Here is a 230,686-nt window from a genome sequence, read left to right as displayed (position 1 = left end):
TCAATTATTGACCAGTTATCTGGTTTGATATAATTATGATTCATATATCTATATTTTATTTATCGTTTGATAAATTAGTCTTTGTTTGTTTGGTTATTTTGTTTGCCATGATGTCTTCTAGAAAATCTAAAGAAATTTCAGTAAAATCTTTGAACACATAATCTGCTTCGTTTAATACTGATTGATCTCCTATTCCTATAGAAATCATATGAGCAGCATTGGCTGCTTCAATTCCTGCTTTTGCATCTTCAAAAACGATACAATCATTAGGATTAACGCCTAATAATTTAGCAGCATTTAAAAATACTTCTGGGTTTGGTTTTCCTATTTTAACGCCATTACCATCTACGATAGCATCAAATTTTTCAAGAAGATTTACTTTATCTAAAATAGTATGTGCATTTTTACTTGCAGATCCTAGAGCTAAAGGTTGCTCTTTACTAATTAAAAAGTTTAATACTTTAGGAACATCAGGTAAAATCTCTTCTTCCTTCATGTTCTCAACGTAAGTCAAGTAATCTTCATTTTTGAGAGACATAAGTCTGTTAAATTCTTCTTCGGAAAGCGTCTTGTTTCCCCATTCTAGAATTTTCTCAAGCGATTTTTGTCTGCTTACGCCTTTAAGTTGTTCGTTTTGGATTTCAGTAAAATCTACACCAACACCTTTTGCTAGTTTTTTCCATGCTAGGAAATGATATTTTGCGGTATCTACGATGACACCATCTAAATCGAATATGAATCCTTTTTTAGTCATTGATTTGAGTTAAATCTGGTTGATATGAAATGGCTTGTTTGTTTGTAATTAAAAGGTTACAAAATCCTGCGATAATTAAACTAATTCCAGCAACAGTCATCGCATTAATTGCTTCTTCACCTAGTAGTCCTGAAACAAAATTAATACCGCCTAAAGCTGCTATAATTTGAGGTATAACAATAAACATGTTAAATATTCCCATAAACATTCCCATTTTATTAGGGTCAACAGAACTTGATAACATGGCATATGGCATAGAGAGAATACTTCCCCAAGAAATACCTATTAACACAAAACACCATTTTAAATTTTCGGGAGATGCGTAATACATTAATATAAAACCTAGACCACCTAATATTAGAGAAAACATATGTACATACTTTCTATTTATATTTTTCTTTGAAGTATATAGAACTAAGAGAAGTGCGAATGCCATTGAAGACAATCCGTAAATTCCCATTGCAGAACCTACTAAATTTGATGATTTTTGAAATGCTGTGTTTACAATCTCAAAAGCTTCAACTTGTGCAGGAACCGTTAAGTCATAAGCTGATAGCACAGGTGCTGGTGTATTAAAAACATGTTCAGTTAATGCTGGATTTGCTAAACTCCACATGGTAAAAAATGCAAACCAAGAAAAGAACTGTATAACTCCTAACTTTTTCATTGTTAGAGGCATATTCCCTATGTTATTTAAAATATCAGGAATGAATTGGTTTTTTCTAGCTTTCTCACGTTCGAATTCTTCCATATCTTCTGGAGGATATTCCGAAGTTGTAAATATTGTATATAGAATACTAGCTAGAAAGACAAAAGCTCCAATAGCGAATGCGATTTTAACAGAATCTGTAATTATTCCAGAATCTGCAGAATCACTGACACCAAGTTGAGATACCATCCAAGGTAAATTACTTGCAACCCAAGTACCAATTCCAATAATTAGTGTTTGAACTACAAATCCATATGTTCTTTGTGATTCTGTTAATTTATCTGCTACCAACGCTCTAAATGGTTCCATTGACACATTAATTGAAGCATCTAAAATCCATAAGAATCCAGCTGCTATCCATAATGCTGGAGAGTAGGGAACAAAAAACAATGCTAATGAACTTAAAATAGCACCTATTAAAAAATAAGGTCTTCGTCGACCCAATCTAGGATGCCAAGTTCTATCACTCATGTAACCAATTATTGGTTGTACAAGTAATCCTGTAAGAGGTGCTGCGATCCAAAGTAAAGGGATATCATCTTTTGGAGCTCCAAGCGTTTGAAAAATTCGAGACATAAAGCCTCCTTGTAATGCAAAACCAAATTGGATTCCTAGAAAACCGAAACTCATGTTCCAAATTTCCCAAAAACCTAGGGTGCGCTTTTTCATCATTAGTATATTAAGATTAATACTATTGACAAGCGTTTAAACTTATCAAAACTTATGGGTAGAAGTGAAAAATATAAGTTTTGATTTGGGTGTAAATATACTAAAGTTTTTTATTCTCTAATGATAAATCTAGTTTTTAGTAGATTCTCTTTCAATGAGATTCGTTTCAATGATAACAGTTTCGTAGACTTCTTCTGTCTCATCATTATAATCCACCTCTTCAGCTTCAAGCCTATTAATCAGTAAATTAGCAGCTTTTTCTCCAATTTTTTGTCCATGTTGACTCACAGTCGTTAAACTTGGTGTAGAATGTTTTGATAATACACCATCACTAAAACTGATAACCTGTAAATCATCTGGAATTTTTAATCCTAATTTTCTAGCTACTTTAATTGCTGTAACTGCATACAATTCGTTCACTGCAAAAATACCGTCAATACTCTTATTTGATTGAAATAATTGTTCGACCTCACTTTCTAATTTATCGAGATGGTCATCAGACATTAGCTTATCTTCAATTTTGAGAATTAAAGATGCTTTTGGATCGATTTTATGATCTTCTAAAGCCTCTAAATAGCCTTGAGTACGCAATTTTCCGACGCTAACATAATCCTTAGTTGAAATAATCGCTATGTTTTTACAACCGTTTGATATTAGTTTTTCAACAGCTTGCTTTGCTCCTTTAACATCGTCAACTATAACTTTATCACACGGAATTTCATTAACGACACGATCAAACATAACGATTGGCATCCCTTGATTGATAGTTTCAGTAAAATGATGATAATCTTGCTGTAACAGTGTTTCTTTTGCAATGGATAGAATAAACCCATCAATACTACCATTGGCTAACATTTGCATGTTGATGACTTCTTTGTCAAAAGATTCATTTGATAATCCTACAATAACATTATAACCTCTCTTGTTAGCAACTAATTCTATACCTGTTATGACTTTAGAGAAAAAGTGATGTACAATTTCAGGTATGATAATACCTATCGTTTTTGTTTTTCTATTTTTTAAACTTAGAGCAATATTATTTGGCCTGTAGTTGTATAGTTTAGCAAAAGCTTGAATTTTTTGACGTGTATCTTCACTAATTTCAATACTATTTCTAAGCGCTTTTGAAACTGTAGAGATTGAAACATCTAATTCTTTTGCTATTTGCTTAAGGGTTATTTTTCTTTTCATTTAGGACGTTTAAAATGCATTTATTAGGGAGAATCTATTCAAGTTAAAAGAGAATAAAAAATTTCCTTTTTTTGTATTTTTACTTAAATTCAATTCCGAAGTTAGTAACAAAGTTATCACTTTATTATAAATCTGATAATTTCACGTGTTATTTTATAGTTTTATACTAAAATTCCAAAAGTTTTCAACACGAAAACGTTTGCGCAAGTTAATATATAATACGTTAACATAAAATTTACATAGTTTTGAAGTAGAAGTGAAAAATATAAGCATTAAAAAAAGCAACTAACTTTAAAAATTTTTTATGAAGACATTTTTAAATAGCTTACTCGTACTGACATTTTTAATACCTGCGACATTCTTTGGGCAATCCAAGGTTACAGGTACAGTTACAGATGAAGCTAACGCATTACCGCTACCAGGTGTAAACATCCTAGTTAAAGGAACTACAACTGGAGCATCAACCGATTTTGATGGAAAATACTCAATATCTGTCAACGAAGGTGATATCTTGGTATTCTCATATTTAGGATACTCAACAAAAGAAATCGCCTACAATGGCCTTTCACCATTTAATGTAACATTAAGTGAAGACGCTGGGAAATTAGACGAAATTGTAATAATTGGTTACGGTACAACCACAAGAAAAGATGCTACAGGATCTGTTGAGTCTATCACATCAGATGATTTTACAAAAGGTAACATTGTAACTACTGAAAACCTGTTACAAGGTCGAGTTGCTGGTGTCACTGTTAATACCAGTGGAGCTCCAGGATCTGGATCTGAAATAAAAATTAGAGGTGGATCTTCAATTAATGCATCTAACAATCCGTTAATTGTTATTGATGGATTGCCAATTACTAATGATAACATAGGTGGTTCTAGAGGTATACTTTCTAGTATTAATCCAAATGATATAGAATCATTCACTGTTTTAAAAGATGCATCTGCAACAGCTATTTATGGTTCTAGAGCATCTAATGGTGTTATTATCATAGTTACAAAAAAGGGTAAGTCTAGCTTTAGTGCAGACTACGATGTTCAATTTACATTTGGAGAAATTGCAGATCAAATTGATGTATTCTCTGCAGATGAATTTAGAGCTCTTGTAAATTCTCAACCTATAAATGGAACAACACTTAATACCAACTTATTAGGTGATGCGAATACAAATTGGCAAGATGAAATTTTTAGAGAAACTGTTTCTGCAATGCACAATGTAACTGTAAGAGGTTCATTATTCAAAGCATTACCTGCTCGTTTTTCTTTTGGAGTTACAAAACAAGAAGGTGCTATTTTAACATCACAATTTGATAGACGTAACTTATCTGTTGCGTTGAATCCAACTATGTTAGACGATCATTTAAAGGTAAGTCTTAATGCTAATCTATCTTTTGAAGATAACAGATTTGGAGATTCTGGTCAAATAGGCGCAGCACTTCGCTATGACCCAACACAACCAGTTTACGATCCAACTTCTCCTTTTAATGGCTTTTATCAGCATAGAAATGGAAATATATTATCTAATGGAACTACAAATCCAGTAGCCTCTTTATTACAAACAAATAACCAAGGTGATACAGAGCGCTTTTTTGGTAACATTAACTTTGACTATAAATTTCATTTTTTACCAGATTTAAAAGCTGTTATCAATTTAGGATTTGATGAAACTTCTGGTTGGACAAATAACAATTCTGTTTTTGCAACAAATGACAATGTTTCTGCCAACAAATCGGTAAGTTACCAAATTAGAAAAAATCAATCTCTTGATGGTTTTTTTAATTACAAAAAGACATTTGGAGACGTTGAAACAGATTTCACAACAGGTTATTCTTATCAACGTTTTACTAATAACGGTTACTTTACAGGAAATCAATATGATCCTCAAAGTTTTAGTGACACTTTTGCTGATCCTGATATTGTTCTTATTGGTTTCTTCGGAAGAGCAAACTTGACCTTCTTTGAGAAATACCTTTTAACTGCTACTTACAGACGTGATGGTACATCTCGCTTTAGCGAAGACAATCGTTGGGGTAATTTTTACGCAGGTGCTTTAGCTTGGCAAATTAGCGAGGAAGATTTCTTAAAAGATTCTGAAACTATTTCAGACTTAAAATTAAGAGTAGGTTATGGTGTTACAGGTCAACAAGAAATTGGAGAAAGAGATCTTTTTCTAAGTCGTTATCGTGGTGGAAATGCTAATTCACAATACCAATTTGGAAATACAACTATTACAAGTTTGATACCTTCGGAAATCAACCCAGATTTAAAATGGGAGGAGACTACCACTTTAGAAATCGGTATTGATTATGGATTATTCAACAATAAAATATCAGGTAGTTTAAATGTATTTCAAAAAGATTCAGAAGATTTACTATTTAATGCACCAGTACCAGATGGGAGTAATTTCTCAAACAGTATTGTACAAAATATTGGTAACTTAAGAATTCAAGGTATAGAGTTTACTACTAATGTTGATGTGATTCAAAAAGAAGATTTTTCTCTAAACTTTAACTTTAATGCTACTTTGTTAGATAGAGAAATTACTGAATTGGCTTATGGTCAAGATGTAACTACAGGAGGAATTGCTGGTGGTACTGGTAATTTTATTCAATTATTTAGAGAAGGAGAAGCTCCAAATTCATTTTATGTTTACAAACAATTATATGATAATCAAGGTAACGCAATTGAAGGTGCTTATGTAGATTTAAATGGAGATAACATAATAAACGATGAAGATCGTTATTTAAGAGCAAATCCTGACGCAGATGTTATTTTAGGTTTTCAAACAAGTTTAGAATACAAAAACTTTGATTTTGCTTTTAATTTAAGAGCAAATATTGGAAACTATGTGTATAATAATGTAGATTCTGCAAGAGCACAATATGAGTTATTACAAGACAACTCTGTTTTAGGTAACATTCCTACATCTGTCTTAAACAACAATTTCCAAAGAACATCAGATGTCATCAACTCAGATATATATCTTGAGAACGCATCGTTCTTAAAAATGGATAACATTACTTTAGGTTACACCTTTAAAGAGCTCTCAAACGTTATTAAATCTGTAAGAGTTTGGGGAGGAATTCAAAATGTATTTACATTAACAGAATATAGCGGTTTAGATCCAGAGGTATTTAATGGTATAGATAACACAATCTATCCAAGACCAAGAAATATTTTAGTAGGTGCTAATATTAAATTTTAAAAAGACTATGAAAAAAACAATTAAAAACATTAGTATTTTATCATTGCTATTTGTGTTTACGTTCTTCTCTTGTACAGAAGACCTTAACATCACACCAAACGATGATGATACTTTATTAGGCGAAGACCTTTTTCAAAATGAAGGTGCCTACAGACAAGTTATTGCAGGTGTTTATGGAAATTTAGCATTAACTGGAACCGAAGGAGCAGAATCTTCTAACATTGAAGGTATTGATGCTGGAACTAGCCAATTTGGTCGTGTGCTTTTATACATGCAAACACTTTCTGCAGATCAAATGATTTGGTCTTATGAGAATGATCCTGGTACAAGAGAAATACAGCGTAATATCTGGACAGCTCAAAATCCATTAATTTTAGGAATGTACAGTAGATCGCATTTAACTATCGCTCTTGCAAATAACTTTTTAAGAGAAACTACAGCAGATAAATTAGACAGCAGAGGAGCTTCAGAAGCTGTACGTCAAGACATCGTTGCATATCGTGCCGAAGCAAGATTACTTAGAGCCTTATCGTATTATTATATGATGGATCTCTTCGGAAAAGCAAACTTTGGTACAGAAGCAGATGCTGTAAATACAATTTTACCAGTTGCTGATAGAGCACAACTTTTTGATTTCATTGAAAGCGAATTATTAGCTATTGAATCTGATCTTGTTGAAGCTGGAGCTAATGAATATGGTAGAGCAGATAAAGGTGTTGCTTACATGATATTAGCTAAAATTTATCTGAATGCCGAAGTATATCTCGGAGCAGGACAAGGCCAATACGATAAATGTATTACGTATTGCCAGAAATTACTTGATGCTAATTACTCTTTAGCCACAAATTATAAAGATCTCTTTATGGCAGACAATAATACCAACTCTGCTATTAATGAAATTATATTCCCAATAATATCTGATGGTTCAACGACACAAAATTATGGACCTACAACTGTTATGATTAATGGTGCTGTAGGTAGTTTAGAAGTTAATGGTGCAGAAGTTGGTGTTTCCGAAGGTGGCTGGGGAGGCGCACTTAGAGTAAGAAAAGAATTTGCTGAGTTATGGCAAGGTGGAAACTTTATTGATGATGATAGAAATACTATTATATCTGCTGATAGACCAATTGGGATTACTGATATCTCAGATAAAGATACTGGTTATATCATACAAAAATATTCTAATGTAACATCTTCAGGTCAAGCTGGGATAGACCAAACTTTTGTTGATACAGATTTTCCGTTATTTAGATTAGCTGATGTATATCTTATGTATGCTGAAGCTGTTTTAAAACAGGATGGTGTAGCAAATACTACAGCTGTAGATTTAATAAATGATTTGAGGATAAGAGCTAATAATCCAAATTTAATTTCTGTTAATGATATAACAGATCAATTTATATTAGATGAGCGTTCTAGAGAATTACATTGGGAAGCACATAGAAGACAAGATTTAATACGTTTTGGTCTTTTTACTGGAGGTAATTATAACTGGGCATGGAAAGGAAACGGAAGTAATGGTATAGCAATTCCATCACATTTTAAATTGTATCCAATTCCAAATTTAAGCATGTCTTCTAATCCAAATCTTACTCAAAACCCAGGGTACTAAAAAAAGAAACAATGAAAAAAATACAAAAAATACATATTCTAATCGCTGTAATGACATTAGGTCTTTTCGCAATTTCTTGTGAAAATGATGAGACAAAATTTACAGCTATAGAAACTAATCCAATTGCGTTATCTGAGTTACCAATAACATCAATAGAATTGGATCCATCCAATCCTGCAAATGCTGCAGTAACTTTTAATTGGAATGAAGCTAATTATAATCAACAAGCTTCAGAAAATTATTCTATTCAATTATCATCAGATTCAGAATTTACGAATCCTATAATTGCAACGTCTGTTGTTGGTACAACTTCTGCAACATTATCAGTAAATGAGTTAAATTCATCAGCTGGTTCTGCAGGATTACCTCCATTTACGTTTAGTCCAATTTACGCTAAAGTAGTAAGCTCGATTGGAACTCAAAATGGTTTACCTGTTTCTTCAAATATCATTAGTTTTGAAGTACAACCTTATTTCAACTATGTTTTTAAAGATTACTATTTAGTTGGAAATGGTACATCAGCAGATTGGAACAATAACAATAATAATCCTCCACTATTTAGAGATTCAGAAAACAACAATTTTTATACCTATACTGGTTTCTTCACTAAAGGAGGTGGTGGTTTTGATGATGGTAGATTTAAAATTTTAGAAGTAAGAGGTCAATGGCAACCACAATGGGGAACTTCTACTCCAGAAGGTAGTGATGATATTATCGAAGCTGGAGAAATTGCAGGAAACCCAACGACTCAAGATAGTGATCCTGGACGTTTCGGAGTTGCTTCAGATGGATATTATACATTTACTATTAATTTTTCATCTAATACTTACACCATGACTTCATACGATGATTCTGGTTCTACTAGTTTATCAAGTGTAACTTTACAAGGTGATGCTCTAAATGGTGATACAGCAATGACACAATCTAGTTTTGATTCTCATTTATGGTATGTTAATAGTGTAAACCTTCAGCCAGGAGATTTACAATTTACAAATAACACAGGTGTTTCATGGGCTGGATCAACATCATTTTCTGGTGTTGCTACTGAAGGTGGAGGAAACATTCCTGTTGTTGTTCAAGATGATTACGAAGTTTGGTTTAACGACTTGACTGGAGACTATATAATGATCCCGTTAAACTTATAAAAAAATAACACTATGAAATTCAATAAAATTAGTGCGTTAATACTCTGTCTTTTCTTAGTATTTGTATCGTGCGAAACAGAAGAAAGTTTAGAAATCACAGCACCAGGTGCAACTTTTACGCTATTAGAACCTTCGATTTCTAACATAAATTTAAATTATAACTTACCAAACAACGAGGCTTTTACTATTGTTTGGAATGATCAATTAACAACAGGTTCTGCTAATTATATGGTAGAATTATCACCAGATGCTTTATTTGAAAGCCCATCAATTATTGGATCTTCTACTACAGATAGATTTACAATGACAGTGGCAGATTTTAACAACATCGTTTTAGATGCTGGTGCTGATGCTTTTGAGCCGTTTACAGTTTTTATGAGAGTTACAAACGAATCTAATGTAACAAATATCGTTAGTTTTAGCGTTTCTTCATATTCTGAAGCTGTGCCAGTAATAACAAATCCAGATAGTACATTCTCACTTGTTTTACTTGAAACTACACCTAATGATGAAGCTATTAGTGTTTCATGGGAAGATCCTGATTTTGGAGAAAACAGTTCTGTTGATGTTATTTATGAAGTGCAATTTGCTCAAGCAGGAACAGGTTTTGCAGGTGCAGTTACAGAAAGTGCAACTGATATGACGTTTTCAAGTACTCATGAGTTATTTAATGAGACTGTTTTAAATGCAGGCCTTAATGCTGAAGAAGTTGGAAGTTTAGATATTAGAATAAAAGCAACAATTGAAATGGATGCTGGAAACATGGAACGTTTCTCTGATGCTGTTACAATTTCTGTAACACCTTACAGTATAGAACTCGCTCCAATTCTTTATGTTGTAGGTGCAGGTGCAGTTGATGCAGGTTGGGATTGGACAACTCCAGTTGAATTACCATTACAAGGCACAAAATACTCTGGAAACATTAATTTAATTAATGATGCATTTAGATTCTTTACGGTAAATAATGATTGGGGATCAGGACAAAACTTCCCTTATTATGAGTCTGTTGGATACACAATAGATTCTAACTTAGCTAATGCTATGGATGGTGATAGTAACTTCCAATTCGTTGGTACACCTGGACAATATTTCATTGAAATTGATACAGAAGCAAAAACAATAACATTAGGACCTCCTGTTATTGGACCTAACTGTAACTTTGACCAATTATGGTTAGTTGGCGCAGGTATTGTTGATGCTGGTTGGTCATGGGATACTCCTGTTGCATTACTATGTACAGGAAATGGAACATACTCAGGTAATGTAGCTTTAGCAAATGATTCATTTAGATTCTTCACAGTAAATAATGATTGGGGAACTGGTATAAATTACCCAACTTATGAAGGTAATGGTTATACTATAGATTCTAATTTTTCTAATGCTATGGATGGTGATAGTAACTTTAGTTTCATTGGAACACCAGGAACTTATTTCTTAACTGTTGATGATATTAATAAAACAATTACGTTAGGACCAGAACAATTACAGTGTGATTTTGAACAATTATGGCTTGTAGGAGCAGGTGTTGTTGATGCAGGTTGGTCTTGGGACACTCCTGTTGCTTTACCTTGTACTGGTGCTGGAATTTATTCTGGACAAGTGGCTTTAGCAAATGATGCTTTTAGATTCTTCACAATAAATAATGATTGGGCAACTGGAATTAACTATCCTACTTACGAAGCAGATGGTTATACTATCGATTCTGATTTAATTAATGCTATGGATGGAGATAGTAACTTCTTCTTTAATGGCACACCAGGAACTTATACTGTTACGGTAGATACTGGTAACTTGACAATTACTGTTGAATAAATTATAAAATACTTAAAAAAGGCTATGTGTAATAACATAGCCTTTTTTTATAAAACAAAATACTATGAAAAAATATTTACTCATTTTAATAGCATTTATTTCTTTAAACACTTTTGCTCAAGTTACTTTGAGTGTTGGTGCTATAGAAGTAGATCAACCTGTTACAATAACACTAGACACTAATAGTTCTGCAACTAATTGTAACAACTTCAATAGTCCTGCAAAAGTATATATGCATTCTGGGATTGGTGATAATTCTGATGCTTTTGGATTTAACGTTGTAGGAAATTGGGGCCAAGATGATGGTGTTGGTGAAATGACAAGTAATGGTGACGGAACCTATAGTATAACTATCACTCCACAATCTTATTACAGTCTTACACAACCTCAAGCAGACAGTGCTACTCAGATAGGAATGGTTTTTAGAAATGAAAATGGTACTCAAGAATTAAAAGATAATGGCTGTGAAGATTTTATATTACCAGTTGGAACTGTGCAAATAAATATAACACAACCAACAACTGATTTAGTAGTCGTTGACTCTGGAAGTAATTTAAATGTTAGTGCTACAATAATTTTTCAAGGTAGCGCAACAGTACAAGGAAGTTATGAGATATTCTATAATAATGTATCGATAGCTACTGGAACTTGCGGATTTCCATCTTGTAATTATACAATTCCTAATATCACTCAAAGTGGTACAGTAAAAGTTGTAGGAACACCTCCTGGTTCTACTGAAACAGGCGAATCTTCTTTTCAAGTTGTAGTGGTTCCAACAGTTGTAGAAGAAACATTACCAACTGGAGCAGTTGATGGTTTAAATTATGGTCCAGACGCTACAAAAGCTACTTTAGTATTAACTGCACCAGGTAAAGAATTTATTCAAATTGCTGGAAGTTTCAATAATTATAATCCTAGTAATTCAGATGTCATGAAACGTGACCCTTCAACTGGGAAATACTGGTTAGAGTTAACAGGTCTCACTTCTGGTCAAATAGAGACTTATCAATATTGGGTATTTGACACCAATCCTGTAGCTAATTCTCCTGCTTTAGTTAAAACTGCAGATCCATTTTCTACTTTAGTATTATCACCTTTTGATGATCCTTATATTCCCGCAAACACTTACCCTAACCTACCTCCTTATCCTGCTGGACAAGAACGTGAGGTTACAGTATTACAAACTGGACAAACAGCTTACAATTGGCAAGTACCCAATTTTATTGCACCAAAAGAAGAAGATTTAATTGTTTATGAAGTATTGATTAGAGACTTTGATGCAGACAGAAACTATCAAAACTTAATTGATAGAATTGATTATTTCAAAAATTTAAATGTTAACGCTATTCAGTTGATGCCAGTAATGGAATTTGAGGGCAATGAAAGTTGGGGTTATAATACATCATTCCACTTAGCTTTGGATAAGTTCTACGGAACTGAAGACAAATTCAAAGAATTCATTGATTTATGTCATCAAAATGGAATTGCAGTAATTCTTGATGTTGCTTTAAATCATGCCTTCGGAAGAAACCCAATGGTACGTATGTGGATGAATGATCCAGATAATGATGGTTGGGGAGGACCTAGTAGTGAAAACCCATATTTTAATCAAGTAGCACAACACAGTTATAGTGTTGGTGATGATTTTAACCACCAAAGTAGCTTAACTCAAGAATACACACAACGTGTTGTAAAACATTGGGTTGAAGATTTTAAAATAGATGGTTTGAGATGGGATTTAACAAAAGGATTTACTCAAAATTGTGAAAACAATGAAGGTTGTACAAATACCTATCAACAAGATCGTGTAGATATTCTTAAACAGTATGCAGATTATTCATGGTCTTTAGATGCAGATCATTACGTGATATTTGAACATTTAGGAAGTCAAAATGAAGAGAAAGAATGGGCAAATTATAGACTTTCCGAAGGAAAAGGTGTTATGATGTGGGGAAAAATGACAGATCCTTATAGTCAACTTTTAATGGGCTTTAATTCTAATAACAATATAGATGCTATAGGTCACAAATCTCGTGTTCAATTTAATGGTCCTCGTGTTATGGGTTATCCAGAAAGTCATGATGAAGAACGTATAATGTATAAAGCTACAGAATTTGGAAACAATAGTGTAGGATCACACAATGTGAGAGATTTAAATACTGCATTATCTAGAATGTCGGCAATTGGAGCTGTAACCTTAACCGTTCCTGGTCCAAAAATGATTTGGCATTTTGCTGCTTTAGGAATGAATAACTCTTTATTTACTTGTCCAAATGGCACTGTTGATGATGACGGTTGTAAATTAGACACAAAACCACAACCTCAATGGACAGATAACTGGTTAGCTGATTCTAACAGAAATCAAATTTATAATGATTGGGCAAGATTGAATGAATTAAAAATAAACGAAGCCGTTTTTGAAGGTGATTATGCAATTACATCTGGAACTTTAACACCTAGAATTGATGTTTTTGATACGTCACTTCCTTCATCACAGTTAAAAAACGTAGTTGTATTAGCTAATTTTGATGTGGTTTCAAAAACAGTAAATACGAGTTTTCCAACTGGTGGTAATTGGTTTGATTTAATGGATGAGACTGGAAACACAACGTATAGTGCAAGTACTGTTACTATTCCTGCAGGACAGTTTAGAATCTTCGGAAATAAGCCTTCAACATTAAGTATAGATAGTTTTGATACTAATAGCGATTTCAGCATTTACCCTAATCCTGTAAATACATCGTTTAAAACTAACAAAGCTATTTCTAGCTTACAGATATTTGATATTACAGGTAAATTGATAAAGTCTTTCAACGGAGAATTCACAACAGAAAACGCTTATGATATTTCAGATTTAACACAGAGCATCTATCTTGTTAAGATTGAAAACACTAATGGTCAAACATTAACGTCTAAGCTTATTAAGCTTTAAAACTGATTAACAATCATTTAAATTAGTCTAAACCGTCAAGTGAAAACTTGGCGGTTTTTTTATTCAGTTTCGTACTAAGATTAGCTAAAAACCAATTGAAAACAGAAAACATTCAAACCTGTAATATTTCAGAATGCACAAAAAACAAAAAAGCTAACTCGTTAAAGTTAGCTTTCTATTAAGTACAGGCGGAGAGACTCGAACTCTCACACCTTGCGGCACTAGATCCTAAGTCTAGCGTGTCTACCAATTCCACCACGCCTGCATTTGTCCCAAAACGGGATGCAAATATAAAAAATACTTTCTACATTCAATTAACTTTATTTAAGAAAAATTTACTCATTGATTTTGTATTTTTGAAAGAATCTAAAAACACACAAAACATGCAACATATTCAGTCTTATCTTGAAGAACACAAAGACAGATTTCTAACAGAGCTTATTGACCTCCTTAAAATCCCATCTGTAAGCGCAGATCCTGCATTTAAAGATCATGTATTTAAAACGTCAAAGGTCATTAAAGAGAGTCTTTTAAAAGCAGGTTGCGACCATGTTGAGATTTGTGAGACCGAAGGTTTCCCAATTGTTTATGGCGAAAAAATAATTGATAAAAATTTACCTACCATTCTTGTTTATGGTCATTATGATGTGCAACCAGCAGATCCTGTTGAGTTATGGGATTCTCCTCCTTATGAACCTGTAATTAAAAAAACTAAAATACATCCTGAAGGAGCCATATTTGCTCGTGGTGCCTGTGATGACAAAGGTCAAATGTACATGCACGTCAAAGCGATGGAGTTTATGTCTAAGACCAATCAATTACCTTGTAACGTCAAATTTATGATTGAAGGTGAAGAAGAAGTTGGAAGTGTTAACCTTTCAAAATTTGTAAAAGCTAATCAAGAAAAACTTAAAAATGATGTGATTTTAATTTCAGATACTGGAATGATTGCTCAAGATGTACCATCCATTACAACTGGTCTTCGTGGTTTAAGTTATGTAGAAGTTGAAGTTACAGGTCCAAATAGAGATTTACATTCTGGTTTGTATGGTGGTGCAGTTGCCAACCCAATAAACATATTAACTAAAATGATTGCGTCTTTACATGATGAGAACAATCATATCACAATACCTGGTTTTTATGATAAGGTTGAAGACCTCTCTGATGCTGAACGTGCAGAAATGGCTAAAGCCCCATTTTCGTTAGAAGATTATAAGAAATCCATAGGAATAGATGCTGTTTATGGTGAAAAAGGTTACACAACAAACGAACGCAATTCTATTAGACCAACTCTAGATGTCAACGGAATTTGGGGTGGCTACATTGGTGAAGGCGCAAAAACCGTAATTGCGAGTCAGGCATTTGCTAAAATATCTATGCGTTTAGTCCCAAATCAAGAATGGGAAGAGATTACAGAGTTATTTAAAAAACATTTTGAGAGCATTGCTCCTGATGGAGTTAAAGTAAAAGTGACACCTCATCATGGCGGACAAGGTTACGTTACACCAATTGATAGTATTGGTTACCAAGCTGCAAGTAAAGCCTATGAAGATACTTTTGGCAAAACACCAATTCCGCAACGTAGTGGAGGAAGTATTCCTATTGTCGCTCTGTTTGAAAAAGAATTAAAAAGTAAAACAATTTTAATGGGATTTGGTTTGGATAGTGATGCTATTCACTCGCCAAATGAACATTTTGGGGTTTGGAATTATTTTAAAGGCATTGAGACGATTCCTTTATTTTATAAATATTTTACTGAGTTAAGTAAATAATCAAACATAAAAAAGCCACCAATTAAAAGTATTAGTTGGTGGCTTCTTTTTTTCATCAGAAATTTTATTCTTTAACAATCTTATAAGTCCCAGATTTTTCATTAGTATTTACTTTCAAGAAATAAACACCTCGAGGTAACTCTTTTATATTTAATTCAGTGCTTTCGTTAACGGTTTTATCTAGAACTAATTTTCCTGAAACATCAAACAAATTTAAATGAGTGGATGTTTCCGAAGCTAATTCTATAGTTAAAAAATTTCTAGTAGGAATTGGGTAAACTTTTACTTCTTCAGTAGAAAAAGACTCAAGTCCTAAAGTATCAAACAAAAGACAACTACTACGTTCTACACAGGTCCCAGAAGTTACTTCTACTGCATAATTACCATTTGCTGTTGGAATAAACGACTGATTTGTTTCTCCAGAAATAGCCATATCTGTATCACAATTGTACCATTGGTAGCTCGCCGAATTTTGATTAGAAGTCAACATTGTTATGGTTTGAGCCACTGTATTATCTACAGCAACCAAACTTCCTTTAGTAACCATATAACCTGTAACTAATTTAACCATTTCAGTAAGGTATGGCATATCTAGCGTAGCAAAACGATCTTGAGCACTATGATAAAAAGGGGTTTCATCATCTGTTTCCCATGATTCTCCAACCAAAACAGCAGAAAACGGATTTGCTCCACCATTTGCAAACCAAAAACTAGCATGATCACTTGCTGTAGTTCCTGGATTAACTTCAATTACAGTTAAGTCAAAAGTATAGGTATTTAAAACTGACAAAATATCATTTTTCATTGCCACAGAATTTGCAATATTTCTATAATCGATATCAAATTCATTATCTCCAGGTTGTCCAACAGGATCACCATCATAACCAATCATATCCATATTTAAAACACCTAAAATATTATCTCCATTACTGGCTGCTTGATTGGCATAAAATTGAGAGCCACGAAGACCTATTTCTTCTTCATCCCAAAGTGCATACACTATGGTATTATCAAGACATTGTGTAGAAAGTATTCTCGCAACTTCTAAAACTGCAGCTGTACCAGATGCATTGTCATCTGCACAAAAATCTGCAACAGTATCATAATGTGCACAAACAATATAAATATCATTTGGGTTTGTTTTACCAATTTGTGTTGCGATAATATTTCGACCATTAGTATTAAATAGTTGCTCTGATACAACTATATTATCTAGCGCTTGTAATCGTTCTATTAAATAATCTCCTGCTAGTTCATTATTGGCTTGTTGTCTATTTAATATAGTCACTGTATTACCATCAACTATTGTGGTTTGTTCTCCTGAAAACTCGTTAATAATTAGCGATAAATTATTGTTATCAACCTGATTGATAATATCTTGTATGTTTTGTGAATGCGAATAAAATGTACATAGTAATATGCACAGAATTGTAGAGTGTAACGATTTCATTGTGGGCAATTTTTCTTTTTATAATACTTCAAATATAGTGTATTTGAATTATATCTTTTAAATAGAATTTTGATAATTAATATTTTTACTCTACATTTGTAGAGTTAATTCTAAACATGTAGAGCAATGCAATTATCAAATTCCGAAGAACAACTTATGCAATATCTCTGGAAACGAGAAAAAGCTTTTATGAAAGATTTGCTTCTCGCCTATCCAGAACCAAAACCAGCAACGACAACTGTTGCTACGCTTTTAAAGCGTATGATTGACAAAGGTTTTGTGGCTTATAAGCTCTACGGAAAATCGCGTGAATATTACCCTTTAGTAAAGAAAAAAGATTATTTCTCTAAACACGTTAACACCTTAATTAAAACATTTTTTAATGATAGTGCTTCACAATTTGCATCCTTTTTTACTAAGGAAACAGATCTAACAAAAGAAGAATTGGAAGATTTGAAAGCTTTAATTGATAAAGAAATTAAAAACAAGTAATTATGGTAATCTATATTTTAAAATTTAGTGCTTGTCTTGCTGTTCTTATGTTATTTTACAAATTAATACTAGAGCAATCTAGCATACATAAGTTTAAACGTTTTTATTTATTAGGCGCTTTAATTATAGCTTTAACTATACCATCTCTAACATTTATTGAATATATAGAACCGGTAACTGTTGGAGAATTTACAACTTTTGTTGTACCAGATTTTGAGATGACAGAGACTACTCAAGAAGTTATTGACGTAGATTATACACCAATTATTTTATGGTCACTTTACGTATTGGGAGTTTTAATATTTCTGCTAAAATTTTGTTTCAATCTTAATAATATCATTTCTAGAATTAAGAGTAATCCTAAATTAAAATCGGAAGGCTTTATAAATGTCTTAGTTTCTAATTTGAAAATTCCACATACGTTTTTTAACTACATATTCTTTAATAAGAATAAGTACGAGCTTGGCGATATCCCAAAAGAAGTGCTATTACACGAGCAAACCCACGCCAAACAGAAACATAGTATAGATGTGCTTTTATTAGAAATATTACAAATCATATTCTGGTTTAATCCTTTAATATATTTACTAAAGCGTGACGTTAAACTTAATCATGAGTACTTAGCAGATCAGGCTGTTTTACAAAACGGAATTGAACCTTCCACATACCAAACCATTTTACTGGCTTTCTCATCAAAAGCCGAACACCAAGAATTGGCAAATGCCATTAATTATTCATCAATCAAAAAACGATTTACAGTCATGAAAACACACACATCAAAAACATCCATTTGGCTGCGAAGCCTATTAATTTTACCAGTTTTAGCTATTTTGTTATATGGCTTTACAGAGCGCGAGCAGGTTGTTAAGAAAAACTCAGTTACTGTTGAAACTGATATTTCCGAAGGTGCAACAGATGCTATGATGAAAGAATACAAAGATTGGATTAAGCAATTAAACAATTCTTCAAGTCTTTATATTCCTTTAGGTACATATGAACGCATAGTTGCTATCTATGACCTTATGAGCGAAGAGCAACGAAACTCCGTTGAGACTCATCCTTTTCTACAAGGATTAACTCCTAATTTATATTCGGTAGAACCTAGTAGACCCACAACTGCTCAATTTGAATCTTGGAAAAATGAAAAGGAGTTTGCAATTTGGTTAGATGGAAAGCACATATCAAATTCAGAATTAAACAACTATAAAGCAAACGATATTACATATTATGTAGGCTCGAGTGTTCATAAAAATGCTTTAAGCGAAAAATTCCCTCAACCTTTTCAATATAATTTATATACCAAAGAAGGCTATAATAAGTTTTTTAAAGAAGTCTATGTAAGTGATTATAAAGCATTAACCAAAACGTATTCTAATCTAATTAGTGCTTATTTAAAAGGTTCTCAAACAGATAACTCTGAACTTAGAATAATAAAAGCGCAAGCTGATAAATTCTATAATCAATTTACTAAAGAAGATTTAAAAGAATATAGTTTACGTCCTGCTCCACCTGTACCGATGCAAAAATCATTTCAAGAAGGAGCAACACCAGAGCAAGTAGCAGAATACAACACACTAGCTAAAAAATACAATGCACAACCACAAGATAAACGAATTATAAAACGTAAAGATATTGAACGTTTAGAATATCTCTACAAGATAATGAGTGATGAGCAAAAGAAAAATGCTGAGCCTTTTCCTAATTGTCCTCCGCCTCCACCACCTCCTCCACCAATATTATCTGCAAAGCAACTTGAGGAATATAACAAACTAGCAAAAAAGTATAATGATAAACCTCTAAAAGATCGCATCATAAAAGTAAAAGATTATGAATATCTAGAAGGTTTATATCAAGCAATGAGTAAAGAACAAAAGGAATCTTCACAACCTTTTCCGAGTTTTCCTCCTATAATACCTCCACCTCCACCGCCTCCTGCTGAAACCAAAACTGGTTTCATAGAGATTAATAGTGAGTTGTATTATTATGTAGAATTTGCAAAAAAAACTAAATATTATAATAGTAAAGGATTTCTAGTTTCTAAAGAAGGAAAAACAATTAGTAAAAGTAGAGCTAATGCCTCAGATATAATTCCTGGTCAATATATCACGAAAGTATATATTGGCAACGAGGTTTTTGTTGAATTTGAAGACAATAAACCACATAGAATGGATGACGTTGTTGATTCTCCACCTCCACCACCACCTGCTCCTGCTCCAAAGTCTACATTAGACTTTGTAATTGATTTAGCTAAAAAGAATGCAATTTTCTTTTTTGAAAACGAAAAAATAACATCAGATAAGGCTATTGAACTCATTAAAAACAATAAAGAACTCAACGTTCAAGCAATTAAAACTAAAAGTAATCAACCACAAGTTTTTATCTCTAAAGAGCCTATAAATGTGAGTCGTGGAAAAAGTGATGTGCCTGTTGCAGTAAACGGAAAAACATCAAAAGATAATCAATATATATTGTCTTCAAAAAAGATGCAAAAATTAGAACTAACGTTAAAGGAGGCACAAGTGATTAGTTTTAAAATTAAATTTCAAGGCAAACCTACACAAAGTGTAAAAGGAAGTGAGTTAAATAAAATGGCAAAAAGCTTAGTCAAACAAGCTAAAGAAGGAACTCAAGTTCAACTTTTTGATATTAAAGACAATGATGGTTTTACACATCCTCCAGTAATTATTACAATAACAGATAAACTTGTTGGTGTTATGGGCAAAAAAAATTAACCATTTAACAATTATTATATAATTAGACCTCTCAAGTTAAAAATGCTTGAGAGGTTTTTTTGTTAAATAATGTAACAAACAAGGTACTTATGCGTTCTAATAGTCAATCAATCAAAATCAACACTCATCATGTTAAAAAAATTCTTCATCATCTGCTCTGGAGCAGATACAGACATCCTAGACAATTGCGCCATTGGTGAACAAAACAAATTTGCAGGTATTGGAGCCACTGTATTTTTTACTGCAGTAATGGCTTTTATTGCATGTAGTTATGCACTTTACACTGTTTTTGACAATGTATTTGCAGCCATAGGATTTGGTTTTATTTGGGGTTTATTAATCTTCAATCTAGACCGCTTTATTGTGTCTACAATTAAAAAAAGAAACAACATCATTGACGAAATCCTACAAGCCTCACCAAGATTAATCCTTGCTGTCATTATTGCCATTGTGATTTCAAAACCTTTAGAACTTAAAATTTTTGAAAAGGAAATCAATCAAGTGCTTTTAGAACAAAAAAATGATTTGACGCTTGCCAATCAAAATCAAATAGCTGCACAGTTTACTCCTAATGTGGATGCGTTGTCTTCGGAAATTTTAAATCTCCAATCACAAATAATGACTAAGGAAGCAGAGGTTAATGCACTTTACGATGTATATATTTGGGAAGCTGAAGGTACTGCTGGTACAAACCTATTAGGCAAAGGACCAGTTTATAAAGAAAAACGAGACAAACATGATGCTGCTCTAACAGAATTACAACAATTAAAAACCGATAATAAAGCAAAAATTACTGCAACCGAAAGTCAAATTGCTCAACTTAATTCGGATTATGATACTCAAGTTGCAACAACCCAACCAATTATTGATGGTTTTGATGGGTTAATGGCTCGCGTAAATGCTCTCGGAGAATTACCTTTTTTGCCTTCCTTATTTATTTTGTTGTTGTTTTTAGCTATTGAAACCTCTCCTATTTTTGCAAAATTAATGTCTCCAAAAGGTGAATACGATTACAAATTAGAAGATGCTGAAACCGCAGTTAAAACTTGGGTTGAGCAAAAAGTAAGTGAGCGTAAAGTGTTATTAAAAACAGATCAAACACTTAATAATAGAATTTATAATGATATTGCCGAAGAAGATGAACTCTATACTTATAAACGCAATAAAGCTCGTGAATTAATGCAATTACAAGCGGATGCTTTTTTGAGTAAACAGAAAGGTGTCTTATAATCTTATCACTGGCTCATTAGAAGTTCATAAAAATTATAGATTTACCTTTAAAAAAAAACAACTATGACTTGCTTAAAGAGCTTTAAGTGCGCAAGTAGTTCTACCCTTTTTAATGAGCATATATACCCAATTACATGCCTAATGCCCATGTTTTCAGATAATTATATATATTTTCGAATAAGTAAAATTTTGCTATTAACTATTTTGAATTCATGTGGATAGTCCTCAATAAGTTGATCACTTTTAAAATTCAGAATAGTTTAAAAATTAGTATTAATCTTTAAATTAAGAAATTATGTCTATTCCAAAAAATAAAGTGAAAATTGGTTTAAAAAAGGATACACCAACACCTTTATCAATTCCTGTTTTACAAAAACAATTAAACAATCTCGGATTGGATTGTGCATACACCACACCAAAACGATTAGAAGTATTCCAAAGAGAAGTTACAGCTCAATTCCCTGATGGCATCAATCAAAGTTTTGGTATTCATCAACCCAAACAGAGCTCCGACATGACACCTTACTACAGATCTATGTATGATAGGGTTCCTGCTCCATATTTGGGTTTAACTGAATCATCAAAAGGTGATTGGAAACCCGAAGCTTCTGCATTAGGCTACTCAACACAATTATCTACAGTAGTTTTTCCAAGAAATTTTGAATATTTAACTCTAAATAGAGCAGGCTTTGCTGGTAATAGAAGTGAAGAAAAAACTAATGAGAATAAATACGAAACAGTTGATGCTATTAAAGATATGTTTATTCAATTAGGTATCGAAGCTTCTGCATCACTTGTAAAAGGTCTTGACAAATCATCTTTAAACTCTATATTGAGTAATGCAATCGCACCTATAAACGAAAAAAACGTAAAAGACTATTACAACGCAGATAGTCGTGTCGTGTTTTTAGTTGAAAACTATAATCCATTGACAGAAGAGGCTGATGCAATTGGCGTGTTAGGTATTGATTGGGAATTAAAAATCAATGATTACCTAGAAAAAAAGAAGAGTCCAAAACATGATACTAAGATGACCATTAGTACAAGGTCTATTCTCTACGATAGTATTGCTGCATTAGAAGCCGACATTGTTTTCTTAAAGGCAAATTTTGGAGAAGATCTATTTGGAAAAATCCCGAGCAAAAAGAAAGAAGTGAAAATATTTGATAAACTTCCCCCATCTAATGACGATACTTTTAAATATGGTTTACCGCTAATCGCTAAAGATGATTATGTTGATGTACTTATAATGTATGCACCAAATTTACAGAGCGTTGGAAGTATTGATAATACTTTATCTTCTATGGAAACTTCGTTTAGCAAAACAATTACAAGTGGTTTTACGTTTACCATGGGCCAAAAGATAACTGTCGGTGCAGAATTTGAAGCTGGAGTAGTGTTTGCAAAAGGGAAAGTATCCGTAGGATTAGAAGTTTCGTTCACAGAACAATGGAATAATAGCCAATCTGAAACTATAACGTTTAAAGCACCTGCGGAGAAAAAGGCTTTTTCTTACCAGGGTTATTTGCTTACTAGAAAGCTTCGGTTTAGTCCAGAAGATGGCTCATATACCTATGTTGAAGATGAAGGTCGCTTTTTAACTAATATTTTAAAAACAAGCACAGATCCTATAGTAGGTGACGTCTTACTTGTTACGGAATAGGGAAAGTAATTTCAAGTATAAAAAGTGTTAGGTATATATTAATATACTTAACACTTTTTTTTGCCATAGAAACCTCTCCTATTTTTGCAAAATTAATGTCTCCAAAAGGTGAATACGATTACAAATTAGAAGATACTGAAACCGCAGTTAAAACTTGGGTTGAGCAAAAAGTAAGTGAGCGTAAAGTGTTATTAAAAACAGATCAAACACTTAATAATAGAATTTATAATGATATTGCCGAAGAAGATGAACTCTATACTTATAAACGCAATAAAGCTCGTGAATTAATGCAATTACAAGCAGATGCTTTTTTTAAGCATCAAAAGAATGCCCTCTGATTTTTGAGTATATTTAAAATCTAAATATATACTCAAATGAGATTTGCATGTTGCTTTTTATTACTCCTTCTTTTGTCTTGTCAAACAGAAACTAAAGAAGTTGAGTCATCAACTGTTTCCGAAGAAAACATAGTACAAAACATTACTGGAATCAAAGAAGTGTTGTCTGCACAAGAAATCGCATGGAACAATCATGATCTAGAAGGTTTCATGGATGGTTATTGGAAGGACGACAATCTTAAATTTTATGGTAGCAACGGACTCACAAAAGGCTGGAAAAACACCTTAGCTAATTATGAAAAAGGATATCCAACAAAGGCTGAGAGTGGCACACTACGTTTTGTAATCAATGATATTTCTAAAATTGAAAACGATACTTATTGGGTTATGGGAGAATATCATTTAACACGTTCAATTGGTGATGCCAATGGTGTATTTATGATTATCTTTAAAAACATTAATGGCCAATGGAAAATTGTTGCAGATATGTCCTGCTAACGTTCTATTTACGCAGCTTCTTCTGTTTTAAAATGAGTGTATAAACTGCTTTGACCAAGTCCAATGATCGATAAACGCTTATTTTTAGCTAAAGCTTCATTTTGTAATTGTGCAATGGCATTAACACCATAACGGTCAATACTTGAAAGTTTTTCTATACTAACTGTGATTCCACTTGTGCTGTTAAATGCATTTTTAAAACGTTTTTTAAACACATGAATGTTATTACGATCTAAAGATCCTTTAACATTAAAAAAGTTGTTTGCAAATGTAATTTCTAGGTTCATAATAATATGGATTTAGGTTAAATTAAATAACTCTGGGTTGCTATTAATCAATATCATTAGTCGTGCCAATTATTAATTATTTATAATAACCAGCTTTGTAAATATCATAAATAATTATGGGTTACAGTTACATATTCGATAAAATGTATAATTGGTTGGTTTTAGATTATAAATAGACTTTTTTAATCGATAAAATACACGTTTATAGTAGTCTAACTTATGCGTTTACATATATTTTACAGTGTTTTTTATTAAATAACAGTATAATTATTAGACATTAGTTACTTTTACTTTCAATATATTTTCATCCAAAAAAAAGAAAACCATTATGAAACTAACTCATCTTTTTTACACTTTACTTTTCGCATTATCTATTGTAGGTTGTAAAAGCACACAACAAGTTGTTACAACAACTTCTACACAAGATATTTCAAATTTTGAAAAACTAAAATCTATAAAAAATGTGATTAGTGTCGAAAAGAGAGAACCTTCAAGTCACTTTGATGAGAATTATGAAATTTGGTTTGAGCAACCTATTGATTATAGTGATGCTTCTAAAGGCACATTTAAACAACGTGTGTTTTTAGGATTTGAAAATCAAAACTTACCTGTAATTGTAGAACTTAAAGGTTACGGAATTGGATCTGAAAAAGCTGGAGAGCTTGCGTCTCATTACAATGCCAATCAACTAAGTATAGAGCATCGCTATTTTAATAATTCTCGTCCTGAACAAATAGACTGGAATACCTTAACGATAGAAAATGCTGCAAAAGATCAAACCACCATCATCAATGCTATTAGAGATGCTATATATCCAAATGCAAAATTTGTGACTACTGGTATTTCAAAAGGATGCCAAACAACTATGGCACATCGTCGCTTTTTTCCTAATAATGTAGATGCTAGTGTTTGTTACGTTGGACCTTTAAATTATCAACGAGAAGACCCAAGAGTATATCAATTTTTAAAAAATGTGGCAACAAAAGCAGATAGAGATAAAGTGGAGGCATTTCAAAAGTTATGCTTTGAAAATAGAGCTGCATTATTACATATGATGAAAGATGAAGGCGTTAAAAAAAACATGTCTTGGGAATTTGGTGTTGAAAAAGCGATTGATTATACTATTCTAGAATATTCATTTGCGTTTTGGCAATGGGGAATTCCTATTAGCAATATTCCTTCACAAGATGTTTCCGTAGAAAATATGTACAAACATCTTATTGATGTGGTTGGTTATGGTTTCTTTGAAGAGAAAGCAGTTGATGATCTTCAACCTTATTTTTGGGCTGCATTAACACAACAAGGCATTTATGGTTATGAAACTGCTCCTTTTAAAAACTATTTAAATACTGATAGCATTTACAAGTTTGATTGGGCTTTTCCTGAAGGTATTACAAAAGATTATGATTTAAATGCGATGAAAGAGATTAAATCCTATTTAGATATTTCCGCAGAAAAAATACTTTTTATTTATGGAGAATATGATGCCTGGAGCTCTACTGCTGTTGAGTTAACAGACACAGCAAAAAACAGAGAACTGTACAAATTTGTAAAACCAAAAGGCGATCACAGAACCCGAATAAATAGTTTCTCATCGGAAAATCAACAGTCTATTTACAAAATTATTGATGGTTGGATTGCCAATTAATTAGAAAATTACCATTTTATATGTTATCGATTTTCTTGTAATGTTCTACTAAATCTACTGGTTTAAAAACAATGGTTTCTGATACTGGATATTTTTTGAGATGTTGTGTGGGACGGATTGGTCTTTCGGTAAAATTGCCTCCACAATTGGGACACACCTCTTTTAAGAGTGACACGCAATCTCTACAGAACGTGCACTCAAAAGTACAAATCATTGCCTCTTTAGAATCGTAAGGCAATGATGTATTACAGTTCTCGCAAGTAGGTCTAACTTCTAACAAGATGCTTATAGTTTTTTAACGTATTCAGTGATAATAACAGTTAATGTTGGTCCTACTTTACCTTCAATGTAGTTTTCGTTTTCATGATCCAAACGAATATTTCTAACTGCAGTTCCTTGCTTTGCAATTTGACTTGATCCTTTTATTTTAAGATCTTTTATTAAAACTACACTATCTCCATGTTCCAAAATGACTCCATTAACATCTCTATGAATTAATTTTTCTGGATCTGCTTCTCCTTCTCCTGTAGATTTAGCGAACTCTAAGACCTCATCCTCCATATACATCATGTCTAATAAATCTTGAGGCCAACCTTCTTTTCTTAACCTTGATAACATTCTCCAAGCAATAACCTGAACGGGTTGATGCTCACTCCACATACTATCATTTAAACATCTCCAATGATTAGGATCTGTAATTTCTGGATCTTCAATTTGACTAACACAAGTTTTACAAGCAAGCAATGATTTATCTAAGCTCTCGTCTTTTATAGGTGCAACAGTATGGATTTCTAAGTGGTCAACACTACCACATAATTCACATTTGTCTCCTGCTCTTTTCTTTAATTCTCTATCAATACTCATAAATTCAAAATTTTAATATGCAAATATATGAATTGTGAGTTGGGAACAATGTAAAAAATTAGTTATGACGCTTTAAGTAATGTCTTACTTAAATCTCCATCTATATAAACTTCTAATAACTTAGCATTATGAGAAGAAAAAACGATTTCTTTAGTTTCTGCTGGCAGTAAAATAGTTTCTCCTATTTTTAATGTTTCTGTAATACCACCTGCTGTTATAGACGCAGTACCTTCAACACACATAAAAATGATGAAAGAATCTAAGTTTTCATAGTTTTTCTCGAAGGTGTCGTTTACATTTATAATGTTCGTTGTAAAGTAGTCACAATTAACCAAATTAGTGCTTTTGTTAGATTGGAGTTGATATTCTGCTTTTCCGTTAGATTCAAAATGTTTAGTTGCTTGTTCTGCTAATTGGGTATGCAATTCTCTTTTCTCACCTTGATCATCCTTACGATCCCAATCATAAACACGATATGTAATATCTGAGGTTTGTTGAATTTCGGCAGCTAAAACACCTGCACCAATGGCATGAATTTTTCCTGCTGGTATAAAAAAGCTATCTCCTTTTTTAACAATTTCTCTGTTAAATACAGCTTCAACGTTATCTGAAGTAATGTGATTTAAAATTTTTGGATTAGTATTTTTATCTTTTAATCCTATCACAATATTAGCATCCTCATCACTATCCATGATATACCACATTTCTGTTTTTCCAAAAGAATTGTGCTGTATTTTCGCCATCTCGTTATCTGGATGCACTTGAACTGACAAGTCTGTGTTAGCATCTAAAAACTTAATAAGCAAAGGGAAATTATGACCAAAATGTTGAAAATTATTAGCTCCCAAAAATGCAGCTTCATGTGCTACAATTAAATCTTTAATGTTTGTTCCTTGGTAGATACCATTGCTTACTTCAGAAATGTTCCCATTGACATCAGAGATTTCCCAACTTTCACCTATATTATCTTTATTAGTATCTTTTGACAATAACGAACCTAACTTATGGCCACCCCAAATTTTTTCTTTTAATATTGGTTTGAATTTTATTGGATATACTTTCATTTTTTTTGTTTTTAAAATTTACTTTGATAATGAAGATTATCAGCTTGCCTCTCCAACTCTAGTTTTGTTAGATACTCTGAAACAGAAAATAATTTTTGAAATAGGGTTTTCCTTTTTCTATGACTTTTTATGATCTTCTTATCATATTTAATAATTGCGTCTTGATGCTCGCTAATAGCTTGAATAATGGTATTAAAACCTTGATATTGTTTATTTAATAAATTCGCATTTATATAACCTAAATGTCTCAATTTAAAATGATTAAACATGTATCGAGCTCCCGATTTTACTGCGGAAATATCTGACTTAAATTTTTTGATATTTACAATTGAAACATTGTCACATTGCTCTTTTACTTCCTCTAAAATTAAATACGTATCATCTTTACTTTGATTATCTACAAGACAGAATTCAATGTCTTTTACTTTTTTACAGCAGTTAATAAAAAAATCAATATTGATCTCTTTCTCGTAATTATGAAATATGATTATGATTCCTGTTTTCATTTGAGTTCTATTTATTAAGCTACTTTTAGAACTGTTGAAGTAGGAATTACGCTTTTACGTTTACCTCTATATACCCAAGCAATCTGACCTAGTTGTCCAACAATTTTCACTGAATCTTTCATTGATAATTTAGAACCATCTGCATGAATCCATCTTTTTAATGGTTGCTCGCAAAGCATTGCTTTAGCTTCTTTTAATCCAAAATGGATACTCATTCTTTTAAAGATTTCTACATCAAAAATCCATTGTGTTACAAACTTTTCACTAAATGCAATCTCAATGACATCCTTATGGAAAATTTTAGCACCACACTGTGTGTCTTTAAAATCCATTTTTAAAATCTTTCTGATAATAAAGTTGATGGTTAGACTTATAATTTTTCTAGCAGACTCTTTAGTAATGTTTGCACCCATTCTAGCAATACGAGAACCGCTTACAATTTTAAATTCTGATGTTTGTATTGTCTTTACTAAATCATCAAAATCTGCTAAGTCTGTAGATAAATCGGCATCTAAAAAACCGATATAATCTAAGTCCTCTTTTTTTGCCATGTGAAGCATTCCTAAACGAACCGCTTCTGCTTTCCCTCCGTTTTTCTCACAATCGTAAATTGTAATAAAATCTTCTCTTCCTTTTTGCAAGTCTTGTAAAACCTCTAATGTTTTATCCTTACTTCCATCGTTTACAAAACATAAATGGTAGCCAGAATTTTTATCGATATAGCTTATAAATTCATCACTCAACAAACGTTCCTCTTCATTATAACAAGGAATTACAACACCAACACAACGCTCTTGTATCATGACATTACTTTTAGTTACTATATTTTGTACTGTAGGAGCACCAATTAACCGTTTAACACGTGCACTAATTTCATTTAAGCTTAATGGCTTTTTCATGTAGTCATTAATTCCTAAGTCAAATCCTTCTGTTATAATATCATCTTGAGTATTACCAGATAATACCATTATTGGTGTTAAAGAATGTTTCGTTTCTCTTATATATTTAACGACATCTAAACCAGAAACTCCAGGCATATTAATATCTACAATTACTAAATCTGGATTAAATGAATCGTATAATTCTAAACCTTTAGAAGAATTCGTTTCTATTTTTACTTCGTACCCTAATTCTACTAATCTCTTTTGTAAAGGAAGTAATACTAACTGTTGATCATCTATTGCTAAAATTTTCATAATGTGTGATTTCATTTATTATTGATAGGTCAAAAGTACTCTCATTGACGCCTCATTTTTTTTTATTTAGTTCGCCTAACCTTTACTGTAGATGAATGGTAGAATGCCTTAGATAAACGATAAATGAGGCAGTACATTAATTATCTATATTTACATTGTTAAATTTGCAGTCGTTATAAATGAAAGAAACGAGTAATAAATATTTAATTGCAGCACTCCTTTTAGGAGTCGCTTTTCATGGTACTTCCATATTTTTCACATTGGAATCTACCTATGATGCGTTAATACATTTATTTTTTGCCGACCATTATGCTCAAAGTTGGTTTGAACCATGGAATTATGAATGGTATACAGGTTTTACAGTAATGAGTTATCCTCCTTTAGTTCATCAAAGCATTGCGCTATTCTCGATGATTGGAGGATTAAAGTTTGGAATGTTTACAGTAGCGTTAATCAGTATTTTATTATTTATAACTGGTGTTTACAGGTTTTCTCTGCTTATCACTGGAAACAAAACTGCAGCAGGTTACGCAGCTTTACTTGCTGTGTTCTCGTCTTCTTTTGTAGAAACTTTACATGTTTTTGGTCAGCTACCTAGTATTATTGGTATCTCTGTTTTAATGCATGCTTTACCAGAAATATATCTTTGGTTAAAAACAGGCAAGTACTGGTATTTAACAACTTCCTTATCACTTATTGCTGTTACCGTAACATCACATCATGTCACACCAATTTTTGGGATGATCTTTTTCATATTTCCATTGATTGGTATGGTTATTATGGATACTGCTACTGAGCAATCTGGATCAATAAAAGCGGTGAACTTTAAAATATTTTTAAATAGTTTTTTTAAACTTTTTAAACGCATTATTAGTTTTGGTCTCTTATCACTAACAATAATTATTGGTTGCATCCTTCCGTATTGGATAAACTCAAAAAACAATCCTATTACTCAAGTACCAATTCCGCATGGATCGCGTGATAATTTTTTAGAAATTACATCCTCTGGATTAGTCTTCTTTTTAATTCCTTGGGGAATTTTACTCATCTTATTACCTTATATATTCTACAGATATTACAGCAAACGCTATTTATTTTTCGGCTTATCAATAACTATTTTAACCATTTTAGGAACTGGAGGCACAACATCAATTCCTAGACTTGTTTTAGGCGAAACTGCTTTTAATATTTTAACCTTAGATCGCTTTACACTTTGGGCTTCTATTATGTCATTGCCTTTATTAGGCGAGTTTGCTTATCGTTTTATTCAAGGTGATTTAAAAACATTAATCCAATCTAAGTTTGGCGCTGTTTACCATAGAATTATTGGTGGCATCCTTGCTGGACTTTTTATATTCATGACTATTTTCACAATGAGTCTTGGATATTTTAGACCATCGCAACCTCAGCAAATTAAAATGTTGCCTATTGTTAATTTCTTAAACCAAGATGACCACGACAAATGGCGATTTTTAACCTTAGGCTTTGGGGATCAAATGGCTTGGCTAAGTGCACAAACCAATGCCTTAACTGTTGATGGTAATTATCACTCTGCAAGACGACTTCCTGAATTAACGACAAGACCAATTGAGCGTCTCGAAAACTCAAAATTTAAAGGTATTGCAGGTATTGGATCTCTGCAACAGTTTTTGACAACACCAGAAAAATATAATCTTAAGTATATATTTTCTAATGATAAGTTTTATGATCCCATGCTTTATTTCTGTGGTTGGCAACGATTGCGACAGTTAGAAAATGGCATCATGGTTTGGGAACGTTTAAACGTTCCTCCAGTGTCTTCTATTTTACCAAAAGATGATGTTTCGAAGTGGCAAAAATTACTTTGGGGTATTATACCACTATTAACCGTTTTAATAGCCTTTATTTTAAATATTCAAATGCTTTGGGTTAATGCTCTAAAAACAAAAATTAAGGAAGCACCTGTATTTTTAAAATATAAAATAGAGTATACTAAATTCTCAAATAATGTACTCAGAATAACCCATTTGTGGTCTATCATATTAGCTATAATAGTTTGTTTTGGTTTCTATCAATTTTATATAAAAAATGACTCACAACGCAGTCCCGAAAATGCAATTCTCGCTTATTATGATGCTTTAGATTTTAAAGAATTTGAAACTGCTTATAATTTAATTAGTCCAGAAAGCAATAAAACTATTGCACAATACATGTTAGAAGTCTCGGTTACGGATGGACTTCTAAGTAGCTATGCAAAATTAGATGCCATTGAGACAGACATCACAACTCTTAATGACAGTGCTGCAACTGCAAAAGTAATAACGTATTGGATCACTCCTCTTGAAAAAATTGAACGTATTGATTATAAAACATTATCAAAACAAAACGGTAAATGGTATTTAGAACCTGAAGACATCGATTCAGATTTACCACCAGATCAACTTTACTCTAATAATACAACTGGTTATTTTAATCAAGGTCGCAGAAGGATAACAACGGAACAAACCCATCATGAAGATATTTTAAAACAACCCGTTTTAGATGTACTCTCTGCAAAGCTTGTAAAATTTGATACGCACTATGCTATTATTGGAGAAATACAAAACATTGATAATGTTCCTGCAGATATTGTATTAAAAGGCACCTTATACAATGATGACAATAAAGAACTCGCTACCTACAATGCTAAATATCACATCAAACATAAGTTGATGCCTAAAGAGACAACAGCTTTTAAAATTAATTTTGAAGGTATTGCTTGGTCTAAAACTAAAGATTCTATTCCAAAAACATTTAATCCAGACGAATTTACTCCTATAGAACTAGAAGATCAACCCGTTAAATTTAATTTACAAGCAGCAGGAAATGTATCTGGCTCTGATTTATACAAAAACATCGTCTTAAATGATATCATTATTAATAAAGACAAAATAGAGGGAAGTTTATTTAATAGTGGCTTACAAGAAATAACAGTTCCTCAACTTTTAATAAGTTACTATGATCACAATAAAACTTTAGTTTGGATAGATCATGTGTTTATTAAAGAAGGAATAAGACAACAACGCAAACAAGATTTTGAATATAGTTTCATTACTAATAGTGTCGTTAAAATTATAAACGATAGCATGGATAACATCTATGTTAACGGACTACCAAATGAGCCAATTTCAAATAAAATAGTACCAAACAGAATTAAGAACCATCTCAATATAGAATTACAAAAGATCAATCATCCAGATTTTAGTTACATAAAAATTGAAACAAACGCTTATATCGGAAACCCTAATTAATGCGAATTAAACATATTTACATAATACTTTTAGGTTTGATAGTACTATCATCTTACACTGCCATTCAGGATAATGAAATGACTTTAGACATCAAACTACTAACGACTCAAACAGAGTTCGAAGCAGGAAGCACGATTGTATTAAAATTTTCTACTTCGGAAGGTATACGTCCAAAATTATATTGCTCTAGCAGTTATGGATCTACTTTAATGACACCTTCAAATGAAGGCACAATACTTTCATATTCCATCCCAAAGAACATTAGCAAAAAAACAGGACAAGTACAATGGAAACTCCTCAACGATGCCACATCATTATCTGGACAATTTAAGATTGTGCCAATACAAAAAGTCGTTTCTATGGAAACCTATATTGGTCCGCCAAGTATAGAAGCTGGTGGTACAGATTATACCATGTTAGTGGTAATCCCAACAGACTCTTTAGATAATGCATTACCAGACAATACAACTGTAGATGCAAAGCATCAGTTCTTGCTCAATGAAATGTCAGATGCTATCGTAACTAAAAACAGTATTGCTTACAAAAATATCTATTCCGAAGAAAAAAGTGGACGCATGCTCATCTCTTCAGAAAGTAAAAACACCAACTCCAAAGAGTATACAATTACTGTTTTTCCAGCGATACCTACAAATTTTAAAATTTCCGCTTTGCGACCTCATCATTATGCAGATGGAAATCAAGTCACCACTTTTGAAACCTCAATCATAAAAGACAAACATAACAATGTAGTGAGTGATGGGACTTATGTTTCATTTTATATTACTAATGATAAAAACAATAGTCTCAAAACGTCTGGCACCACAATCAATGGTGTGGCAACTGCCAAGATGATTCATCCAGATTATGAAACACAATGGTCAATAAAAGCCTATGTAGATGGTATGGCAGAGAGTGAAGTGATTACTTTAGACTATCATCAGGTAATTGACAACTTCGAGGTAAATTTCTCAAAAACCAATCGAGACATTACAGTTGGTCCTTTGCAAAGTTTCATGAAACAAATGATTCCTGATGGTTTACAAGTTAAATTGAGTGTTTACAAAGATGATATTCTTTTAGAAACCCTTCATAAAACATCTATTGATGGTTATGTGAATTTTAATTTAAACCCAAATAGTATTAAAAATGACACCTATAGAATAGTTATTACAACTGCTGGTTTAGAAAAAACAGTTAATGCACTTCAGCTATGGTAAGTCGTAATAAAAATATCGTTCGTGCCATTTTAATTGCATCATACATTGTAATTATAGCCTTGATTGTTTCTGGTATAAGTGCATTATTTGGATACTTAAATACTGGAGCAGATCGCAGTGCAATGCTTCATACTGAAATAAAAAAAACAGAACAATACACTCCTAAAATTGTTTGGGCTCCTCTAACAAATGAAGGCAGACCTATGGATACAGACAATCTAAACGCTCTAGAACATGATTATTTGGATGCATGGTATGTCAAACATGTTGCCTACAAAACCAATACTACTGCTGGTATTAAATATTATTATACAGATAGTGCGCGACTCAATTTGTATGATATGATTGCGTTAAATACCATTGAAAATATCACCATTGAATCTACAACACTTGAGCATCATCCCACTTTAGAATTTTTTAGCGAAGACGGACAATTAGCAGTCCTCACAGACAATAATGTGGTGGAATATAAACGTGTGTTTCAAGATGACAACATGATTTTTGAAACTACGGAAATATCCACTTACAAAATCGTATTGCTTCTTGAGGATGGGTTTTGGAGAATTAGACATTTAGTCAAAACAGCGACTGAAGATTATAACATAGAACACAAAAAGATATCCACAACTAACTTAAATATTCAAGGTATTAATTACTACCCTCAAGCCACACCTTGGGATATGTTTGGAGATGAATTTTCTACAGACACCATTGCTAAAGATTTCAAAATTATAAAAGACGCTGGCTTAAACACAGTACGTGTATTTGTGCAATATGATGACTTCGGAAAAGCTAACGTCAAGAACACTAAACTAGATAAATTAAAACAAACTTTAGATGCTGCCGAAACGGCTCAACTAGATGTCATTGTTACGCTTTTTGATTTCTACGGAAATTATGATGTGTTAGATTGGACGCTTAATATGCGTCATGCAGAAACTATTGTTAACGCTTTAAAAGATCATAAAGCACTTGTGGGTTGGGATATCAAAAATGAGCCTAATCTAGATTTTGAATCTCGCGGAAAAACAACAGTCATGGCATGGCTGAACACGATGATAAATCTTGTAAAATCTATTGACAACCAACATCCTGTGACTATTGGTTGGTCTAATACACAAAGTGCTACTTTATTAAAAGACAAGCTTGATTTTATCTCCTTTCACTATTATGAAGACTTAGATGATTTAGATGTTGCTATAAAAACACTACAAACTGAAATCCCAAACAAAGCTTTAGTCATGGGAGAATTTGGAGAATCCTCTTATGATGGATTTTGGAATCCGTTTGGGAGTAGCGATAACGATCAAGCCGATTACCACAAAAAAGCCCAAGCCATTATTGCGACTAACAATTTGCAATATGTGTCTTGGACTTTGTATGACTTTACTGAAATACCAAAGGAAGTCGTAGGTAGACTTCCTTGGCGTAAAAACGCTCAAAAGCAATATGGCTTTATTGATGAAAATGGGATAAAAAAGGCATCGTTTAAATATATTTCTCAGTAGTATTCAAACCAAATTTTGGTTTGCTCTTAGGTATTTTATTAGTGATTATAGTTGAAAACGTATGTACATACATGTCTGTAATTTTTGACATAGGATACGCTGTAGCTGCTTGATAATTTGTTTTTCCTATAGCTGTTCTATAAGCTTCATTAGTGACAATATTTTCAATTGCTGATGCTAAACTTACTATTGAAGTTGGATCAAAGAATTCACCTAAATACCCTTCATCTTTTACTAATAAGGCTAAATCACCAAGGTCTGGCATTACAACTGCTTTACCATAACTTCCTGCTTGGTGTAAAACTCCTGAGCTTCCAGTTGTTGATGTATATGGAAATACCACAACTGCACTTTCTTTAAATAAAGTAGGCACTTCATGCTCTTCGACATATCCTGTAAAACGAACTTGAGGTACATGCTTATAATCTTCCTGAACTTTGGCTAAGTAACCAGGTACATTTGGATTATCTGTTCCTGCAATGACAACTTCTAAATCTAATCCTGTAGAAGCCCTCACCATCTCAACCGCCTCAATCATCTGTTCTACTTTTTTGTAGGTTCCAAACTTTCCAAAAGTCATGATTTGTAGTGGTCCTTCTGGAATCGTATAATCTGGTTGTTCTTCTGTAATTTCAAAAGTTCCGTGAGGAATTAATTCTACATTGGTAGCTTTATATTTTTCTTCTAAGATGTTCACATACTTTTGCATGGTTACTGCAACGGTATCTGCTTGAAGTATTAATTTGGTTAAGCTGGTTCCTATAAAACCATAGATCTTTTGCATTAGTTTACTAGATGTGAAACCTGCAGATCCTAAATCTACTTCTTCTAAGATATTGTGAAGTAAAACAATATTAGGAATCTTTTTAAGCTTACAAACCAATGGTAACATTAATCCTAAAGCAGCAGCAATTTTCTTATCACCAAACTTCATAAATTGTAAGTTAAATAAGACTGCATCTGGTTGTGTATTATTAATCGCTTTTGTCACATTTATAATGTTTGTGTAGCTGTTAAATGCCCAACATTCTTTTACTGTGATTTTACAACCATCTTCTGTAAACGTGATCTCTTTTGCACCTTCAGTTTTATCTGTAAGTAATACTATTTCTGTAATAGATTCTTTTTGTCTGAAGTGTTTTACTAAGTGAAAAGCGTACTCATTTAAAGTGACTTTACTTGGCGGATATGCTGTTACGATTGCTAGTTTCATGTTATAAATTATATTGTGTTATTTTTAATTACACTACAAATTTGCACTATAATTTTGGGTAAAATTGGTGACTGTAGATGGGATGCTTTTTGCTGTAGACGAACGGAACAAAGCCTTCGATTTAGCTTTTAGCAGCTTTCAATTTTGAGTCGTATGTAAAGTAAGTTATTTGAAAAATGAGCAGTAAAAACATGGCTGCGATTTGCATGTGAACCACTTGCTCTAAACTCTCATGAAAAAAGATGACTAATCCCATTTGAAGCATCCCAAAGAGTCCAGAAAAAATCACTGGCACATAACGATCCAAAGACAAGTAGTAATAAGCAAATATGTTTGAAATAGCGAAGACTCCTGTTGCTAAGGCATATTTCCAAAGTAAAGGTGCCATTGCTAAATAACTATCACCAAATAATAGTGCTATTGCTGTTTCTGGAAACAACGCACAAGCGAAAACAATTACAGAGGCAATAGCTGCAATATATCCAACATATTTAAATAAAATTGGAGCAGTCGCTTTTCCTTCTTTTTTAAGCTGAACAACGGTTGGTAATAATAACATCACAAACATCCAGGCAATGAAATATACAATACGACCAATCAAAGCCAATGAAGCATATAAACCTGCATCGTAAGATTCAAAATAGTGTTTTACTAATAAAATATCACTGTTATTAATGATGATTTGTGTGAGTTCATAAAATGCGGTAATGATAAAAAAGTTACGCACTTGCTTAGACTCTACTTTTGCAATACGTTGGGTTGCTTTCAGTTTTATAGTTTTAAACTTAAACGGAATTAAACCAAATCCAAAAGAGATTAAAATCCCTATAGCAATCACGACAGAAGATTGGATATCGAACAAAAATATCAATCCGAGCGTAATTAGTAATCGACTTAACATTTCAGCTTGATATGTAATAGATAAAGATTTGAATGCTTTTTTACCTTGATACACGCCACGATTTACACTCATTAAAAAGTATAGAGGTACTCCAAAACCAAAAATGACAAACATACTAGATGACGAGGTGTGAAACAATTGTTGTAATTGAACAGAACACACAATCACTAAAGCTCCAAGAATAACACCAACGATTGTGGCATTTTTATATATTCTAGATACGAAGTTATTAAACGTGCTGTTCTCAAAAACCACAGAGAATTTTGCAGTGACCAATTGAAACGTCATAGCCACAAAAGACAAGACCAATAAAAATGTAATTAACACTGCAGCATCTGCAAATTGTTCTGGTCCTAAAAGACGACCTAAAATTAAATTATAGAGATAGTTTCCTCCATTAACCGCTAATACGCTGAGCATAAATAATTGCTCTGGAGATAGTTTTCTTGATGTAATTGCTGTAATGGCTTGCATTATTGTTGTGATTTAAATTGATGTATTATGCGATTGCATTGAGTCTTAATTCTTCGTGAATTTCTTTACAACCATTTCCAATAATAGAGAATGGTTTATTCCATGATATCGCATTATTATAAATTGTCTTTAAAGCTTCAATACCATTAGAGTCTATTTCTGTGACTTTACTTATGTCAATAGTTAAATCACTTAGAGAATTTAGTGTGATTACAAAATGTGTTTTGAAGTTACTAGCAGTAGATGCATTAATTTTTCCGTCTACTGTAAATGCCTTTTCGTTACGTGTAATTTTAAGTGCCATATCTGTTATTTTTAAATGATTATTTGTTTAAATCTGACGCAAATATCTGAACAACTTCTACGTATGCACATTATATTTCGACGGATGGACAATTGGTGTAGATGAATGAAACGGTAATGCTCCGTAACTTGCAGTTATACAAATCAAACAGATATGAAGACTTTAAAATCACTTATAATCCCTATGTTTCTATTACTAGTTTTAACGAGTAATGCGCAAGACATGCAAGAAGGTTTCACCTATTTAGAAACTGGAAAGTATGCACAAGCAGAAACATTCTTTGATACCATATTAAAGGAGTACCCAAAAAATAAAACTGCGCGTTTATGTTATGGACGTGCTGTGGGATTAAATGGAGATGCTCAAAAAGCAAATGACATTTTCACTAATCTCTTAGAAGATTATCCAACCGACTTTGAAGTAAAATTAAATTATGGAGAGTCCTTATTATGGAATCAGAACTTTTCCGAAGCAAAAATCTATTATACTAATTTAGTAACTAAAGCTCCAGAAAGTTTTCCTGCATTATTAGGTTTTGCAAACACTTTATCTAACTTAAAGGAATACGATAATGCTTTAGTCTATGTCAATAAAGCTTTGAAGGTTTCACCAGGAAACCCAAATGCATTGGTGTCTAAAAAATACATCTATTTAGGATACGCGTATCAAAACCAACAAGCGCAAAATTATGGCGAAGCAGAAACGCTACTTACTAAAAACTTAGAGTTGTTTGGTGAGGATAAAGAAACCTTATTGAATCTTGCTAATCTGTATTTGATTACTAACGAACTTGATTTTGCAAATGGTATTTATAACAGAATCGCTAAAAATCCAGCTAATGAATTAGAAGCATTAAATGGTTTGGCTTTAGTTTCTCATTTAAAAGGAAAAGATAAAAAAGCATTACAATTAAGCACAGAATCTTATACGAGTATGTCTACAAGTACTTCGGAAATCGTCTCACAACAAACTACAGAGCGTTACACACAAGCCTTGATCTGGAATAAAAAATACAAACAAGCAGAACGTGTTATCGATACTTTAATAACAAAGCAACCTAACGAAAATTGGGTATTAGCATTGCGAGCAACTTTGAACGTTTATAAAAGTAATTTTAAAAAGAGTTTAAACGATTATAATAGAATCTTAGTAAATGATAGTACGTCGTTTGATGGTAACTTAGGAAAAGCAAATGTATTAAAAGCATTAGGTTATTATGATGATGCCTATACCTCTGCAGAAAACACCTTAAAGTTTTATGACAATCAAAAAGATGCGGTAAATTTCATCAATATCTTAAACACCAATTTTACACCAGCTTTAGATTCTAGAGCAGCATACACGTTTGATAATGGTAATAACAAAGCCTATTCGTTTAATACCAATGTGACGTTTCCATTGTCTACAAAATTCAAAATCTTAGGAAGCTACAACTATAGAAACACAAATAACACAGTGACTAAGAATAAGGCAAATTCTAACGATATCTCATTAGGGTTATCTTACCAATTATTAAATAACGTTACTTTTAATGGAACAACAGGATTAACTTCAGCCAAAGCAGAAACTGGCGACTACACACAACTCTTAACAGATATCTCTTTTAATATCAAACCGTTTAAACTACAAACCTTAGATATAGGTTACAAAAGAGAAATTCAAAGTTTTAATGCCGATTTATTAGATCGTGAGATTGTGCAAAACAATTATTACGCAAATTACAATCTCAGTACAAATTTCAACTTAGGTTGGTTTACACAATACATGTACACCTCTCAAAATGATAGCAATAAAAGAAACTTACTCTTTACCTCATTATACTACAACCTATTGGCGAAACCATCTTTAAAAGTAGGATTGAATTACCAATACATCACTTTTGCAGATCAAGTACCAACCATTTATTTTAGTCCAGAATCTTTTCAAGCAGGAGAAGTCTTTTTAAACTTGATTAAAGATGAAAATACGACGAAACCAAAAGCGTGGTTTTATGAATTAACTGCAGCTACAGGATTACAATATATAGAAGATGGTGAGAGTCAAAGCACCTACCGTATTCAAGGAAAATTTGGTTATAAATTCTCAGAGCGCAGCATGTTAAATGTATTTGGAACCCGAAGTAATATTGCCTCAGCCACTGCTGCTGGTTTTACCTTTACGGAAATTGGCCTGAGATTTAAATGGAGGCTGTTTGATGGACCTGTGTTTAGGAAGTAAAAAACGAATAGAAATTCTATTTTCTAAGTCTTAAACCAATCCTCCGTTAGCACCTATTACTTGCCCGGAAATCCATTTAGAATCATCACTTGCTAAGAACAATACAACTCTTGCAATATCGATAGGCTTTGCTAATCGATTAAAAGCATTCATAGCACTTAATTTATCAATTTGTTCTTGAGATTTTCCATTTAAAAACATAGCAGTTTCAGTGGCACCTGGTGCAATAGCATTAACAGAAATTCCTCTCCCTATTTCCTTAGAATATACTCTTGTCATTTGTTCTACTGCTGCTTTTGTTGCAGAATAAACAGCATAATTTGGTAGCATTAGTTTTGCAGTACTAGATGAGAAATTAATAATATTTCCATTATCAGACAATTTGCTATCTGCTTCTTGTAACGTATTAAATAAACCTCTTACATTGACTTCAAATTGTTTAGTGAAATCTTGTTGTGTATGGTCTTTTAATTTTTTAGAAATCATAGCACCTGCATTGTTAACCAAAACATCAATTTTCCCAAAAGCTTCAATCGATTTTTTAAATAGTTGTGTGACTTGACTTCTATCACTCACATCTGCTTTTATTGCTATGGCATCTCCTCCATTTTGTTTTATTTCATCAACTGTGTCCTCTGCTTCTTTTTGGCTATTAGAATGATTAACAATAATTTTTGCACCATTCTTTGCTAATAGAATAGCGATTTCTTTTCCAATCCCTCTAGATGAGCCAGTAACTAAGATTACTTTATTATTTAAGTTATTCATGACTTTTTATAGATTTTAATTTATAAATTGAAAACACAGCTAATACAATAGCTACTATAACCAAAAGCAACAGGCTGTGGTCTAACTAAAAACGCTATTAATAAGGCTGTTAACATCGTTACTAATAAAAATATAAATGCACTAATATGAATATTACACTAATCCCTTGATGCTTTGTTTTTTCGTCTTATGTTAATGTGATTAATTTATCTGTAACTAATTTTAAATTGATTTCATTTATCTCAGGATTTGGTGCAAGAGGATACAATTGAGCACCTGGTCTGCTTATAAATGCACTTCTCCATCCAGCCCAAATAGCACCTGCAATATCCCAACCATGTGCAGCGACTAATAAACATTCACTTGGAGCAATACCCATTTTTCTTGCTGCCCAATCGTAAGCATCTGTATCTGGTTTAAATTTCCCGATGTCTTCAATACTTAATCGATCATCAAAATAATCGGTTAATCCTGCGTTTTTGAATTGAGTTTCAACACCTTTATTAGAAGAATTAGTAAATGAAACCAACTTGTAACCAGCACTCTTTAATCTTGCCAATGATTCTTTCACCTCTGGATGAGCTGGTAAAGATCGTATTGGAGTAAGGATAGCCTCTTTTGCTTGAGCTTCTGTTAATGTAATATTATGGTTAGCTGCCACCATTTGTAACGCAGCCGAACCAATGATGCCAAAATCATTGTATTGCCTTCCAACTGTTGATACTAATGAATATTGTAGCATCGTTGTAAACCATAGAGGTAATAAATCATTTCTATTTCCTAGAGCTTGTCCTACACTTTCTTTCATGGCAGTTAAGTCTAATAATGTTTCATTTACATCAAAAAATAATACTTTTGGTCTAGTACTCATACTTTCTCTTGTTTCTTCTGCAACGTTAGCAGCAATTCCAAATTGAGGAGTAGCTGCAATTCCTAAACCTAATAACATAGATTTTTTGATAAAACCTCTTCTTTTGTTTTTCATTTTGTGATTGATTTATAAAACATACTAATACGTATGTTTTTAGTTAAAAAAAATTAGACTTTTATTTGTTTTAAGTAAAAGGTAAGACCTGATAAAAACTCTTCTAATACAGAGTCGTTGTCATATAACTTTCTAATACCTCTAATACCTTCAAAAGCACTTATTAAGTAAATTGCAACTGCTTTACTTGAAATATCTTTTTTTAGAGAATTTTCGCGTTTACCTCTTTCAATAAGTTCTACCAAGGCAGTTTTCCATAATTCAATAATATTTTTAAGAGCTATTTGATAAGCGACTTCGTTGTTTCCAATTTCATTAATTAAATTATTCATGGGACAACCTTGTTCCTTTTCATGAATAGAAAACTCTTTTAACCTATTTATAAAGACCTCCTCTAATATTTGATATGCATTACCAGATTCCTTTAGCGGTAAGATCATTCCATTAACAACTCGTTTTTGAACTTTTAGACTAATCACTTCTAGTCCTAATTCCTTCTTACTTTTATAATGATGATAAAAAGCCCCTTTACTTAATGTAGTTTCCTTCATTATTTTATCTATACTGGTTGTTTTGAAACCATTTTCATAAAATAAATTAAAAGCTTTATTTATGATAAGCTGTTTAGTCATTTCAGACTTTAATTCTTGTTGCATGATGTAAAACTAACTAAAAAACACCAAGTAGTATGTTTATGTTTTGTTAATTATTGATCTTATTTTTTGTGAACGGAAAATTGGGTTAGCAAGAATTAAGTTAGTAAGCGAAAACGAGCTAGAGAGTAAATCTGAAAAACCACACAACTAACAATAATCAAGAAATTATTTCTATAAATTACTGTCACAGGTTGTTATTTCAATTTTATTTGTCAGTTTACGATGTAGAAAATCTTTTATAATTTGATAATCAGATTCGATTAAATTCATATAATCTACTTCGTGTTTTTTTTGATTTTTATCGATTATAATAATGTCGCTAGATTTGAAAACAATACTATCAATTTTCTCAATTTCAATTGTTTTTTTTCTTGACCCATTTACAAAACTCAACTCGTTATTATTGATTTCAATTATACCACTCGGAACAAAAAGGAAACCTAATATTAATGACAGAATTCCAGTAAAAATCAATAAGCTCCAAAATATTTTATTGGAGTCGATGTCTTTTAATGCAAAAAATCCACCAACTGTACAAACAATACCGAAAATGAATGGCATAATTCGGTTGATGTCATCATAGTTAGTTGGAATTCGTAATTGGTTAGTTAATTTTCCGTTTCTGTATTTCAATCGAGAATTAATTCCCATGAAAATCAGAATCATAAAACCTACAGGTATATAATCTTTTAATGGCTCAAAAAAAGCGTTAGCACTAGGTAATGAAATAGTTAGCATGATTACAAATATTGCAATTTTTCCAATGTAGTGATTTTGCTTTTTCATTAAATTAATGTCAACTTGTATGATTCGTTACGTTGTCTAGAACTAAGTTAGTAAAAGAATACGAACCAGTAATTGATTTTCTAGGTTGTTGTAAGACGCTTATATTAAATAAACATTTCCATTTCATATAAATCAAGACCTTCTCCCCAATAATCTTCTTCTATCCGATTAATAGTGTAACCAAATTTTTCAAAAAACTTGTATGCGAGTTGAGAGGTCGTTACTATAAATTTTTCGACTCTTTTGTCTTTACTCAATGCATTTAAACAATAATCCACTGATTGTTTTCCAAGTCCTTGTCCAGAATAATTTGGGTCAAAAAAGATCCAAGTGATTCGTCCAGATTTATCCTTTTCATTCACATAATATCCAGTACCAACAACTATAGTGTTATTATCTTCAATAGTTAAATAGGTTTCTGGTTTCTGTTCTAGGTATTCTAGAAAATCATTAGTTTCGTTTTTGTCAAAAAATTTTGGAACATTAAGATTAAAAACTTTTAATAATTGTTCTTTATCAGTTGGTTTGTATGGTCTAATCATAATTAAAAGAACAGTAGTTTTTATTACTATTTTTCACAAATTACAACTCTCCATTTGTTATTATACATTACTCGACCATTATTCTGAATATGAGGTTTTATCGCTTCTGTCATTGTTTCATAAACTTTTTCTCAAATTACTGCCAACTCTTTATACCCACACTAATACAAAATTTTGTACTGAAAATCAATAAGATAACTCAAATTTTAAAGATTTCACCACTCTAATTATAGACCTAAAAACAAAAAAAGCAAAAACTTTTGCTTTTGCCTTCGTATCAAATTACTAGTACCAAACATCTCCACATTCACTTATAGTAATTGATATTTTATTTAGTGATTGCCTTTAGTATTTTCCTTTAAACTCATCTGTTGTGATATAACCGTCTTTGTTTTTATCACGCATATCAAAATTAGCTTTCAACTTGCCTTTGGCTTCGTCTCTTGATAATTTCCCATCCTTATTAGCATCCATTCTAGAGAGCATTTTTGTAAAACTAGGTGCTGATTTTGAACTATTAGTTAACATGTTAGAACTTTTAGTAGACACTGTAACTTCTAGTTTTGACGTAATGTTTTCATCATAAGGAATCGTCATTAAATCATGAGCATAACTAATATCTCCAGCATAGTTTTTACGCAACTCTGCAGTTGTTGCCTCTTCATCAATCGTAGTTGCTGTGAAATGGGTCAAAATTAAATGCTTAGCACTCGCTTCTTTTGCCATTAATGAGCTTTCACTCAAGTTAACATGAGCACGTTCTTTTTTACTACCATTTGTTCTTGTACTATTCGTCCTAACTTTTGAACCCATAGCAACTGCACCTCCAGAATCTATTATCAAGTAATCTACATTTTTAGCTAAAGCAGGTAAACTTTCAGAATAGGTCAAATCTCCAGAAACTACAATAGATTTTCCGCCAGCTTCAAATCGATATGCAACCGTTTTTATAGTATGATTTACATTTACAGAAGACACTTTAATCTCTCCAATTGTAAAAGCTTCAATTCCATTTAACTCTTTAACAGTAAAATTAGATTTTACATCATATAATGTTCTTTGACTTTTTGATAATCTATAATTAATATCCTTATCATAAATAGTAAGCGTGCTTTCTACAAATGCAGCTGTAGGCTCTGGTCCTGCAATTACAAAGTTATTACCACCAAGAAGTAATTTGATAAAAATTGGCACAAACTCTTCATTGTGATCTAAATGGTGATGCGTAAATAGTAAACCATCAATTGATTTAAAGTTCACATCAATTTTATCGAAATTGGCTTGTGTACCATTTCCCATATCTACTAAAATCTTCGTGTCTTGATAAGAAATTAAAACAGAAGGTCCTGAACGCTCTGTATTATATTTTGGAGATCCCGAACCAATTATAGTTGCAGACAATTGACTGGTTTGCTCTTGAGAAAATAATTGTGCGCAAACACAAATTAGAATAAGATTTAAACAATATTTCATTATTATTTGACTCTTATTTTTAGCAATAGTTTAATAAACACATCCAAATACCAAAACATAAGAAACTAAAAAAAGCAAAAGCTTTCGCTTTTGCCTTTAACCTAAAACATCTTAGCAGCAAATCTCATTATTGCCAGACATTTTAAGTAGCTATTAGATAATTAGGGATCATCTAGCTATTAATCTAAGGGGATTATAAAGTGTTGTTTGACTTATGATTTTACAGAAGTAAATTCCTGTGCTCATATTATTTCTGTTAAGCGTAATTTCATTGTTTCCAGGTGTTGCTCTATGTGTCGTTTGATATACAATTTTACCTAGTTGATTATAGACTACAAATTGCACAGTTTCTGTTTGGTTTGCTGTAAATTGTATCGTTGTAGCAGACGACATTGGGTTTGGTATTGCAGAAAGCACTGTGGTATCTTGAGTTAAATCATCTACAGATAATGTGTCTTGAGATACACGTAGATTTTCTAGAGTTAATTCTTTTGTCGATATTGTTCCATCTTCACTTACCATAGTAAATACTACAGTAACCACATCGTTTAGTTCTAGATTTGTTGCATTTCCTGATTGAAAACTTGAGATTGGTAACACATAGTTTTGTGATGCATTACTTAATGTAATCATACTTTTATATTGATCTTCCCAATTAGAAATACTTGCTTTTACAAATGTGATTTCTAAATTTCCTGTTCCTTTAGCACTAAACTTTAAGCTATTGTATTCACTTAAGTCTACGGCTTTAAATCTAGGCGTCAATGCTCTATAAACTGCAACATAACTACTTGTTGTTGCTTTTAAAACCACATTACGTTCTATTGGAAAATCATTATCGTTAAACGTAAAATCATTTTGTAAAACTGCATAGGTATCTACTGTTGTATTTGTTTGAGAATCATCAATTCCCCAAGGTCCATCAGACATAAATAAATCATCTGGTGTTGCGATACCATCACCAATTCTAAATCCGATATCAAATAAGTTTCCGGTTTCTAATTGTAGGTTTGTGATGTAATCTTGATTAAGATCTATGGTAGAATTTAGGGCTCCAAATTCGCCTGTTTCAGTAGTTCTAAAACCAGCGTCAAAGGTGATGTTTTCAGTAGAATTGGTATTAATGATCTGCAAATTGAGGGAACCATTAATGTATTTTCCTTTTCTAACAAAAACCGTCGGAGGGATTGAATTGTTATATGTTGAAATTGCTTTTTGTGTTTCTAATAAGTTTAAAACTTCTTGTCCAATTGAAAATAAATCATCAACTGAGTTTGACCAGATTTGAAAATTATAAAAAGTGACATCCTCCTCGTATTGATCGAGATTCCAGTGACTCTCTATGGCGAAGTTTTCATCATTATTGACCACTTTAGCAGATAAACTTAATACAAACTCATAGGTACCATCTGCATTTTTAATAATAGACTTGATAAATGATTGTCCGTTGATATCAATCGTATTCACTGTGATCAATTCTGCGCCTAACAAACGATCACAAATGTATTTGGTGTGTTCATATACACCATTTTCTGTTTTAATAGCTAATATTGAAGCTATAGGTGTATTGTTTTTTAAATAATCTACACCGTAAATTTCAGTTGCATTGGTAATGTTTATCAAATCTGAAGGTGATGCATCAATAACCTCATCTTCATTTATGATGTCTAAAGGAATAAAATCTTCTAAAGTAAAACCAGAATTGGTATTACGTTGAGCGTAGCTATCATTTTTCGTCATTCGTCTTGCAGAACTTCTGTCAAATGAATAGCTTGTTTTTGCACGATTGAAATTACGCGTATTGATTTGCTCAGATAATCTGTTATTACTTTCTAATCCACCATCATTACTTCCTGTTGTTGGTGGTGTAACTACAGCACAATTACCAAAACCAGAACATGAAGGATCCTCACAATCTATGAGTCCGTCACCATCATCATCAATTCCATTATCGCAAATTTCTTGTAATACTGGAGCAGTTGGACAACGTGCACCATCATTACTAGAACTTGATGGACCAAAAGCAAATAAATTAGAATCCATTCCTCCGTTTTCAATTAACTCTTGTACACTTTGAATGACATAGATTGTACCTGTTTCATTTGCAGACACATAAAAACGTCCAGACAAATCAAAGTAGACTGCACCATAGGTATAGCTCAATCCTGATAATATTGGGACTTCTCCTAAAGCTTGCACATTTCCGTCTAAAGGATTAATACGATATAAGATATTTGAGGTTTTAGCAACTGCGTACAACATACCGTCAACAGCATTAAAAGCCCAATCATGAATACTAATGTTTATAGATAGATTTGATGTTTCTTGATGTTGTGTGTAGTTCTCAGATTCGGGATCTAAGTCAATTTTATAATAGGTTTTCCCTCCTCCTTTGAGGTAATAAATTCCGTCAGCACTAACATCACCTACATATCTTCCGTTTGTTGGTAATTCATCTACATAATATGTTGTTGTATTAAAGTTTTTACCAATACGTACAATGGTTTTAGCTGGAGTAGATAATGATCCCCAAATAAAACCATCAGCAGGATTATAAGCTGCTGCATTAATATTACCTGGCGTGACATCTGTAGCAACTTGGTATGAATTTCCTGAAGCTAAATCAATTGCATAAACATCGTTATACTGAAATAAGTAAGCACTAAAATCGCAATTAAATGGAATATCTTGAGCTTGTGATGAAAAGCACATTAAGATAGATCCTAATATTATTAATTGATGTTTTAAAGTGTAAAATGTATTCATTATCTTTTTTTTAGATTCTGATACAAATTTACCTTGATAAACTGCTCTATTTTAGATTATTCGATTGACGAATGTATGATGTCGATAAGTGGCTTTTTACTGTAGACGAATGGAATTAGAGTAGGTTAAGACGCTTCATTAATTCTGGTCTATTAGAACGACTCACAGGAATAACGTCTTTTTTGATAAGCACACTATTATCTTCAATATCAATGATTTTATCAACGTTGATGATAAATGAGCGGTGAATTTTTAAAAACAAATCGTTAGGTAATTTATCTTCGATTTTCTTGAGTGTAGAGTGAACCGTATAGTTTTTAGTTTCGGTTTTCACATTGATATAATCCCCTTTTGCTTCTACTAAATAAATACTAGGAATATCAATCTTTATAAGTCGTCGATCTATATTGACATACAAATCATTACCAGATGTTGTTTCTACGTTTTCAGATGTTGATGCTGTTTTAGCTTTACTAGCTGTTGCTTCTGCTTTTTGAATCGCTTTTTGAAAACGCTCTGGCAAAATAGGCTTTACGAGATAATCAACAATACAATCATACTCAAATGCTTGAATTGCAAAATTAGCATCTGATGTGGTTAAAATAATTTTTGGTGGATTCTTGAGTGTTTCAATAAAATCAAAACCTGTAAAATCTGGCATATGAATATCCAAAAAAATAAGATCAATCTCATTTTGATTGAGGTACTTTATGGCTTGCATTGCATTTGGAAATTCTTCTAAGACATTTAAGCTTTCTATATTAGAACACAATTGTCCAATAATTGCTCTAGCTGTTGCCTCATCATCGATAATAATACAATTCATAAATCTATACCTAATTATAACTGTTGTAAATAATTAGTTATGGTTGTTAATATAGCTTCAAATTCCTCTTGAAGTGTAGTTTCGCCTTCGAGTAAATTATTTTCGAATGCTACTGCAATCTCATAACTCTTTTCAAGGCCTAAAATACTAATTTTATGTTTAAGTTTATGGACATTTTCTGCTGTAAGTTTATAATTTTCAGCAGCTATGTTATCAAAATAGACTTTTTTTTCCTCCGGAAATTCGCCTTTAATGATATCGATCAACTTTTGTTCGAAAGCTTTGTCTCCACCAGACATGCTATTGATATATGATAAATTAGGCTGTTCCATTAGGTTGTTTGTTTAGAGTAAAATAAAATGTGGTGCCTTCATTAATTTTGGAGGTAAGCCAAATCTTTCCACCATATAAAGTGACAATTTTTTTAACGATAGATAATCCTATTCCTGTAGATTCTAAGTTGTTTTCAAGTTTTTCAAAAGTTTTAAAGATTTTGTCAAAGTATACGTCTTCAATACCTTTTCCATTATCTTTTATATGAAATTCCCAAAACTCACCTTTATCTTCTGCTCCAATTTCAATATGGCCTTTTTCTTTATCGTTATATGCAATCGCATTTCCGATAAGGTTTTGAAACAATTGTTGCAAACGGTATTTATCACCTTTGACGACAGGCAACTTCATTTTTTGAACAGTGATGTGTTTAGGTACATGAATAATGTTTAAAATATCATCTATAAGTTTATTAATATCAACATCATAAATATCTATTTGATTTTTACCAATAGTTGAATACTCCAAAATACCATTAATTAAAGTATCCATTTTTTCAACATTATTTCTAATGAGACTTAATGTTTTTATGCCATTCTCATCAAAAGCATCTTTATAATCTTCTTTTAACCAAGCCGTTAAAGTATCAATACTTCGTAAAGGGGATTTTAAATCGTGAGAGACCATATGTGCATAATCACTAAGCTCTTGATTTTGATGTGCTAGTTCGTTTAAAAGTGATTCTTTTTGCTTGTTCATTTCGATAATCTCTTTAGTTTGATTATCAATAAAATCTACCAAATCTGAACCTGTTAACTCAACAGCTTTACCTTTTCCGTCTTCTTTAAGATTGTAAAATTTAAGCGTATCGATAACATCTTTTAACTTATCAATTAATTCTTTTTGTTCTTTAGCTTCCTTTTGTAATTTCTTGTTAGCAACATATAATTCATCTGAACTAATAGACATTGCTCTTTGAATCATTGTTGATTGCTCATCAAAATTATCATAAGACCTATCCACTGCAGAGAGAAACTTTTCTAAGTCTTCACTGTCTTTTAATTCTTCACTTAGATACTTTCGTATTTGACGTTTTAGTAATGAATTCATTATTCACTTATTAACGTTATCGTCATGGTTTGGTTATGTAATTGACAAGCCATTTCTCCATGAAAAGGTGCTATTTCTCCATAAGAATAAAAACCACTTACTGTAGTACCATCTCCTAAAATTTCTATGACTTCATCAATTTCTTCTTCTACACGTTGATCTAGCACTAATTTTCGACCAATACAACTCACTAACAATGCAATTTCTGGTTTGTTTTTTCTAAACTCTAAAGCTTGCTTTGCTGCTCTTTCTGATGCGTTTGCAATATTGTCAACGTTAGTCATCATCAATTGCACTTTAGAGTTTTCTTTAATATCTCCAGCTAAAATAACCGCATTGTCTTTTTCATTAATATTTAAAATAGATCTTACGATAGACTGCTCCTCATCTTCAGATTTTACATTTAAAGGATACAATAAGGCTGCTCCTGGTAAATCTTTAGCTTTATCACCTAAATAGGTCTTATACAAATCTAATGCTGGTTGGCCATCTAATTCATAAAGGATGTTACCATCTGATTTTGTTACAGTACGCTCTGGTCCAAAAGGTGTCCAACCTCCATGAATTGAAAACGTAATTTCTAAGGATTCGCCATAAAAACCAACAGCAACTATTTCGCCTTCTTTTGGGTTTTCGTTATAAGAGGCTAATGTTTTTTCAAAACGTGTATCATCACCACACAAACCTCCTGTAATTAAAAGGTTTTCGTTATTTGAAGCGCTCATACCTTTAGTAAGCTGACTACCATTAATAAAACTGCCTTCAGAAACTACAAATACATATTTTAAACCTTCTACTGGAAATTGTTTAATAAGATCATTTCCTGTTTTAAAACTATCTAAATCTGCATTTAAAACGTTGCTAGTTTTAATAACAAACTGACTTTTTTCAAATTCCATAGCAGTGATGGTAATGCTATCTTCATTTACTGTACTTGATGAAATTTCTGCACAAGCAGAACCAAAAATAATATGTCCATCAGGAAATAATGTTTTTATTTCTTGGTAGATAGTAGGTTCTTCTAACATATATCTATTGCCAAAAACCAAAACTAAAGGTTCACTTAATTTCTGTTTTTCGCCAACGTAAGCCCAATCTTTATTATTATGTTTTACTAATTGTACTGTTTTCATAGTTATTTTTTAAGGGTAAAATAAAAGGTTGTACCAACATTAGGTTGGCTATTTAACCATATTTGACCTTCGTGTAGATCGATAATTTTTTTAACTATCGATAATCCAATTCCTGTAGATTCTTTGCTCTTATTTAAAGCATGGAAAATTTTAAATATTTTATCATGAAATTGTTTATCAATACCAATACCATTGTCTTGAATTGAAAATTTATAATGACTTTTTAAATCCTCAACATCAATAATTATTAATCCATTTTCTTTATCAATAAACTTAACTGCATTGCTAATTAAATTTTGAAACAACTGCTGTAATTTGGTTATATCACCTTTTATGATTGGTAAAGGATTTAATGTATTTATCTTGATATGCTTTGGAATATAAAGCATCGTAATTAAATCGTTAAGCATTATATCAAGGTCTACATCTGCATCAGCATTACAATCTGTTCCAATACTTGAGTAATTAAGCACATCTGATATGAGTTTTTCCATCTTTTCAAGAGTGACTTCAATAAGCTCAAAGTTTTTAAGACTCACATCATCTAACTTTCCTTTATTATCCTCTTTTAACCAATTTACTAGAGCATCTATACTACGTAGAGGTGATTTTAAATCATGAGATACAATGTGAGCATATTCTTGAAGTTCATCATTACTTTTTTCTAGCTTAAGAAGTAATTTTTCTTTCTGAAGTTCTAGTGCTTTTAAAGCTGTAATATCTAGATGAATGCCTATTGCACCAATTCTGTCTCCATTTAAATCATAATTAGGTGCTCCACTAACAAGCCAATATCTTATATCTCCTTGCTTTGTTTCTACTTTTAACTCATAAGAATTAGCCTCGCCTTCTTTTCTTTTTTCATATTCTTTTGCAATAATTTCTGAACCTTCTTCTATAGCATAAACATCTCTAGATCGCTTTCCTAACAATTCTGATTCTTCATAACCTGACATTTCAGAAAAACTTTGATTAATCATTAAAATTTCATCATCATTATTAACCTCGACCAACCCTAAATGCATATTGGCAATAATACTATAGTATTTTTGCTTTTGAACCTCGAGACTTTTACGATAGGTGCGTTTTAAAGTGACGTCTGTAAATGTCCAGAGAAAACCTTTAGATTTCTCTCCAATATTAATTGGCATATAATTACGCTCTAGAATTTTACCATCAATCATTTCTAACTCATCGCCAATGACAACTTCTTTAGCCTTGTTAATAGCTTTCATACGATTTAAAAACCCTTCAGGATCTGTAAATAAAACTTTATTTTGTTCTGAGGCTACTGAGCAATCCATACCTAATAAATCACTAGGTTGTGCTTTGATATTAAACAGTTCACAAAATTTTCTATTGGTAAGTACTATGTTTCGGTTTTCATCCTCTAAAACAATACCACTATCAAGATTTAAAACTAATGTAGCGAGTCTGTTTTCAGATTCTATTAATTTTTCTTCGGAAGCTCTTTCTGCTGTAATATCACGAACGATTCCTTGGGCTGCAATTGGTTTTTTATTCTTGTCATAAACAACACTACCATTAACATGTACCCATTTTACCTCCTTAGATTTGGTATAAATTCTCGTTTCATAATTTTTAAAAAAGCCATGTGTTTTTAAATCTGTAAAACAGCTTATGGCATATTGGTAATCTTCTTTATAAATAAGATTTACAACATTAACATCATCTTTATCAATATCGTATCCAAATAAACGTGTAGCTGCTTCATTAAACTTTAAGACGTGTCCATTAAGATCCATGACAACGTATGCATCTACAATGTTTTCAAAGACACCTTGTAATTGTGAAGATTTTTCGTCAAGGAGGTTTTCTAATTTTTGGGATGTATGATAGAGTTCTCTTGATTTTTCTTCAAGAATTTTTTCAGCTGCTTTTCGTGCACTTTTTTCTCTTTTCAGAGCACGTTGTAATATCTCAACTTGATCTCGACTCATTAATTCTTATTAATAACAAATCTAACTTGTGTACCGTCTTCTTTTATTTTTTCTAATTCTATGGTTGCAGTAGAATTGAAGTGTTCAAATGTTTTATTCATTAAGCCGAGTCCAAAATGATGCATTGCTCTGCTGGATGTATAATCCATTACTAAATGTGTATCTGATTTCTCTATAACTTCAAAAGTAGGCAACTCTGCATCTGGATAGATTTTACGTACCTCAACATGAATATGATTTTCAATAGATGAAATCATCTCAATTGGATCTTTATAAGTAGCTAAAAGTCCAGGATAACTTTGTTCTATAACACTAAAAAAGTGTTCGGCATAAACTAATAATAAATTATCAATTGAAATACCTGTTCTTTTACTGAGGTGTTGTAATAGTTGTAACATTTCAGAAAAACTATAAGTACCAACAGCAGTATAAATACCTTCGGATTCTAGATCTGAGCTCGAAATAATATCATCTACCATTTCTAAGCCAAATTTATCTTCTACAAGTTCTAAAAATTCAGTAAAAACTATACCTTTCATTATCCTTTTATTAATTCGTTAATACTCCAATAAGCCAGCAAACTTTCTATTTTGGATACATAATCCTCATATTTTAAAGGCTTTAAAACATAGCCTGCAACACCAATTTTATAACATTCTAATAAATCTTTTTGGTTATTAGACGTGGTTAAAATAATTGTTGGAATGTATTTTAGGGTATCGTCATTTTTTAAAATTCCTAAAAACTCAATTCCATTAATTTTAGGCATGTTTAAATCTAATAAAATAATATCTGGAAGCGCATCTTTTTGTTGTAAAATCTCAAGAGCGTCTTCTCCATTATTAGCTTCAATGATCTGGTGATCTAGCTTCAATGTAGAAATTACGCGATTCAATTTCATGACTTCTATAGCATCGTCTTCAATTAAGAGAACTTTTAACGTGTTATTCATGCTGAGGATATTTTTTTAATTATATCGAAAGTAGCTCAATTCAACCTTTTTACTTGTTAAATTCGTTTAACCCTATTTAAGTGTAGACGAATAACGCTTAAGTGTCGACGAATGGTAATAATGCTTTAGATACTTTCACAAGTCAGTAATTCAATAGTATTTAATTGTGAATTACGCTTAATTTCTGCAAATTTTTGTAGAAAGTTTAACGAATAACTTTTTTCTTGACGAGTGTCTATGTGAGTTTCAAAAAAACTAATAAACTCTAATTGTTTTAAACTAGCTTGTAGTTGTTTACTTATGTTCATGGTATCATCAGTTATGATTTGTAAATCTTCAGTTTTTGTAATTTCTAATAAGATTTCATTAGAAAACAAGTGCTTAAATTTGTGTAATAGTTTTGGGATTTTAGGGAACATGAATTTTATCATTAATTAATCTGGAGACAAATTTATAATGACAATCCTTTGAAAATGAAAAAATTCTATAACACAACCATCTGGTAAGATGGATGGTAGTTTTCTGTAGATAAAAGAATTTACGACTTTAGTTCTTGTCGCATTTTTTTGGTCATGCCTTTTACAACCATATCATAAGAATGGTCTATAAGTTCGCAAACCAATTTAGGTTGTAATTCACCTTTATAAATGTAGAGAGAGTTCCAATGTGTTTTGCTCATGTGCCAACCAGCAGTTATGCTTTCGTAAGTTTCTCGTAGTTCTAAAGCATACTCAGGCTCACATTTTAGATTGACTGAGCCTTCTCCTTTTTCCCATTTTTCTAACGGAAAAAGTGCAAACATCTTACCTAATACTTTAAAGACAAGGGTATTTTGGTCAAACGGAAAATCTTCAGTCACACCTTTTTTCTTTAAACAGTAGTCTCTAAGTTGTTCTATATTCATTATAATAAACGTTCCATTACTTTTTCTGGATGCTTTAACTCTGTATAACCAAATTGCTTGTAAAGCTCATGAGCATCAGATGTTTTTAGCATCCAAACCTTGCAAGGCTTGAGCAAAGGTTCTTCATTAATAGCTTTCATCAATTGTTTTGAATACCCTTTTCCTCTATGTTCTGGAAGAATAAACACATCCATTAGATAAGCAAAAACCACATAATCTGTAGCTATACGTGCAAATCCTATTTGCTTATTTTCTAGGTAAACTCCAAAACATAAACAGTGTTCAATTGAGGTTTGCACTTCTTTTAGTGTTCGACCTTTAGCCCAATATGTTGTAGTTAAAAACTGATGAATTACATCTACATCTAGGCGCAATTTATCTTTTGATATCTCTATCATGCTTTAAGTTTTTCGGGTGTTTTATCTTCAATTTCTAATGCAGTATAATCGAGTTTCCAACCAATGGTTTCTACAATACTTTCTATAAGTAGGACTGAATCTAAGGCTTCTTTTTTTGCGATTTCATACAATCCGCTTTCTGGAACTTTATTCATGATATGAAGTTTGGCTTCATTATGTAGCTCTGTTAAATCTGATGCTTCAAATTTATTGAACATACCATCAGATTTATCATAATAATTTAAATCTGTTTCTATACTCAAGACTTCGGGTTGCGGAAAATGAAATAAGGTTACGGTTTTTGTTTTCACATTAGAATCCATTTGAATTTTAGACAAATCAAAACCAACATGTGCTTTGGCATTTATGACGACTAATGCTTTCTTTTTACTAGAAATAAGCTTCAAAAAACGTTCTTTTACGTCTTCGTAATGGTAAATTTCTGCAAAATCACCTTCTACAGTAATAAATTTACAGACTCTTTTTATTTTATCTAATAAGATTACCGATTGTGAATTGGTTTGCTTTTTTAATCTAAATTGTTTTACAATCGTTACAATTCCTAACGTAACTAATATGCTTAAAATGATTATAAAAAATGTGTCCATGGTTAGTTCTTTCTATACAATTTTATGTGTTTAGTAACTTATATTCAAATTTTAAGCCATACTTTGAATTGTAGATATTTCCGAAGAAAAAATTATGCTATGATTACTCTAAAACTTTAAATAAAACAGGTTTACTAGGTGTTGCATCATTTTCAAAAGGAGCAATTTGAAGGTTTAAAAAATACTCACCATCCTCTACACTATTTGGCACATAAATAAACTCTGTTATTGTAGCATCTTTACGTAATTTGCCGTTGAAATTCCAAAATGCTTTATGAGCTTTCAATTCGCCATCATCTTCTTCTCTATCGACACTTGGCAAATCTATAAGTAAATGTTTTATGCCTTTTTTGACTAAAAACGCAACTGCCTCTTCTTGTAAATACGTCCAATTCGTATTTGAATATTGACGTGACATTTTATCATTTGTATTAGGAATAGTTCGTATCACAATGGCATCCCTTTTTTTATTTCCTATGGCAAATTGCAACTGCGCTTTTGAGATTATAGTATCTCCTTCTAATTCTTCTGGAGCAACGGTTATGACTTCAGCTAAAAAGAAAAATTGCTTTAAATTTTGATTAATGGAGTGAAATCCCTCTGTAATATGACCAACACATTCGGTGTGTGTACCATGAGCATGTGGATTAAAATTTATTGTATTAAAATTCACTGCGGCACCTTCTGCAACTGTCATTATATTATCATCAAATTTAACTGCTTCGATGGTTGGCTCATCAATATACCAAGCATTTACATTGGATTTTGAAGCACGCATTGGAATAGAAATATCTAATGGCTGTGAAAAATCTACTTGGAGTTTTCTAGAATTGTATTGTATAGTTGCTAGCATAAAAGTTTTCAGTTTTCAGTCTCAATTTTCAATCGAGATCTATCTTTAATTTATAAAAATAAGTCTTTTGAAGTTAACTTTTATTTTCGAAATTTGAAATTAAGAGCGATTCAGCATAAATAAATCTGAGGCTATTCCATCACACAAAAATTTTCCTTTTTTGGTGACCAATAACTTTTCATCTTCAATATACAATAATTGTTGATTTATAAAAGTTTGAGCATGCTCCAAAAGGTAATTTTTATATGGTAATCCGTAATTTGTTTCCACTTTTTGTAGAGAAACTCCCCAAACTGTTCGCAATCCTGTCATGACATATTCATTATATCTATCGGTTGTGCTTAGTGTTTCTGTTTCCTTCGGAAATGTGCCAGCTTCAATTGCTGCAATATATTTTGAATTGTTTCTAATGTTCCAACTACGCTCATTTCCGGAGAAAGAATGCGCAGAAGGTCCAATACCTAAATACGGTTTGCCTTGCCAATATGCCGAATTATTTCTACTAAAAAAACCATCCTTACCAAAATTAGACAACTCGTAATGCACAAAATCATTTGCCTCTAAAGTCTCTACCAATATGTGAAATTGCTCATGTGCCAAATCATCATCAACATTGTCTATAATGCCTTTTTTAATAAAACTTTCTAAAGCTGTTTTTGGTTCAACCGTAAGCGCATAACTTGAAATATGCGGAATCCCATAACTCAAAGCCATCTCAATATTTTGTTGCCACTGTTCGTTTGTTAAACCAGGAATTCCGTAGATAAGGTCAATAGAAATATTATCAAAGTGACGCGTTGCTTCTTCTAAACAGGACTTTGCTTCTTCAGTATTGTGTGCACGATTCATCAATTTTAAATCGGTTTCAAAAAAAGATTGGACACCAATTGAGAGACGGTTGATACCTATGCTTTTATAATCACTAAATATTGAATTAGATGTGAGACCTCTCGACTTAGTTCCTAAGCTACCTTCATTCAAAATATATTTTGAATTCGTTAATGCTCGAGATGACAGTTGCGCATGAATCAAATCATCTGGATTGGCTTCTATTGTGATTTCTGGAGCTTCGGAAACCTTATAATTCACATACACTTGCTGGATTAGAAAATCAAGTTCTTTGATAGTTAAAAGTGATGGTGTACCTCCTCCAAAATAAATAGTTTCTACTGTGGTGTTTTTGAATTCGTCTTTACGCATTTCTAACTCTTTGCCTAATGCGATTACAAGTTCATCTCTCTTTTTTAAAGACGTAGAAAAGTGAAAGTCGCAGTAATGACAAGCTTGTTTGCAAAATGGGATGTGGATGTAGATACCGCTCATATTAGTTTTCAGTCTCAGCAACAGTTTACAGTTGCGATTGGAAGTAACAAAAATAGGGCTTAATAATTCAAAAACTATAGCAGAAAGGCATACAAAACTTACTCTCGACCTTCAAATGACTAGATATTAAAACGTCTCCAAAACTTAATACAATTTCCATTGAAAACTGCGACTGTAAACGGATTACTTCTTTACGCGATCCTCATTCTGTTTTACAAAAGCTCCCCAACCCGAATAACTTTTACCAACCTCAACACGACCTTGGTTATAGAAATGACAAACTGCTGCTGCTAGTCCATCCATAGAATCTAAGTTTTTTGGTAAGGTTTTCAAACCTAACATACTCTGTAGCATTTTTGCAACTTGTTCTTTACTTGCATTACCACTTCCTGTGATTGCCATTTTTATTTTTTTGGGTGCATACTCTGTAATAGGAATTTCACGAGATAATCCTGCTGCCATTGCGACACCTTGTGCTCGACCTAATTTGAGCATACTTTGTACATTCTTACCAAAAAAAGGGGCTTCAATAGCTATTTCATCTGGATGATGTGTATCTATTAATTCTATGGTACGTTCAAAAATAAGTTTTAGCTTAAGATAATGATCAGAGTATTTTTTTAAATCCAATTCATTGAGTTGCATAAACTCCATCTTTTTACCTGTGACTTTTATGAGTCCAAATCCCATAATTGTTGTTCCTGGATCAATACCTAATATGATTTTTTCGTTGCTCATTAATTAACAGTATTGGCAACCACTTAGTGAAAATGAGATTCCGAAGGTAATCGTCATAAGATTTCCATTAAATGATCCGAAACCTTCAGTGATAGGATCAAAATCACCTCCAAATCCTGCTATATATGAAACATCTGTATATAATGACATATATTGACTCAAGGCATAATGTATTTCTAAACCAGCCATTAGATTTAAAAATGACGTCTTATTATCACCAAAATTACCTAATGGTTTTACAAATGTATATCCTGGTCCAGCATGAGCAACTAAACCCATTCTTGGCGGCAAAAAAGTTATAGATTCTGTTGGATCATATACAAATTGCGCATTAATTCTTGTATAGTTTGTTTTAAACTCAATAGAGTTATCATCACTAGAAAAACGGTTAAATCCAAAATCTAGTTTAGCACCAAACTGACGTTTAAACATGTATTGAACTCCTAAATTTACCGTTGGGAAATTGATAGATTTAGCTTGAAAATCATCTACAAATCCAGATTGTGACGGACTATTAACACCAATTGCTATTTGTGCTTTGATCTCATTTGTCGGTTTTTGAGCATAGGTAAATGAAAAACACAACATCATTATTACTAAAATACTATTTTTTTGAAGTCTGTTATTCGAGGTCATATCATTATAATGGTTTAATTTGTGGAAATAATACCAAATACACATATTTATTCTATGAATTTTGGTGGTCTTCCATACAAAACTAAACAATTCTTTTTTGTACTTATTAAATTAAGCATTGTTGTTGGTGCTTTTTATTTTATCTATAATAAATTAGCCAACAATCAAGATTTAGACTTTCATGATTTTATACAATATTTAAGTCATAATGGTGTGTTTTCAATTAAAAACGTAAGTATTTTGCTCTTTTTAACCATTTTTAATTGGTTTTTTGAAATTTTAAAATGGAAAACGCTTATCAGTTATATCAAAACTATTTCTTTTAAAAATGCCTTCGAACAAAGTTTAGGTGCCTTAACTGCATCACTATTTACACCAAACCGAATAGGAGAATATGGTGCAAAAGCTATTTATTTCAATTCTGAAATACGTAAAAAAGTCATGCTTCTTAACCTAACAGGAAACATGATGCAAATGACTGTAACTGTAATTTTTGGCAGTATAGGTTTGCTTTTAATGCATTCCACTTATGATATGAATATTAACTATTTTAGAATCACTAAATTATTGCTCATAGTAATTGTAATGCTTGGTTTTGCAATCTTTGGTTTACAACAAGACAGATTTAAAATCAAAGGGTTTTCTTTAGAAAAACTGAAGTCGTTTTTTAAAGAGCTACCGTTAACTATTGAACTAACAGCATTTGGATTATCTATATTACGCTATTTAATTTTCTCTTTTCAGTTTTATTTTTTATTACATAGTTTCGGAATTGATTTAACGTATTTCAATGCGATGATGGTAATTACTAGTATGTATTTATTATCATCTGTTATTCCGTCGATCTTCATTTTTGATGTTATCATTAAAGGAAGTGTTGCCGTTTATTTATTTTCTATGGTTGGTGTTGATGAGTTTACCACACTTAGTATAATAATGATCATGTGGTTGCTTAACTTTGTGCTTCCAAGTATCTTTGGTAGCTACTACGTATTAAATTTCAACCTTCCAAAAACAGAAAATTCATTATGATTACCATAGTATTCATTATTACTATTCTATATCTCGTTTTAATTGGGAGCTTTGTATTTGGTTTTGATAAAGTACCCGATTTTAAATTAGAAGATATTCCTCCTAAAACTAAATTTTCAGTAATTATTCCTTTCAGAAATGAAGCAGAACATCTTCATTTATTATTAGCTTCAATCTCAAAATTAAATTATCCTAAAGCACTATTTGAAATCATTTTTGTTGATGATGATTCTGAAGATGATTCCGTAGAAAAAATCACTTCAATTTCGCTCAGTGACCAAAACCTAATTAATATTTCTATCTTAAATAATAGTCGCAAAACAAATTCCCCTAAAAAAGATGCGATCACTACAGCAATTAGTCAATCAAAACATAATTGGATTGTTACTACAGATGCCGATTGTTGCCTTCCAAAATATTGGCTAGATACGTTTGATAATTACATACAACATCATAATGCTAAACTATTAATTGCTCCTGTCACATTAACAGGAGTTAATTCCTTTTTAAAACGGTTTCAACTACTTGAAATTTTGAGTTTGCAAGGTGTGACCATTGGTGGTTTTGGCATTCATAAACCATTTTTATGTAATGGTGCAAATTTAGCATATCGTAAGGATATATTTAAAGCTGTTAAGGGTTACGAAGGCAATTCTCATATTTCAAGTGGAGATGATATTTTTCTACTTGAGAAAGTGATTAAGATTGATAAAAATAGTGTGCATTATATTAAAAATAAAGATATTATTGTCACTACAAAACCAGAGTCTACGTTCAAAAATTTAAAATCACAACGGGTTAGATGGGCTGCAAAAACATCAAATTACAATAACATATTTAGTAAATTAACAGCAATTGTAGTTTTGTTTATGAATGGTCTTTTAGTCTGTCTTCCGTTTTTATATGTAGCGCAAATTGTATCCCTAAAAACATTGGTTTACAGTTTTACTATTAAATTTTTAATAGACTTTTTATTGATCTTTAAATCTGCTCGGTTTTTTAATCAAGGTCAATATCTATCCTCTTTCTTTTTATCATGTGTATTCTATCCGTTTTTTAGTATTTATGTGACATTCATATCTGTTTTTTCGAGCTATAAATGGAAAGACAGAGCCTATAAAAAATAGAACGTGTATGACTATCAAAAATTTTTGCTAGATTTACGTACATCCAAATCCGAATTGTAATGAAAAAAATTGTTGTTTTATTTTGCTTAGTATTAAGTTTTGCTTTCTCAGAAGCTCAAGAAACCTATACTTATAATGGAGAACTTCTAGAATTAAAAACTGAAGTTAATGGTAAACTCGATTTATTATGGAATATCATTGATGGGAAATATCGCTATTTTGTAAGACCAGAAAATAGCACTCTTATAGAATTAAAAAACACGAAGTTAGATGGCAAATTTCAGGAAGAATACAAAACGCTTTTAAATGAGTTGACCAATGATTCAATGTCAACCAAACGATTAAATCTCACCCTTTTTAGCCTAAAAGAATTTATAGATACTTACAATAGTAATTCAGATTCTAATTACCAAACTACTGCAGTTAGAAACAAATTACAATTTAGACTTGGTGTTTTTGGAGGGATCACAAACAGTCCTTTTATTACAAATCCTGATAATTTAACCACACCTCAATTTGGTGGTGAATTAGAAGTTTTAGACGTCAATCAAATATCTAGACATGCTGTTTTTTTACAATTAAAACATGTGCTTGAGCAAGATGAATTACAATATTCTACCACAGAATTAGGATTGGGATATCGTTTTAGAGTTATAAATAAAGCCTCTTTTAGTCTCTACGGAAATGTAAAATTTGCAACCGTAAATTTCTCAAGTGCAACCGTAGTCACTAACATTGACGATGTGATTACTACTAGTCAAATGAGTCAAACCGCTTTTGATGTTCCGTTTATTTTTGGTGTAGGAGCAGATATTAGACTTACAGAAAACAGTTATATCACTTTAGCTTACAACGAACTATTTGCTATACTACTAGACAATCAAGGCAACTTTTCGAAAGATTTCACAATAGGTTATAAGTTTAATCTATAGCACTCAATAAAAGTGAAGTTATCAAATTATAAAACTAATAACCCTGTGTTTGCAGGCTATTTTTGGGATGGTGCTAAATCGTCTTCAAAAAAAATGACCGTTTCAGGTATTTTTATAAAATCCTTAGGCTGCATTTTGGTGATTGCAGCAATTACAGCTTATCTATGGAAACTAAATGAAGCTGGCATGCCAATGAAATGGTTTACACTTGGAGGTATGTTGGCTGCAATAATTATTAGCATCGTTATTTCTGTGCGTCATCATTGGGCTCCTTTTCTTGTCCCTTTATATACAATTGCTAAAGGATTTTTCTTGGGTGGATTTTCGGCTTATGCTCATAAGCATTTTCCTGAGTTACCTTATCAAGCCATTGGAGTTACCATCATTACTTTTTTGGTAATGTTGCTACTCTATCAAACTCGAATTATTGTGGTTACTAAAAAGCTAAGAAGTGTAATTATCACGTCTGTCGCAAGTATTTTTGTAGTGTATTTAATATCTTGGATTTTAGGTTTCTTCGGAATTAACACCTACATCTGGGGAACGTCATGGTTTGCCATCATTTTCAATTGTATTGCTGCAATTGTAGCTTCTTTTTCTTTACTTCTTGATTTTGACCATATAGAACGACAAAAAAATCGTGCTCCTAAATGGAAAGAGTGGCTCGCAACTTGGGGACTTTTAGCAACATTAATTTGGTTGTATATAGAAACGTTACGATTGATGCAGAAATTTGCTATTCGATTTTAGTTTGGACAAGGTTATCAAAATAGATTTAATTTATGTCATTCCGAACGAGGTAAGAATAGGAATCTCATCTTATTATAATTAAAAAGATTACTCGTCGCTCATACTTCGCTCTGTCGAAATGACAATTTTTCAAAATGATTATAATAGTGCTGTTTTATGAAGAAAACGTTGTAAAACTATTCAATCTTAATAATTACAGGAAAAACAAATTGTGTTTTCACCTGTTGACTTCTCTTAATTGCCGAATATATTTTTGGAAGTGAGTCTAGACTTTTCCGAAGTAAACTATCTAATTGTGGGATTTCAGATCGTGTAACTTCGCTACTTATAATGTCGTTTATTAGAAATTTACCTTGACTATCAATAGTGATTTTAAGTTGCACTGTATCGTGTATTTCTTCGGAAACGATAATCTCATATTTTGCTAGATTTTCATTGAGAATTTGTCGCAATGTATTTTCAAAACATGCTTTTTTACTGGCTTTATCTAAAGTGGTGTCGCAAGATTCAAAAGTAGGATATTCATCAACATCATTCCAGTTGAAAGCTTGTAACTGTTCTTCAAGTATATCATCAGAATACACTTTCTTCTTTTCGATAAAATCGCAAGAGCACAATATCAATAAGAATAAAAAAGTAAATATGCGGTTCATAGCAGTTAAACTGAAACCGAAAAGTACAATTTTTGTTGAAATAAATACCTACAAGGTTTTCAAAACCTTGCAGTATAAGAAAGTATTAGTCTTTTGTCTTTAAGAATTTCTCTTGTTTAAGCTCTGTTAATCGTCTAGATGCAAATTTTGAATAGAATGTATCTGGATATTTATCTCTAAAATCTTCATACATTTTAATCTTCGTTTCAAGATCTGCGTAATACTTATCTTTTGTAGATATGATGTAAAACTCTGAACTTATGTTATTAGGATTTTCTTTTAACGACTCTTGAAATGCTGCAATGGCTTCTTTGTTTTTGTCTTGTCTATTTAAGACAGTACCTAATAATTGATATTCATAATCTAGAGGTACATCTTTTAATGCTAACGCTTGTCTGATGTACTTTTCAGCATTTTTGAAATCTTTGAGTCGGTTGTAATAACTCCCAATTAACAACATAGCATCAGCACTATACGGATTGTATTTTAACACCAATTTTCGTTGTTCAATAGCCAATTCATAATCTGTAAATTCTGCATGGAGCGTGCTCAATTTCTCATGAATAAACTCAGAGGACTCTCCCATTTCAATTAATTTTTTGAACCAATCTCTTGCATTGTGGTAATCATCTTGGTAATAGTAATTTTGAGCTTTCAGGCTAATGAGTTCTATATTGTTTTCATAGCTCTCTAATCCTTTATCTATATATCTATGTGAGATGTCATGTTTCCGCTTAATTAAAAAATGCTTTGCTATTTTAAAAATCGCTTTTTGATGGGTTTGATCTAAATCATAAGCAGATCGAAACCTATTTAATGCTGTAGAATCATCTTCCATGCGTTCTAACGCTAATCCCATTTCATAATGGTAATTTGGATTGCGATAATCAATATTCATCAACTTATTAAACACCTCTATTGAGGTTTCAAAATTTTTGGTTTTTGATAGCAATCTTGCGTACTCGTATAAAATGAGTCCGTTTTTTGGATCTTCTTCTGCAGCGAGTTTATAAAACTCTAAAGCCTTGTCGTAATTTCCTAAAGCAACATAAGATTTCGCAATTTTAGCATTAACTTCATCTTGATTACTATGTGTTTTATAAGCTACAATCGCTTTGCTGTAATTACCATTGCTATACAAACTATCTGCTTGATTTAAAACTGATGTTTGCGCTTGAGTATTAAAAGTTATTAGAACGCATAAAAGTATAAAGAGTGATCGCATTAATTTTTCTTATTTTCTTTAATGTCTGAATGAATTTGAAATACTATAGGCAATGAGTAATTAACGATTACTGGCTGGCCATTCATTTCTCCTGGAGTAAATTGTGGTAAGCTGTTCATAACACGCTTAGCTTCGGCTTCTAAATCTGGATGTGGTGCTCTTGCTTTGACGTCAATAACCTTTCCTTCTTTATCAACTTTAAAAATAACGTTAATACGTTGCTTACCTTCTAAACCAAGTTTTGAAGCTAAATTTAGATTGAAATTTCTATTCACATATTTAGAAACGAAGTCACTAAAACATTTTTTTGAGGCTTTTTCTGTATTTAGACTTTCACAGTTCTCTGCGATTGGAGCTTTGTCCAAAGCCATAAAAGGCACTTCATCTGCATTTTTAAACTTTTCTTTTAATTCTTTGATACGTTCATATTCTGGTTTTTCTTGGATATTGGCAGCATTATAAGCATTCAAGTTCTCCTTTAGTTCTTCAATATTTTTCTCTACGGAAGGATTATCGTCTTGAGTATTAGGCTTTCCATTTACCTGAAAAATAATTGGCAAACTATAAGGCACCACAACCGCCTTTCCTTTTTGTTTTCCTGGTATTAATTGAGGTAAGGTTTTAATAACACGTATTGCTTCGTCTTCTAAAGCTGGATGTGGTGCTCTAGATTTAACATCAACAATATGACCTTCTTTGTCAATTTTAAAAATAACGTTGATGCGCTGTCTACCAACTAAGCCTAAACTATCTGCTAGTTTTGTATTGAAATATCTATTCACATGTTTTGAGATGTGATTACTCATGCATGCTTTTCGTTCTTCGTTGGTTTCCAACGTTTCACAAAATGTGAATGTTGGTGTTTCTTCGATAATTGAGAATGGGACTTCTACGGTTTCTTGGATCTCTATTATGTCTATGTCGCCTGAGGTGTTTAATTTAAAAGTATTTTTCTCTTTTCCGAAGTCATATATATTTGAATCCTTATAATCTGAAACAATGAGCTTGTGATACTTATCATCTGTTTTCAATTGCTTTAAATGAGTCTCTTGTTTTTTCTTTTCTTCGGAAGTCAAATTGTTTAAATCTTCTACAAATAATTTGAGTTCTCCACCTCTATCATTAGCTTCCCAAAGTTGCTTAGCTTCGTCTGTTTGTTTCCACTCTAAATATTCTTTGTAAGTTTTTCTAGTTTTAGAATGAAGTTTTTGTTCCATTTCTAAGAAATCGTCTGTCAATGTACCATCCTCAGATTTACGCTTTACAGATTGATCAGATAAATATTTCATATAAACCCCAAATCTGTAATATTGAACTTTGGAGCTTATGTATTTTTCATCTCCAGACATCACAAAATTTGCAATCTCCATAAATGTTTTACCACTCTTTTCCATGTCTACCAACTCTTGATACAACTTTTCTTTTAACTCTTCATCTGTTAATTCTTGAGCGTCAGGAACAATAATAGTTTCTACAATTACTTCGTCTTTTTCTTGAGCATAAGACGATGTATACATAAGCATCGTAAAAACGATTGGGATTAATAACGCGTATTTGATCAAATTGATTTGACTAGATTTTGATTTGCTTAACATAACGATTCGTTTTTTGATTAATGATTGTTTAAAAAATGGATTGACAAATGAGAACTGCTGTGTCTCAAAAACTTGTGTTAATAAATTGTCATAATACGCTGACTTATTTTTACCTTTTACAGCATTGTCATCTGCAATATATTCATGAAGAGTAGCTATTCTGTTTTGATACATATAGACTAATGGATTAAACCAAAACGCAATACGTAAGAGTTCAAAAAACAATAAATCTAATGAGTGTTTTTGTTTGATGTGTACCATTTCGTGCTCCAAAATTGAGGTACTTTCTTTTGGTGTTAGCCTGTTTCCTAAGAAAATATAATGAAAAAACGAAAAGGCTTTTGTACTATTTAATAAACAAACAATCAAAACCTTACCACTCCAACGTTTAGGATTATTTGACACTAACAACAACAGTTTTATGATTTTATAAACTAAAAATAGTGCTGCAATACACATCCCAGAAATTAATATAATGTTCCAGATAGAAATAGGTTCTGGTTCTAGGTTAATGCCTGCTTCCATTGCAATTATTGGATCAATTGTACTGGCTACTTTTGTTGTTTCTCCAATGAGAACTTCGGGTAAAGTAATCACGAAATCTTTGGCAACGACTTCTTTAATGCGTTCTATTTTTATAAAAGGAATCACTAATGATAAGACTGATGTACTCAACAAATAGACACGATTGAGGTTAAAGAACGTTTCCTTACGAAGAAAAACATCATAGATTATTAAAAACAGTAATTGAAACGCAACGACTTGTAAAATATAGTGTAACATGTTATTGGTTTGTTTTATTAATATCTTTTAAAATGGCTTCCATGTCTTTTAAATCGACATCATTTTTCTTGACAAAAAACGATACCATACTTTTAAATGAGCCTTGAAAATAATTGTCCACTAAATTATTTATGGATTGATTGCTATACTCCTGTTTTTTAAGAAGCGGAAAATAGATGTGTCCTTTTCCTTGCTTTTCATAATCTACAAAGCCTTTATTTTCTAGAATCCTAACAATTGTAGACACTGTATTGTATGCAGGTTTTGGTTCTGGAAGTTCATTGATAACATCCTTAACATTGGCTTTTTCTAATTGCCAGAGAACTTGCATGATTTCTTCTTCTGCTTTTGTTAATTGCTTCATATTTATTTCCCAACTAGATTGGGAATCTTATTAATTAAACTTCTATTTTTTAGTTCTCATTGGTACTTAACCAGAGCATTAAGTTTCTAATAAAATCGACGTTATTTGGAGCTGTTTCAGAATTAAATCCAACATGAAACGTTCCATTTTCAATAGTTATAGTTTGCGCTGTAAATTGCGCTGCTTCACCAAAAACAGCGAGTTTGCCTTTACCAAATTCTAGAATTGCACCTTGGTAACTATCTTCTAAATCTTTACTTGGTGTGTTTTCATCAAATTGCCAAGCGATTTCTGGTTCTAGGCATTCATCTCCTTTTTTAAATTTCAAAATCCCAATTGCTTTCTCAGGAATTTGAAATGACGAACCCATAAAAGTAGTCACACTATTTATCGAATTACCATAAGTACCATCTGTTATTTTAGAAACTAATAATCTTTTATTTTCTTCGGAAAACACATCTGATGCGCCTTCAGGTTTTGATAAATAAGCAAACCCATCGCAAAAATTAAATCCGAAAGCATTGGCTAACGTATTCGTTGCTCCCGAAAAAGGCATATGGTCTGCAATGATTAACAAACGTCCTCCTGCTTCTACCCAATTTTTAAGAATCTGGATGTCTTCCGAAGTAAAAGCATCATGAATAGGTTGTTGCCAATTACCAATATTTCTTGAATTTATGGCGTTTGATATTACTAAAACATCTGTTGTATTGAGCAAATCATAAGTTTCTAAAGATTTGACTTTGTACCCATCGCGTTCTAAAAGCGTACTAAATGGTTTAAAACGACCCTCTTTAGTATGAAAATTATTATGTATTTCGTCAATAAAAACTGTAGGTCCTTTATCTGCTTTATAAAATGGTTTTATTATTTGTGGCACTAAAGTCGTATCGACTTCCTGTTGAGACGTTGCAATATATGAACAACATAATATGAAACTAAATGCGATATATTTAAACCAATTGGATATCATTAAATCTTACTTATAGATTTTCAAATATAACTAAATTTTTAGTTTGAACTAAATATTTAGTTTAAAATGTAACAACTTAAACAATTTTGCGTCTTACTAATAGAATATTAAATACTTATAATGGACATTTTTTTAGTCATTTTGGCTGCTTTTTTTATGATTTTAGGAATCATAGGTAGCTTTCTCCCAGTTTTACCAGGACCTTTAACCAGTTGGATTGGTTTACTTATTTTTCATTTAGCAGATGTAGTACCAATGAATTGGACATTTTTAATCATCACATTTATAATAGCTATTGGGATTTGGATTTTAGACTACATCATTCCTGCCATGGGAACTAAACGTTTTGGAGGCACAAAAGCTGGTATGATTGGCACTTCTATTGGTTTAATCGTAGGATTAATTGCGCCAATACCAGGTGGCATTATTATTGGGCCTTTTTTTGGCGCGCTAATTGGAGAACTTTTAAATAAGGCAGAATTTGATAAAGCCGTAAAAGCTGCGTTTGGATCATTTCTTGGTTTTATAGCATCAACCTTTATAAAATTTGTAATTGCAATGATCTTTTTAGGCTTCTTTATTGTGAAGTTTTTTGATTACAAGGATGTTCTTTTTCAATAAAAATTAAATAAAAAAAACCTAACACTTGTTGAGGAGTGTTAGGCTAATTTTTCTTTGCTATTAATTCAACAAATTACTTAGAGGGATTAAAATAATCTTTGTTGACTTGTTCAAATATATATATAGTCAATAACTTTTTGTTACGGAAAAACCGTAAACATGGTGTGGAAAAACCGTAGTTTCTAGCAATGACAATGGTTTCAAGAAGACTTAAAAACTGTAATTAAGCAAAATTTAACAGTTTTTTTAAAGAAAACCTTTCTTTCGAGCTTCAGTGATTAAAGATTCATCTTTTCCGTCATTAATTGAGAATAAAATCTTGAGTTGTTTTTTACGTTTTTCAATAGCACTCATTGATAAATCTATATGCTCAGTTAAGCTTCTTGTTTTGATACCTTGTGATAATAAATGTAGAATCTTGCGGTTAATTTCATCTACATATATTTCATTAACAACAGATTTGTTTAAAAAGTTACTCACTGTACTACTATAATATGGAGGATCAATTAATATATGATGAAAAGCCTCTGCCAATTCACTAGATGTTAAATCACTTTTAATTAAAAATCCATCTGGACTTATCTCTTTTACAATATTATGAATACGATAAGACTCATTGAACATCGTCAAAATAATGACTTTAGCATTTGGCATTATATTACGAGAAATCTTAGCCAAATCTTCACCTGAAGTAATTTTACCATCTGCAGAAGGTGGTAAACTAATATCAAAAAAGCAGACATCATAAGGGTGTTCATTTGCTGCTTTTTGCATCAATATATTGGCAGCATCACAAGTATTAGCAGTATCAATTACTAATGTTTGATTGTCTTTTTTGGTTGCCATTAATGTGTTTTGGTACCCTTCTATAATGATTGGATGATCATCAACCATTAAAATGTGAATTTGTTGCATTGTGTCTAATTTTTGTAAGGTATTGTAATAATAACCTTAGTCCCTTTATTTAATTCAGAATGAAATCGTGCTCTCCCACCAGCTTCTTCCACTCTTGAATTTATATTTTTAATGCCAATACCTTTTTTACTTTTATTGACATCAAAACCTTCACCATCATCTATTATAGATAAGCAAATTACATTATTTTTCAATTCAAAACTAATTTTAACCACCTTTGCATTGGCATGTTTATAAATATTTTGAAGTGATTCTTGTATGATCCTATAAATGTTGATTTTAGTTTTATTAGAAACCATTTCCCAATTAATATCATCTGTAAAATCAAATGAAGATTGTATTTGATAAGCGTTAGTTTGCTTTTCTATTAGCTCAGACACTATATCCATAAACCCAGAACCAGATACAAAATCTGTATTTAAATCATGAGATATTTTTCGAATGTCATCCTCAATAATTTTAAGTTCACTAATGTAAGCCGCTCGTTTATTGATCGCTTCTTTTCCTTCGGAAAAATTAAAACTATCCAAACTGAGCCTAGTTCCAAATAATCGTCCTAAAATACCATCATGAAGTTCTTTTGAGACTCTAATTTTCTCTATTGCTCTTGCTTCATCAACTTTATCTTGCTGTGATAACATAAGATTATAAATCTCTTCATTCGCTTTTTGTTGATCTTTCTCAAACTTGAGTTCTTTATTTTTTGTACGTTGGGTAATAATAATATAAATCAAAACAGCAGTTACAAATAAAGCGCCTAAAATAGACAACAACCATATGAGCTGTTGCGACATTTTCTCATTTTCTTGCTCTACTTTATCGGTTTCAAATTCAATTCTAGCAAATTTGTTTCCAACATTACGCTCTACTTTAAGTAAACTATCGCTTAAATTTATATGTTGTTCTAAATACGATTTACTCTCTTCTCCTATTGTGAGTTTTGATAATATACGCATTGACTCTAAATACAATTCATTAATTGGAATCTCTTTAGAGATACGATAGCTGTCTTCTGCATACTGTTTGGCAAGTTCATTTTTGCCATTTGCTTTATAAAACTTAGCTAAGTCTATTGATGCAGAAAGTTTAGAATAGTCATCTTGTATACTATCAGAAATCTTTAATGCTTTTTTGAACTCACTTTCTAACTCTTCAAAGTCATAATTTCCAATCATAAATTTTGTAAACGTTCTATTTACAATTACTAATGGATAAAACGTTGGGTCTTCTGAAAGCACATCAGTCTGATCAATAAATTCATCATAGATTTCTAAAGCCTTTTTTAAATCGCCTTTTGACCGATACACTATTGCCAAATTATTTTTGGACTGAAGTCTTAAATAGTTTCCCCTTTTTAATTTTTTTGTTAAAGCAAGCGCTTGTTCATGATATTTTAAAGACTCATCATAATTTTCGAGCTTAAATGAAACTATACCTAATAAATTAAAACAATTGTAAAGATCATCATTAAGAGATATCCCTTCATTTTGTTCTATCGTATTTAATAGATTTAAGACTTCTATTGCATTCTGTTCACTACCTAAATAATCTTTAGCATCATCCTGAATTGTTGCAATACTAATTAAAACAGCAGCTTTCTCTTTTAAATTATCTAAAGCCTCATAATACTTAAGTGCATTTAAATAATAATTATAGGATTTTATATTATCACCTTCAATAGCATAATAATACCATCCTAATTGATTACTTGTTGAAGCTATACCTATAGAATCCCTTAATTCTTGAGCTAATTCGAGATTTATAAGACTTGAAGAACGGAAAGTCTCATATTCTCCTGAAAGGAGATATAAATATGATAAGTTTCTATTACTTGTTAATATTGTAGAATCTATTTCTGTTTGTTGAGATAATTTGCTTGCTTTGATGCCATAAGAGAGTCTCTGATCAATGGGCAAATCTTTATCCTCAGATAATTCTCTCAAACTAATGATACTATCAATAGTAGTGTTTTGACCATATACGTTAGCACATAATAACACTAAAAATAAAATCAAAAAGTATCTTGTTTTGTGTTTCAAAAGATTAATTAGTTATAATCTCAAAGTTAAAATATTTTATTGATTTAATACAAGTCATTTCTCACCAATAAAAAAGCCCATACTTAACATTGTAAGTATGGGCTTTTGCATTTAAAAAGAGTAATTTCTAACCGTTATTAGGTAATTTTATTTCTTTTTTTGTATGTGCCAACAAATCTGTTTTATTATACGTTTTGTACGTTGGTTCACTAGAATCCGCAACAGCATCACTGCTTTGTCCAGATAATGTTAATAATAATACTGCTAATAATAGTAAAGTAATTTTTAGGGTCTTCATGTTAATCAATTTTAGGGATTATATATTCAATTTTAATTATGTTAATTATTAAACACTATTAATAATGCCAAAACAAGGGATTGAATGGATTATTAATTTTAGGCATAAAAAATGCCAATAAAATTGAGGGAACTTTAAATGTCAATGACATCTAAAAACTAAAATGGATTAAAAAATTCCTTTATAAGTATAATTAGGGCCTTATGAAGAACCCCAAACATACTACTATTTTGGAGAATGACAAACAAAAATCCGATAAAAAGCGATGTTTTAACGACAAAATACATTAAAACGATTAAAAATTGTTAATAACTTGTTGATAAACATATTATTGTGTCTTCGGATTAAAAGTATTTTTCTTCTTGATTATCTTCTCATCCATCTTAATCTAAATCTATTACATCATCTTTATAACTACGAGTTGATCATGAAATGGATTTAGAATATCATCACCACTACTCTTAAACATTAAAATTTTGAAATATTTGAAGTTTGATATATAAAAACATCGTTAATAAATAGGCATGACATACCATTAAATCAAAACCATTTATTAAATAGAAAAAACTATCGTGTGTACACTATAAATGTACTGTAAGTAGATTACAAACAGCCTTAAAACAAAAAAGCATCCCGATTTTCAATTAAGAAAAAAGGAAAGCTTCTCATTGGTAAGAACTCAACAACATTGAGTTTCTCACAACTCTCAGATTTCTCTGAGAACAACACAACTTCTTTATATTGCTTAAAAAAAGCCCTAATTTCTTAGAGCTTTTAGTTGCAATTTTTTTAGCGGTCTGGACGGGACTCGAACCCGCGACCTTCGCCGTGACAGGGCGACATTCTAACCAGCTGAACTACCAGACCGTTGCTTTATTGCGAGGGCAAATATACATTCGATTTTTAATAACACAAACCTTTTTGCAAGATTTTTAAAAAAAATTAAATAAATTTTTGACGCTCCACCATATACGTGGTCAAGATCTTGTCAAAAGGCTTATTAATATCTGCTTCAACATATTTAATTTGATATTGTCCACATTTTAATTTAATACTCCTAAAGTAATCTGACACAGCACTTTCGTAACCTTCTTTTACTGTATCTGGATATAGATTAATGAATTCATTAGTCTCTACATCTATAAATCGCTTGGGTGTGTTATCAAAATCAAACTTTAATTCTTTTTCTTTATCAATAACATGAAATAATACTACTTCATGCTTATTATGTTTAAGATGTCTTAAAGCTTCAAACAATTTCACCTCATCAGTTGATGTTTGAAACATATCTGTAAAAAAGAATATAAGTGATCTTCTGTGAATGTTCTCTGCTATCTGGTGCAAATAGGTATACGTTTCTGTTTGTTTGTTTAGCTGTTTTGAAACGACCATTTTACTTAACTCAGCTAATAACATTTGATGATGACGTTCGCTCCCTTTTTCTGGAGCATAATAATCATAAGCATCACTATAAACACTTAAACCTACTGCATCGCGCTGTTTTTTTAAAATATGCATTAATGCTGCGGAAGCTAAAGCAGAAAATCCAATTTTATTCAAATTGCCAATGTTAAAATCCTTTATCTCAGGATAGTGCATTGAACTACTATTGTCTACAATAAGATGACAACGCAAATTGGTTTCGTCATCATAACGTTTTGTGTACAACTTGTCTGTTTTAGCGAACAGTTTCCAATCTATATGTCGTGTGCTTTCGCCTTGGTTATAGATTTTATGCTCTGCAAACTCTGCAGAAAACCCATGAAACGGACTCTTATGCATGCCAGCAATAAAACCTTCCACCACTTGCTTAGCGAGTAGTTCTAGGTTTTTAAAGCCTCCTGCTTTATTGAGTTCTGCTTGTAGGTTCATGAATTTTAAAATTTCCGAAGAAAATATTAGTTTTAGATTATGCCGTCAACAATTCCATAGGCTTTAGATTCATCTGCTCCCATCCAATGGTCACGATTAAAATCTTTCATTACCTTATCGAAATCTTGTCCGCAATTATCTGCTAAAATTTGAGCACTCAATTCTTTAGTTTTCAATATTTCTTGAGCTGTAATTTCTATATCACTTGCTTGACCACGTGCACCTCCACTTGGTTGATGAATCATCACTCTAGCGTGAGGTTGAATAAAACGTTTCCCTTTTGTTCCTACAGATAATAAAATAGAACCCATAGATGCTGCTAAACCTGTACAAATAGTAGATACATCACTATTTAGTGATTTAATACAGTCATACATGGCAAATCCAGATGTTACATAACCTCCAGGACTGTTGATATATAAATGGATATCTTTTGTCTCTATTGAGTCTAAATATAATAAACGATCAATCACATGTTTTGCCGATTTATCATCTACCATTCCCCAAAGAAAAACTTTACGTTCTTCTAATAATTTGCTATCAATTAAATCTTGCGTTTTTGCTTGCTTACTCATATGTGTTTTTCTTATGTCTTAATATTAGTTAAAAATAAAAAAAGGTTCACCATACTGGCAAACCTTTTATCATTTCTTTGTGAAATATATTTTACAATAAAGCGTCGATTGCTTCAGAGTAAGCATTTTTAGGTGCTACACCTACTTGACGACCAACAACTTCTCCGTTTTGGAATATTAATACTGTAGGGATGTTTCTTACACCATACTTAGCAGCAAATTCTTGATTTGCATCAACATCTACTTTACCTACAACAGCTTTACCATCGTAATCTGTACTTATTTCGTCAATGATTGGTCCAACCATTCTACAAGGTCCACACCAAGCAGCCCAAAAATCAACCATTACTGGCTTATCACTCTTTAATACTACTTCTTCAAAATTTGCATCTGTTATTTCTAATGCCATAATTATATTGTCTAATTGTTTAACTTCATTTTAATTTAATACACAAAATTAGTCAAAAATTTTGCCATTCCTTACAGTGGCAGTATTTGTTTTGATTATGAGGTTATTGACATAACATATATGGCAATTTGACATTAATTCAGAATTCAAACTGATCTAAAAAGTCAAATGATTAGCATTTATGTTTTTTAGTTTTACCTATTTGAAAATAGCCAAAAATTAAACTAGTACTGCAAATAATCGTAAATAAATGATCTAAGATTGGATCTCCTTTTGATAATCCAAATGATACAGCTGCTAATCCTAAAGCTCCTACTAATAACAATAATCTTCTTGTTGTTTTCATAACTATAATATTTGATTTAAAGATATGTAGCAAATATCACAGGAATGTTACACTAATTTAATTTAAACATCACATCATGATATTTAAGCTCATTTAATAACTCTTGTGAGATTTTAATTTTCTGTTTTCGGCTAGGCATATTGAGTTTTATCTTTTCAACATTATCATACACTACAAAAGTGAGTGCTTTTTCTCCGGAATGCATTCTAAACAAATCTTGTAATACTGAAATTTTCTCTTCTTTTAAATCCTTAATATCTAATTGAATGGACAGCTTCTTCGCATAAGTATCCATGACATCATGCAATAGTTGAAAGCTATTAAACTGAAGCCTTGGATCACTCTTTTTACCAGTTTCTCTATTCGTCCAACCTTCTCTTACAAAAGATTTAACGTACACAAAACTGTTTTTTACAAGAAAATGTCTGTACTTAAGATACTCTTCACCAAAGATTCTAAATTCGTAATTATCTGTATAATCCTCAACCATGAAAATCGCCCAACCTTTTCCTTGTTTACTCACACGATGCTGTACATCAGTAACAACGCCTCCAAAAGTGATTTCTCGATTGACATAATTCTCCATTTCATTAAAAAATGCCAAACTACCACTACAAAACGTTTTCATCTCCACTTTAAAATCATCTAAAGGATGACCAGAAATATAAACACCAACCACTTCTTTTTCTTGTGCTAGTTTTTCCATTGTTCCCCATTCTTCAGCAGGTGGAACAATAGGTTCTGCAATTTGAACATCGCTTGCTGCACCAAACAAACTTACTTGTGAAGAGTTTTCATTCTCTTGGTGTTTGGCTCCATATTTAATGGCTTTCTCTAAAAATGTAATCCCATCACCTTCATCTTGAAAATATTGTGCACGATGTGTATCTCCAAATCCGTCAAAACCTCCAGCCAAAGCTAAATTCTCAAATGCCTTTTTATTGGCTGCGCGTAAGTCAATTCGCTTTGCTAAATCAAAAATAGATTTGTAGTGACCTTCTTCTTTTCGGTTAGCAACAATAGTTTTTACAGCACCATGACCAACACCTTTTATGGCTCCCATACCAAAACGAACTGCGCCATCTTGGTTCACCGAAAACTTATAATACGACTCATTAACATCTGGTCCTAAAACAGCCATTCGCATACGTTTACATTCTTCCATAAAGAAGGTAACTTGCTTGATGTCATTCATGTTATTTGACAATACTGCTGCCATATATTCTGCAGGATAATGTGCTTTTAAATACGCAGTTTGGTAGGCAATCCAAGCATAACATGTTGAGTGCGATTTGTTGAATGCATAACTTGCAAAGGCTTCCCAATCTTTCCAAACCTTTTCTAATATTTTGGCATCATGACCTTTGGCACTTGCTTGCTCAATAAATTTTGGTTTCATTTTATCCAAAACCGCAATTTGCTTTTTACCCATTGCCTTTCTCAAAACATCGGCTTCACCTTTTGTGAAATCAGCCAATTTTTGAGATAAGAGCATTACTTGCTCTTGGTATACTGTAATTCCATAGGTTTCTTTGAGATACTCTTCCATTGCTGGTAAATCATACTCAATATCCTCATCACCATGTTTACGTCTTGTAAAACTTGGTATATATTCCATTGGACCTGGACGATACAAGGCATTCATTGCAATTAAATCTTCAAAAACTGTTGGTTTTAATTCCTTTAAATGCTTTTGCATTCCTGGTGATTCATACTGAAATACACCAACGGTTTCACCTTTTTGGAACAACTCATACGTTTTTTCATCATCTAGAGGAAATGTATCTGGATCCAACAATATATCATGTTTTGCCTTGACGATTTTTACCGTATCTTTTATTAAAGTCAAGGTTTTTAATCCCAAGAAATCCATCTTAAGCAAACCTGCATCTTCAACCACTGAGTTATCAAACTGAGTGACATATAAATCGGAATCTTTAGCTAAAGCAACAGGAACGAATTTGGTAATATCATCTGGTGTAATAATTACACCACATGCATGTATTCCTGTATTACGAACAGAACCTTCTAATGATCTAGCTAAATTTATCGTTTCAGCATCTAAACCGTCACCATCTGCTATGTTTAATAGCTCATTAACTTTCTCTAAATCTTCTGCTCTAAACTTCTTACCAAGCTCTTTTTCATCAAGTCCAAAAATCTTATTCAGTTTGGACATCGTTGGGATTAGCTTCGCAATGCGATCTGCTTCAAATAGCGGCAAATCTAATACTCTTGCAGTATCACGTATTGATGATTTTGCTGCCATTGTTCCGTAGGTAATAATCTGAGCCACTTGACTAGAACCATACTTGTCAATTACATAATCCATGACGCGACTTCGGCCTTCATCATCAAAATCGATATCAATATCTGGCATACTCACACGATCTGGATTTAAGAAACGCTCAAAAAGCAAATCGTACTTAAGCGGATCAATATTTGTAATCCAAAGGCAGTATGCCACAACAGATCCAGCTGCAGATCCACGACCAGGACCAACCGATACGTCCATCTTACGAGCTTCTCTAATAAAATCTTCTACAATAAGAAAATAACCAGGATATCCAGTGTTTTCAATAACGCTTAACTCAAAGTCGAGACGCTCAATAACTTCTTCACTTAATTCTTCTCCATATCGTTTTTTTGCACCTACAAATGTTAAATGCTTTAGAAATGCATTTTCACCACGTTTTCCTCCATCGACTAAATCTGCTTCATCTTTAAACTCTTCTGGAATATCAAAAGCAGGTAATAAAACGTCTCTAGCTAGTTGATAAGCCTCAACTTTATCAACTACTTCTTGGATATTTGAAATTGCTTCAGGAACATCCTTAAACAAAGATTTCATCTCATCAGAAGACTTAAAATAATACTCTTGGTTTGGCATCCCATAGCGATAACCACGACCACGACCAATTGGAGTTGCTTGTTTCTCGCCATCCTTTACACACAACAAAATATCATGTGCGTTAGCATCTCCTTTTTTACAATAATAAGTATTATTAGAAGCTACTAATTTGATATCATGCTTTTTAGAAAACTCAATCAATACAGGGTTAACACGATTTTCATCTTCTTGATTATGACGCATTAACTCTATATACAAATCATCACCAAACTCTTGTTTCCACCATAGTAATGCTTCTTCTGCTTGATGCTCTCCAACATTTAATACTTTACTTGGCACTTCACCATAAAGATTTCCTGTTAAGCAAATAAGGTTCTCTTTATATTGTTGAATCAGTTTTTTATCAATTCTTGGCAAGTAATAAAATCCATCAACAAAAGCATGAGACGATAATTTCGCAAGATTGTGATACCCTTCCTTATTTTTAGCTATCAATACAATTTGATACCCATTATCTTTTCTAGATTTATTGGTATGATCTTCACAAACAAAAAATTCACAACCTATAATTGGTTTAATCTCTCTTAAATCTGATGTTTCACCTTTCTCTTCTGCTTCTTCTATTTTAGCTTTGACACCTTTATTATGATTATTAACCGCTTTTACAAAATGAAAAGCTCCCATCATATTAGCGTGATCTGTCAGCGCAACAGCTGGCATTTTATGCTCTGCAGCGACAGCAACCAAATCTGTAATACTAATCGTTGATTGTAAGACTGAAAACTGAGAATGGTTATGAAGATGTACAAAATCTATATCTGCAAGTCCAGAAATATTTTCTTTTATTTCTGCTTCGGAAATATCAACTGCTTGTAACTTTTGGAGCCTCTCATTAATTTTAGCACTTTCCTTTTTTAGATTGATGTGCTTTAATCCAATAAGTTGAATCGTTTGTGGGTTCTTAGCATTAAAATTCTGAAAATAATCAGGCTCAACGTCTAATTGTTCCTTGGTATATTCTCCAAGTCTAATTAATTCTAAAAAACAACGAGTCGTTGCCTCAACATCTGCAGTTGCGTTATGTGCTTCGGAAAATGGAGTATTAAATAAAAATTGGTGTAATTCGGTAAGGGTTGGGAGTTTAAACTTTCCGTAGCGACCACCAGGCAGTTGACACAATGCGGCAGTATGCTCTGTACAGGTATCTAAAACGGGTAATTCTTGGAGTTGGTTTGCAAGGTTTTCTCTCACAAACTCTGCTCCCATGATATTGAGATCAAATTTTACATTTTGACCAACAACAAATTTAGTTTTTGAGAGTGCAACATTAAATTTCTCTAATACTTCTTGGAGAGAAACACCTTGTTCTTGCGCTAATTCTGTCGAAATCCCATGAATTTTCTCAGCATCATACGGAATATTAAATCCGTCTGGTTTCACCAAATAATCTTGATGCTCAATACAATTACCCATCTCATCATGGAGTTGCCACGCAATTTGAATACATCTTGGCCAATTATCTACATCTGTAATTGGTGCATCCCATCGTTTTGGTAATCCTGTGGTTTCGGTATCGAATATTAAATACATGTATTGTTGAGCTTTTGTTTTCTTGCTAAAACGCAGAGGCGTAATGCCTTATATAATTACTCTTATGTTTAAAAGCAGTTCTTAAAACTGTGGTAGTTTCAAAAACTTCAGAAAAAACTAGTTTATAAAATTACGTAGAATTTCAACTTTTAAAAAAGTAAGTTATGAACAGTTTTAAACAAAAAAAATCAGCTTTCTCAAGCTGATTTTTCTCACATTGAATCGCATCTATTATGATACTAATTCTTCATGTACTTTTTCGGTATTAATTGCCGATTGAATTGCATTTCTATGTTTAAGCAATAACGCATCAATTGTAGGTGGTAAATTTCGTTCTTTCATAAGCTCATTATACTCTTCTAAACTAGCTTCTTCTCCTCGAATTGCTTCTTCAAGAATGGACTCCTCGTTATTTGACGTAAAAGTAGATTTTAATGACATCCAATTACGATGCATTGCACCTTTAAAACTTCCTGAATCTTCTGGAATTTGTCCGTATTGTAAAATCTCAGTTCTCAGTTCTTTTGCAAATTCGCTTCGTTCTGAAGCTCTTCTCTTAAAGAACATTTTTAATTTATCACTATCCACATTCTCTAAAGCATTTAAATAGCCTTTTTCTGCGTCGTAATTTTTTACTAATAATTCATTTAATTTGTTTGAAATTTCTTCTGAATACTTCATTGTTCTCTTATCATTTTTAAATTTCAATACTTTCTTTATTGATGCGTATTGTTTAACATCCAACTGTATATAGTATAACACGAAAAGTAGGAAAAATCAAACAAATTAACATTTTTAACAAAGACTTATAGGTATTTAACAAAAAAAGCAACCTTAGAGGTTGCTTTGATTTATATTGTATATAATAATGCTTTATGGAATACATGTTCCTAAACCATCAACAATTACTTGTTGGCTTCCATCTGGATCTCCACAAACATCGATTTTATCCATTAACGCATTTTTATAAGCATTACAAGCATCTGTATAATCTGGCATTGTAGTATCTGTGGCATTAAATACTGCTAGTGCAATATTTACTTGTTGTGTTGCTTGTAAACAACTACTTCCGTTATCAAATGCAACTAAACCACCAACAATAGGCACTTTATGAAATACACCTTCATTGAAATTAACAGTTTGCATACCATCATCTGAAAAAGCATAAAACCAAAATGTTCCTGTCATGGTCTTTGGATTCGTATCTTGAATACTCTCAACAATAATTTGTCCTTCAACAGGATACAATGTAAAATCTGGATCTGGTTCATTTGCTGTAGAATAAATGACACCATTTGCATCTCTAACAATTGCAACACTAGGATTATCACCACCCAAATTGTAGATACCAGCAGTATCATCTTGAGTAATTAATTGTAACGTTTCAATATTGTTAGTTCCTTGAACTAAGAATCCTCCAAAATCGATATCGGCAGCGTAAGATGCTGCTCTCCATAGATTCCCATTATAATTTCCTTGTATTGCAGGAGAATTGAATTGTAATTCTTCTCCACAGCTAAATACCGTAGCTAAGGTTATAAGAAATAAGGCTATTTTTTTCATTTTATCAGTTTTCAATATATAATAGGTAAATAAAATAACGTTTTAGTGTTCCCAAAAGTATAATAATTTTTCAATATTACTTAATTACTAATAAAATGTTGAGAATTAAATTATTGTATTATCTTTGCGCCTCATTAATAATAGAGGTCGCGAACCTTACAAATTAATTATAAAATATGCCTGTAAAAATTAGATTACAAAGACACGGTAAAAAAGGGAAACCTTATTATTGGATCGTTGCAGCAGATGCACGAGCAAAAAGAGATGGTAAATACTTAGAAAAATTAGGTGCTTACAATCCAAACACAAATCCTGCAACAATAGAATTAAATGTTGACGGAGCAGTACAATGGCTACAGAATGGTGCACAACCAACTGATACGGCAAGAGCAATTTTATCTTATAAAGGTGCAATGCTAAAAAATCATTTAGCTGGAGGTGTAACTAAAGGTGCTTTAACTGAAGAACAAGCAGAAGCTAAATTTGACGCTTGGTTACAAGAAAAAGCTGGAAAAGTACAAACTAAAGAAGCTGGTTTATCTGAAGCTCAAGCAAAAGCGAAAGCAGATGCATTAGCTGCCGAGAAAGCAGTTAACGAAGCTAGAATAGCAGCTGCACTTCCTGTAGAGGAAGTAGTTGAAGAAGTAGAAGCAGCAACTGATGCTCCTGCTGAAGAAGCTAAAGCTTCAAACGAAGAAGAATAGAAAATTATTTTTTATACTTTTAAACTCCGATACGTTGTATCGGAGTTTTTTTGTGAAATAGTATTTTGCTACTGCAAATACGTAATTGAACAAATCCCATTGAAGAATGGGATCTCATTAATAATAATCAAGATTCCCTTTTACAAGGGAACGAAAAACAAAATTTTTCGATGGAAAAAAAAGATTGCTTTTTTCTAGGTAAAATTGTTAAGAAATACAGCTTCAAAGGCGAATTATTAGTAAAATTAGATACTGATGAACCTGCACTTTATGAAAACATGGACTCAGTTTTTATAGAGGTTCGTGATACATTACTTCCTTTTTTTATTGAATCTTCTCAATTACACAAATCTGAATTATTACGTGTTAAATTTGAAGATGTAGATACTGAAGAAGACGCAGATGCTCTTATGAAAAGCGGATTGTATTTACCTTTAGAGTTTTTACCAAAACTAGAAGATGATAAATTTTACTTTCATGAAATTATTGGATTTAAAGTAGAAGATAAAAATTTTGGACATGTTGGTATCATAAAAGCTGTAAATGACTCTACAGCACAATCACTTTTTGAAATTGATAGAGATGGAATCGAAATTTTAATCCCTATGAATGATGAGTTTATTTCTAAAGTAGACAAAAAGAATAAAACGATTTTTGTAGATACTCCTGAAGGATTGATTGACCTTTATTTGGAAGAATAAGTTCTAAATAAAAATTCTACAACATAAGATAAAATATCAAAATGAGATTGCCACGTCCTTCGTTCTCCCAATGACAATAAGAAAATGAACAAACCATTTCAATTTAAAGAATTCTCAGTTAATCAAGATCAATGTGCCATGAAAATTGGCACAGATGGTGTTTTATTAGGTGCTTGGACCTCAATTGAAAGTAATCCATTTTCTGTTTTAGATATTGGTGCAGGAACAGGTGTTTTATCCTTAATGCTTGCGCAACGCTGTGATGCTCAAGTTATCGAAGCTCTAGAGATTGATGACAAGGCTTATGAGCAATGTGTTGAGAACTTTGAACAATCATCATGGAATGATCGTTTGTTCTGTTATCACGCGTCATTGGATGAGTTTGCTGAAGAAATTGAAGACACATATGATTTGATTATTTGCAATCCGCCATTTTATTCTGAAGACTATAAAACCGAAAATGTACAACGAGATCTAGCACGATTTCAAGATGCAATGCCTTTTGATCATTTATTAGAAAGTGTTGCAACCTTACTTTCTGAAGAAGGTTCTTTTTCAGTTGTTATTCCATTTTCCGAAGAAAAACAATTTATTACTCTTGCTAGACAAGTTTCTCTTTTTCCAAATCGTGTTTTACATATTAAAGGAAATCCTTCCGTAGCTATTAAAAGAAGTCTTATAGAGTTTACATTCACAGAACAAGATGTTGACATTTCAGAATTAATTATTGAAACTACTAGACACAACTACACAGAAGATTACATCAATTTGACTCAGGATTTTTATTTGAAAATGTAGTTTTAAGAAAACGTTTTCGTTATTTTTGTTTTTCAGAAAAAACAATAATATCAATTAGATGAATTTAGCATTTTAGCGAACACCATCTGACAATCATTTAAAATACAAACTACCAAATGACTTGAGCGAAGCAACAGCATTTGACCTTTGAAATAACAATAAAAACTACCAAATGACTTGAGCGAAGCAACAGCATTGGACCTTTGAAACAACAATAAAAACTACCAAATGACTTGAGCGAAGCAACAGCATTTGACCTTTGAAATAACGATAAAAACTACCAAATGAAACCAGATTTATTCGAAGCACCAGATTATTACAATCTTGACGAATTACTTACCGAAGAACACAAATTAGTACGTGATGCAGCAAGAGAATGGGTAAAACGAGATGTTTCTCCAATTATTGAAGAGTATGCTCAAAAAGCAGAATTCCCTACACAGATAGTTAAAGGTTTAGCTGAAATTGGCGCTTTTGGACCATACATCCCAGAAGAATATGGTGGTGCTGGACTAGACCAAATTTCTTATGGTTTAATTATGCAAGAAATTGAACGAGGAGATTCTGGAGTGAGAAGTACAGCTTCTGTTCAATCATCTTTAGTAATGTATCCTATTTGGAAATATGGTAACGAAGAACAACGTCAAAAATACTTACCAAAATTAGCATCTGGTGAATGGATTGGATCTTTTGGTCTCACTGAACCAGATCATGGAAGTAATCCAGGAGGCATGGTAACCAACTTTAAAGATATGGGTGACCATTATCTTTTAAATGGTGCTAAAATGTGGATTTCAAATTCTCCATTTTGTCAAATCGCTGTGGTTTGGGCTAAAGATGAAAGTGGAAGAATTCACGGTTTAATTGTTGAACGAGGCATGGAAGGTTTTACAACTCCAGAAACGCATAACAAATGGTCACTTCGTGCATCTGCAACTGGTGAACTTATTTTTGATAACGTAAAAGTGCCTAAAGAAAACTTATTACCAAACAAATCTGGTCTTGGTGCTCCACTTGGATGCTTAGATTCTGCACGTTTTGGTATTGCTTGGGGAGCGATTGGAGCTGCTATGGATTGCTACGATACGGCTTTACGTTATAGTAAAGAGCGCATGCAATTTGGAAAACCTATTGGTCAATTTCAATTACAACAAAAGAAATTAGCTGAGATGATTACTGAAATCACTAAAGCACAATTATTAGCTTGGAGATTGGGTGTGATGCGTGAAAATGGCACTGCAACATCTGCACAAATATCTATGGCGAAACGTAATAATGTGGATATGGCTTTAAAAATTGCTCGTGACTCAAGACAAATGCTTGGTGGAATGGGAATTTCTGGAGAGTATTCTATCATGAGACATATGATGAACCTTGAAAGTGTTGTGACATATGAAGGTACGCACGATATTCATTTACTAATTACAGGATTGGATGTTACTGGTCTAAATGCCTTTAAATAAAGGCTTATTTAATTGTTTCACTCGAACGCATACGTTTCGGGACATAGTAAGACGAAAAATCAAAAAATGCTTCTCTAGTTTGAGAAGCATTTTTTATAAAATAAACTTGCTGGTTATTGTAGTATTTGTAAGATTTTTAATACTGAATCTGATTTTTTTCTTTGCTATAAAGGAGAATAAATTATCTTTAGAGAAAATCCATAACCCTTTTGAAATTTTACTTTCTTATTATTTTTCTTTCTTGTTGTTCTATACTAAGTGCCCAAAATGAACACATCGTTGATAGTTTAACACAACTTATCCAACAGAATAAAGTACAAGACACATTAAAAGTCAAAGCTTACAATGATTTAGGTATTCAGTATGCGCGTTCAAATCCTGACCTTGCAAAAGAGTATATTAACTCTGCTTTAAAATTAGCTACAAAAGCAGATGCTAAACGAGGTGTTGCTGGTGCCTATAACTGTTTAGGGATTGTTGATTACTATCAAAAAAATTATGATGATGCATTACTGAATTTTCAAAAAGCGCTTGAAATTAATAAAGAATTAGAACATCTTTGGGGACAAGCTGCTGCATTGAACCAAATTGGTGCAGTATATAACCTTAAAGATGATTATAATGCTGCTATAGAGAGTTTTGAAAAAGCAGGAGACATCTTTAAAACCATGAATGACACGCTTGCATGGGCCAAATCTATACAAAACATTGGCCTCTCCTATTCGCGAATGGCACATCACGAAAAATCTATAGAATATTACCTTAATGCAATAGAAATTTACAAAGGAATTAATAATCAAGAAGGAATTGCCAGAGTATATGTATCTATAGCAACCATTTTATATAAACAAAAAGACTGTGAAAAATCACTGGAATATCTTAATAAAGCCCTTCCTATAGTAAAAAATACAGGCAATACTGATTTGTTATCTACCATTTCAAGAAAAATGGGGAGTAATTTTACTCATCTAAAAGACTATGATAAGGCGTTGTACTATTATCAAGAAGCTCTAGATTATCATAAAGACACTGATAACAAGAAAAAAACGCGCTCTATTATTTCCCATTTAGGACTCACTTATTACCACATGCAAGACTACAACAAAGCCTTGCAACACCAAAAAGAGGCTATAAAATATTATACTTTGGGCGCTAATCATAAAGATAGAGCTAGAGTTAAGAATGAAATTTCCAAAACCTACTTAAAACTTAATCAGCTTAATCAAGCAACTCATCACGCAACCAAAGCTCTTGAGATTTCACAACCCATTGGATATTTGAAAGGACAAAAAAATGCCTATTATACACTTGCCATGATTGCTAAGCAGCAAGGAGAAAATCATAAAGCACTGCAACTTTATATAGATTATGAGATCTTCAACGATTCCTTATCAGTCCAAGAAAATCAGCAAAAAGTAAGACAACTAACTACTATTTACGAAAATGAAAAGCGTAATGCTGAAATCATAAAACAAGACGCAGAAATTAAACTTTTAGAAAGTGATAAAGCAATTGCAAAAGGCAAACAAAAGACATTATATACAATTCTAATCGCTTCATTTTTGCTCATGATTGGTTTAATCTATTACTTATTAGAAAGAGCAAAACGAAAGCGAAAAATCATTGCTGACCAATTAATACGTAGCAAGCAAGAACTTAGTGATTTCACCAAACAACTGCTTATAAAAAGTAAGGAACAAGATGTCCTTAAAAAAGAATTTGAAACCTTAAAATCTTTATACGGTGAAAAAGAAGAACTGGTAGAACTTCAAGAACTCGCCGATTCTAAAATTTTAACCAATGACGATTGGGATGATTTCAAAGCTAAGTTTTCAAACGTATACCCTCACTTTTTTATCAACTTCAAAAACAAAGGTTTTAAATTTTCAAATGGTGAAGAGCGTTTAATTACTTTAGAAAAGTTAGAATTAAAAACTAATGAAATTGCAAATATGTTGGGTATTTCTTCTGAAAGCGTCCTTACTGCAAGATATAGACTTCGTAAAAAATTAGATGCACCTAAAGAAATGGAGATTCTCACTTTTTTGGAATCCTAATTTTACATTTCATATATCAATTAACCACATTTTCGATTATATCACTTTATACATTTGGTAATAATACACCGTATAATTAGCCAATAGTTAGGAAACTATAATTGTCTATGCTTTTGTCTATACTCTTTTATCGTTTTATTGAATCATTATTCATCAATTTGATTCAAAGCCTTTGATAAGTTCAATTCATTACTGTTGATGGCATTATAATTCTAAAACTATGGATAAGAAGAATGATACTATATACACAACAAAAAAACGTCTAATTAAAACAATACTTTCAATCAATAACTCCACATTTATAGATTGGGAGACGATTAGAGAAGATTTTAATACAGTTTATCCCAATTTCTTTACAGCAATTCTTATAAAAGACATCGATCTTTCAACAAAAGAAGAGCACTTTGCAATGCTAGAAAAATTACACATCAATACACATACCATCGCAAGAGTATTAGACATTTTACCTGATAGTGTATATACTAATAGATATAGATTGAATAAAAAATTCAAGAAAAGTGATATGTACAGCTAACATTTGACAAAATAACGAATATTCAAGATATTGAAATCCAGTGATTTAAATAACTGTCTATACTTTTGTCTATGCTATTTTCTAGTTTTATTAGATCATTATGCTGCTATTTGTTTCAATCAAGCTAAAAAAATTCAATTGATCACCATGGGCTCTGTTTTCTGAAATGTATTCTAAAAAGGAAAATAATAAGGGAATAACAATATTTAAGACGCTATTAATCGACGAAGAGGGAGTTACTATTTATTTAGTAGCTCCTTTTTCAATTTAGGTAAATTTCCTTTGGACATTTCTTATAAAAAAACAACTCCCTACCAAAAAAGCACGTTTTGTATAACTCTAAAAATTACAATCTAATGAAAAAAGCGAGTGCAAAAATATTTATACAAATAGATATAGATTAAACAAAAATCAACAAAAAAGATACACACCACCAACATTCAACGAAACACTTAGAGGCATAAGGCGCTAACATATAGATAATTAACAAAGTGTCTATGTTTTTGTCTATACCGCTTTTAGCAATTAAACAGGATGTTGCAACTACATTTGAGATAACACAGCAAAAAACTATTAACCAAAACTATTACTCATGAAAAAAACAATTACTCTTTTAATCTTTATGCTAAATCTCCTTTACTCGGGAACAGTATTAGCACAAGTTCCTATAGTTACTTATAATTACCCATCACTAGATGATGGCTTTCATTTTAAGGTAACAACCACTATTGCAAATGAAACTTTTACAATACCTACCAATGGTACTGGATATAATTATCTAGTGTATTGGGGAGATGGAGGCTACCCTATAGAATATAGTGGTAATGTAACACATACATTTACTAATGCAGGAACGTACTTAGTGGAACTAGTGCCATATAATTTTACTGTAACATACTCAAATGTTGGAACTACATTATATGAAACTTGGAATCCAGATTGGACAGGGTTCCCAGGAATTTACTTCAATAATACAGGAGATAAAGATAAAATAGTATCTATAGAGCAGTGGGGAAATGGCATATGGAGCAAAATGGAAAATGCCTTTTATGGTTGTAGCAATATGGTAAATAATGCTACAGATACACCTGCTGAAATACTTAATTCTATGCAAAATATATTTAAAGATGCTAGCCAGTTTGATGTTAATTTAGGTAATTGGCCAGTAGCAAATTATGTTACAAATTTAACGGATGCGCTATCATATTCTGGTGTAAGCATTACTAATTATGATAGTACACTTATTGGTTGGGCTTCACAAAATGTCAACTCAGGTTTAAATCTAGGAGCAGATGGATTGTTTTATTGTAGTCCAACTGCACAAGCTGCAAGAAATACTTTAATTAATGATAAAGGTTGGACCATTACTGGTGACATACAAGATTGTGGAAGTATATATACTTATATACCTGATCACAATTTTGAACAGGCACTTATAGAAGAAGGCTATGATTCTGGCCCTCTTGATAATCTAGTATTAACAGCAAATATTAATACCGTAACCAGCTTGGATGTTAATGGCAAAAACATTTCGGACCTTACAGGTATTGAAGCCTTTAGTGCTTTAACATCTTTAATTTGTAACAACAACCAACTTGTAAACTTAAATGTATCACAAAATACAGCTTTAACTACTTTAAACTGTTGGGAAAACCAAATAATAAGTTTAGACTTAACCAATAATTCAGCTTTAACATTCTTGATATCTACTACAAATCAAATTACAAGTTTAGATTTATCACATAATAATAATTTAAATAATATCTGGGTTGGAGACAATCCGCTTACAAGTTTAATTATTAGTCCTAGTTTAATTAATCCAGTTACTGAATCTTATTCAGATATTTCATTTATTACTCTCTATACGCCAAATTTAAATTGCATAGATGTCGGAATAAATCCTATTAACGGTCAATCTAATGTTAATAATGCTGCTGCATCTTGGACAGCTATAGATGCTGCAAGTTCTTTTAGTGTCGATTGTAACTATCAAACCTATGTGCCAGACAATAATTTTGAAGCCTATTTAGAAGCAAATGGTATGGGTAATGGTATTGCTAATGATGATTATGTATCTACACTTAATATTAATACGGTACCATCCTTAAATGTTTCTGGCGAAAACATCTCTAATCTTACAGGAATAGGTGACTTTAGTGCTTTAACATCTTTAATTTGTAACAATAACCAATTAATAAATTTAAATCTAAGTTCAAATACTAATTTACAGACTTTAAATTGTGCTGACAATCAACTTACAAACCTCAATATTTCGCAAAATACATCGCTAACAAGCTTAACATGCAGTAACAATGCACTAACGAGTTTAAATGTAATATCTAACACCTTGTTACAGACTATAGATTGTGGTACCAACCAAATAACAGATCTAAATGTTTTACAAAACAACCAGCTGTTAAATTTAACCTGTAATAACAATCAATTAGTAGATTTAGACATTAGCGAAAACAAAGCATTAACCAGTTTTAATTGTAGTAATAATCAATTAATAGCTTTAAACGCAAAAAGCAACTATAACACCACATTATCGGTCTTTGATGCTACAGATAATCCGGCTTTAATATGTATCAATGTAGATGATTCAGTATATTCAGAAACAAACTGGACCAATATTGATCCCGTAACTAGTTTTAGTTTAGATTGTGAGAACGCTAATCTACTAACCTATATACCTGATAGTAATTTTGAACAACGTCTAATAAATCTTGGGCATGATTCTGGACCAATAGATGGTTATGTAGTAACAGCAATTATTAGTGCCATACCTTCTTTAAGTTTAAACCAAGCAGGTATTAGTGATTTAACAGGATTAGAAGATTTTACGAGTTTAACCTATTTAAATTTTATGAATAACAGTGTATCAAGCATTGATGTAAGTCAAAATACAATGTTAACAGAACTATGGATGCGTTTTAATCAAGTTAGTAGCTTGGATGTTACACAAAATATTAATTTATCAATTCTTGTTTGTGGTAGTAATCAATTAACCGAGTTAGATCTTTCTAAAAATGTAGCATTAACACAATTTACTTGCGAGAATAACAATATAACTACTATTGATATAAAAAATGGTAACAATCATAATGTTTCTGGTATATTTTTTCAGGTTACTAATAATCCCATAGAATGCATAAATGTTGATGATGTAGCATTCTCATCTGCATTTTGGTCATATGTTCCTGATTCTTATTTTAGTGAACATTGTGATACTTATAGTACTTATGTACCAGATGATAATTTTGAACAAGCACTTATAACTCTTGGGTATGATTCTGGTCCATTAGATAATTATGTCTCAACATCAAATATTAACACTATAGAATCTCTAGATGTTAATTCACAAGGAATTACAAACCTCACAGGTATAACAGATTTTACAGCATTAACGTCTTTACTTTGTTATAATAATGACTTAATAGCATTAAATGTAAGCCAAAACACAGCCTTAACAACTCTAGAGTGTGATGGTAATGACATCTCTAGTGTAGATTTAAGTCAAAATACTGCCTTAACACACCTCTGGGCTGGATCAGATAATATATTAACCAGTTTAAATCTTAAAAATGGCAATAATGCGAATTTAAACTTTTTAAATATCAATAACACTCCTAATTTAACTTGTGTTCAAGTAGATACACAAACTATTGCAGAAAACTGGAATAGTAATGTAGACCTGCCCGCGACTTTCGTCAAAGACCCACAAACTTTTTGTAGTACAGATTGTACGAGTATAACTTATGTGCCAGATAATAATTTTGAAGCATATTTAGAAGCTAATGGTATGGGTAATGGTGTCCCTAACGATGATTATGTATTAACAACAAATATTAACACAAAACCTACGTTAAGTATTGGAAACCTTGATATTGAAGATTTGACAGGTATTGAAGATTTTGTAGCTCTACAATCCCTATACTGTCAAGTTAACAACTTAACCAGTTTAGACCTGAGTCAAAATCTTGCAATAACGGTATTGTATGCTAACAGCAATCAATTAACAAGTCTTAATCTTGGTAGTAACACGAATTATTCTCAATTCGGTGGGCTTAATACTTATAATAATCCTGATTTACTATGTATCAATGTGGAAGAACAAGCTACTGCAGATCTTTGGAATGACAATTATTTTGATAATGGAGAAGGCAGTTCTTCTATAGACCCTCAAACTGTTTTTAATACAGATTGCTTTGATTATTTAAATACCTCTATACCAGACGCAAATTTTGAAGCGTATTTAGAAGCCAATGGTATAGGTAATGGCATCGCTAACGATGGCTATGTATCCACATCAAATATTAACACGATACTATTTTTAAGTGTACCTAATCAAAACATAAGTGACCTAACAGGCATTGAAGATTTTACAGCATTAACAGCATTACTATGCTACAATAATCTATTAACAGCATTAGATGTAAGTCAAAATACAGCATTGGTTCGTTTAGAATGTGATCAAAATAATTTGGAAACTTTAAATATTGCAAATGGCAATAACACAAATTTAACCATCTTATGGCTTGAAGACAATACAGATTTAACTTGTGTTACAGTAGATGACCAATCTATTGCAAGTGATTGGAATAATGATATTAATTTACCAACAGACATATTTAATGTAGACTTCCAAACTGCTTTTAGCACCAATTGTGGTGAAGTTACTTTAGAAGCCAAAGCCTATTTACAAGGTGCGTTTATGAATCCTAATACAGGTGAGGAAACACTTATGCGTGATGATTTACGTATGTTAACAGACTTTCCGTTAACAAGTCCTTATGGTGATGGTTTAACCATTACTCCAACAGAACTTACAGTTTCAGGTCAAGATGCTATTGTGGATTGGATATGGGTAGAATTACGTGATGATGCAACAAATACAATAGTTATAGCATCACAATCAGCCTTATTACAACGCGATGGTGATATTGTAGATATAGATGGTATAAGTCCAATTGTATTTGCACAAAATGCGAAACATTATAATGTGGTGATTAATCACCGTAGCCATTCTGGTATTATAACAGCAGATAGACAGCCATTCCCTAAAAACCAAGTACAAAACTTTATGGATAGTTCAACAACTACATTAGGCTCAAATGCACAGGTTAACATGAATGGTACGATCGCACAATGGGCTGGTGACCTTAATAATGATGGTAAGATTCAATTCTCTGGTGCTGATAACGATGCTAATGCACTTAAAACTGTAATTCTAGCAAATGCACCTTTACCTTTAATAACTTTTACTGTAAGTGGGTATTTTAATAGCGATATCAATCTTGATGGTGTATCTAGGTTCTCAGGTTCCAATAATGATACAAATATCATTAAGGGCATTATTTTAAACCATCCTGCTAATCAAATCTTTGGTTTTCCAACTTTTACAATTTCAACTCAAGTACCACCAATAAATGATTAATTATTATAGATAAAATCTAAAACTATGAAACATTTTTATACACTTATTTGCTTATCCTTTTTAACACTTACGGGTTTTGCCCAAAACAGTGACACTTCTGGTGAACCAGCTGGCTACACCTTTGGTATTGTACAAAATGTAGGATATAATTTCTCTGTGATTGCTACACCAAATTTCGATACAACAAACTCTGATGTGTCAGATATTGGTTTTGCACTTATGCTACCTGCAGGCAATGCAGATGTTACAAACGTAACAGCGTTTAATACTAGAGCCTGGACCGTGACACAAGTAACTCAAGCAGATTTTCAACTTTTTGGAGCAGACAGCAACAATCGTGATGGTTTTGCAATGAACTTACCTCCTGGGCAAACTATATTATCTCACACTGCAGGTACTCCTTTTGTACTTGTCTCTTTTGATATTAGTAATTCACCCACCAGTGGTATGATAGAAATCTTAATTAATACAGACCCAATTGCCATAGCTTTAGGTGGTGCTATTGATAGTTTTTATAATACAAACCTTCTAGACAGCGGTACAAATAACTATTTTAGTGGTATTACAACTGGTCAAGAGAGTTTTATGTTTAACTCATTGAGTATTGATGAGGTAATGTTAGAAGATTCTAGTATTACTATATATCCAAATCCAACTTCAGATGTTATTAATATTATAACGACTACTGAAATTGATACCATCGAATTATTTGATGTCACCGGAAAACGCGTATTATCAAAATCTCAAACTAACAAAATCAAAGTAAATCACTTACCTATTGGTGTATACTTACTTAAAGTGTACTCAGCTAGAGGGAGCTTTACCAAAAAGGTAGTGATCAATTAGTGCTATTAGTTAATTAGGGAAAGCCTCTCATTTTTGAGAGGCTTTTGTATTTATAGGTATGACCTTCTATTCAACTTTAAATTGTGTAAATTAGTGGTTTAGAACTATATATTAATGTCTTCAAAAACTCGTCTCAATAGAGCCTATAAAACGGCCAAGCACATTTCTTTTAATGATGATTCTAAATTTATTTTATTTAGCGATTGTCACAGAGGAGATAACAGCTTTGCTGATGATTTTGCTAATAATAGAAACATCTACTATCATGCCTTAAAGTATTATTATACTGAAGGTTTTGACTATTGCGAACTTGGTGATGGAGACGAATTATGGGAAAATATTTCGTTTGATTCCATCTTGAATGCTCATAAAAATGTGTATATGCTTATGAAACTATTTCATCAGCAAGACCGTTTACATATGATTTGGGGAAATCATGATATGGTGTATCGTGACCCAAAATATGTAGAGAAGAATTTATCAACTTATTTTGATCCAAAAATTGGTGAAGATGTAGAATTGTTTTGTGATCTTAAATATCATGAAGCTGTGGTGTTGAAACATTCTGAAACTAATCAAGAATTATTTTTAACTCATGGTCATCAAGCAGATTGGTGGAATTACATCTTTTGGAAATGGAGTCGATTTCTGGTTAGAATACTTTGGAAACCATTAAATGTTATGGGAATAGCAGACCCAACTAGTCCAGCAAAAAATTATAAAGAATTAATAAAAGTTGAACGTCGCACCAAAAAGTGGATTTCTGAAAATAACAACCTCATCACTATTGTAGGTCATACGCACAGACCTCGTTTTCCAAATCCTGGTGATATTGCTTTTTTTAATGACGGAAGCTGCGTACACCCTAGAAGTATCACAGGAATTGAAATTGAAAATGGCGAAATTTCACTCATTAAATGGCAAATTGCTACTACTGATGATGGGACTTTAAAGATTGTTAGAGTGTTATTGGAAGGACCAAGAAAGTTGATTGATTATAAGACGGATTGAATGAGTTCTATAAATCAGAAGGAAGTAAGACTGTTGATTCTAAGAATTAAAAAAGAGATTCTTCGCTTGCACTTCGACTGCGTTCAGTGTGACACTCTGAATGACAAAAACTGAATGTTTACGATTCAGGAGCTAATTCAACTTCCAAACCTTCCATCTCTGGTCTCATTTGAATTTGACAACCTAAACGACTATTATCTTTAACATAAAAAGCTTCGCTTAACATCGCTTCTTCATCGTCTTGCATTTCTGGTAATTCTGTATCGCTTAAAACGTAGCACTGGCAAGAGGCACACATAGCCATACCACCACAAATACCTATGGTTCCTTCTGGAGCTAATTCGTATGAACGAACGACTTCCATTAAATTCATAGCCATATCTGTTGGTGCTAAAACGTCGTGAGTTACACCATCTCTGTCTGTAATTTTTATGTTTATGTCTTGTTCCATTGAAAAAAGTAATTAGTATCTAGTTGATAGTAATTAGTATTTTATTAATCTATCGCTTTAATAACTGCCTTAGGCGCTTCTTTACGTGTCCCATCAAAACCATCAACTCCTGCAACTGTTGTATATTTTAAAACATAACGTTTTCCTGGGTTAATAATTTGATAAGCAGATTGACACATTAGTGTAGCCTCATGGAAACCACATAAAATTAATTTTAGTTTTCCTGGATATGTATTAACATCACCAATGGCATAAATTCCTGGAATATTGGTTTGGTAATCTAAAGCGTTATTAACTACAATAGCATTTTTTTCTATCTCCAATCCCCAATTTGCAATAGGTCCTAATTTTGGTGACAATCCAAAAAGCGGAATGAAATGATCACATTCAATCTCATACTCTTTATCAATATGTTTATCCTTAGATTCTTTAACAACAACAGCCTCAACTTTATGGTGTCCAACAATATTAATAACCTCTGCAGGAGTCACCAATTTTATCTTACCTTTATTTTTTAGTTCTTGAACTTTTTCTACGGAATCTAAATGCCCACGAAATTCATTTCGTCTATGAATTAAAGTCACTTCACTGGCTACATCACTTAAAAAGATACTCCAATCTAATGCAGAATCTCCTCCTCCAGCGATTACAACTTTTTTATCTCTGTAAATCTCAGGATCTTTAATAATATACTCAACACCTTTATCTTCAAACGAAGTAATATTTGAAATGAGTGGTTTTCTAGGCTCAAAACTTCCTAAACCTCCTGCAATAGCTACAACAGGAGCTTGATGTTTTGTTCCTTTATTTGTGGTTACAATAAATGTACCATCTTCTTGTTTTTCTATGGTTTCTGCACGCTCACCTAAAGTAAAACCAGGTTCAAATTGCTTGCATTGTTCTAATAGTTTATCTGTTAAATCTCCAGCCAAAATTTCTGGATATGCAGGAATATCGTAGATGGGTTTTTTAGGGTAAATCTCTGAACATTGTCCGCCAGCTTGTGGTAAAGCATCAATTAAATGACATTTTAATTTAAGTAATCCAGCTTCAAAAACAGTAAAAAGTCCTGTTGGTCCAGCTCCAATAATGAGTATATCTGTTGTAATCATCTTATTATTTTGAAAGCAATAATCTCATGATTTATACTTTCTTTTTAATTTAAAACCTACAAAGTTTTAAAAACCTTGCAGGTTGTATTCGTTTATCTTTAATTACGACAAAGTTCTATAAATTTAATTCTAAATTTTATGACATTTATCAGTTTGCGTGAAGGATTGAACGGTCTGTTTGAGCTCCTCGCAGAGAGCGAGTAGTGAAAGCCTGACCCTTGTGGTCACGCCCTACTAAGCTTCAATATTAATGACATGTTCTATTTGAGGTGCGTACTTTTTAATCGTCATCTCTACACCAGACTTAAGTGTCATTTGATTTACACTACAACCAACACAGGCGCCTTGTAATTGAACTTTTACCAATGTATCATTTTCTATTGACAGTAATGAAATATCACCTCCATCACTTTGTAAAAACGGACGAATTTCATCTAATGCTTTTTCAACATTTATTCTTAACTCTTCTGTACTCATCTATTATTTTTTTACTGCTGAACATCCAGCCATAGTCGTTATTTTAATTGCCTCTGTTGCAGGTAAGTTCTCGTTACGTTTAACGACTTCTTCAACTACATTTTGAGTTAATTTCTCAAATGCCTTTTCTAATTTAGTTGCGGTTTGTAAAGCTGCTGGTCTACCAACATCTCCTGCTTCTCTTATACTTTGTACTAAAGGTAATTCTCCCAAAAAACGAACGCCTAAATCATCGGCAAGATTTTTTGCGCCTTCTTTTCCGAAGATATAATATTTATTATCAGGAAGCTCATCTGGTGTAAAATATGCCATATTTTCAATGATGCCTAATACTGGTACATTGATACTTTCTTGTTGAAACATCGCAACACCTTTTTTAGCATCTGCGAGCGCTACATTTTGAGGCGTACTAACAATGACTGCTCCTGTAATTGGGAGTGATTGCATGATACTTAAATGAATATCTCCTGTTCCTGGAGGTAAATCTATGAGCATAAAATCTAATTCTCCCCAATGTGCATCAAAAATCATTTGATTTAACGCTTTTGCTGCCATTGGTCCTCTCCAAACAACTGCTTGATCTGGTTTTGTAAAAAAGCCAATCGATAACATTTTAACTCCGTAGTTTTCTACAGGACGCATTTTTGACTTTCCATCAACATTTGTTGCTAATGGTCTTTCTAGTTCTACATCTAACATGATTGGCATTGATGGACCATAAATATCTGCATCTAAAACACCAACTTTAAAACCCATTTTTGCTAAGGTCACAGCAAGATTTGCTGTAACAGTAGATTTACCTACACCTCCTTTTCCTGAGGCTACAGCTATTATGTTTTTTATACCAGGAATTTCTTTTCCTTTAATTACATTAGGAGCAGATTTTGTTGGTGCATCTACTTTTACATTGACCGTAATTTTCGCTTTTTCGTAGACCAATTTGTGGATGGTTTGCATGATTTCCACTTCGGTTTTCTTTTTAGCTTGTAAACTTGGATTTGTAATTGTTATATCAACAATAACCTCATCTGCAAAAGTGACAACATTAGTTACTGCGCCACTTTCTACCATATTTTGTCCTTCTCCAGGAGCAGAAATGCTTTCCAGTGCTTTGAGTATGTCTTGTTTGTTTAGTTTCATAGTTATATGAGATACTAGTGAAAAGTACTAAGACTTAACTTCATATCTATTAAGATTAATTCTAAATACAAAGATACAGTGAATAGTTTAGAATTTGAAACGGTTTTATTGAAATGATTTATAGCACAAATGAGTAAGGCTATACTTATATATTATTTAAAAAACGTAACTTTAATCTCCTGAAAACCAACTTTATGAAAAATTACTACGCATTACTTGCTGCACTTTTGATGTCGTTTACTATTAATTCACAGATTATTGATATTCCTGATGCTAATTTTAAGAATGCGTTGGTGAATACACCTTGTGTTCAAATTGCCGGTAATATTGCATATGACGCAGATGAGAATAATGATGGTGAAATCTCAATTGCTGAAGCTGAGGCAGTAAATAATCTTAAAATAGAAAATCAAAACATTTCATCATTGGCAGGAATTGAACACTTCGTGAATCTTACTAGCCTATATTGTAGGTTTAACGAACTTTCAGAATTAAATTTAAGTTCATTACCAAGTTTGTTTAGATTAGAATGTGATAACAATCAATTAAGTGAATTAAACATTACCAATTCTCCCTTAACGAGACTGATTTGCTATAATAATGAACTCACTGACTTAGATTTAAATACCATGCCATTATTGGAAAGCTTAAACTGTAGTAATAATGAATTAACACAATTAAGTATGTCGGCAACAACAAACTTAGAGAGCCTAAGTTGCAATGACAATCAATTGACTCAATTAAATGTAGATTCATTAACAAGTTTGTGGTCATTAGAGTGTAATGACAATTTGTTAACTCAATTAAACATAAATGCATTAACAAACCTAAATTTCGTTCTATGCGGTAATAACCAACTAAATGAAATTGTTATAAATAATCTACCAAATCTCGATTATTTTGACTGTAGTGGCAATTTTTTGACATCTATTGACCTTTCTGGACAAAATTCATTTAGCCTATTAAATTGTTCTGATAACAATTTCACAACTTTAGACCTTTCAGGTTTAGATACAATATGGAGTCTTGGAGCAAGTAATAACCAACTAACATCTATTATTCTTTGTGATGTAATGGAGTCTGTTTGGGTTGACGGCAACTTTCTTACTGAATTAGATTTAAGTAACATCCCAATGCTTGATGGTGTTTTTTGTGAAAACAACTTACTTACTACTTTAGATATTAGCAATAATCCTGTTATTGTTAACTTGTATGCCGACAATAATGAATTCACCTCTTTAAACTTAGGTGCTGCAGAAAATTTGTATTGGCCAGGCGATGTGTTTTTTGATGGTAATCCAAATCTCTCTGTTGTTTGTACAGTTGAAGATAAATTTGATGAGGTTCAATCTAAATTAACAGAATATGGTTATTCTGATTGTACCATATCTTCATATTGTTCGTTTGAGCCAAATAGTGAATATTTTATCGTACAAGGGCAAACTTCATTTGACTTAAATAGTAATGGTTGTGATATTTCAGATGCTTTCGCTACAAATCTAGAGTTCAATATTTCAAGTAATGATTTTTACGATTCGTTTTATTCCAATTCACAAGGTGAATTTGATTTATATATCAGTTCTGGTTCACATACCATAACACCTACACTCCAAAATCCAGACTATTTTACGATATCACCAACTGAGATTATAGTGTCGTTTCCAACAGACACAAGTCCTTATACGCAAGACTTTTGCATCACACCAAACGGAACCCATAATGATTTGGAAATTACATTAGTTCCAATTGATGATGCACGTCCAGGCTTTGACACAGATTATAAACTTATATTTAAAAACAGAGGCACAACACCATTATCTGGAAGTGTAGAATTAACATTTCAGGATGACCTTATGGACTTTGTTTCAGCGTCTCCTTCGGAAAATTCACAAGCTCCAAATTTACTCTCTTGGAATTTTACTGATCTAACGCCTTTTGAAAGTCGCGATATAGATATTACTTTTAATATTAACACACCTACAGAAACACCTCCTGTAAATGGTGATGATATTTTAGCGTTTACAGCTACGCTTAATACTACTGAAACTGATGAAACACCAGAAGACAACACATTTACACTAAATCAAACTGTTGTAAACTCCTATGACCCTAACGATAAAACCTGTTTAGAAGGTGATTTTATCACACCAGAACGTATAGGCGATTATGTACATTACATGATTAGATTTGAAAATACGGGTACTGCCAATGCTATAAATGTTGTGGTTAAAGATATTATCGATACTTCAAAATATGATTTATCTACACTTGTGCCTTTACATGCAAGTCATGATTTTGTGGCTAGAATAAAAGACAACTCTCAAGATCACTATATAGAATTTATTTTTGAAAATATAAATCTTCCTTTTGATGATGCTAATAATGATGGTTACGTCGCTTTTAAAATCAAAACTTTAAATACGTTAGTTTTAGGAGATACTTTTGAAAACGAAGCCGAAATTTATTTCGATTTTAATTTCCCTATTATTACCGATAGTGCACAAACTACTGTAGCTACTTTAAGTACGGATGATTTTGAATTAGCAAACAATGCAATATTGTTGTATCCTAACCCAACAACTCATATTCTAAATTTAGATTCAAAACACGCTATTAAACACATAGTTATTTACGATATTTTTGGTCGAGTTATAAAAGAGATTGCTGTTATTGGTTCAAAAACTGAGCTAAATATGTCTACTGAAAGTTTAGCTTCTGGAAGTTATTTTATTAAAATTAAAACTGGGCAAGGTGATAGTGTACAAAAGTTCATTAAGAATTAATCACAACTCCTTCATAGGATCCCAAAAAACAGATTCTAAATCTTGGATTTGATTCTCGATAACTACAATGCCTTCACTTTCTAAAAGTTGTTGCATGAGATTTGTACCATCAAAATGATGCTTTCCTGTAAGTAATCCTTTTCTATTCACGACGCGATGTGCAGGAACATCTTTTCCATGAGAACCATTCATAGCATAACCAACCATTCTAGCACTACGCTTAGCTCCTAAATAATTTGCTATAGAACCGTAGCTGGTTACTTTTCCGTAGGGAATCAACTTAGCAACCTCATAAACGCGATCAAAGAAATTTAGGGTTTCGGGTTTCATTTTAGATGATCCATTAAAATATTTATAAGGGTAATTAATGCTACTATCGCAGTAATTGCTCCTATAATATAATTCATGTTTTTTTGTGATGTCAGCTTTTTATTACTGATTTTATCAAAAAAGAAAATATAAACATACAGCATTATAAATGTTCCTGTTGTGGCACCAGAGCAATACGTAACAATACTCATTGCATCAAAAGCAAACCAACCAAAACCTGCTATGGTAATAGTCATATAAGCTTGATACGGAATTGGAAACACATTTATTGCAGATAAAAACAGTCCTTGAAAAAAGCGACTCTTTTTACTTTTTGCATGAGGTTCAATATCTGGTTTAGGGTTAGATTTACTAAGAAACAGAAAATAGATAGATAGCAGCACAAATATTACAAATGCTACACCTCTCAAGATTTCAACAGTATTTGGATGATTGCTTAAATATCGTGCAAACATAGCAGCAATATACGTTTGCAAAAAAACAATTAGACACACACCTATTGAAAAAACAAACCCACGATTGTGTCCTTCTTTAAGACTAATTTTAGCAGCTGTCATATTAAGTAGACCAGGTGGAATCACACCTACAAGTGCAATAATTACTCCCAGAAAAAAAATAACAGTGGTACTCAAATTATTTTATTTTAAACCTAATATACGTAATTGGTTTGTTTTGTTCTAAATATTGAGATTCATAGTAGGTTTGAATACTCGTTACCTCTTCTGGGCTACCTTCTTGCTTATACACATTATGATTTGCATATAAAATCTCGTGACCTTCACCTTGCAAAAGACCTAGTGTATAGCCATGCATAAACTCGCTATCGGTTTTTAAATTTACAAAACCTTCTGGTTTTAAAATGGTTTTATAGCGTTTTAAAAACTGAGAGTTGGTCATTCTATGTTTTGTACGCTTATATTTTATTTGAGGATCTGGGAATGTAATCCAAATTTCATCTACTTCATTCTCTGCAAATACAACATCTACTAACTCAATTTGAGTGCGTATAAAAGCAACATTAGGAATATTCTCTTCTATAGCTGTTTTAGCTCCTCTCCAAAAACGTGCACCTTTGATATCGATACCTATAAAATTTTTCTTCGGAAATTTCTTAGCTAACTCTACCGAGTACTCACCACGACCACAACCTAATTCTAAAACCAACGGATTATCGTTTTTAAAAACACTTGATCTCCAATTACCTTTTAATTTGTATTGTGCATCAACTAATTCTTCTCTTGTTGGCTGAAACACATTATCAAATGTTTCATTTTCTTTAAATCGCTTGAGTTTATTTTTACTTCCCACTACTTCTTTTTAACAATTTGTTATTTTTACTTTAAAGTGGTAAAATTAAGGAAACATTTTAAGCTTACCTTTATTTTTGAAAATAGACTCATTAAATAAACAATACTAAATTACTGAAACAAGTTCAGCATATGCCAATTCAGCACAAAAAACGTATACTCATTGCTCCATTAAATTGGGGATTAGGTCATGCCACAAGATGTATTCCTATTATTAAAGCTCTAATTAATCACAATTTTGAACCAATTATTGCTAGTGACGGGATTGCATTATCTTTATTAAAGATAGAATTTCCAGATCTTACCTGTTTAGATTTACCATCTTACAACATCACATATCCAAAAAAAGGTAAACACTTTAAGCTAAAGATGCTACAAAGTTCTCCTAAAATGGCAAAAGCTATTAAAGCTGAAAAAAAAGCGGTTGCCTCAATTATTGCAGACTATCAAATTGACGGTATTATTTCTGATAACCGATTAGGCGTTCATAATAAGGACTTGCCTTGTGTATTTATAACGCATCAACTTCAGGTTTTAAGCGGAAATACAACTTGGCTAAGTACTAAATTACATCAAAAAATAATTAAGCAATTTAATGAATGTTGGGTGCCAGATAATTTAGGAGATATTAATCTTAGCGGAAAATTAGGTCACACAACAATTTATGATATTCCAATAAAGTTTATTGGTCCTTTGAGTCGGTTTTCTAAAAAAGAACGTCCTATTAAATTTGATGTGATGGTATTACTTTCTGGACCAGAACCACAACGGACACTTTTTGAAAAAAAGTTACTCAATGAATTTAACAATTATAAAGGCAGCGTCATTTTTGTAAAAGGAGTTATTGAGAATGAACAGCTCATTTCCGAAGAAAAAAACAGGGTTATTTATAATTATATGACAAGTTCACAATTAGAAAATGCCATTAACGAGAGTGCTCTAATAGTTTCTAGGTCTGGTTATACCACACTTATGGATTTAACAAAACTTAGTAAAAATGCTTTTTTTGTACCAACTCCAGGTCAATATGAACAAGAATATTTGGCTGAGCGTTTAACAACTTTGGGTTTTGTTGCCAGTTGTAAACAAGATGAGTTTACCGTTGAAAAATTAAATGATGTGTCAAATTATAAGGGATTGAGCGCCATGGATTATATAGTAAATTATAATAAACTATTTAGTCTTTTCGAGCGTAAATGAAAATTCACTTCCAACACCTAATTCACTTTCTACATAAATTTTCTCATCGTGAGCTTCAATAATATGTTTCACAATTGAAAGACCTAAACCAGAACCTCCAACTTTACGATTACCACTTTTATCAACACGATAAAAACGTTCAAATAGTCTTGGGATATTGGTTTTTGAGATACCTTCTCCATTATCGGTAACTCTAACAATAACTTTATTTTTTATTAGATTCTCAATGCTTACTTCGGTTGTTCCTTTTTCTTCGCCATATTTAATAGAATTGACAATAAGGTTAGAAAGTACTTGTTGGATGCGTTCTTTATCTGCCCAAACCATAACGGGTTCATTATAATCAATATCAAAAATCAAAGAGATTTTCTTCTTAGCAGCTTTCATTTCTAACAAATCAAAGACGCTTTCAACGAGTTCTACGATATCAAATTCTACTATATTGAGTTGTAAATCGCCAACCTCTAATTTAGTAATCATATCTAAATCATTAACGATATAAATAAGTCGCTCTAAACCTTTATTTGCTCTGTTTAAATATTTCTCGCTTACATTTTCGTCATGAATGGCACCATCTAATAAAGTTTCTAAATACCCTTGTACTGTAAATAATGGTGTTTTTAATTCGTGAGAAATATTACCTAAAAACTCTTTACGATATTCTTCTCTAACAATAAGTGTTTCTATTTCTAGCTTTTTATCTTTTGCATATTTATCTATTTCTTGAGTAAGTGTAGCCATATCTGTAGTTATTGGCTGTTTACGTAATGAAGCAGATTCTAAAAGTGTTAAATCATCATAGATCTTTTTCACTCTTCTATAGATAAAACGCTCTACTCTATATTGAATTATAATAAAAGAAAGCACATAAGTTAATACAGCAAATGAAAGTAGATAAACAATATCAATAGAATGTAACAAATACAAAAAAACACTCGATAAGAGCGTCAAAAAAAATGTTATGTACATGGATGTTTTAAAAGCAAACTTGTACGTTTTTTTTAATTTATTTTGCATTAGGAGTGATTTAAACTTTTTGCTTCTTAGTCCACAAACTTATATCCAACACCTTTAATTGTTTTAAACTTTTTATCTCCTATTTTTTCACGAAGTTTTCTAATATGAACATCAATGGTACGTCCTCCAACAATAACTTCGTTTCCCCAGACTCTGTCTAGTATTTCTTCTCGCTTAAAAACCTTATTAGGCTTGGTTGCTAACAAAGATAACAATTCAAACTCTTTTCTTGGTAAGATAAGTTCTTCTCCTTTTATTATAATTTTATATTCTTCTCTGTTGATTGTTAAGTTACCAATTTTTAAAATGTCATCTGCTTTTTCATCTTCCTTCAAACGTCTTAAGAGTGCTTTAACTTTACTCACTAAAACTTTTGGTTTTATTGGTTTTGTAATATAATCATCTGCTCCTGCATCAAAACCAGCCATTTGAGAATAGTCTTCACCTCTAGCTGTAAGAAATGTAATTATAGTATTACTTAAATCTGGTATTTTTCTAATGTGTTCACATGCTTCAATACCATCCATTTCTGGCATCATGACATCTAAAATGATGAGTTGAGGTTTTTCTTTTTTAGCTTTTTTAACACCTTGAGCACCATTTTCGGCAGTTATGACCTGATAACCTTCATTAGATAAATTATAACCAACTATTTCTAAAATATCTGGTTCATCGTCTACTAATAGAATTTTAATATCCTTCTTTTTCATGTGTTTATATGTATTGTTTTTTTAAGGACACATACTGTTCGCTACTAATCATTCTCTTGTTAGATAAAGTTTTGAACATGCTCGTTTCATTTTTTTAAATTGAAACCCTTTGATTGGTAAAGATAAGATTAATAACAAAAAATTGTATGAGTACTTAAATTGATAACGTTAAGTTAACTTAATTGTTACGTTTAAATTAATTAGAAGCTATTTTTGCATCAATGTTATGCTAGTGTTAAATAGCAACATAGCGCATAATTTATTCGTTTAAAACTCAAATTCTACTTATATTTGTATGCTTAATTTTTAAAAATTTAAAACTAAATAATTATGAAAAAACTTTACTTTTTATGTTTAACCCTTTTAGTAACTTCATTGTCTTTTGGACAAGATCTAGTTATAACTGCTGCCTTTGATGGGCCTCTTCCTGGAGGATTACCAAAAGGTATTGAACTTTATGTTATTAATGACATCGATGATTTAAGTAATTACGGAATTGGTAGTGCTAACAATGGTGGCGGAACAGATGGAGAAGAATTTACTTTTCCTGCAGACGCTGTTACAGCAGGTACTTATTTACTTATAGGTTCTGAAGATGTAGAATTTCCAAATTGGTTTGGTTCTGCTCCAGATTACAACGCTGGATCTGCAATGGGAATTAATGGAGATGATGCTGTTGAATTATATCAAAATGGTGTAGTAATTGACACTTTTGGTGACATTAATGTTGATGGTAACGGAACACCTTGGGAATATTTAGATGGATGGGCTTATAGAGTTGATGGAACTGGACCTGATGGTTCAACTTTTGTTCTTGGAAACTGGTTTTTTAGTGGAGCAAATGCTTTAGATGGTGAAACTTCTAATGGTGCTGCTGCTAGTCCAATTCCTGTTGGAACTTACACAACTGTTGCAAATACAGATCCAACGATAACGATTACCTCTCCTTCAAATGCTACTGATTTTGCTCCAGGAACAATGTCTGTTGATGTTGAATTCTCAACTACAAATTTAGTAGGTGGAGAAACAGTAGATATTACTGTAAACGGTAATACTACAAATAACGTATCAAGCCCATTTACTGTAATTACTGTTGATGGTCAAACTTATAATGTAACTGTTGAATTGGTTGATGGTGGTGTAATTGATTCTGACATGGTTTCTTTTAGTGTATTATCATCTAATAATGTAGCAAATATCGCTGCTCTTAGAGCAGGAACTATTGGTGAAGTTTACACACTTACTGGTGAAGCTTTCTTAACATACCAACAAAATTTTAGAAATCAAAAATATATAGAAGATGCATCTGGTGCTATTTTAATTGACGACAGTTCAGGAACTATTTCTTCAATGTATGCAATTGGTGATGGTATTTCTGGTATCTCAGGAACTTTAGGAGAATTTAGTGGAACTTTTCAGTTTGTACCTGTTGCAGATCCAGGTGCAGCAACATCAACTGGAAACACGTTAACTCCTCAAACTGTAACTTTAGCAATGTTAACTGCAAACTCTGAGCAATATGAATCTGAGTTAGTTGAAGTAATTGCTGTTACTATGGACAATACAGAACCTGTTTTCATGACAGGAACTGCATATGCTTTAACTCAAGGAGGTGACAACTTTAACTTTAGAACGTCTTTCTTTGATGCAGATTATATTGGTGCTAATGTGCCAACTACTGCAACTGATATCGTTGGTATTTTAAACGAAAGAGCAGATGGATACTTCATTACTGCAAGAGATGCTGACGACTTTAGCGTACAAATCTTATCTGTTGATGAATTTGGTTCTAATGCATTCTCAATGTATCCTAACCCAACATCTACAGGATTTGTAAATGTAGTTGGAACAAATGATAACGCTATTTCAGTCTCTGTTTATGACGTCTTAGGAAAGCAAGTTATCAACCAAACTTTAACAAACAATCGTATTGATGTTTCTGCTTTAAACGCAGGTCTTTACATCGTTAAGATTTCTCAAAATGATGCTTCGGTTACTAAAAAGTTAGTGATCAAGTAATCCTTTTTAAATAAAGTAATACAAAAGCGTTGTCATTTTTGACAGCGCTTTTTTTATTTTTACACTTATGATAAACACAGACGCTATTTTTTCTATTTCTTCGGAAAATGAATTTAATAAGATCGCTTTGAAAGTCTTCAAATTTCAGTTTGAAAACAACCCTGTGTATCGCTCGTTTTGTGATTTATTATATATCCATCCAAGTGATGTAAAAACGGTTGAAGAGATTCCATTTTTACCCATTCAGTTTTTTAAAAGCCATAAGGTATTGAGTTCTCAATCTCCAATTGAGGATACGTTTTCTAGTAGTGGCACAACAGGATCAATTACCAGTAAACATTATGTTACAGATGTAAGTATCTACGAGCAAAGTTTTAGAAAAGGCTTTCAAAATTTCTACGGAAATATTAAAGATTATACCATTCTCGCTTTATTACCAAATTATTTAGAACGCAAAGGTTCCTCATTAATCTATATGGTTAATGATATGATACAGCAATCGCAACAACCTGATAGCGGATTTTACCTCAACGATCTCGACGCACTAAAAACTAAATTGTGTGCTTTAGCTTCCGAAGAAAAGAAAGTCCTACTCATTGGTGTGTCTTTTGCACTTTTAGATTTGGTAGAGTTACATCAATTTAATTTAAACAACACGATCGTCATGGAAACTGGCGGAATGAAAGGTCGCAGAAAAGAACTTGTTAGAGAAGAACTTCATACGATTTTAAAATCAGGTTTTGGCGTTTCAAAAATTCATAGTGAATATGGCATGACTGAGCTTTTGAGTCAAGCTTACTCGCTTGGTGATGGTATTTTTAAATGCCCAAATTGGATGCGCATTCTCACACGTGATCCAGAAGATGCACTCACCATTCAAAATGGTAATAAAACTGGCGGAATAAACGTCATAGATTTAGCCAACGTTAATTCCTGCTCATTCATTGCAACTCAAGATTTAGGTCGCATTCGTGACAATGCTACTTTTGAAATCATTGGCAGGTTTGATTCTAGTGATATTAGGGGTTGCAATTTGATGGTTTTGTAATTATCTCCAAATATTCTCGACTACACTCAAATGAAAACTAAACTATTAGGTGTGATTTTTTTCTTCGGAATACTCACCACATTCGCACAAAACGTAGATTACAATACAAAAAAAGGCTACATCGCTAAAGGTTATGATGTTGTTGCCTATTTTGATAATCAAGCAATTGAAGGTAAAACAGAATATACTACCATGCATTATGGTATAAAATATAAGTTTTCTTCGGAAGAGAATTTAAAAACATTTAGTAGTAATCCGGAGAAATACATTCCGCAGTATGGTGGTTATTGTGCATTTGCAGTTGCAGAAAAATCCAAAAAAGTTGATATAGACCCTAAAACCTTCGAAATCAGAGATGGAAAGCTTTATTTGTTCTATAATTCCTGGGGAAATAACACTTTAAAAACGTGGAAAGAAAATAATGTGAAAGGTTTACAAAGTAAAGCCGACAAAAACTGGGAAGCTATGAATCTAAAATAGTTTAGAGTTCTATGAAAAAGAAAGATTAGCTTCTAATAAATAGTTGATTGGTTAATGTTAAACGTCCCATTTTATGGGACGTTTTTCTTTTTATAGCTATTCATGTTTATTGCGTCATTCTGAACTTGTTTCAGAATCACATAACATAATCGAAATCATTATGTGAGACCCTGAAATAAATTCAGGGTGACGAGACAGTTTTAAAAGAACTCGAATAACTTATAATTTAAGACACTTTTATTATATAAGTATTCTTCTTTCCTTTATTTATAATGATGTATTTGTCATTAATTAAATCATCTTCAGACAGCTGATAATCTTCTTTTACTTTTTCTTTGTTAACAGACACTGCATTTTCTTTTAATGCACGACGTGCTTCGCTATTAGACGCTAGAAAGTTTGTTTGAGCTGATAGTACTCCTATCATATCTAGTTGAGAAAGTTCGGCTTTAGATATTTCAGCTTGCGGAACACCTTCAAACACATCTAAAAATGTGTTCTCATCTAAGGTTTTAATATCTGCTTTAAAGCTTTTACTAAATAATATATTTGAAGCTTTCTCTGCATTTTCAAATTCAGATTTTGAATGTACCAACGTTGTTACTTCTTCTGCCAAACGTTTTTGTAAAATTCGTGCATGAGGCATTTCTTTATGCTCTGCTGTAAGCTTTTCTATTGTATTTTTGTCTAAAAATGTGAAAATCTTAATATACTTTTCGGCATCTTCATCACTTGTATTTAACCAAAATTGGTAGAATTTATAAACAGATGTTTTCTCTGCATCTAACCATACATTACCACCTTCACTCTTTCCAAATTTAGAACCATCTGCTTTTGTAATCAAAGGACAAGTCATAGCGTATGCTTTGGCTTCTTCTCCAACATTCATTCGTCTTACAAGCTCTGTTCCTGTTGTAATATTTCCCCATTGATCACTTCCTCCCATTTGCAATAAGCAATTATGAGATTTGTACAAATGATGGAAATCATAGCCTTGAATAAGCTGGTACGTAAATTCTGTAAAAGACATCCCTACGTTTCCTTCTTCTCCACTTAAACGTTTTTTTACAGAATCTTTTGCCATCATATAGTTTACTGTGATACGTTTACCAACATCACGAGCAAATTCTATAAAAGAAAAATCTTTCATCCAATCATAGTTATTGACTAGCACTGGAGCGTTTTTTTCTTCCGAAGAAAAATTTAAAAATCGACCTAATGTATTTTTTATTCCTGCAACATTATGATTTAAGGTTGCTTCGTCTAATAAATTACGTTCGTCACTTTTACCTGAAGGATCTCCAATCATACCTGTTGCACCACCAACTAAGGCAATTGGTTTGTGGCCAGACTTCTCTAAATGCATTAATAAAATAATAGGAACCAAACTACCAATATGTAACGAGTCTGATGTTGGATCAAACCCAATATATGCTGTGGTCATCTCCTTTTGCAATTGCTCTTCTGTTCCTGGCATGATATCATGTACCATTCCTCGCCACGTTAATTCTTCTACTAAATTATAGTTCATTGTTTCTGTATTATTCTTAAGTGCGACAAAGATATGTTTATCAAACAAAAGAGAAAAGCGATTCACAAAAAAGACTGTTTTTATCATAAACACGTTTAACCGTTTTCAATTGGCTACAAAATGTTCTTATATTCTAATATCTCTTATTGCTTTTACTTCGTAACTTTGCTATGAAGTGCTAATAACAATTCATATTAAAATAGAATAACTATTTTTCGCTTCAATCAAATTAATTAAAAAGTTCAAATGATTTTAGTTACAGGTGGTACAGGCTTAGTTGGTTCACATTTATTATATAAATTAGTGAGTAATGATGCTTCTATTAGAGCTATCTATAGAAGGGCTCACAAGCTAGAATCTGTCAAAAAAGTATTTGCATATTATACGGATGAAGTTGAAACATTGTTCAATAAAATTGAATGGATTGAGTCTAATATTAATGACATCCCTTCATTGGAGCTAGCTTTTACAAATATTACTCGCGTATATCATTGTGCTGCTTTTATAAGTTTTGAACCTAACAAATACAAAGAACTTAGGAAAATCAATATTAAAGGCACAGCAAATATTGTAAACCTTAGTATATCAAACAACATTGAAAAACTATGTTATATAAGTTCTATTGCAGCTATTGGTCATGAACCGCATCAAGACACGTTAATTACAGAAAAAACGGAATGGAATCCTGAAGCTGATAATAGCGTTTATGCGATTACAAAATATGGCGCAGAAATGGAAGTTTGGCGAGGCACTCAAGAAGGTTTAGACGCTATAATAGTGAATCCTGGGATTATATTAGGTCCTGGATTTTGGAACAATGGCGGAAGTGGTAGTTTATTTAAACAAATTCATAAAGGACTGAAGTATTATCCTAAAGGAACATCAGCATATATTGATGTTTGGGACGTTGTTGATATCATGTTTTCTCTCATGACAAGCGATATAAAAAATGAACGTTATATTTTAATTGCTGAAAATTTACCGTTTAAGACATTTCAGGATAAAGTTGCAAAAGCGTTACATGTTAATCCTCCAAAAAAAGTAGCGACTTCATTCTTATTAGCTATAGCTTGGCGATTGGATTGGTTAAGTAGTGCCCTTTTTGGTAAACGACGAAAATTATCAAAACAAATGGTGAATTCAATATCTAGCAAAACGGTTTTTGATAATTCTAAACTAAAAAGGGATCTCGATTTTAATTTTACTCCTATTGACGTCTCTATTACAAAAGTTTCAAATTATTATTTAGAGGATATTAAAAAATTGAAATAGTTAAATAAAGAGACTAGGATATATCTCATCTATTAAACGTTAATCGTTTACCTGCTTTGACATCTAAAACTTTGAAATTATTATAAACTAATGTCCCATTTAAAAAAGTGTGTGTTATTCTTGATCTAAATGTAGTCCCTTCAAATGGTGACCATCCACATTTGTATAATATATTGTCTTTATTAACTGTCCAAGGGTTATTGATATCTACAATAACTAAATCTGCAAAATATCCTTGTTTAATGTAACCACGTTTTTCAATTTGAAATAATATTGCAGGATTATGAGCCATTTTTTGGGCAATTTTTGGTAATGCAATCTTGCCTTTATGAAACATTTCGAGCATTGCAACCAAAGCATGTTGTACTAGTGGACCACCAGAAGGTGCCTTGGTATACACATTATTTTTTTCGTCTAAGGTATGTGGAGCATGATCTGTAGCGATAACATCAATTCTATCGTCTAAGAGAGCTTTCCAGAGTTGGTCTCTATCTTTTGCTGTTTTTACAGCTGGATTCCATTTGATGTGTGTTCCTTTTTTCTCATAATCTTCATCACTAAACCAAAGGTGGTGAATGCAAACCTCTGCTGTGATTTTTTTATCTTTTAAAGGAATTTTATTACTAAATAACTTTGTTTCTTTTCCTGTTGACAAATGAAAAACGTGCAACCTAGCTCCTGTTTTTTTTGCTAATTCAATAGCTTTAGAAGATGATATGTAACAGGCTTCTTCACTTCTAATTATTGGATGTTTCTCAATAGGGATATTCTCGCCATACTCATCAATATGAGCTTGTAAATTTTTTCTAATAGTTGCTTCATCTTCACAATGCACAGAAATAACCATATCTGTACTTCTAAAAATGTTCTCTATAACTTTTGGATCATCAACGAGCATATTTCCTGTAGATGAGCCTAAAAACAATTTTAAACCTGCAACTGTTTTGGGATCTACTTTTAAAATTTCTTCTAAATTATCATTGGTACCACCAAACATAAATGAGTAGTTGGCATATGATGTTTTTGAAGCTATTTCAAATTTCTCTTCTAATTTTTCTACAGTAGTTGTTTGAGGGTTTGTATTTGGCATTTCAATGTAAGATGTGATTCCACCTGCTATTGCTGCTCTAGACTCAGACTCAATATTTCCTTTATGTGTTAATCCAGGTTCTCTAAAATGAACTTGATCATCAATAACACCTGGAAACACGTAATTACCTTCTACGTCTATTATTATAACATCTGCAGATTTTGCGCTAATAGAATCTGAGACTTCTTTAATGTAGTCACCTTCAATTAAAATATCACCTTCTGTAACCGTTCCTTCGTTTACAATTTTGGCATTTTTAATAAGTATGGTTTTGTTTTGCATTTTATGTTCTAAATAAACTTTTAAATTTCATATTAATGACACCAAAAATAGCTTCAGAAATAATTCCTCCACTCATTTTAGATTTTCCTTTTTTTCTATCTGTAAAAACAATTGGCACTTCAATGATCTTAAATTTCTTAAGATGTGCATTAAATTTCATTTCTATTTGAAAAGCATAACCAACAAATTTTATCTTTTCAAGATTTATAGTTTCTAAAACGCGTCTATGATAACATACAAATCCTGCAGTAGTATCATCTATTTTCATTCTAGTAATCAATTTTACATATTTTGAAGCAAAATAAGACATGAGTAATCGCTTCATATCCCAATTGACCACATTTACTCTATTATTGATATAACGAGAACCTATAGACATATCTGCACCTTCGTTAATACATGCATTGTACAACCGAATTAAATCACTTGGGCTATGTGAAAAGTCGGCATCCATTTCAAAAATATAGTTATACTCCTTAGCCAAACACCATTTAAAACCCTCAATATAAGCAGTACCTAATCCAGTTTTCTTTGGTCTATTTAATAAGTGTAATTGATTAGTGAACTCCTTTTGTAACGTTTTTACTTTTGCTGCTGTACCATCTGGAGAATTATCATCAACTACTAAAACATCAAATACCTTCTCTAGAGAAAAGACTGCTCTTAAAATAGCTTCAATGTTTTCAATTTCATTGTAAGTAGGTATGATGACAATAGCATCTCTCATAGATTATTATTCAAGCTTATCGTGTTAGTTACTGACAAAAATAAGTGATTTATCATTTAAAACTAACTGTAAAAATCATAAACAATGTTAATCTTGTGGTAATGAATATTAGTTGCTTGCAATAACGTGTAAAATCATCAAATATTCTTCATAATTTTGTACTATGCTTAGAGACGTAATTTCTAATGATTGGTTTACTATTTTTCTAGTATTGGGTTTAGTGTGTATTACTGTATCCAAATTTTTATTTGCGCATAGATTTAAGGACTTTTTAGCTGTTATTGGAAATTCTAAGTATTTGAAAATTTATGCAAGAGATCAAAAATTTATAGATGGTTTTGACGCATTGCTGTTTTTTAATGGAACCCTATCTATATCTATTTTTTCATTTATTAGCTATACAACATTAGTTCACCCTTCAGAATTTAATATCAATCAGTTTTTTAAATTACTTTTTGGAATTGGCGTTTTATTCTTAATTAAAGTACTATTAGAACGTTTAATTGCAAGTCTATTTGATATAGATGCACTTATTGATTCTTATTTATTTCAGAAAACAACCTTCAAAAACTATTCAGGATTTGTATTATTTCCTATTAATTGTATTTTAATTTATACGATAGAACCAACAAAAAAAATAGTTTATCTAATAATTGGGCTTGTAATTTTAATTAATCTAATTGGATTCATCACTTCATTTAAGAATCATCAAAAATTATTATTAAATAATATATTCTATTTTATTTTGTATCTTTGCGCACTTGAAATCGGACCCTATCTGATTTTATATAAGTTAATTAAAGATTTCAACGCTTAAAACACTTTAAGGAATATGACGAAAGTGAAAACGATTTTAGTATCTCAACCAGAGCCTAAAATAGAAAATTCGCCTTACTTTGATCTTCAAGAAAAGCAAAAGGTCAAAATTGATTTCAGACCATTTATTCATGTTGAAGGTGTAGAAGCTAAAGATATTAGACAACAAAAAATTGATCTTGCAAATTATACTGCAATCATTCTAACGAGTAGAAACTCTGTTGATCACTTCTTTAGAGTTGCAGATGAAATGCGTTTTAAAGTACCAGATTCGATGAAATATTTTTGTCAATCTGAAGCTGTAGCCTATTATCTTCAAAAATATGTGGTGTATAGAAAACGTAAAATTTACGTTGGCAAACGTACTTTCTCTGATTTATGTCCTTTAATAAAGAAGTATAAAGACGAAAGCTTTCTATTACCAACAACTGATAAACTTAAACCAGAAGTTCCTGAAATCTTAAATGAATTAGGTGTTAAATGGAAACAGTCTGTATTTTACAAAACTGTGATTAGTGATTTATCAGACCTTGCTAATGTGTACTATGATATTTTAGTATTCTTTAGTCCATCTGGAATTGAATCTCTATTTCATAACTTTCCTGAGTTTAAACAAAATGAGACACGAATAGCTGTTTTTGGAAATACAACTATTAAAGCAGTTGAATCTCATGGTTTAAGAGTTGATATAGCTGCTCCTACTCCTGAGACACCATCAATGACGATGGCATTAAAGAAATATATTGACCTTGTTAATAAAGGCAAATAACACATAAAATTTAAATATAAAAAAAGCGATTTCAAATTTGAAATCGCTTTTTTTATACTATTAAATGAATGCTCTAAAAAGCATAACGTTGAGGACCTCCTCGACGTATATCTTCATTAGTATCTTCTTGAAATTTCTTGAAATTTTCTCTAAACGCATTAGATAATTTAAATGCTGTTTTATAGTAAGCTTCGTCATCATTCCATGTTGTTCTTGGGCTTAATACTTCTTGTGGCACACCAGGACAAGATCTTGGTTGAGCAACTCCAAATACAGAATGGATATGGTAATCTTCATATGTATAAGCTCCTAAATCACCATTTAGTACAGCGTTAATCATTGCACGCGTATATTTTAGTTTCATACGAGTTCCAACACCATATGGTCCACCTGTCCAACCCGTATTTACAAGCCAAACATTAACTCCAGAATCCTTCATCTTTTTACTTAACATCTCAGCATACTTTGCTGGATGTAATGGCATAAATGGAGCTCCAAAACAAGCTGAAAAACTTGGCACAGGCTCTACAACACCAGCCTCTGTTCCTGCTACTTTAGCAGTATATCCAGAAATAAAATGATATGCAGATTGATTAGGTGTTAATTTTGAAATTGGAGGCAGTACACCAAAAGCATCTGCTGTTAAAAAGAAGATGTTTTTAGGATTTTCTCCAATAGATGGTTTTCTAATATTTTCAATATGATATATAGGATAACTAACTCTTGTATTTTGAGTAATAGATGTATCATCAAATTGCACTTCTCCTTTGCCATCCATGATGACATTTTCGAGAATAGCTCCTTTTTTTATAGCATCATAGATCTCTGGTTCTTGCTCTTGTGATAAGTTTATCACTTTGGCATAACAACCACCTTCAAAATTAAAAACTGTATTCTCATTGGTCCAACCATGTTCATCATCACCAATTAAACTACGATTTGGATCTGTTGATAAAGTTGTTTTCCCAGTACCAGATAACCCAAAAAAGATAGCAGTATCTCCATCTTTACCAACATTTGCACTACAGTGCATTGGTAAAGTATTTTTAAACACTGGAAGTATAAAGTTAAGTGCAGAGAAAATTCCTTTTTTGATCTCACCTGTATAACCTGTTCCACCAATTAAAGCAATTTTACGAGTAAAATCTAATATAGCAAAGTTATGCTGACGTGTTCCGTCAACTTCAGCATCTGCCATAAACCCAGGTGCATTTACAATGGTCCACTCTGGTGTAAAGGTTTTCAATTCCTCTTCCGTAGGACGTAAAAACATATTATAAGCAAACATGTTACTCCAAGGATATTCGTTTATTACACGAATGTTTAACTTGTAATTTTCATCAGCACATGCATAACAATCTCTTACAAAGACTTCTTTATTAGATAAATAGTCTGCAACCTTATCATATAGCTTTTGAAATTTATCTGAATCAAAAGGAATGTTGATATTTCCCCACCAAACGCGATCTTTTGTTACATCATCTTTAACAATAAATCTGTCTTGTGGCGAGCGTCCAGTAAATTCACCAGTATTAACTGCTAAAGCACCAGATGATGACTCAACACCTTGACCTTTATCAATGGTGATTTTATGGAGTTCTTTAGGAGATAATTGATAGTTGACTTTAGCATTTTTAATGCCATAAGTTTCTAACGCAATCGTTTTCGTATTTTTTGTATGGTCTACCATAATTTGTTTATGTTGTTTAGACTGCAAAATTAAACAATATTTTAAAGTAGAGTGCTTATTTTAGGATTTATCCCTATCTATTTTCAAAAAGCTTATTAACATTATTAGCCAAGCAATAATTAAAAATAATCCTCCAATTGGTGTCACAAAACCAATGCTTTTAAAATCAAAACTTGTAAGCTCATTTGTTGATAATCCATATATAGAACCCGAAAAAAACAGAACACCAACCAAAACCAAATAGAAGATTATTTTCTTAGTTTTCTCAGAAATAAAGGAAAAACCTCCAATAAATAATAGTAACAATGCATGATACATTTGATAACGAACTCCAGTTTCGAAAGTCTGAATAGATTCCGAAGACAATAAAGATTTTAATCCATGAGCACCAAAAGCTCCAAGTATAATTGCGATTACACCTAATACACTTCCTAAAACGAGAATTTTTTTGTTCATATATAAATTAGATTTAGGTTTTTATAACCCTTTGTATTTAGTAAATTCGTCAAGATATTTCATTGAAGTTTTATAAAAACATTAAATCGATTGTTAAATCATTCTCTTGTACTTCAAAGAATTTTAAACAACAAAATTACTCAACTATTCCCATTATGCGAAAGATTTTAGTCATTGGTTCAGGAAAATCAACTTCATACCTAATCAAATATTTATTAGATAAATCTGTAGAAGAAGAACTCCATATTATCGTAGGAGATATTAATATTGGTAATGCTAGAAAACTAATAGGAGATCACCAAAACGCTAATGCTATTACCCTAGATGTTTTTGATAAATCTTCTAGAAAAGCTGCCATTGAAAATGCAGATATAGTAGTGTCTATGCTACCAGCTAGATTTCATTTAGAAGTCGCCAAAGATTGTGTTGCACTTGGTAAAAATATGGTTACAGCTTCATATGTAAGTGAAGAGATGCAAAAGTTAAATAAAATAGTGACAGATAAGGGGCTCGTTTTTATGAATGAGATTGGTGTAGACCCTGGTATTGATCACATGAGTGCCATGAAAGTTCTAGATTATATTCGTGAAAAAGGTGGAAAAATGCTACTATTTGAATCATTTACTGGAGGACTTGTAGCTCCAGAAAGTGACAACAACCTATGGAATTACAAATTCACATGGAACCCTAGAAATGTCGTTGTTGCTGGTCAAGGTAGTGCTGCAAAATTTCTTCAAGAAGGTGCATACAAATACATTCCTTATAATAGATTATTTAGGAGAACAGAATTCTTAGAAATTGAAGGTTATGGTCGTTTTGAAGCTTATGCTAATAGAGACTCCTTAAAATATCAATCTGTTTACGGTTTAGACTCAATTAAAACTTTGTATCGTGGTACAATTCGTCGTGTTGGATTTAGTCGTGCATGGAATATGTTTGTACAATTAGGTATGACAGATGACAGTTACACAATAGAAGATAGCGAGAATATGAGTTATCGAGATTATGTAAATGCATTTCTTCCCTACAGTCCCACAGATTCAGTAGAACTTAAATTTAGGCTTGCTTTAAAAATAGATCAGGATGATATTGTTTGGGACAAACTAGAAGAGCTTGACATCTTTAATAAAGCTAAAATGGTAGCGCTTAAAAATGCTACTCCAGCACAAATTCTTCAAAAAATATTGATGGATAGTTGGACACTAGAAGAGGACGATAAAGATATGATTGTTATGTATCATAAATTTGGTTATGAACTCAATGGCAAGAAATACCAAATAGACTCAACTATGGTGACCATTGGAGAAGACCAAACCTATACAGCTATGGCAAAAACTGTTGGATTACCCGTTGCTATTGCGACGATGGCTATTTTAAATGAAAAGATTACAACTCCTGGTGTTCAAATACCAATCACTAAAGAAGTTTACGAACCAATTTTAAAAGAACTTGAAGACTTTGGGATTCAGTTTACAGAAAAAGAAGTGCCTTATCTAGGTTACAACCCTCTTAATGTCTAATTTTTATTCGGAAATACGCCAAGCTTAAAACTAGTCGTTAACATGAAAATAGTTAATCAAAACATACAAATAGACGGTATCGATAAAAAAATTCTTCGTGCCTTAATGGAAGATGCAAGAACTCCTATACTAGAAATTGCTAGAAGTGTTGGGATTTCTGGAGCTGCTATTCATCAACGTCTTAGAAAACTAGAAAAATCTGGTTTAATATCTGGTTCCAAATTTATTATCAACCCAAAAGTATTAGGTTATACCACGATGGCTTTTATTGGCATCTTTTTAGATAAAGCCATTAGTAATCCAGAAGCTGTAAAGCAATTACAAAAAATACCTGAAGTTTTAGAATGTCATTACACCACAGGTAATTGGAGTATATTTTGTAAAATCTTGTGTAAAGACAATGAGCATTTAATGCATGTATTAAATAGAGATATTCAATCTATAACTGGAGTTTCTAGAACAGAAACTTTTATTTCTTTAGATCAACAAATTGATCGACAGATAAAGATTTAATTCAAAATTTAATAAAAAAGGCAACCTAATTAAAGGCTGCCTTTTTTATTAAAATTTAGAACATATTTTATTCTTTAATTATTCTAATCGTTTTAGTCGTATTTCCAATTGTCACTTCAACAAAATATGCTCCAGTTTGTAACTGTGCCATATTAATGTTTTTTGATGCTACATTTGGAGTTTCTGCTATTACTAATTGACCAAGTAAATTAAAAACTCTCACATTATCAATTGTATGTTGAGCTTCTAAAACTAGCTCATTTTTAACTGGGTTTGGATAGTAGTTAAACGCTTGGAAATTATCAATTTCCGAAGTAGAAAGAGTCGCATCGGTAACCGTAATGCTAAATGTTCCTTCAACTCTACCTGTTTCAGGTGGTGGTGTTGCAAATACTCCATCACTCCATACTCTAACACTATATATTGCATTTGGTATCAACGTAGTTATGGTTAAGACTTCTCCACCATTACTATGAGAACAACCAACACTATCAAAATCAAATTGCGAACAATCTGTTGATGAATACACAGCAACATTAGCCTGATCTGAATTTCCAGAGATAACCGTAGTAATCGTTGCTTGTCCAGATATTGGTGCTTGGAATGTATACCAAACATCAGAATGAAAATTATAAGAATCACAAGGTGTATCATCAAAATCACTCGTAGAATCATCTGTTGCTCCAACTGTAGTCTCACCTGATAAAGTCACACCTAAACTAAGAGCTGTAGCGTTTGAGCATAAATCATTTCCTGGAGCTGGAGTATTAGGCATGCAATTCACATCTAGTTGATAGTCTCCTAAACCAATACCTCCTACAAAATTAAAAAAACCATCTATCATAATATAATAAGTAATATTTGGTTGTGCAGTAAAGGTTACTTGAGATTGATTCCCACAAAATTGGTCATTAAAAGCTATTTGATTTGTTTGTGGACAATCATCAAATACTCTAATAATAGTATCAAAATCAGTATTTCCACAGGTTGTAAGTGTTACATCTTGTAAAATTGTATCTGTAAATGAATAAAACACATCTGGTGAAGAATCATAACCACTATTTGTTGCATTCACAGTAGAACCTGTTACAGTATCACCGCAAGCAACTGCTATAGCTCCTGTACATTCATCATTAACTACTGCAGATGCATTTATCGTAACACTTACACTTGAACTATTAGGACAGGTTCCAGCAGTTGTATAAGTCACTGTATATGTTCCTAGTGTTGATGTCAAAAGATTAATAGTTCCTGTGCTTGCATTGATAACCAATCCAGCATCTGATGAAAATGAACCTCCAGCTAATCCTGTAATCGTTGGTGTAGGATCTGCATCATCGGCATTATATGAAGCTGCATCATAACTAAATGAAGCATCATCATTTGTATTTACTGTTACGGTTACAGTACCACAAGGACCACCAGTTGAACAACCTCCTTCACCTCTAACAAAATAAGTTGTAGTAGCTGTGATTGCAGGAAGCGTAACACTACTTGATGTAGTAACAGCTACTAATGTGCCTCCACAAGATCCTGAATAAACATACCAATTGGTAGCATCGTTTAAATCTCCTGTTATATTTAAAACGGGATTATCTCCACTACATATTGACGAAGATGTTATTGTTGGTATATCTGGATCATTACATGCAACTGCAAAATCAACATTAATATTATGAAAACCGAAATCGTTTAAATCATCATTATCTGTTGGGTTAATATTTATCTGAGAAATATCTAAACCGTTTGCAGGATTAGTGATCGTTAAAGTTCCGGCGCCTAAGGAATAAGCTGTAGGGTTAGAAATAAAATCACCATCTTGATTTGTCAATGAAATAGTTCCTGCTGCTAGTGTATCATAATCAATACTATTAAGGTTGAAGTTGGTAGGAGTTCCATTTTTTGTTATACTCAACATGTGAGGTGTTAATGGGTCTATGGCACTAAGATAAAAGATTAGGTCTCCTCCTCCAATATCATCGAGTTCTTCATTACCAGAATGAAAAACGGTTAAGATATACGTGTCAAGTCCAACCACTATTGTTTCAGTAATTGATGTCCCATTATCTACAGCAGTATCAATAGTAAAATTGATGTTTTGTGCTGAACAAAATGAGGATATTAAAATAAGTAAAATGTAAATTTTTTTCATATTATTTGTTAGTATTGATAATTTAATCGCGATATGTACGATTTTTAATATATCAATTGATTTAAATGTTAATAAAAAACTCAGTTACTACTAAGGCGTAGTAACTGAATTAATTCTTTTAAAGACACTTATTTAATAATTATCTTCTTTACTGTAGATGCATTTTCCGAAGAAATTGTCATAAAATATAATCCTGAAGACAATACAGAACTTAAATTAAGTTCTTTATCAACAGTAGTTCCTTGCAAGTCAAGAACAATCATCGTACGACCATTAATATCTGTAACAACAGCATTACTAAGTGCAACTCCAGAATTTTTAATAGTTATCAAACCATTTGATGGATTAGGAGTTACAAATAAAGAGTTTCCTAAATCAAACTCATTAGTAGAAAGAACTGTTCCCTGAGAAAAAGAGATTCCGTCAATACCTAATTCTTCAGCTGTAGAATTAGACGAGAACTCAACTAATAATTGCGCTTTACAACCTGTGTAGGCAGATAAATCTGCACTAAGCGTGTTCCATGAGTCTTCGATACCCAAATCATTAATATCACTTCCTATAGTGTTTAATAAATCTAGTGTTGAACTTGCACAATCTGTAAATTTGATAGAAATCTTTACAAAATCATCTGCTTCATAACCGGTAGCTTCTAAAATGTAGCTCATACTAAATTGAGGATTGGTTGTTCCTGCTAAATCAACAACATCAAAACTCATCAAAATTGTACCATCTACATCTTGCATATAGAATCCTTGACCTCCTTCTGGTGGTGCAAACCCAATTCCAGACACAAAAGATGCAGCAGATGCAACACCAAAACTGTCGCCATCACTAAAACCTGCTGGTCCATTTGTTGTTGTAGGATCTAAAATAACTGAATATCCTAATGTAGTAGCAGATCCAGTTTCTTTAACATAGATTGTTCCACATGGCGTATTATAATTTTGAAGTTCGTGCACTGTAACGTTATCAAAATCAAAATAACGACAAGCACTTCCGTCAAAAATCATACCTGGTAAATTCTCAAAACCCTGAGTGATTTGAGCTAGCATTATTGTAGGTAATAATAAAATAAAAAATAGTAATTTTGTTTTCATAATAGCTTAATATTTAGATTAATAATTATTAAAAGTACTGTATATCATATCATTATAACCTTTACTTGTTATGTTTTCTACGTATTACGAGTTTAGACGATAAACACAGTTTTCTTAAACATTATTGCAGGTAATTATTACGCTAGATTGGGTTTAGAACAAGTCTATTTATTCTATAATTAACTTCTTTGTTACCGACTCATTACCAGACGTAATGGTTACGAAATAAACACCAGATAAAGCACTTGTTAAATCAATTGATTTATCAGTAGTTATTCCTTTCATATCAATTTTAGAAATAGTACGACCATTTATATCTGAAATTTGTACAGTTTCTAAAGAAGTTCCATTGTTTTTAATTGTAAAAATGCCTTTAGATGGGTTAGGAAATATTGAAATTGAATTATCTAAATCAATAGTTTCGGCTGACAAAGTCATGCCTCCTGTAAATGCAATGGCATCAAGACCTAATTCTTCAGCAGCAGAATTAGATGAAAACTCAATAATTAATTGTGCTTTACATCCCACATTTGCTGTTAAATCAGCATTTAAAGTATTCCACGTATCCTCAATACCAAGATTATCAATATCTAGACCTGTAGTATCTATTAATGTAAGTGTTGGACTTCCACAATCTGTAAATTGGATGGTTATTTTTAAAAAGTCTTCGAGTTCCCAACTTGTCCCTTCTAAAACATACTGCATGTTAAATTGCGGATTAGTTGCACCAGTCAAATCTACAATATCAAAAGTCATTGTAATGTTTCCATCTGGATCTTCCATAAAAAACCCTTGACTGCCTTCAGGTGGATTTAATCCGATTTCAATATTAAAAAACGCTGAAGTTCCCACACCAAAAAAGTCACCATCACTAAATCCAGCTGGCCCATTAGGAGATGTAGGGTCTAAAGTAATAGTATAGCCTAGAGTTGCTCCCGATGACGGCTCTGTAACATAAATTAAACCACAAGGCGCATTGTAATTGGCAAGTGTATGAACTGTGGCAGTATCAAAGTCAAAGTATTGGCAAGAACCACCAGAGGCATTAAATGTCACGCCTGGAGTGTTTTCAAAGCCGTTTCCAACTTGTGCAAACATAAATGTAGGTAATAAAAAAGTTAATAAAAGTAGTTTTGTTTTCATAATAATTCTTTTTTAGATTAAGAAGCCTAAAGTACTGTAAATACATACAATACTTTAGGAATTCTTTTAAAATTCGATGACTGACGTCTTTAGCTTCTTGGTGGATAAAGACCTTGCATACATATAATATAATACATTCCTAAAAAGGGATTTTGAATATCAAATGGTTGGTTCCCTCCTTGAAGCCCAGTATTTCCTGAAACAGCTCCTCCTCCAAAAGTTGCATCATTAGCTGCAGAATTATAAGGTGTTCCAGATTCTGAAATACCAATATTTCTTCCTGATGGTTCATTGTTATCTCCATCGTCTTCATTACAAGATAACGCTGCTGTTAACGTACTTCCGTCATGACTGTGAGATGGTAATTGTCCAGTTGTAAGAGTCACTTGTTCACGACCTGCTCTTTCTCCTAGAGTAACAGGTTGTAATCCTGGACCATTACCTGCATGTTTTGGAACACGTCCTCTTAAATCTGGTAAAGCAAAAGTGGTTCTACCATCACCTCCATAAGTAGTTCCCAAAATTGAGAATAACGCATTGTAACTGGCAATTGGTAATAATTGCCCACTACAAAATGCCCAATTTCTTGGAGCAAAGTTCCCTCCAAACATCATTACTGTTCCTATATATGCATCTTCCATAATATTATTTATTTTAAAGTTTTTTATTAATTTTAATTTGTTTTTAATTTAGCTTCTTGGTGGAAAAACACCTTGAAGAGCGATAATATAATTGATTCCTAAAAATGGATTTTGTATATCAAGAGCTTGGCCATTACCTTGTGGTCCAGTAGATCCAGATACTATTCCTCCACCAAAAGACGCATCGTTAGCTGCCGAATTATATGGTGTTCCTGATTGTGCAATACCAATATTTCTTCCTGATGGTTCATTATTATCACCATCATCTTCATTACAAGACAATGAGATGCTTAAGCCGCTACCATCATGACTATGCGAAGGCATGTTGCCTGCAGTGATAATAGTTTGTTCTTTTCCTCCCCTTTCTCCCCAAGTAACAGCTTGAAGTCCAGGTCCATCGCCAACACCTTTAGGTGTCCTACCTCTTAAATCTGGTAAAGCAAAAGTGGTTCTACCATCGCCTCCATAGGTAGTACCTAGAAGAGAAAACAAAGCAGAGTACTGCGAAATTGCTAGTAATTGTCCGTTGCAAAGCGCCCAGCCCCTGGGTGCAAAATTGCCGGCGAACATAATAATTTGTGCCAAAGTTGGGTTCATAATAGTCTAATTTTTAAATTGATTAATAGACTTCAAAGTTGATAGTATATATCTAAAAATTTAACCGCAAAAGCACTTTAAGTTGAAAACACGTAGAAATACCTGTTTTTTTAAATGCTAGTAATTTTTTAATTCTATTTGAGTAGCTTTATAAACTATTAATCAACTAAATTATATATTATGAGTGCAACAACACCCTTAACTCCTTTAACACCTTTAACAAGAACTATAGAGGAAGCAAAAAGATGGACAAAAAAATGGCGAACTAAACATCCTAAAATTTCTAAAGCTTTTAGAATCCCTGCAGATGACTTAGTAGCTTGTTTAAATGAAATGGGAGTAAAATTCTCAACAGATTCTAACGGTAAAATTCAAATAGTACCTGAAAAATATGAACCATCAGTAAGAGCATATTTAGCTATTGATGATCAAGATGGAGAAAAACTATTGATAGTTGGTACAACTACCGAAAATGGTACTTTATATAAAGATATCGTTAAAGATGAAAAGAAATTAACTGCAGATGGTGATCCAAGTCCAAATGGAAGTGGTGTATATGATTTCACAGTACCTTGTCCAAATGACTGTGATCCAGGAAGTCCATTATTCAAAGACTAAAACTATAAATATTGAATGAATTTAATAAATCATTTTTTTTTATATACAGGGTTTATATTAGTCTTTATAAACACCTTATTATATCTTATAGGCTACAAGCAAAATAAAAAAGCTGTAGCCTATAAATATTTTACATTGTATTTATTAATTTCATGTATCATTTTATTTACCTCTTACATAGTTGCTAGGATCTACAAAAACAATCTATATGTCTCACATATATATTTTATTGGTCAGTTCTTACTTCTATCATTATTTTATCATTCGTTATTTAAAAAAACTCAGAAAAAATATATAATATTTTTTATAATAATAGTTTGTTTGATGTTGGGTATTCAATATATATTAAGACCTGATTTATTTTTTCGGTTTAATTTATTTGAAATATTTATCACATCTTTACCCTTAATAATTTATGCTATAATGCATTTATATAATTCATTAAGTCAAAATAATGACTATTTAATAATTAATGCTGGTGTTTTAATTTATATATCTTCCAGTACACTTATTTTTATATTAGGTAATTATTTATCTGATTTAGACATGACTGAAGCTGTTAGAAACATATATCTAATAAATAGAATTCTTTACGTTGTATATTTAACTTTAATTCTAATTCAATGGCAGACGAGTTTTCGGCGAATCAAGAACAGATAATAGGAGCGCTTGTTTACAGCATCATATTTTTAGTCCTAGTCACTCTTGGACTCATTCTCTTTTTCTATTATTCAAGAAAAAAAATAATCGAAAAAGAAGTCGAAAAAGTAAACATTAAACTAGATCATCAAAAAAAAATATTACAAACCACAATTAAAGTTCAAGAAAAAGAACGCAACCGTATTGCTCAAGATTTACACGATGCCATTAGCTCAAAGCTCAATGTAGTTAGTTTAACAACCAATGTATTATTAGATGATGCATCTATGAATACTGATCAAAAAGAAGCGCTTAACCATATTTTAGATATTACAACACGAACTTTAGAAAGTGCTCGTAAAATAGCCCACGAATTGATGCCTCCAATCTTAGATAAGTTTGGATTAAAAGTAGCTTTAGAAGAGTTATTTGATGAGTTCACTTCTAATACACCTATTAAAATAAATCATCATATTGAATCGCTAGGGAATCTCGATAAAAGTAATGAACTTCATGTGTTTAGAATAGCTCAAGAACTTATAAACAATGCGTTAAGACATGGGAAAGCAGACCAATTACAAATGGAACTTAAAAAGGAGTTAGATGGATTTGAGCTCGTTTTTAAAGATAATGGTGTAGGATTTGATATGAATCACTACAATAAAAAATCTGGAATAGGATTACAAAATATTAAGAGTAGAGTTGCCATTTTAAACGGTCAGCTTTTTGTTGAGAGCTCTAAAAATAAAGGAAGCATATTCACTATAAACTGTCACTCTTATGGATACTAAAATAACACTTGCAATTGCAGATGACGAATTACTATTTAGACAAGGTCTCATGTCTATCTTAAGCAAAGAGAAGAATTTAGATATTCTTTTTGATGCAGAAGATGGCAATGATCTCATGGAACAATTAAGAGCTGCAAAACAAATTCCTGAAATTGTAATCACAGACTTAAAAATGCCTGGACTTAATGGTGTTGAAACTACAAAATTGATTCGTAAGGAGTTTCCAGATATTAAAATTATTGCATTAACTAGTTACTTTAGCAAACCATTTATCATTAATATGATTTCTATTGGTGCTGTAGCGTATCTCGCAAAAAACAGCACACCAAAACTGATGTTAACCACCATTAACGAAGTTGCAGATAAAGGTTTTTATTATGATGCTCAAGTGATGAAATTTATTCACGAAGGATTACTAAATAATAGCGATCAAGCCAAAAAATCAAACTTTGACATGACCTATTTCACAAAACGTGAAAAGGAAGTTTTGGAGCTTATCTGTAAACAATTTACAACTAATGAGATTGGAGAAAAACTATTCATCAGCCCAAGAACTGTTGATGGTCATCGTAATAATCTTCTATTAAAAACCGAATCTAAAAACCTTGCTGGTTTGGTCGTTTATGCGATTCAGAATAAAATAATAAATCTCGAAGAGCAGCTATAGTCAAAAAAAAAAGCATCCATTTCTGAATGCTTTTAACTATTTATGTTGTTTTAATATTTCCGAAGAAAAACTAATCTCTCGACATAAAAATCTGTAATACGTACCAAAAGAGCAACATCAACGATGCAAACAATCCTAGTGATGCAGGTATGTAATCATCCTCAGTATATTTGTTAATCAAATTTGATGTTTGATATAAAATTGAACCTCCTGCTAGTAAACACATCCCAACGGAGAACCATAGCCCTAAGTTAAACCCAAATAATGAACCTGCGATGATTAAACCAAGAGCTATAAAAAAACCAATCGTAAGTCCAGTTTTTAGAAAAGAAAAATCTTTTTTTGTCACAAATACCACAGCTGTTAATCCTGTAAATAATGATAAGGTTACAATAGATGCTTGATATAATACGTTACCACCATCTTCCAAGAAATTAATAGCGATGTAAAGCATTGGCACAAAAATAAAGGCTTCTGCTAAAATATAAAGTCCGTAGGCCAAATATTGCTTATTCTTATCTTTTGTCTTGAGTGCCATACCTTCAGCGTAATTAGTGATAAACATAAATCCACCAAGCATAATCAACCAACGCCAACCTTGTGTCATTGACATTGCAAAATTAATAATCGTTTCACTTTGTAAGAGTAACCATTCAAACACAATAAATACGAGAACACCTCCTGCAACGTGAGCATATGTCTTTTTATAAAATGCAGTACGATCTGAAACTGCAAGTCTGCTAAGTACCATTTTGTCATCGAAATTTTCGAACTGACTATGATTTGAATTTTCCATAAGTAATAATTGATTTAGTTTAATCTAAAGTAATAAAACAAAACCGAATGACGTATAAAAAAACGTCATTCGGTTTTAACTTTTTTCTCTTGTGCTGAGTAGAGTCGAAATATCGGAAGATTTAATCGCGTCCTCCAAACACTTGCATAGCCCAATATAAAAGTGAAGCTAAAGCTCCAATTGCTGCTACTAAATACGTTCTTGCTGCCCATTTGAGAGCATCTTCAGAACCTTTATATTCTTCTGGAGTAACCATGTTTTTATTTTTCAACCAAGCTAATGCTCTATTACTTGCATCGTACTCTACTGGTAAAGTAATAAAGCTAAACAAGGTAGCAAATCCCATAAACACCAATCCGGCAACAGACACCCAATACCCTAAACCAATACCAGCAGCAGCTCCAAGAATTAAACCTCCAATGACCAACCATTGAGACATTCCAGAAGTTACACTAACAATTGGCACTAAAGCAGATCGCATCCCTAAAGCACTATACGCTTGTGCATGCTGTATTGCGTGACCACACTCATGTGCTGCAACAGCTGCAGCAGCTGCATTACGTTGATTGTAAACAGGCTCACTTAAATTAACCGTTTTATTTTTTGGATTGTAATGATCTGTTAGTTGACCAGCAACCGAAATCACCTCAACATCACTAATGCCATTATCTGCGAGCATTTTTTCTGCGATTTCTCGTCCGCTCATTCCATTTCGCAATTGCACTTTAGAGTACTTTGCAAATTTTTGTTTTAATTGATTACTTACTAACCAGCTTACCAAACCAATGGCACCAATTAGTATATAGTATCCCATCATTCCGTTCATATGTTCAAATAATTATGTTATTGCTATAAAGATAGCAAAAAGTGAGCCAATTTGAGATTACGAAAATTTGTCAGTTCTATTTAACTTTTTGTTACCAATTAAAAGCTTCTGCAATGCCTTCACATACAATTTCCCCATTAAGAATATTAATTCCTTTGGCTAAAACAATATCATCTTCACAAGCTTTTTTCCAGCCTTTATTTGCTAATTTTAAAACATATGGTAATGTTACATTTGTCAATGCAATTGTAGACGTATAAGGTACTGCTCCTGGCATATTTGCAACACAATAATGAACAACATCATTGATAATATATGTAGGATCTTCGTGTGTTGTAGGTTTAGTTGTTTCAAAACATCCGCCTTGATCTACCGCTACATCAACAACTACAGTACCTGGACGCATCAATTTCAACATGTCTTTTGTTATTAATTTAGGAGCTTTAGCACCTTTTAAAAGTACACCTCCTATAATTAAATCATGAGTTTGAATATGTTTTCTAATATTATATTCACTTGAAAACTCAGTAGTGACATGACTTGGCATGATGTCGTTAACATACCTGAGACGTTTCATATTAACATCCATAATAGTCACATGTGCTCCTAAACCCGCAGCCATTTTAGCTGCTTGAACACCAACAACACCAGCTCCCAAGATTAAAACTTTTCCTGGAGCAACACCTGGAACTCCACCTAATAAAATACCACGACCTTTTATAGGTTTTTCTAGATATTTTGCGCCTTGTTGGATAGCCATTCGTCCAGCAACTTCAGACATTGGTGTTAACAATGGTAAGCTTCCATCATGATCTTCAACAGTTTCATAGGCAATACAAATAGCATTGCTTTGAATCATTGCCAGAGTTAATTCTTCCGAAGAAGCAAAATGAAAATATGTAAATATAATTTGATTAGATTTTATTAGTGGATACTCATATGCAATAGGCTCTTTAACCTTGATTATCATATCACTTTTCTCATACACTTCTTCAATTGTATCAAGAATTGTTGCGTCAACATCTCGATAGTCTTTATCTGAAAAACCACTACCAAAACCTGCATTAGATTGTACAAAAACATCGTGTCCATTTTTAGTGAGTTCATAAACTCCAGAAGGCGTCATACCTACTCTACTTTCATTATTTTTTATTTCTTTTGGAATCCCAATAACCATAATATATCGTATTAATTACAGTTTTAAAATTACTTTGAAAACTTGAGTTCTCACTAATCAAATGAGTTACAGATTTTATTTTTATGAATATTAAAATTTCACTTTATCTATTTTACGAAAACGGAATTTCAAATTCATTTTTTTGATGATTCTGAAATTAGAAACTTGCAGAAGTTTTCTAAGCCAATTAATTTAAGGTCTGATAAGAATTTTGTTTCTAAGATTGACTACTCCATCCTCACTCTAAAAGCTTTGATAGCCTTATTATTTTCAAACTCTATGATAAGTTCTTCTCGCTTGAGTTCTTTAAAACTTGGAGGTGTACCAATTTTATAATTTAGAATATCTTTTTCAGAAGTAATTGGATCTACAGGTGCTCCCAAAATTTCAATAACATCTTGTTTAGATTTCCCAATAAAAATCTCATCATCAATTATGTCATCTACAATTTTGTAACGTTTTGACGGACGAGCATGCCACTTTTTCTCATCAAATTGTTCTTCAAAAACCAATGAATACAGTGAGCCAAGAGAGAATACTACGAAAAAAAATAAAATAACTTTATCGTATTTTCCTGGTATAAATCGCTTCATTCTATAGATTGTATTACTTGAACAGCATGATCTAATTCAAAATCAATGATTAAGATGGTACGTTTAGATTCAGAAAAACTCGGTGGTCTTCCTAGCCTATATGCGATATTATCTTTTCCGTAGAGATTTGATTTGTATGGCAACCCTAATACATCGATAATGTCTTCTTTAGACTTACCAATGAGCATTTCGCTATCAATAATATCATCTGCCATTTGATACCGTTTTTCAGTATTTGATTCCCAGTCATCTTGGTCAAAGCGTTCTTCAAAAGTCCAAATCAAAAAAGAAGCAATTAGCGAAGCACCAAAAAACACAAAAAGAACCTTATCATATTTTTTGAGTGTAAATTTCATTAATCTTTAATTCGTATTACTTTAACAACAACATCATTATCAAAAACAACCACTAATCGTTCACTTACATAATCATTGAAGCTTTGAGAACGTCCCATTTTATAAATTATGTGATTTGAATTTGAAGGCGTAACGATTTCTGGTTCTTCTAAAACTGTAATAACCTCTTCTTTCGTTTTACCAATAAGGAATTTACTATCGATAAGGTCGTCTGCCATTTTATAACGTATACCTACGCTTTCTCTCCATTCTTCTGGTGTAAATCGTTCCTCAAAAACCCAAATTAAATAAGAACTAATTATTGCTGCAACAAAAAAGAATAATAATACTTTATCATATTTTTTGAGGTGCAAACGCATTAGTCTTTTAATTCTATGGTGTTAATTAAATAACGATCATTAATCACTTCTCCAGACACTTCAGCTGTTCTAATTACTTCGCAAAACCCAGTATTTTTATCATGAGCATCACCAAAATCATCAATATCTGCACCATCTACAAAATACCCTTTGTCATCGATTCGCACTGCCAAATCACAACCGTCTTGAGAAGTAAGACCAAATTGACATTGTCCGCAAGATAATTCTACGGTTTGCTTTTCCGAAGTAGAACAAGCAACACTTAAAAGGAGAACTAAAATAAATACAACTCTTCTCATAATTAATAATTTTATAACAATACAGTTACTGCCAACTGATGACTCGTAACTAAATATTATTTTATCCTACAATATTCACAATTTTACCAGGAACTACAATCACTTTTTTAGGCGTACGACCTTCTAATTGCGCAATTGTTTTTTCGTGAGCCATGACTGTTTTTTCAATATCATCTTTGCTCATATCCATTGGTAACTCTAACGTAAAACGCATTTTACCATTAAATGAAATTGGATAATTTTTACTACTCTCTACTAAATATTTTTCTTCAAACTTCGGAAATGGAGCTGTTGAGATGGATTCGTCATTTCCAAGTCTATTCCATAATTCTTCAGCAATATGTGGTGCGTAAGGCGATAATAAAATTAAAAATGGTTCTAGAATTACTTTACTCGTACATTTTTGAGCAGTGAATTCATTTGACGCAATCATAAATGTAGAAACCGATGTATTAAACGAGAAGTTCTCAATATCGTCTTCTACTTTTTTGATGGTTTTGTGCAAGGTCTTTAAATTATCTGCTGTTGGCTCAGCATCATTAACTTTTAAACCGTTGTCATCAACGTACAATTTCCAAAGTTTTTTAAGAAAACCGTGAACTCCAGTAATACCAGCAGTATTCCATGGTTTTGCTTGCTCTAAAGGTCCTAAAAACATTTCGTAAAGACGTAGGCTGTCTGCTCCATATTGTTCACAAATCGCATCTGGATTAACGACATTGTATTTGGATTTGGACATTTTTTCGACTTCGCGAGATACTTTAAATGTGCCATCTACTTCAGTTATAAATTCAGCGTCTTTATATTCTTCTCTCCAATTTTTAAAGGCTTCAATATCTAATTCATCAGAAGCATTTACAAAAGATACATCAACATGCATTGGCCAAATCCGAGTAGCTCTAATGATATTCATATCAGGATATTTCTGCTTAATTTGTGCTTCTCTTTTTGAAATAAATCCTTCAATTTCCTTTTCTTTCTTCTCTTTGCATTTTTCTGATTCGTTCTCAGATACAAAAAGAGTCAAATTAAATAAAGATTTATCTACATCTTGATCTGGCTTTGATGGAAATTGAATACCTATTCTAGAAACTAAAGCACTAGTCCCAAGTATCATCCCTTGATTAATCAATTTCTTAAAAGGCTCATCAACATTTACAAAACCGCGATCTTTCATAAACTTCACCCAAAAACGTGAGTAGAGTAAATGTCCTGTGGCATGCTCGCTTCCTCCAATATATAAATCGACGTTCTCCCAATACTTGAGTGCGTCTTCGCTTGCAAAGGCTTCATCTCTATTGGCTTTGTCTTCCATATATCTAAAGAAATACCATGAGCTTCCTGCCCAACCTGGCATAGTGTTTAACTCTAAAGGGTAAATTCCGTTGTGAGATTCCTCGTCAGTCGTGCCTCCTTCTGTCGGAATGACAAGATTGTTTGACACTACTTTGTTATTTTTTGTGTCCCAAGCCCAATCTGTCGCACGACCTAAAGGTGGCTCACCTGTTTCGGTTGGAAGATATTTTTCAACTTCAGGCAATACGATTGGTAAATGCGCTTTGTCAATCATTTGTGGCATTCCATTAACGTAATACACTGGAAATGGTTCTCCCCAATATCGTTGTCTAGAAAACACAGCATCACGCAATCTATAATTGGTTTTACCTTCGCCTTGACCTCGTTTTTCTAATTCATAAATAGCAGTTTTACTCGCTTTTTTATAGTTTAATCCGTTAAGAAAATCACTGTTTGCAATTTTTACGTTGTCTTTTGATCCATATGCTTCTTCGGAAATATCTACACCTTCAAATATGTTAGGAATAGGAATATTAAAGTGCTTAGCAAAATCATAATCTCGTTGGTCACCACATGGAACAGACATCACTGCTCCTGTTCCGTAACCAGCTAAAACGTAATCACCAATCCAGATTGGAATTGGCTTTTTGGTAAATGGATGTTCTGCATAAGCACCTGTAAAAGCTCCCGAAATGGTTTTTACATCAGCCATACGATCACGTTCGCTACGTTTTGCTGTAGCTGTGATGTAGGCTTCAACTTCGGTTTTTTGCTCATCTGTCACGATTCGTGACACGAGTTCATGCTCTGGAGCTAGTGTCATGAATGAAACACCAAAAATGGTATCTGGTCTTGTTGTGAAAACTTCTATATCCCATCCTAAATCCTTCCCTAAGGGAAGGACTTTCTCACTCTTGTGTTGCTCACTCGATTGTTGATTACTCTTGATTGATTCCCTTTGCGATAGTTCTTTATTGATTTTCTCTAAAACGCTTTCTACATCACCTAAAACTTCTTCGTTTGTAAATCTTATAACTTTGTAATAGTCATTTTCTAGTCTAAGTGTTCTAGCATTATCCGCTTCAATTTGATTTTCATGGATTTTACCATCTACCTCAACAATTAATTTTTTATCCAAACACACAAAATCAACAATGAAGTCACCAATTAAATGTTGTTGTCTAAACTTGGCATCTAATTTTTTCCCTCTCAAACTTTCCCACAAAGCAGCTTCTGCTTTTGTAGGATTTGCTCTCATTTCTTGAGCTCGCTCTATTAAAAGATGTGAATTATTCCCACCTGTCATATATCCAGCAGGCTGAGAAGAGTCTGATTTCGCTTCCCCTTTGGGGAAGGATAGGATGGGGAATCTCACACTAGCTCCAACCGATTTCCCAATCCAGTTACGCTGACTTTCCTTTAAAGAATCTGTCCAATCAATAGTGTCTAATCCTTGAAGCAAACGTTCTGCATACGCAGAAATTCGCATACTCCATTGTGTCATTTTTTTACGCATCACAGGATGTCCTCCACGCTCTGAAACTCCGTTGACAATTTCGTCATTTGCTAAAACTGTTCCTAATGCTGGACACCAGTTAACTTCTGTTTCAGCTAAATAAGTTAATCTATATTTTAATAAGATGTCTTGTTGTTTTTCCGAAGAAAAACTGTTCCATTCTTCCGAAGAAAAAATAGAGATATCATCGTCACACTCTGCGTTTATTTGCGCATTACCTTCCGAAGAAAACTTTGAAATTAGAGTGTCAATAGATTCTGCTTGGTTTGTATCATTATTGTACCAAGATTCAAAAAGCTGAATAAAAATCCATTGTGTCCATTTGTAATATTCTGGATTTGAAGTACGTACTTCTCTACTCCAATCAAATGAAAAACCGATTTGATCTAATTGTCGACGGTAGGTTTTTATATTTGTTTCTGTAGTAATTGCTGGATGCTGACCTGTTTGAATTGCATACTGTTCTGCAGGCAAACCAAAACTATCATACCCTTGAGGATGCAAGACATTAAATCCTTTATGACGTTTATAACGTGCGTAAATATCACTTGCAATATAACCTAACGGATGACCAACGTGTAAGCCTGCACCACTTGGATAAGGAAACATATCTAATACATAATATTTGGGTTTATCGCTATTGTTAACAGCTTTAAATGTTTTATTGTCTGCCCAGTATTTTTGCCAGTCATTTTCAATTCTATTGAAATCGTATTTCATAATATCTATAAAAGGATGTCTTATAATTACTTGCTTCTACTCTGTCACATCGAGCGAAGTCGAGATGCTTTATAAATTAAATCAAAAGGTTTCTCGACTACGCTCAAAATGACAGTAATCAATTTCACCTAAAAAATGATCTAATTTAAAGCGCAAATTTAAAGGTATTACAACACAATTAAAAGTTTAAGCGTTGTAATCATTAAACAAACAAATTCTTTTATATTTTTACAGCATTAATCTATACATTTTATGGCATCATCTTTTGATCAATATCAAAAACGAAAGTTAATTTCATCATACTTTTCTGTGGTAATCAGTATTGCTCTAGTCTTGTTTTTACTTGGATGTTTAGGATTATTAGTACTTAATGCTAAAAAACTAGCTGACCATTTTAGAGAACAGGTCGTTGTATCTATTTATTTAAATGATTCTGCTAAAGAAGTTGAAGTAAATCAACTTAAAAAAAGTTTAGCCTTGGCAGATTATACTAAAGAAGCTAAATATGTTTCTAAAGAAGAAGCGGCTCAAATAGTAAAGTCTGATATTGGTGAAGATTTTATGGAATTTCTTGGCACTAACCCATTACAAAACTCCATAGACGTCTACCTTAAAGCAGATTATGTCACTAATGAAACTTTAGATGGTATTACTACCGAATTATCAACTAAAGCCTTTGTTGAAGATATAAAATACGACAATGATTTGGTCGAAATCATGAATGAGAACGTTAAAAAAATCACTGTTTGGGTTCTTATTATAAGTGCAATCTTCACTTTAATTGCGGTTTTACTGATCAATAGTTCTATTAGATTAGCAGTATATTCAAAACGATTTATTATTAAAACAATGCAAATGGTTGGTGCTACCAAACGTTTTATTAGAAGACCTTTTGTTTCTAAAAGCATTCAATTAGGTATCATTGGTGCTATCGTTGCATTATTAGGTATGGGAATTGTTCTATACTATCTCAATGCTAATTTCCCAGAATTAGAACTGCTACAAAAGCCAATACTTATTGGATTATTATTTGGTGGTATTTTCCTGCTCGGAATCCTAATCACTTGGATTAGTACATTTATTGCTACACAACGTTTCTTAAATTTAAAAACTGATCAATTGTATTATTAATTCCTTTTTATAAAGTGATTATCAAAATATTACATTTTAAATAGTGTTTTTATTCTGAAATTGTTTCTAAAATAGAAAAGCTAGGCAATATTTTTATAACATTTTTCGTTATGGTTGATATCAACCAATATTCTAGTCATGACTAAGCGAAAACTTTATCTTGCTCTAGCCCTAAGCATTATTTTTATCATTTGTTTATCACTTTTTTCTTGTGTTATTCAAAACCCTCAACCTGAAGAATGTGATATTGTAACCATCAAAATCACTAAAATTACTGAAGGATCTTCCTACGATATCGTTTTTAATAAAGGCGACTTGGGCTCCTTTTACATAAATCGCGGATTAGAAAACGGATTAAATTTAGATTCTCTTAACGCAAAAGTTTTAAATAAAACTGTTACTTTGCACCTACCAAAATTATTTTATGGTACCTCAAAACATATTGCGCAATTAGCAATAGATGATGAGATTATTTTTACAGAATTTTCCTCTTTATAAAATACAATAGAGGATTAATATGATATCATGGGAGAACAAAAACGTAAAAACACTTCTAAAAACGAATTTATCTTCGGAAAAAAGAACTACAAATTCATGCTTATTGGTTTAGCATCTATTGTACTAGGTTTTATAATAATGTCTGGTGGTGGAAGTGATGATCCTAATGTTTTTGATCCATCAATCTTTCATTGGACGAAAATTAGATTAGCTCCAACTTTGGTGTTACTTGGATTTGGTATACAAGTGTATGCGATATTATTGAATCCTAATAAGGAGTAATTCTATCAACATATATAATCAATAAATACTTTAGATATTTCCTATAAATAAGTCTATCCATTTTTAGAACCACAATTAAATTTTAGGCTTTACCTATAATTAAATCGTATTAGATTAGCCTGTTTTATTTAATCAGAATTCTGATCAAATTAATACTTCTAGCAATCTAACATTACTTGAACTAAATTTTAATTTATCTGTATTTGCCGGAACTAATATGGTTTCTCCTTTATTAAGGTTGACCGTTTGATTTTTATGATTCATTACCACATTTCCATCTACACAGATGTATATTACAAACGAGTCAACTTCTACTAAATTTCTCAGCATTTCCCCTTTAACATGTAAAAAATTGGTTTTAAAAAAAGGCGAATTCACTAATTTGTTTGTAGTGTTAGTCTTATTTGAATAATCCGTTCTATAATCTTTATTATAGTTAAAGTCTATTGCACTCAAAGCTAAATCTGTATGCAATTCTCTCTTCTTTCCAGTAGATTTGTCTACTCTATCGTAGTCGTAAATTCGATATGTTATATCTGATGTTTGCTGAATTTCAGCCAATAGAACACCTGCTCCTATGGCATGAACTCTACCAGTTGGAATATAAAACGTATCTCCACTAGCAACCTTTTCAATATTTAAGATTTTGGATAAAGTTGAGTTATTAAGATAGTCTTGGTAACTCTCTCTTTCTACTTTTTGATTGAATCCAACAATTAATTCAGAGTCTTTCTCCGCTTCCATTACATACCACATTTCGTTTTTCCCAAACGAATTATGACGCTCCTTCGCCAATTCATTACTAGGATGCACTTGGATTGATAAGGGTGTTTTTGCATCAATAAACTTAATTAATAACGGAAAATCATTACCGAAGGTTTCAAACACACTATTACCAACTAATTCACCTTTGTATTCGCTAATTAATTCTTTTAATGATTTACCTTTTAGTTCGCCTTCGCTAACCAAAGTTTCATTGTTTTCAACATCAGATATTTCCCATGATTCTCCAATAGAATCTTGGTTATAATCTTTGTTTAACACTGTTTTTAGCTTATTTCCACCCCAAATACGATAACTATATACTGGATTGAATTTTAAAGGATATAATTCCATTTACATTAATTTTTTTTGGACAAACTCTATAGCTAATTTTTCTAAATATTGACCTGCATTAGCTAATGCATCGTCTAAATCAAATGCTTGATCCATTATTGAGGACGAATAAGAAATCCCTAAATCTTGAACAATGCTTTTTTCTAAGTCAATAGTCCCACAAAAAACTGCTAATTTGATATTTTTATCTCTAGCTGAATTAATAACACCTTGAATAGTCTTTCCAGAGAGTGTTTGATTATCCAACTTTCCTTCGCCAGAAATAATCCAGCTAGCTCCATCAATTTGTTGATTGAAATTTGCAAGATTTTTTATAAGTTGAATTCCGGGTTTTAAAGTTCCATTTAAAAAAACTTTTGAAGCTATTCCCATTCCTCCTGCAGCACCTGCACCTTTTATTAGTTGTGCATCTACCTTAAAAGTAGTTTTTAAAACCTTAGAAAAATCTTCTAAGCCTTTATCCAACATTTTTATATCTTCTTGTGTTGCTCCTTTTTGAGCTGCATAAACAAATGCAGCACCATTTTCGCCAAATAATGGATTTGTAACATCACAAGCAATTTCGAATTTTATATTATTAAGTTTTGAATTTACGTTACATGTATTGATTGATACAATTTTAGATAGGTTAGCGCCAATAGGTTTCACTTGTTCATTATCCTTATCTAAAAATTGAAACCCCAAAGCGGAAGCCATACCAATACCACAGTCGCTTGTTGCACTACCTCCAACACCCAAAATGATTTTAGAAGCTCCTTTTTTTATCGCATCAGCAATCATTTCTCCAGTACCAAATGTTGTGGCATTTTTACAATCAAATTGCTCAGGTTTTAGCAATTTTACACCAGACGCCTCAGCCATTTCTACAAATGCAGTTTTTGAAGATTCTGAATATAAATAGGAAGCTTTTATAGTTTTAAAAAAAGGATTATTAACTTCAATATGAATTATGTCACCTTTTAGATAATAATCTACCACATCAATTGTCCCATCTCCTCCATCGGCTAAAGGTAACTTTACGATTTCAACATCAGCCCTTATGGTTTTTATACTCGTTTCAACAACATCACAAAACTCCATTCCTGTTAGAGAATTTTTGAATTTATCGGGTGCTAATACTATTTTCATTAACTTAAGATTTAACTTAAAATGGATGGAAGGAAATAACTAAATATCAAAATAAAGATAAAAAATGCTACAAGAATATAAACCTCTTTTATCATGAAGTCCTCTTTCTTAATCGTTACATTAAAATTAGAAATACTTTTTATTTTTGTTTTACTTGTTAAAGCACTTACAGCATATGCAACTACTAAAGCTATTATAACACCTGTGAAATTAAGCCAAATCCAGAAAATATTAAATCCTAAATCGATATGAAATAATTCTTGAATCGTTTTTGAAAATATAAGATTAATTAACACTGCTGAAATTATTCCAGCATTCATTCCAATATGATTTACTTTTTTTGAAAAGAATGCTAAAAAGAAAGTCACTAAAACTGGTCCATAAAATACTGAACCAATTGCATTAATAATTTCTATCACAGCACTTTTACTACCTCCGAAAAGAAAGGCAGCTGCAATACAAACAAGTCCCCAAAACACAACGGAACCTTTAGAAATAAGCATGTACTTCTTGTTAGTTAATTTTACTTTACCACGATTAAAAAAGTCTTCAACGGTTACTGCAGATAATGAATTGACTGTAGAACTTAAAGAGGACATAGCAGCAGACAAAATACCAACCATTAATACACCAATTAGACCATGAGGCAAATATTTCATGATAAAAACAGGCACCATCAAATCTGCTTTGACACCATGAGTTGCATATTCTTCTGGAAAATATTTTTGAGTAGTCGTAGCTATTTCTTCAAGAAAATCTGGTGCTACTGTTAACAATCCACCAATAACCAGTCCCATAATGCAATAAATTAAAACCACTGGAAATCTTAAAAGACCGTTAGCCAGTAAAAGAGTTCTAATCGTTTTTTCATCCTTAGCAGACAGCATCCTTTGTGCTTGTGTCTGATCGCAACCATAATACGAAGCATAAAGAAAAAATCCACCAACAATCATTGGTAGTAAGCCATATTCGTTTCCCTCTCCAACTCCTAAATTATAGTCTATTACTTTTAATCGTTCTGGATCAAAACCAGCTTCTAAACCACCATGGTCTTGCAGAAGACTCCATCCAAAATACAAGCAAATAATTAATCCTGAGAATAAGATAATCATCTGTATAGCATCACCCCAAACAACAGCTTTCATACCACCTTGCCATGAATAAATTATAGTTATTACACTAATAATTAAAATGGTGTAGACAAAATCTATATCTAAAACAGCTTGAAGAATAATAGCTATAGTATATACCATAACTCCAGTTCCTAAAGCCCTACTAATTTGAAAAACAACACTTAAAATTAACCTTGTTGATGTACTGAATCGTTTTTCTACAAACTCATAAATACTTACAACACCTGATTTAAATAAAGGTGGAATAATAACAATCATAATAAATATCATCGCCAACGGAACAGCAAACTCAAAGGTTAACCATTTCATACCTCCATTTAACTTTAAACCTACAAAAGCTGGAGCTGATATAAAACTTATGGCTGATAGCTGTGTTGCCATTGTAGATAGACTTAATGGAAACCAACTCATACTTTTTCCACCCAAAAAATAATCTTTTGAGTCTTTATTATCCTTAAAGAAAAAACCCATTCCTAGAAAGAAAATTATGTAAAATATAATAATACTATAGTCTAGCCAATTCATAATTTATGAGTTTAGTCTTTATTAGTTAGTTAAAGTTTTAATTCTGAATTAACGGTATTTTACCATTTACTTTTTTAATATAGCACTAATTTGGTCATCAGTTATTCCGTTACCTTTTATTATTGGAAAACTGTTTCTTATGCTATACAACCTCCACGGTTCATTATTTCTACATTAAACGTATTGTCAACAATAGGACTTAAACCAATAATCACAATATCAATGTTTAAAAAATTATTCATTTAATAAATCGATTAACAAAGCTGCTGTCCAAGAAAAATTATTCCCACCATAACCTGCTTTATTATCCTTATGCATCTCTTTTCTTGAATCGAAATATTCGTAGAACCCATTATTTTCTATTATAGTAATTGTGTCTGTTTTAACACGTTCGGCTATATCATTAAAACCATATTGCTTTAACCCATTATACAGCATCCAATTAAGGTTTACCCAAACTGGACCTCTCCAATATTTTTTTGGATTGAAGCGTTCACTTGTTGGGTCAAATGACGCACACAGGTATTGATTTTCGTTTCCGAATTTTTCCATCATAACGTCAACCATCGTTTCTGCTTTTTCTGTGTCAGGAATATTTGCAAATAATGGAGCAAATGATGATGATGACAAATATCTTAAAGCTTTTTCATTTCTTAAATCATAATGAACATAAGCACCTAATTCCTCATCAAATAATTTATCATTAAATGCGGTTTTACTTTTTTGTTGCCATTTTTTTAATTGTTTAATTTTATTTTCATTACCTCCAATAAGGTTATACAACTCTATCAATGACTCATTAGATTTAATCAACATTGCATTAAAAAGTGGATCTTGAACTAAGAAAGGAGATAATTCTGCTATTTTCTCATCATTATAATTATTTGCTTTAGCAATTTCAATAATGTGTAAGTAGTGATCATATTCTCGTTTGCTTGGTCGCTCTTCAGGATCTACATGTGTTGTATCACGTCTTTCGAAATCATATTCTGGAGGATTCATGGTTTCCCATATATCATCCCAAATAGGTGAATTATCTGTACCCGATTCCCAATTATGATATATGTAAACTAAACCTTCATTTTGAGGATCTCTATTTTCGTAAAAATACCGATGATTATCATATACTTTATCAATTTGTGTTTCAATAAATTTTAGTGTCGATTCTTTAACTTCACTTATTCTATAAATTTCTTTTAGCACAAAACCAGTTACTGGAGGCTGAGTCATTCCTGTTGATTTATACTTAGGATTAGACTCTGGATGTAAATCTGAGCGATGAAAGTTTGCTCCAGGAAAATAACTATCTGTTTCAGTATGAAAAATAATATGAGGAATGAATCCATTACTCCATTGAGCTTTAAGTAAGGTTTTTATTTCCCTTTCAGCTTTTTGCATATCATAATGTGCAAAGCCAATTGCAATTAGACCTGAATCCCAAAACCATTGGAATGGATATAAGTTTTCACAAGGAATGGTAAACTCACCTTCGGTTTTGAAGTTTGAGTCTAAAATATGTTCTGCTTTTTGTTGTAATGTTTTTTTCATTGAGGAAAAATAAATAAAAAATACATTGATGCCTATGAATAACATCAATGTATTCTAGTGAAACTAAATCAAATTCAAACTTAAAAATTAAAAGTTGCATTAAAGAAAACTCTTGTTGGTAGCACTGGTCTTCCAACGAAAAACTCTTCTTCGGTTTGGTTATTTCCTAATCTTGGTGATCCTTCTGTAATTCCGTCAGAATTAAAAAGATTAAATACTTGTGCTCCTAAACGAAGCGTTTCATTATCATCACTGAGTTCAAATGTGTATCCTAAATTTAAACTTGCTAAACCAATAGCATCAAGTTCAATAGTATTAGAATCATTTGAGAATTTCTTACCTGTATAATTATAGACTACACCTGCATCAAATTTAGATGTCACATAGTCTAAGGATAATGTAGTCAATAGATTTGGTTGTCTTCTTAACTCATTACCTTCTAATTCAGAATCTGCTTCAGATTTTGTGATTTCATGATCTTGGTAAGTTAATGAACCACCAAAATTAAAATTCTCAGAAAATGCCCAACTCCATGTTCCTTCAAATCCAAAAGTACTTGTGTCTTGTGTATCTACTTCTTCAATAAACCCTCCTCCTGGAGCATTAACAAAACTAATTGAACGTCTATCTTTAAGACCTACGGAATATAGCGCAGCTGTTCCTGAGAAAGAATTCTTAGAGTATTTTACACCTAATTCTCCCTGTATAATTTTTTCAGTATCATATGAAGAAGGGTTGCCTAAATCATCAAACTGTGTTCCTCTAAGTTCTGGAAAAAAGTATCCTCTTGAGAAGTTTCCATAAGCACTTAAGTCATCATTGATTTTGTATAAACCAGCAACAACAACTGCAAAATCATCTGCAGAGACGTGACCTCTTGTAAAACTTCCGTTACCCCAAGTTACATTATCTAAATTTGCAATACCTGTATTATCTACTACATAAGATTGAGTTCCTTCTACTTCAATATCTCCTGAAGCTCTTTCATATCTTACACCAAAATCTAGATTCCAGCGTTCAAGTTTTAATTCATCTGCTACAAAAACAGCTATTTTATTACTAGAAACATTTCTATTTGTGTAAGCTGTTCCTCTATTGGTTACACCATTTACAGAATAACCAGATACATTTATCAACTCTGGTCTGTCATTATATTCTCCCAGATAATTAGTTATAACATTAAAATCACCACCTTCAGATCTAGACATAAAAGTTCCAAAAGTAATATTATGATTTCCTGCAGTTTTAGTAAACTTAATATCTGCCATTAACTCTTGTAACGGTCTACTACGATCTAATATTCTATTTTCAAACAATAAGGCATTTGAAGCTAAAGGCTGTCCATTTAGGTATGTAAAATCACCAGAAGTCAAACCTCTTGCATCTAAATATTCTTGTTGTGTTTCTACTGCTTTAGCTCCACTTACACCACTACCATCTAGGAAAAGATTAAATTGATGCTTATATTTAGAATATCTAAGTTTTGCGTCTAACTTTAAATCATCTGAAAAACGATGTTTAAAGTTTGTCAAAAAATACCCACCCAAAGTGGCAACACCATCTTCAATTGGAGAATTATAGATACCATCTGGTGTAGCATAAGAAATATCAGAAGCAGCAGCTGTTTGTAAAGTAAATATTTCTTGACCATCATTTCCAGTAGGACGTTTTCTTGAACCTCCTTCTAAAGGGTAAGGTAAAAAAAACTGTACCGCATCATCAATCCATTGTCCTGAAAAGGTAATTGACCCTTTATCTGTAACGTGTTTGATGTTACCTCTTAATTGGAAACCCTCGGTTGGTAAACCTGTTTTTAATGGTCCTTCATCATATCTATAAAATCCAGAGATCGCATAAAAGGTATTTGAATTCTCTCCTCCTAATGGACCACTAGTAACGAAATCTGCTTTATATCTTGAATTAGATGCAACTTCTGTCTTTAATGTTGTTTTAGATTGTGACGAACCAGTTACACTAGTATAGTTTATAATCCCAGCCACTGAACCAACTCCATAAAGAATAGAAGAACCACCTCTTACAAATTCTAAACTTTTCATCCCAATGTCATTCCTAAAATAAACATCATGAGCTGAAGAATTTAGTCCAAACGTACTAAGAACTGGCATCCCATCAATTTGTAGAGGATTGAATTGGTATTGTCCACCCGAAGGTAAACCTCTTACAAATATGTTTGAAGCTACTTCACCACCACCACCTTCAGCAGTAATTCCAGGAATACTTCTAAGAACATCTGCCTGACTACTTGTATTGACTGTTGCTAATTTTTTAGCACCAATAGAAGTAATTGACATTGGTGTTTCCTTTTGAGACCTTTTTGTTGATGTTGCAGTTAATACAACAGCATCTAAGGCACTTCCTCCCTCTTCTAAGATGATATTAATTGTTAATGTTGTTCCATCTAAACTAATTTGTTTTTCATAGGTCAAGTAACCTAAATAAGAAACTTGAATTACTTGACTTCCTGTTAGACTTGTAGAAAAATTATAGTTTCCATCAAAATCTGAGTTTGTTCCAGATGTGCTTTCTTTGATAATAATGTTAGCTCCTATAATAGGAACTCCAGAATCATCAGTTACTTTTCCGTTAATTTCTGTTTGCGAAAAAACAGTAACTGTACTTATTAAAAGCACAAACAATAGTAAAATTTTCTTCATTGGATTATTAATTAGTTAATATTTGTATAAATTTATTGTCATTTTGTTAATTTTAACCTCAAAACATTAACAAATAACTACGCAAACGTTTGCGGTAACGTTTGCATTTAAATAAAATACCTTGAAAAAGAAAATAACCACTCTAAAAGAGATTGCTAAACAGCTTAATTTATCAATTTCAACAGTATCGAGAGCACTCAATGATCATCCAGATATTAGTGAATCAACTAAAGAGAAAGTAAAACGGTTAGCCAACGATCTCAGTTATGTACCAAATATCTTCGCTAAAGGTTTTAGGTCTCACAAATCCAATATTATAGGTGTAATTGTACCTAGCATTACTCATTATTTTACAGCTACAATACTTAAAGGTATATTAGATGAAGCAGCTATAAAAGGGTATCGAGTCATTATTTCAGAATCAGATAATGACATTTCTAAACAAACAGAAATGCTTAAAACTATGATGCAGTTTGGAGTAGATGGTATTTTAATGTCACTCACAAAAAGAACTAGAAACATTGAGAACATTATTAAAACCATGGACACTGTACCTTTAATTTTATTTGACAAAGTATCTAATAAAATCCCTTGCACACAAATTGTCATTAATGAAGAAGAGGCTGCTTTTGATGCTGTCGAACATCTCATAAATATTGGAAAGAAAAGAATAGCCATCATTAAAGAAAGTGAGTATTCTTATAATTCTGAAAAAAGATATACTGGTTACTTAAGAGCGCTCAAAGAGCACAACATTACAATTGATGAAAAAATAATTTTGAGTGTTGAAGATATCACTCTCAAACAAGGTAGGCGTATGGCAAACATATTACTAAGCTTAAAAAACAGACCTGATGCTGTATTTGCAATTACCGATAGTGCTGCAATTGGAGTTGTACAAGCATTAAAAAAATTCAAAATTAAAATCCCAGAAGAAATTGCTGTTGTAGGATTTAGTAATTCTATTCATTCAACAATTATAGAGCCAATGCTTACAACTATAGATCAACCAGGTGAACGCATAGGCTCTACAGCAATAAAATATCTTATTGAAGAAATAGATAATCCTAATGAATTTACTGGTATCAAAACCGTAGAGATTAAAAGCAACCTAATTATTAGAGATTCTACTTTTTCAAGTTAAATCCGTCTATATATAATAGACTTTATATCTGTAATTTTAATATTTTTGCCTCATGGATATCATCGATTCAATTATATTAGGAATTATACAAGGTCTTACTGAGTTTTTACCTGTATCATCAAGTGGTCACTTAGAATTAGGAAAAGCTATTTTAGGAGACGAATCTCTACCTAAAGAAAGCCTATTATTTACTGTTGTTTTACATTTTGCAACTGCTTTAAGTACGATAGTTGTTTTTAGAAAAGACATCCTTAGTCTTTTAAAAGGTGTTCTAAAATTTGAGTGGAACGACGATTTACAATTTGTTTCTAAAATTGCATTATCTATGATTCCTGCTGTTATTGTTGGACTCTTTTTTGAAGAACAGTTAGAACAATTATTTGGAGGTAATATTCTACTAGTAGGTTGTATGCTTTTAGTAACAGCTGCACTATTATTTTTAGCAGACAGAGCTAAAGACACTAACAAGAAAGTAACATTCTCTAATGCTTTTATCATTGGAATTTCTCAAGCTGTGGCAATGCTTCCAGGAATTTCACGATCTGGAGCAACGATTTCTACATCTGTTTTATTAGGTAATGATAAAACTAAAGCTGCTCGTTTTTCATTTTTAATGGTTGTGCCTCTTATCTTCGGAAAGATCGCCAAAGACATTTTAGGCGGAGAAATAACATATGATAGTGCGAACTTTACGAGTCTAGGTATTGGATTTGTCGCTGCATTTGTTGCAGGATTATTTGCTTGCACTTGGATGATTGCTTTAGTTAAAAAAAGTAAACTCTCATACTTTGCTATCTACTGTGTGATTGTTGGAATTATTGCTATTACATTCGCTTTACTAAACAAATAATTGATGACTGGAGAAGACTTTCAAGCTGGTCAAGTATTACTTATAGACAAACCTTTAACATGGACGTCCTTTCAGGCTGTTAACAAACTACGTTGGGAAATAAGGCAAGCTTTCAACATCAAAAAAATAAAAGTAGGTCATGCAGGAACGCTTGATCCTTTAGCAACAGGTTTATTAATTATCTGCACAGGTAAAATGACCAAACAAATCAATACGTTTCAAGGTCAGGATAAAGAATACACAGGCACTTTCGTTTTAGGTAGTACAACACCTTCTTATGATTTAGAATCTGAAATAGACCAAACATTTCCAACCGAGCACATTTCCGAAGCACATATTCATAATGCAACCCAACAATTTATTGGAGAGATTAATCAATTTCCACCTGTATTTTCAGCATTAAAAAAAGACGGAAAACGATTGTATGAGTACGCTCGAGCAGGTGAAGACGTTGAAATTAAATCTAGAAAAGTGAGTATCTCAACATTTGAAATCACCAAAATAGATGGTTTAAATATAGAATTCCGAGTCGTTTGCAGCAAAGGAACTTACATACGTTCGTTGGCACACGATTTCGGAAAAGCCTTGAACTCTGGAGCTCATCTTTCTGTACTTCGTCGCACAAAAATTGGTGACTATGATGTTAAAAACGCAGTTTCACCAGAAGATTTTATTAGTTCTCTTTCTTCGGAATAATTATTGATGATTTCATTGCTTCTAATCTCAACTAATTATGAAGCTTCTCTCTACATTACTTCTCGTATTTTTTTTTACAATTGTACAGGCTCAAGACAATCAAAAAACTAGTGGATTGTTTTACAAATTATCTTTATCTGCCACATTAACGACCAATGAAGATTATACAATTGGAAATGATGATGACCAATCTTTTATCAATCTCAACGGAGTTTTCTTAAATAACACAATAGGCTATCAATTTGATTCTAAGTCAAGTTTTGGGCTAAATGTTGAGTATGATCATTACTTCGATCAAAACATAAATTTCTTTCCTGTTTATTTAGATTTCACATACAATATCTTTGATTTTGATAATCAAGTCTTTATTAGAGGTGGCTATGGAAAATTAGTAGATTTAGGTAAAGTATTTGAAAAAGGTAGTATGTATAAAGTTGGAATTGGCTATCGTATGTATGATGATGACTTTAAAAACTCTTGTTTAATTGGTTTTGATTTTAGTAGAAAACGCTTTGGATTTAGGCAAACTGAAAAATTATCTAGCTTTGCTATTTTCTTAGAGTTTATGCTTTTTTAATCTTTTTTCTTACTTTAACCGTATATAAAATAACTAACTTAATTTAAATTCGCCTACTTGAACTTTGTTGAAAAACATAAAGCATTACTTTTTACGCTCTTAATTACAGGAACGCTTGTTCTTGGTATGTTTAGTTTTAGCTTAACAAAACACACGGAATTAATTACAGAAAGTTACTACGAGATAGAACCTCAAACTGAAGAAGAGTTAAAAGAATTAGAAGAACTCAAAGCACTTGAAGCTAGCAAACAAGCGACTACCAATGAAGCTTCTAATGAGGATGAAGAGTTTAAGGAGATGATGCGAAATTTTAAAACAATGCGTAATGCACCAACTCATAAAGAGCAAACTCAAGACGATGATGCTATTGAAGATAACTCAGAAAACCCTGAAGATGTTTTAACGTCTAACTCAACTTCACAGGCTTCAAAACAATATGCGCTTAATGAAAAAGAACGTCTGCGTTTTAACAAAGCAAATGATGTTCTTGCTATGCATACAGCAAAAAAATCTGACAAGAATATTGATAGAAACTCGAATAGTAGTGTGTCATTTTCATTAAAAAACAGACAAAAAGTAAAATTACCTCCTCCTGTTTATTTGTGTGAAACTGGCGGAAAAATTGTAGTTAATATTACTGTTAATGCTCAAGGGCAAGTCACTGATACTTATATCAACTCATCGTCATCTAGCAGTAATCAATGTTTAATTGATGCAGCATTAGAATATGCTAAAAATGCTATTTTTTCTGATGCGGAACGAAAAAGTCAAATTGGGTCTATTACGTATTATTTCAAAGAAAAATAATACGTCTTTTCTAAATCGTAACCTCTAAATACCCAATAAACTCATAACATCTTTCATTACATTTTGACCTTTATCTTTGTTATACCAACCTTGTAGATCCTCTTTAAATTCTGGAGTTAATTGACCATGCGCTTCTTTATAATCATTCACCAATTTTGTGGCTTCTGTAGGTCTTGGTCCATAGGTATTGATCACGTCTCCTGTAACATTATCAATCATAATCAACTTAGCAATTGCGCGTCCTCCATTGGTTAAAAACTCATCCATTAAGGCTTCATTTTCATCTCTAAGCACTAACTTTAAGTCAATATTTGGCGAGAGTTCTGCTATTTTATTTAGTGCAGGAATGACATGAGCCGCATCTCCACACCAACTCTCTGTAATGACCAACCAAGTTACATTTCCGTGAAAACTTGATACTTTTTCTTTTAACTCTTCGGAAACTTTAAGCGTCTTATCCCAACGTTTCATTCTCCTGTCGTTAAGCATGGTATAATTAACTAAAGCTTCGGTTTTTTCATTTCCTGTTGTAGATTCTTCTAAAACTAATTGTTTTACTAAATCACGATAATCTTGATACGAGATCGCTTTTTTTAAACTTTCTGTAATTATCTCCTTTACTGATGTATCTTCCAATATGTTCATTTTATTTAGGTTTGCAATTTAACTTTTTTCATTTCCGAAGAAAATGATAATAGTCATAGAAATTGCTCGATTATATTATTCTCTAAGACGAAGTATTTACTAAAAACTTACTATTTTTAAAATTCAGTTGATTTAAACTAGAGTTATTATGGAAAAGCATAAATGCGGATGGTGTAAAGGTGATGAACTTTATGAAGCGTATCATGATGAAGAATGGGGAGTTCCTGTTAAGGATGACGACACATTATTTGAATTTCTTATTCTGGAGACGTTTCAAGCTGGTTTAAGTTGGATTACCGTTTTAAAAAAACGTGAAAACTTTAGAAAAGCATTTGACAATTTTGATTATAAAAAGATTGCCACTTACAATCAAGAAAAAATTGATAGCCTACTCCAAAATGAAGGCATTATTAGAAACAAATTAAAAGTAAATGCGACCATAACCAATGCTCTAGCATTTATGGAAATTCAAAATGAGTTTGGGTCGTTTTCAAAATATATTTGGAATTTTGTAGATGGTAAACCTATAAAAAACAAAGTCAAAAATTATAAAGAAGCACCAGCAAATACGCCTTTAAGTGATATTATAAGTAAAGATTTAAAAAAACGCGGATTCAAATTTGTAGGCTCGACGGTAATTTATGCGCAAATGCAAGCCACAGGAATGGTCAACGATCATGAGGTCAATTGTTTTAGGTATAATGAAGTCTAGTTTCAACACTTCGACTAAGCTCAGTGCAGGCAATCTCAACAACCTAATTCTATAAGTATTTTAAAAATTCTTCTCTAGAGATATCTTGAGCACCCAAACTTTCAAGGTGATTTGTATACACTTGACAATCGATTAGCTCATAATTTGAATTTTGAATAAACGTGATAAAACCAACTTTACTAGCATTACTTACTAGACTAAACATACTTTCTCCACAAAACACACCATTATTAACATCAATGCCATACAATCCGCCTACGAGTTCATTATCTAGCCAAACCTCAACAGATTTTGCATAACCTAACTCATGTAATTTTATGTAGGCTGATTTCATGTTTTCAGTAATCCATGTGCCTTTTTGACCCTCTCTTTTTATTTTTGAACAGTGACTTATTACAGATTCAAAATCTTTATTAACGGTGATTTCAAAATCGGTATTTCTAAGCACTTGTTTCATGCTTTTAGAGATTTTCAATTGCTCCGGAAATAGAACAAATCGAGGATCTGGCGACCACCACATCAACGGTTCTTCATCATCAAACCATGGGAAAATTCCGCTTTTATAAGCCAACAATAAACGTTCTGGAGATAAATCGCCTCCAATTGCTAATATACCTTCTTTAGAAGCTAAGCTCACATCTGGAAATACGATTTCATTTGAGAGAAAGTGCATTATTAAATTTTAGTTCTTAATTCTATAACATATAAAAGCCTCAATTAAAATCGAGGCTTTTGTCTTTATAACGATACACTTCACTAGCTCAGTGCACAATTATTTAGTTAGATTAAAACGGTAAATCGTCGTGATCTTCTTCGTTTAAGTTAGTTGCTGGTTCAAAAGCTTCTGTTGGTGCAACAGGAGGTGCATTATTACCTTCAGCAGCTTGTGCAGCTTCAATTCTCCAACCTTGAATAGAATTAAAATATTTAGTCTCTCCTTGTGGATTAACCCATTCTCTACCTCTTAAGTTGATATTTACTTTTACAGCCTGTCCAACTTGGTAGCTATTTAATAAATCTGTTTTATCTTGAACAAATTCAACCATAATATGTTGTGGATATTGTTCTTCTGTAGTGACTACTAATTCTCTCTTTCTAAACCCATTACTTCCAAATGTTTGAGTTTCTCCTATCATCTTGATTTTTCCTTGTACTTCCATTTTTGTATTACTTATATTAAATTTTAATTTCTTTTAATGTTACGACAATAGCAATTTCCATGCACTATCTACATCACCATAACTCAAATAGTTTCTGGCAATTTTATGTTTTTCGTGATGAGACTTTTCCTTAATATTAGGATAACGCTCACTCACATTGTTAATAAATTCATCTATCTCACTTTGATTTGGCAACCCTTCTACGTTTGCTAGCATTCCAATATCATTACCTGTTAAAACCATACTGTTTTTAACTTCCTCAGGCATATTATCTACACCAATTCCTAAGGTTGATAATGGTTTTGGGATTTCAAAAAACCCTTTATTAGCTCTACTGTAATAGCTTCCACCTGCTCTTGCAACCAAATCTAATTTGTTTTGATTAATCACATCATTTTCATCTAAAACCTCATCAGCAATATGAAGTTTAACAACCTCACAAATGACTAGATTTCCTGCACCACCTTCAGTCCCTAAATGGACAATCTCATTTACTTTACATTCAAATTGAACTGGAGACTCTGCAACTCTAAACGGTTTTACAATTTCCGAAGATAACATCGTTAATCCTGCTTTATCAAACTCATTAACACCTTGCGCATATTCTGTGCTACTCAATGACATCTGTTGTACAATGTCATAATTAACCACATTTATGACCACTTCTTTAGTGACTTCAACATTTTCTAAAGTGTGCTTTGTAGTATTATCTCTCACACGACGTGCTGGAGAAAATATCAATATTGGCGGATTAGCACTAAACACATTAAAGAAACTAAAAGGCGACAAATTAGGATTCCCATCAGCATCTAACGTACTCGCAAAAGCAATTGGTCTAGGAGCCACAGCACTTAATAAGTAGCCATGCAACTTGCCAGTAGAAATGTCTTTAGGATTAAATGATGCCATGAGTTTAATTAATGGTTAAATGTAACCGTTTCAAGATATTGAAATGCAAAGGTAACTATATTGTAAACGCTATAAAAATGAATTCACCCACTAACAAGACAATATTATTAACATAAATCGTTAGTATAGTCAAAACAAATAGTTTTGAGTATATTTAAAAATCAAATTATCAATTAATGGCATTAACCATAAACCGCAATATGACACGATGGATTATTATCGTGGCTTCTTTTATTATTATTTCTCTTATTCTTTGGAATACGTATGTGTTTTTTCAAAATTTTAAAGATGAGGAACGAAGCAAAATGGAATTAACGTCTTCTGCTCAAAGAAATATCTTTAAAGCCCTTGAGGAATCTAGTAATAATAATAGCGATGATGTGTTTGCCGATTTAGATTTGGCTTTCAAAATACTTAACAATAACAGCACAACTCCAATGATTCTTATTAATGCTGATTCTACAGTTGAGAATTATAGAAATATTATCAACAAAACTGAAGTCGATTCAATACATGACATAAAAGAAGCAAAATATGTAAATGAAAACCTTAAAAAACTTATTGCTAAATATGGTAAAGAAAATATACCCATTAAAATAGAAAACAATAAACAAACCCTCTATTACGGTAATTCAAATCTTCTCAACAAACTTAAATATTATCCTTTAGCATTACTTCTTATCATAATGCTTTTTGCAGCTGTCGCTTATTTCTTTTACAAAAGCACCAAAACAGCAGATCAAAATAAACTGTGGACAGGTATGGCAAAAGAAACTGCGCATCAAATTGGTACACCTTTATCGTCATTAGTTGGTTGGACTGAAATTTTACGAAGTGAAAACGTCAACCCAGAATATTTAGTTGAAATTGAAAAAGACATCACTAGACTCCAAACCATTACAGATCGTTTTAGTAAAATTGGCTCATTACCAACTTTAAAACGTTGCGATATTGTACAAGAAACTATTGAATCTTATGAGTATCTAAAAGCACGTTCTTCAAAATTAATTGACTTTGAAATTATTGCACCTCAAGAGAAATTGTTTGTAAATTTAAATGAGCAATTATTTAGTTGGACTATTGAAAACTTGGTAAAAAATGCCATTGATGCCATGAAAGGAAGAGGAACTTTAAAATTAGTCATTACCAATGACGATAAACATGTGAAAATCACTGTAGAAGATACAGGAAAAGGAATTTCTAAACAAAGTTATAATTCGGTGTTTCAACCTGGTTACACAACAAAGAAAAGAGGTTGGGGATTAGGATTATCTCTCGCCAAACGTATCATTGAAGATTATCATAATGGTAAAATAAAAGTACTACATTCTGAAATTGGAAAGGGAACAACCATGCAAATTTCATTAAAATTAATTGCTTAATCACAAGCCATGAAACAGCAAAACTATTTCACTTTAAAAGAAGTAAAGCTCAATAATAATTGTCCGGAATGTTATTCTAACAACGGTTTAGAACTCACATTTAAACAGCGATTTGTAGAAAATGCGTTTTATAAGGCAATAACTGAAGATACTATTTATGAAATGTATTGTAAAACTTGTGATACAGCTATTTTCCCTGGAAGATGGACAGATGAAATAGATCGCGTAGTTGCCTACCAAAAACGTGCAGCGACTCCTAAACCTAAATCTTTAAAATTAAAAAAACTGGCTTGGATTATTGTTATTGTTGATGTTGTTTTACTAGTTGTAGTATTGTTATTTGCTTTTGGTGTTTTGAAGTTTTAATCTACAAAAACGAAGTAATCCTAGCAGCAACTTCTTCAAACGCTTCTTTCTCTAATTTTGTTTTATTGATAAAACGCGCATCTTCCATAGAATTTAAAGGAATCAAATGCACATGAGCATGTGGCACTTCTAAACCAATAACAGTCATTCCAACACGATTACAAGGCACAGCTTTTTCTAAAGCAATTGCTACTTGTCGTGAAAACTCCATTAAACCATGAAAAGAGGTTTCATCTAAATCAAAAATTTTATCAACTTCTTTTTTGGGTATACATAGCGTATGACCTTTAGCATTGGGATTGATATCTAAAAAGGCTAAATAGTCTTCGGTTTCTGCAACTTTATAGCAAGGAATTTCGCCAGAGATAATTTTAGTGAATATTGAGGCCATTATTTAAAGTTTTTTATCACCTTGAGAGCAGTTGAAAAATCATGTCTTTTCAAAATCAAAAGTAGTTTCAATTGCACTCAACCTGACAGGTTGCTATAAATATAAAAAGATTCCTCATGAAGAGGAATCTTTTGTTTATAATTTTTAATAGTAATTACGTTTCTTTAGAAGGCTAAAATTATATTTAAAGCCAATTTCCGAAGCGCATACATTTATCTTGTAATCTCTAATACATCAAATTTCATAATACCATTTGGCACTTGAACTTCTGCAACTTCACCTACAGACTTTCCTAAAAGCCCTTTTCCAATAGGAGAATTGACAGACAATTTACCAGACGCTAAATCTGCTTCACCATCTGCAACCAAAGTATAGGTCATTTCCATACCATTGGTTTGATTTTTAATTCTAACTGTAGATAATACGAGTGCTTTTGATGTATCCATTTGAGACTCATCAATTACTCGTGCTCCAGCCAATGTGTCTTCTAATTTAGCAATTTTCATTTCTAACATGCCTTGAGCTTCTTTTGCAGCATCATATTCTGCATTTTCACTCAAATCACCTTTATCTCTAGCTTCTGCAATAGCTTGAGATGCTTTAGGACGCTCTACGTCTTTTAATTGTCTTAGTTCGTCTCTTAATTTTTTTAACCCTTCAGGAGTATAATAAGATGCTTTACTCATATTTCATTCGTTTACTTAATAGCTATATTCAAAATATCCCGAAACCAGTTCGGGACTAATGAAAAAATCCCGCTATAACGAGATTCAATACAAAGATACAAAATATTTAATTCAACATTTAAAATATTGTAAATTGCAACAAAAAATTAACGCTCCTATGAAAAAGCTCCTTCTCATATTACCTCTCTTATTTTTAAGCAATTGTAAAGGCGATGACACTATAAATAATTGCAATTTTTTACTCAATGTTGGTGTGAATGCTTCCATAAATCTCAACCTGCCAGAATATAGCCAATTGATGTTTACAAGTGAAGTTGTATATGTTGCGAATCAAGGTAACGCTGGATTTTACATCATAAATACTGGTAATAATAATTTCAGAGCTTGGGATGCTGCAGATCCTAATCATGTGCAACAAACGTGCTCTTTTTTACAACGTGATGGTGTAGAAGTCACTTGTGGTTGTGCAGATGAGAACAAATACAATCTATTTACTGGGCAAGCACTTGGCTCACAATTACCATGCGGACTTAAAGAATATCGCGTTACAGTTTCTGGTTCTAATATTTCGGTTACTAATTAAGGTTTTCTTCGGAAATGTAACTTATAAAAAACGTTAGCGCTCGTCTTTGACGAATGAACACAAGACCTGAATAAAGCATTCGTTACAAACGAGCGCTAGCGACAATAACTATAAAAAAACTCCCAAGTCTTTTGATTTGGGAGTTTTTATTTTAATCCCGAAATTTCGGGACTGCTTCCACTTGAATGTGTTAAAACTTCAACGTAGCACCTAATAAAAAGTTGGTGGTTGCTTGCGGATAATATCCAGCAAAGTATCCTGTCGTTGTTCCTGTTGGACTTGTATCATCAGAATAATCATACGATCCAAAATACCCATTAGACACATACTTTTCATTAAAAATATTATTTACCAATCCAGAAAATACAATAGATTTAAATATTGATTTTGGTTTCCACTCGTAAGTAATATTAAAATCATTAACGAAATAACTATCTAATTTTGAGTCTTCATTTTCTGTATTTCCCATGAATTGTTCACCAACAAATTTACTCAATATAGATACTTGAAATCCTTCTTTAGGCTGAAACACAAAAGCATTAGCTGCAACAACTTCTGGAGAAAACGAAATATTTGTTTTACCTAAATCTAAAAGTACTCCGTTTACAGAGTTAAAAGTTTCTTTGTTTTTATTAGAACTAATTGTAATATTTGGCTGTACTGAGAATGTATTGGTTAGTGCTATGGCAGCTTCCACTTCCAAACCTAAACGATAACTATCTCCATTATTTGATCTAATAGGATCTCCTGTAGTATCAATTTGACCAGTCAACACCAATTGTTCATTGTATAACATATAATATCCATTAACATTCAGTCTAAATTTTTGAGTGTTATGTCTCCATCCTAATTCAAAATCATTAAGCTGCTCTGGTTTTACGGTTGCATTATTTTCAAAGTCACTTCTGTTTGGTTCTCTATTTGCTCTAGCATAAGAAAAGTACAAACTGTTATTTTTGTTCATCTTATAAGTGATTCCTGCCTTTGGATTAAAAAACGTATAATTTTCATCTACATTAAAAGGCACTCTGTCTGATGTTAAACCAGAGGTTTTGTAATCTACCAAACGTACTTGTAAATCGCCATATAAACTCACCTTGTCATTTAATCTATAGGTTGCTTTTGTGAAGAAACTTAAATCTGATTTCTTACCATTTCCTTCATAATAACGATCTCTAATTTCACTATCACTGGCAAACTCTGCCCAAATGATTTCTCCAAAATGGTCTCCATCATGAAGGCTGTAAGAACTTCCGAAGAACATATCAATGGCATTATTCTTATAGTTTGCGCTAGCATTCAATACATAAAAATCACTATCCAACCAACGACGTCTAATTAAATTAGTCGTTTCAATCGTTTCTCCTCCAATTGTGATTGGTGTTAAATCATAATCTTCAAAATCTTCATCTTCTTTATATTGCTCAAAGTAACCTCTTCCGTAGGTGTAATTGAGTCCAACATTTGTTGACCATCTATTATTATATTTTTGATTCCAATGTAATTGGTAATGGTCTTGATTATAGTTATCTACTTCATTGTCGTAAAATTGGTCATCATCATTAGCATCAGTATACATACCAGATGGATTAAACGTGCGATCATCAATTAAAGTTTGAGCATCTATACCATTCCATGCTTGATACGTCACTTCTTGTCCGCCAAAAGCAATGGCTTTTATTAAGGTATTATTATCAATATACGATCCTTGTAGAAAGTATGATTTTAAATCTGTACGTGCTCTATCAATATATCCATCTGAAGAAATATTTGATAAACGACCAGCAATTTCTATGTGTTCGTTGAGTAAACCTGAACTAAATTTAACAGTGTGTTTTCTCGTATTAAAACTTCCAAAGGAATTAGAAATTTCTCCATTAGATGTTTTTGATACAGCATCTGTTAGTACATTAATACTAGCTCCAAAAGCTCCAGAACCATTAGTCGATGTCCCAACACCTCGTTGTAATTGCAAGCTTTCTACAGAAGACGCAAAATCACCTAAATTAACCCAAAAAGTCCCTAAAGATTCTGCATCATTATAAGGAATACCGTTAATAGTTACATTTGTAGATTGCGCATTAATACCACGAATACGAATACCAGTGTAACCAACTCCTGCTCCAGCATCTGTAGTGGTCACGACTGATGGTAAAAAGTTTAACAAGACAGGAATATCTTGTCCTAAATTACGTTTTGCCAATTGCTTTTTGGTGACGTTTGAATGTGTAATTGGCGAAGTAGCTTCTACTCTCACAGCTTTGACAAGGACTTCGTCTAGTTTTTCTGTTTTAGTAGAATCTTGTTGTTTTGTGTTGTCTTGTGCAAATGCATTAAACGATAGTACCAGAAGTACTATAAAAAGAAAATTATGTTTCATACGATTATGAATATATAATCGAATAAAAAGAGGTAATTATTCTTAATAGTTAATAATTAGTTTACAAATACAAATTAACAAATTACAGTGCAGGTATAACCACAAAGCATTTGGTAATTATAATTAAAAATTCCTAAACAGCATTACCTGTTCTAGGTTCAATGGGTATGATCTCAGCCGATAATAGGCACCCCTTTTTTGAGAACGATGCAAAGATAAAATAGATTTATGATTTGCACATAAAGAATTCGTATATTTTTTAATTAATCTACTTGTGGTGGTTTTCTATTAGCTTTCTTCTCTGAAGTTTTACGTTTATTCGTAAGACGTTTTCTAACAACTGCTCTCGGGATTTTTGTTGGTATACGATCTTTCTCCTCGATTAAATTGGTCGCAATCAAATCTAAAAAACGTTGAATAATTATAGATTTATTTTTATGCTGACTCCTACTTTCTCCACATTGGAGGATAAGCACATTTTCATTTGTGAGTCTTGTTTTAAGATTTACTTTGAGAAGTTCTTTTTGATCGTCATTTAAAAACTGTGAGTTCTCTAAATCAAAAGTGAGTTCTACTTTAGACGATGTTTTATTAACATGTTGACCTCCAGCTCCAGAACTTCTAACATATTTAAAACTCAACTCATTTAATATGGCATTTTCATCAAACATTTTTCGAATAACTTATTTAATTTGATGTGGTGCTTTTAGTAAATCGTTGACCGTTTTTACAGGATTAAAAGTTATTAGAGGTACCTCAACAAAAATTGTATTCCAGTAGGCCATACTTCCATTCCATAATCCAGGAAGCTCTAATGCTTTAAGGTCTTTTCCTGTTTTTGTTTTCATGGTAATAAAAGCAGCTTTATGATCTACAAATTTTTTGAGATCGTACTTTTCTCCTTTATAATTTTTAATTCCGAGGACCAAATCTACTGGATTAAAATGCGTCGCACCTTTAAGAATTTCTTTTTGACGTCTACTCTTTTTATTGATTTGAGCAGATTCAACAATTTGTAATGATACGTTTCCACTTTCGTCCTTAACCCAAAAAGGTCCTCCTCCAGGTTCGCCTTCGTTTTTTACCATTCCGCAGACACGAATTGGACGATTTAAAATTTCAGCTAAATACTCAACTTGATATTTAACCGAATATTTCTCAAACTCAGAACTGATTTTAACATTCATTTTATTGACCAAAAACTCACCAATTTCGATGCGTTTTTCTTCGGAAAGATCACCAGTTTCAAGCAAATGAAGATAATTAAAAGCCTGTTCTTGCACTTCTAATAATATACCTGCTAATACTTTTTTATACTTAGCAACTTCCTCTTTGTATTTATAAGTAACAACATTATCTATGTTTTTCACAAACACAATATCTGCATCTAAATCATTTAAATTTTCAATCAAAGCACCATGACCAGATGGTCTAAAATGTAGTGAACCATCATCTTCTCTAAACGGTTTATTCTTTGAATTAACAGCAATAGTATCTGTAGATTCTTTTTGATATGAGAATGAAATATCAAATGTAGAACCTGATTTTTTCTCTGTATGTTTTTCTATTCTACTAAACTCTTCACCAAACTTATGGTTGTGTTTTTCTGAAATTGTAAAATGCAGTTTAGCAGATTCTTCAATTGACGAATACAATGCTGATTCAAACAAATGCTCTTCAAAAGCAGTAGACAGCATTTGATTTTTGTATTGATGAAAAGGCAATAAACCTTTTGGTGAATTCCCGTAATCTAATTTATCATCATCCAGCATCATTTGAACAAATTTTAGCCCTTGTTCATTAATAGATCTGTTTTCCAAATCTGGATACAACTCTTTCAGTCTGTTTGCCACAATGTGATAAAATGGAAACTTTTCTAATCCCACAAAAAAGATGGATAAATCTTTATTTTTAGTCTTATTGATATAAGAATTAATACTTCCTTTTTCAATATCATACTCATCTAAAAACGCGAATAAAAATTTAAACATTCGTGTTGCTGCTCCTGAAGCAGGAACAAATTTTAAAATGGAAATTTTATTTTTTTTATCATCAAATTTTGAAATATAATTTTCAATATCATCATCTGATAATTCTAAGATCCCATCACCAATTGTAGCCTCAGAAACTAGGTTAGCATAAGGCAAACCGTTCTCAAAAAGCCTGATTTGCATTTTAACTTTGTCAACTGTTAATCCTTTAGCTTCTATTTGTTTTATATCTTTTTCTGTAAACTTCACTTTTTATTATTTAATAATTTGTCAATATGTTTTACAGCTGTTTCTAAACGTGTTTTCTTATCACCTTTTAGTAAAACATAAGGTATATTATACTTTATTAAAGTTTCTTTAAAAATTTGAAACATACTTAAACGTTCTTCTGGTTTATCACGTAAGTCGTCTGCTTCCCAAGGTGTGTCAATATACGTTAAAAAGTATAAATCGTATTTGTTTTCTAAAGCATATTTCTCAAGAATTGGATCACAAATTCCTGAATAATACGTTTCAGAATACACTTTGGTTTCTAATAAATCTGTATCACAAATTAAAACAGAATCAGTTTTTTTTGCCAAAGCGTTTTCTAATTTCATTTGCCCAATAGCAATTGGCAATAAATCTTTAGGTTCGCAAGTTTTTCGTTCATTATTCCATTTGTCTTGCAGATACTCTCTAGCGTATTCTGGAGCCCAAACCGAATTATAATGTCGCGCTAATTGCTTTGATAAGGTTGTTTTACCAGTTGACTCTGGACCAAATAAAACTACTTTTATGCAGTTAGTTGGTTGTTGTTTAAGTTTTTCTTCCATGCTAAATAGCCAAAAATGGCAATAAATGTAAATCCTAAATATTGAAAACTAGTGAATGTAAATCCTTTATAGAAATAAAGTGGCACTGAGATAACATCACCAATAATCCAAAAAATCCAATTTTCTAATTTTCGTCTTGCCATCAACCACATACCTACAAAAAATATAGCTGTTGTAATGGTATCAACATAAGCAACCCAACTTGTCCATTTATCAAACGTTTGATAGACTACATAAACAAATAATAGGGTTGCAATAAAAATAAAAACACTTATTTTCTTCTCTTTTAAGGTTGTTCTAGATATTGGTGTCATATGAGAATCATCAACTTTTCTCGTCCAAACATACCAACCATATACGCTCATTATAAAATAGTAAACGTTAATCATCATATCACCTAATAATTCCCATTTTACAAGTAAGTAAACAAAAATGGCAGTGCTAATCATACCTGTTGGAAACACCCAAATCTTATTTTGTTTAGAGAACCAAACCGATAAAAACCCAAAAATTACAGCTGTGATTTCTAAAACGATATCTGTTGTAGCATAGTCATCATATTGACCAAAAAAGAACTCAAAAATGTGGTTCATAGTCGTAGCGATCAGATTTAACTATTTTCATATGTAACAAGCCTCTTTCTATAAGTTCAAAAACTTCTTTGATTTCTACGGTTAACGTTTTCATAACGGCATCGTAGTCTCCATAAACTTGTGTGCTTAATGGATTTTCGAGTACTTTTAAATTAGAATCTCGCAGTTTTTTTATAAAATGAATTATCGCAGGCTCATAATCGTCGTGCAAAGGTGTTAGTGTTAATTCTACTGATATGTTCATCGAAAATTAATTTTCGTTTCCACGAAAGTGGAAATCTTTTTTTAAGTTATACTTATTTTTTAATAATGAGATGCTGAAACAAGTTCAGCATGACGAGCTACTTAAGTAGTTCTTCAAAAAACGCTTCATCATCCTCAAAAGCGGTTCCTATAACCACAAGGTCTGCTCCAGAATCATAAGCTGCATTTAATTGTTGTTTTGTTCTAATTCCGCCACCTACAATTAAAGGGACGCTTAATTCTTGCTTTACAAAACTAATGATTTCTGTTGGTACTGGTTGTAGTGCTCCACTTCCTGCCTCAAGATAAATGAGCTTCATACCTAACAATTCTCCAGCTTTTGCAGTATCAACTATGTATTGAACATTCTCTCTTGACAAAGGTTGTGTTTGTGTTACTTTTTCTACGGAAGTCTGCCTACCATTTTCAATCAACAAATATCCTGTTGGAATAACTTCTAAGTCCAAGTCTCTTAATTTTGAAACTGCTTTAATATGCTTTCCAATAAGATAATCTGGATTATCACCAGAAATTAATGACAAAAACAGCAACGCATCTGCATGATTTGTAATTTGAGAGACATCACCTGGAAATAATACGACAGGTAATTGGGTGTATTTTTTTAGTTCGGCAACTAATATTTCTGTCGCATTATTGGCAACAGTACTTCCTCCAACAAAAACATGTGTTGCAATAGATTGATTCAGTTTTTGCATAAAGCCAGATAAGACTTCAGGCTTCATTTTATCTGGATCAATTAAAACTGCTAGTAATTTTTTTTCTTCGGAAATGAAACGCAATATGTGATTGTAGGTCGATTTCATTTACGTAGTCACAAAAGCACAAGAGAATCCTTCAAATTCTAAGAAATGCGTGTTATATCTATATTTTTTGCTTTCGTAATCTATCCAAGCAACGGTTTCACCATCTTCTAGCATAAAAGGAATCACCAAAAAATGCTCTCTAAATAGCATGCCTGGAGTTGCAAACAACTTGTAAAGTGACTCTTTAATTCCCCAAATAACGGTTAGTTTTTTAATGTAGTTGTCATCAGTTTTAGAAAGATATTTAAACTCATAATCCACGAATTTTTTGGCGATGATTGCAATTTTATCTCTCTGTTTTTCTATGTCTATGCCAATTTCCGAAGAAGAAATTATAACACCAGAAAACGTAAACGAATGCGTAATTGAAATATGTTTCCCATCTTTTAAATGTGGTTTCCCATTATCATCATAAAACAAATCTTGATCTGTATACCCAAATTCTCTAAGTAGATGACGAACGCTTAAAAAGCCACGTTGATGCAATTCACTTTTCATCCCTAAAACACGATCTAAACTATTAGGTTTTAAATCTAAAGGTTGAAGTAAATCGTCATAAGACTCTGTAATCTTCCAGATTTTAACAGTAGTTTGTGAATTAGGCTCAATAGTTTTGTAAAGTGGCATTTAATTATCTGAAACTTAATGATTATCTTTGCATCGCCTAAGGCGTACTTGGTGTTTTTTACGATAGCGAATTTAGTTATTTTATACACCTAAGCCAAAGGCAAATCTTAAATTAATAAACAAAGTAAAAAGATAAATGAATACAAAAACAACAACTTACGTGCCTAACAAAGTAAAAGACATGTCTCTTGCTGCTTGGGGAAGAAAAGAAATTAATCTAGCTGAAGCAGAAATGCCAGGTTTAATGAGTTTACGTGAAGAGTATAAAAACGAGCAACCTTTAAAAGGAGCGCGTATTGCTGGATGTCTTCACATGACGATTCAAACTGCTGTTTTAATTGAAACATTACAAGCTTTAGGAGCAGAAGTTACTTGGAGTTCTTGTAACATTTTCTCTACACAAGATCAGGCTGCTGCTGCAATTGCAGATGCTGGAACTGCTGTGTATGCTTGGAAAGATATGACAGAAGAAGAATTTGATTGGTGTATCGAGCAGACTTTATTTTTTGGAGAAGATCGCAAACCATTAAACATGATTCTTGATGATGGTGGTGATTTAACAAATATGGTTTTGGATAAATATCCAGAACTATCTGCAGGAATTAAAGGACTATCTGAAGAAACAACCACTGGAGTTCACCGTTTATACGAGCGTGTTAAAAATGGTACATTAACAATGCCAGCAATCAACGTTAACGATTCTGTAACAAAGTCAAAATTTGATAACAAATACGGTTGTAAAGAATCTGCAGTAGATGCAATTCGTCGTGCTACAGATATTATGTTAGCAGGAAAACGTGTTACTGTTTGTGGTTATGGTGATGTTGGTAAAGGTACAGCTGCCTCTTTTAAAGGCGCAGGAAGTATTGTAACGGTTACAGAAATTGATCCAATTTGTGCATTACAAGCTGCAATGGACGGTTTTGAAGTAAAGAAATTAGAAACTGTTGTAGGAAATTCAGATATCATTATCACAACAACAGGAAACAAAGACATCGTTCGTGCTGAGCATTTTGAAGCAATGAAAGATAAAGTTATTGTGGCAAATATTGGTCACTTTGATAACGAAATTCAAGTTGGTTGGTTAAACGAAAAGCATGGTCATACTAAAGATACGATCAAGCCTCAAGTTGACAAATACAACATTAACGGAAAAGATATTATTCTATTAGCTGAAGGTCGTTTAGTAAACTTAGGTTGTGCAACTGGTCACCCAAGTTTCGTAATGAGTAATTCATTTACAAACCAAACCTTAGCACAAATCGAACTTTGGAAAAACAGTGCAGCCTACAAAAATGATGTCTACATGTTACCAAAGCATTTAGATGAAAAAGTAGCTAAATTACACTTAGAAAAAATTGGTGTTGAGCTTACAGAACTTGCTCCTTACCAAGCAGAATACATTGGTGTAACTGTAGAAGGTCCTTACAAACCTGAGCATTACAGATACTAATTGACATTCAGAGTGTCACACTGAGCGTAGTCGAAGTGCGTAAGCGAAGAATCTCAATAATAGAATTACAACCCCAAACTTTCAATAGAGAGTTTGGGGTTTCTTTTAGCAGATAAGTTATTAACTTCACACAAACAAAAATTAGATGAGTTCATATAAAATAAACAGTCTCCTTAACAACCTAGAAGCACATATAGAAAACCATACTGTTTCTAATCCGAAAATATCTAAAAGTGATGTTGCTTGGCATATAGACCATAGTCTTAAAGTGATTAATAGAGTATGCGAAACACTACAATCATCAGATCCTGAAACTTATAAAAACAATTTCAGCTTTTTAGGAAAAGTATTCTTCACGCTTGGTTTTTTTCCCAGAGGAAAAGCTAAAGCTCCAAAATATGTGATACCACCAGAAACCATTTCAAAAGAAGACCTCATATCGCAAATTCTATTGGCAAAGACCAATGTTAACAGTATAGCGAGTTTAGACAAAAATGCATATTTCAAACATCCTTTATTCGGAAATGTAAATTCATCAAGAATTTATAGATTTTTAGAACTTCATACCAATCATCATTTGAAGATTATTGGTGATATTGTTGGGAAATGAAACAGATTAATAAAAAGCCTCACTAATTTAGTGAGGCTTTTTTTTGACTAAATATCAAATCTTTATTTCTTAGGATGCACCAAGGTCATCTCGTCAATTAAATGTTTTGCTCCTGCATATTTATCGACAATAAAGAGTACATAACGAATGTCAACCATAATGTTTCGGCAAATTTCTGGATCGTAATTCATGTCGCTCATGGTACCTTCCCATACACGATCAAAATTTAAACCCGTTAAATTACCTTCAGCATCTATAGCTGGACTTCCCGAGTTTCCACCAGTAGTGTGGTTTGTTCCTAAAAAGCACACTGGCACTTTTCCGTTGGTATCAGCATATTGACCATAATCTTTAGCGTCATATAAATCAATAAGCTTTTGAGGTACATCAAATTCATAATCTCCTGGTACATACTTTTCGATAACTCCATCTAAATAACTTACTGGATTATAATACACAGCATCTCTAGGAGAATACCCACGAACTTGACCATAAGTGACACGAAGCGTACTATTAGCATCTGGAAAATAACGCTCTTCTGGCAATACCTTCATTAAAGCTGTCATGTAAGTGGTTTGTAACGCAGTGATTGGTTCATTTTTTTCTTGGTACTCTGAGTTAATCTCGTTGTAATACTCCTCAATCATAGGTTTTGCATATTTGTATGCAGCATCTTTATTTAGTTTTTTAATTACTTCACTTGGTTTTCCTTCAAGTAATTTTAATGCACTATCCAAATTTGTAAATGCAGACGTATTATAAATACTAGCATCAACATTTTTATTATAAAATGGCATAACAGCTTCAAAAACACCTTTATCTACTTCAACATCATAATTTTTATGAGTGCCTTTTAATCTGTTTTCTAAAACCTCTTTTGCTTTCTTAAAATCATCAGGATTTTTAGAGATTGCTAGTTCCATTTGATAGGCTCTTATGGTCATATTCATAAGTTCATTGGTCACAAAAAAGACTTCGATAAAGTTTCTTCGTTTAATGTTTATAGCCGAAAAGTCTTTATATAAGCGATCAAATTCTGGTAGAATATTTCCGTAGGTATCTTCCATACCTTTTTCTTTAAGTGCTTTGGTAAACGTAGCTTCAAATTCACGACGTTTTGCTACTGCGTTACTTTTCTTGATTCCTAAGTTTTCACCAATCCATTTTTTCCATGCATTTGCAATTCTGGCTTGTTTTGATGCATATTTAATACGAACATCATCACTCGTTTTCATTTTTGCGTCAATCACTTTTAAAGCCGCTTCACGAATAGCAATATTGGTAGGATTATATTCTTGTGTGATATGCTCAATTGCTACTGCTGGCAAATACTCATCTGTAGTTCCTGGAAATCCAAAAACCATTGTAAAATCACCTTCTTCAATTCCATCTAGAGATACTGGCAAAAAGTGTTTTGGCTTGTATGGCTTGTTATCTTTACTAAACTTTGCTGGACGATTATTAGCATCAGCATAAATCCTGAACAAAGAAAAATCACCTGTATGTCTTGGAAACACCCAGTTATCTGTATCACTTCCAAATTTACCAATACTTGTTGGAGGTGCTCCAACCAAACGAATATCTTCAAAACGCTCTGTTACAAATAGAAAATATTGATTGCCTTTAAAAAAGGATTTAACTTTAGCATCTTGCCAAGCTTCTCTTGTCCAATCTTTTAAAATACCATTACTGTTTCTTGAGATTTGCGATTGTTTACTTGTTTCAGTCATTGCATCATTAACGCCTTCTAAAACTTTACCAGTGATATCATGAATACTGACTATAAACTCTACATATAATCCTTCGTTAGGTAATTCTTCGTCTAAAGACATTGCCCAAAATCCGTCTTTTAAATAATCATTTTCTAAAGAGGAATGCGATTGGATTTGACCAAAACCACAGTGATGATTTGTTAATATTAATCCTTTTGGAGAAATCACTTCACTTGTACATCCACCATTAAAATGTCCGATGGCATCTTTTAAGCTAGAGTTATTGACATCATAAATATCTTTGGCAGTTAATTTACTACCAAGGCTTTGCATTTCGGTTTCGTTCATACCTTCTAAAAGTGACGGAATCCACATACCACCTTGTTGTGCAGAAAGTTGAAAAGCAATGAAAAAGAAAATAATTTTTAAGAATCTCATAGTGCGTATTTTTATGTACGTAAAGATAAAAAAATACTCACATATATCTTTAATTGGAAGGTACACTCAAACGTGTATTGAAGATCCAATTTTTGACTAAGTTCTTATTAGTTGATATTTCAGCAAAGACATAAATATTGGAAGAAAAGCAAGGCGATTTTTCTGCCAATTCAATCACCACTTTATCATCGCAATAACTTGAATGTAAAAAGTAGAGTTCTTTATCTTTTACTAAAACGTAACCAACGTGATTGTCTAAGCCTACGAAATAAATCCCATCGTTGTAAACGGAGTTCACTTTGGTTTGTAAATCTTCAAAAGACACATTTCTAAATGTTTTGAGTTCAGAATTGGGCTGCAGCATTCTAGCTTCAATTAATCCAGCTTGCTGTGCCATTTTATAGCGATTGAGATTAAATCCGAAATGTTTTAAAGTTGTAGACACAAAATAACCGCAAGCAATTTCGCCATCATTTGGTGTGTTGGTGTGACCGTTAAAATCCCATTCTGTTCCGTACCAATGTGGCACAATGTCTTTCAGTAATTTAGAATATAAATATTGTGATGCACTATCTATCGCTTTTGTTGGATTGGTTTGGTGTAAGGTTTTAAAATAAGATCTATCTGTTGCAATGGTATTTAAAATAGAACTGTAACTTCCTTTAGGCTTGAAGTTGAGATTAAGTTTTAAAGAATCTAGAGATAACTCTACAGGTATGTTTTTAATAATAGTTTGGCCATTATCAATAGTAGTTACAACCATTTTTTTTTCTTGCTTAGAGATACATCCAAACACTAAAACACTAAATAAAAGAAGACTAATCTTTGACATAATTGTTTAACGATACGTTCATAGATTTAGTATCTTAAAATATGGAATACGAATATAAACGACCAAACCTAGATTCTATAATATATAACATAACATGCCTTATTACAAAATATTCTTCGTAACTTAAAAATTCACTTAGTTCAGTTCTAAAGTCAGACAATAATTTATTTTATATCATAGCATAAGCCTGCAATTGGATGGTTAATGCTTATCTCTCAATGTTCGAAAACCGAATAAAAATAAACCAAAACAGAAGTATCGTTTTTTCAAATTATCCAAACGGAAATTTAATAAGTTCAGTATTATATAAACTATGAAACACAAATCAAAATTGCCAATTGTTGGTACTAATATCTTTACAGAAATGAGTGCTTTGGCAAAAAAACATAATGCAATCAATTTATCACAAGGGTTTCCTAATTATCCAAGCCCACAAAAATTAAATGATTTAGTCAATCATGCTATGAACAATGGCTACAACCAATATGCACCTATGGCAGGAAATTTAGACTTACGACTTGCCATTGCAAATAAATATAAGTTACTATATAATAAGGCTTATGATCCTGAAAAAGAAATTACAGTATCAGCTGGAGCCACACAAGCCATTTATACAATTATATCTACATTTATAAGAACTAATGATGAAGTCATAATTTTTATGCCAGCTTATGATTGTTACGAACCAGCAGTTAAAGTGAATGGAGGTAAAACAATTCCTATTCAATTATCAGCACCAGATTACAAAGTCAATTGGGAAGAAGTCGCTTCAAAAATATCTTCTAAAACCAAGATGATTATCATTAATTCACCTCATAATCCAAGCGGAACAATCTGGCAAAAGGATGATATGTTAGAACTTCAAAAAATAACCAAAGACACAGATATTATTGTATTGAGTGATGAAGTCTATGAACATATCATATTTGATGGTGAGCAACACCAAAGTGCTTGTCTCTTTGAAGATTTAAAAAAACGAAGTTTTATTACCGCTTCTTTTGGAAAAACATTTCATAATACAGGTTGGAAAATTGGCTATTGTTGTGCTCCAGACTATTTAATGGATGAATTTAGAAAAGTGCATCAATTTAATGTGTTTTCAGTACATCATCCATCACAAAAAGGGATTGCAGATTATATGCTAGATCCCGAAACCTATTTAGGATTAAATTCCTTTTTTCAGCAAAAACGAGATTTGTTTTTGAATCTAATTTCAGAATCTAGATTTAAGTTTAAACCATCAAAAGGTGCCTATTTTCAAGTATTAGATTATTCTGATATTACAGATGAAAATGATGTAGATTTTGCCAAACGATTAATCAAAACTTTTGGTATTGCCTCTATTCCGTTATCTGTTTTAAGCCATAAAGATAAAGACGATCAAGTATTACGTTTTTGTTTTGCTAAAACTGAGGACACATTAAAAGCCGCAGCAGATATTTTGAATAAAATTTAACGTATTTTCAAGTGACTTTTCAACTACATTTGTGTCTTATAAATAGAACAATTAAAAACAAAAAACATGAAATATATTATCACGCTTTTAGTGTTGCTATTTAGCATCACAATGAATGCTCAAGAAGTACAAAAAGACGGAAAAACCTACGAAGTTAAAAAAGACAAAATTTTCTTAGATGGTAAGGATATTACTGAAACCTTAAGTATTGAAGAAACAGCTTCTATTTTAGAATCTGCTCGTTTAATAAATGAGAAATTAGCATTAAAAGAAATTGCAGATAAGGCAAAAGAAAAAGCAGAGAAAGATGCAAAAAAGCTTGAAAAAGACAAGCAAAAAGGAATAGACAAAACTGAAAAAGAAGTCAAAAAACTAGAAAAAGAGAAGAAAAAAGCTGAAAAAGCACAAAAAAAGGCCGAAAAAGAGCGAAAAAAAGCAGAAAAGGAATTGAAGAAACAGCAAAAAGCTCAAGATAATTTAGAAAAAGCAGGTAAGAAACTTGAGGATGCTCAGAAAAAATACGAAAAGCTTAAAAACAAAGGAAAATTATCGCCTAATGATGAAACAAAATGGCTTGAGAAATTAGAAAAATTACAAAAGTCTCTTGATAAAGCTAAGAGCAAAATTTAATACTTAAGTATCTTAAAATATGAATCCATTTTAGTTGGTTAATAACTACTAGAATGGATTTTTTTTGTTTAAAAATTTGTAAATTTAAAACATGCAAAAGGAATTAAAAATCGCGCTCATACAATCTAATCTTGTTTGGGAAAATCCAGAACAAAACAGAATACATTTTACTAATAAAATTAGTGCAATTCTAGAGTCTGTTGATCTCATTATACTTCCTGAAATGTTTACCTCTGGATTTACAATGCATCCAAATCTAGTTGCCGAAACTATGACAGGTGATACCGTTTCATGGATGCAAAAACTGGCAAACCTAAAAAAAACCGCAATCACAGGTAGTGTTGTCATAAAAGAAAATAATCATTATTACAACCGACTTCTATTCGTTTTTCCTGAAGGCAACATTGAGTATTACGACAAAAAGCACACCTTCACTTTAGCAGGTGAACACAAAGTTTATAAAGCTGGCTCAAAACAATTAATGGTTCATTATTTGGGATGGAAAATTTGTCCTTTGGTGTGTTATGACTTACGATTTCCGGTTTGGGCGAGAAACACAAACGATTATGATGTAGTACTGTATGTTGCAAATTGGCCTAAAATTCGTGTTAACGCTTGGGATGCTTTGCTAAAAGCTCGTGCTATAGAAAACATGAGTTATTGCATTGGTGTTAATCGTGTTGGACTTGATGCAAATGGTTTTGAATATTCTGGAAACTCAGGAGCTTATGATGTTCTCGGCAAACGTATGGATTCTATTCCTACAGATAAAGAAGCGACAGAAATAGTGACCCTAAAAAAAGATCACATTAATAAGTATAGAGATAAGTTAGGTTTTTTAAATGACAGAGATTCGTTTAGTCTAAAAGGGTAAACGTCTCCACAGGATCCCAATTGGCTCTCGCTTCAATAATTTCTTTTTTATAGCTTATACGCTCTGGTTGTAATTGTTTGAGGTAATTTCCAGAATCCCATTTCTGATTTCCGTTAGCATCAAAAACCACTCTTAAATAATAATTTCCAGGTGTGAGATTTCTAAAATCAAATAAACGGTCTTCAGTAGCAAACTGCTCATATTTAACTTCTCCTTTGTCTGTCATAAGTTGAACAATTGCTGGATACGTCATGTTTCTAAGCGTAATTCTGATATTAGAATAGTCAGAATATAATTTTGTTTTAGCAGCAAACTTAAGCGTGTCATTTACATTTCCGAAGAAATCCTCAAAAGTTCCTGGCAATAGTGTCATATTATATTGCTGTTTCTCTTGCTTTTCAAACTGTAAACTATACACATTATCAAATGTGTTAAACGTTGTTTTAAATGGCACATCAATGGAATCTTTGTCTAAAATTTGAATCTGTTTTTCATCAAATTTCACAAAAGGAATCGTTCCAGATATTTGTACATCATCACTAAAACCTAATGTCCCAGGAGATAACATTTTAATGGTCAAAGAATCTTTATCAATAGATCTAAATCTGTGTTTTAACGTATCTACAAAAGTCTTATTTCTTACAATAAATTGAGTAGAATCTAACTCTAGCTTAGGCTTATACCAATAATATAATGTATCTGCATTAGGATCTTTTGTAACCCTTGTAGTAAACCCTTCTGGCTTGTTATCTAACAACTCAATTTCCATTGTTTTATAATCACCTTTATAGCCAAATGCGATTTTTTGGCCTGCAGCTTGACGTGGTTTTTTAGCCTCAAAATTTACAGCTTCTTTAAATAATTTTATAGTAAAAACAGAATCTGTTGGAGCCGTTATAAAACCTTCATAAAACCCTATTTTATCTTTTTCTTGCTGAAATGTGAAGTTCCCATTATCGTCTTTTAAAGCTACCAATTTATAGGTTCCAGGTTTAATATTATCAATACTGAAAGTAGTGATACTATCTAAAGTGTTTGTAATATATTTAGGCTTTTTATTATACACAATAGAGTCTGTATAAGTAGAATCTTTCTCATATAACATGACTGATACAAAATCTTCTGGACTCCTATTTTCGGCATCTAAAATTTGACCTTTCACAGATAATGAATCGATATAATCTCCTGTAGAAAATACATATCTGTAATAGTCATATGGGTTTTCTTCATTATTATCTACAATACTTTGTCCAAAATTAAAAGCATAAGTTGTATTATCGTCTAAGGTATCATTTATGGTGATTGTAATATATTTACTCGCTGTTCCTAAAGGTGTCACTGTTGGTTCAGGATCCATTGGTGGCGAAATAATGAGCTGCTTTTGAAGATTTTTGATTTTAACGTATTCGTCAAAGTAGATTTTAATTTCCTTGCCCTTAAAATTAGTCGACATATTTTCAGGTAAAGATTTTATAATCAAAGGTGCATCTTTATCTTTTTCTCCACCAGAAGGTGTACCTCTATTGGCACAACTTATCACTAGCGAAATTATAATGAGTAGGACTAAACTTTGTAAAACGTTTTTACGCATGCGAGCTTCTAATTTCAACAAATTAACAATAAACCTAGGTATCTTCAAAACAATTTAATATCAGTTTAACCTTAATACTTGAGTTCTACCTAAGATTTAAACTCGTTTATTGTTTAATCTGTGATTGACATCGTAGCCAAACTTAATTTAATCCCTTTAATTTCTAATAATGTATTAGCACAATCTTCAATAGTAGCTCCCGTAGTAATAATATCATCTACAATAAGAATATGTTTGTTTTCTAAACAAGCTCCATTTTCAATTTTAAAATTGGTGTGATCATTCGAATTTCGTTTCAATCTATCTTTAAAAACTTGAGTCTTAGTATGAGTTTTTTTTATTAAAACAGACGTATTATATTCTGCATTTAAAGCGTTAGCTATGGCAATACCAAATTTATCAACTTGATTAAAACCTCTAGATTTAAGTTTCTTTTTATGTAATGGCACAGGAATAACCACATCTATATTTGAATACCCATCAATTCGCTTCAATTCTTCTCCTAGCCATTCGCCTAAAAGTTGTCCAATTTCTTCATGTCCTCTATATTTTAGATTGTGCATGAGTTGTTGTACAATACCTTTTTTAGAAAAATGTAGCAAAGCAGTAGCTTGCTCTAATTTCACCCTTCCGTAGAGTATTTTATGAACTGCATTTTCATGATCTTCATGAAAATTTGTGAGTGGTAAATCATGTCTGCAATTTGTACAAATTTGTAGTTCATTATCAGACAAATGGTTACTACAAGCTTTACAAACTTCAGGAAAAAACAAGTTTAACAAGTTTTTTATCATTTCAACGATTAAAATTATTTATTGATAACATATTCTTTAGTTTCGCTTGATTAAATAACAAAATTAATAATGATAGTTAACCCTCAATTATTTAACTACAGATTAATTATTGGTTCTTTAATTATTGCAGTCGCAGTTCTAACTGTTTACAGTTTTACAAGTTACAAATCCATTACAGCGCACCAGCAATTTTTAGAACAAGAAAAGAAGCTAGTTGAAAGTGAATTATCCCAAATGATCGCACGCTATGATGACGTTTCAATTTCCAATGATCTGATAACTTCCAAATTGGAAGACGCTAAACAAGCAACCAAATTAACTTTGGATTCTCTTAGAATGGTACGTAGTGACCTCTCTATACTTGCAAAATTCAAACAACAACTCTTTAATATAAAACTTAAAAATAAGGTTTTATTCAACACTGTAGACTCTTTAGACCAAGTTAATAAAGGTTTAGAAAAAGAAAAGTTACTCGCTTACAGCGCGTTGCGACAACAACAATATGAAAATTCTACTTTAGTTCAACAAAATAAAAACTTAAACGAGAGTATAGAAAAAGGGGCTTTATTAACCGCTAATTCATTTAAAGCTGAAGGTTTTGAAAAACTTTTTGGATCTAAAAGACCAACCAATAAAGCTAAACGTGTACAAAGCATAGAAGTGTGTTTTATACTTGCTGAAAATTCTTTAACAGAAGCTGGAGAAAAAGAACTCTACATACAAATTGTAAATCCAAAAAACAATGTTGTTGCAGATAAAGGATCTGTAGATTTTGGTAGTTCTTCTTTGATTTACAGCGCTAAAGAAATCATTAACTACGATAATGAAGTTGTAGAAGTATGTATTGACGTAGACAGTGATATAGACGATCAACCTTTTGAAAAAGGAACGTATTATATCTCTATTTTTCATGAAGACAGAAGACTAGGAAGTACACAAGTAAAATTGAATTAAGAAATAGTTTAAACTCAAACTTATTTAAATTCCTTTACACTTTTTTAATTGGCTAAAAAATTGTCCTTATCAGTCCATTTTTCATCATTTTTCCTTTCCATAGAACTACTATGAAACTTAAAAACGATTTCAAATGGTCAGAAAATTGCTAATTTTCACATCAGTCCAATAATTTTAAATAAATTCTTTATTAAAAACCGCACAATTTATTGAAGCGGTTTTTTATTTTTGCACTATGGCAAACGATGATCAATTTAAAAAAGTAATCTCTCACGCAAAGGAGTATGGTTACGTATTTCAAAGTAGTGAAATCTACGATGGATTAAGTGCAGTATATGATTATGCTCAAAATGGAGCAGAACTCAAGAAAAACATTCGTGACTACTGGTGGAAAGCCATGGTACAAATGAATGAAAACATTGTAGGTATTGATGCTGCAATTTTGATGCATCCAACAACTTGGAAAGCGTCTGGACACGTAGATGCCTTTAATGATCCTTTGATTGATAATAAGGACTCTAAAAAACGCTATCGTGCTGATGTTTTAGTTGAAGATTACTGTCTTAAAATTGAAAACAAAATTGATAAAGAAGTTAAAAAAGCTGAGAAACGCTTTGGAGACGCTTTTAATAAAGAAGAATTTGTATCAACTAATGGAAGAGTTCTAGGATACCAAGAAAAAATAGATGCAATTTTAAAACGCTTAGGTCAATCTTTAGAAAAAGAAGACTTGGCAGATGTGAAAGCATTAATTGAAGAGTTAGAAATTGCAGATCCTTTGACTGGCTCTAAAAACTGGACAGATGTTAAGCAATTTAATTTAATGTTTGGAACCAAGTTAGGAGCCGATGCAGAAAACGCAATGGATTTATACTTACGTCCAGAAACAGCTCAAGGAATTTTTGTTAATTTCTTAAACGTTCAAAAAACTGGACGTATGAAAATTCCTTTTGGAATTGCTCAAACAGGAAAAGCGTTTAGAAACGAAATTGTTGCAAGACAATTTATCTTTAGAATGCGTGAATTTGAACAAATGGAAATGCAATTTTTCATCAAACCAGGTACACAAAAAGAATGGTTTGAGTATTGGAAAGAAACACGAATGAAATGGCATTTATCTCTCGGAATGGGAGAAGACAATTACCGTTTTCATGACCATGAAAAATTAGCACATTATGCAGATGCTGCAACAGATATAGAATTTAAATTCCCATTTGGGTTTAAAGAATTAGAAGGGATTCACTCACGTACAGATTTTGATCTAAAACAACACGAAGAGTTCTCTGGTAAAAAATTACAGTATTTTGATCATGAAGACAATGCAAATTACACACCTTACGTTCTAGAAACGTCTATTGGTTTAGATCGTATGTTCTTGGCTGTTTTCTCTAACGCTTTAGTTGAAGAAGAATTAGAAAATAATACAACCAGAACTGTTTTAAAATTACCAGCAGTTTTAGCACCAACAAAAGCAGCAATTTTACCTTTGGTTAAAAAAGATGGCTTACCAGAAGTAGCAAGACAGATTGTTGAAGACTTGAAATGGGATTTCAATGTCACTTACGATGAAAAGGATGCAGTAGGAAGACGTTATAGAAGACAAGATGCTAACGGAACACCTTTTTGTATTACTGTAGATCACGATACTTTAGAGGATAATACAGTAACGATTCGTCATCGTGATACGATGGAGCAACAACGTGTTAAGATTGAAGATTTAAAAGATATTATTAAAAAGGACGTAGATGTGAAGCATTGGCTTCAAAAAATGTAATTCTAATAAAAAATTATATTAAAAATGCCAATAGTAAAACATCTACTATTGGCATTTTATATTTCAAATAGTGTATAAAATGAAATTACCTCCTAAATCCTGTACAAATTCGGTTGATTTAATTTGAAAATTATTTTCAATAAGAGGTCGCTTTGAATTAGCATTTTTATAAATAATTAAAATATTTCTAGGATTTCTATGAAGTGATGATTTAATGTTTTCAATAACTTTAGATAGAATCACTTCATGAAACGGGTTATAGAGATAGAAAATATCTTCATCATCATTAAACTCATACTTCCCAGCATCTTCATTAATAATTTCAAATACAGTATTTGTTTTAATATGCTCGTTATACATCTTAATATTTCGATTGGATATATCACATAAATTGGACGAAAACTCCACTCCTTTTGCTTTTTTAAAACCAAATTCGGATGCTACTAATAATACTCTTGCTTTACCAGAACCCATATCAATAATGGTTTTCCCCGTTAAAGGTTTCAATTTTGTAAAGAGTTTTCTTAGATGTAAAACCTTAGTAGCCTGATACATAGAAGCATGTTCTTTTGCAGAAGCATCAACATCTAAATCTTCTTTACAAACCCAAGTACAGGTATCAATAGTATACTTTTTATCGTAAAATTTATCATAAATTAAAGTGTAAAAATCTACAGTAGAAGAGAACAACCCTTCAGATTTTATTTTTTTAAAAACTCTTTTTAGTGAATTTATCATAAACGATTTTAAAGCTATGATTGATTTTTATAACTCCAATATACAATAATAATAAAGAGACCTCGATTTACAGATTTTAAAAAGCTACAACTGTTCTAATTTCTAAACGCAATTAATATGTAAAGTTTGACTATCAAGATAAAAATTTAATGACCATGACCACCTTCACTGTCACTAAGTAACATACTTGTTCCCTTGATTATAATTTGTTTGTCTTTTAACATTTCAGAATTTAAAATTTCAATATTGGTTTCTGTTCGCTTACCAAGATCTAATTTTACCTTTTTGAAATGATACTCATTATCATTTTTTTCTTCCAGCACCAAAGCATAGGCTTCGTCTTCAACTTCGATAATAGCTTCTATTGGTAAACCCATCCCTTTTGTATTAGAAATTAAAATATCAGCTTCTACGAACATACCAACTATAAAATTGTCTTCATCATCATTCATATGTCCATGTACTTTTACGCGTCTTGTTTGCTCATCAATTGTGGTACCTACTAAATGCACTTCTGCTTCGTACATTTCTTCGGAAGCTTCTGGAATTTTGAACAAGATTTTCTGGTCTTTCTTAATTTTCATGATGTCCTTTTCAAAAACCGACAATTCTAAATGGATATGATCTGTATCTACAATTTCTATAATCACATCACTTGGTGCCACATATGTACCATTACTCACATTTACTTTAGCAACATAACCATCAATTGAAGCATAAAGATTAATAGTTGATGAAATACGACCTTCTTCAACACTTTTTGGATTGATATTTATCATTTGCAATTTTCTTCGCAATCCGTTATAATGCGCTAGGTTACTTTTGTAATTACTTTCAGCTTTTAAATAGTTTTTTTCAGAAGTAATTTTCTCATCAAATAATGTTTTTTGTCTATTAAACTCAGACTTCAGATAATTAATTTGTTCTGAAACCTCCAAATATTGTTGTTGTAGTTCTACAAACTCAGTATTCTCGAGTGTTACTAATAGTTGTCCTTTCTTCACTTTATCACCAATTAACAAAGGTGTTTTTGTAATATAACCACCAATAAATGTAGTTACATTAGATTTGTTATGTGGTGGTACATCAATCATTCCGTTTACTTTTACAGTCTCGTAAAAATCAACCTCTTCTAAACCTCCAAAAGCCATTTTCTCACCTTCAAATTGAGCAGTCGTTAAAGTGATTTCATCATGATGATCTTCAGTTTCTAAAATTACTTCTTCTTGTTTTTCTGAATTTCCGCAGGCCATTAAAACCATTGCAAATACTATGATATATATATGTTTCATTGTTATAAAATTAAATAGTTGATTGTAATTACTGTTTGATTGTATTGATTGAGTTGTTCTAGATAACTCAACTGTATTTCCTTAGCGGTCTCTAAACTTTGGATGTATTGAAAAAAGTCAATTTCACCTTCTTTAAAAGTACGATTTGCTGTTTTTATGATTTCTTCGGAAAGCGATTTGCCTTGTGTTTCATAATAGCTAATACTTTCCTGATGTTGCTGTAGTTTTGCTAAGAGCGATTGATATTCCGCATTTAATTGCGTCTCATAATCTATCTTTTGTTCTACAACTATATCTTCTGAAATTTTTAAAGCTTTAATTTTTGAACGTTGACCACCAAACAAAAGCGGCACTTTTAACCCAAACTGATACCCATTGACATTTTGATTTAACGTACTATTTGTACCTTGAAAATACTCAGCACTTAAATCTGGCAACAAATTCTGCTTCTCTAATTTTGTTTGCGCTTGCTGGTAATGTATAGACGCATCATAAAAGGATAAACCTTCATGTGCTTCTAATGTTAAATTTTGAAGTTCTAATTTCTCAAGTTCAATATCCTCAATTACTATAGAATCCACCTGAACCACTTTTTTAAGTTGTGATTGAGATTGATTGACGTTTTGTAATGACTGTTTATAAAGCGTTTCTAATTGTTTCTGTTTTGAACGTGCTGTAATCATTTCTAGATAATTGGTTTCGCCTAACTCAAAACGTCTCTCTGCTTTTTTAGCAAAATCCTTATATAAACTATCCAAGTATTTATAAGTTAAAGCTTTGTTTTTGTTATAACTCAACTCATAATAATTACTGTAAACATCTCTTTTAACTTTTAGCAATTGCAAACTATACTTAGCTTCTTGTAAGTTAACATTTGACTTGTTACGTTTCTTTTCAGCAAAATAAACCGTCGGAAATTTAAAATCCTGTGACACTCCAAAAACCTTGAGTGGCTCATTATTTATTGCCAAATTATTTTCATCATATTGATAATAAATATTTGTTTTATCAAAACTAAATGCACTTCCAATCAATGCGTTTGACTCATCAATTTTCAATAATTCGACTTTTAAACTCCCATTATTTTCAATTGCTAATGCTAAAGTTTCTTCAACTGTTAATGGCTTATTTTGAGCATTTACACCAAAAGTCATCGCTAAAATGATTAGAGTTGATAAAGCTGTTTTATTCATTTTTAAAGTGTTTTTATTTTCAAACCAAGCGTACAAAACAGGCAATACAATTAAAGTTAAGAGCGTTGCTGTTATCAAACCTCCTATAACAACAGTTGCTAATGGTCGTTGCACCTCAGCACCTGCATTTGTTGAAATCGCCATTGGCAAAAATCCTAAGGCAGCAGCTGCAGCTGTTAACAACACTGGTCTTAAACGTTCACTGGTTCCTTTTTTGATACGTTCTTCAATATTAGAGAAACCTTCTGCTTTAAGCTCTTTAAAATGTTCAATGAGCACGATTCCGTTTAAAACGGCAATTCCGAAGAGTGCAATAAAACCAACACCTGCAGAAATACTAAAAGGTAAATCCCTAGCCCATAATAATAACACGCCTCCTACTGCAGCAAACGGAATAGCAGAATAGACTATCAAAGCTTCTTTTACAGAACCAAATGCGAAATACAACAATATAAATATGAGTACTAAAGCTACTGGAACAGCAACTAGTAATCGATCTTTTGCACTTTGTAAATTTTCAAATTGTCCACCATAAGTAATAGAATACCCAACAGGTAATTTGAGTTGAGCTTCTATAATGTGTTGTACATCATTAACAACCGATTGTAAATCTCGATTTCTAACATTAATCCCAACAACAATACGACGTTTGGTATCATCTCTAGAAATTTGTGCAGGACCAGTAGTGTATGCAATTGTTGCTAGTTCGTCTAGAGGAATTTTGTGTCCTTGAGGTGTATCTACATATAAATTTTTCAGGCTTTCAAGATTCTTCCGGTTATTTTGTTGTAGTCTAATTACTAAATCAAAACGTTTTTCACCTTCAAAAACACTACCTACAGATTCTCCCGCAAAACCCATAGAAATGATTCGATTTAAATCTGAAATATTCATCCCATAACGCGCAATTTTACTACGATTATATGTAACACTCATTTGAGGTAAACCTTCTACTTTTTCTACGGAAATATCTGCTGCACCTTCTACATTCTGAATTAAATCCCTAATCTCATCAGCCTTATTTGCTAAAACGGTTAAATCTTCACCAAAAATCTTAATAGCTACATCTGCTCTCACACCTGTGACTAACTCATTAAAACGCATTTCTATAGGTTGAGTGAATTCTACTTCCATGCCTGGAATGACAGCTAAAGCTTCTTTAAATTTATCAGCTAATTCGTCTTTAGAAGCTGCAGAGGTCCATTCTTTTTTAGGTTTGAGTTTTATAATCACATCACTTTCTTCCATAGACATTGGGTCTGTAGGCACTTCTGCTGCTCCAATTCTGGATACTACTTGATCAACTTCAGGAAAATCATCTAATAATATTTGTTCTATTCGTGTAGTAATATCAACAGTTCTTGCTAATGATGTACCTGTTTTTAATACAGGTTGAATCACAAAATCGCCTTCATCAAGCGTAGGCACAAATTCACCACCCATTCGTGTAAAAACCCATACACTAATTGCTAACAATACAATAGAGAGCAAAACCACTATTTTTTTATGGCCTAACGACCAATTAATCATGGGTTGGTAACGCTTATTTAAAAAGTTCATCAATCTTGTAGAGATATTTTTTGATGACACTTTTCTTGCTCTCAAAAATAATGATGAAACCACAGGAACATAAGTCAGACATAATAGCATTGCTCCAATGAGAGCAAAGCTAAATGTCATCGCCATAGGTTTAAACATTTTGCCTTCAATACCACTCAAAGAGAGAATTGGTATAAATACAATTAAAATGATTAATTGACCAAAAATGGCAGAATTCATCATTTTTGAAGCACTTTTAAGTGTTATTTGGTCAATTTCTGCTTGTTTTTCAAGTTTATCAGTTTTTGAAATTTGAGAGGATTTAGACATGATCTGAAATGCAATAAACTCCACAATGATGACAGCACCATCGATAATTATTCCGAAGTCAATAGCACCTAAACTCATCAAATTAGCATCCACACCAAAAAGATTCATGAGAATAATAGCAAACAACAAACTTAAAGGAATAACCGAAGCAACGATTAAGCCAGAGCGCCAATTACCTAGTAAAAGTACAACTACAAATATGACTATGAGTGATCCCAAAATCAAATTTTCGGCAACTGTAAATGTTGTTTTACCTATGAGCTCGCTACGTTCTAAAAAGCCATTTATGTAAACTCCTTCTGGCAACGTATTTTGGATAGAAGCAACTCGTTCTTTAACCGTATCAATAACTTCTTTAGAATTGCCATCTTTAAGCATCATGATTTGCCCTAAGACTTTTTCACCTTCACCATTTCCTGTGATAGCTCCAAAACGAGTAGCACTACCAAACCCAACATTAGCGACATCTTTAATAAAAATTGGTGTAATATCATTTTTCACAACAATGTTCTCAATGTCTTCTAATGAACTCACTAAACCTTCACCACGAATAAAAAAAGCTTTATCATTTTTTTCGATATATCCACCACCTGCGACGCTATTGTTTTTTTCTAATGCGTCGTATATTTCTGATATTGAAATATTCATTGAAACCAATTTACTTGGATTAATAGCGACTTCATATTGTTTTAAAAATCCACCCCAAGTATTGACTTCTACGACTCCAGGAATTCCTGACAGTTGTCTTTTAACAACCCAATCTTGAATGGTACGCAAATCTGTAGTCGTATATTGATCTTCATAACCAGGTTTTACATCTAATATGTATTGATAAATTTCACCTAAACCTGTTGTAATTGGACCCATTTCTGGAGCACCAAATCCTTCAGGAATTTGTTCAGATGCTGATTTTATTTTTTCGGCAATAAGCTGTCTTGGTAAGTAGGTTCCCATATTGTCGTCAAAAACAATCGTAACGACAGATAACCCAAATTTTGAAACCGAACGAATCTCTTCAACACCTGGTAAATTAGCCATTTCTAATTCAACTGGATACGTAATAAATTGTTCAACATCTTGGGTTGATAAATTTCGGGATGTGGTAATAACTTGCACTTGATTGTTGGTAATATCTGGAACAGCACCAATAGGAATTTGGGTTAATGAGAAAATTCCGAAGCCAACAATAAAAGCTGTAAAAAGGAAAACAATTAGCTTATTTTTTAAACTGAATTTAATAATTGATTCTAACATAGTTCAATGTTTTAAGAATTAATAATACCACATACCATAATGTATATTGTGGATTTTTAAAAAACTTTAAATATGAATTATGCTAGTCTAGGCGGTTGAAAAACACTTGGCTTTTCAAATAAAGAAACAGATTCCTTGTAGAAAAAATTAAAAGGAATCTCTGTGAATGTATCGTAAGTAAAATCGAATTCTATAATATCAAACGTAAATGCAACGCTTGTATGAACACAGGTTTGATGTTGATGTTTAAACGGTAAATCCTCATGTTCTTCATGATCATTTTCATGACTATCTTTTAAATCGCCATAATGTTCTGCTAAGAATTGAACAAATGAATCGCCATAATTTTCTTGATGATATTCTGCATGATCTAGCAAGACGCTAATTTTAGAAATATCTTCAACTCCTATATTGAGGCTTTGAAAAAGCACCAAAAAAGAAAATGATATGGCAAACAGTTTTTGCATGTATCAAAGTTATAAAAAAAATACTGTCTATTTGTAATGAATGTTACACAGCTTAAAAATAAGCCTTTAACTGAACAGTTCCAGTATGAATCGTTTTGCTAGTTTCTGTTTTTCTTCCAAAGTAATTAAAATTTAAATCTAAAAATTTGGTTAGTTTTCTTTGAGCTAACAAACTCCAAGTAAAATTATTTCCTGGCTGCAAGCCTTCTAAAATTTGATAAGATACAGGTGTATTTGCATTACCAGTAAACTCATTTTTAAAGAAATTAATTTCACCTGTAAGCGCCATTTTATTTGCGTTGTTATACGTAAATGATAAGCCATAGTTATTTTGTAACAATTGCTCCATATTACCTATAGTATTGTCTTTTGAAGTGTATTGATAAAATACATCAAAACGCGCATTTTCATTAAATATGTAAGATAATTTAGGTTGAAATCTAATTTCATCTAATTCATAATTACGGGTTGCAAAATTCTCACTCAGACTTTCATTAGTCTCAAAACTAGATTGTAAATTAATAAGCCAATTGGTCCAAAATTTATGATTGAATTGTAATTGATGACTTTCAATGCTATTCTCTTGAAATCCTATTGATAACGTCGCTCTATTGGTATTGGCTAAATACGTATAAGATGTGGTATAGTTTTGTTTACCTCTATTAAAAAACAATACATTACGTATACTTTTATTTAATGCGAGTTGATTTTCTTCGGAAGTAGAAAACGGATTTAAATCAAACTCCTCACCTTCTCTCTTATTCTTCCGATCTACCAAATAAGAGGTCTGATTATAAAAATGAGACCAAAATTTCTTTCCTTTTTCTTCGGAAACTGACCATTGTTGAGGATTAATAGTTATCGTTTGACTGAATCTATTTTGATGCGTTTTTACAAAAACCTGATTAGGAAGTAATACTCTAATATATTCGCCTTGATCTGAAAATTGAGCCACTTCAAACTCATTAAGTTCTTGGATTCCGTTGTCATTATAATCAATCCAAGTATAAGCACCTTGACCAGGTTCTACACCAACATAGGTAAAATCTTGTTGTGGTAAGGTTCCAGAATTGGTTTCAAAAACAGTATTTAATAACACGAGATTATTCCATAATTTCTGATTAAAATTCAATCTAGAATTCAATGAATTTTCATCTTCAATAGTCTCGTCTTTACTTTTTAGTTTCCGGTAATTGGCATAAATACCCAAGTTTGTGTTTTTATTTTGAATAATCTTAGACTTCACATAATACGTGTTAGACGAGTTAACTCGCTTAACTTGATTATCTCTCAAACTATCATTAACACGATGTTTATAACCAATTTCTACAAAAACACCTGTACTATCTCCTATTCCTGTAAATACTTCGTACGACTTAAAACGCTGACTTAAACTTGTTAATATATCAGTTTCCCTATCACGTTGCTCATTATCTTCTAGAGCAATTCTAGTTCCAATCCATTGTTTATTAAAATTATAAGTCACTCTATTAAAAGAACGCACAAAAGTTGATGTAGAGAGACTGCTTTTATTATTTAAAAAACTAGAATTAGAAAATATATTAAATTGATGAAACTGCAAATTAGCAAACACATTATGTCGATTTCCATTAAATTTCTCAGAGTAATTAAGATGCTCAAATTTATAAGACGCCAAACCTTTTTTAGGATGTACGAGTTCTAAACCAGAAGACAATAAGTTTTGATTCCCTAGTGGGTTTTCTAAATTCCAATCACGATTAAACTCTGCTCTGTATAACCGTTGGATGGTTTTAAAATTCTTGTTAATAACATCTGCATCAATGTTTGCGTTAAGATTCCACAGGCTATCTGTTTTGATAATACTTTGGTTAACACGAAGCTTTGCAGCAAAACCATCATTGTTGCCATCATCTAGATTAGAAAACAAATTCTCATCATTTTTACTACCAGCAAGTTCAAAAAACACATCCGTTTTTTCGGTTGGTTTATAAGTTCCGTTTATCACTGCAACTTGTAATTTTTCTGGAGCAATTAAACGAATAATAGGCTCATAATTTCCTTGTGGAACACCACCAATGGGATCTACATATTCAAAAATATTTTCAATCGCATTACTATTTATCAAGACATAATTACCAAGATTTGCACCAACTAACGTAAAACGAACGCTAAACAATTCATCGTCTTCGTTATTAGAAAACACAAAACGTTCAATACCACCAATAACATCTTTTCTATATAAAATACGGTTTTCATCAAATGCTTCGGAAACATCTGAAGGTGCAACCATTTGCGATTGATCATCACCTGCGTTAGATAAAATTTCAACTTGTTCTGCCGAAAGATTTTGTTGTAAGGGTTGGTTTTTAGCATCTGCTTCAGAATAGACAGAAACACCAAGTTTTAATTTTTCGGATTCATAAGCTCCTCCTCCAAAAATGGTAAATCGGGAGAAATTACGTTCACTAAACTGATAATCTACGGTAATTCTCATTTCCGAAGTTATAGGATATGTAGAATTGAAAATGATTTCACCAGCATTATAATCTATGATATAATCTTTGTTATCACCACGCTCAATTGGGAGACCGTTGACATAAACGGTTTCACTACCAGACACTATTAAAACGAACAATTCATTATTGGGTCCTGTGAGTTTATATGGACCTTGATTACCTTCTTGAGCAGTAAATTGACTCGTCGTAAACTGGCCTCTAACCAAAGCTCCAGATGCAAAAAGAGTAGTTTTAGAATCCTCGTCTCCAAAATTTGCTGCGACTTGTAACCCTTGTACTCGCTTGGTAAAATTGGCAAAATAACTATTGGTATTTATTAAATCTATGTCACCTGCTCTTATATTCCAATCGTCGCTAAAGAGTTCTATAAATACTTGATCAAATTCATCTAATCGTTGTGAATACCCACTTTCTTGTAATGGGATATTTGCATCTTGGATGGATGCTCTTAACGAGACTTTATCACTCAATTTTCCAGAAATTTGTAAATCTAATTCACTATTTAATACTGAGTTTTGATTGTTTCCTAACGTTACACCTCGAGAAATACTTCCAGATGTACTCAAACCTCCAAATGGCGTGTAATCTCTTTGCAAGTTAGATTGGTTGAGTTTATAAAGTCGTTGTAAGTTATCTGTGTTTTCTACAATGATCTTTTCGTCGAGTTGAGCGTATTTCCGAGTTAAAAAATCGGGATAACGTAAATAAGAAATCTCTACGGAATCAACTTCTACAGGTTTCTTAAACGTTAATAATGCTTTGGCAAAATCAACCTTATAGTACGACGTATCTATAAGTGTTTGGTTTGGTTTCCGAAGTATAAACCAGCTAGAATTAATACTTACGGTATCAATTTTCACAGAATCTCTAACAACCACTTTTTTTGTTTTATAATTAGAGGTTGTCTCTTGCGCAAAAGCACAAAAGGACAGCATAAAACAAAATAGTGAAATAGCAATTTTCATTCAGTATAATAACTTCAAAAGACTCAAATTATTTTATCCTTAAAATCGGGTTAAAATAGTCGTGTAAAAGTACAGTATTATTTATTTTAGCTGAAATCTTAAAACCTTAGTATGAAAATCATCTCCTACAACGTCAACGGAATTAGAGCAGCAATGAAAAAAGGCTTTATTGATTGGCTTACAAGCGCAAATCCTGATGTGATTTGTCTTCAAGAAATCAAAGCCATGAAAGAGCAAGTTGATATTGAGGCGATAGAAAGTGCTGGTTATAAATACAACTACTGGTTTAGTGCTCAAAAAAAAGGCTACAGTGGTGTTGCTATTTTAAGTAAAATAGAACCTAAACATATAGAATATGGCACAGGAATAGAGTCTATGGATTTTGAAGGTCGCAATATTAGAGCAGATTTTGATGGTGTTTCGGTGATGAGTATGTATTTACCATCTGGAACTAATGATGCGAGATTGGCTCATAAATTTGAGTACATGAATATGATTCATCAATATTTAAATGAATTACGAGCTGAACAACCAAATCTAGTTGTGCTTGGAGATTACAATATTTGTCATGAAGAAATAGATATTCACAACCCAAAAATGAAAGGTGTTTCTGGGTTTTTACCAGAAGAACGTGAATGGCTTGGAGAATTTATTGATAGCGGTTTTATTGATTCTTTTAGACATTTGCATCCAGAAAAACAGGAATATTCTTGGTGGAGTTACAGAGCTAATTCTCGTGCAAATAACAAAGGTTGGCGACTAGATTACGCAATGGTAAGCGAGCCTATACAAGATAATATTAAACGAAGCGTTATACTTAGCGAAGCAGTTCATAGTGACCATTGTCCTATTTTAATTGAGATAGATTAATTGTTAGCAGTTAGCAAAAATAAAAAGTAAAATTAGAAAGCATAAAACATAGTAGAAGTTCATTTCTTAAATCAATTCGGAGAATTGAATCCTGAAATGCAGAAATAATGAGCGAAAGAATGGAGTTGCAAAGCGAAGCTTTAAGCACGAAGTTTTAAAAACGAATGTTCCGCAGGAATTTCCTCAGATTGATTTGAATTTTTGGTTTAGTATTAAACAAAAATCGTCCAGTGGACAATTTTTAATTAATAGTGTATCAAGACAAAAATGAACAGAGATAGAAAAACAATAAACAAACCCAAATTAAATAACTTAAATCAAAAAACATGCTTAAAAAATTGTCATTAATAGCACTTACCTTAGTACTAACAACCTCATGTGTTTCTAAAAAAATATACACAGATTTAGAAAGCAAGTATGCAAATCTTAAAAAAGAAAATAGAAAATTAGCAGACAGTAATCGTGATTTAGAAACCGCTTTAAATAAAGCTAAGAATGATTTTAACGCTTCACAAGATGACTATGATAATGCTATAGCAGATCGTAATCGTTGGGAAGGAGAATACAAAGCATTGGTAAGAGAAAAAGAAAATCTTGAAGCTTCTTATAATGCGTTAGAAAAAAACAGTAGTGCCTCTATAGCAGCTAATTCTAAAAAAAATAGAGAATTATTAGCACAACTAGAAGCAAAAGAACAAGCACTTGCTGCAGAAAACGCAAGACTTGAAAAACTTAAAAAAGAATTAGAATCGAGATCGCAACGTGTTGCAGAGTTAGAAAACGTAATAGCAAGTAAAGATGCAGCCATGACAAAATTAAAAGATGCAATTTCTAAGGCTTTAACCAATTTTGAAGGTAAAGGATTAACAGTTGAGCAACGTAACGGAAAAGTGTATGTTTCTATGGAAAACAAATTGCTTTTTCAATCTGGTAGTTGGGCAGTTGGAACTCAAGGGAAACAAGCTGTAAAACAATTAGGAGAAGTATTAGCTGAAAATCCTGAAATAGCCATTTTAATTGAAGGTCATACAGATGATGTGCCATATAAAGGAAACGATCAACTGAGCGGAAATTGGGATTTATCTGCTAAACGTGCCACTGCTATTGTCAATATTTTAAGAGAAAACCCTTCTATACAGCCTGAAAACTTAACAGCTGCAGGACGCGGAGAATTTGCACCAATATCTAGTAATGATTCTGCTGAAGGTAAAGCTCAAAACAGACGTATTGAAGTAATTTTAACACCTAAATTAGATGAGATTTCTAAGTTGTTGAATGAGATATAAAGCTATAAATTAAATCAAACATGAGATTCATCAGTCATTACCTCCTTCTGAATGACATAACAGATTTTGTAATTAAAAAGTAGATTTGTCATTCAGAGCGTAGTGAAGAATCTTTAATACATCTTTATGAAACAAGATTAAAAAACTTTTAAAACCTTAACACACATTTAGACCTTTCAGACTTTAAAAACCTGAAAGGTCTTTTTATATTTACATACATTAAAGTTTAACTAAAAAGAGATTCCCGTTTTCATGGGAACTAGAGATGAAATACACAACACTACCAAAAACAGATATAAAAGTTAGCAAAATATGCTTAGGCACTATGACTTGGGGAAATCAAAACACTCAAGACGAAGGCTTTGCACAAATGGATTTAGCACTTGATAAAGGTGTCAACTTTTTTGATGTAGCCGAATTATATCCTGTACCAGCAAATGCAGAAACCTACGCAGAAACAGAACGCATTATAGGTAACTGGTTCAATACAACTGGTAATCGAGATAAAGTCGTTTTAGCAAGCAAAATTGCAGGAACTGGTGATTATACAGCACATATTAGAACTAACGGATTTAGCAAAGAAGCGCTTCACGAAGCTGTTAACAACAGTTTAAAGCGTCTAAAAACAGATTATATAGATTTATACCAATTGCATTGGCCAGAACGTGAGACAAACACGTTTGGAGTTCGTGATTACACTCATAATCCTAATGATAAATGGGAAGATAATTTTAATGAAATTTTGCATAATTTAGATGACATCATTAAATCTGGAAAAATACGTCAAGTTGGTATTTCAAATGAAAAAGCTTGGGGAACCATGCGCTATTTAGAAGAATCAAAAATTAATGATTTACCAAGAATGGTAACCATACAAAATGCCTATTCTTTAATAAATAGAGTTTTTGAAGGAGATATGGCAGAAGTTTCTATTCGGGAGGAGATTGGATTATTAGCTTATTCTCCTATGGCTTTTGGTGTTTTATCTGGCAAATACATCAAAGGTACAGCTGGAGATAATGCGCGTTTAAAATTATTTCCAAGGTTTGCGAGATATAGTAGCGAGAATTGTACAGAAGCTACAAAACGTTATATGAAAATTGCTGAAGATCATAATATGTCTTTAGCACAAATGTCTTTAGCTTTTGTAACAGACAGACCATTTATGACGAGTAATATTATTGGAGCTACTTCTATTGCTCAATTGGAAGAAAATATTGATAGTGTGAATATCACGTTGAGTGATGAAATCTTGAAAGCTATTAATGAGGTGCATGCAGAAATTCCTAATCCAGGACCTTAATTTTTTATCTTCAGAAATGTGCTAAATTTAAAAATTCTTCTAATAAAGAACTATTTATCTTTAAAAAGAAGGAGAATTAAATTCATTGTTAAGTTTTGTAGTTTTACTATTTCCGCAGGAAAAACTAAAACCGATTTAAAAACAAAAACCCCTTAACTCAAAGAGCTAAGGGGTTTATATCAATTAACAAGTGAACTAAATCTAATAATTAGTTTCTATTGCACTTAAATTTCAAGATAAAATAAAACCATAGCTAAAGCTATTCTTTTATTTTCTATTTCATCTAAGCACACTATAATTCAAATTATTTAAGACTCATTTCACTTGCTATTTGATATGTGATATTATTTGATTTCCTTACCATCTTTATCAATAAAATGGTATTCAAGATATGTGTAAGCATCTCTAGGTAAAACTTTTACCCATTTTTTATGTTCCATAAACCACTTAGAACGTACTGATGGAAACCCTTTGGTTATAAAGGCTGCTATAAAGGGATGCGCATTAAGCGTTATCTTTTTATAGTCTTTTTTGATGAGTCTCTCTAGGTCTTGAGTAATGCGTTGAATCACTTTAATTGGTGCTTCAATTTCTTCACCTGCAATACCATTTGGATTGTCTTCTTTTGTTTTAATGTTGCGTTCTGGGCGAACACGTTGTCTAGTAATTTGTATTAAACCAAACTTACTAGGAGGCAAAATTTTATGCTTTGCCTTATCATCATTCATTTCGTCACGAAGATGATTGTACAATTTTTTTCGATTCTCGGCTTTATTCATATCAATAAAATCTACTACGATAATTCCTCCCATATCACGTAAACGTAATTGACGAGCAATTTCTGAAGCAGAAATCATATTGACTTCTAAAGCTGTATCCTCTTGATTATTTTCTTTGTTAGATCTGTTACCACTATTAACATCAATAACATGCATCGCTTCGGTATGTTCTATTACCAAATAAGCGCCTCGTGCCATAGAAACTGTGCGACCAAAAGATGTTTTTATCTGACGTTCTATTCCAAACTTTTCATAAAGTGGTACGCCATTTTTGTACATCTTAACTATTGACTCTTTAGCAGGTGCAATTTCTTGCACGTAATCTTTAATTTGTCCATAAAGTACTTCGTCATCTACTGTAATGCCTGAGAATGAATCATCAAAAATATCTCTTAAAATTGAAGAGGCTTTATTCATTTCACTCAGCACCTTACTAGGATGATGTGCTTTATTTAATTTTTTACACATTGCTGTCCATCTATTCAGCAAATTCTGTAAATCTTTGTCGAGTTCGGCAACTTTTTTGCCTTCTGCGACTGTACGAATTATAACACCAAAACCTTTAGGTGTAATACTCTTGACCAAACGTTTTAAACGTTCTTTTTCTTCTTTAGAATCAATCTTTTGAGAGATTGAAATACGATCAGAAAATGGTACAAGAACAATATAACGACCTGCAATTGACAACTCGCTACTAATACGAGGTCCTTTGGTTGAAATTGGTTCTTTTACAATTTGTACTAATAGAGATTGATTAGATTTTAAAACGTTAGCTATGCTTCCGTTTTTGTCTATATCTTTCTCAAACTGAAAATTTTTCAGTAAAAAATCGGTATGTCTACCTGCGCTTACACGTTTAACGAATTTTAAAAGTGAAGGTAATTTTGGTCCTAAATCATGATAATGCAAAAAAGCATCTTTCTCATAACCTACATTTACAAATGCAGCATTTAGACCAGGAACAGATTTGCGTGTTTTGGCGATAAATATATCACCAACAGCAAAATTGTTATCATCTTCATCTTTGTGTAACTCGATAAGTTTTCCATCTTTTAATAAGGCAAAATCAACAATATCAGAACTCGATCTAATAATCAATTCTTTTTCCATTATGTTAATTTTAATCTATTTTGATTCATTTCAAAACAGATGGATATTTATTTTGACACAGGATATTTAATCCAGTAAACTCATGTATTACATTGGTAGAACGTAATAATCTCATGAATTTTATATCAAAGAACGTTGTTAATAAACTCTTCTTAATTTTTTAAGTTTCCTAAAAAACAAAAAAAATCAAGATGAGCTAAACGTGAAAAAGTAGTTATAAAACTACTTTTTCAAATTATTTTTTCTTGTGACGATTAGCGCGTCTACGTTTTTTACGCTTATGCGTCGCTACCTTGTGTCTTTTCCTTTTTTTACCACTTGGCATAAATAAGTATTTTTTAAATTAATATTCGTTTAATACCGAAACCTTTTCGATACCTGTGTTTTAGTTTACTTCAACGTTAGTCTTAACACCTTCAACAAATACTTTTGCAGGTTTAAATGCAGGAATATTGTGTGCAGGTATTTTAATCGTTGTGTTTTTTGAAATGTTACGTCCAGTTTTTTCAGCTCTCGTTTTTACGATGAAACTTCCAAATCCTCTCAAGTATACATTATCACCACCTTCTAAAGAAGACTTCACTTCTTCCATAAATGTTTCAACTGTTGCTTGAACATCTCCTTTTTCAATTCCTAATTTATCAGAAATTTTAGCTACTATATCAGCTTTTGTCATTGTTATTAATTTTAGGGTTATCTATTAATTATAAGGGATGCAAATATATGTAATTTAATTTCAATATTTCAAGCGTAATTAATTAAAATTTAACCTACTAAAGATTTACTTTTGCAATTATTTATAGTTCTAAATGAATTTTACTACAATTTTAACACATTGGTATTCAGTTAATAAGCGAGACCTACCTTGGAGAACAACTAAAAATCCTTATCATATTTGGTTGTCGGAAATAATTATGCAACAAACTCAAATTAAGCAAGGTTTACCTTATTATGACGCTTTTGTTACCAATTACCCTACAGTTTTTGATCTAGCACATGCTCATGAACAAGACGTTTTAAAGCTATGGCAAGGTTTAGGGTATTACTCTAGAGCTCGTAATTTACATGCTTCTGCTAAATATATTGTCAACGACTTAAATGGAGAATTTCCTATAACTTATCTTGAAATATTAAAACTCAAAGGTGTTGGCGATTACACTGCAAGTGCTATTTCTTCAATTTGCTTTAATGAACCTCATGCTGTAGTTGATGGAAATGTCTATCGTGTGCTCTCAAGATTTTTCGGAATCTCCACTCCTATTAATAGTACTCAAGGAATAAAAGAATTTAAATCGTTAGCGACAACATTACTAGACACCAAAAATCCTGGAGACTATAATCAAGCGGTTATGGAATTTGGTGCCACACAATGCAAACCTAAAAATCCAGATTGTAATGTTTGTCCTTTACAAGATAGCTGTGTTGCTTTACAAAAAGGAACAGTTGACGTTTTACCTGTGAAACTTAAAAAGACTAAAGTCACCAAAAAACATTTTAATTTTTTGGTGCTCATTTCCGAAGACAAAAAAACTATTTTTGAAAAACGTTCATCAAAAGGAATTTGGCAAAACTTGTATCAATTTCCATTAATTGAAAGTGATATAGAAATTGAATCTAAAGTATTTGAAAAGCATCCATTGGTTAAAGATTATTTTAAAACCACAGAGTTCTCATTTAGTATTTTTAATCCAGAACCTATTGTTCACAAATTATCACATCAACACCTATTTACTAAATTTTGGATTATTGAAGTTAAAACGCTCGACAAAGAAAGTATGCCAATTTCCGAAGTAAAAAACTACCCAACACCTATTTTAATTAGTAATTTTATTGATACGTTTGATTTCCCTTTTTAGAAAAACCATAAATTTTTCATACTTTTAATACAGTGATTACAAAATGCTTAATTTTGTAGCTTTAAATAAAACAAATTATGTCAGGAACATTAAATAAAGTGATGCTTATTGGGCATTTGGGAGATGAAGTTAAGATGCATTATTTTGATGGTGGCAACTGTGTTGGTCGTTTTCCATTAGCCACCAATGAAACGTATACAAATAAACAAACCAACGAGCGTGTTACAAATACCGAATGGCACAATATTGTGGTGAGAAATAAAGCTGCAGAGATTTGCGAAAAGTATTTATCTAAAGGTGATAAGGTGTATATTGAAGGTCGTCTAAAAACTAGAAAATGGCAGGATGACAAAGGTATGGATCGCTACTCTACAGAGATACAGTGTACCGATTTTACGTTTTTAACTACTAAAAATGAGAGTCAAGGCGGAAATGCACCAACTCCAAATCCTCAACAAGCTGTACAAAAACCAGCTAATAATCCTGTAACCGAAACAAAAACTGAAGATGCTGATGATCTTCCGTTTTAATTAAATAAAACTAAACTATTTATCTTGGATCCTGAACCCACGAGTTTAATAATTACCATGCTCTACACAAACGTATCTTTCGTTTCTGGGCTTATTTTGCTTTTTGTTTTATTGTTCTGTTCTGCCCTTGTAAGTGGTGTAGAAGTTGCATTTTTCTCATTAAGCAAGTCTGATATTGATTTAGGTCTTGAGGAGAATTCTAAAAAATTCAATATCATTTCAAAACTTTTAGAACGACCAAAAAAATTGTTGGCTACGATTCTTGTGGCTAATAACTTTATAAATATTGGGATTGTTATACTCTTTGCTTATTTAGGCGAAACGCTTTTTGTAAGCGTAGAGTTATCTTGGCTTCGATTTCTTTTAGAAGTTGTCGTGATTACGTTTTTAATTTTACTATTTGGTGAAATTGTACCTAAAATTTATGCGAGTAGAAATCGAGTTAAGTTTGCTGTGTTTATGGCAATTCCGCTTAAGGTACTCGATGTTATTTTTTCTCCTATTAGTTTACCAATGCGACAAATAACTTTAGGAATTCATAATAAATTAGGAAAACAAAAATCAAATCTTAGCGTTGATCAATTGTCACAGGCGTTAGAACTCAGTGGAAGTGACACCACAATGGAAGAACATAAAATTTTAAAAGGTATCGTCTCTTTTGGTAATACAGATACTAAACAAGTGATGCGACCAAGAATGGATATTTTTGCACTGAGTGAAGATGTAAAATATTCAGATATTATTGCTCAAGTCATTAGCAACGGTTACTCAAGAATACCTGTTTATAAAGACAGTATAGACTCAGTTACTGGGATTTTATACGTTAAAGATTTACTACCATATATTGATAGAGAAACATTTGATTGGACAACCTTATTGCGTGACCCTTTCTTTGTGCCAGAAAATAAGAAGCTCGATGATTTAATGGTAGAATTCCAAGAGAAAAAAGTTCACCTTGCTATTGTAGTAGATGAATATGGTGGAACCTCTGGAGTTGTTTCCTTAGAAGATGTTATTGAAGAAATTGTTGGTGACATTAGTGATGAGTTTGATGACGATGATGTTATTTACACAAAAATTGATAATAACAACTATTCATTTGAAGGCAAAACAACCTTAAAAGATTTTTATAAAATTGTAAAGCTTGATGACGAATCAGATTTTGAAGATCATAAAGGTGAAGCAGAAACCATTGCAGGCTTTGTTTTAGAGATTTCTGGGATTTTCCCAAGACGTCAAAGTAAAATAAATTTCAAAAATTACGTTTTTACTGTAGAGGCTATAGATAAAAAGCGCATCAAACAAATTAAGTTTACCATTTTAAACTAAAGCTGTCCATTCATTATGACAATTAAAAAATTAGTTATTCCGTTGCTCGCAGTTGTATGTTTTTCCTGCGGAAATGATCCGTTACCAAAACCAAAAGCGATGTTACGGTTAGATTATGAAGCTCCTAAATATTCTAAAGTAGATGTAAGACTCCCTTTTACGTTTGAAAAGAATGAACATGCAGAAAAGATCTCAAGTATAAAATTAGATGGTGTAAACAACCTATCTGGTGTTAATATTAATTACCCAAAAATGAAAGGCACCATTTATTTGACTTACAAAAAAGTTAATGAGACTAATTTAGATTCATTGCTAAGAGATGCACAATCGCTAACTCAAAAGCATACCATGAAAGCTGATGAGATTGAAAGTGTTCTTTTTGAAAATGCTGAGCACAATGTTTTTGGAATGTTCTATGCTGTTGGAGGTAATGCAGCATCACAATCACAATTTTATGTTACCGATAGTATAAACCACTTTTTAACGGGTTCTTTATATTTCTACGCAAAACCTAATTACGATTCTATATTACCAGCTGCAGCATATCTTAAAAACGATATAAAGCATATCATGGAGACTGTAGAGTGGAAGGAATAAGCAGTATTCAGTATTCAGTATTCAGTATTCAAAAATAAAAAAATGCCTATCGTTTTTCGATAGGCATTTTTTATAAGTTAAAATTACTAGTATTAATTAGCAATCCATTCTCCACCTTCTTTTATGAAGCCTTCAGTTAAAACTTGTAATCCATTATCATAAAGTAAATATGTTACTTGATATTTTTGTCCTTCGGCTGCGCTAGGATCTAAATAATCTAAAAACACAGTTAATGAATATGTAACTTGAGCAGATGTCCAGTTATAATCATAATCATGATAATCGATAAGTGTAGCAACTATATCGGCATATTCTGGATCTGAAGCTAAAGTGTTACCAATATATTCATAATCAGGATTTGTTAAAGTATATCTAATTGTATTATCTGGAACCCAAACACCGTTTTCATAACCAAATTGCAATGATGAAACATTTGGTGACCAGCTACCATTAGTAAATGTATATAGATTTCCTTTTATAACTGTACCAACAGCTGAACCACCATAATATTTGTACGTAATAAAGATTTCATCTTCTTCTTGAGCAAATGGATATTTAATACTTAAAAACTGTGGTAAATAATTTGATGCTGATGTAGAACCACTAAAGTTATTGTACTGACCTGGTTGACCAGAACCTGTTCCCATAGAATCATAATCTGCAGATGTTAAATAGTACGCACCATCAACTAAGTTCCAAGACGACCCATTATATTGATAGTAATTTGTTTTTGTAGTTGAAGGTCCTGTAATACCTACTGTTTTAATCGCAGTAGTAGCTATTCTCCATCGTCCAGCGTCATCATCTGTAGATTCATATTTAAAAGCTATGTTGATAGTTTCTCCATTATAAGCTGAAAAATCATAATCCTCAGATGGATCTAATGTATCAACACCTGCTGTAGTTGCTAAGTTGATTTCATCCCATGATGCAGCACCTGTATCTCCAGTGTAATCTGTAGATACTAATATTTTAAGTAATGATGCATCTCCAGCATATTTTATAGCGTGAGTTATTTGAAATCTAAGATCTGTTTCTCCAGACAAATCAATAGTTGGAGATACCAACCATTCTACATTAGCAACTTGTCCACCAAAGAAACCATTACCTTGGATGTAATCATCAGCAGAAGTCCAAGCATCATCATCACCTGATTCTTCAACAATAGACCAACCTTCAAAACTTCCAGCAAAATCATATTCTATTAATGGAGCAAAACCAACAACAGGCTCTTCTGTATATTGATCATATTCTACTAAAACTATTTGACCTTCAGAAGGAGTAGCTATTTGAGTTGCTAATATGTCCTCTAAAAAATCTGTAGGATCTTCATTTGGAAAAAACGCATTACTTGCAGCAGTTGGATAATCACTTGCAACTAATTCATAATCATCTGCATTTACATAAGCACTTACATCTTCTGGATTACCATCATATAAGTTATAATTCACAGTTACTGAAGAACCTTCTCCCCAATAAGGATATTTATCACTCAAATAATCAGGCAACATTAGTTTTGCATCATCTACATCGCTAAAAGCTTCAAATGTTTCGTAATAATCTGGATCTTCATCATCTCCTTGTTCTACAATTGCAGTATAATCTTCTGTTGACATTTTAAATTCATCAACTCCAACTACTGGATTGTCTTGCGCATCAATTTCATTATTGATGTCTTCTAAAGGATTACAACCAACAATGGTTGTTCCTAAAATAATTGCAATTAAATAAACTATTTTTTTCATTTTCTTAATTTTTTAAAATTTAAGTTTTGCTCCAACACTAAATGTTCTACCGTAACCGTAGTATACTAAAGCCGTTTTTGATGTTGATGGTGGAATATAACCAACATCACCTGGTGTACCTACTTCACCTCCATCATTTGCATCAGATATATATTCAGTATCAAAAATGTTATTCATTCTAGCAGTTAATATGGCATCAAAGTTACCAAATTTAAAACCGTGAGACACTGCAGTATCAAATACACCATATGCAGGAACTTTCCATGCATCTGGAGCACCAGCATTACCTCTTCTACTTGGATCGTAATCAGCATATAAATTATCAAAGTAGTTGTAATCTATAGTAAATCTAGTATCTGGAGCTAATTGATAATTTGCACCTAAAGCAAAAGTTGTTTGAGCAGCATCACCTACATGTAAATCTTCAATAAATAAATTAACTGTTCTAATAACGTTTTGATCTTCATCTAAAATTTGCACATTTTCGATATTGTTTTCCCATCTCCAGTCTCCTAAAGATGCCATACCTGTAAGTTTTAATTTTTCCGTAGCCTTATAAACTAAGTCTATTTCAATACCTTGGTGAATTGCATTAACTCCTAAAACATTTGCAGAAGCAAACGTCCCATCTGGTTGTTGAAAACCAACTGTTTCTGTTCTATCTTTCCAAGTTGTTCTATATAAGTTTACGTTAGCAGTTAATTTCTCACCTCTAAAACCGTAACCTACTTCGAAACTTAATACTTTTTCATTTTCAGCATCTTCAATAATATGTTCGTTATCAAACTGAGTGAAAACAGCATCAAAATCTGGTGCTTTTTCAAAATAACCTAAGTTAACAAATACGTTATGATTAATATCAAGATTATAGTTAGCACCACCTTTTACTCCAAATCCAAAGAAATTATAACGATCAGTTTCTTGTAAAGGATCACTATCTAAGTAATTAAAGTAATCTATTCTTTTATAACCTGTATTAGAAGCTGATAAAGACAAAAATGTTGCTAATTTATCTTTAGAATATTCTAATTGACCAAAAGCACCTAACCATCCAACTTTACCATCGTTAAAGTAACTTCTCTTATCTCCTACTTGTAAAGCTGCATTAGGGTTATTAACATTACTGTCATCTGCTAGATACTGTCCACCTAATAAATCTGTAACTTCTTGAAAATGGATTCCTGTATAATCTCTAAAATCTAAACCAGCTAATAACACTAATTCATCAGATAAGTCTGTTTTTAAAGTCGATAAAATACCATACCAAATATGATCATTTCTAGAAGCTCTTAAAGCAGCTGTAGAGCCGTTTGCTCCATTCGCAATGTTTTCGTCAACAATTTTATCAAAGTCAACTGTACCTAAATTACCAATTCTATAATCTGAATTAGAAAGATTGAATTTATTGCTTAAAGAACCAGCAGTTCCACCACCACCACCAGTACCAAAAGAAGCATAAGCTGCAGTTGACACAGTAGTTTTATCATTTAATGTCCAGTAATGGTTTAAAGATATTTGAGGTTTGTTATAAAAATTATCTTCAACATGAGTTACTTGTCCATTTTTGTAACCCCAATCTGCATTAAACTTTTTACCTCTTTCACTTTCGTTAAAAGTCTCAATAAGTTGTCTATTTTGTCTTTGTCCGTGACGTTGTTTAGCACCAAAAGCAGAAAAAGATAACTTGTGATTATCATTAATTTCTTTAGATAAATTAATAAAATAAGACACAGCGTTAAACTCTGTACCATCAACATAACCATCACCATCTGTTTTTGCAGCAGATATAGTTGCAGCAAAATTATTATCTAATAAGCCTGTTGAATATGTAAAACCAAATTTTTGATAACCATCATTTGCTAAAGTCGTATAAACATTACCACCTTCTTCAACATCTGTAGTTTTTGTCACAATATTAATTGTTCCACCAACAGAAGGCACAGCAACTTTAGATGCTCCTAAACCTCTTTGTACTTGCATTGAACTTGTAACATCACCTAAACCTGCCCAGTTAGACCAGTATACTGCACCATTTTCCATATCGTTTACAGGAATACCGTTAATCATAACTGCGACGTTTTCAGATTGAAAACCTCTAAGATTAACTCTACCGTCTCCAAATCCACCACCAGATTTAGTTGCATAAACACCAGGAGTTGATTTTAAAACTTCAGGAAACTCTTGAGTTCCTAATTTTAACTCAATGTCTGCAGCTCTTACAGTAGATACAGCAACAGGTGTTTTTCTATCAACTGCTACAGAAGCAATAATTTGTACTTCTTGCAAACCTACTTCACTAGATGTTAATGTTATAGTTCCTAAATCTTGATCTCCAGTAAAAGAAATCGTTATAGAATTATAACCCACAAAAGTAATAACTACTTCTCCAGAAGATGCATTTGTTTTGAGCGTAAAGTTTCCATCAAAATCAGTAGAAGTACCATTTGACGTTCCTTTTTCAACAATATTTGCTCCTGGCAAAGGCTCATTCATATCAGCTCCTATGAGCTTACCAGAGATTGTGCTTTGAGAAAAGGCGAGTGTAGTGCACAAAAAGACTACAAGTACCAATAAACATTTTGAAAGTTTTTTCATTGTTTAAGATTTAATTAAGAGTTTTAATTTTTGGCAAAAATACGTCTGTTTAAACGATACTATATTACCATAGTGTTAAGAATTATTAACACTTAAAAATACTTAAAATTTTCTTAAATTTTGAAATCAGAACACTGGCAATAAGCCAAGTATTCAACAACAATTACACCTGATCTTGGTAGTATTTAATGAGGTTTTGAGTAGATTGATCATGATTGTTAATAACATTAACATCTTGAAGCTCATTCAAAATTGTGTTTGCAAGTTGTTTTCCTAATTCAACACCAAATTGGTCGTAGCTAAAAATATTCCAGACAACACCTTGAACAAAAATTTTGTGTTCATACATCGCAATTAATTTACCTAAACTTTCTGGAGTTAACTTTTCGATTAGGAAAGTAGTCGTAGGCTTATTACCATCAAACACTTTAAATGGTGTTAGCTCTTTAATTTTTTCTTCGGAAGCTCCTTGCGCTTTCAACTCATCAATAACGGTTTTTTGAGATTTACCACTCATTAACGCTTCGGTTTGCGCAAAAAAGTTTGACATGAGTTTATCTTGATGGTCTTGATTACCATGAAGTGATTTTGCAAAACCTATAAATTCCGCAGGAATTAATTTAGTACCTTGATGGATCAATTGAAAAAATGCATGTTGAGAGTTTGTACCTGGTTCTCCCCAAATTATGGTTCCTGTTTGGTAGTTTATTTTATCTCCATTTCTATCGACACTTTTCCCATTACTTTCCATAATACCTTGTTGAAGGTAGGTCGCAAATTGATTTAAATATTGTGAATATGGAATAACAGCTTCACTTTCGGCATTGAAAAAATTATTATACCACACACTTAATAGCGCAGTAATTACTGGTATGTTTTTATCAAATTCTTCGGTTTTAAAATGCACATCCATTTTATGTGCTCCTAAAAGCAGTTTATCAAAATTATCGAAACCAACTGCTAAACTAATGGTCAATCCAACAGCACTCCATAGTGAAAATCGTCCACCAACCCAATTCCACATTGGAAAAATATTATCTTCATCAATCCCAAAGGCTTTCACCTTTTCTATATTAGTAGAAACAGCAACAAAATGTTTTGAAACTGCATCTTGTGGTGCGTGTTTTAAAAACCACTCTCTTAAGGTATTGGCATTAGATAAAGTTTCTTGTGTTGTAAACGTTTTTGAAACAATTACAAAAAGTGTTGTTTCTGGATTTAAATTTTTAATGACTTCATTCACATGATCACCATCCACATTACTTACAAAATGTGTCTTTAAATGGTTTTTATAAAATGCTAAAGAATCTACAACCATAGCTGGTCCTAAATCTGATCCACCAATCCCAATGTTTACAACATCTGTAAATGATTGATTTTTATATGTTTTTAATTCTCCTCCAATTACTTTATTAGAGAAGTCTTTGATTTTATGCTTGACTTCAAAAATCTCTGGCATCACATTCTCTCCATCAACTAGAACCTCAGCATTCTCAGGGTTTCTTAATGCTGTGTGTAAGACTTCGCGACCTTCGGTTTGATTGATAACATCTCCACCAAAATATTTACTCATTGCATCTTTAAGTTCTACTTCATTTGCTAATTCTAATAGTAAGTCAAGTGTTTCTTTAGATACTCTATGTTTTGAATAATCTACATAAAAATCTTCCCATTTAATAGTCATATCATTTGCTCGATTAGTTTGTAGAGCAAATAAATCATTAAGATGTGTGTGTTCTATAGTTTCAAAATGCGCTTGTAATTTACTCCAAGCTGCAGTTTTTGTTGGGTTGATTGCTTTTAATGCCATTATTGTATTTTACTAGTAATTGTTACTTCTTCCGAAGGAATTTCTATTTTATTGTCTTGAAATTGAATATTATCTAACTGAATTTTTAACGGTTTGATAAACTCTGTATAATTTGCTTTAAGAGAGTCAGGAATAGATTCTGCTGCAGGTAATTTTTCTTGAAAAGGATCTACTTGTTTTCCGTTTTTCCAGAAACGATAGCATACATGAGGTCCTCCTGTATTTCCTGTCATACCAACCCAACCAATCACATCACCTTGTTTTACAAAATCGCCTTTTTTCACGTTTTGAGCTTTCATGTGTAAATACTGTGTACTGTATGTTCCGTTGTGTTTAATTTTTACGTATTTCCCATTTCCTCCTCGTCTTGTAGATTCTGTAACTGTACCATTTGCTGTTGCTAAAATTTCTGTTCCAATTGGCGCTGCAAAATCGGTACCTTTATGTGGTCTTAATCTATAACCATAGTATTTAATACGACGATTTAAATTATAACGAGATGAAATTCTACTAAATTGTACTGGAGCTTTTAAGAACGTTCGTCTTAAACTCTTCGTGTTTTCGTCAAAATAATCGGAAATATTTTTTGTGCTATCCACCTCAAAATTAAACGCATAAAACGATTCGTCTTTATGTTTAAAATAGGCTGCATCTATGCTTTCAATTCCTGCAGGAATAGAATCTTGGATATATCGTTGTTTGTAAACAATTTTAAAGCGATCGCCTTTTTGAAGTCTAAAGAAATCTATGGTCCAAGCATAGATATCACTCATGTCATTGATTAACTCATACGGCAAACCTTGTTGTTCCATTGTTTCAGACAAGTTATTCATCACTATTCCTGATGCTTCCTTTTGAACGAGACTTATAGGTTTCTTATCATTATAAGTGATGATTGAATCTGCGAACTTGATAACAACATAGTCTATACTATTTGGCTGATATATAAAACACTCTGGAGTTTGCAATGAATCTTTAGAGCATAATAACGTGTATGGTTTACCAGCTTTAAGATTTCTAATATTAAAACTATCTTTAACTTTCTCTGCAATGTTAAAAATTCTAGGATACCCAATATTGTTACGTTCTAATATTTCACCAAAACTATCTCCACTTTTTATGGTATCTCGTTTTACGATGTAATTTTCAAGAACAAAACCAAATTCTTTAATTGGTTCTGGTTCTACAATGGCTTGTAATGGTTCTACTTCTGGTTTTTCCTCTTCTTTGCATGAAAAAACACTGATGCATAATAAAAGTGCTATTAATAATTGTTTTGGTTGCATTAATTGTATAGTTATTATTTTATAAGTCGTTTCCCCAATTTTCTATTTCTTCCTCACTCCAAAGTTCAGGAAAAAATATGCGCTTTTGATATTTAGGATGCATATATTTTTTCCAGTCGCTACCTCCTGTTGCTTCGCCATCACCTGTACCACTTTCTATATAGTGGCGTGCGGCATTGTAATGTGCTATTACCCATTTGATATTCACTGTGTGATCAAAATGACGCATTGCTTTAACTAAGTCTTCATCTTTTTGATCTTTCTCAGGAAGTTCTTTAAATCTAGACCACAAATTCTTTGTGTTATACGTTTGCATGAAACGAATAAAATCACCTTTATAGCGTTTTTCAAAATTGGTTAAGAGTGTAGACTTCTTACCAGTTTTATAGTCTTTTCCTGCTGCTTGCCAATATAAATGTTCAAAAGCATGTTCAAAAGGCGTGTCTCGATCTATAGTTTTTCTAAATCTATAATCTATAAGGTTGATGAGCTCTGTAGATGCGAACTCTATCATTCTATATTGTGCACTTTGAAATCCGCTAGCAGGTGTTAATGTATATCTAAATTTCATATACTGCTCAATAGACATACCTTCTCTCATAATATTAAAAGAAGTTGTGAGCATATCAAAATAACGACTTACTCGCATAATCTTATCTTCAAAAAAAGCAACATCGATCTCTTCTTTTTCTGCAACCTGTTGGATTTCCCATAAAATCATTTTAAAAATGAGTTCATTGATTTGATGGTATGCTATAAACACCATCTCATCTGGAAGCGTTGTACGTTGTATTTGAAGATTTAATAACGCATCGGTTTGTATATAGTCCCAATATGTAATAGGCTTGCTGTAAAGCAAGCCATATAGGTGATCATCTGTATCTTGATCTATTTTCGTGTATTTCTCTTGAATTTGCTCAACGATATCGTCAAACTTGCGTAAATCATCCATTTATTTAATCAAATTGTATCGGGAAATAGTGTTTTAGACCTTTAAATTCTACCAACTCAGCTCTTAAAGAACCTACAGATAAATCTGCTTGTATTTTTAGTGGAATTTTATTTTCATCTGCACTCACCCAAAGTGTCAAACTTTCTTGCTCCTTAAAGACACGTCCAGCCATTACATATGGTCTAAATCTTAAGGTTTTTATTTTACCAAATTCTGTTTCTATAGTTTCTCGACCTAAATATTTTAATTTAAAACCAAAATTCTCTTCATCAAAAAACATGTCTAATTCTACAATATCACCAACTTTAATATCATCAGTTTCATAATTATTCCGAAGGTAATAAAACGCAGATACCATATCCTGAACGTTAGGCTCTGTTGCAATTATCTTTGTGGTTTTATTTTCTTTATTTTCTACTAAAGCTTCTTTTTTAACATGATCAAAAGCGATCTCAATATCTTTTGTATGACCACCTTCATCAATTTTTCTAATAAATTTATAAGGCACTCCTGTTTCTTTATCAAAGTAGCTTTCGTATCTATCCTTCACTTTAAAAAACCATTTAATAGCACCAGTAGTCCAGCCTTTTCCTGTAACATGATACACAGGCTTACCTTTCAAAGTGGTTTCGTCAACAGATAGTGTTGCGTTTCCTGCTTTTAAGAACCCACTATAGCTCATTTCAAATTTAAACCATTCTCCATCTTTAAACGCACTCTCTTTCTGGGCAAAAGAAGCTTGCGTACAAAGCAAAATTATAAATATAAGTAGTACATTTTTCATTATCGTAATTATTATAAATGAAACTTTTACTATTTCATTTTATTGTTTAGTAGGTAGAATTACAATTACTATTCCAAAAATATAAATTTTATTGAAACCTTTATGAATAAAGGTATTATAGTTGTGTTAGATTTTAAATTAAACTTTCTTTTCTTCGGAAATGTGCTACATACAACATACATTCTATAAAATGAAAGCTCAATCCTAAATAAGATTGAGCTTCTAAATTATAAAAATCCGGACAGTTTATTACAACGTTCCTCGTTTTGCTTGTTCACGCTCAATAGATTCAAACAATGCTTTAAAATTCCCAGCTCCAAATCCTTGAGCACCCATTCTTTGAATAATTTCAAAAAATAAGGTTGGTCTATCTTCTACTGGTTTAGTGAAAATTTGAAGTAAGTAACCCTCTTCATCTGCATCAATCATTATAGATAATTTTTGAAGCTCTCCAATATCTTCTTTCATCATATCCATATGCACACCTAATCGTTTTGGAATATCATCATAATACGCTTGAGGAGGAGGTGGTAAAAACTCAATACCTCTAGCTTTTAATTGTGCTACTGTTTTTATAATATCATCTGTAGCAACGGCAATATGTTGCACACCAGAATCTTCATAAAAATCTAAGTACTCTTCAATTTGAGATCTTTTTGCCGCTTTTGCAGGTTCGTTTATTGGGAATTTGATACGTCCATTACCATTACTCATCACTTTACTCATTAGTGCAGAGTATTCTGTATGGATTTGTTTGTCATCAAAAGACAAGAAATTTACAAATCCCATCACATCTTCATACCATTTTACCCATGTATTCATTTGTCCCCAACCAACATTTCCAACCATGTGGTCTATATATTTTAATCCTACAGGTTCTGGATTATAATCGCTTTTCCATTCTACAAATCCTGGCATAAATGTGCCATTATAATTTTTTCTTTCTACAAACATATGAACGGTTTCGCCATAGGTATAGATTCCTGCTCTTACAACTTCGCCATGTTCATCTTTTTCAACCACTGGTTCCATATAAGATTTCGCACCTCTTTTAGTCGTTTCCTCATATGATTTTCTAGCATCATCCACCCAAAGCGCAACCACTTTTACACCATCACCATGTTTTACGATGTGATCGTTAATTGGTGATTTACTATTTAAAGGTGTTGTCAATACCAATCTAATTTTATCTTGTTTAAGCACATAACTTACTGAGTCTTTTGAACCAGTTTCTAACCCTTTATAAGCATAAGATTGAAACCCAAATGCTGTTTTATAAAAATGCGCAGATTGTTTTGCATTACCTACATAGAATTCTACATAGTCTGTACCTAATAATGGTAAAAAATCTTGTGCACCTTCAAAGATTTTTTCTAATCCGTAATCGACACTTTTTACTTCTTTTGCCATAATGATTTTATTTTTAGAGTTTTCTTGGAGTTTTCATATTTCCGAAGAAAAAAAATTTATTTTAATTGTTTAAACTGTCTATTTCTGTTTCTATGAGCTCTTTCTCGATGAACTCTTCAATATTTATGGAATCTACTCTAATGGTATCTTCTTCAATTTGATAATAATCGTCTTCGTTGTCATAAATAGAATCATTTTCCCATTCATAATTATAATCTTCGGTAGTGTTTTGAGATTCTTCATAAGCTTGCTTAAATATCTCTGAAATAAACACACCATAAATCATAAAATAAGCGATATAACCCAAAGTAATTAATGAACTTATAACTAACGAAATTATATTTAAAACCTTTGCTGTAGACACATTACTCCTACTACTTGGGCTATACGCTTCAGGATTTGCATTATACTCATGTAAACTCTTATTAGCAATAACTAAACCTATGATACTAAGAATAACTGGTACTATTGCAAAAATACCACAACAGCAACCTGCAAGTGAGATTGTTATGGCTATAATACCTAAAACTAGAGCAGAAGGATCTGCAGACAACTTATTGTTTTTCATAATATTTTAATGCTCCAACCAAGATTTATAGTAATCTTCGTCGGCTATTTTTAAGGCTTCTTCTGTAATTTGTAGCGGTTTAAATGTATCTACCATTACAGCGAGTTCATCTGTTTTTACTTTACCAATACTACGCTCTGTTGCTCCTGGGTGTGGACCATGAGGTATACCTGCTGGATGTAAGCTTATGTGTCCTGCATCTATGTCATTACGACTCATGAAATCGCCATCTACATAATACAATACCTCATCACTATCTATATTACTATGATTGTATGGTGCAGGAATACTATCTGGATGATAATCATACAAACGTGGTACAAAACTACACACTACAAAAGCATCTGTCTCAAAAGTTTGATGTACTGGAGGTGGTTGATGGATACGTCCTGTAATGGGTTCAAAATCATGAATAGATAAAGCGTACGGATAATTATACCCATCATAACCTACTACATCAAAAGGATGTGAGGCATAAACCATTTCGAAAATATCACCTTGTTTTTTAACTTTCATTAAAAACTCTCCAGATTCGTTATTGGTTTCTAATTCATGTGGCTGACGAATATCTCGCTCACAAAAAGGAGAATGTTCTAAAAGTTGACCAAACCAATTTCTATAACGTTTTGGTGTGTAAATTGGCCTGCGAGATTCTACGATGAAAAGTCTATTGTCTTTGGTATCAAAATCCATTTTATAGATAATTCCTCTAGGCACAACTAGATAATCTCCATATTTGAAATCTATATTCCCTAGATGTGTTCTAAGTTTTCCAGAGCCTTTATGAACAAAAATGAGTTCGTCTGCATCTGAATTTTTATAAAAATAATCCGTCATGGATTCTTTTGGTGCTGCTAAAATAATCGTGCAATCACTATTAGTGAGTACCGCTTTTCTACTGTCTAGATAATCGTTTTCTGGCTTGACTTGAAAACCTCGTAAACGATAGGATTGAATATGATTTGCTTTTGCGATTTTTGGAGCAACACTGTATTGTTTTTTAATTGCTTTGACCTGTGTTGGTCTTTGCTCATGGTAACTATTTGTGGACATGCCATCAAAACCTATAGTACCAAATAATTGTTCAGCATACAAACTACCATCCTCTTTTCGGAATTGAGTATGTCGTTTTGGTGGAATTTTTCCTAATTTATGATAAAAAGGCATATTCTTTTGATATTAAATATTAGAAATTAAAAGTTTGAAGTAAAATGACTTCTCACTTTATTGACTTGATATAAAGATACAAATATGCAGGCTTATTCAGGATTTCTTTTGATAAGAAACTGTAGATGACTTAATAAATCTTTGAAGATGAGATTTGACATGGGTTAAATATCGGGAAAATTTCAATAAATAATTTAAACTCTTGAGCAATTTATTTTTTTATTACAGGATTTCAAAATTAACCTATATGAACTATTATTAAATAAAATTTTTACTAAAAAACATATTATATAGAAAATTTTCTATATATTTATAAAGTTGAAAGTGATAACTTTTTAGGTTTTTAAGAAGCTCCTTTATTGTTCTAGGTTTCGACAACTTGTTGCAACACAACAAGCGCTTGTTTTTTATTTTTTTGTTTTAGCTTCTAATAATTGCTTCTTAATTATGGCTTCTTACTTAAATATTAAACCCAATATTGGGATAACTATTAATACATAATAAGATGAATAATACTTTTAAAAAAATCATAAAAGGTACAGTAGCTATTTTCGCTATTAAGGTTGCTTTAGTAATTGGAATTTTTGTTTTTCAATCTTGTCAAAGTGAGAGATTAGAAAATGAGACGAGTAATGAAATAGATAATAAATTCTTAAATATATTAGATGAAAATAGGAGTAAACTGACGAACATTTCAGTTTTTAAAAACAAAATAACTAGCAGTAACAATCTAAATGCGAGAGATCAACAAGAATATGAAGGTGAAACTTATACTGTATGTCTAATGGCATACGATGAAACTACTACCAATTCTACCGAAGATATAATTAATAATATTGAAAATATAGGTGACTTAATTATTTCAAAAACAACACATCAATTAATTATTGGGCAATTTGATGAAATTGAAGATAATGAAAATCAAGATGAAATTAATTATGATGACTGTATTGCTATGATTGAGATTCCTATACAACCAGTACTGGATGCTTTAAATCCAGTTACAAGTGCTGCTAAGCAATATTTTTACAACAAAGGTTTTACTGAAACGGAAATCATTGAAATGTTAGATGGAGAGGATGAGTCTACTCTTATACCTATTGTTATGAATGTTGTATATTCAGACAATACAAGTCAAGCTTCAATTGATTTTTTGAGTGTTTTTGGAGAGAGTGCTTATGCACAGAATGGTGTTCGCGATTGTTTTCTTGAAGCGACAGGAATTGCAGCTGGAGTAGCATTAGTTAGTGCGTTAACAGCACAAACCATGGACAAGAAACTAGTTAAGAAATTAGTAAAAACAGCTGTTAAAAAAATTGGTGGAAGGGTATTAGGAGGAATTGGACTAGCATTAATGGTTGCCGAATTTGCATGGTGTTTAACAGAATGATATGATGTTTAAATTAAAAATTTTTAGTCTAGTTTTAAAAATTCCTAAATCGATATATATCTTTATTTGGTGTATTGCAGGTTGCAGTATTTTAGGTTATAATTTTATTTTAGACATTATAAATATTGAAAATACAACACCTTCAAAATTCAGTTTACTAACACAAATCGTTTGGTTTTTATTTTTTGTATGGTATGTAATAAAGTACTTGAAGAAAGAACAAAACAATAAGTTATAAGCATATTACAACTTAGATAAGTCTAGAAAATTTAGAAAGCAGTAAGATTAAATTCTATACTGCTTTTTAGTTTTAAAACCAAAACCCAATATTAAAATACCAAACGCTTTCGCGTTGTTCTGGTGAGTAACTAAATTTTGCTTGTATGGGTCCTAAAAACGTTTCAACTCCATATCCTAAAGCGTAACCTCTATAATCTGGTAATGTCAACCACTCTCCAGAATCAAAGATATCACTACCTATATTTGACCAATTTCCTTCTAAAGTAATATGGTTTTTATTAAAAATCTCATAATTAGCACTTGCATAAGCTTTCACATAACTATTACCTGTGAGCGAAATATATTCATAACCCAAAAACGGAACGAAGTTATTTATAAAATCATTTCCATAACCACCAATGGCAAAATCTAAGGTGTTTGTAGATTTATCTCCAAATTTAAAACCACCTCCAGTTTGAAAATTGAAACTTATTTTATCTGAAACTTTAAATGCATAACCCATTTCGGCTTTTGCTATAGAAAATCGCTCAAAATCTTGATTAAATGACGATGCAAATAAATAATTATGTAAGTCACCACAAAAATAAACACCAGATGACGGATAATGTTTATTGTCATAAGTGTCTAGTTTCAAATTTCCGAAGACACTAAAATAATCTGTGTTTTCAAATAAAAACTCATCGGTTTGAGAATTAATTGTTATTGTTTCAGATTTAACATTCAAACGCTTATGTTCTGCTCCAACACTTAGCGCAAAATCTTTTCTAAACAATGTTTGCAAGTAAAATTGATTGGTTTGATCTCTAAACTTAACATCTAACTTGTTAATTCCTGTAATATTTATTTGTTCTTCATCTAGAAGTAATTCGCTATTAATACCTTTTTCAAATTGATTATACCTTGAACGTAATCCAACACTCCAATAAAACCCTTTATCAATTAGGTACTCAAAGTTATATCTCACATTATCCCCAAAAATAAGATCTAATGTTGCTATATCATTATTAAATAACAATCGCTTTTTTGTCAAATTAACGAGTGCAGCACTTTTATAAACATCATCATAATGGATCCCTAATTTTAAAAATGTTGTGACTCTAGATTCTCGAAGTTGAGCTTCAAAATCATAACCTTCTCTGTTTTTAGTATGTTTAAAACCATATTGAAACGAATCAAAATTATTAGTCGCTATCAAATTATTCACACCTTGATTAAAATCCTCATAGCTTATTTTTTCATCTCCTTTAAGTTTTAATTTACCTAAAATATAAGCTCGTGTGTAGCGATTATTACCTTGGATATTAATTCCATTTAAAATGATGCTATCTTTAGATGTTAGATCTAATTCTTGATTACTATTTGTGGTACCATCTATATTTCTGGGAAGTTCACTTAAAGCTGACAACTGCTCTAAAGCTGCTATTTTTCCGTTATTAATGATTTCTTTTCCTTCACTAAATGAAATAACTGTAAAGTTTTTAATATCTGGTTTTATATAAATATCAGTCTTTTTAGACTTCACTTTCATATCATTAATTGTCCTAAAATTATTTATTTGCATCAATACATCTGGAGCAGAAATCATTTCATCCCGAGTTGCCAAATCATCTTGCACATCAACGCCAATAATGATATCCATTCCTTTTGCTCTAAGCTCATCAATTGGATAATTATTTACAACTCCACCATCAATTAATAAATCATCACCTATAACCACAGGTTGAAATAATGATGGAAATGCTCCACTAGCCGTTATACTTTGTGGCAAATTACCAGAATCTAAAAGCACTTGTTTCCCAGTTTCTATATTAGTAGCAATGCAAAAAAACGGAATTGGCAAGTTTTCAAATTTATCTACATCACTTACATGAAGGGTTAATTTCGTAAATAAATTAAAAATATTTTGACCTCTAGATAAAGCCGAAGGTAATTTTAGTTTGAAATCATTAAACGGTAGTATTATACCATATTTCTCAGTGTTATTACGCTCATAAATTGATTTTGAGGATCGTGGTAAATTATCATTAATAACTGCATCAAAATCTAAGCTATCAAAAATTGAATCTAACTGCTTCCCAGTATAACCTGAGGCATATAAAGATCCAACAATTGCTCCCATACTTGTACCAGCAATATAATCAACTTTAATCCCAAGACTATCTATTACTTTTAAAACACCAATATGCGCAAAACCCTTTGCTCCACCACCACTCAAAACCAAACCAATTTTAGGTTTTTGGTCATTTGCATTGGTTTGCGCTTTCATTGAAAACGTGCTCAATAGCATCAATATGATTATAAATTTAATTTTCACAACGCTTATTACTTATTACTATAATAATCTATTATTTTTTGAGCTCTTGATAAGCCAACAACCTTTTCTAAATCTTCTTTTTTTGCTTCGGAAATGCGCTTTACCGACTTAAATTGCTTCATTAAAGCTACAACGGTCTGCTCTCCAATACCTGGTATGGTTTCTAGCTCTGTATTTAATGCTTGTTTACTACGTCTATTTCTATGATGCTCTATCCCAAAACGGTGAGCTTCGTTTCGCAAATGTTGAATAACTTTCAACGTTTCGCTTTTTTTATCTAAATATAAGGGAATTGGGTCGTCTGGATAGAATAATTCTTCCAAACGTTTTGCAATTCCGATGATTGCAATTTTATTCCGAAGATTTAAAGCATCCAAACTCTTTAACGCAGACGATAACTGCCCTTTACCTCCATCAATTATTATTAATTGCGGCAAGGGTTGTTTTTCATCCAGTAATCTTTTGTAACGACGATAAACGACTTCTTCCATAGAGGCAAAATCATCTGGACCAACAACCGTTTTTATATTAAAATGACGGTAATCTCGTTTACTTGGTTTCCCATCTTTGAAAACCACACATGCTGCCACAGGATTTGTACCTTGTATATTTGAGTTATCAAAACATTCAATATGACGAGGTTCTTCACCAAGTCGTAAATCTACTTTCATTTGCGCCATAATTCTATTAGCATGACGATCTGGATCCACAATTTTAACTTGTTTAAAACGCTCCATACGATAGTATTTAGCATTCCGAAGCGATAAGTCTAAAATCTTTTTTTTGTCACCCAATATTGGCACAGTTACTTTTATATTTTCACCTAAGTCTACTTTAAAAGGCACATAAACTTCTTTTGAAGTGGAGTTGAAACGTTGTCTAATTTCAGTAATTGATAGTTCTAATAATTGTAAATCGGTTTCGTCTAATTTCTTTTTAATCTCTAAAGTGTGCGATCTGATAATGCTTCCGTAAGATAATTGTAAAAAGTTGACATAAGCGTAACTTTCATCACTCATAATGCTAAACACATCAACATTGCTAATTTTAGGATTTACAATCGTTGATTTTGCTTGATAATTTTCTAAAACCTCAACTTTTTCTTTAATTCGCTGCGCTTCTTCAAAATGCATATCTTGAGCCAATTCTTTCATTTGGGTTTTAAATTGCGATAGAGAATCTTTAAAATTTCCTTTTAATATTTCTCGTATGGCAACAATATGCACATTATATTCGGCTTCACTTTGTAGATTTTCACATGGACCTTTGCAATTACCTAGATGATATTCTAAACAAACTTTATACTTTTTGGCTTCAATTTTTTCTTCGGAAAGATTATAATTACACGTACGTAAGCTATATAAACCCTTTATTAAATCAAGTAATGTCCAAACCGTTTTCATGCTTGTATATGGACCGAAATATTCTGAGCCATCTTTAAACATGCGTCGCGTTGTAAATACTCTAGGAAAGCGTTCATTTTTTATACAAATCCAAGGATACGATTTATCATCTTTAAGCAATACATTATAACGTGGTTTGTATTTTTTTATAAGGTTATTTTCTAGTAAAAGTGCATCTGTTTCTGTCTCTACAACAATATGTTTAATACTTGCTATTTTTTTTACTAGAACTCTTGTCTTACCGTTTTCGTGAGTTTTAGTGAAGTAAGAACTCACCCTTTTTTTTATGTTTTTTGCTTTTCCTACATAGATTAACTTCTCATCAGCATCAAAATATTGATACACACCAGGTTGGTGAGGCAGTGTTTTAATTTGTATCTCTAGTGTAGGTTTATCCATTTTTATCAAAGTTAATACTTACTATTTAAAACTCATTTTTTATGTGTTAAAAATTAGAGGATAAAATTATTTTTGAAATACACTTATTGTTTACCTTTCGCCTCTTTTAAAATATAAAAATGACCAAAAAAGTAATAGGACGAATTGATAAAGTCGATTTCCCTAAATTAAATTTAAAACATGTTGATGTTAAAATAGATACAGGTGCTTATACTTCTGCAATTCACTGTTCTAAAATAATTGAGCAAGACGGTAAACTCATTTGTACTTTTGAGAGTAAAGGTCATCCTAACTTTAAAAGTGAACATATTATTTTTGATACCTACACACATACTGATGTGAAAAGTAGTAATGGATTTAAAGAAAACCGTTATAAAATCAAATCAGACATCATATTCTTTGGTAAAACATATAAGATTAACTTAACTTTAAGCACTAGAGACGACATGAAATTCCCTGTACTAATTGGACGACAATTTCTAAGCAAGAAATTTTTGGTTGATGTCAATTTAGAAAATGTTTCTTTTAATAATTCCAACTCATGAACATAGTAATTTTATCCAGAAATGCCCAATTATACTCAACAGATCGTCTTGTACAAGAAGCTAGATCTAGAGGACATAAAGTAGAAATCATTGATCCTCTTAAATGCGACATTATTATAGAAAAAGAAAAACCAACCATTTTTTATAATGATCGTTATCTGGATTATGTTGATGCCATAATACCAAGAATTGGGTCATCAGTTACCTTTTATGGTTGTGCAGTTGTTCGTCAATTTGAAGAAATGGGAGTGTTTACTATTGCAACTTCAGACGCGATTCAACGCTCAAGAGATAAATTGCGAAGTTTACAACGCTTGAGTAAAGCCGGAATTGGAATGCCTAAAACAGTTTTCACTAACTATTCTCGCGATGTAGAAGAGGTGATTGAGCATGTAGGTGGAACTCCTGTAATTATTAAACTTTTAGAAGGCACTCAAGGTTTAGGTGTTGTTTTAGCAGAAAGCAAGAACGCAGCAGAATCGGTACTAGAAGCCTTTAATGGTCTTCAAGCCAGAGTGATTGTACAAGAGTTTATTAAAGAAGCTAAAGGTGCAGATCTAAGAGCTTTGGTTGTTGACGGACAAGTAGTAGGAGCAATGAAACGTCAAGGTAAAGAAGGAGAATTTAGATCTAATCTTCATCGTGGTGGAAGCGCTAATATTATTAAATTAGATGCAGACGAACTCAAACTAGCAATGAATGCATCTAAAGCATTAAAACTTCCTGTATGTGGAGTTGATATGTTACAATCTGCTAGAGGTCCTTTATTATTAGAAGTAAATTCTACTCCTGGATTAGAAGGAATAGAAGGTGCAACAGGAAAAAATATAGCAAAAGCCATTATTACGTTTATTGAACGCAATAGAAAATAATATTAATTAAGTCTCAAAATATCATCTATAAAAATAATTTATAATGAGTAATAAAGACGTTTTAGAAATCTTAGGCGAAAAAATTGCTTTAGGTAAAAGTGCCATCGTAAATTTTGAAGTGGCAAAACTTCACACACGTAATACACTAGAAGTCCCTATAATTATTGAGCGCTCTAGAAAATCTGGTCCAACCGTTTTAATTACTGCTGGTATTCATGGTGATGAAATTAATGGTGTTGAAATTGTAAGACAAATTATTGCTAAAGGCATTAATAAACCCAAAATTGGAACTACGATTTGTGTTCCTGTAATTAATGTTTTTGGGTTCTTAAACATGGATCGTTTATTTCCTGATGGAAGAGATCTTAATCGTGTGTTCCCAGGAAGTGCCAATGGATCTCTAGCAAGTAGAGTTGCACATTTTGTAATGAAAGAATTGGTACCTCATGTTGATTTTGCAATGGATTTTCACACAGGTGGAGCTGGTCGTTTTAATGCAGCACAAATTCGAATTACAAAAGAAGATCCAAATCTTAAAGAGTTAGCACATGTTTTTGGAGCACCTTTTATCTATTATTCGCAAAATTTAAATAAATCATTTAGAAACGCTTGTAGTAAAGCTGGTGTGCCAATGCTTTTGTTTGAAGGTGGAAAATCCTTTAATATTCACGATACAATAACAAATACTGGAGTAAATGGTGCTAAACGTGTTTTGCATCATTTGGGAATGCTAACTTCTAAATTTAAAGTATCTAAACCTAAAACTGAAGCAATAATTATCGAAGACAGTAAATGGTTGAGAGCTAAGTTTTCTGGGATGTTTAAACCAACTGTCGTCATAAATTCTTATGTAGAAAAAGATGATGTTTTAGGTAATATTACAGATCCTTATGGAAGTTTCAATCATTTTGTAAAAGCGCCTAATGCTGGATATATTTTTAATGTCAACGAATCTCCTATTATTTATCAAGGTGATGCTATTTTTCATATTTCAATAGGTTTAAAAGATGATAAAAGCTGAAATACGAAAACATTATAAATCACTCCGGAAATCTCTTTCTCAAGATCAAGTAGAAGATTTAAGCTTAAAAATCGCTAATCTATTATTAGGTCTACCAATTTGGGATTACGAATTCTATCATATCTTTTTATCTATTATAGAACATAAAGAAGTTAATACTGATTACATCTTAAATATTCTCTCCGGAAAAGACAAAAACATTATCATCTCAAAAAGTGATTTTTCTACACGAGAAATGACACATGTCTTACTAACCGACAACACAAAAATCAAAAAAAACGAGTGGAATATTCCTGAACCTATTGGAGGAATACCAATTGCTACAGAACATATTGAAGTTGTTTTCATCCCGTTATTAGCTTTTGACAAAACTGGACATAGAGTTGGTTATGGTGAAGGGTTTTATGATACATTTTTATCCAGATGTCAATCTAAGACTTTAAAGATTGGCTTATCATTCTACGAAGAAATTGAAGAAATTTCTGACACAAACGAATTCGACGTTACATTAGACTACTGCGTAACTCCAGACAAAATATACGATTTCCGAAGAAAATAAAAATCGACAAAATACCAATAAATTAGATTAACTGTAATTTTTTAGTATATTGCATACTTAATACAAGCCCTAAAAATTAGAAATTGCATTTAACCTACTAAAAATGTCAGAATCAATCATACAAAAATATGTAATTCCTAACAGCAAAATTAGCTATTGGGAGTTATACAATAATACCTGTTTTTGGTCACAATCATTCATAACAGAACTTGGTTATGACATCTCTCATTTAGAGACTAATCTGGATTTCTTTTTAAACCATATTATACATAAAAAAAATAAGTTTTTATTTAAAGATCACTTTTACAATCTTGTTAGACACAATGTGCATTTTAAACAAAACATACTTCTTTTAAATAGTAAAGGAGAGTATGATGAGTTTGTATGTAAAACAAAGGAAGAGCTAGATGTTAATTTAAAAAAAGGCTCACAGGCTATTTACTTTTTTAAAGCAAAACTTAAAACCCACGACAAGGTAAAAAACGATTATTATTTTCAAGAAACTGCAGCAATAACCTCAACAGGGAGTTGGTATATCGATTTTGAAAACAAGTCAAGCTATTGGGATCAGATTACAAGAAAAATCTTGGATTACCCTTCAGATTTTATTCCAACTTTACGTATGGCACAAAAGCTATATGCTGAAGAACATCAATCCATAGCTTCAGACGCCTTTTTTAATTGTGCCATCTCTGGAACACCATTTGACCTTGAAATTTTAATGGTAAAATCTACAAATAAGAAATTTTGGGCTAGAGCAATTGGAAAACCTGTATTTAACGATAATAAGGAGATTATTGGTATGCGTGGTATTTTTCAAGATATTGATGAAGTAAAAATGAAGGAGATAAATTTAAAACGAACTTCAGAAATTATTGCTTCTCAAAATTCAAGATTATTTAATTTTGCACATATTGTCTCGCATAACTTAAGATCACACAGTAGCAATTTAGAATTGATTGTACTATTTATTCAAAGCTTAGATGATCCTAATGAAAAATTAGAATTATTAGATACTATAAAAGATGTTTCAACAAGTCTTAATACAACTATTTCCCATTTAAATGAAGTTGTTACCATTCAAACTAATTGTGACCAACATAAAGAAAACGTTAGTATTGAAGCTACATTAAATCAAGTATGCACATCAATAAGTCAAATTATTTTTACTAACAATGCCACAATTACTTCAAATTTTGAAGCTGGAGATATAGTATCATACGTTCCTGCTTATATGGAAAGTATCATACTTAATATTTTGACGAATGCTATTAAGTATAAGCATCCAGATCGCGATCCAATTATTAGTTTTAAAACGTCTTTAGATTTTAGAAATGACGATCGTGTTATTTTAGAAATTAGTGATAATGGTGTAGGAATTGACATGGAAAAGTTTGGAGATAAACTATTTGGAATGTATAAAACCTTTCATTATAATGAGGACGCAGTTGGGATTGGATTGTTTATAACAAAGAATCAAATAGAAGCTCTCAATGGTCAAATTACAGTTGATAGTGAAGTTAATAAAGGAACTATATTTACTATAAAATTTTAGTATAATGGAACAAAAAATAAAAATGGCGTGCATTATAGATGATGATAGTATCTATGTGACCTTAGTAAAAAAAATCATAGAAACTAAAAAACTCTGTGACAACCTACTCGTATTTAAAGATGGGAAAGATGGTATTGATTATTTTGAAACGATACTCCAAAACATAGAACAAAGTGGTATCCCAGAAATCATTTTATTAGATATTAATATGCCAATAATGGATGGTTGGGAATTTATTGAACGTTTTACAAAAATTCAAAATAAATTTAAAAAGAGAATTACACTTTATGTTGTAAGTTCTTCTATCAATATCACAGATATAGATAAAGCAAAATCGTTATCTAGTGTAGAAAATTACTTAGTAAAACCTGTTAAAATTGATGAGTTAGAAGCTGTTTTTTCTAGGACTGCTTAACTACTTAAATGAATTATTATTAATTATAATTTCTAGTGTATTTTTCTCCTTCAATTAAAAACTTAGGTTGTGTACCATCGTCAATCTTAAATTTTGTTTTTAAGGTATTCCTACCGTCTAAAGTTTGAATAAATATTACAAGATGCAAATGTGGTCCTGAAGACCATCCTGTATTACCACTTTGACCTATAATTTGATTTTGTTTTACTGTATCACCAATTTTGACTTTTACACTATTTTGCTTTAAGTGAACGTACTCAGCAAAAGTACCGTCATCGTGATAAATTAATACTAAATTATTAAATTTTTGACATTCTTCTTTTGGACAATTTCTAGTATTATTTTCAACAACCTTTACGACTACACCTGCTCTTGCCGCAACAACATTTGTTCCTATTGGCATTGTAAAGTCCAACGCATTTTCATTTTGGTGTGAAAACTCACCATTATAGCCTTGAGATAATTTAAACGTATTTTCATTTTGAAAAGGTAAAATATATTCAAAATCATTATCATATACTTTTAAGTTATGATCACCATAATTGTACCTCGTATTAGAATTGAAGCCATATTTTCCTTTCTTAATAACTTTTAAAGTAGTGAGTTTATTCCCTTTAGAATTAGCAGGTAACAAAAATACTTGATTGTTTCCGTTTGATGATTTTAAATTTCTTAGTTCAAATTTTACACGAATAGATACTGGACAATTTTCTAGATTATCAGCAAAATATTCATACCCATTTTCTATAGGTTTGTTATACGTTTTCACTTTAATTTGAGCCGAAGACAATTGCAGAATAACACCAGCGATTAAGGTTAATACAGCTTTTTTCATATTTTAAATAATTTTTAAATTTCTGAATCTACAGTTTGTAAGCGATCTTTAAACGCTCTTTTATTAAAGAATATCAAAATCCCAATACCAGTACTTATTGCCATATCAGCTATATTAAACACAGGATCAAAAAAGCTAAATGATTTACCTCCAAAAAACGGCAACCAATTAGGTAATTCTCCTTTCCATATTGGAAAATGTAACATATCTACAACACTACCGTGAAGTAGTGTATCATAACCTTGTTCTGGCAGAAAAGTAGCGACTTGTCCAGAACTTGAATCAAATATTATTCCGTAGAAAACAGAATCTATAATATTACCTAAAGCACCAGCTAATATTAATGAAATAGCAAAAATCAAAGTCTTAGAACTGTTATCAATTATTGATTTTTTCAACCAATATCCAATTCCAAATACGGCTAAAATTCTAAAAACAGTTAAGCAAACTTTTGCTGTTCTATCTGAGATAAAAGACACAAAATCACTAATTTTTGTTCCCCAAGCCATTCCATCATTTTCTACAAAGGCAATATGAAACCAATCAAAAACGATAGTTTTATCATTTAAAGCAAAATGTGTTTTGATGTAGAATTTACTTATTTGATCAATAAGTAAAATGAGTATTATTAAAATTGTAGCTTTTTTTAAAGACATCGTGATTATTTAGACAAGACAAAAATAAGGTTAAAAATATGAATTAAAAGTTTACATTATAAAACACAAAAACGCCTTATTTATTAAGACGTTTTTGTGTTATATAATCATATTTCCGAAGAAATAATACTACTGCATATTTTTAGCTTCGATACTCAAAGTTGCGTGAGGCACTAATTCTAAACGCTTTTTATTTATGAGTTTACCTGTCACTCTACAAACACCATAGCTCTTATTCTCAATACGAATTAAGGCATTTTTAAGATCTCTAATAAATTTCTCTTGTCTAATTGCTAATTGAGAATTAGACTCTTTACTCATTACAGCACTACCTTCATCAAAAGCTTTGAACGTTGGTGAAGTATCATCTGTACCATTGTTACCATCATTCATATAAGCACTTTTAATAAGATCTAAATCGTGCTTTGCTTTTTCTATTTTGTCTAAAATAAGTACTTTAAATTCTTCTAATTCCTTATCTGAATATCTTACTGTGTTATCGTTTGCCATAATTTTATAATTTTTGGATAAATAATTTGGTATTTACGTCATCAAAAGCAATTTCTATACCACTATTTAAGGTTTCTATAATCTCTAACTTATTGGTTAAAGTTTCTGTCTTTATATATTCTAAATTTGTCTCAATTGCATCTTCAATTTGAGCATCTTTTTGAAATTGAACACTAATTCTATCAGTCAATTCAAATCCAGAATCTTTTCGCAAGTTTTGAATTCTATTTACGAGCTCTCTTGCGATTCCTTCTTTCTTTAATTCTTCTGTTAATGTTACATCTAAAGCTACTGTTAAAGCTCCAGAACTTGCTACGAGCCAACCTTCAATATCTTTTGATGTAATCTCTACATCTGACAGTTCTAATGTAATACTTTTTCCGTTTATTTCAACGTCTAAAACACCGTTTTGTTCGATTTTTTTAATATCATCAGCTGTAAAACCGTTAATTGCCTGAGCAACAGCCTTCATGTCTTGTCCAAAACGAGGTCCTAACACTTTAAAGTTAGGCTTTATTTGTTTTACCAATATATCACTTGCATCTTCTAAAACCTCAACAGCTTTGACATTAACTTCAGATTTTATCAAATCTGCAACAGCCATAATCTCATCCTTTTGTTCTTTAGAATCAATAGGAATCATGATTTTTTGCAATGGTTGACGCACTTTTATCTTCTCCTTAGCTCTTAACGATAATACTAATGAAGAAATTGTTTGGGCAGCTTCCATTTTACGTTCTAAGCTCTTATCGACATATGACGCATCAAATTTTGGAAAATCTGCTAAATGCACACTTTCAAAAGCTTCTTTATGCGACACAGAATTTAAATCCAAATACAAACGATCCATAAAGAAAGGCGCAATAGGTGCTCCTAACTTAGCAATCGTTTCCATACAGGTGTATAAGGTTTGATATGCTGAAATTTTATCAGTCTCATAATCGCCTTTCCAAAAACGCCTTCTACTCAAACGCACATACCAATTACTCAAATAATCTTGAGTAAATTCTGAAATTGCTCGCGCAGCTTTTGTTGGCTCATATTCAGCATAATAATCATCTACCTTTTGAATCAACGTATGTAATTCAGATAATACCCAACGGTCAATTTCTGGACGTTCGGCTAAAGGAATATCTGCTTCACTGTATGTGAATTTATCCAAATTGGTATACAATGTAAAGAATGAATAGGTGTTATATAATGTTCCGAAGAATTTACGTTTCACCTCTTCAATCCCTTCGAGATCAAACTTTAAATTGTCCCAAGGATTTGCGTTCATAATCATGTACCAACGCGTGGCATCTGCTCCATAAGCATCTAAAGTTGTAAATGGATCTGTAGCATTACCAAGACGCTTGGACATTTTTTGTCCGTTTTTATCTAATACCAATCCGTTAGACACTACATTTTTATAGGCTACGGAATCAAATACCATTGTTGCAATGGCATGCAATGTATAAAACCAACCACGAGTTTGATCAACACCTTCTGCAATAAAATCGGCAGGATATGCTTTATGATCGTCAATTAATTCTTTATTTTCAAACGGATAATGCCATTGTGCATAAGGCATAGATCCAGAATCAAACCATACATCAATTAAATCACTTTCGCGTTTCATTGGTTGACCTTTTGGAGACACCAACACAATTTCATCGACGATATTTTTATGTAAATCTATTTTAGCATAGTTTTCTTCGGAAAAGTTGCCAACTTCAAAATCGTCAAAAATATCTTTAGCTAGCACTCCAGCAGACACTGCTTTTGCCATTTCTGATTTCAATTCTCCAACTGAACCAATACAGATTTCTTCTGTACCATCTTCTGTTCTCCATATTGGTAACGGAATTCCCCAATACCTAGATCTTGATAAATTCCAATCGTTAGCGTTTGCTAGCCAATTTCCGAAGCGACCAGTACCAGTAGATTTTGGTTTCCAATTAATCGTATTATTTAATTCTACCATACGTTCCTTAACATCGGTCACTTTAATGAACCATGAATCTAACGGATAGTATAAAATTGGCTTATCAGTTCTCCAGCAATTTGGGTAACTGTGTTTATATTTTTCAACCTTAAAGGCTTTATTTTCTTCTTTTAATTTAATAGCAAGCTCAACATCTATTGAACGTTCTGGAGCTTCACCATCATTGTAATATTCGTTTTTTACGTACTTGCCAGCAAACTCAGCCATTTCTGGTCTAAAACGACCTTGTAAATCTACAAGAGGCACTAAATTATCGTTTTCATCTTTTACTAATAATGGCGGAATTTCTGGTGTTGCTTGTTTGGCAACTAATGCATCATCGGCTCCAAAAGTTGGTGCTGTATGAACGATTCCTGTACCATCTTCTGTGGTTACGAAATCTCCTGTAATGATTCTGAATGCATTTTCAGGATTATCATTAGGAAGTGCATATGGTAATAATTGTTCGTAAGTGATGCCTACTAAATCTTTACCTACAAATTCTTTTACGACATAATATGGGATTTTCTTGTCGCTAGACTTATAGTCTAATAAAGCAGATTTATCTTCTACTAAGTTAAACTTTCCGGAGAATTGATAATTGACTAATTTCTTAGCTAATACCACATTCATTGGTTGAAATGTATATTGGTTATAAGTTTCTACCAATACATAATCAATTTTTGGTCCAACAGTTAATGCTGTATTACTTGGAAGTGTCCAAGGTGTTGTCGTCCAAGCTAAGAAATAGATATCACCTTCGTTTTGTAAAAAGTCTGGTAGAGAATCTGCATTGGCTTTAAACTGCGCAACAACTGTTGTATCTGTAACATCTTGATAGGTTCCTGGTTGATTAAGCTCATGAGAACTTAAACCTGTACCTGCTTTTGGAGAATACGGTTGTATGGTGTACCCTTTGTAAAGTAAGCTTTTGTTATAGATTTCTTTAAGCAACCACCAAACACTTTCCATGTATTTTGGATCGTAGGTAATGTATGGATCATCCATATTTACCCAATAGCCCATTTTTTGTGTGAGGTCGTTCCAAACGTCTGTATATCGCATAACAGCTTTACGACAAGCTGCATTGTAGTCTTCTACAGAGATCGTTTTACCAATATCTTCTTTAGTAATTCCTAATTCTTTTTCGACTCCAAGTTCAATAGGTAAGCCATGAGTATCCCAACCAGCTTTACGCTTTACTTGGAACCCTTTCATGGTTTTATATCTTGGGAAAATATCTTTAATAGCACGCGCTAAAACGTGGTGTACTCCAGGTAATCCATTTGCTGAAGGTGGTCCTTCAAAAAAGACGTAAGGCTCACTACCTTCTCTTGTGGAAATACTTTTTTCAAATATGTTGTTTTCTTCCCAGTAGTTGAGAATGTCTTCTGCAACTTTTGGTAAGTCAAGTCCTTTATATTCAGGAAATTTCGCGCTCATGATATCTATATTCTAGTCGAGTCGCGAAATTAAGGAATTTTAGTAAAATTATTGAGGTTATTTAGGGCAAAAAAGGCAATGCGTAGTGAACAACAAAATATGGATTAAAATGATAGATTTAATTTGTGTCATTCTATCGTTTTAAATCAATTAAAAGAATATCATTTTAAATGCTATTAGAAGTGCAATTAATAATAAAATTCTTTTTGTGTTTTTCATTTTAGGTGTGACTATTTGTGTTCTACTATTAAGACACAAAAAAAACTAAAAAGTCACATAAATTTTAGGATTAATAGAACTATTTTCATTTCCCTTAATCAAGAGCTGCGCAATAATCATTGTAATAGTAGACCATTTCTATAATGTGTCCTCTTTTATATTTTCTTTCATTGAGTCGATCAACTATTTGAGGGCAGTTTTTGAAAAACTCAATCGCTTTTTTTCTAAAATTAATTATTCCAAATAGTCTAATAGCTTCCGATTCATTATCCTTTTTTAAAAAGAACTCATAATTAGGATTTTGAAAAGTAGTAGTACTATTTAAAAGACCTGTCGAATTATTAAATGTGGTACTTGTTGATTGCGTCGATGGGCTAACGTTGACAAATATTGAGATTTCACCTAATTCTATTACTTCCAAAAGTTGCATCATTGATCGATTTTTAACATTGACATATAAAAAATCGATATCATCTAATTCTCTGTGTAAGGTAATTCCTTTTAACATCAATTCTGTCCAAGTGTCTGGCTCACCGTCTTCGGTAGTTTTAAACTTAATAGAAGAGTTATAGGTTATTTTGCCAAAACCTCTAATTGATGTTCCATCATGAAAATGAATGGTTGCTTCTTCATAAGCATCAAAAGTCGCTTCGGCTGTAGAAGAGTTTTCAGCAAAAACGATTGTTGATATCATTAATATTGCCAGAAATAGAAATCTTTTCATTTTTATAGATTTTTATAAAAAGCGTCTTTAAAGATTTTAGCTTTATTAAAATAAATCTTGGTTTTTTCTGAATCTTTAGCTTTATCATTTGGCAAAATCATTTTCATCTTTATTGTGTCTCCAATTTTTGATTTTCCCATATATGGATCCCAAATTGCAATATAGTAGAGTTCGTCATTTTTGTAATAGTAATTCTCTAACACTTTTTTTTCTGTGATTTCAAGATTTTCGATTAGAACAAGTTGCTTTTTCTTGGCATCATAATACGTAGTATATTCAAAAGTACCAACATCTTCAAAACTTTTTTCATCTGTTAATGCGCCTTTAAATTTTTTCTGAACCAAGGTTTTATTTCCAATGATATTGGAAGAATAGGTTAACATCTCTTCTACTTCACCAGAATTTGTCGATTCTTTCTTGGCTGTAGCTTTCGTTCCGCAGGAAAACAAAATCAATGTTAGTACTAGTGTTGCTATTATTTTTCTCATATCACGAAGTTAATAAAATGGTTTTCAAAAAAAAACCTACTCTGTTAAAACAGAATAGGTTTTAATTATAATTTTATCTAGAAATTATTGCGCTAGAATCTTTTTAGTTTTTATACCATTTTCGGTTTTAAAATAGGCAACATATGTTCCTGAACTTAATTTAGAGAGTTGTAAACCATTATTTAAATCTTGATAATCAACATCCTTAAATTCTTGAACCGTTTGCCCTAGCATATTTATTATCTGTACATGCTGCACATTTTTTTGAAGCCCTTTTACATATAATTTATTAGTATCTGTATTAAAGTAAATCAAATTGTATTGATAATTTTCATCTACTGTAGATAAAGCTTCTCCTGCTTGAAATACAATTTCAAACCTAGTGTTGAATGTTCCACTTTCCGAAGAAAACTCATAGGCCTGATTGTTTGTCAATTCAAAAGTTTCTCCAGTAAAATTATCTTTTAAATAGATGGCTAGATCGTCATCAAAATTCTTAAGGTCTGTAATTTTTATTGTGTAATTATAGTCACCTGAGGTTTTAATTGATAATGGAACAACCTTATCATCTGCAATTGCAGCATACGCTTGAATAAGCATTAGTTTATCCTCCAATATAAGACTCATATCATCATTACCAACTCCAGAATTTTCGGCTTCGTAACCATAGTCAAACTGATCTGTTGTGAAATCACTAAACGCTAATAATACTTCACGTCTTGCAGCTGGACCGTCAACAGAATTAAACTCTAAACGTATTTTCTGCATTACTTTTTCTTCGGAAATTGAACCGATTTCAGGTGTCTCGCTAGATCTTAAAAATGCTGAACCTAAGTCTGAATCCAAATTATCTGCATCTGCTTCCTTGACAAAGACACGTTGACTATTTTTAAAGACAATGTTTCCTGTGTTTGCAATTTCGGCATTAAAACCTTGACCAACCGGAAGATATCTTGTAGGTAATTTTGTACCTTCTTCTCCTCCACTGTTTCCACCATCTAATCCTACAAATTGTGATGCTCTAACAGAACCACTTAGGTTTACAGTCGCATAACCACCATTATAGTCGTCTAAATAGTGTGAGTTCCCACTCCATTGTTGCCATAATTGAATTGCTCCACCACCACCAAGTACAGCACTATTATCTAAAATAAATTTATGGATATCTATTGCTGATGGGTAAGGGTTACCTAATAAATAATCTGTTCTAGATATTGATGGCACTGATCCATTACCACCTGTATCTATAGCATTAACTAGAATAGTACCATTATTTGGCTTTCCTTCAAAAATATATTGTTGCTCGCTACCAGAGTTTCCAGTTCCTTTTTGTGTGTAACCTACTCCAGGTTGTACATTGGTATCGTCATCTATAGAAACATAATCATTATAAGTTACTCCATTTTGGTAGTGGTACGTCCATCGTGTGCTTACTTTGCCAACTTCATCATGAGCAGTAGTAAACTGTACGTTGTTACCGTCTCCTTTTTTGAGCATGTTTAATTTATAGTTGGTATTGTTAGCATTGTTCAAAATTGAGTTATTATCAGACCATGTTGTAGCATTTGTTGCTCCAACAGGAGAAGCCCAATAATTATACCAATAGACGCTTGAGTTCCCTTCTTGTCGTCTCAATATTTTACCAAGAGAAGACGTTACTAAATCACTATGAGCACCTTGAATTAAT

The 230,686-nt window shown here is 32.0% G+C and carries 203 protein-coding genes, 2 tRNA genes and 1 riboswitch (2 of these 206 cut by a window edge); of the genes, 77 read left to right on the top strand and 128 right to left on the bottom strand.

Features of this window, described 5'->3' with window-relative positions; all coding sequences use genetic code 11:
* The 4 genes from WNY78_RS01765 to WNY78_RS01750 all read right to left on the bottom strand — a co-directional run.
* On the bottom strand, positions 1 to 44 hold the 5' end (the start) of the coding sequence (locus tag WNY78_RS01765) for a glycoside hydrolase family 65 protein (protein WP_342871455.1). Its footprint begins 2,263 nt before the window's first position; 44 of the gene's 2,307 nt are visible here — the first part of the coding sequence; it begins with the start codon at positions 42 to 44; its stop codon lies off the left edge, out of view.
* A gap of 11 nt (positions 45 to 55) precedes the next feature.
* Entirely contained in the window at positions 56 to 754 is a 699-nt protein-coding gene (pgmB, locus tag WNY78_RS01760; RefSeq protein ID WP_342871454.1) for a beta-phosphoglucomutase, read from the bottom strand.
* On the bottom strand, positions 747 to 2,132 hold the full coding sequence (locus WNY78_RS01755) for an MFS transporter (protein ID WP_342871804.1): 1,386 nt from the start codon (positions 2,130 to 2,132) through the stop codon (positions 747 to 749). The genes pgmB and WNY78_RS01755 overlap by 8 nt, the downstream gene beginning before the upstream one ends.
* 129 nt (positions 2,133 to 2,261) lie before the next feature.
* Positions 2,262 to 3,323, bottom strand: a complete 1,062-nt coding sequence (locus WNY78_RS01750; RefSeq protein WP_342871453.1) for a LacI family DNA-binding transcriptional regulator — start codon at positions 3,321 to 3,323, stop codon at positions 2,262 to 2,264.
* Positions 3,324 to 3,627: 304 nt separating this feature from the next.
* Between WNY78_RS01750 and WNY78_RS01745 the strand changes: the two genes are divergently transcribed.
* The 5 genes from WNY78_RS01745 to WNY78_RS01725 all read left to right on the top strand — a co-directional run bounded on the left by WNY78_RS01745 (position 3,628) and on the right by WNY78_RS01725 (position 14,032).
* Entirely contained in the window at positions 3,628 to 6,531 is a 2,904-nt protein-coding gene (locus WNY78_RS01745) for a SusC/RagA family TonB-linked outer membrane protein (protein ID WP_342871452.1), read from the top strand.
* Between the two features lie 7 nt (positions 6,532 to 6,538).
* Positions 6,539 to 8,143, top strand: a complete 1,605-nt coding sequence (locus tag WNY78_RS01740; RefSeq protein ID WP_342871451.1) for a RagB/SusD family nutrient uptake outer membrane protein — start codon at positions 6,539 to 6,541, stop codon at positions 8,141 to 8,143.
* 11 nt (positions 8,144 to 8,154) lie between these two features.
* A complete protein-coding gene (locus WNY78_RS01735) occupies positions 8,155 to 9,288 on the top strand; it encodes a SusE domain-containing protein (RefSeq protein WP_342871450.1) in 1,134 nt (377 codons plus the stop codon).
* 12 nt (positions 9,289 to 9,300) lie between these two features.
* Positions 9,301 to 11,100 (top strand): SusE domain-containing protein, encoded by a 1,800-nt coding sequence (locus WNY78_RS01730; RefSeq protein WP_342871449.1) that lies wholly within the window; start codon positions 9,301 to 9,303, stop codon positions 11,098 to 11,100.
* Between the two features lie 64 nt (positions 11,101 to 11,164).
* Complete coding sequence (locus WNY78_RS01725; RefSeq protein WP_342871448.1) at positions 11,165 to 14,032, top strand: alpha-amylase family glycosyl hydrolase; 2,868 nt, start codon at positions 11,165 to 11,167, stop codon at positions 14,030 to 14,032.
* 183 nt (positions 14,033 to 14,215) lie between these two features.
* Here WNY78_RS01725 and WNY78_RS01720 read toward each other — a convergent pair.
* A tRNA-Leu gene (locus WNY78_RS01720) sits at positions 14,216 to 14,297 on the bottom strand.
* A gap of 118 nt (positions 14,298 to 14,415) precedes the next feature.
* Between WNY78_RS01720 and WNY78_RS01715 the strand changes: the two genes are divergently transcribed.
* The gene (locus tag WNY78_RS01715; protein WP_342871447.1) at positions 14,416 to 15,804 is read left to right on the top strand and encodes a dipeptidase; all 1,389 of its coding nucleotides are present in this window, start codon (positions 14,416 to 14,418) and stop codon (positions 15,802 to 15,804) included.
* Positions 15,805 to 15,868: 64 nt separating this feature from the next.
* Here WNY78_RS01715 and WNY78_RS01710 read toward each other — a convergent pair whose 3' ends face one another.
* Positions 15,869 to 17,254 (bottom strand): M28 family peptidase, encoded by a 1,386-nt coding sequence (locus WNY78_RS01710; RefSeq protein ID WP_342871446.1) that lies wholly within the window; start codon positions 17,252 to 17,254, stop codon positions 15,869 to 15,871.
* 126 nt (positions 17,255 to 17,380) lie between these two features.
* Here WNY78_RS01710 and WNY78_RS01705 point away from each other — a divergent pair, with 126 nt between their 5' ends.
* The 6 genes from WNY78_RS01705 (at position 17,381) to WNY78_RS01680 (ending at position 24,207) form a co-directional block, all read left to right on the top strand.
* Complete coding sequence (locus WNY78_RS01705) at positions 17,381 to 17,746, top strand: BlaI/MecI/CopY family transcriptional regulator (RefSeq protein ID WP_342871445.1); 366 nt, start codon at positions 17,381 to 17,383, stop codon at positions 17,744 to 17,746.
* A 2-nt stretch (positions 17,747 to 17,748) separates the two neighbouring features.
* Positions 17,749 to 20,478, top strand: a complete 2,730-nt coding sequence (locus WNY78_RS01700) for a M56 family metallopeptidase (protein WP_342871444.1) — start codon at positions 17,749 to 17,751, stop codon at positions 20,476 to 20,478.
* 129 nt (positions 20,479 to 20,607) lie between these two features.
* Positions 20,608 to 21,708 carry a DUF4407 domain-containing protein gene (locus tag WNY78_RS01695; protein WP_342871443.1) on the top strand — a complete coding sequence of 367 codons (1,101 nt, stop codon included), beginning with the start codon at positions 20,608 to 20,610 and terminating at the stop codon, positions 21,706 to 21,708.
* A 295-nt stretch (positions 21,709 to 22,003) separates the two neighbouring features.
* Positions 22,004 to 23,371 (top strand): hypothetical protein, encoded by a 1,368-nt coding sequence (locus tag WNY78_RS01690; protein ID WP_342871442.1) that lies wholly within the window; start codon positions 22,004 to 22,006, stop codon positions 23,369 to 23,371.
* A 95-nt stretch (positions 23,372 to 23,466) separates the two neighbouring features.
* Positions 23,467 to 23,709 (top strand): hypothetical protein, encoded by a 243-nt coding sequence (locus tag WNY78_RS01685; RefSeq protein WP_342871441.1) that lies wholly within the window; start codon positions 23,467 to 23,469, stop codon positions 23,707 to 23,709.
* Between the two features lie 36 nt (positions 23,710 to 23,745).
* The gene (locus tag WNY78_RS01680) at positions 23,746 to 24,207 is read left to right on the top strand and encodes a nuclear transport factor 2 family protein (protein ID WP_342871440.1); all 462 of its coding nucleotides are present in this window, start codon (positions 23,746 to 23,748) and stop codon (positions 24,205 to 24,207) included.
* A gap of 8 nt (positions 24,208 to 24,215) precedes the next feature.
* Here WNY78_RS01680 and WNY78_RS01675 read toward each other — a convergent pair whose 3' ends face one another.
* Positions 24,216 to 24,494 carry a hypothetical protein gene (locus WNY78_RS01675; protein WP_342871439.1) on the bottom strand — a complete coding sequence of 93 codons (279 nt, stop codon included), beginning with the start codon at positions 24,492 to 24,494 and terminating at the stop codon, positions 24,216 to 24,218.
* A 328-nt stretch (positions 24,495 to 24,822) separates the two neighbouring features.
* Here WNY78_RS01675 and WNY78_RS01670 point away from each other — a divergent pair, with 328 nt between their 5' ends.
* Positions 24,823 to 26,142, top strand: a complete 1,320-nt coding sequence (locus tag WNY78_RS01670) for a S28 family serine protease (RefSeq protein ID WP_342871438.1) — start codon at positions 24,823 to 24,825, stop codon at positions 26,140 to 26,142.
* A 16-nt stretch (positions 26,143 to 26,158) separates the two neighbouring features.
* Here WNY78_RS01670 and WNY78_RS01665 read toward each other — a convergent pair whose 3' ends face one another.
* The 5 genes from WNY78_RS01665 to WNY78_RS01645 all read right to left on the bottom strand — a co-directional run bounded on the left by WNY78_RS01665 (position 26,159) and on the right by WNY78_RS01645 (position 29,772).
* A complete protein-coding gene (locus WNY78_RS01665; protein WP_342871437.1) occupies positions 26,159 to 26,422 on the bottom strand; it encodes a DUF1272 domain-containing protein in 264 nt (87 codons plus the stop codon).
* Positions 26,423 to 26,427: 5 nt separating this feature from the next.
* Positions 26,428 to 27,006 (bottom strand): PhnA domain-containing protein, encoded by a 579-nt coding sequence (locus tag WNY78_RS01660; RefSeq protein WP_342871436.1) that lies wholly within the window; start codon positions 27,004 to 27,006, stop codon positions 26,428 to 26,430.
* 62 nt (positions 27,007 to 27,068) lie between these two features.
* Positions 27,069 to 28,070, bottom strand: a complete 1,002-nt coding sequence (locus WNY78_RS01655) for a type I phosphomannose isomerase catalytic subunit (RefSeq protein ID WP_342871435.1) — start codon at positions 28,068 to 28,070, stop codon at positions 27,069 to 27,071.
* Between the two features lie 11 nt (positions 28,071 to 28,081).
* Positions 28,082 to 28,576 (bottom strand): glycosyltransferase family A protein, encoded by a 495-nt coding sequence (locus tag WNY78_RS01650; RefSeq protein WP_342871434.1) that lies wholly within the window; start codon positions 28,574 to 28,576, stop codon positions 28,082 to 28,084.
* A gap of 14 nt (positions 28,577 to 28,590) precedes the next feature.
* The gene (locus WNY78_RS01645; RefSeq protein WP_342871433.1) at positions 28,591 to 29,772 is read right to left on the bottom strand and encodes a response regulator; all 1,182 of its coding nucleotides are present in this window, start codon (positions 29,770 to 29,772) and stop codon (positions 28,591 to 28,593) included.
* Between the two features lie 179 nt (positions 29,773 to 29,951).
* Between WNY78_RS01645 and WNY78_RS01640 the strand changes: the two genes are divergently transcribed.
* The 3 genes from WNY78_RS01640 to WNY78_RS01630 are packed head-to-tail and all read left to right on the top strand — an operon-like array spanning position 29,952 to position 35,766.
* The gene (locus tag WNY78_RS01640; RefSeq protein WP_342871432.1) at positions 29,952 to 33,041 is read left to right on the top strand and encodes a hypothetical protein; all 3,090 of its coding nucleotides are present in this window, start codon (positions 29,952 to 29,954) and stop codon (positions 33,039 to 33,041) included.
* On the top strand, positions 33,041 to 34,258 hold the full coding sequence (locus WNY78_RS01635) for a hypothetical protein (protein ID WP_342871431.1): 1,218 nt from the start codon (positions 33,041 to 33,043) through the stop codon (positions 34,256 to 34,258). The genes WNY78_RS01640 and WNY78_RS01635 overlap by 1 nt, the downstream gene beginning before the upstream one ends.
* Positions 34,252 to 35,766 (top strand): glycoside hydrolase family 2 TIM barrel-domain containing protein, encoded by a 1,515-nt coding sequence (locus WNY78_RS01630; protein ID WP_342871430.1) that lies wholly within the window; start codon positions 34,252 to 34,254, stop codon positions 35,764 to 35,766. The genes WNY78_RS01635 and WNY78_RS01630 overlap by 7 nt, the downstream gene beginning before the upstream one ends.
* On the opposite strand, the gene WNY78_RS01625 is transcribed toward WNY78_RS01630, so the two are convergent.
* From WNY78_RS01625 to WNY78_RS01615, 3 genes are all read right to left on the bottom strand, one after another.
* A complete protein-coding gene (locus WNY78_RS01625; RefSeq protein ID WP_342871429.1) occupies positions 35,747 to 36,979 on the bottom strand; it encodes a glycosyltransferase in 1,233 nt (410 codons plus the stop codon). The genes WNY78_RS01630 and WNY78_RS01625 overlap by 20 nt on opposite strands.
* A gap of 121 nt (positions 36,980 to 37,100) precedes the next feature.
* Entirely contained in the window at positions 37,101 to 38,354 is a 1,254-nt protein-coding gene (locus WNY78_RS01620) for an oligosaccharide flippase family protein (RefSeq protein WP_342871428.1), read from the bottom strand.
* Positions 38,355 to 38,379: 25 nt separating this feature from the next.
* A complete protein-coding gene (locus tag WNY78_RS01615) occupies positions 38,380 to 38,658 on the bottom strand; it encodes an STAS domain-containing protein (RefSeq protein WP_342871427.1) in 279 nt (92 codons plus the stop codon).
* Positions 38,659 to 38,811: 153 nt separating this feature from the next.
* On the opposite strand from WNY78_RS01615, the gene WNY78_RS01610 reads away from it, so the two are divergent.
* The gene (locus tag WNY78_RS01610) at positions 38,812 to 40,875 is read left to right on the top strand and encodes a tetratricopeptide repeat protein (protein ID WP_342871426.1); all 2,064 of its coding nucleotides are present in this window, start codon (positions 38,812 to 38,814) and stop codon (positions 40,873 to 40,875) included.
* A 30-nt stretch (positions 40,876 to 40,905) separates the two neighbouring features.
* On the opposite strand, the gene WNY78_RS01605 is transcribed toward WNY78_RS01610, so the two are convergent.
* The 22 genes from WNY78_RS01605 to WNY78_RS01500 form a co-directional block, all read right to left on the bottom strand.
* Entirely contained in the window at positions 40,906 to 41,643 is a 738-nt protein-coding gene (locus tag WNY78_RS01605; RefSeq protein WP_342871425.1) for an SDR family oxidoreductase, read from the bottom strand.
* 187 nt (positions 41,644 to 41,830) lie between these two features.
* Complete coding sequence (locus WNY78_RS01600; protein WP_194506561.1) at positions 41,831 to 42,628, bottom strand: haloacid dehalogenase type II; 798 nt, start codon at positions 42,626 to 42,628, stop codon at positions 41,831 to 41,833.
* Between the two features lie 53 nt (positions 42,629 to 42,681).
* Positions 42,682 to 43,284, bottom strand: a complete 603-nt coding sequence (locus WNY78_RS01595) for a TetR/AcrR family transcriptional regulator (RefSeq protein WP_194506560.1) — start codon at positions 43,282 to 43,284, stop codon at positions 42,682 to 42,684.
* A 171-nt stretch (positions 43,285 to 43,455) separates the two neighbouring features.
* Entirely contained in the window at positions 43,456 to 44,070 is a 615-nt protein-coding gene (locus tag WNY78_RS01590) for a hypothetical protein (RefSeq protein ID WP_194506559.1), read from the bottom strand.
* Between the two features lie 104 nt (positions 44,071 to 44,174).
* Entirely contained in the window at positions 44,175 to 44,612 is a 438-nt protein-coding gene (locus WNY78_RS01585) for a GNAT family N-acetyltransferase (protein WP_194506558.1), read from the bottom strand.
* A gap of 345 nt (positions 44,613 to 44,957) precedes the next feature.
* Positions 44,958 to 46,085, bottom strand: a complete 1,128-nt coding sequence (locus WNY78_RS01580; protein WP_342871424.1) for an MBL fold metallo-hydrolase — start codon at positions 46,083 to 46,085, stop codon at positions 44,958 to 44,960.
* 168 nt (positions 46,086 to 46,253) lie between these two features.
* The gene (locus WNY78_RS01575) at positions 46,254 to 48,851 is read right to left on the bottom strand and encodes a T9SS type A sorting domain-containing protein (RefSeq protein ID WP_342871423.1); all 2,598 of its coding nucleotides are present in this window, start codon (positions 48,849 to 48,851) and stop codon (positions 46,254 to 46,256) included.
* A gap of 115 nt (positions 48,852 to 48,966) precedes the next feature.
* Entirely contained in the window at positions 48,967 to 49,677 is a 711-nt protein-coding gene (locus tag WNY78_RS01570; RefSeq protein WP_342871422.1) for a LytTR family DNA-binding domain-containing protein, read from the bottom strand.
* Positions 49,678 to 49,691: 14 nt separating this feature from the next.
* Entirely contained in the window at positions 49,692 to 50,009 is a 318-nt protein-coding gene (locus tag WNY78_RS01565; protein ID WP_342871421.1) for an Hpt domain-containing protein, read from the bottom strand.
* Positions 49,996 to 51,060 (bottom strand): ATP-binding protein, encoded by a 1,065-nt coding sequence (locus WNY78_RS01560; RefSeq protein WP_342871420.1) that lies wholly within the window; start codon positions 51,058 to 51,060, stop codon positions 49,996 to 49,998. Before WNY78_RS01560 ends, WNY78_RS01565 begins: the two co-directional genes overlap by 14 nt.
* The gene (locus tag WNY78_RS01555) at positions 51,060 to 52,193 is read right to left on the bottom strand and encodes an FIST N-terminal domain-containing protein (protein ID WP_342871419.1); all 1,134 of its coding nucleotides are present in this window, start codon (positions 52,191 to 52,193) and stop codon (positions 51,060 to 51,062) included. Before WNY78_RS01555 ends, WNY78_RS01560 begins: the two co-directional genes overlap by 1 nt.
* A gap of 2 nt (positions 52,194 to 52,195) precedes the next feature.
* A complete protein-coding gene (locus WNY78_RS01550; protein WP_342871418.1) occupies positions 52,196 to 54,154 on the bottom strand; it encodes a PAS domain S-box protein in 1,959 nt (652 codons plus the stop codon).
* A complete protein-coding gene (locus tag WNY78_RS01545) occupies positions 54,154 to 54,693 on the bottom strand; it encodes a heme NO-binding domain-containing protein (RefSeq protein WP_342871417.1) in 540 nt (179 codons plus the stop codon). Before WNY78_RS01545 ends, WNY78_RS01550 begins: the two co-directional genes overlap by 1 nt.
* Positions 54,693 to 55,106: a response regulator gene (locus WNY78_RS01540; protein WP_342871416.1), complete on the bottom strand. Its 414-nt coding sequence runs from the start codon at positions 55,104 to 55,106 to the stop codon at positions 54,693 to 54,695. Before WNY78_RS01540 ends, WNY78_RS01545 begins: the two co-directional genes overlap by 1 nt.
* 125 nt (positions 55,107 to 55,231) lie before the next feature.
* A complete protein-coding gene (locus tag WNY78_RS01535; protein WP_342871415.1) occupies positions 55,232 to 55,537 on the bottom strand; it encodes a hypothetical protein in 306 nt (101 codons plus the stop codon).
* A 107-nt stretch (positions 55,538 to 55,644) separates the two neighbouring features.
* Entirely contained in the window at positions 55,645 to 56,010 is a 366-nt protein-coding gene (locus WNY78_RS01530; protein WP_342871414.1) for an MmcQ/YjbR family DNA-binding protein, read from the bottom strand.
* Positions 56,010 to 56,408: a GNAT family N-acetyltransferase gene (locus WNY78_RS01525; RefSeq protein ID WP_342871413.1), complete on the bottom strand. Its 399-nt coding sequence runs from the start codon at positions 56,406 to 56,408 to the stop codon at positions 56,010 to 56,012. The genes WNY78_RS01530 and WNY78_RS01525 overlap by 1 nt, the downstream gene beginning before the upstream one ends.
* Positions 56,405 to 57,016, bottom strand: a complete 612-nt coding sequence (locus tag WNY78_RS01520; RefSeq protein WP_342871412.1) for a DUF4230 domain-containing protein — start codon at positions 57,014 to 57,016, stop codon at positions 56,405 to 56,407. The genes WNY78_RS01525 and WNY78_RS01520 overlap by 4 nt, the downstream gene beginning before the upstream one ends.
* A 103-nt stretch (positions 57,017 to 57,119) precedes the next feature.
* The gene (locus tag WNY78_RS01515) at positions 57,120 to 57,869 is read right to left on the bottom strand and encodes a cyclase family protein (RefSeq protein WP_342871411.1); all 750 of its coding nucleotides are present in this window, start codon (positions 57,867 to 57,869) and stop codon (positions 57,120 to 57,122) included.
* A 99-nt stretch (positions 57,870 to 57,968) separates the two neighbouring features.
* Positions 57,969 to 59,192, bottom strand: a complete 1,224-nt coding sequence (locus WNY78_RS01510; protein ID WP_342871410.1) for a coproporphyrinogen-III oxidase family protein — start codon at positions 59,190 to 59,192, stop codon at positions 57,969 to 57,971.
* A 183-nt stretch (positions 59,193 to 59,375) separates the two neighbouring features.
* Positions 59,376 to 59,930: a crossover junction endodeoxyribonuclease RuvC gene (ruvC, locus tag WNY78_RS01505; RefSeq protein ID WP_342871409.1), complete on the bottom strand. Its 555-nt coding sequence runs from the start codon at positions 59,928 to 59,930 to the stop codon at positions 59,376 to 59,378.
* A gap of 3 nt (positions 59,931 to 59,933) precedes the next feature.
* A complete protein-coding gene (locus tag WNY78_RS01500) occupies positions 59,934 to 60,566 on the bottom strand; it encodes an outer membrane beta-barrel protein (protein WP_342871408.1) in 633 nt (210 codons plus the stop codon).
* 21 nt (positions 60,567 to 60,587) lie between these two features.
* Between WNY78_RS01500 and WNY78_RS01495 the strand changes: the two genes are divergently transcribed.
* The 4 genes from WNY78_RS01495 to WNY78_RS01480 are packed head-to-tail and all read left to right on the top strand — an operon-like array spanning position 60,588 to position 64,407.
* Positions 60,588 to 61,598: a lysylphosphatidylglycerol synthase transmembrane domain-containing protein gene (locus WNY78_RS01495; RefSeq protein ID WP_342871407.1), complete on the top strand. Its 1,011-nt coding sequence runs from the start codon at positions 60,588 to 60,590 to the stop codon at positions 61,596 to 61,598.
* The gene (locus WNY78_RS01490; RefSeq protein WP_342871406.1) at positions 61,595 to 62,725 is read left to right on the top strand and encodes a glycosyltransferase; all 1,131 of its coding nucleotides are present in this window, start codon (positions 61,595 to 61,597) and stop codon (positions 62,723 to 62,725) included. Before WNY78_RS01495 ends, WNY78_RS01490 begins: the two co-directional genes overlap by 4 nt.
* Positions 62,726 to 62,784: 59 nt before the next feature.
* Positions 62,785 to 63,657: a hypothetical protein gene (locus WNY78_RS01485; RefSeq protein ID WP_342871405.1), complete on the top strand. Its 873-nt coding sequence runs from the start codon at positions 62,785 to 62,787 to the stop codon at positions 63,655 to 63,657.
* 12 nt (positions 63,658 to 63,669) lie between these two features.
* Positions 63,670 to 64,407, top strand: a complete 738-nt coding sequence (locus WNY78_RS01480; protein WP_342871404.1) for a Bax inhibitor-1/YccA family protein — start codon at positions 63,670 to 63,672, stop codon at positions 64,405 to 64,407.
* Positions 64,408 to 64,583: 176 nt separating this feature from the next.
* On the opposite strand, the gene WNY78_RS01475 is transcribed toward WNY78_RS01480, so the two are convergent.
* The 5 genes from WNY78_RS01475 to WNY78_RS01455 form a co-directional block, all read right to left on the bottom strand.
* The gene (locus WNY78_RS01475; protein ID WP_342871403.1) at positions 64,584 to 65,060 is read right to left on the bottom strand and encodes a hypothetical protein; all 477 of its coding nucleotides are present in this window, start codon (positions 65,058 to 65,060) and stop codon (positions 64,584 to 64,586) included.
* An 85-nt stretch (positions 65,061 to 65,145) separates the two neighbouring features.
* Positions 65,146 to 66,285 (bottom strand): tetratricopeptide repeat protein, encoded by a 1,140-nt coding sequence (locus WNY78_RS01470; protein ID WP_342871402.1) that lies wholly within the window; start codon positions 66,283 to 66,285, stop codon positions 65,146 to 65,148.
* Complete coding sequence (locus WNY78_RS01465; protein WP_342871401.1) at positions 66,285 to 68,663, bottom strand: energy transducer TonB; 2,379 nt, start codon at positions 68,661 to 68,663, stop codon at positions 66,285 to 66,287. The genes WNY78_RS01470 and WNY78_RS01465 overlap by 1 nt, the downstream gene beginning before the upstream one ends.
* 1 nt (position 68,664) lies before the next feature.
* Positions 68,665 to 69,027, bottom strand: a complete 363-nt coding sequence (locus WNY78_RS01460; RefSeq protein WP_342871400.1) for a BlaI/MecI/CopY family transcriptional regulator — start codon at positions 69,025 to 69,027, stop codon at positions 68,665 to 68,667.
* 49 nt (positions 69,028 to 69,076) lie between these two features.
* Positions 69,077 to 70,000, bottom strand: a complete 924-nt coding sequence (locus WNY78_RS01455) for a DUF4350 domain-containing protein (RefSeq protein ID WP_342871399.1) — start codon at positions 69,998 to 70,000, stop codon at positions 69,077 to 69,079.
* Between the two features lie 120 nt (positions 70,001 to 70,120).
* On the opposite strand from WNY78_RS01455, the gene WNY78_RS01450 reads away from it, so the two are divergent.
* The gene (locus tag WNY78_RS01450) at positions 70,121 to 70,621 is read left to right on the top strand and encodes a DUF456 domain-containing protein (protein ID WP_342871398.1); all 501 of its coding nucleotides are present in this window, start codon (positions 70,121 to 70,123) and stop codon (positions 70,619 to 70,621) included.
* Positions 70,622 to 70,867: 246 nt separating this feature from the next.
* Here the strand turns inward: WNY78_RS01450 and WNY78_RS01445 are convergent, their stop codons facing one another.
* The 11 genes from WNY78_RS01445 to WNY78_RS01395 all read right to left on the bottom strand — a co-directional run bounded on the left by WNY78_RS01445 (position 70,868) and on the right by WNY78_RS01395 (position 83,079).
* A complete protein-coding gene (locus WNY78_RS01445; protein WP_342871397.1) occupies positions 70,868 to 71,536 on the bottom strand; it encodes a response regulator in 669 nt (222 codons plus the stop codon).
* Positions 71,537 to 71,541: 5 nt separating this feature from the next.
* A complete protein-coding gene (locus WNY78_RS01440; protein ID WP_342871396.1) occupies positions 71,542 to 73,551 on the bottom strand; it encodes a tetratricopeptide repeat protein in 2,010 nt (669 codons plus the stop codon).
* Positions 73,552 to 73,702: 151 nt separating this feature from the next.
* Positions 73,703 to 73,873 carry a hypothetical protein gene (locus WNY78_RS01435; protein ID WP_342871395.1) on the bottom strand — a complete coding sequence of 57 codons (171 nt, stop codon included), beginning with the start codon at positions 73,871 to 73,873 and terminating at the stop codon, positions 73,703 to 73,705.
* Between the two features lie 793 nt (positions 73,874 to 74,666).
* Positions 74,667 to 74,740 (bottom strand) — tRNA-Asp (locus WNY78_RS01430).
* A gap of 75 nt (positions 74,741 to 74,815) precedes the next feature.
* On the bottom strand, positions 74,816 to 75,745 hold the full coding sequence (locus WNY78_RS01425) for a DUF58 domain-containing protein (protein ID WP_342871394.1): 930 nt from the start codon (positions 75,743 to 75,745) through the stop codon (positions 74,816 to 74,818).
* Between the two features lie 32 nt (positions 75,746 to 75,777).
* Positions 75,778 to 76,320, bottom strand: a complete 543-nt coding sequence (locus tag WNY78_RS01420; protein WP_342871393.1) for an ATP-dependent Clp protease proteolytic subunit — start codon at positions 76,318 to 76,320, stop codon at positions 75,778 to 75,780.
* A gap of 91 nt (positions 76,321 to 76,411) precedes the next feature.
* On the bottom strand, positions 76,412 to 76,735 hold the full coding sequence (trxA, locus tag WNY78_RS01415) for a thioredoxin (protein WP_342871803.1): 324 nt from the start codon (positions 76,733 to 76,735) through the stop codon (positions 76,412 to 76,414).
* A gap of 166 nt (positions 76,736 to 76,901) precedes the next feature.
* Positions 76,902 to 77,075 carry a hypothetical protein gene (locus WNY78_RS01410; RefSeq protein WP_342871392.1) on the bottom strand — a complete coding sequence of 58 codons (174 nt, stop codon included), beginning with the start codon at positions 77,073 to 77,075 and terminating at the stop codon, positions 76,902 to 76,904.
* A 52-nt stretch (positions 77,076 to 77,127) separates the two neighbouring features.
* Positions 77,128 to 81,516 carry a DNA polymerase III subunit alpha gene (dnaE, locus tag WNY78_RS01405; RefSeq protein ID WP_342871391.1) on the bottom strand — a complete coding sequence of 1,463 codons (4,389 nt, stop codon included), beginning with the start codon at positions 81,514 to 81,516 and terminating at the stop codon, positions 77,128 to 77,130.
* Between the two features lie 231 nt (positions 81,517 to 81,747).
* Positions 81,748 to 82,197 (bottom strand): PA2169 family four-helix-bundle protein, encoded by a 450-nt coding sequence (locus WNY78_RS01400; RefSeq protein WP_342871390.1) that lies wholly within the window; start codon positions 82,195 to 82,197, stop codon positions 81,748 to 81,750.
* Positions 82,198 to 82,389: 192 nt separating this feature from the next.
* A complete protein-coding gene (locus tag WNY78_RS01395; RefSeq protein WP_342871389.1) occupies positions 82,390 to 83,079 on the bottom strand; it encodes a DUF6252 family protein in 690 nt (229 codons plus the stop codon).
* A gap of 176 nt (positions 83,080 to 83,255) precedes the next feature.
* On the opposite strand from WNY78_RS01395, the gene WNY78_RS01390 reads away from it, so the two are divergent.
* The 9 genes from WNY78_RS01390 (at position 83,256) to WNY78_RS01350 (ending at position 96,631) form a co-directional block, all read left to right on the top strand.
* Complete coding sequence (locus WNY78_RS01390; RefSeq protein WP_342871388.1) at positions 83,256 to 83,783, top strand: 30S ribosomal protein S16; 528 nt, start codon at positions 83,256 to 83,258, stop codon at positions 83,781 to 83,783.
* Between the two features lie 170 nt (positions 83,784 to 83,953).
* Positions 83,954 to 84,484 (top strand): ribosome maturation factor RimM, encoded by a 531-nt coding sequence (rimM, locus tag WNY78_RS01385; RefSeq protein ID WP_342871387.1) that lies wholly within the window; start codon positions 83,954 to 83,956, stop codon positions 84,482 to 84,484.
* An 84-nt stretch (positions 84,485 to 84,568) separates the two neighbouring features.
* A complete protein-coding gene (locus WNY78_RS01380; RefSeq protein ID WP_342871386.1) occupies positions 84,569 to 85,282 on the top strand; it encodes a methyltransferase in 714 nt (237 codons plus the stop codon).
* Positions 85,283 to 85,566: 284 nt separating this feature from the next.
* Positions 85,567 to 86,745 (top strand): acyl-CoA dehydrogenase family protein, encoded by a 1,179-nt coding sequence (locus WNY78_RS01375; protein WP_342871385.1) that lies wholly within the window; start codon positions 85,567 to 85,569, stop codon positions 86,743 to 86,745.
* Between the two features lie 209 nt (positions 86,746 to 86,954).
* Complete coding sequence (locus tag WNY78_RS01370) at positions 86,955 to 88,802, top strand: tetratricopeptide repeat protein (protein WP_342871384.1); 1,848 nt, start codon at positions 86,955 to 86,957, stop codon at positions 88,800 to 88,802.
* A gap of 220 nt (positions 88,803 to 89,022) precedes the next feature.
* Positions 89,023 to 89,337 carry a hypothetical protein gene (locus WNY78_RS01365; RefSeq protein WP_342871383.1) on the top strand — a complete coding sequence of 105 codons (315 nt, stop codon included), beginning with the start codon at positions 89,023 to 89,025 and terminating at the stop codon, positions 89,335 to 89,337.
* Between the two features lie 592 nt (positions 89,338 to 89,929).
* Positions 89,930 to 94,774 (top strand): hypothetical protein, encoded by a 4,845-nt coding sequence (locus tag WNY78_RS01360; RefSeq protein ID WP_342871382.1) that lies wholly within the window; start codon positions 89,930 to 89,932, stop codon positions 94,772 to 94,774.
* 24 nt (positions 94,775 to 94,798) lie between these two features.
* Positions 94,799 to 95,620, top strand: a complete 822-nt coding sequence (locus tag WNY78_RS01355; RefSeq protein WP_342871381.1) for a T9SS type A sorting domain-containing protein — start codon at positions 94,799 to 94,801, stop codon at positions 95,618 to 95,620.
* Positions 95,621 to 95,734: 114 nt separating this feature from the next.
* Positions 95,735 to 96,631 (top strand): serine/threonine protein phosphatase, encoded by an 897-nt coding sequence (locus tag WNY78_RS01350; protein WP_342871380.1) that lies wholly within the window; start codon positions 95,735 to 95,737, stop codon positions 96,629 to 96,631.
* A gap of 118 nt (positions 96,632 to 96,749) precedes the next feature.
* On the opposite strand, the gene WNY78_RS01345 is transcribed toward WNY78_RS01350, so the two are convergent.
* The 4 genes from WNY78_RS01345 to WNY78_RS01330 form a co-directional block, all read right to left on the bottom strand.
* Complete coding sequence (locus WNY78_RS01345) at positions 96,750 to 97,082, bottom strand: ferredoxin (RefSeq protein WP_342871379.1); 333 nt, start codon at positions 97,080 to 97,082, stop codon at positions 96,750 to 96,752.
* Between the two features lie 44 nt (positions 97,083 to 97,126).
* Entirely contained in the window at positions 97,127 to 98,194 is a 1,068-nt protein-coding gene (locus tag WNY78_RS01340) for an NAD(P)/FAD-dependent oxidoreductase (RefSeq protein WP_342871378.1), read from the bottom strand.
* 234 nt (positions 98,195 to 98,428) lie between these two features.
* Entirely contained in the window at positions 98,429 to 98,671 is a 243-nt protein-coding gene (locus tag WNY78_RS01335; RefSeq protein ID WP_028871363.1) for a NifU family protein, read from the bottom strand.
* 3 nt (positions 98,672 to 98,674) lie between these two features.
* Positions 98,675 to 99,811, bottom strand: coding sequence for an Mrp/NBP35 family ATP-binding protein (locus WNY78_RS01330; protein ID WP_342871377.1), 1,137 nt, complete (start codon positions 99,809 to 99,811; stop codon positions 98,675 to 98,677).
* A 194-nt stretch (positions 99,812 to 100,005) separates the two neighbouring features.
* Here WNY78_RS01330 and WNY78_RS01325 point away from each other — a divergent pair, with 194 nt between their 5' ends.
* On the top strand, positions 100,006 to 102,594 hold the full coding sequence (locus WNY78_RS01325; protein WP_342871376.1) for a T9SS type A sorting domain-containing protein: 2,589 nt from the start codon (positions 100,006 to 100,008) through the stop codon (positions 102,592 to 102,594).
* Here the strand turns inward: WNY78_RS01325 and WNY78_RS01320 are convergent, their stop codons facing one another.
* From WNY78_RS01320 to trmB, 3 genes are read right to left on the bottom strand one after another with little or no spacing between them, the layout of a single operon-like run.
* On the bottom strand, positions 102,595 to 102,924 hold the full coding sequence (locus tag WNY78_RS01320) for an MGMT family protein (RefSeq protein ID WP_342871375.1): 330 nt from the start codon (positions 102,922 to 102,924) through the stop codon (positions 102,595 to 102,597).
* Entirely contained in the window at positions 102,921 to 103,556 is a 636-nt protein-coding gene (locus WNY78_RS01315) for a LysE family transporter (protein WP_342871374.1), read from the bottom strand. The genes WNY78_RS01320 and WNY78_RS01315 overlap by 4 nt, the downstream gene beginning before the upstream one ends.
* Before the next feature lies 1 nt (position 103,557).
* Positions 103,558 to 104,232: a tRNA (guanosine(46)-N7)-methyltransferase TrmB gene (trmB, locus tag WNY78_RS01310; protein WP_342871373.1), complete on the bottom strand. Its 675-nt coding sequence runs from the start codon at positions 104,230 to 104,232 to the stop codon at positions 103,558 to 103,560.
* A gap of 131 nt (positions 104,233 to 104,363) precedes the next feature.
* On the opposite strand from trmB, the gene WNY78_RS01305 reads away from it, so the two are divergent.
* Positions 104,364 to 105,431 carry a glycosyltransferase gene (locus WNY78_RS01305; RefSeq protein ID WP_342871372.1) on the top strand — a complete coding sequence of 356 codons (1,068 nt, stop codon included), beginning with the start codon at positions 104,364 to 104,366 and terminating at the stop codon, positions 105,429 to 105,431.
* Here WNY78_RS01305 and WNY78_RS01300 read toward each other — a convergent pair.
* Together WNY78_RS01300 and WNY78_RS01295 are read right to left on the bottom strand one after the other, a co-directional pair.
* Positions 105,405 to 106,448 carry an ATP-binding protein gene (locus WNY78_RS01300; protein ID WP_342871371.1) on the bottom strand — a complete coding sequence of 348 codons (1,044 nt, stop codon included), beginning with the start codon at positions 106,446 to 106,448 and terminating at the stop codon, positions 105,405 to 105,407. The two genes, WNY78_RS01305 and WNY78_RS01300, sit on opposite strands and share 27 nt — an antisense overlap.
* A gap of 26 nt (positions 106,449 to 106,474) precedes the next feature.
* Positions 106,475 to 107,158, bottom strand: a complete 684-nt coding sequence (locus WNY78_RS01295; protein ID WP_342871370.1) for a response regulator transcription factor — start codon at positions 107,156 to 107,158, stop codon at positions 106,475 to 106,477.
* Between the two features lie 330 nt (positions 107,159 to 107,488).
* Between WNY78_RS01295 and WNY78_RS01290 the strand changes: the two genes are divergently transcribed.
* The 3 genes from WNY78_RS01290 (at position 107,489) to WNY78_RS01280 (ending at position 110,705) form a co-directional block, all read left to right on the top strand.
* Complete coding sequence (locus WNY78_RS01290; protein WP_342871369.1) at positions 107,489 to 109,177, top strand: T9SS type A sorting domain-containing protein; 1,689 nt, start codon at positions 107,489 to 107,491, stop codon at positions 109,175 to 109,177.
* Between the two features lie 67 nt (positions 109,178 to 109,244).
* Positions 109,245 to 110,225, top strand: a complete 981-nt coding sequence (locus tag WNY78_RS01285) for an acyl transferase (protein WP_342871368.1) — start codon at positions 109,245 to 109,247, stop codon at positions 110,223 to 110,225.
* Positions 110,226 to 110,255: 30 nt separating this feature from the next.
* Complete coding sequence (locus tag WNY78_RS01280; protein WP_342871367.1) at positions 110,256 to 110,705, top strand: YHS domain-containing (seleno)protein; 450 nt, start codon at positions 110,256 to 110,258, stop codon at positions 110,703 to 110,705.
* Between the two features lie 226 nt (positions 110,706 to 110,931).
* Here the strand turns inward: WNY78_RS01280 and tyrS are convergent, their stop codons facing one another.
* Positions 110,932 to 112,236, bottom strand: coding sequence for a tyrosine--tRNA ligase (tyrS, locus tag WNY78_RS01275; protein WP_342871802.1), 1,305 nt, complete (start codon positions 112,234 to 112,236; stop codon positions 110,932 to 110,934).
* Positions 112,237 to 112,482: 246 nt separating this feature from the next.
* Here tyrS and WNY78_RS01270 point away from each other — a divergent pair, with 246 nt between their 5' ends.
* Complete coding sequence (locus tag WNY78_RS01270) at positions 112,483 to 113,508, top strand: NAD-dependent epimerase/dehydratase family protein (protein ID WP_342871366.1); 1,026 nt, start codon at positions 112,483 to 112,485, stop codon at positions 113,506 to 113,508.
* 25 nt (positions 113,509 to 113,533) lie between these two features.
* Here the strand turns inward: WNY78_RS01270 and WNY78_RS01265 are convergent, their stop codons facing one another.
* The gene (locus WNY78_RS01265) at positions 113,534 to 114,880 is read right to left on the bottom strand and encodes a dihydroorotase (RefSeq protein ID WP_342871365.1); all 1,347 of its coding nucleotides are present in this window, start codon (positions 114,878 to 114,880) and stop codon (positions 113,534 to 113,536) included.
* 1 nt (position 114,881) lies between these two features.
* Positions 114,882 to 115,607 (bottom strand): polyprenol monophosphomannose synthase, encoded by a 726-nt coding sequence (locus tag WNY78_RS01260; RefSeq protein ID WP_342871364.1) that lies wholly within the window; start codon positions 115,605 to 115,607, stop codon positions 114,882 to 114,884.
* Positions 115,608 to 115,770: 163 nt separating this feature from the next.
* On the opposite strand from WNY78_RS01260, the gene WNY78_RS01255 reads away from it, so the two are divergent.
* Both WNY78_RS01255 and WNY78_RS01250 read left to right on the top strand, forming a co-directional pair.
* On the top strand, positions 115,771 to 116,424 hold the full coding sequence (locus WNY78_RS01255; protein WP_342871363.1) for a DUF4271 domain-containing protein: 654 nt from the start codon (positions 115,771 to 115,773) through the stop codon (positions 116,422 to 116,424).
* Positions 116,425 to 116,439: 15 nt separating this feature from the next.
* Positions 116,440 to 117,192: a uroporphyrinogen-III synthase gene (locus WNY78_RS01250; protein ID WP_342871362.1), complete on the top strand. Its 753-nt coding sequence runs from the start codon at positions 116,440 to 116,442 to the stop codon at positions 117,190 to 117,192.
* Positions 117,193 to 117,265: 73 nt separating this feature from the next.
* On the opposite strand, the gene pckA is transcribed toward WNY78_RS01250, so the two are convergent.
* Both pckA and WNY78_RS01240 read right to left on the bottom strand, forming a co-directional pair.
* Complete coding sequence (gene pckA / locus WNY78_RS01245) at positions 117,266 to 118,882, bottom strand: phosphoenolpyruvate carboxykinase (ATP) (protein WP_342871361.1); 1,617 nt, start codon at positions 118,880 to 118,882, stop codon at positions 117,266 to 117,268.
* A 60-nt stretch (positions 118,883 to 118,942) separates the two neighbouring features.
* Positions 118,943 to 119,338 (bottom strand): DUF423 domain-containing protein, encoded by a 396-nt coding sequence (locus WNY78_RS01240; RefSeq protein ID WP_342871360.1) that lies wholly within the window; start codon positions 119,336 to 119,338, stop codon positions 118,943 to 118,945.
* 155 nt (positions 119,339 to 119,493) lie between these two features.
* Here WNY78_RS01240 and WNY78_RS01235 point away from each other — a divergent pair, with 155 nt between their 5' ends.
* A complete protein-coding gene (locus WNY78_RS01235; protein ID WP_342871359.1) occupies positions 119,494 to 120,858 on the top strand; it encodes a saccharopine dehydrogenase family protein in 1,365 nt (454 codons plus the stop codon).
* Between the two features lie 42 nt (positions 120,859 to 120,900).
* The gene (locus WNY78_RS01230; RefSeq protein ID WP_342871358.1) at positions 120,901 to 121,371 is read left to right on the top strand and encodes an Lrp/AsnC ligand binding domain-containing protein; all 471 of its coding nucleotides are present in this window, start codon (positions 120,901 to 120,903) and stop codon (positions 121,369 to 121,371) included.
* A 67-nt stretch (positions 121,372 to 121,438) separates the two neighbouring features.
* On the opposite strand, the gene WNY78_RS01225 is transcribed toward WNY78_RS01230, so the two are convergent.
* The 5 genes from WNY78_RS01225 to WNY78_RS01205 form a co-directional block, all read right to left on the bottom strand.
* On the bottom strand, positions 121,439 to 123,523 hold the full coding sequence (locus tag WNY78_RS01225) for a T9SS type A sorting domain-containing protein (RefSeq protein ID WP_342871357.1): 2,085 nt from the start codon (positions 123,521 to 123,523) through the stop codon (positions 121,439 to 121,441).
* A 128-nt stretch (positions 123,524 to 123,651) separates the two neighbouring features.
* Positions 123,652 to 124,623, bottom strand: a complete 972-nt coding sequence (locus WNY78_RS01220) for a T9SS type A sorting domain-containing protein (RefSeq protein WP_342871356.1) — start codon at positions 124,621 to 124,623, stop codon at positions 123,652 to 123,654.
* 168 nt (positions 124,624 to 124,791) lie between these two features.
* Positions 124,792 to 125,766 (bottom strand): T9SS type A sorting domain-containing protein, encoded by a 975-nt coding sequence (locus WNY78_RS01215; protein WP_342871355.1) that lies wholly within the window; start codon positions 125,764 to 125,766, stop codon positions 124,792 to 124,794.
* A gap of 89 nt (positions 125,767 to 125,855) precedes the next feature.
* Positions 125,856 to 126,407 carry a tail fiber protein gene (locus tag WNY78_RS01210; protein WP_342871354.1) on the bottom strand — a complete coding sequence of 184 codons (552 nt, stop codon included), beginning with the start codon at positions 126,405 to 126,407 and terminating at the stop codon, positions 125,856 to 125,858.
* Positions 126,408 to 126,455: 48 nt separating this feature from the next.
* A complete protein-coding gene (locus WNY78_RS01205) occupies positions 126,456 to 127,004 on the bottom strand; it encodes a tail fiber protein (protein ID WP_342871353.1) in 549 nt (182 codons plus the stop codon).
* Positions 127,005 to 127,184: 180 nt separating this feature from the next.
* On the opposite strand from WNY78_RS01205, the gene WNY78_RS01200 reads away from it, so the two are divergent.
* The 3 genes from WNY78_RS01200 to WNY78_RS01190 all read left to right on the top strand — a co-directional run bounded on the left by WNY78_RS01200 (position 127,185) and on the right by WNY78_RS01190 (position 129,719).
* Positions 127,185 to 127,622 (top strand): hypothetical protein, encoded by a 438-nt coding sequence (locus tag WNY78_RS01200; protein ID WP_342871352.1) that lies wholly within the window; start codon positions 127,185 to 127,187, stop codon positions 127,620 to 127,622.
* Positions 127,623 to 128,245: 623 nt separating this feature from the next.
* Entirely contained in the window at positions 128,246 to 129,052 is an 807-nt protein-coding gene (locus tag WNY78_RS01195; RefSeq protein WP_342871351.1) for a sensor histidine kinase, read from the top strand.
* A complete protein-coding gene (locus WNY78_RS01190; RefSeq protein ID WP_342871350.1) occupies positions 129,042 to 129,719 on the top strand; it encodes a response regulator transcription factor in 678 nt (225 codons plus the stop codon). The genes WNY78_RS01195 and WNY78_RS01190 overlap by 11 nt, the downstream gene beginning before the upstream one ends.
* 70 nt (positions 129,720 to 129,789) lie before the next feature.
* Here WNY78_RS01190 and WNY78_RS01185 read toward each other — a convergent pair whose 3' ends face one another.
* From WNY78_RS01185 to WNY78_RS01150, 8 genes are all read right to left on the bottom strand, one after another.
* A complete protein-coding gene (locus WNY78_RS01185) occupies positions 129,790 to 130,515 on the bottom strand; it encodes a Bax inhibitor-1 family protein (protein WP_342871349.1) in 726 nt (241 codons plus the stop codon).
* A gap of 121 nt (positions 130,516 to 130,636) precedes the next feature.
* Positions 130,637 to 131,332 (bottom strand): zinc metallopeptidase, encoded by a 696-nt coding sequence (locus WNY78_RS01180; protein ID WP_342871801.1) that lies wholly within the window; start codon positions 131,330 to 131,332, stop codon positions 130,637 to 130,639.
* A gap of 100 nt (positions 131,333 to 131,432) precedes the next feature.
* Positions 131,433 to 132,518: an alanine dehydrogenase gene (gene ald / locus WNY78_RS01175; protein ID WP_342871348.1), complete on the bottom strand. Its 1,086-nt coding sequence runs from the start codon at positions 132,516 to 132,518 to the stop codon at positions 131,433 to 131,435.
* Between the two features lie 227 nt (positions 132,519 to 132,745).
* Complete coding sequence (locus WNY78_RS01170) at positions 132,746 to 133,111, bottom strand: hypothetical protein (RefSeq protein ID WP_342871347.1); 366 nt, start codon at positions 133,109 to 133,111, stop codon at positions 132,746 to 132,748.
* The gene (locus WNY78_RS01165) at positions 133,108 to 133,467 is read right to left on the bottom strand and encodes a hypothetical protein (protein ID WP_342871346.1); all 360 of its coding nucleotides are present in this window, start codon (positions 133,465 to 133,467) and stop codon (positions 133,108 to 133,110) included. The genes WNY78_RS01170 and WNY78_RS01165 overlap by 4 nt, the downstream gene beginning before the upstream one ends.
* Entirely contained in the window at positions 133,467 to 133,826 is a 360-nt protein-coding gene (gene bamE / locus WNY78_RS01160) for an outer membrane protein assembly factor BamE (protein ID WP_342871345.1), read from the bottom strand. Before bamE ends, WNY78_RS01165 begins: the two co-directional genes overlap by 1 nt.
* Positions 133,826 to 134,125 carry a DUF6370 family protein gene (locus tag WNY78_RS01155; RefSeq protein WP_342871344.1) on the bottom strand — a complete coding sequence of 100 codons (300 nt, stop codon included), beginning with the start codon at positions 134,123 to 134,125 and terminating at the stop codon, positions 133,826 to 133,828. Before WNY78_RS01155 ends, bamE begins: the two co-directional genes overlap by 1 nt.
* A 61-nt stretch (positions 134,126 to 134,186) precedes the next feature.
* Complete coding sequence (locus WNY78_RS01150; RefSeq protein WP_342871343.1) at positions 134,187 to 137,657, bottom strand: DUF559 domain-containing protein; 3,471 nt, start codon at positions 137,655 to 137,657, stop codon at positions 134,187 to 134,189.
* Between the two features lie 252 nt (positions 137,658 to 137,909).
* Here WNY78_RS01150 and WNY78_RS01145 point away from each other — a divergent pair, with 252 nt between their 5' ends.
* The 3 genes from WNY78_RS01145 to WNY78_RS01135 all read left to right on the top strand — a co-directional run bounded on the left by WNY78_RS01145 (position 137,910) and on the right by WNY78_RS01135 (position 139,568).
* Positions 137,910 to 138,788: a permease-like cell division protein FtsX gene (locus tag WNY78_RS01145; protein ID WP_342871342.1), complete on the top strand. Its 879-nt coding sequence runs from the start codon at positions 137,910 to 137,912 to the stop codon at positions 138,786 to 138,788.
* Positions 138,789 to 138,926: 138 nt separating this feature from the next.
* Entirely contained in the window at positions 138,927 to 139,286 is a 360-nt protein-coding gene (locus WNY78_RS01140; protein ID WP_342871341.1) for a hypothetical protein, read from the top strand.
* A 27-nt stretch (positions 139,287 to 139,313) separates the two neighbouring features.
* Positions 139,314 to 139,568 (top strand): DUF3098 domain-containing protein, encoded by a 255-nt coding sequence (locus tag WNY78_RS01135; RefSeq protein WP_342871340.1) that lies wholly within the window; start codon positions 139,314 to 139,316, stop codon positions 139,566 to 139,568.
* Between the two features lie 144 nt (positions 139,569 to 139,712).
* On the opposite strand, the gene WNY78_RS01130 is transcribed toward WNY78_RS01135, so the two are convergent.
* The 5 genes from WNY78_RS01130 to WNY78_RS01110 all read right to left on the bottom strand — a co-directional run bounded on the left by WNY78_RS01130 (position 139,713) and on the right by WNY78_RS01110 (position 147,693).
* A complete protein-coding gene (locus WNY78_RS01130) occupies positions 139,713 to 140,684 on the bottom strand; it encodes a type I phosphomannose isomerase catalytic subunit (protein WP_342871339.1) in 972 nt (323 codons plus the stop codon).
* Complete coding sequence (locus tag WNY78_RS01125) at positions 140,685 to 141,812, bottom strand: glycerate kinase (RefSeq protein WP_342871338.1); 1,128 nt, start codon at positions 141,810 to 141,812, stop codon at positions 140,685 to 140,687.
* A gap of 11 nt (positions 141,813 to 141,823) precedes the next feature.
* Positions 141,824 to 143,470, bottom strand: a complete 1,647-nt coding sequence (locus tag WNY78_RS01120) for a sodium/solute symporter (protein WP_342871337.1) — start codon at positions 143,468 to 143,470, stop codon at positions 141,824 to 141,826.
* A 234-nt stretch (positions 143,471 to 143,704) separates the two neighbouring features.
* Positions 143,705 to 145,018: a trehalase family glycosidase gene (locus WNY78_RS01115; protein ID WP_342871336.1), complete on the bottom strand. Its 1,314-nt coding sequence runs from the start codon at positions 145,016 to 145,018 to the stop codon at positions 143,705 to 143,707.
* 80 nt (positions 145,019 to 145,098) lie between these two features.
* Positions 145,099 to 147,693 carry a carboxypeptidase-like regulatory domain-containing protein gene (locus WNY78_RS01110; RefSeq protein WP_342871335.1) on the bottom strand — a complete coding sequence of 865 codons (2,595 nt, stop codon included), beginning with the start codon at positions 147,691 to 147,693 and terminating at the stop codon, positions 145,099 to 145,101.
* 121 nt (positions 147,694 to 147,814) lie between these two features.
* On the opposite strand from WNY78_RS01110, the gene WNY78_RS01105 reads away from it, so the two are divergent.
* From WNY78_RS01105 to WNY78_RS01085, 5 genes are read left to right on the top strand one after another with little or no spacing between them, the layout of a single operon-like run.
* Positions 147,815 to 148,837 carry a LacI family DNA-binding transcriptional regulator gene (locus WNY78_RS01105; RefSeq protein ID WP_342871334.1) on the top strand — a complete coding sequence of 341 codons (1,023 nt, stop codon included), beginning with the start codon at positions 147,815 to 147,817 and terminating at the stop codon, positions 148,835 to 148,837.
* Between the two features lie 52 nt (positions 148,838 to 148,889).
* The gene (locus WNY78_RS01100; protein ID WP_342871333.1) at positions 148,890 to 149,687 is read left to right on the top strand and encodes an undecaprenyl-diphosphate phosphatase; all 798 of its coding nucleotides are present in this window, start codon (positions 148,890 to 148,892) and stop codon (positions 149,685 to 149,687) included.
* 3 nt (positions 149,688 to 149,690) lie between these two features.
* On the top strand, positions 149,691 to 150,383 hold the full coding sequence (gene truB / locus WNY78_RS01095; RefSeq protein ID WP_342871332.1) for a tRNA pseudouridine(55) synthase TruB: 693 nt from the start codon (positions 149,691 to 149,693) through the stop codon (positions 150,381 to 150,383).
* A gap of 37 nt (positions 150,384 to 150,420) precedes the next feature.
* A complete protein-coding gene (locus WNY78_RS01090) occupies positions 150,421 to 150,960 on the top strand; it encodes a hypothetical protein (protein WP_342871331.1) in 540 nt (179 codons plus the stop codon).
* Between the two features lie 57 nt (positions 150,961 to 151,017).
* Positions 151,018 to 151,767 (top strand): hypothetical protein, encoded by a 750-nt coding sequence (locus WNY78_RS01085; RefSeq protein WP_342871330.1) that lies wholly within the window; start codon positions 151,018 to 151,020, stop codon positions 151,765 to 151,767.
* A 24-nt stretch (positions 151,768 to 151,791) separates the two neighbouring features.
* Here WNY78_RS01085 and WNY78_RS01080 read toward each other — a convergent pair whose 3' ends face one another.
* Entirely contained in the window at positions 151,792 to 152,412 is a 621-nt protein-coding gene (locus WNY78_RS01080) for a thioredoxin family protein (protein WP_342871329.1), read from the bottom strand.
* A gap of 148 nt (positions 152,413 to 152,560) precedes the next feature.
* Here WNY78_RS01080 and WNY78_RS01075 point away from each other — a divergent pair, with 148 nt between their 5' ends.
* Positions 152,561 to 153,124: a DNA-3-methyladenine glycosylase I gene (locus WNY78_RS01075; RefSeq protein ID WP_342871328.1), complete on the top strand. Its 564-nt coding sequence runs from the start codon at positions 152,561 to 152,563 to the stop codon at positions 153,122 to 153,124.
* Between the two features lie 49 nt (positions 153,125 to 153,173).
* Here WNY78_RS01075 and aat read toward each other — a convergent pair whose 3' ends face one another.
* The 3 genes from aat to WNY78_RS01060 all read right to left on the bottom strand — a co-directional run bounded on the left by aat (position 153,174) and on the right by WNY78_RS01060 (position 155,193).
* Positions 153,174 to 153,797, bottom strand: coding sequence for a leucyl/phenylalanyl-tRNA--protein transferase (gene aat, locus WNY78_RS01070; protein ID WP_342871327.1), 624 nt, complete (start codon positions 153,795 to 153,797; stop codon positions 153,174 to 153,176).
* A 112-nt stretch (positions 153,798 to 153,909) separates the two neighbouring features.
* Complete coding sequence (locus WNY78_RS01065; protein WP_342871326.1) at positions 153,910 to 154,284, bottom strand: DUF3127 domain-containing protein; 375 nt, start codon at positions 154,282 to 154,284, stop codon at positions 153,910 to 153,912.
* Between the two features lie 39 nt (positions 154,285 to 154,323).
* Positions 154,324 to 155,193, bottom strand: coding sequence for a flavin reductase family protein (locus WNY78_RS01060; RefSeq protein WP_342871325.1), 870 nt, complete (start codon positions 155,191 to 155,193; stop codon positions 154,324 to 154,326).
* Between the two features lie 176 nt (positions 155,194 to 155,369).
* On the opposite strand from WNY78_RS01060, the gene WNY78_RS01055 reads away from it, so the two are divergent.
* On the top strand, positions 155,370 to 156,575 hold the full coding sequence (locus tag WNY78_RS01055; protein WP_342871324.1) for a HAMP domain-containing sensor histidine kinase: 1,206 nt from the start codon (positions 155,370 to 155,372) through the stop codon (positions 156,573 to 156,575).
* A 9-nt stretch (positions 156,576 to 156,584) separates the two neighbouring features.
* Entirely contained in the window at positions 156,585 to 156,941 is a 357-nt protein-coding gene (locus WNY78_RS01050) for a hypothetical protein (protein ID WP_342871323.1), read from the top strand.
* A 1-nt stretch (position 156,942) separates the two neighbouring features.
* Here the strand turns inward: WNY78_RS01050 and WNY78_RS01045 are convergent, their stop codons facing one another.
* Together WNY78_RS01045 and greA are read right to left on the bottom strand one after the other, a co-directional pair.
* Entirely contained in the window at positions 156,943 to 157,332 is a 390-nt protein-coding gene (locus WNY78_RS01045; RefSeq protein ID WP_342871322.1) for an HIT family protein, read from the bottom strand.
* A gap of 212 nt (positions 157,333 to 157,544) precedes the next feature.
* On the bottom strand, positions 157,545 to 158,018 hold the full coding sequence (greA, locus tag WNY78_RS01040) for a transcription elongation factor GreA (RefSeq protein WP_342871321.1): 474 nt from the start codon (positions 158,016 to 158,018) through the stop codon (positions 157,545 to 157,547).
* A gap of 157 nt (positions 158,019 to 158,175) precedes the next feature.
* Between greA and WNY78_RS01035 the strand changes: the two genes are divergently transcribed.
* Positions 158,176 to 158,601: a hypothetical protein gene (locus WNY78_RS01035; protein WP_342871320.1), complete on the top strand. Its 426-nt coding sequence runs from the start codon at positions 158,176 to 158,178 to the stop codon at positions 158,599 to 158,601.
* A 190-nt stretch (positions 158,602 to 158,791) separates the two neighbouring features.
* On the opposite strand, the gene WNY78_RS01030 is transcribed toward WNY78_RS01035, so the two are convergent.
* From WNY78_RS01030 to WNY78_RS00995, 8 genes are all read right to left on the bottom strand, one after another.
* Entirely contained in the window at positions 158,792 to 160,981 is a 2,190-nt protein-coding gene (locus WNY78_RS01030; RefSeq protein ID WP_342871319.1) for a TonB-dependent receptor, read from the bottom strand.
* A 113-nt stretch (positions 160,982 to 161,094) separates the two neighbouring features.
* Positions 161,095 to 161,186: riboswitch (TPP riboswitch) on the bottom strand.
* A gap of 58 nt (positions 161,187 to 161,244) precedes the next feature.
* Positions 161,245 to 161,652 carry an alternative ribosome rescue aminoacyl-tRNA hydrolase ArfB gene (gene arfB, locus WNY78_RS01025; protein WP_342871318.1) on the bottom strand — a complete coding sequence of 136 codons (408 nt, stop codon included), beginning with the start codon at positions 161,650 to 161,652 and terminating at the stop codon, positions 161,245 to 161,247.
* A 12-nt stretch (positions 161,653 to 161,664) separates the two neighbouring features.
* Complete coding sequence (locus WNY78_RS01020; RefSeq protein WP_342871317.1) at positions 161,665 to 163,221, bottom strand: DUF4301 family protein; 1,557 nt, start codon at positions 163,219 to 163,221, stop codon at positions 161,665 to 161,667.
* On the bottom strand, positions 163,218 to 163,787 hold the full coding sequence (locus WNY78_RS01015; protein WP_342871316.1) for an ATP-binding protein: 570 nt from the start codon (positions 163,785 to 163,787) through the stop codon (positions 163,218 to 163,220). The genes WNY78_RS01020 and WNY78_RS01015 overlap by 4 nt, the downstream gene beginning before the upstream one ends.
* Positions 163,748 to 164,380, bottom strand: a complete 633-nt coding sequence (gene pnuC, locus WNY78_RS01010; protein WP_342871315.1) for a nicotinamide riboside transporter PnuC — start codon at positions 164,378 to 164,380, stop codon at positions 163,748 to 163,750. The genes WNY78_RS01015 and pnuC overlap by 40 nt, the downstream gene beginning before the upstream one ends.
* Positions 164,364 to 164,624, bottom strand: coding sequence for a thiamine-binding protein (locus WNY78_RS01005; protein ID WP_342871314.1), 261 nt, complete (start codon positions 164,622 to 164,624; stop codon positions 164,364 to 164,366). The genes pnuC and WNY78_RS01005 overlap by 17 nt, the downstream gene beginning before the upstream one ends.
* 97 nt (positions 164,625 to 164,721) lie before the next feature.
* A complete protein-coding gene (locus WNY78_RS01000) occupies positions 164,722 to 165,447 on the bottom strand; it encodes a geranylgeranylglyceryl/heptaprenylglyceryl phosphate synthase (protein WP_342871313.1) in 726 nt (241 codons plus the stop codon).
* A complete protein-coding gene (locus WNY78_RS00995; RefSeq protein WP_342871312.1) occupies positions 165,448 to 166,074 on the bottom strand; it encodes a 4'-phosphopantetheinyl transferase superfamily protein in 627 nt (208 codons plus the stop codon).
* A gap of 136 nt (positions 166,075 to 166,210) precedes the next feature.
* Between WNY78_RS00995 and ahcY the strand changes: the two genes are divergently transcribed.
* Positions 166,211 to 167,527: an adenosylhomocysteinase gene (gene ahcY, locus WNY78_RS00990; RefSeq protein ID WP_342871311.1), complete on the top strand. Its 1,317-nt coding sequence runs from the start codon at positions 166,211 to 166,213 to the stop codon at positions 167,525 to 167,527.
* A 145-nt stretch (positions 167,528 to 167,672) separates the two neighbouring features.
* Positions 167,673 to 168,137 (top strand): DUF1569 domain-containing protein, encoded by a 465-nt coding sequence (locus tag WNY78_RS00985; RefSeq protein WP_342871310.1) that lies wholly within the window; start codon positions 167,673 to 167,675, stop codon positions 168,135 to 168,137.
* 62 nt (positions 168,138 to 168,199) lie between these two features.
* Here WNY78_RS00985 and WNY78_RS00980 read toward each other — a convergent pair whose 3' ends face one another.
* Both WNY78_RS00980 and WNY78_RS00975 read right to left on the bottom strand, forming a co-directional pair.
* Positions 168,200 to 170,287 (bottom strand): S46 family peptidase, encoded by a 2,088-nt coding sequence (locus tag WNY78_RS00980; RefSeq protein WP_342871309.1) that lies wholly within the window; start codon positions 170,285 to 170,287, stop codon positions 168,200 to 168,202.
* Positions 170,288 to 170,336: 49 nt separating this feature from the next.
* Positions 170,337 to 171,119, bottom strand: a complete 783-nt coding sequence (locus WNY78_RS00975; RefSeq protein ID WP_342871308.1) for a hypothetical protein — start codon at positions 171,117 to 171,119, stop codon at positions 170,337 to 170,339.
* A gap of 313 nt (positions 171,120 to 171,432) precedes the next feature.
* Here WNY78_RS00975 and WNY78_RS00970 point away from each other — a divergent pair, with 313 nt between their 5' ends.
* The 3 genes from WNY78_RS00970 (at position 171,433) to WNY78_RS00960 (ending at position 174,079) form a co-directional block, all read left to right on the top strand.
* On the top strand, positions 171,433 to 172,575 hold the full coding sequence (locus WNY78_RS00970) for a methionine aminotransferase (protein WP_342871307.1): 1,143 nt from the start codon (positions 171,433 to 171,435) through the stop codon (positions 172,573 to 172,575).
* A 111-nt stretch (positions 172,576 to 172,686) separates the two neighbouring features.
* Positions 172,687 to 173,205 (top strand): hypothetical protein, encoded by a 519-nt coding sequence (locus WNY78_RS00965; RefSeq protein ID WP_342871306.1) that lies wholly within the window; start codon positions 172,687 to 172,689, stop codon positions 173,203 to 173,205.
* A 91-nt stretch (positions 173,206 to 173,296) separates the two neighbouring features.
* Positions 173,297 to 174,079, top strand: coding sequence for an amidohydrolase (locus WNY78_RS00960; RefSeq protein ID WP_342871305.1), 783 nt, complete (start codon positions 173,297 to 173,299; stop codon positions 174,077 to 174,079).
* Here WNY78_RS00960 and WNY78_RS00955 read toward each other — a convergent pair.
* Entirely contained in the window at positions 174,063 to 175,670 is a 1,608-nt protein-coding gene (locus WNY78_RS00955) for an Ig-like domain-containing protein (protein WP_342871304.1), read from the bottom strand. The two genes, WNY78_RS00960 and WNY78_RS00955, sit on opposite strands and share 17 nt — an antisense overlap.
* A 113-nt stretch (positions 175,671 to 175,783) precedes the next feature.
* Positions 175,784 to 176,464: a ComF family protein gene (locus tag WNY78_RS00950; RefSeq protein ID WP_342871303.1), complete on the bottom strand. Its 681-nt coding sequence runs from the start codon at positions 176,462 to 176,464 to the stop codon at positions 175,784 to 175,786.
* A gap of 69 nt (positions 176,465 to 176,533) precedes the next feature.
* On the opposite strand from WNY78_RS00950, the gene WNY78_RS00945 reads away from it, so the two are divergent.
* Both WNY78_RS00945 and WNY78_RS00940 read left to right on the top strand, forming a co-directional pair.
* Positions 176,534 to 177,418, top strand: coding sequence for a hypothetical protein (locus tag WNY78_RS00945; RefSeq protein ID WP_342871302.1), 885 nt, complete (start codon positions 176,534 to 176,536; stop codon positions 177,416 to 177,418).
* Positions 177,419 to 177,653: 235 nt separating this feature from the next.
* Positions 177,654 to 179,192 carry a glycine--tRNA ligase gene (locus tag WNY78_RS00940; protein WP_342871301.1) on the top strand — a complete coding sequence of 513 codons (1,539 nt, stop codon included), beginning with the start codon at positions 177,654 to 177,656 and terminating at the stop codon, positions 179,190 to 179,192.
* Positions 179,193 to 179,255: 63 nt separating this feature from the next.
* Here WNY78_RS00940 and WNY78_RS00935 read toward each other — a convergent pair whose 3' ends face one another.
* The 5 genes from WNY78_RS00935 to WNY78_RS00915 form a co-directional block, all read right to left on the bottom strand.
* Entirely contained in the window at positions 179,256 to 179,930 is a 675-nt protein-coding gene (locus tag WNY78_RS00935) for a hypothetical protein (protein ID WP_342871300.1), read from the bottom strand.
* Positions 179,931 to 180,076: 146 nt separating this feature from the next.
* Positions 180,077 to 181,222, bottom strand: a complete 1,146-nt coding sequence (locus WNY78_RS00930) for an efflux RND transporter periplasmic adaptor subunit (RefSeq protein ID WP_342871299.1) — start codon at positions 181,220 to 181,222, stop codon at positions 180,077 to 180,079.
* Between the two features lie 2 nt (positions 181,223 to 181,224).
* Entirely contained in the window at positions 181,225 to 185,538 is a 4,314-nt protein-coding gene (locus WNY78_RS00925) for a CusA/CzcA family heavy metal efflux RND transporter (RefSeq protein ID WP_342871298.1), read from the bottom strand.
* Between the two features lie 77 nt (positions 185,539 to 185,615).
* A complete protein-coding gene (locus tag WNY78_RS00920) occupies positions 185,616 to 186,005 on the bottom strand; it encodes a hypothetical protein (RefSeq protein WP_342871297.1) in 390 nt (129 codons plus the stop codon).
* Positions 186,006 to 186,057: 52 nt separating this feature from the next.
* The gene (locus tag WNY78_RS00915; RefSeq protein ID WP_342871296.1) at positions 186,058 to 189,468 is read right to left on the bottom strand and encodes a hypothetical protein; all 3,411 of its coding nucleotides are present in this window, start codon (positions 189,466 to 189,468) and stop codon (positions 186,058 to 186,060) included.
* 111 nt (positions 189,469 to 189,579) lie between these two features.
* Between WNY78_RS00915 and WNY78_RS00910 the strand changes: the two genes are divergently transcribed.
* The 3 genes from WNY78_RS00910 to WNY78_RS00900 all read left to right on the top strand — a co-directional run bounded on the left by WNY78_RS00910 (position 189,580) and on the right by WNY78_RS00900 (position 192,927).
* Positions 189,580 to 190,338, top strand: a complete 759-nt coding sequence (locus tag WNY78_RS00910; RefSeq protein WP_342871295.1) for an exodeoxyribonuclease III — start codon at positions 189,580 to 189,582, stop codon at positions 190,336 to 190,338.
* A 326-nt stretch (positions 190,339 to 190,664) separates the two neighbouring features.
* The gene (locus WNY78_RS00905; RefSeq protein WP_342871294.1) at positions 190,665 to 191,624 is read left to right on the top strand and encodes an OmpA family protein; all 960 of its coding nucleotides are present in this window, start codon (positions 190,665 to 190,667) and stop codon (positions 191,622 to 191,624) included.
* A gap of 265 nt (positions 191,625 to 191,889) precedes the next feature.
* Positions 191,890 to 192,927 carry an aldo/keto reductase gene (locus WNY78_RS00900; protein WP_342871293.1) on the top strand — a complete coding sequence of 346 codons (1,038 nt, stop codon included), beginning with the start codon at positions 191,890 to 191,892 and terminating at the stop codon, positions 192,925 to 192,927.
* Positions 192,928 to 193,271: 344 nt separating this feature from the next.
* On the opposite strand, the gene WNY78_RS00895 is transcribed toward WNY78_RS00900, so the two are convergent.
* Both WNY78_RS00895 and WNY78_RS00890 read right to left on the bottom strand, forming a co-directional pair.
* Complete coding sequence (locus WNY78_RS00895) at positions 193,272 to 194,816, bottom strand: ribonuclease E/G (protein ID WP_342871292.1); 1,545 nt, start codon at positions 194,814 to 194,816, stop codon at positions 193,272 to 193,274.
* Positions 194,817 to 195,201: 385 nt separating this feature from the next.
* The gene (locus WNY78_RS00890) at positions 195,202 to 195,492 is read right to left on the bottom strand and encodes an HU family DNA-binding protein (RefSeq protein WP_028870804.1); all 291 of its coding nucleotides are present in this window, start codon (positions 195,490 to 195,492) and stop codon (positions 195,202 to 195,204) included.
* 133 nt (positions 195,493 to 195,625) lie between these two features.
* Between WNY78_RS00890 and mutY the strand changes: the two genes are divergently transcribed.
* The 4 genes from mutY (at position 195,626) to gldD (ending at position 199,128) form a co-directional block, all read left to right on the top strand.
* Positions 195,626 to 196,672, top strand: a complete 1,047-nt coding sequence (gene mutY / locus WNY78_RS00885; protein WP_342871291.1) for an A/G-specific adenine glycosylase — start codon at positions 195,626 to 195,628, stop codon at positions 196,670 to 196,672.
* 77 nt (positions 196,673 to 196,749) lie between these two features.
* Entirely contained in the window at positions 196,750 to 197,202 is a 453-nt protein-coding gene (gene ssb / locus WNY78_RS00880; protein WP_342871290.1) for a single-stranded DNA-binding protein, read from the top strand.
* Positions 197,203 to 197,226: 24 nt separating this feature from the next.
* A complete protein-coding gene (locus WNY78_RS00875; RefSeq protein ID WP_342871289.1) occupies positions 197,227 to 198,531 on the top strand; it encodes a gliding motility-associated protein GldE in 1,305 nt (434 codons plus the stop codon).
* A 15-nt stretch (positions 198,532 to 198,546) separates the two neighbouring features.
* Positions 198,547 to 199,128 (top strand): gliding motility lipoprotein GldD, encoded by a 582-nt coding sequence (gldD, locus tag WNY78_RS00870; RefSeq protein WP_342871288.1) that lies wholly within the window; start codon positions 198,547 to 198,549, stop codon positions 199,126 to 199,128.
* A 92-nt stretch (positions 199,129 to 199,220) separates the two neighbouring features.
* Here gldD and WNY78_RS00865 read toward each other — a convergent pair whose 3' ends face one another.
* From WNY78_RS00865 to WNY78_RS00825, 9 genes are all read right to left on the bottom strand, one after another.
* Positions 199,221 to 200,873 carry a choice-of-anchor J domain-containing protein gene (locus tag WNY78_RS00865; protein WP_342871287.1) on the bottom strand — a complete coding sequence of 551 codons (1,653 nt, stop codon included), beginning with the start codon at positions 200,871 to 200,873 and terminating at the stop codon, positions 199,221 to 199,223.
* 12 nt (positions 200,874 to 200,885) lie between these two features.
* Positions 200,886 to 203,468, bottom strand: a complete 2,583-nt coding sequence (locus WNY78_RS00860; RefSeq protein WP_342871286.1) for a TonB-dependent receptor — start codon at positions 203,466 to 203,468, stop codon at positions 200,886 to 200,888.
* A gap of 163 nt (positions 203,469 to 203,631) precedes the next feature.
* Positions 203,632 to 205,278, bottom strand: coding sequence for a glucose-6-phosphate isomerase (pgi, locus tag WNY78_RS00855; protein ID WP_342871285.1), 1,647 nt, complete (start codon positions 205,276 to 205,278; stop codon positions 203,632 to 203,634).
* Complete coding sequence (locus WNY78_RS00850) at positions 205,278 to 206,564, bottom strand: peptidoglycan DD-metalloendopeptidase family protein (RefSeq protein WP_342871284.1); 1,287 nt, start codon at positions 206,562 to 206,564, stop codon at positions 205,278 to 205,280. The genes pgi and WNY78_RS00850 overlap by 1 nt, the downstream gene beginning before the upstream one ends.
* Positions 206,565 to 206,583: 19 nt before the next feature.
* Complete coding sequence (locus WNY78_RS00845) at positions 206,584 to 207,516, bottom strand: tryptophan 2,3-dioxygenase family protein (RefSeq protein ID WP_342871283.1); 933 nt, start codon at positions 207,514 to 207,516, stop codon at positions 206,584 to 206,586.
* Positions 207,517 to 207,520: 4 nt separating this feature from the next.
* Complete coding sequence (locus WNY78_RS00840; protein WP_342871282.1) at positions 207,521 to 208,300, bottom strand: DUF3108 domain-containing protein; 780 nt, start codon at positions 208,298 to 208,300, stop codon at positions 207,521 to 207,523.
* A gap of 249 nt (positions 208,301 to 208,549) precedes the next feature.
* Positions 208,550 to 209,710: a 4-hydroxyphenylpyruvate dioxygenase gene (gene hppD, locus WNY78_RS00835; protein WP_342871281.1), complete on the bottom strand. Its 1,161-nt coding sequence runs from the start codon at positions 209,708 to 209,710 to the stop codon at positions 208,550 to 208,552.
* Between the two features lie 61 nt (positions 209,711 to 209,771).
* A complete protein-coding gene (locus WNY78_RS00830) occupies positions 209,772 to 210,278 on the bottom strand; it encodes a CCC motif membrane protein (RefSeq protein WP_342871280.1) in 507 nt (168 codons plus the stop codon).
* Between the two features lie 6 nt (positions 210,279 to 210,284).
* Entirely contained in the window at positions 210,285 to 211,445 is a 1,161-nt protein-coding gene (locus WNY78_RS00825; RefSeq protein WP_342871279.1) for a homogentisate 1,2-dioxygenase, read from the bottom strand.
* 505 nt (positions 211,446 to 211,950) lie between these two features.
* Here WNY78_RS00825 and WNY78_RS00820 point away from each other — a divergent pair.
* Positions 211,951 to 212,835 (top strand): hypothetical protein, encoded by an 885-nt coding sequence (locus tag WNY78_RS00820; protein ID WP_342871278.1) that lies wholly within the window; start codon positions 211,951 to 211,953, stop codon positions 212,833 to 212,835.
* Between the two features lie 310 nt (positions 212,836 to 213,145).
* Here the strand turns inward: WNY78_RS00820 and WNY78_RS00815 are convergent, their stop codons facing one another.
* Positions 213,146 to 215,341, bottom strand: coding sequence for a patatin-like phospholipase family protein (locus tag WNY78_RS00815; RefSeq protein ID WP_342871277.1), 2,196 nt, complete (start codon positions 215,339 to 215,341; stop codon positions 213,146 to 213,148).
* A 56-nt stretch (positions 215,342 to 215,397) separates the two neighbouring features.
* Entirely contained in the window at positions 215,398 to 217,191 is a 1,794-nt protein-coding gene (gene uvrC / locus WNY78_RS00810; protein WP_342871276.1) for an excinuclease ABC subunit UvrC, read from the bottom strand.
* A gap of 119 nt (positions 217,192 to 217,310) precedes the next feature.
* Here uvrC and WNY78_RS00805 point away from each other — a divergent pair, with 119 nt between their 5' ends.
* From WNY78_RS00805 to WNY78_RS00780, 6 genes are all read left to right on the top strand, one after another.
* Positions 217,311 to 217,736: a RimK/LysX family protein gene (locus WNY78_RS00805; protein ID WP_342871275.1), complete on the top strand. Its 426-nt coding sequence runs from the start codon at positions 217,311 to 217,313 to the stop codon at positions 217,734 to 217,736.
* Positions 217,733 to 218,608 (top strand): 30S ribosomal protein S6--L-glutamate ligase, encoded by an 876-nt coding sequence (rimK, locus tag WNY78_RS00800; RefSeq protein WP_342871274.1) that lies wholly within the window; start codon positions 217,733 to 217,735, stop codon positions 218,606 to 218,608. The genes WNY78_RS00805 and rimK overlap by 4 nt, the downstream gene beginning before the upstream one ends.
* A gap of 43 nt (positions 218,609 to 218,651) precedes the next feature.
* Positions 218,652 to 219,629 (top strand): succinylglutamate desuccinylase/aspartoacylase family protein, encoded by a 978-nt coding sequence (locus WNY78_RS00795; protein ID WP_342871273.1) that lies wholly within the window; start codon positions 218,652 to 218,654, stop codon positions 219,627 to 219,629.
* On the top strand, positions 219,616 to 220,188 hold the full coding sequence (locus WNY78_RS00790; protein WP_342871272.1) for a 5-formyltetrahydrofolate cyclo-ligase: 573 nt from the start codon (positions 219,616 to 219,618) through the stop codon (positions 220,186 to 220,188). Before WNY78_RS00795 ends, WNY78_RS00790 begins: the two co-directional genes overlap by 14 nt.
* A 103-nt stretch (positions 220,189 to 220,291) precedes the next feature.
* Positions 220,292 to 221,743, top strand: coding sequence for a PAS domain-containing sensor histidine kinase (locus WNY78_RS00785; protein WP_342871271.1), 1,452 nt, complete (start codon positions 220,292 to 220,294; stop codon positions 221,741 to 221,743).
* A gap of 4 nt (positions 221,744 to 221,747) precedes the next feature.
* The gene (locus WNY78_RS00780) at positions 221,748 to 222,158 is read left to right on the top strand and encodes a response regulator (RefSeq protein WP_342871270.1); all 411 of its coding nucleotides are present in this window, start codon (positions 221,748 to 221,750) and stop codon (positions 222,156 to 222,158) included.
* Positions 222,159 to 222,177: 19 nt separating this feature from the next.
* Here the strand turns inward: WNY78_RS00780 and WNY78_RS00775 are convergent, their stop codons facing one another.
* The 7 genes from WNY78_RS00775 to WNY78_RS00745 form a co-directional block, all read right to left on the bottom strand.
* Positions 222,178 to 222,993, bottom strand: coding sequence for a M23 family metallopeptidase (locus WNY78_RS00775; RefSeq protein WP_342871269.1), 816 nt, complete (start codon positions 222,991 to 222,993; stop codon positions 222,178 to 222,180).
* A 14-nt stretch (positions 222,994 to 223,007) separates the two neighbouring features.
* Positions 223,008 to 223,649: a lipoprotein signal peptidase gene (locus WNY78_RS00770; RefSeq protein WP_342871268.1), complete on the bottom strand. Its 642-nt coding sequence runs from the start codon at positions 223,647 to 223,649 to the stop codon at positions 223,008 to 223,010.
* Positions 223,650 to 223,778: 129 nt separating this feature from the next.
* Positions 223,779 to 224,159, bottom strand: coding sequence for a TraR/DksA C4-type zinc finger protein (locus WNY78_RS00765; protein ID WP_342871267.1), 381 nt, complete (start codon positions 224,157 to 224,159; stop codon positions 223,779 to 223,781).
* Positions 224,160 to 224,163: 4 nt separating this feature from the next.
* Positions 224,164 to 227,568, bottom strand: coding sequence for an isoleucine--tRNA ligase (gene ileS / locus WNY78_RS00760; protein WP_342871266.1), 3,405 nt, complete (start codon positions 227,566 to 227,568; stop codon positions 224,164 to 224,166).
* A 313-nt stretch (positions 227,569 to 227,881) separates the two neighbouring features.
* Positions 227,882 to 228,511 carry a hypothetical protein gene (locus WNY78_RS00755; protein ID WP_342871265.1) on the bottom strand — a complete coding sequence of 210 codons (630 nt, stop codon included), beginning with the start codon at positions 228,509 to 228,511 and terminating at the stop codon, positions 227,882 to 227,884.
* Between the two features lie 2 nt (positions 228,512 to 228,513).
* Entirely contained in the window at positions 228,514 to 228,999 is a 486-nt protein-coding gene (locus WNY78_RS00750) for a hypothetical protein (protein ID WP_342871264.1), read from the bottom strand.
* Positions 229,000 to 229,083: 84 nt separating this feature from the next.
* Positions 229,084 to 230,686 carry the 3' end of a LamG-like jellyroll fold domain-containing protein gene (locus WNY78_RS00745; protein WP_342871263.1) on the bottom strand. It continues 2,246 nt past the right edge of the window, so 1,603 of the gene's 3,849 nt are visible here — the last part of the coding sequence; the start codon falls outside the window, past its right edge — the gene reads right to left on this strand; the stop codon is at positions 229,084 to 229,086.

It is taken from the genome of Psychroserpens sp. AS72 (assembly GCF_038900375.1).
Taxonomy (GTDB): Bacteria; Bacteroidota; Bacteroidia; order Flavobacteriales; family Flavobacteriaceae; genus Psychroserpens.
The sequence above is the reverse complement of the archived record's forward strand: the minus strand, read 5'-3'. Positions and strand labels throughout refer to the sequence as shown.

Excerpts from the sequence above, each read along its gene's own strand:
- WNY78_RS00920 (WP_342871297.1), bottom strand. The coding sequence starts at position 186,005 with ATGCAAAAACTGTTTGCCATATCATTTTCTTTTTTGGTGCTTTTTCAA.
- truB (WP_342871332.1), top strand. The coding sequence starts at position 149,691 with ATGACTGGAGAAGACTTTCAAGCTGGTCAAGTATTACTTATAGACAAA.
- WNY78_RS01555 (WP_342871419.1), bottom strand. The coding sequence starts at position 52,193 with ATGAAAACAGTACAATTAGTAAAACATAATAATAAAGATTGGGCTTAC.
- WNY78_RS01050 (WP_342871323.1), top strand. The coding sequence starts at position 156,585 with ATGAAACAGCAAAACTATTTCACTTTAAAAGAAGTAAAGCTCAATAAT.
- ald (WP_342871348.1), bottom strand. The coding sequence starts at position 132,518 with ATGGTTATTGGGATTCCAAAAGAAATAAAAAATAATGAAAGTAGAGTA.
- WNY78_RS01410 (WP_342871392.1), bottom strand. The coding sequence starts at position 77,075 with ATGAAAACAACAAGAAGATTATTGTTATTAGTAGGAGCTTTAGGATTA.
- WNY78_RS01330 (WP_342871377.1), bottom strand. The coding sequence starts at position 99,811 with ATGAAACTAAACAAACAAGACATACTCAAAGCACTGGAAAGCATTTCT.
- WNY78_RS01640 (WP_342871432.1), top strand. The coding sequence starts at position 29,952 with ATGAAAGAAACGAGTAATAAATATTTAATTGCAGCACTCCTTTTAGGA.
- WNY78_RS01560 (WP_342871420.1), bottom strand. The coding sequence starts at position 51,060 with ATGAATTCATTACTAAAACGTCAAATACGAAAGTATCTAAGTGAAGAA.
- WNY78_RS00865 (WP_342871287.1), bottom strand. The coding sequence starts at position 200,873 with ATGAAAAAAATAGTTTATTTAATTGCAATTATTTTAGGAACAACCATT.
- WNY78_RS01100 (WP_342871333.1), top strand. The coding sequence starts at position 148,890 with ATGGATATCATCGATTCAATTATATTAGGAATTATACAAGGTCTTACT.
- WNY78_RS01205 (WP_342871353.1), bottom strand. The coding sequence starts at position 127,004 with ATGAACCCAACTTTGGCACAAATTATTATGTTCGCCGGCAATTTTGCA.
- WNY78_RS00945 (WP_342871302.1), top strand. The coding sequence starts at position 176,534 with ATGATAGTTAACCCTCAATTATTTAACTACAGATTAATTATTGGTTCT.
- WNY78_RS01745 (WP_342871452.1), top strand. The coding sequence starts at position 3,628 with ATGAAGACATTTTTAAATAGCTTACTCGTACTGACATTTTTAATACCT.
- WNY78_RS01225 (WP_342871357.1), bottom strand. The coding sequence starts at position 123,523 with ATGAAAAAAATTTACATTTTACTTATTTTAATATCCTCATTTTGTTCA.
- WNY78_RS01110 (WP_342871335.1), bottom strand. The coding sequence starts at position 147,693 with ATGAAGAAAATTTTACTATTGTTTGTGCTTTTAATAAGTACAGTTACT.
- WNY78_RS00750 (WP_342871264.1), bottom strand. The coding sequence starts at position 228,999 with ATGAGAAAAATAATAGCAACACTAGTACTAACATTGATTTTGTTTTCC.
- WNY78_RS00775 (WP_342871269.1), bottom strand. The coding sequence starts at position 222,993 with ATGAAAAAAGCTGTATTAACCTTAATCGCTGGTGTTATTCTGCAATTG.
- WNY78_RS01675 (WP_342871439.1), bottom strand. The coding sequence starts at position 24,494 with ATGAACCTAGAAATTACATTTGCAAACAACTTTTTTAATGTTAAAGGA.
- aat (WP_342871327.1), bottom strand. The coding sequence starts at position 153,797 with ATGCACTTTCTCTCAAATGAAATCGTATTTCCAGATGTGAGCTTAGCT.
- WNY78_RS01140 (WP_342871341.1), top strand. The coding sequence starts at position 138,927 with ATGACTAAGCGAAAACTTTATCTTGCTCTAGCCCTAAGCATTATTTTT.
- WNY78_RS01150 (WP_342871343.1), bottom strand. The coding sequence starts at position 137,657 with ATGAAATACGATTTCAATAGAATTGAAAATGACTGGCAAAAATACTGG.
- WNY78_RS00795 (WP_342871273.1), top strand. The coding sequence starts at position 218,652 with ATGAGTAATAAAGACGTTTTAGAAATCTTAGGCGAAAAAATTGCTTTA.
- WNY78_RS01300 (WP_342871371.1), bottom strand. The coding sequence starts at position 106,448 with ATGCAAAATAAATTAAAAAAAACGTACAAGTTTGCTTTTAAAACATCC.
- WNY78_RS01125 (WP_342871338.1), bottom strand. The coding sequence starts at position 141,812 with ATGAAAATAGTATTAGCACCCGATAAATTCAAAAATTCTCTAACAGGA.
- WNY78_RS01270 (WP_342871366.1), top strand. The coding sequence starts at position 112,483 with ATGATTTTAGTTACAGGTGGTACAGGCTTAGTTGGTTCACATTTATTA.
- WNY78_RS01355 (WP_342871381.1), top strand. The coding sequence starts at position 94,799 with ATGAAACATTTTTATACACTTATTTGCTTATCCTTTTTAACACTTACG.
- WNY78_RS01490 (WP_342871406.1), top strand. The coding sequence starts at position 61,595 with ATGATTACCATAGTATTCATTATTACTATTCTATATCTCGTTTTAATT.
- WNY78_RS00980 (WP_342871309.1), bottom strand. The coding sequence starts at position 170,287 with ATGAGATTCTTAAAAATTATTTTCTTTTTCATTGCTTTTCAACTTTCT.
- WNY78_RS01120 (WP_342871337.1), bottom strand. The coding sequence starts at position 143,470 with ATGAATTGGCTAGACTATAGTATTATTATATTTTACATAATTTTCTTT.
- WNY78_RS01380 (WP_342871386.1), top strand. The coding sequence starts at position 84,569 with ATGAACAAACCATTTCAATTTAAAGAATTCTCAGTTAATCAAGATCAA.
- WNY78_RS00930 (WP_342871299.1), bottom strand. The coding sequence starts at position 181,222 with ATGAAACATATATATATCATAGTATTTGCAATGGTTTTAATGGCCTGC.
- mutY (WP_342871291.1), top strand. The coding sequence starts at position 195,626 with ATGAATTTTACTACAATTTTAACACATTGGTATTCAGTTAATAAGCGA.
- WNY78_RS00955 (WP_342871304.1), bottom strand. The coding sequence starts at position 175,670 with ATGCGTAAAAACGTTTTACAAAGTTTAGTCCTACTCATTATAATTTCG.
- pgmB (WP_342871454.1), bottom strand. The coding sequence starts at position 754 with ATGACTAAAAAAGGATTCATATTCGATTTAGATGGTGTCATCGTAGAT.
- WNY78_RS01630 (WP_342871430.1), top strand. The coding sequence starts at position 34,252 with ATGGTAAGTCGTAATAAAAATATCGTTCGTGCCATTTTAATTGCATCA.
- WNY78_RS01425 (WP_342871394.1), bottom strand. The coding sequence starts at position 75,745 with ATGAACCTACAAGCAGAACTCAATAAAGCAGGAGGCTTTAAAAACCTA.
- WNY78_RS00985 (WP_342871310.1), top strand. The coding sequence starts at position 167,673 with ATGAGTTCATATAAAATAAACAGTCTCCTTAACAACCTAGAAGCACAT.
- WNY78_RS01515 (WP_342871411.1), bottom strand. The coding sequence starts at position 57,869 with ATGCTAGCAACTATACAATACAATTCTAGAAAACTCCAAGTAGATTTT.
- WNY78_RS00975 (WP_342871308.1), bottom strand. The coding sequence starts at position 171,119 with ATGTCAAAGATTAGTCTTCTTTTATTTAGTGTTTTAGTGTTTGGATGT.
- WNY78_RS01180 (WP_342871801.1), bottom strand. The coding sequence starts at position 131,332 with ATGATGGGATACTATATACTAATTGGTGCCATTGGTTTGGTAAGCTGG.
- WNY78_RS01450 (WP_342871398.1), top strand. The coding sequence starts at position 70,121 with ATGGACATTTTTTTAGTCATTTTGGCTGCTTTTTTTATGATTTTAGGA.
- WNY78_RS01500 (WP_342871408.1), bottom strand. The coding sequence starts at position 60,566 with ATGACCTCGAATAACAGACTTCAAAAAAATAGTATTTTAGTAATAATG.
- ruvC (WP_342871409.1), bottom strand. The coding sequence starts at position 59,930 with ATGAGCAACGAAAAAATCATATTAGGTATTGATCCAGGAACAACAATT.
- WNY78_RS00825 (WP_342871279.1), bottom strand. The coding sequence starts at position 211,445 with ATGCCTTTTTATCATAAATTAGGAAAAATTCCACCAAAACGACATACT.
- WNY78_RS00785 (WP_342871271.1), top strand. The coding sequence starts at position 220,292 with ATGTCAGAATCAATCATACAAAAATATGTAATTCCTAACAGCAAAATT.
- WNY78_RS01570 (WP_342871422.1), bottom strand. The coding sequence starts at position 49,677 with ATGAATTGTATTATTATCGATGATGAGGCAACAGCTAGAGCAATTATT.
- WNY78_RS01135 (WP_342871340.1), top strand. The coding sequence starts at position 139,314 with ATGGGAGAACAAAAACGTAAAAACACTTCTAAAAACGAATTTATCTTC.
- WNY78_RS01625 (WP_342871429.1), bottom strand. The coding sequence starts at position 36,979 with ATGAAACTAGCAATCGTAACAGCATATCCGCCAAGTAAAGTCACTTTA.
- WNY78_RS01595 (WP_194506560.1), bottom strand. The coding sequence starts at position 43,284 with ATGCAACAAGAATTAAAGTCTGAAATGACTAAACAGCTTATCATAAAT.
- bamE (WP_342871345.1), bottom strand. The coding sequence starts at position 133,826 with ATGCGTTTGCACCTCAAAAAATATGATAAAGTATTATTATTCTTTTTT.
- WNY78_RS00765 (WP_342871267.1), bottom strand. The coding sequence starts at position 224,159 with ATGGCAAACGATAACACAGTAAGATATTCAGATAAGGAATTAGAAGAA.
- WNY78_RS01360 (WP_342871382.1), top strand. The coding sequence starts at position 89,930 with ATGAAAAAAACAATTACTCTTTTAATCTTTATGCTAAATCTCCTTTAC.
- WNY78_RS00910 (WP_342871295.1), top strand. The coding sequence starts at position 189,580 with ATGAAAATCATCTCCTACAACGTCAACGGAATTAGAGCAGCAATGAAA.
- WNY78_RS01285 (WP_342871368.1), top strand. The coding sequence starts at position 109,245 with ATGATAAACACAGACGCTATTTTTTCTATTTCTTCGGAAAATGAATTT.
- WNY78_RS01345 (WP_342871379.1), bottom strand. The coding sequence starts at position 97,082 with ATGGAACAAGACATAAACATAAAAATTACAGACAGAGATGGTGTAACT.
- WNY78_RS00915 (WP_342871296.1), bottom strand. The coding sequence starts at position 189,468 with ATGAAAATTGCTATTTCACTATTTTGTTTTATGCTGTCCTTTTGTGCT.
- WNY78_RS00900 (WP_342871293.1), top strand. The coding sequence starts at position 191,890 with ATGAAATACACAACACTACCAAAAACAGATATAAAAGTTAGCAAAATA.
- WNY78_RS01525 (WP_342871413.1), bottom strand. The coding sequence starts at position 56,408 with ATGATAGAGATATCAAAAGATAAATTGCGCCTAGATGTAGATGTAATT.
- WNY78_RS00790 (WP_342871272.1), top strand. The coding sequence starts at position 219,616 with ATGATAAAAGCTGAAATACGAAAACATTATAAATCACTCCGGAAATCT.
- tyrS (WP_342871802.1), bottom strand. The coding sequence starts at position 112,236 with ATGAACTATAATTTAGTAGAAGAATTAACGTGGCGAGGAATGGTACAT.
- WNY78_RS01700 (WP_342871444.1), top strand. The coding sequence starts at position 17,749 with ATGGTAATCTATATTTTAAAATTTAGTGCTTGTCTTGCTGTTCTTATG.
- WNY78_RS01265 (WP_342871365.1), bottom strand. The coding sequence starts at position 114,880 with ATGCAAAACAAAACCATACTTATTAAAAATGCCAAAATTGTAAACGAA.
- WNY78_RS01075 (WP_342871328.1), top strand. The coding sequence starts at position 152,561 with ATGGAAAAGCATAAATGCGGATGGTGTAAAGGTGATGAACTTTATGAA.
- WNY78_RS01220 (WP_342871356.1), bottom strand. The coding sequence starts at position 124,623 with ATGAAAACAAAATTACTATTTTTTATTTTATTATTACCTACAATAATG.
- WNY78_RS01460 (WP_342871400.1), bottom strand. The coding sequence starts at position 69,027 with ATGAAGCAATTAACAAAAGCAGAAGAAGAAATCATGCAAGTTCTCTGG.
- WNY78_RS00895 (WP_342871292.1), bottom strand. The coding sequence starts at position 194,816 with ATGGAAAAAGAATTGATTATTAGATCGAGTTCTGATATTGTTGATTTT.
- WNY78_RS00940 (WP_342871301.1), top strand. The coding sequence starts at position 177,654 with ATGGCAAACGATGATCAATTTAAAAAAGTAATCTCTCACGCAAAGGAG.
- WNY78_RS01340 (WP_342871378.1), bottom strand. The coding sequence starts at position 98,194 with ATGATTACAACAGATATACTCATTATTGGAGCTGGACCAACAGGACTT.
- WNY78_RS01650 (WP_342871434.1), bottom strand. The coding sequence starts at position 28,576 with ATGAAAACAGGAATCATAATCATATTTCATAATTACGAGAAAGAGATC.
- WNY78_RS01250 (WP_342871362.1), top strand. The coding sequence starts at position 116,440 with ATGACGAAAGTGAAAACGATTTTAGTATCTCAACCAGAGCCTAAAATA.
- WNY78_RS01350 (WP_342871380.1), top strand. The coding sequence starts at position 95,735 with ATGTCTTCAAAAACTCGTCTCAATAGAGCCTATAAAACGGCCAAGCAC.
- WNY78_RS01190 (WP_342871350.1), top strand. The coding sequence starts at position 129,042 with ATGGATACTAAAATAACACTTGCAATTGCAGATGACGAATTACTATTT.
- WNY78_RS01215 (WP_342871355.1), bottom strand. The coding sequence starts at position 125,766 with ATGAAAACAAAACTACTTTTATTAACTTTTTTATTACCTACATTTATG.
- WNY78_RS01195 (WP_342871351.1), top strand. The coding sequence starts at position 128,246 with ATGGCAGACGAGTTTTCGGCGAATCAAGAACAGATAATAGGAGCGCTT.
- gldD (WP_342871288.1), top strand. The coding sequence starts at position 198,547 with ATGACAATTAAAAAATTAGTTATTCCGTTGCTCGCAGTTGTATGTTTT.
- greA (WP_342871321.1), bottom strand. The coding sequence starts at position 158,018 with ATGAGTAAAGCATCTTATTATACTCCTGAAGGGTTAAAAAAATTAAGA.
- WNY78_RS01280 (WP_342871367.1), top strand. The coding sequence starts at position 110,256 with ATGAAAACTAAACTATTAGGTGTGATTTTTTTCTTCGGAATACTCACC.
- WNY78_RS01475 (WP_342871403.1), bottom strand. The coding sequence starts at position 65,060 with ATGAACCGCATATTTACTTTTTTATTCTTATTGATATTGTGCTCTTGC.
- WNY78_RS00905 (WP_342871294.1), top strand. The coding sequence starts at position 190,665 with ATGCTTAAAAAATTGTCATTAATAGCACTTACCTTAGTACTAACAACC.
- WNY78_RS01055 (WP_342871324.1), top strand. The coding sequence starts at position 155,370 with ATGGCATTAACCATAAACCGCAATATGACACGATGGATTATTATCGTG.
- WNY78_RS00970 (WP_342871307.1), top strand. The coding sequence starts at position 171,433 with ATGAAACACAAATCAAAATTGCCAATTGTTGGTACTAATATCTTTACA.
- WNY78_RS01305 (WP_342871372.1), top strand. The coding sequence starts at position 104,364 with ATGCCAATTCAGCACAAAAAACGTATACTCATTGCTCCATTAAATTGG.
- WNY78_RS00965 (WP_342871306.1), top strand. The coding sequence starts at position 172,687 with ATGAATGCTCAAGAAGTACAAAAAGACGGAAAAACCTACGAAGTTAAA.
- WNY78_RS01230 (WP_342871358.1), top strand. The coding sequence starts at position 120,901 with ATGAAAATAGTTAATCAAAACATACAAATAGACGGTATCGATAAAAAA.
- WNY78_RS00950 (WP_342871303.1), bottom strand. The coding sequence starts at position 176,464 with ATGATAAAAAACTTGTTAAACTTGTTTTTTCCTGAAGTTTGTAAAGCT.
- WNY78_RS01690 (WP_342871442.1), top strand. The coding sequence starts at position 22,004 with ATGTCTATTCCAAAAAATAAAGTGAAAATTGGTTTAAAAAAGGATACA.
- WNY78_RS01035 (WP_342871320.1), top strand. The coding sequence starts at position 158,176 with ATGAAAAAGCTCCTTCTCATATTACCTCTCTTATTTTTAAGCAATTGT.
- WNY78_RS01680 (WP_342871440.1), top strand. The coding sequence starts at position 23,746 with ATGAGATTTGCATGTTGCTTTTTATTACTCCTTCTTTTGTCTTGTCAA.
- WNY78_RS00780 (WP_342871270.1), top strand. The coding sequence starts at position 221,748 with ATGGAACAAAAAATAAAAATGGCGTGCATTATAGATGATGATAGTATC.
- WNY78_RS00995 (WP_342871312.1), bottom strand. The coding sequence starts at position 166,074 with ATGCCACTTTACAAAACTATTGAGCCTAATTCACAAACTACTGTTAAA.
- WNY78_RS00860 (WP_342871286.1), bottom strand. The coding sequence starts at position 203,468 with ATGAAAAAACTTTCAAAATGTTTATTGGTACTTGTAGTCTTTTTGTGC.
- WNY78_RS01520 (WP_342871412.1), bottom strand. The coding sequence starts at position 57,016 with ATGGACACATTTTTTATAATCATTTTAAGCATATTAGTTACGTTAGGA.
- ssb (WP_342871290.1), top strand. The coding sequence starts at position 196,750 with ATGTCAGGAACATTAAATAAAGTGATGCTTATTGGGCATTTGGGAGAT.
- WNY78_RS01065 (WP_342871326.1), bottom strand. The coding sequence starts at position 154,284 with ATGGAAGTACAAGGAAAAATCAAGATGATAGGAGAAACTCAAACATTT.
- WNY78_RS01455 (WP_342871399.1), bottom strand. The coding sequence starts at position 70,000 with ATGATATCCAATTGGTTTAAATATATCGCATTTAGTTTCATATTATGT.
- WNY78_RS01735 (WP_342871450.1), top strand. The coding sequence starts at position 8,155 with ATGAAAAAAATACAAAAAATACATATTCTAATCGCTGTAATGACATTA.
- arfB (WP_342871318.1), bottom strand. The coding sequence starts at position 161,652 with ATGTTTGATGAAAATGCCATATTAAATGAGTTGAGTTTTAAATATGTT.
- WNY78_RS01620 (WP_342871428.1), bottom strand. The coding sequence starts at position 38,354 with ATGCAAGCCATTACAGCAATTACATCAAGAAAACTATCTCCAGAGCAA.
- WNY78_RS01510 (WP_342871410.1), bottom strand. The coding sequence starts at position 59,192 with ATGAGCGGTATCTACATCCACATCCCATTTTGCAAACAAGCTTGTCAT.
- WNY78_RS01605 (WP_342871425.1), bottom strand. The coding sequence starts at position 41,643 with ATGAATAACTTAAATAATAAAGTAATCTTAGTTACTGGCTCATCTAGA.
- WNY78_RS01210 (WP_342871354.1), bottom strand. The coding sequence starts at position 126,407 with ATGGAAGATGCATATATAGGAACAGTAATGATGTTTGGAGGGAACTTT.
- WNY78_RS01000 (WP_342871313.1), bottom strand. The coding sequence starts at position 165,447 with ATGAAATCGACCTACAATCACATATTGCGTTTCATTTCCGAAGAAAAA.
- WNY78_RS01645 (WP_342871433.1), bottom strand. The coding sequence starts at position 29,772 with ATGAAAATTTTAGCAATAGATGATCAACAGTTAGTATTACTTCCTTTA.
- WNY78_RS01200 (WP_342871352.1), top strand. The coding sequence starts at position 127,185 with ATGAGTGCAACAACACCCTTAACTCCTTTAACACCTTTAACAAGAACT.
- WNY78_RS01750 (WP_342871453.1), bottom strand. The coding sequence starts at position 3,323 with ATGAAAAGAAAAATAACCCTTAAGCAAATAGCAAAAGAATTAGATGTT.
- WNY78_RS01755 (WP_342871804.1), bottom strand. The coding sequence starts at position 2,132 with ATGAAAAAGCGCACCCTAGGTTTTTGGGAAATTTGGAACATGAGTTTC.
- WNY78_RS01710 (WP_342871446.1), bottom strand. The coding sequence starts at position 17,254 with ATGAAATCGTTACACTCTACAATTCTGTGCATATTACTATGTACATTT.
- WNY78_RS01005 (WP_342871314.1), bottom strand. The coding sequence starts at position 164,624 with ATGAACATATCAGTAGAATTAACACTAACACCTTTGCACGACGATTAT.
- WNY78_RS01470 (WP_342871402.1), bottom strand. The coding sequence starts at position 66,285 with ATGCGATCACTCTTTATACTTTTATGCGTTCTAATAACTTTTAATACT.
- WNY78_RS00960 (WP_342871305.1), top strand. The coding sequence starts at position 173,297 with ATGCAAAAGGAATTAAAAATCGCGCTCATACAATCTAATCTTGTTTGG.
- WNY78_RS01435 (WP_342871395.1), bottom strand. The coding sequence starts at position 73,873 with ATGAAGACCCTAAAAATTACTTTACTATTATTAGCAGTATTATTATTA.
- WNY78_RS01325 (WP_342871376.1), top strand. The coding sequence starts at position 100,006 with ATGAAAAATTACTACGCATTACTTGCTGCACTTTTGATGTCGTTTACT.
- WNY78_RS01390 (WP_342871388.1), top strand. The coding sequence starts at position 83,256 with ATGCCTGTAAAAATTAGATTACAAAGACACGGTAAAAAAGGGAAACCT.
- WNY78_RS01635 (WP_342871431.1), top strand. The coding sequence starts at position 33,041 with ATGCGAATTAAACATATTTACATAATACTTTTAGGTTTGATAGTACTA.
- WNY78_RS01165 (WP_342871346.1), bottom strand. The coding sequence starts at position 133,467 with ATGAAATTTACACTCAAAAAATATGATAAGGTTCTTTTTGTGTTTTTT.
- WNY78_RS01705 (WP_342871445.1), top strand. The coding sequence starts at position 17,381 with ATGCAATTATCAAATTCCGAAGAACAACTTATGCAATATCTCTGGAAA.
- WNY78_RS01685 (WP_342871441.1), top strand. The coding sequence starts at position 23,467 with ATGTCTCCAAAAGGTGAATACGATTACAAATTAGAAGATACTGAAACC.
- WNY78_RS01660 (WP_342871436.1), bottom strand. The coding sequence starts at position 27,006 with ATGAGTATTGATAGAGAATTAAAGAAAAGAGCAGGAGACAAATGTGAA.
- WNY78_RS01170 (WP_342871347.1), bottom strand. The coding sequence starts at position 133,111 with ATGAAGCGATTTATACCAGGAAAATACGATAAAGTTATTTTATTTTTT.
- WNY78_RS01575 (WP_342871423.1), bottom strand. The coding sequence starts at position 48,851 with ATGAATACATTTTACACTTTAAAACATCAATTAATAATATTAGGATCT.
- rimM (WP_342871387.1), top strand. The coding sequence starts at position 83,954 with ATGGAAAAAAAAGATTGCTTTTTTCTAGGTAAAATTGTTAAGAAATAC.
- WNY78_RS01290 (WP_342871369.1), top strand. The coding sequence starts at position 107,489 with ATGAAAAAACTTTACTTTTTATGTTTAACCCTTTTAGTAACTTCATTG.
- WNY78_RS01670 (WP_342871438.1), top strand. The coding sequence starts at position 24,823 with ATGAAACTAACTCATCTTTTTTACACTTTACTTTTCGCATTATCTATT.
- WNY78_RS01600 (WP_194506561.1), bottom strand. The coding sequence starts at position 42,628 with ATGAAAAACAAAAGAAGAGGTTTTATCAAAAAATCTATGTTATTAGGT.
- WNY78_RS01375 (WP_342871385.1), top strand. The coding sequence starts at position 85,567 with ATGAAACCAGATTTATTCGAAGCACCAGATTATTACAATCTTGACGAA.
- WNY78_RS01730 (WP_342871449.1), top strand. The coding sequence starts at position 9,301 with ATGAAATTCAATAAAATTAGTGCGTTAATACTCTGTCTTTTCTTAGTA.
- WNY78_RS01295 (WP_342871370.1), bottom strand. The coding sequence starts at position 107,158 with ATGAAAAAGAAGGATATTAAAATTCTATTAGTAGACGATGAACCAGAT.
- ileS (WP_342871266.1), bottom strand. The coding sequence starts at position 227,568 with ATGAGCGCGAAATTTCCTGAATATAAAGGACTTGACTTACCAAAAGTT.
- ahcY (WP_342871311.1), top strand. The coding sequence starts at position 166,211 with ATGAATACAAAAACAACAACTTACGTGCCTAACAAAGTAAAAGACATG.
- WNY78_RS01715 (WP_342871447.1), top strand. The coding sequence starts at position 14,416 with ATGCAACATATTCAGTCTTATCTTGAAGAACACAAAGACAGATTTCTA.
- WNY78_RS01400 (WP_342871390.1), bottom strand. The coding sequence starts at position 82,197 with ATGAAGTATTCAGAAGAAATTTCAAACAAATTAAATGAATTATTAGTA.
- WNY78_RS00830 (WP_342871280.1), bottom strand. The coding sequence starts at position 210,278 with ATGAAAAACAATAAGTTGTCTGCAGATCCTTCTGCTCTAGTTTTAGGT.
- WNY78_RS00840 (WP_342871282.1), bottom strand. The coding sequence starts at position 208,300 with ATGAAAAATGTACTACTTATATTTATAATTTTGCTTTGTACGCAAGCT.
- WNY78_RS00890 (WP_028870804.1), bottom strand. The coding sequence starts at position 195,492 with ATGACAAAAGCTGATATAGTAGCTAAAATTTCTGATAAATTAGGAATT.
- WNY78_RS00850 (WP_342871284.1), bottom strand. The coding sequence starts at position 206,564 with ATGCAACCAAAACAATTATTAATAGCACTTTTATTATGCATCAGTGTT.
- WNY78_RS01615 (WP_342871427.1), bottom strand. The coding sequence starts at position 38,658 with ATGGCACTTAAAATTACACGTAACGAAAAGGCATTTACAGTAGACGGA.
- WNY78_RS01540 (WP_342871416.1), bottom strand. The coding sequence starts at position 55,106 with ATGAATAACACGTTAAAAGTTCTCTTAATTGAAGACGATGCTATAGAA.
- WNY78_RS01420 (WP_342871393.1), bottom strand. The coding sequence starts at position 76,320 with ATGAGTAAGCAAGCAAAAACGCAAGATTTAATTGATAGCAAATTATTA.
- rimK (WP_342871274.1), top strand. The coding sequence starts at position 217,733 with ATGAACATAGTAATTTTATCCAGAAATGCCCAATTATACTCAACAGAT.
- WNY78_RS01535 (WP_342871415.1), bottom strand. The coding sequence starts at position 55,537 with ATGATAAAATTCATGTTCCCTAAAATCCCAAAACTATTACACAAATTT.
- WNY78_RS01235 (WP_342871359.1), top strand. The coding sequence starts at position 119,494 with ATGCGAAAGATTTTAGTCATTGGTTCAGGAAAATCAACTTCATACCTA.
- WNY78_RS00925 (WP_342871298.1), bottom strand. The coding sequence starts at position 185,538 with ATGTTAGAATCAATTATTAAATTCAGTTTAAAAAATAAGCTAATTGTT.
- uvrC (WP_342871276.1), bottom strand. The coding sequence starts at position 217,191 with ATGGATAAACCTACACTAGAGATACAAATTAAAACACTGCCTCACCAA.
- WNY78_RS01260 (WP_342871364.1), bottom strand. The coding sequence starts at position 115,607 with ATGAGAGATGCTATTGTCATCATACCTACTTACAATGAAATTGAAAAC.
- WNY78_RS01090 (WP_342871331.1), top strand. The coding sequence starts at position 150,421 with ATGAAGCTTCTCTCTACATTACTTCTCGTATTTTTTTTTACAATTGTA.
- WNY78_RS00755 (WP_342871265.1), bottom strand. The coding sequence starts at position 228,511 with ATGAAAAGATTTCTATTTCTGGCAATATTAATGATATCAACAATCGTT.
- WNY78_RS00805 (WP_342871275.1), top strand. The coding sequence starts at position 217,311 with ATGACCAAAAAAGTAATAGGACGAATTGATAAAGTCGATTTCCCTAAA.
- WNY78_RS01030 (WP_342871319.1), bottom strand. The coding sequence starts at position 160,981 with ATGAAACATAATTTTCTTTTTATAGTACTTCTGGTACTATCGTTTAAT.
- dnaE (WP_342871391.1), bottom strand. The coding sequence starts at position 81,516 with ATGTATTTAATATTCGATACCGAAACCACAGGATTACCAAAACGATGG.
- WNY78_RS01365 (WP_342871383.1), top strand. The coding sequence starts at position 89,023 with ATGGATAAGAAGAATGATACTATATACACAACAAAAAAACGTCTAATT.
- WNY78_RS01545 (WP_342871417.1), bottom strand. The coding sequence starts at position 54,693 with ATGAAAGGTATAGTTTTTACTGAATTTTTAGAACTTGTAGAAGATAAA.
- WNY78_RS01590 (WP_194506559.1), bottom strand. The coding sequence starts at position 44,070 with ATGAAAAAGCAAAATCACTACATTGGAAAAATTGCAATATTTGTAATC.
- hppD (WP_342871281.1), bottom strand. The coding sequence starts at position 209,710 with ATGGCAAAAGAAGTAAAAAGTGTCGATTACGGATTAGAAAAAATCTTT.
- WNY78_RS01585 (WP_194506558.1), bottom strand. The coding sequence starts at position 44,612 with ATGATTAGACCATACAAACCAACTGATAAAGAACAATTATTAAAAGTT.
- WNY78_RS01115 (WP_342871336.1), bottom strand. The coding sequence starts at position 145,018 with ATGAAAAAAACATTACAACAAAAAGCAGAACATATTTTAGACTCAAAC.
- WNY78_RS01395 (WP_342871389.1), bottom strand. The coding sequence starts at position 83,079 with ATGAAAAAAATAGCCTTATTTCTTATAACCTTAGCTACGGTATTTAGC.
- WNY78_RS01580 (WP_342871424.1), bottom strand. The coding sequence starts at position 46,085 with ATGAAATATTGTTTAAATCTTATTCTAATTTGTGTTTGCGCACAATTA.
- WNY78_RS01530 (WP_342871414.1), bottom strand. The coding sequence starts at position 56,010 with ATGAATATAGAACAACTTAGAGACTACTGTTTAAAGAAAAAAGGTGTG.
- WNY78_RS01335 (WP_028871363.1), bottom strand. The coding sequence starts at position 98,671 with ATGAGTACAGAAGAGTTAAGAATAAATGTTGAAAAAGCATTAGATGAA.
- WNY78_RS00845 (WP_342871283.1), bottom strand. The coding sequence starts at position 207,516 with ATGGATGATTTACGCAAGTTTGACGATATCGTTGAGCAAATTCAAGAG.
- WNY78_RS01320 (WP_342871375.1), bottom strand. The coding sequence starts at position 102,924 with ATGAAACCCGAAACCCTAAATTTCTTTGATCGCGTTTATGAGGTTGCT.
- WNY78_RS01240 (WP_342871360.1), bottom strand. The coding sequence starts at position 119,338 with ATGAACAAAAAAATTCTCGTTTTAGGAAGTGTATTAGGTGTAATCGCA.
- WNY78_RS01130 (WP_342871339.1), bottom strand. The coding sequence starts at position 140,684 with ATGGAATTATATCCTTTAAAATTCAATCCAGTATATAGTTATCGTATT.
- WNY78_RS01740 (WP_342871451.1), top strand. The coding sequence starts at position 6,539 with ATGAAAAAAACAATTAAAAACATTAGTATTTTATCATTGCTATTTGTG.
- WNY78_RS01565 (WP_342871421.1), bottom strand. The coding sequence starts at position 50,009 with ATGGAACAGCCTAATTTATCATATATCAATAGCATGTCTGGTGGAGAC.
- pnuC (WP_342871315.1), bottom strand. The coding sequence starts at position 164,380 with ATGAACCACATTTTTGAGTTCTTTTTTGGTCAATATGATGACTATGCT.
- WNY78_RS00820 (WP_342871278.1), top strand. The coding sequence starts at position 211,951 with ATGAATAATACTTTTAAAAAAATCATAAAAGGTACAGTAGCTATTTTC.
- pgi (WP_342871285.1), bottom strand. The coding sequence starts at position 205,278 with ATGGCATTAAAAGCAATCAACCCAACAAAAACTGCAGCTTGGAGTAAA.
- WNY78_RS01185 (WP_342871349.1), bottom strand. The coding sequence starts at position 130,515 with ATGGAAAATTCAAATCATAGTCAGTTCGAAAATTTCGATGACAAAATG.
- WNY78_RS01015 (WP_342871316.1), bottom strand. The coding sequence starts at position 163,787 with ATGGAAGAAAAACTTAAACAACAACCAACTAACTGCATAAAAGTAGTT.
- WNY78_RS01155 (WP_342871344.1), bottom strand. The coding sequence starts at position 134,125 with ATGAGAAGAGTTGTATTTATTTTAGTTCTCCTTTTAAGTGTTGCTTGT.
- WNY78_RS01610 (WP_342871426.1), top strand. The coding sequence starts at position 38,812 with ATGAAGACTTTAAAATCACTTATAATCCCTATGTTTCTATTACTAGTT.
- WNY78_RS01465 (WP_342871401.1), bottom strand. The coding sequence starts at position 68,663 with ATGTTACACTATATTTTACAAGTCGTTGCGTTTCAATTACTGTTTTTA.
- pckA (WP_342871361.1), bottom strand. The coding sequence starts at position 118,882 with ATGGTAGACCATACAAAAAATACGAAAACGATTGCGTTAGAAACTTAT.
- WNY78_RS01550 (WP_342871418.1), bottom strand. The coding sequence starts at position 54,154 with ATGAGTCGAGATCAAGTTGAGATATTACAACGTGCTCTGAAAAGAGAA.
- WNY78_RS01485 (WP_342871405.1), top strand. The coding sequence starts at position 62,785 with ATGAAAAAAATTGTTGTTTTATTTTGCTTAGTATTAAGTTTTGCTTTC.
- WNY78_RS00815 (WP_342871277.1), bottom strand. The coding sequence starts at position 215,341 with ATGAAAGCGCAAACCAATGCAAATGACCAAAAACCTAAAATTGGTTTG.
- WNY78_RS01080 (WP_342871329.1), bottom strand. The coding sequence starts at position 152,412 with ATGAACATATTGGAAGATACATCAGTAAAGGAGATAATTACAGAAAGT.
- WNY78_RS01145 (WP_342871342.1), top strand. The coding sequence starts at position 137,910 with ATGGCATCATCTTTTGATCAATATCAAAAACGAAAGTTAATTTCATCA.
- WNY78_RS01060 (WP_342871325.1), bottom strand. The coding sequence starts at position 155,193 with ATGGCATCATTTAATCCTAAAGACATTTCTACTGGCAAGTTGCATGGC.
- WNY78_RS01255 (WP_342871363.1), top strand. The coding sequence starts at position 115,771 with ATGCTTAGAGACGTAATTTCTAATGATTGGTTTACTATTTTTCTAGTA.
- WNY78_RS01695 (WP_342871443.1), top strand. The coding sequence starts at position 20,608 with ATGTTAAAAAAATTCTTCATCATCTGCTCTGGAGCAGATACAGACATC.
- WNY78_RS01045 (WP_342871322.1), bottom strand. The coding sequence starts at position 157,332 with ATGGCCTCAATATTCACTAAAATTATCTCTGGCGAAATTCCTTGCTAT.
- WNY78_RS00935 (WP_342871300.1), bottom strand. The coding sequence starts at position 179,930 with ATGATAAATTCACTAAAAAGAGTTTTTAAAAAAATAAAATCTGAAGGG.
- WNY78_RS00770 (WP_342871268.1), bottom strand. The coding sequence starts at position 223,649 with ATGTCTTTAAAAAAAGCTACAATTTTAATAATACTCATTTTACTTATT.
- WNY78_RS01725 (WP_342871448.1), top strand. The coding sequence starts at position 11,165 with ATGAAAAAATATTTACTCATTTTAATAGCATTTATTTCTTTAAACACT.
- WNY78_RS01655 (WP_342871435.1), bottom strand. The coding sequence starts at position 28,070 with ATGAAAGTATATCCAATAAAATTCAAACCAATATTAAAAGAAAAAATT.
- WNY78_RS01445 (WP_342871397.1), bottom strand. The coding sequence starts at position 71,536 with ATGCAACAAATTCACATTTTAATGGTTGATGATCATCCAATCATTATA.